Raw genomic sequence first — 192,027 nt, 5'->3', positions numbered from 1 at the left:
GGGACACAGCGCCACCCCCCACCCCCGTACCCGCGTACTCCGAGGAGATCCACCGATGAACCACCCCGCCAAGGACGCCTGGGCGCAGGCGGGCCGCCGTCTGCTCGTCAAGGCGATCGAGGAGTTCGCCTACGAGGAACTCCTCACCCCGCAGGCCCACGACACCCCGGACACCTACCGCCTCTCCTTCGGGGAAACCGGGGGCGACGGCGTCCACTGGACGTTCCACGCCACGCGCGGCACCTTCGGCACCTGGCGCGTCGACCCCGCGTCGATCCAGCGCCACCCCGCCGCCGAAGGCGACAACGGCCCCGAGCGGCTGCTCCTGGACGCCCGCCCGGTACTCGGCTGGGACGGTCCCACCACCGCCGAGGTCCTGCGCGAACTCACCGCGACCCGCCGCGCCGACGCCGAGGCCATCACGCACGCCAGGCCCGCCGACGAGCTCGCGGGCCTCGGCCACCTGGAGCTGGAGGCCTACCAGGACGGCCACCCCTGCATGCTCCTCAACAAGGGACGGCTCGGCTTCTCCGTGTCCGACGCCGCCGCCTACGCCCCCGAGTCGGCCCGCGCCGTACGCCTGCTGTGGGCGGGCGTCCACACCAGCCTCGCCGCGTACGCGGGCATCCCAGGACTGGACGCCGAGCAGCTGCTGTCCGAAGAACTCGACGCGGCCACCAGGGAGCGCTTCGCCGAGTCCCTTGCCGAGAGCTGCGCCGAAAGCGGCCTGAAGGCCGAGGACTTCACCTGGCTTCCGGTGCACCCCTACCACTGGGACGAGGCGGTCGCCCCGCTCTTCGCCCCCTACCTCGCCGAAGGCCGCATCGTGCTGCTCGGCCAGGGCCCGGACCGCTACCGCCCGTTGCAGTCCATCCGCACCCTCGCCAACCTCGACCACCCGCACCGCCGCAACGTCAAGGTGCCGCTGCTCATCCGCAACACCCTGGTGTGGCGCGGTCTTTCCACCGAGCCCACGCAGGCCGCCCCCGATGTCAGCGCCTGGCTGCACGAGGTGCGCGACGGGGACCCGTACCTCCGCGACGAGCTGCGCTTCCACCCGCTCGGCGAGGTCGCGGCGGTCGCCGTGCACCACCCCCTGTACGAGTCCGTCCAGGACGCCCCGTACCGCTTCCACGAACTGCTCGGCGCGGTCTGGCGGGAGCCGGTCGCGGCGCTCCTTGGCGAGCGGGAGCGGGCCCGCACCATGGCCGCGCTGCTCAAGACAGGATCCGACGGCCGGACCCTGGTCGCCGAGCTGGTGGACCGCTCCGGGCTCGCCCCACAGGCCTGGCTGGAACGTTTCTTCGCCGCTCTGCTGCCCGGCCTGCTGCACTACCTCTACCGCTACGGCGTCGCGTTCTGCCCGCACGGCGAGAACACCGTGCTCCTCTTCGACGGTACGGACACCCCGATCGGCATCGCCGTGAAGGACTTCGCCGAAGACGTCAACCTGCTGCCCGAACCGCGCCCCGAGTACGCGACCCTGACCCCGCGCGCCGACAAGGTGCTGCTGCGCTGGCCCGCCCAGGAACTGGCGCACTCCCTGCTCAGCGCCGTATTCGCCGGACACTTCCGGTTCTTCGCGCCGCTGGTCGCCGAGCATCTCGGCGTCCCGGAGAGCGACTTCTGGGCCATGGCCCGCGCGGAGATCGAGCGCTACCACGCCCGCTTCCCCGAACTGGCCGACCGCTTCGAGGCGTTCGGGCTGCTCGCCCCGTCCTTCGACCGGATCGCCCTGAACCGCGAACAGCTCCTGGGCGGCGGCTTCCACGACCGCGCCGAGAAGGACGAGGGCTTCGACGTCGTCCACGGCACCGTCGCCAACCCGCTCGCCACCGTCCCCACGCAGGAGCAGATATGACCACCTCCGAGCCGTACGAGCGCGAGCCGTACGAGCGCGAGCCGTACGCGGGGCTGCGCGCCGACGCCGAGAACGGCACCGTCGACGAGATCGTCGTCGCCGTCCCCGACCTCCAGGGCCGCCTCCAGGGCAGCCGCCTGTCCGCCCCGTACTTCCTGGGCGAGGCCGCGCGGGACGGCTTCGGCGCCTGCGTGTATCTCCTCGCATCCGACGTGGAGATGGGCACCGGACCCGGCTACGCCATCGACGCCTGGCAGGACGGCTTCGGCGACTTCGTCCTGCGCCCCGACCCGGCGACCCTGCGCACCCTGCCCTGGGACGAGGGCACGGCCCTGGTCATCGCGGACGCCACCTGGCCCGGCGGCGACCCGGTCGAGGTGGCCCCCCGGCAGCTGCTGCGCACCCAGCTGGACCGCCTCGCCGAGCGCGGCCTGACCGCACTGGCCGGCACCGAGCTGGAGTTCCTGGTCTTCCTGGACTCCTACCGCGAGGCCTGGGAGCGCCGCTACGAGGGCCTGGCCACGGCCACCGCGTACAACGTGGACTACTCGCTGCAGGGCCTGTCCGAGATCGAGCCCGTGGTGCGCCGCATCCGCCGCGAGATGGGGCGCGCGGGTCTGGCCATGGAGACCGCGCGCGGCGAGTGCCACGCCGGGCAGTACGAGATCGTCTTCCGCTACGCCGAGGCGATGACCACCTGCGACAACCACGTCTTCTTCAAGAACGGCGCCAAGCAGATCGCCGCCCAGGAAGGCGTGGCGCTCACGTTCATGCCCAAGTTCGACCAGGGCGAGGGCAACTCCTGCCACATCCACCTCTCGCTGCGCGGCACCGACGGCACGCCGGTGCTGGCGGACGCGTCGGCGGACGACGGAATGTCGGACCTGATGCGGCACTTCGTGGCCGGACAGCTCGCCTGTCTGCCCGACTTCGCGCTGCTGATGGCGCCCAACATCAACTCGTACAAGCGCCTGCAGCCCGGCGCGTTCGCCCCGACCGGCATCACCTGGGGCCGGGACAACCGCACCTGCCCGATCCGGGTGGTCGGTTCCGGCTCCTCGCTGCGGATCGAGCACCGGGTGCCCGGCGGCGACGCCAACCCGTACACGGCCGTGGCGGCCGCCGTCGCCGCGGGCCTGTACGGCATCGAGAACCGCCTGGAGCTTCCGGCCCCGCACACCGCCAACGCACTCGCCGACCCGTCGGTGCCGCGGCTGCCCTCGACGCTCACCGAGGCGCTGCACCGCTGGGAGACCAGCGAGATCACCGCGAAGGTGTTCGGCGAGTCGGTGGTGGCCCACTACGCACAGGCCGCCCGCACCGAACTGGCCGCTTTCGAGACGGCCGTCACCGACTGGGAGCGCGTCCGCGGCTTCGAACGCCTGTGATGCGAACGCCCGTGAAGGGTCAGGGGTGTGCCCGGCTCCGGGCTCGTTCGATCTCGTTGATGTGGGTTTCGGTCCACTGCCGGAGTGCGGTGATGGGCTCGGCCAGGCTGCGGCCCAGTGATGTGAGGTCGTAGTCGACCCGGGGCGGGATGGTGGGGTGGACGGTGCGGGTGACGAACCCGTCGGCCTCGAGGCTTCGCAGGGTCTGGGTGAGCATCTTCTGCGAGACGCCCTCGATGCGCCGACTGAGGTCGGTGTACCGCATCGTGCCCTCGAGGAGGGCGTCCACGACCAGGATCGTCCACTTGCCCGCGATGTGGTCGAGCACCTGGCGGGTCGGGCACTTCGCCGAGAAGGCGTCGGCGGGCAGCCCAGAGGACTCCACGAAGGTCTCCATGAGGGGAGAGTAACGCACTAAAAAGTGCCCTCTTCCCTGTGGAGAGTCACTCTCTGATAGTGAGTCACATGACGCATCCGATCATGTCTGTGGCCGAAGCCATCCGCACCCGCCGTACCGTCCGCCACTACCGGCCCGAGCCGATCCCCGCGGCCGCCCTCGATGAACTCCTCGCGCTCGCCATCGAGGCACCCACCAGCTGGAACCTTCAGGACCGGTCGATCGTGGCCGTCACCAGCAACGAGGGTCGTGCGGGTCTGGCCTGGGCCACCGGCGGTCAGCCCCAGCCGCAGGAAGCGCCGCTCATGCTGGTCTTCGTGGCCGAGCCGCTGTCCTGGCACGACGACCACAGCGATGTGCACGACCAGGCCCGCCGTAACGGAGCGTGGAGCAGGGAGTTCGTCACGATGTTCTCCGCGGCGGCACACGCCTTCCAGGAAGACCTCGAGGAACGGGGCCTGCTGCGCGAGTATGCGGTCAAGGACGCCCTGATCGCGGCCACTTACGTGATGCTCGCCGCCACGGAGATGGGGCTGGCCACCTCGCCGATGAACGGCTGGGACGAGGCCAAGGTGAAGAAGACGATAGGCATCGGCGACCGCGACGACCTCGCCATCGCGCTGCTGGTGTCCGTTGGCTATCCGGCGGAGGAACGCCGCCACCCCGGCCGCCGACCGCAGGAGCGCAACGTCTTCCACGAGTCGTACGGGGCGCCCGGCCACCCTTCTCGGTCACATCGCTAGCAAGGCCGAGGGCCCGTACGGAATTCCGTACGGGCCCTCGGCCTTGGGGCAGAGCCTGTCTCTGAGAGCTCAGCGGCGGCTCTGGTCGAGCGGGATCACTCGGCGGCGGCGCCGTAGTTCTTCTCCATCTCGTCCAGGACCTGGCCGGCGCCGGTGTAGCCGATGCCGAGCATCCACAGGTTGTCGTCGACCTTGAAGGTCTTCTTGTTCTTCACCGCGTCCAGCTTCTTCCACAGCGGACCGCCGGTGGTGTCGGTCTCCTTGGCCTTCTTCGCGTCGCCGTAGGTGGAGTAGAAGATGACGTCGGCGTTGGCCTTGTCGATCTGCTCGGGGCTGATGTCGAGCGAGAAGCCGGTGGTGTCCTGGTTCGCCGGGCGGCCGACCTGGAGGTCCTTGAAGATGGAGCCGACGAACGTGTCGTTGAGGTAGAGGCGGGTGTCCGCGCCCTCGACGAAGCGCACGAAGCCGACCTTGGTCTCCTTGGCCTTGGCGGGCCCGCCCAGCGCGTCGGTCAGCCGCTTGACGTGCGCCTCGTAGTCGGAGACGACCTTCTTGGCCTCGTTCTTCTTGCCGAGCGCGTCGGCGTGCAGGTCGAAGTTCTTGCGCCAGGTCGGGCCCGTGGTGTCGGAGAACACGGTCGGGGCGATGGCCGAGAGCGCCTTGTGGTGCTTCTCGTAGCGGACCTTGCTGCCCAGGATCAGGTCGGGCTTCAGCTGGTTGATCGCCTCAAGGTTCGGCTCACCGATCACTCCGATCGGCTTGATGTCCTTGAGCTTGTCCTCGGGAAGGTAGGTGGAGAACGGTGCCTTCTCCACGACGGTGGAGGCACCGACCGGCGTGACGCCGAGGGTGACAGCCGAGTCGAGCGCGTCGGTGTCGAGCACCACGACCCGCTTCGGGGCGTCGTTGACCTTCACATCCCCCATGACCGTCTTCACCGTGTGCGTGGCGGCGTCGTCTTTCTTGCTCTCGGAGGACGACGTGTCGCTGTCGCCCCCGCCGCAGGCGGTGAGCGTGACAGCGGCAGCGGCGGCGAGAGCGACGAACGTCGCGGACCGAGTGAGGGAACTGGACATCTAGGGAAAGCCTCTCCTGACGTTGGCCCGAATTCACCCCGGACCGTAAGTTAGGCGAGCCTAACCTTTGCATGGGCTGTGGGACAAGTAACGTGCTGATCACGGCGATGGTGAGAGGACGACGGGCCGGCGTCACGCGAGGGAGCAGACCGGGTCAACATGGCTCGTTCACGGCCCTGTTGCTTGCGTCGCGGGCGCGCGGCCCTGGACGATACGCGCACCGACGCCGCCCTCCCTTTCGGGACCCCGCCCCGGCGTCGTAGTGCAGTGAGGGGTACCGCATGCCCGACGCCGCCCACTGGTGGGCACGGCTCACCGCCACCCGTGCACCGGGCGCGGTGCTCCTCATCCGCCTGTACGTCGGGGCGGTGTTCCTGTCCGAGGGCATCCAGAAGTTCCTGGACCCGGACCGGCTCGGCACCGGTCGCTTCGACCAGGCCGGGATCCCGGCCCCCGGCTTCTTCGCCCCGCTCGACGCGGCCTTCGAGATCGGCTGCGGGCTGCTGCTCCTGGCCGGTCTGCTCACGCGCGTCGCCGCCGTCCCGATGGTCGTCAACATGGTCGGCGCGCTGGCCATCACCAAACTGCCCATCCTGTGGGGCGACGCCCCGCTGTTCACCGACGCCAGCGGTTTCTGGGACTTCGCCCACGCGTCCCGTACCGACCTCGCCCAGCTGTGCGGCAGCCTCTTCCTGCTGATCGTCGGCGGGGGCACGTACTCGCTGGACGCCCGCCTCTCGCGCCACGCCCGGCTTGAGGCCGCCACCCGCCCCTGACGTCGCGCGCGGGCGGCACGGTCAGGACAGCGTACGGATGACCTCCCGCACCTGAACGGCGACCTTCTCCGGCAGCGGCGCGTAGTGGATGCCGGGAAGGAGCTTCTGCCCCTCCTCGCCCGCCGTGTAGCTGAGGAACGACCTCAACGCGGGCAGCGCCTCGGCGTCGTTCCCCGTATCGCACACGATCTCGTACGCGACCAGGACGATCGGGTAGGCCCCGTCGGCACTCGTGCCGTAGTCCAGCTTCAGGGTCAGGTCCTTGCCCTTGCCCACCACTTCGGCCGCCGCGATGCCGACCGACGCGGTCTGGGGGCTGGCCTCGACCGGCTCGGCGGCGCCGGTGTCGATCCGCACCGTGGGAATCTTCGCGGCCTCGGCGAAGGACAACTCGAAGTAGCCGAGTGCGCCGGGTGTGGACCTCACCGCGGACACCACACCGTCGGAACCGTCCGCGGAATGTCCGCCCTTGCCCTTCCACGCCTTCTCGACCGGGTACGGCCACTGCTGCGGGGCCGCCTGGGAGAGATAGGCGTTGAGGTTCTCCGTCGTGCCCGATCCGTCGGAGCGGTGGACCGCCTGAATCTCGGTGCCGGGCAGCTCGACACCCGGGTTGAGCTTCCGGATCGCCGGGTCGTCCCACCGCGTGATCTCGGAGTCGTAGATCTTCGCCAGGGTCGGGGCGTCCAGGACCAGGTCGTCAACGTCGGCCAGGTTGTAGCCGATGGCGACCGGCCCGCCCACCATCGGCAGGTCGATGGCCCGCCCACCGGGGCAGACCCGCTTCGACCACTCCACGTCCTCCGGCTTGAGCGCCCCGTCGGTGCCACCGAACGCCGTGGCGCCGCGCAGGAACTGGGCCACTCCGGCGCCAGAGCCGAGGGGCCGATAGGCGATGCGGACCCCGGGACACGCCCGTTGGTACTCCTTGATCCAGCGTTTCACCGCGTTCTGCTGGGCCGTGGAACCCGACCCTGCCACCTTGCCGCTCTCCTCGCAGTCGATCCGCGCCGCGGCCGGTGCCGACCGCGGGGCGTCGTCGCGCCCCTCGGATCCGCCGCGGCCGTCCAGCGAGAACAGCAGGACACCCCCGACCGCCGCCGCCGCGACGGCCGTACCCGCGGCGGCGGGCAGCAGATACGACCGTCGCTTGTGTCGATGCCGCACTTGATCCCCCTCTGATGGCGTGCTCAGGGGATACAGATGGTCGTCGATGTGGGCCTCGCCCTGGCGAACCCCGGACGAACACCAGGCGTCAGATGCCCCCCTGAGCAGGGGAGACCCCATTCATGACCTGCGACGCCGCACGCCGAGACCACGCACCGGCTGTATCCGACAACCTCCCCCGCTCTCGGCTTCGCTCGAGCGGGAGGTGCCCCCTCGCGGCGGGCGCTGCGCCCGCCCTTCGGGCGAACGACGGGGGTTCAAAGCCCCCTCGCGGCGGGCGCTGCGCCCGCCCTTCGGGCGAACGACGGGGGTTCAAAGACAGGTCGCGGCGGGCGCTGCGCCCGCCCTTCGGGCGAACGACGGGGGTTCAAAGACAGGCTCTGGCGGGCGCTGCGCCCGCCCTTCGGGCGAACGACGGGGGTTCAAAGACAGGCTCTCAGCGGCGCTGCGCCCGCCCTTCGGGCGAACGACGGGGGTTCAAAGACAGGCTCTCAGCGGCGCTGCGCCCGCCCTTCGGGCGAACGACGGGGGTTCAAAGACAGGCTCTCAGCGGTTCGAAGTGAACTCCGTGGCCAGCAGCATGTGCTGGAGTTCGCGGGCCGCGCGCGGCGGCGCCACGTCGCTGCGGTGCGCCAGGGCGATGGTGCGGTGCAGCCCGGGTTCCGCCAGCGGCGTGACCCGTAGGCCGTGCCCGGCGCGGGTGGCGACCATGTGCGGGACCACGGCGACACCGAGTCCGGCGCGTACGAAGCCGAGTACCGCGTCCAGTTCGCCGCCCTCGACGGCGAAGTCCGGCTCGAACCCGGCCGCCCGGCAGGCCGCGACCGTCAGCTCCCGCAGGTCGTAGCCGTGCCGGAACATGACCAGCCGCTCGCCCTGCAACGCGGCGATCTCCAGCGGCCCGCCGTCGCCCGGCGCGGGCGCCTGCGGCGCCGAGACCACCACCAGGTCCTCGCGCAGCAGCGCGACGGTGCTCAGCGCGGGCGCGGGACTGGGCAGCGGCAACGCGAGGAGGGCCAGGTCCAGGGCGCCACGGGCGAGATGGCGTACGAGGTCGTGCGAGCCGCCCTCGTTGATCAGGAGCTGGATGCCGGGGTGGCGGTCGTGGAAGGCGCGCAGTACGTCCGGCAGCAGCCCGGTGCACAGGCTGGGCGTGGCGCCGAGCCGTACCCGGCCGCGGCGCAGCTGCGCCACCTCGGCGACCTCGTGCCGCGCGGTGTCCGCGTCGGCGAGGATACGGCGGGCCAGCGGCAGCAGGGTCTCACCGGCGTCGGTGAGGGCGATGTTGCCGCGGGCGCGGCTGAACAGCTCGGTGCCCAGCTCCCGTTCCAGTGCGCGGATCTGCTGCGACAGCGAGGGCTGGGCGACATGCATCTGCTCGGACGCACGGGTGAAGTGCCGGGTCTCGGCGACCGCCACGAAGTAGCGGAGCTGCTGGAACTGCATACCCGCACGATAGCGGAGTCATAGGCACTGGCTATGGAAATAAGCCGGACTATGTCTTGGACCTCTGACAGGGCGCGGCTTTAGCGTCGGCGGCATGGCTCTGGGAACACGGACGGACCGACGGCCGTCCACGGCGCGCACGGTGTGGGACTCCTCCGTCGGCAAGAAGACCGTGATGGCCGTCAGCGGCTTGATCATGCTGCTGTATCTGGTCGTCCACATGCTCGGCAACCTCAAGATCTTCTTCGGGTCCGAGGAGTTCAACGGCTACGCGCACTGGCTGCGCACCCTCGGCGAGCCCGTCCTGCACTACGAGTGGGCGCTGTGGGGCGTACGGGTGGTGCTGCTGGCCGCCGTCGTCCTGCACGCGGTGTCCGCGTACCAGCTCAGCCGACGCGACATCAGGGCGCGCCCCAGCAAGTACGTGCACAAGCGGCCGCGCGCCAGCTATGCGACCCGCACCATGCGCTGGGGCGGCGTCATCCTCGGCCTGTTCATCGTCTGGCACCTCCTTGACCTGACGACGCTGACCGTCAACGAGAACGCCCAGCCTGGCCATCCGTACGAGAACGTCCTGGCGACCTTCGGCACCTGGTACGGCAACACCATCTACCTCACCGCCGTGCTCGCCCTCGGTTTCCACATCCGGCATGGCTTCTGGAGTGCCGCCCAGACCCTCGGCGCGGGCAGCGCCACCCGCGACCGCGCGCTCAAGGCCGCCGCCAACACCCTGGCGCTGGCGTTGACCGTGGGTTTCGCCTCCGTACCCGTAGCCGTGATGACCGGATGGGTGAACTGACATGGCCTCGTACTCGTCGTACCTCTCCTACGCCACCGGCGAGCCGATCGCCGACACCAAGGCCCCCACCAGGCCGATCGCCGAACGCTGGGACACCCGCCGCTTCGAGGCGAAACTCGTCAACCCCGCCAACCGGCGCAAGCACACCGTGATCGTGGTGGGCACCGGCCTCGCGGGCGGCGCCGCCGGGGCGACGCTGGCCGAACAGGGCTACCACGTCGTCCAGTTCTGTTACCAGGACTCGCCGCGCCGCGCCCACTCGATCGCCGCCCAGGGCGGCATCAACGCCGCGAAGAACTACCGCAACGACGGCGACTCGGTGCACCGCCTCTTCTACGACACCGTCAAGGGCGGCGACTTCCGGGCCCGCGAGTCCAACGTGCACCGCCTGGCGCAGATCTCCGTCGAGATCATCGACCAGTGCGTGGCCCAGGGCGTGCCCTTCGCCCGCGAGTACGGCGGCCTCCTGGACACCCGTTCCTTCGGCGGCGTCCAGGTCTCGCGCACCTTCTACGCGCGCGGTCAGACCGGCCAGCAGTTGCTGCTCGGCGCCTACCAGGCCTTGTCACGGCAGATCGCCGCGGGCAACGTCGAGATGCACCCGCGTACGGAGATGCTCGACCTGATCGTCGTCGATGGCGTAGCCCGCGGCATCGTCGCCCGCGACCTGATCACGGGCCGGATCGATACCCACTTCGCGGACGCCGTCGTCCTGGCCACCGGCGGCTACGGCAATGTCTTCTACCTGTCGACGAACGCCATGAACTCCAACGCCACCGCCGTCTGGCGGGCCCACCGGCGCGGCGCCCACTTCGCCAACCCCTGCTTCACGCAGATCCACCCCACCTGTATTCCGCGCACCGGCGACCACCAGTCCAAGCTGACCCTGATGAGCGAGTCGCTGCGCAACGACGGCCGGATCTGGGTGCCCAAGGAGCAGGGCGACACCCGGCCGCCGCACGAGATCCCCGAGGACGAGCGCGACTACTACCTGGAGCGGATCTACCCCGCCTTCGGCAACCTCGTGCCGCGCGATATCGCATCGCGCGCCGCGAAGAACGTCTGCGACCAGGGCAGGGGAGTGGGCCCCGGCGGTCAGGGCGTCTACCTCGACTTCGCCGACGCCATCGCGCGCATGGGCCGGGCCAAGGTCGAGGAGAAATACGGCAACCTCTTCGACATGTACGAGCGGATCACCGCCGAGAACCCGTACGAGGTGCCGATGCGGATCTACCCCGCCGTGCACTACACGATGGGCGGCCTCTGGGTCGACTACGACCTGCAGACCACCGTTCCGGGTCTGTTCGCGATCGGCGAGGCCAACTTCTCCGACCACGGCGCCAACCGGCTCGGCGCCTCCGCGCTGATGCAGGGCCTCGCCGACGGCTACTTCGTGCTGCCCGCCACCATCAACGACTACCTGGCCCGCCACCCGCACACCGACACGGTCGACGCCGACCACCCGGCGGTACGCGAGGCACGCACCGGGACCGAGGACCGCCTCGCCCGCCTGCTGGCCGTCGACGGCGACCGCACCCCGGACTCCTTCCACCGCGAACTGGGCGAACTCATGTGGGAGTTCTGCGGCATGGCCCGCTCCGACACCGGACTGCGCAAGGCCCTGGAGCGCATCCCGCAGATCCGCGAGGAGTTCTGGCGCCGCATCAAGGTCCCCGGCACCGGCGAGGAGTTCAACCAGTCCCTGGAGAAGGCCAACCGCGTCGTCGACTACCTGGAGCTCGCCGAGCTGATGTGCCTGGACGCGCTGCACCGGGCCGAGTCCTGCGGCGGCCACTTCCGCGAGGAGTCCCAGACCCCCGACGGCGAGGCCGCCCGCCAGGACGACACCTTCTCCTACGCCGCGGCCTGGGAGTTCACCGCCACCGGCGAGGCCCCCGTCCTGCACCAGGAACACCTCGCCTTCGACTACGTCCACCCCACTCAGCGGAGCTACGCATGAAGCTCACCCTGCGCGTCTGGCGCCAGCACCACACCGACGCCGACGGCGCGATGTCCACGTACGAAGTGGACGGCATCTCCCCGGACATGTCGTTCCTGGAGATGCTCGACACCCTCAACGAGGACCTCATCCTGCGCGGCGAGGACCCCGTCGCCTTCGACCACGACTGCCGCGAGGGCATCTGCGGCGCCTGCTCCCTGGTCATCAACGGCGACGCCCACGGCCCCGAACGCACCACCACCTGCCAGCTCCACATGCGGTCCTTCACCGACGGCGACACCATCGACATCGAACCCTGGCGCGCTGCGGCCTTCCCCGTGGTCAAGGACCTGGTCGTGGACCGCTCGGCGTTCGACCGCATCATCCAGGCAGGCGGCTACATCAGCGTCCCCACCGGCTCGGCCCCCGAGGCCCACGCCACACCCGTACCCAAGCCGGACGCTGACTCCGCCTTCGAGCACGCCGAGTGCATCGGCTGCGGCGCCTGCGTGGCCGCCTGCCCCAACGGCTCCGCGATGCTCTTCACCTCGGCGAAGGTCAACCACCTGAGCGTGCTGCCGCAGGGTGCGCCCGAGCGCGAGAGCCGGGTCCTGGACATGGTCGGGCAGATGGACGCGGAGGGCTTCGGCGGCTGCACTCTCACCGGCGAGTGCGCCACGGCCTGTCCCAAGGGCATCCCGCTGCCGTCCATCGCGGCCATGAACCGCGAATGGCTGCGCGCCACCCGCAAGGGCAGCCGCCGGTGATCCGTCCACAGGCTCTCACCAGGCGCGGCCCGCCTGGAGCAGGTGGTCGTGGACCCGGGCGACATGGGGGTTGTCCGATGAGCCGGGGCGCTGGATGAGGTAACCGGTGTTGATGGGGGAGTCGTCCGGGGCGTGCAGGGCGACGAGGGCGCCGGAGCCGAGTTCATCCAGGCAGAGATAGCGGGGGAGCACGGTGAACCCGGCGCCCGCGGTCACCGCGGCCAGGACACCTCGCAGGTCGGGGACGGTCACGGCGGCCTGGCAGTCGAGGCGCCTGCCGAACACGTGCCGCCAGTAGCGGCGGGCGATGGGCAGGTCCTCGGCGTAGGTGACCAGCGGTACGTCGTGCAGCGCCGCGGGACCCTCGGCGGCCAGGCGCCCCGTGACACGTTCGGCCCAGGCGGGGGCGGCGACCAGGACGAACTCCTCGTCCATCAGGGGCGCCGCGGTCAGCGTGCGGCCGCGCGGGCGGCTGGTCGCGATGACCAGGTCGTGGCGGCCCGCGCGCAGCTCGTCGAGCAGTACGTCCGTCAGGCCCACGGCCACCCGCAGCCGCACCCCGTCGGCCACGAGCGGCGCCAGGGCGGGCAGGACGCGGGTGCACAGCAACTCGGCGGGGCCCGCCAGATGGACCGGGTCGGCACGCTCGCCGTCGGTGCCGTTCCCGGTGGCGGCCGCGAGCGCGTCCAGCGGCGCCGTGACGCGGGCGGCGAGCGCGTCCGCGACCGGGTTCGGCGCGACCCCGCGCGGCAGCCGCGCGAACAGCTCACGCCCGAGTTGCCCCTCCAACGCCCGCATCTGGGTCGTCACCGTGGGCTGCGTCAGACCCAGCAGCTGCGCGGCCGCGGTGAAGGACCCGGACCGGTAGACGGCGAGGAACGTACGCAGGAGATTCAGATCGAGCGGCGACGGCACGACAGGAACCATAACCTCCACTATGGCGTATCGCCAGAGCCATAGAAATGCACATGGCAGCCATGGCTCTCCCCATTGGTCGCCCCCCGCCGATCGGCCTACCGTCGAGGCATCGCCACGCCACCCTGGGAGAGAGCACACACCATGGCCAAGATCCTTTTCGTGATGACCGGCGCCGACTACTGGACGCTGGCCGACGGCACCCAGCACCCCACCGGCTTCTGGGCCGAGGAGGCCGTCACCCCGTACGAGGCGTTCAAGGCCGCGGGCCACGAGGTCGTCGTCGCCACCCCCGGTGGCGTCATCCCCACCGTCGACCAGGGCTCCCTGGCCCCGGCGGTGAACGGCGGCGAGGAGGGTGCCGCCAAGATCGCGGCCACCCTCGCCTCGCTCACCGAGCTTCAGCGCCCGATCAAGCTGGAGGAGGTGAACCTGGACGACTACGCCGCGGTGTTCTACCCCGGCGGCCACGGTCCCATGGAGGACCTGGCCGTCAGCACCGACTCCGGCAGCCTCCTCACGCGCGCCCTGGAGTCCGGCACGCCGCTCGGCGTCGTCTGCCACGGGCCCGCCGCCCTGCTCGCCGCCACCAAGGCCGACGGCACCAACTCCTTCGCCGGCTACCGGCTGACGGGCTTCACCAACGCCGAGGAGACCCAGGCCGGTCTCGCCGACAAGGCCAAGTGGCTGCTGCAGGACCGCCTCGTCGAAGCCGGCGCCGACTTCCAGGAGGGCGAGCCGTGGGCCCCGTACGTGGTCGTCGACCGTAACCTGGTCACCGGCCAGAACCCGGCCTCATCGGCCCCGCTGGCCGCCGAACTCCTGAAGAAGCTGGCCTGACGGCACAGCGAACCAGCCAAGACCGAAAGTCGCCCTGGCCCCCCTTCGAACCCAGTGATCGAATCGGCGTGTTCACCTCACCCGCCGGCACTGACGGAGGCCGCCATGAATTCCCTGTCGTACGTGGAGCTGCACGAGCAAGTCGCCCCGGACATCGAGGCGGAGATCGCGGCAGCACTCGAACGGCTCGGTCCGCCATCGAGCACGCTGCGGAACGCGGTCACCCGACTCCTGGAGCACCGCAAGCTGAAACACCCCCTGTCGGTGCTGCCGATGCTGGTGCACGCGGTCGAGACCGGCACCACGAAACCCGCGGTGCCGCTGGCCGCCGTGCACGTCCTGTGGTGGACGTCGGCCTGCTATCTCGACGACCTGGCCGACGGGCACGGCGCGATCGCCGCGGGCGGTCTCGACGAGAACGAAGCGCTTCTCGCGTCCGTCATCACGGGAAACACGCTTCCCCTGCACACCATCGCGTCCCCACGGGTTCCCGCGTCGGCACACGGCGCCCTGATAGCGGAGGTCATGACCGGCTGGAACGGCGCTGCCGAAGGTCAACTGGCCGACATGCGCGGGGACATCGGCAGCGCCACGCGCCGCTCTGTCATCACGGCGTACCGAATGAAGTCCGGCGGCCCCTTCGGCATGATCACGGCCATGGCGGCGGTGCTGTCGGGCGCGCCAAGCGAACGCATAGACCAGTGGCGCGAGTTCGGCTGTGTCTTCGGCATTCTGTGGCAACTGTTCAACGACCAGGAGGACATCCTCTCCGGCCGTGACGAGGACCAGTTGAACGGCACGGTGACCTACCTCCTCGCGTCCGCCGTGGAAGACGCGTCCCCCGCTTCCAGGGAGCGCATCCTGAGCCTGCACTCAGCCTCCAAGACCTCCCACGAAGCAAGAGCGGAACTCGCCAGCCTCCTCCTCGCACCGGCCGTACTCGCGCGCTACCGAGAGGACATCACCGCGTACCGCGACGACGCGCACTGCCTTCTCGACAAGTTGGGCGGTGACCAGGACCACGTGCCCGCGCTGCGACAGCTTGTGGACCAGGCGGCACAGATGCTGCTGGAGGCGCGTCAGGCGTGAAGTCTTACGTCCTGATGGCAGTGGCCGTCCCCCTGTGGACGGAGTGGTGCGACTTCCGCGTCCGTAGGGCCGCCCTGAAGTGCCGCGGTCTCGGGGCGTGCCGCATAATCGGCCGCCATGAGATCCATCAGAGCGGCAGTCGTGGGCGCCGCGCTCGTGCTCACCGTCTCCTCCTGCGGTACCGGCGGTGATTCCACGAGTGCCGACGCCGGATGCCCGTCGGGTGCCTCCGACCCCCAAAAGTCCTCGACGGGTTGGGACCGCCCGGCGGACTTCGACAACGACGGTTACCCCGATGCGGTGGCGGTGGTGCGCGGCGACCCGGCCACCGCCAAGGGCGCCCCGCCCGTCGTACTGAGCCGCTCGCTCGCGGTCTTCATGGGCGGCAAGGACGGACTGCGTCCCACCGGCCAGCCGCTGGCCGACGGCGTGGTCCCGCCGGGCTCCGGCAGTAGGTGGAAGGAGGGTTTCGCCTACACCTACACCGCCGATCTGGACGCCGACGGCTATACCGACGTGCTCGCCGAGCAGCGGATACCGAAAAACGAGCACGCCGACCACCCCGGATCGATGGTGCTCTTCCGTGGCGGCCGGAGCGGGCTGAGCGCCAAGCCGGTCGCCGTCCCCTTCCCGGAAGGCGACAAGCACACCGAGTCCCCGCCCACCGCGGTCGGCGACTTCAACGGCGACGACCGGGCCGATGTGCTCGCCCCGATCCCGGGGAAGGAACCGGGTGTGATCGGTCAGATCCTCTACGGCCCGTTCGGCTCCGACGGCCGCCCCGCCTCGACCCGCTCCGTCACCGTCCAGGGCCGCAAGCTCGGCCACTACTCCTCGCTGCGGGCCGCGGACATCGACGCCGATGGCCGGACCGACCTGCTGTTCACCGTCGAGACGGACGACTTCGCGGACGAGGGGACGGGCGGCAACCACCACCCCCTGCGCTGGCTTCGCGGCACCGCCAAGGACGGCATGGCGGAGGCCGAGTCACCGCCGGGGAAGTACGACGCCGGCCTCGACACCGGCACGGACTACGACGCGGACGGCTACCCGGACACCCTGACAGGACCGAGCCGGCAGGGCGCTGGCCGGCCGATGCTGCGCGGCGGCCCGGACGGATTCCGCCCCGGTATCCACAGCCTGCGTTCCGACAGTAAGGGCGGGGCCATGGTCACCGGCGACATCACCGGCGACGGGCGGGCCGAGGCCGTGTCCACCGTCGGGACCGGCAAGTACGCCACCACGAAGCAGATCTGGGTGTCGGAGCTCAAGGCGACGAAGGACGGCGCCCGGATGCACTCCGTGCAGCGCATCTCGCACAACGACAAGAACCTCCCGGGTGCGGCCGCCGGAAACAGGTTCGGCGAATCCCTGCAGCTCCTCGACGGCGATCGGGACGGCTGCGCCGACCTGCTGACCGGCGCCGAGTTCACCGGATCGTCCTACCAGCGCGGCGGCTTCTGGGTGTTCCGCGGCGGCGCCGACGGGCTGCGCACCGACGGCATTCGTCACTACGGGCTGCGGGAACTGGGGCTGCTGACGAAGTGAGAGCCTGTTTCCGAACCCCGGCGCGCGGTGTCCAGGCCGAGTACGGGCACCTCAGGACCTGCGCGAGCGGGCCGATTCGGGAGGCGGCGGTGCGGCCGTACTGTCGCGGAGCTCCAGCCTGGGCAGCTCGGCCTGGACATGCCGGATGGGGCCGCCGTCCACCAGGGCGAGCAGCTCCTCGGCCGCCAGTCGGCCGAAGCCACCGGTGTCGCGGACGAGGGACGTCAGCCGCGGGTGGGTGACCCGGCACAGCGGGGAGTCGTCCCAGGCGACGATCGACAGCTCCGCGGGGACGGCAACCCCGCGCCCGGCCGCCACCGACGCTCCGGCCACGGCCATCACGTCGTTGTCGTAGACGAGGGCGGTCGGCGGCAGCGGACCGGCCAGCAACTGCCGGGTGGCTTCGGCGCCCTCGGTGTCGGAGTAGTCGGTGGTGACCGAGCGGACCTCGTCGGCGCGCAGACCGAGCCGCTCCGCCTCGGCGCGCAGCGCCAGGATGCGGCGCTCGGTGTGGGCCAGGCCCGGCAGTCCGGCGATGTGGACGATACGGCGATGCCCGAGGCCGTACAGGTGGTCGATGATGGAGCGCATCGCGGCGGCGTCGTCGGCCCACACGTTGGAGATCGGAGAGGGCTCCTCGGACGCGTCCGGGCGCGGCGCCAGGCCGCCGACGGCGACGGCGGGCAGCCCGAGTGACTCCAGCAGCGCCGGGCGCGGGTCGTCGGTGCGCGGGTCGACCATCAGCACGCCGTCGACGCGGTGCTCGGCCCACCAACGCCGGTACAGGGCGCACTCCGCGTCCACGTCCGGCACCACCTGGAACAGCAGCGCCGTACGGCGAACGGACAGGGCCTCCTGCACGCCGGAGACGAGCTGCAGGAAGAACGACTCCACGCCGAGCGTCTGCGCCGGGCGGTTCAGTACGAGGCCCACACAGCCGGACTGTTCGCCGGACAGCGCGCGGGCGGCACTGTTGGGCTGCCAGCCGAGTTGCTCGGCGACCCGGCGCACCCGAGCCCGCGTCGCGGGCGAGACGCCGTCCCGGTTGTTGAGGGCGAAGGAGACGGCGGAGGCGGATACCCCGGCGCGCTCGGCGATGTCCTTCATCGTCGGGCGGCGTACGGGGACGGGGCGGCGCGCCGCGGTCTCGGGGGTGTCGGGCGTGGTGCCCGCGTCGTCAGCGGGATACATGGCGTCCATCCTGTGCTGTGCTCTCCACCCGTAGTGCGATGGAGGGACTGTAAGCCACATGCCCGTCGCATACGGCTTTGACGGCTGCCCAGTACGTCCCTGGCGGGAGATCCGCGGGCGGCCGTACGTCGTAGCCGAGTTCCACCTCACCGTCGCCGGGCACCTCGACACAGACGGCGGCGGGGCCGAACAGCCGCCAGGTGCCGTACGGCGAAGTGGCGAGGACCTGGCCCCGTACGAGGCTGCGCAGAGTGTTGCGCAACCGGAAGCGGGCTCTGGCGTGGCCGCCCGCGGGGACGTGGACGACGGGGTCGAGGGAGTCAAGGGCGAGTCGGCCGGGGGTGGTTCCCGGCACGGTGACCGTCAGCGAGTCCGTGACGGCGCCCGGACCCTGGTCCGGTGTCGCGGTGACGCGGACCAGGTACTCGCCGGGCGTGGCCGATGGCGGCACGTCGATCGTGAGCGGGAACGCGGCGTGTCCGTCACGGGACAGGACCACCTCGCGGCGCTCCCACGACAGCCCCCAGCCGGGCGGGGCTTGGGCGGCGAGGGCGATGGCGGCTGGTGGGCCTCCGGGCGGGAGGTTGCCGCTGACGGTGACCACGGTTTCACGCGGTCCACGCGGGGTGAGGTTGACGGAGTACGGCATGTTGCCGAGCGGGGCGGTGCCGGTGTTGTGCAGCCAGTAGCGGCTGAAGTCGGGCGGGTGGCTGTGCTGGTGCTGAGGTGGGGGAGCGTCGGGCAGGGGCAGCAGCACCGTGGCGTAGTCGTTGCCGCGCAGATCCGCGTCCTCGCGCGGGGTGTCCAGGAGGTCGGCCTCCTCGCGCGGGGTGTCCAGGAGGTCGGCGGCGAGCGGTTCCGACGCGGCGAGGGGGCCGCGCAGGGCGGGCGTGGCCGGGCTCCCGTGGGTCTCGCGCAGCCGCACCGCGAGTGCGTCACCCACACCCTCGGCGAGCTTGACCGTCTCGACCAGCACCCGGTCGGCGGGCTCGACGGCCAGCAGCGAACGCCCGTCCGGTAGCTCGCCCGCCGCCGGTTCGCCGACGACCGCGGTGAGCGGTTGGTTGAACTCCCGGCCCCGGCGCACCATGTCGGCGTCCCGCCAGTCGCCGTCCGCCGCCACCAGCGCGTGCTCGAAGCGGTGTGTCCAGCGCTGGAGTTGGAAGGAACTGCCGTCCGGCGCGGTGCGCCGGGGCGGGTCCATCCACGCCCCACTGGGCCGCCCGGTGCAGGACCGCATGAGCGAGCTGTACAGACACCCCGCGGCATCCACGGCGAACCCCGGTGTCCCCCGCACGAGCAGCCCCACGGTCCGCCCCGCGAACGTACCGTGCTCCTCGACCCCTTCCCCGGGCACCGGGTGCACAGCGTCGAGCCCACCGCGCCGGGCAACCCACTCGCCAAGCCGAGCCACCCCCCTGGCCGCGCCCCCGCCGCGAGTGACCAGCACGGCCACCGGCAGATCGCGGACCCCGGTCAGGTCGCAGCCGGGCCGCCAGGTCTCGCGCAGTGGGCTTCGGGCGGGCACCCAGACGAGTGTGGGGGAGTCGGCGGTGCGTACGGTCTGCTCGTACGCGGGGTCGGCGGCGGCGAGTACCGCGGCGGTGAAGGCGTTCTCGTCGGGGCCGCCGATGGCGATGCGCAGGTCGGGCAGGCTGCTGTCGACGGCGATGTCACCCCAGCGCGGCCCGGCAGCCGGGGTCGGCGTCGCGGTGACCCCGAGCCGGGCCAGGGCGACCACGAGCTCCCGCAGCGCCTCCGCTGAAGTTGAGGTGGTGGCCCGTTGCCCGTGCCCCGGCAGGCCCGCGTCCGGCAGGACGAGCTCGACCGCGCCGACCGCACGCCGCCCCACTGGCGCCCCCTGCGCGTCGCGGAGGGACACCTGGCTGGTCGCCGACAGGCCGAACCAGTTCTGGCAGGGAGAGTCCAGGGTGCGCGGCGCCCGCGTGTGGTCCGCGCCCGTGTCCGCGCTGGGGAAGGCGAAGCCGCGTCCGATCACCGCGGCAGCGGTGTCGGCGACCGGCAGGGCGCCGGGAACGTCCGCGGGGACGCGCAGCCGCAGCAGCTGGTCGCTGCCGGTGAACTCCTCTACATCCGTGGTCAGTTCGACCCGGTGCAGGCCGTCCCACAGGGTGGCCGTGCGCCGCCAGCGGACCGGCCCGGTGCGGCCGGTCGCCGTGATGCGGGTGCCCAGCGGGCCGCGCTCCACGGTGCAGGACTCGGCCGGAGCGGCGCCCGATCCGATGCCGGGCCCCTTGGGCAGCAGATGCCACGGGCCCTCCTCGAAGTACGGGTGGGCGGGGTACTCGTCCTGGACGACGAGTTCGTCCACCTCGCCCTCGGTGAGCAACTCGCGGCCCGTACGCAGGTCGGTGACGCGGCACAGGCCCCCGCCGCGCGCCGGATCGGCCTCGATCCGGTACGTGCCGTTCTCGGCGACGGCGGGGACGGGCGGGCCGGACGGGCTGGGCGGGCCAGGCGACCAGCCACCTGACCGCGGGCAGTCGGCCGCGACCAGCCACCACGTGCGATGCCCCAAGGCCGGTACGTCCCGGGCGAGGAAGGCCACTTCCGCCCCGCCCGCCGCGTCGACGGCCTCGACGTGGACCGGTGCGAGGGCGCCTTGCGCGTCACGGACGGCGAACCGCTCGGGTGCGACAGCCCCCAGCACCCCCGCCGCGACGTGCATCCGCACCACATCGGTCCTGGCCCACGACAGCGTGTTGAACACCGTGACCGCGACGCCGGGGCCCGAGCCACTGGGCGGCAGCGTGTCCACCCGTTCCACGATGGCCCGCAGCGCCGCCCCACGTACCCGGGACGCCGTCTCGTGCGCCTCCCGCCAGGTGGGCAGCAGATCCAGATACACCTGGTCGGAGAAGGTCCCGGTGACGCCGTCGTGGTGGGCGGCGTGCAGCAGGTGCCGCCAGGCCCGGCCGAGGGCGTCCCGCGGATACTCCGCGAGAGTCAGCCCGTGGGCCAGCGCCGCCGCGGTCTCCGCCTGCTGCAGAAGGTTCTCCGCGGCCCGATGCGCCTGCTTCACGTCCGCGTACGTGACGTCCTTGCCCGCGTAGATCGGCCCCATCTCCCGTGTCACCGGCAGCGGCCGCTCCCCGCGCGCGGCGAGTTCGGCACGTACCGCCGCGAAGTGCTCGCGCGGCCCGGCGTGTTCGACCCGCGGCCACACGTACCGGCGCCGGAACGCGTGCTGGACGTGCATGCCCCACGGGTGTGGCCAGGAGAAGTCGGTGCCCATCGGGACGAGGACGTTCCTCGTCGACGCACTGGGCCGCAGCAGCTCGTACAGCTCCAGGAGTTGCTCGAAGGCCTCGTCCACGCTGCCCGCGCGGTGCGAGGGCCAGCCCGCGGAGTAGTGCGCCGGCAGATAGTGCAGCAGCAGCCCCTCGCCACCGGGCCCGATCCACTCGTACTCGGCGGGCAGTTGCATCCCCTTGGGCGGGCGCAGTGGCTCGCCCCAGCGGTCCATCATGGGCCCCCACTGGTGGTGCGGCCCGCGCGCGAGGACGGCGGAGTCGAGCCCGGCGCCGGCCATCAGCGCGGGGAACGCGGGGTCGTGGCCGAACACGTCGAGCTGCCAGGCCGTACGCACCGCGGCACCCAGGACGCCCTGGTGGAAGGCGAGGCCGTGCACCGCGCTGCGTACGGTCGACTCGGCACACGTCAGGTTGGTGGAGGGCTCGTTGTATGTGCCGCCGACGATCTCCACTCGACCCTCGGCGATGAGCTGCCGCAGCTCCGCGCGGTACTCGGGGTGGGTGTCCCAGAAGGGCTTCAGATAGTCGATCTCGGACAGGACGAAGCGGTAGCCGGGGTCGTCGCGGGCGGCCTGGAGGTGCAGCGGGACGAGGGTGAAGGCGGGCACGCCGACGTACTCCCAGCCCTTCTCCGGCTCGCCGGGGCGCTGCGGGGCGTCCCACAGGGCGGTGTAGGCGGCCTGGGTGTTCCACCACATCGGGTCGTAGTGGAAGTGGGAGACCAGGCGCAGGGTCCAGCCGGGCTCGGCGACGGTGATCTCACCGTCGTAGGCGGCGAGTTCCGCCCCGCCGAGTGTCGTCACGCGGACGGCGACGGGCAGCCGTTCGCCCGGAGCCGCGCCCTGGGTGCACACCGCGACCTCGACGGTGGCGGCACCCTCCTCAGCCCGTAGCAGGCGCGGGTGCGGGGTGCGCACCCGCCGCCCCTCGACGGTGACCGCGAGCGGCCCCGTCGGCCGGGTGCGGGCCAGCTCGACCCGTACGACCTGCAGGGGCGCCTGCTCGGTGCCGGTGAAGAGGCCCGGCGCACCGACCCCGGTGATCACGACGCCGCCGTCACTGTGCATGAAGCCTCCTGCTAAAGCGCATTAGTCCCATCGAGCTAAACCGCATTATGTGCCCAGCCCGGCGGTTCGGTCAGGCGAATGTCAATCCGCCTGAACCAAGTCGACCGTTACCAAACCGATATCGTTCTCTCGGTGGTCAGTACTTATGCGCATCAGTCCAGCTCGATGCGCATGTCAATACCACGCAGACAAGATCTTTCATGTCCGTGTAGGTCGCACAGATCCAGCCTCGCTCCGCCCGCGGCATTGACGAACCGAACGGACGGAGAAAACGTTGTCGCCGCTGACCGGCAGCGTCAGCCGGGTTTCTTCAACGAGGAGCGACATGAAGCGCCTACGCCTGCCCAGACTCACCCTCGCCACGGCCCTGGCAGCCGCCGTGATGTCGACCGCAGCCTGCGGCGTCGGCGGCTCGGGCGGGTCAGGAGACCAGCCCAAGAAGACGGGCAAGACCGAAGGGAACATCACCTTCCGGACCCTGCAGCTCAAGCCGACCTTCACGGACTACGTCCAGGGCGTCATCGACGCCTTCGAGAAGAAGTACCCGGACGTCAAGGTCAAGTGGGAGGACGTGCCCGGCGAGGGCTACAACGAGAAGCTCGTCGCGGACGCCCAGGCCGGCTCCCTGCCGGACGTCGTCAACATCAACACCGACTCGTTCCAACTGCTCGCCGACCGCGGAATCCTCGCCGACATCTCCCAGCTCGACCCCAAGGCCAAGGCCGACTTCGTACCCGGCGCCTGGGACCAGTACAAACTCCCGGACAAGGGCGACGCGGTCTACGCCTACCCCTGGTACGTGACCCCGGAGATCCTCACGTACAACAAGGCGCTCTTCGAGAAGTCAGGCCTCGACGTCGACAAGCCCCCGACGACCGTCGAGGAACTCTTCGACCAGGCCGAGCAGATCACCGAGAAGTCCGGCGGCAAGTACAGCGCCTTCATGGCCGACCCGAAGAGCCGACTGCCCGGCGACTGGCAGAAGATGGCCGTCCCGATCCTCAACGACGCGGGCGACGAGTTCACCTTCCACACCGACAAGGCCGTCGAGTGGGTCAAGCGGATGAAGAAGCTGTACGCCAAGGGCGCCATGCCCAAGGAGTCGCTGACCGGCGCCGCCGACATCAACCAGCTCTACGGCGCGGGCAAGATCGTCTTCGGCCCCGGCTCGCCCGGCTTCGTGAAGGACATCAAGGAGAACGCGCCGAAGGTCTACGACAACACCGCGGTCGCGAAGGCCATCACGGGCACGCTCGGGCACATCGGCATCTACACCCAGTCCATCGGCGTACGCAAGGACACCAAGCACCCCGACGCCGCGACCGCCTTCGCCAAGTGGGTCACCAACGGCCCCAACCAGGTGGAGTTCTCCCAGCACGCCACCATCTACCCGTCCAACGCCAAGGGCCTGGACGACCCGCGCTTCGCCGACCGCGGTGACGGCACCGACGCCGAGACCGTGGCCCGCGCCACCGGCGCCGACCTGCTGCGCGAGGCCCAGCTGGACGCCAACACGCCGGTGCAGTGGACCAGTCAGGTCGGCGACGCCGTGGTGCGGCAGATGCAGAAGGGCATCAAGGGCGACATCTCCGCCGAGGACGCCGTCAAGAAGGCCCAGGACGACGCCAACAAGATCCTCGCCAAACAGCGGGACCAGTGACGGACGCCATGACCAAGACCGCCGACCCGGAGCTCCGCGCGGACACCGCCGCGCGGAGCCCCGCCCCCGCCCCGAGCAAGCGCGAACAGCGGCGCCGCAACAAGGAGATGGAGACGGCGACGGGCCTGGTGCACCGGCGCTGGTGGACCCCGTACCTCTTCCTCCTGCCCGGCCTGGGCATGGTGGTGCTGTTCAGCCTCTGGCCGTTCGTCAACACCGTCATCCTGTCCTTCACCGACGCCCAGATCCTGCGCGGCGGCGGCTTCGTCGGCTTCGACAACTACACCCGGGCCCTGGACGACCCGGACTTCTACAAGGCCCTGACCAACTCGGTGCTCTACACCGCGGTCGTGGTCCCGGCGCTGGTCTTCCTGCCGCTGGCGCTCGCCGTCCTGGTACAGAAGAACATCCCCGGCATCGGGTTCTTCCGCTCGGCCTTCTACACCCCGGTCATCGCCTCGGCGGTGGTCGTCGGCCTGATCTGGCAGTGGGTGCTGCGCAGCGACGGCCTGGTCAACACCGTCTTCCTCAAGCTGAAGTTCATCACCGAACCGATCCCCTTCCTCACCGACTCCACGGTGTTGCTGTTCTCCGCGATGGCCGTCACCATCTGGAAGGGCCTCGGCTACTACATGGTCTTCTACCTGGCGGCCCTCGGGAACGTGCCCGCCACGCTGTACGAGGCCGCCGCCCTTGACGGCGCCGGGGCACTTCGCCGCTTCTTCAGCATCACGGTGCCCTCCGTCAAACCGATGATGCTGCTGGTCGGCACCCTCTCGGCGATCTCCGCGCTGCGCGTGTTCACCGAGATCTACATCCTCGGCGGCGAGAGCGGCGGCCCCGGCGGTGACGCCCGCACCCTGCCGTTCATGATCCGCGAGGTCGGCCTCGGCTTCGCCGGGGAGAGCGGCTACGCCTCGGCCGTGTCGATCCTGCTGTTCCTGCTGACCCTGGTCTTCAGCCTGCTGGGGCACCGCCTGTCCAAGGGAGACGAGCGATGACCACCCTGTCCTCCCTCGGCCGGAGTGCCGACCAGCGCGGCGACTTGGCCACCGGCCGGGGCCGACGCCGGATGACCCTTGGGCTCGCCGGACGCTATCTGACCCTGTGTCTGATGCTGGTGGTCATGCTGGGCCCGATCGTCTGGCAGTTCCTCACCTCGATCCGGGGCCGCGGCGAGAACGTCTACGACGGCGTGCTGCCCAGCCAGCCCACCCTCGACAACTACGCACGCGTCACCGAGTCCTTCCCGCTCTTCCAGTACGTCGGCAACACGCTGACCGTCGCCGCCCTGGCCGTCGTCTCCAACTGCGTGTTCGCGGCCATGGGCGGCTACGCCCTGTCCCGGGCGGGCTGGCGCGGCCGCAAGATCGTGTTCACGGTCCTGGTGGCGACGCTGATGTTCCCCTTCGAAGCCGTGATGATCTCTATGTTCCTCACGGTCCGCTCGATGGGCCTGGTGGACACCCTGATCGGCGTCTGGCTGCCGGGCGCGGTCTCGGTACTCAACCTCCTGATCATGCGTGCGGCGTTCCTGGCCGTACCCAAGGAGCTGGAGGAGGCCGCCGTCCTGGACGGCGCCAACGAGTGGCAGCGCTTCAGGCGGGTGTTCGTGCCGTCGGCCAAGGGTGCGCTCGCGGTCGTCTGCATCACCAGCTTCATGGGCGCCTGGGACGACTTCCTGTGGCCGCTGATCGTGCTCTCCAGCAGCGACAACTACACGCTCCAACTGGGCCTGAAGACCCTCGCGGGCGCCACCACCGTCAACGACCAGCGACTCATCGCCGCGGGCGCGATCGCCGCGCTCGCCCCGATGATGCTGCTCTTCTTCGCCCTCCAGCGCTTCTTCTTCAAGGGCGTCGGCGAAGGGGCGCTCAAGACCTGACGGCCACCCAACCCAGCCCGGAGCGCCCACCCAGCCCGGAACGCCCCGCCATACCGGAACGCCCGCCAGACGTGAACGCTCCCGCGGCCGACCCGACGCCGCCCGATCCGCCACGCGCAGGAAGCAGCGACTGCCGATGAACCACCCCTCCCCGTCCGTGCCGCGCCTCGGCGTGAACTACACCCCCACCCGAGGCTGGTTCCACCACTGGCTGGACTTCGACGACGCCTCCGGCATGGACAGCCTCCGCCGCGACCTCGACTCGCTGGCGGCTCTCGGCCTCGACCACATCCGGGCCTTCGCGCTCTGGCCGGTCTTCCAGCCCAACCGCACCCTCATCCGCGGCCGCGCCGTCGAGCAGCTGGGCCAGCTGGTGGACGCGGCCGCCGAGCGCGGTCTGGACGTGGCCGTCGACGCCCTTCAGGGGCACCTGTCCAGCTTCGACTTCGTACCGTCCTGGCTGCACAGCTGGCACCGCCGCAACATGTTCACCGATCCCGACGTCGTCGACGCCGAGGCCCGCTACCTCGAAACGCTCGCCGCGTCCCTCGCCGACCGGCCCAACTTCCTCGGCATGACCCTCGGCAACGAGGTCAACCAGTTCTCCGACAAACCCCACCCCGACCCCGACGTGTGCACCTACGAGCAGGCCGGGCAGTGGCTGGAGCGGCTGCTCACCGCCTGCGAGCGGGCCGCGCCCGGCCGGGTCCACACGCACAGCGAGTACGACGCGGTCTGGTTCCAGGACGGCCACCCCTTCACCCCCGCGCACGCCTCCCGGCTCGGCCGGATGACGACCATTCACTCCTGGGTCTTCAACGGCGCCGCGCAGCGCCACGGCCGCACCGGCACCGGCACCGTGCACCTGGCCGAGTACCTCATCGAACTGTCCCGCGCCTGGGCCACCGACCCGCACCGGCCGGTGTGGCTGCAGGAGGTCGGCGCCCCGGCGCCGCTCATCCCGGCCGAGCACGCCGCCGAGTTCACCGAGGCCACCCTCGCGGCCGCACTGACCTGCCAGGACCTGTACGGCATCACCTGGTGGTGCTCGCACGATGTGTCCCGCTCGCTGGCCGACTTCCCCGAGCTCGAATACGGCCTCGGACTGCTCACCGCCGAGCGCGCACTCAAGCCGGGCGGACGGGTCGTCGCGGACCTCGCCGCCCGGCTGAAGAGCGACCCGCCGCCTCCCGCGGCGCCGCGCCGTACCGCCCTCGTCCTGGACGCCGGTGCGGAGGACACGGCGCCGCTGCGCTCGGTCTGCGCCCCCGGCGGCACGTACTTCGAAGCCTGGATGCGCCTGGCCGCGCAGGGCGTACGCGCCACGGCCGTACTGGCGGGCCGGGCCCAGGACCCCGGGCACCTGGCCGCACGGGGCATCACCGACCTCATCCATCCGCAGGACGTCGGCTGACCACGTCCATCCGCAGGACGTCGGCTGACCACGTCCATCCGCAGGACGTCGGCTGACCACGTCCGCCCGCGACACCCCCACGAACAGGAGACCGCAGTGACTGACCACCAGCTCCGTGACTCCGCACCGCACGGGATCACCAGACGCACCCTCATAGCCGCGGGGGCGACTGCCGCCACCCTTCCTTGGCTGGCCCCCGGAACCGCCCACTCCGCCGAAGGCACGAGCGCCGCCGCCGAATCCCTCCAGCCGTACGCCTCCTACTGGTTCCCCGAGACGTTCCCCGACACACAGCAGCCCGACCCCGGCGCGGTGTGGCGCAGCCTGAAGGACTGGCGCCCCCAGGACGACCCCGACCTGCCGTTCAACACCTCCACCGTGCCGCTCGCCGAGCGCTTCACGCCCACCCCGGCCAACACCACCGCCCGCACCGACCAGGCCCGCGTCACCGCCCTGGTCTCCTTCGCCGGAACCGCCTCCAACCCGTCCCAGGGCTCGCCGAAGGCCGACTTCTACGCGCTCACCAACTGGGCGTACATCGACGAACTGGTCTTCTGGGGCGGCTCATCCGGCGAAGGCATCATCCTCGCCCCCAACGCGCCGGTCATCGACGCGGCCCACCGGCACGGCGTTCGCGTCCTGGGCAACGTCTTCCTGCCGCCCGCCGCCTACGGCGGCCTGCTGAAGTGGACCCGCGAACTGGTCCAGCAAGACGCCTACGGTCGCTTCCCGATCGCCGACAAGCTGATCCAGGTGGCCCGCGCGTACGGCTTCGACGGCTGGTTCCTCAACGGTGAGACCTCAGGCGGCGACCCCGCACTCGGCCGCCAGTTCGCCGACTTCGTGGCCGCGCTGCGGCGCGGCGCACCCGACCTGGCCATCACCTGGTACGACGCCTTCACCATCGAGGGCACCGTCGCCTGGCAGGGCGCGCTCAACGACCGCAACGCCGCCTTCTTCCACCGAGCGGGCGAGCGCCAGGCCGACACCATGTTCCTGGACTTCCGCTGGAGCGCGGCGAAGCTCGCCGCGTCGGCCGACTACGCCAGACGGCTCGGCCGCTCCCCGTACGAACTGTTCACGGGCCTGAACGTCGAGCCGAGCGGCTGGAACGGCAGCTACGACTGGGACGCCTTCGCCCCCGACGACCGCGGCCGCGACCACGTGACCTCCTACGCCTACTACCGGCCCGAGTGGACGCTGCACTCGCTGCCGCACGAGACCCGTACCCCCGCCCAGTTCCACGCGCGTGACGACCGGTTCTGGTCCGGGCAGCACACCGATCCCGCCCGCCCGGAGGGCCCTGGCCGCTGGCGTCCGGCCGCCCGGCATGTCGCCGACAGCTCGACGGTCACCGCGCTGCCCTTCGCCACCACCTTCAACACCGGCCACGGCCTGGCCTGGTACGAGGACGGCGAACGCACCAGCGCAGCCGAGTGGAACCACCTCGGCCTGCAGGACGTCCTGCCCGCCCGCCGCTGGCTGCTGCGGACCACAGGACAGCGGCCCGAGGTGGGCTTCGACTTCGCCGCCGCCTGGCACGGCGGCAGCAGCGTCCTGGTCGAGGGCACCCTCTCCCGCCCGGTGACCCTTGAGCTGTTCCAGACCAGGCTCAGGCCCGCGGGCGAGGCCGTAGTGGAGATCACGCACCGCGCCGACCCCAGCTCGGCCCCCGTCACCGTCGAGGTCGCCGTCGCCTGCGCCGAGGCCAGACGCCCCGGCCGCCCCACCGCGTACCGGCTGCTGCCCGCCGACTCGGTCACCGCCGCCGATGGCTGGACCACCTCGACCGTACGCCTGGACGGCATCCGCACCCTCCATGCCCTGGGCGTACGCCTGACCTCCCAAGGCGGCGGCACCATCCGCTGGCGGCTGGGGTCCCTGGCCGTACGCGACGACGAGCCCGCGGCCCCGGCCGCGCCCGACGGGCTGCGCATCACCGACACGCGCGCCGCCGCGCCCGACACCGCCGAGGTCCGCCTCGCCTGGCGGGCCCCCGGCGGCGGGGGGGTGCGCCACTACGAGGTGCACCAGGAACTCCCCGGTGGCGCCCGCCGCTTCCTCGGCGGCACCAGCGGCACCGCCTGCTACGTACCGGCCGTTCACCGCACCGGAAGCGAGACCTCGACCCGCCTCACGGTGCGGGCCATCGGCGCGCACTACTCCCCATCGGGCCCGGCCTCGGTCAACCTGGCCTGGTAGACCGCAGTTTCCGGCCCTCCCACCCTCGCACTGCCAAGGAGCACCCCTCATGCACGACGACCGCGACATCGTCGAACACCGGCTGCGCCGCGTGCTCAGCGAACGCGTCAAACCCGCCGTCTACGGCGCCTCGACCCCGCTGACCGTTCAGCGGTGGGACGCGCCGGGCGAGCCGGTGCCCGTCGCCGAAGGGCTCGCCGCCCCCTACCGGCCCGCGGCGACCGGGGACGCGTGGGGCCCGGCCTGGGGCACCACCTGGTTCAAGGTCACCGGGCAGGTGCCCGACGCGTGGGCGGGCCGCACCGTCGAGGCCGTCCTCGACCTCGGCTTCGACCGGATGATGCCCGGATTCCAGTGCGAGGGCCTGGTGTACCGCGCGAGCGGCGAGGCGGTGAAGGCCCTCAACCCGTACAACGCCTGGGTACGGATCGCCGACAGCGCCACCAGCGGCCAGCAGATCGAGCTGTTCGTCGAGGCGGCCGCCAACCCGATCCTCGTCCACCACGGCCCCACGTACGAAGGAGACCGGACCACCGCCAGCGACCAGCCGCTGTACCGGCTGGCCCGTATGGACCTGGCCGTCTTCGAGGCCGAGGTCTGGGAGCTCGTCCAGGACCTGGAGGTGCTGCAGTCCCTGATGACCGAGCTCGCCCACGGCGACGCCCGGCGCCACCAGATCCTGCGCGCCATCGAACAGGCCTTGGACGCCCTCGACCTCTCGGACATCGCCGCTACCGCCGCCCGCGCCCGCGCGCGGCTGGCCGGGGTGCTCGCCGCCCCCGCCCACGCCTCCGCACACCGCATCAGCGCCGTCGGACACGCCCACATCGACTCCGCCTGGCTGTGGCCCCTGCGCGAGACGGTACGCAAGGTGGCGCGCACCTCCGCCAACATGGTCAACCTCATGGACGACCACCCCGAGCTGGTCTTCGCGATGTCCCAGGCCCAGCAGCTGGCCTGGATCAAGGAGCACCGGCCCGAGGTCTTCGAGAAGGTGAAGAAGAAGATCTCCGGCGGACAGTTCGTGCCGGTCGGCGGCATGTGGGTGGAGTCCGACACCAACATGGTCGGCGGCGAGGCGATGGCCCGGCAGTTCCTCTACGGCAAGAAGTTCTTCCTGGACGAGTTCGGCATCGAGACCAAGGAGGTGTGGCTGCCGGACTCCTTCGGCTACACCGCGGCCATGCCGCAGATCGTCAAACTGGCCGGCAACACCTGGTTCCTCACCCAGAAGATCTCCTGGAGCCAGGTCAACAAGTTCCCGCACCACACCTTCTGGTGGGAGGGCATCGACGGCACCCGCGTCTTCACCCACTTCCCGCCCATCGACACCTACAACGCCGACCTCGGCGGCGAGCAACTGGCCCACGCGGCCCGCAACTACCAGGAGAAGGGCCGCGGCACCCGCTCGCTGGCCCCCTTCGGCTGGGGTGACGGCGGCGGCGGACCCACCCGCGAGCACCTCGCCCGCGCCCAGCGCACCCGCGACCTCGAAGGCTCACCACGCGTCGAGATCGAACGCCCGGACGCCTTCTTCACCAAGGCCCACGCCGAGTACGAGGACGCCCCTGTCTGGCAGGGCGAGCTCTACCTCGAACTGCACCGTGGCACCTACACCTCGCAGGCCAAGACCAAGCAGGGCAACCGCCACAGCGAGTCCCTGCTGCGCGAGGCCGAGCTGTGGGCCGCAACCGCCGCCGTACGCGTGCCCGGCTACACCTACCCCCAGGCGGACCTGGAACGGATCTGGAAGACGGTCCTGCTGCACCAGTTCCACGACATCCTGCCCGGCTCCTCCATCGCCTGGGTGCACCGCGAGGCCCGCGAGACGTACGCCCGCGTCCGCGACGAGCTGACCGCGCTGATCACCACCGCGCAGCGGTCCCTGGCCGGTGAGGGGGACACCGAGGTGGTCTTCAACGCCGCCCCGCACACCCGCGGCGGCATCCCCGGCGGCGGCGCCGCCCCGGCCGCCGCCCGCGAGGCGGCCCAGCCCGTCACCGTGGCACAGCGCCCCGGCGGCGGCTTCGTACTCGACAACGGCCTGCTCAGGGTCGAGATCGACGAGCGCGGCCTGATCACCTCCGCCTACGACATCGCCGCCCAGCGCGAGGCCATCGCCCCCGGCCAGGCAGGCGGTCTGCTCCAGATCCACCCCGACTTCCCCAACATGTGGGACGCCTGGGACATCGACGCGTTCTACCGCCACAACGTCACCGACCTGGTGGACGTCGACGCGCTCACCCTCGCCGAACCGGGCGGCGAAGGACCGGCCACTGTCCGCGTCACCCGCGCCTTCGGCAACTCCGCCGTGGAGCAGACCTTCACCCTGCGCCCCGGCGCCAAGGTGCTGGACCTCGACACCGAAGTGGACTGGCACGAGACGGAGAAGTTCCTCAAGGCCGCCTTCCCGCTGGACGTGAAGGCCGACCGCTCCGCCGCCGAGACCCAGTTCGGACACGTCTACCGCGCCACCCACACCAACACCTCATGGGAGGCGGCGAAGTTCGAGATCTGCGCCCACCGTTGGATCCAGGTCGAGGAGCCCGGCTGGGGCACCGCCGTCGTCAACGACTCCACGTACGGCCATGACGTCACCCGCGACATGCGCACCGACGGGGGCCAGACCACGACCGTACGGCTCTCCCTGCTGCGCGCCCCGCGCTACCCCGACCCGGAGACCGACCAGGGCCGCCACCACCTGCGCTACGCGCTCGCCCCCGGCGCGGCCATCGTCGACGCGGTCCGCGAAGGCCACCGCATCAACCTGCCGGAACGCACCGTCACCGGCGCCGCCGCCCGGACCGTCGAACCCCTGCTGTCCTGCTCCACCGACGCGATCGTCATCGAAGCCGTCAAGCTCGCCGAAGACGGCAGCGGCGATGTGGTCGTCCGCCTCTACGAGTCCGCCGGGGCCCGCAGCACCGGCACCCTCACCGCGGGCTTCGCACTGGCCGCGGCGATCGAGACGGACCTGCTGGAACGCCCACTCGCGGACGCGGCCGACTACCCGGTGACCGACGGACGCCAGGTCGACCTGGCACTCCGCCCCTTCCAGATCCTCACCCTGCGCCTGCCAAGGACTGCCGTCTGACGGCTCCGCCCCGGACTCTCTGATCCCCCGAAGCCGCTTCCACGAATTCATTACTCGGGGGTAGGCCTACCCGACCCGCTTATTATACGGTCCGTCTAACAAGCGGGTCGGGGACCGCCACAGAGAGCCAAGGAGCCGCAGCATGGCAAGCAGCACTGTTCGGCCGAGCGCCGAGGACCGCACCCCACAGGCACCGGACGACGTGGCCCGACGGCTGCTCGACTCGGCCGCCGTGTCGGCGTACGACCCGGCCACCGAGGTCGACTGGGAGACGCCGCTGGACCGGGACTTCCACGGCGCGAGCCCGGAGTGGAGCACCCTGTACGGCACCGCCTACTGGCAGGAACTGACCGACGCTCAGCGCAAGGAGCTGACCCGGCAGGAAGCCGCGTCGGTGGCCAGTACCGGCATCTGGTTCGAGATGATCCTCCAGCAGATGGTGCTGCGCGACGTGTACGCCAAGGACCCGACCAGCGCCGAAGTCCAGTGGGCACTCACCGAGATCGCGGAGGAGTGCCGCCACTCGATCATGTTCGCCCGTGGCGCCGCGAAGCTCGGTGCCCCCGCCTATCAGCCGCCCCGGTTCGCGACCGAACTCGGCCGGGTGTTCAAGACGCTCGCCTTCGGTGAGGCGGCCTACGCCGCGATCCTAGTGGCCGAAGAGGTACTCGACGTCATGCAGCGCGACTGGATGCGCGACGAACGCGTCGCGCCGTTCGTCCGCACGATCAACAACATTCACGTCGTAGAAGAGTCCCGCCACATGAAGTTCGCCCGCGACCAGACCCGCAAGCGTCTGGCGGGCTCCGGTCGCCTGCGCCGCCGGCTCAACGCCTTCGTGATCGCGACCGCCTCGTACGTCATCGTCACCAGCATGGTGAACCGCAGGGTCTACGCGAACGCCGGACTCGACGAGAAGCGCGCCCTGGCCGAGGCCAAGGCCAACGAACACCACAAGTCGATGATGCGCTCAAGCTGTTCGGGCCTCATGGAGTTCCTGGCCTCGGCCGGTCTGCTCACCAAGCCGGCACTGGCTTTCTACAAGCGGGCCAACCTCATCTGAGCCGCACCGCACCGAGCCGCACCGAGCCGTACTGAACTGCACCGAGCCGTACCGAGTCGCCCGAGCCGAACTGAGCCGAACTGAGCCGACGCCATGAACAACCGTGCCACCACCTACGCCATCACCCAGACCTGCTGCAGTGACGCCACCTGTGTCGCCGTATGCCCGGTCAACTGCATCCATCCGACGCCGGAGGAACGGGCGTTCGGCAGTACGGAGATGCTGCACATCGACCCCGAGACCTGCATAGGCTGCGGCGCCTGCGCCGACGCCTGCCCCGTCGACGCGATCTACCCGGTGGACACCCTCCCGCCCGCGCAGCAGGAGTACGCCGAAATCAACGCGGCCTACTACGAAAACGAGCTCCCTGAGCCGACAGTGGCCCCCGACGGCCCGAACTTCCACACCTGGGGCGAGCCGTCCTTCCCACGCGTCCTTCCCTCGGACTTCGCGCCGCTCAGGATCGCCGTGGTCGGCACCGGCCCGGCGGGCATGTACGCCGCGCAGGACCTGCTGCTGCACACCAACGCCGAGGTAACCCTGATCGACCGACTGCCGGTGGCCGGCGGCCTGGTCCGCTACGGCGTGGCACCGGACCACCCCGCCACCAAGAAGGTCGGCGACACCTTCGCCCGCTTCCACACGCACCCCCGGGTGCGGATGCACCTGGGCCTCGAAGTAGGCGCCGACATCACCACCCAGGAACTCGCCGCCCACCACGACGCCGTCATCTACGCCGTGGGGGCATCCGCCGACCGACGTCTGTCCATCGAGGGCGAGGACCTACTCGGCTCCATCCCCGCCAGCGCGTTCGTCGCCTGGTACAACGCCCACCCGGACGCGAAGCCGGACCTGATCGACCTCTCCTGCGAGCGCGCCGTCATCGTCGGCAACGGAAACGTCGCCCTGGACGTGGCCCGCATCCTCCTCACCGACCCCGACACCCTGGCCCACACCGACATCGCCGCCCACGCCCTGCAGGCCCTGCGCGCCAGCAAGGTACGCGAGGTGGTCCTCCTGGCCCGACGCGGCCCCGAAGACGCCGCGTACACCAGGTCCGAACTCCTCGCCCTACGCCACCTGCCAGGCGTGGACCTTGCCATCGACGACCACGACCCCCGCATCGCCCCCGCCATCGACCAGGCCCGCCCACACGACAAAGCAGCCGTACTCCAAGGCGTCACCCGCGACAACCAGGACTGGCAGGCCCCACCGACACCAGGCCGCCGACGCATCGTGCTCCGCTTCCACTGCACCCCCACCGAGATACTCGGCGACGACCGCGTCAACGCCGTACGCGTCAACTCCGTACGCGTCACGGGAGGCGCGGGCGAGCACACGATCAAGGCGGGAGCTGTGCTACGCGCCATCGGCTACCGCGGCACCCCGATCCCCGGCCTCCCCTTCGACGAGACCACCGCCACCGTCGCCAACGAGCGCGGCCGAGTGACCGGACACCCCGGCACGTATGTAGTCGGCTGGATCAAACGAGGCCCCACCGGCGGCATCGGAGCCAACCGCACCTGCGCCGCCGAAACGGTCTCCGCGCTCCTCGGCGACGCGGTCACCGGCACCCTGCCCCCACCCGCACACACCCCACGAGCCTTCCGCCGCCTCGTCCGACGCCGTGGGAGATGACCTGACCCCTGCGGGCCGACCGGCGGGGCGCCCGAGGCGAAGCCCAGTCGCCTCATCGGCACAGCGAGCGAAGCCTGGGCCCCCGCCTCACCAACCAAGATCACCGGGTGCAGAATGATCCGTATGTCGATAACGAGCACCCCTAAGACGGCGACCATCGACCACGCTGCACTGATCAGTCGCACCCTGGCCCGCGCCTTCGACGACGACCCGATGATGCGCTGGTTCTTCCCCGACGACGCCTCGCGCGAGGCAGAGCTGGGCCGCTACTTCACCACTATCTTCACTCGGCAGTACGTCCACCACGGGGTGTGCGAGCACACCGAGGCGGCGGCCGCCTTCTGGGTACCGGCGGAGGCACAGGCCAAGGCCGTTCCCGACGCGGAGACCATCCAGGAGCTCCAGAACATCCTCGGCGACCGAGCTCCACTGTTCAGGGACGCCGTCGAGACAGTCGCCCAGCACACACCCCAGGAACCCCACTGGTCCCTGTCGGTGATCGGCGCTGACCCAGCCGCCCAGGGCCAGGGACACGGGGCCGCCCTGCTTCGCTCGGGGCTGGCCAAGGCCGACGCGGCGGGTCTGCCCGCCTATCTGGAGTCCTCCAAACCCTCCAACCTCCCCTTCTACGAGCACTTCGGCTTCACTGTGCGTGAGGAGCTGCGGCTGCCGGGGGATGGGCCGCTGCTGTGGGCGATGCGGCGAGAGCCGCGCCGCCCGGCCTGACGCAGGGCTCCGTCTCCGGGACGCCACCAAGCCCGCCGCGATCAATCGCTGACGCGGCGGGCAGCCTGAGCTGCGTGTGCGGCCTCCGATCAGGGGCGGCGGCTCGCGAGGACGCAGAACTCATTCCCCTCCGGGTCGGCAAGCGTCACCCAACTCTCCTCGCCTGATTGGCCGACGTCGGCATGTCGAGCACCCAGGTCGAGCAAGCGACGTACCTCGTCGTCTTGCTCTCTGTCGGTTGGGTTGACGTCGAGGTGGAGCCTGTTCTTGATGGTCTTGCCCTCGGGCACGCGCGCGAAGGTCAGCGTCGGTGGCACGGGGCCAAGGCGGTTCTTGCCTTCAGGCACCGCGGGGGAGCCGATGCTGACGATTCCGTCGTCTTCGTCCTGCACCTCGTAGCCAAGGACCGAGCACCAGAATCGGGCGAGACCGTGGGGATCGGCACAGTCGATCGCAAGCTCGGTGAACTTACTGGTCATGTCAAGACCTCCCAGTCAGGCGAGGGTTCGCCAAGGCCACACGCTAATCGCAGTTCTCGACGGCGAGGTCAGCCACGCGCGGGCGTGGCCGCAGGCCGCTGAACCTCCAGGACGACCGCCGTTCCGGCTACGGATCGGTCCTCGTGCATGGTGATCACTTGGCCGGACCGAAGGTGCTGCCACTGCTGAGGATCAAGGGGAGCGAGTCGCACCGAGGCCCGTCCGCCAGGTTCGAGGAACGGCGTGAACTCGACCCACAGCGTGGCGATGTTGAGGGCCGGTTCGCCGGTCGCGGTTCGGTTTCCGATGTTCCACATCGGTCGCAGGACGCCGGCGCCGGAGATGGGCGTCTGCCGTCGGGCTTCGGCGGCCGGGCGGAGGGTGAGGTCAGCTCGTATGACGCCGCGGCGAGTCTCGTACCAGCGCCAGTGGCACCAGGCCGCACTCTTCTCCATCCGCATCTGCTCGGCGGCGGTGGCCAGAGTTTCCCAGAAACCGAGCGGAAGCGGTGGGACGTCTCCGAGTTCCTCCAGCAGCCCGAGAGCCACCTCCCACTGGTCGTGGGTGAGGTACTCCCAAATGTCGGCCACCGTGATGTCGTTCTCGGTGGCACTCCCCTCGGGAACCAGCAGGGAGGCGGCTTCCAGCAGCTTGGGAACATCCATGCCCCCGATTCTGACCTGGGCCGCGTTCTCGGTGTTCATGGTGCTGCTCGATGTGCTGCTCGATCACGCCTCGCCGGTCCTCCTCGACAGCTCGTCTGCGGCGGGCGAGGAGGTTCTCCCGGCCGACAGGAGCAGGCCCGTCGCCACGCCTCGAACGTCTGCCCAGTGGAACTGTGCGGCCTTGGCGTAACGGCCCGCACCGCCGAGTGCAGCGTCCTGCCCCCCGTAGCGGCACCCGCGCTCGCGGGACCGTCGGCGTAGCGGACGGTCTGGACGGGGCCTACCTCTGGAATACCCCCCTGGGTATTACTGTTACGGTGATGGAAGATACCCCCCGGGGTACACTTTTCTCGGAAGGAGTCAGCGTCGTGTTCTTCGTCGACACCCTGGAGTTCGAGGGCTTGGGCAACCGCAGCTACCTGGCTGGCGGGCCGGGCAAGGCCGTGGCGGTGGACCCGCCGCGGGACATCGACCAGGTGATCACCGCGGCGGCACGGCGCGGGGTGCGGATCGCGTACGTGGTGGAGACCCACGTACACAACGACTACGTGAGCGGCGGACTGGAGCTGGCCCACCTCACCGGTGCCCGCTACCTGGTTCCGGCCGGGGCCTCGGTGTCCTTCGCCCGCACCCCGGTAGCCGACGGTGACGTCGTCGCGGTCGACGAGGGCCTGGCCCTGCGGGCGCTGGCCACCCCCGGCCACACCCCGCACCACACCTCCTACGTCCTGGAAGAGGATGGCCGTGGGGTGGCCGCGTTCACCGGCGGGTCCCTGCTGATCGGCACGGTCGGGCGGCCCGACCTGGTCGAACCGCGGCTCACCGAGCGGCTGGCCCGCGCCCAGCACGCCTCCGCCCACCGGCTGGCCGAAGAACTGGACGACGCGGTGGCGGTGCTGCCCACGCACGGGTTCGGCAGCTTCTGCTCCAGCTCCCAGGCCGAGGGAGCCGCCACCACGATCGGGCGGGAGCGCAAGACCAATGACGCGCTGACCCGGGACGTGGACACCTTCGTCGCCGAGATGCTCGCCGGTCTGGACGATGTGCCCGCCTACTACGCGCACATGGGCCCGGCCAACGCCGCGGGCCCCGCCCCCGTCGACCTCACCGCGCCGCGGACGGCCGACGCCGGGCAGATCGCCGCGCGCCTGGCGGCCGGGGAGTGGGTGGTCGACCTCCGCAACCGCGTCGCATTCGCCCACGGGCACGTCGCGGGATCGTTCAACTTCGAGGGCGAGGGGAAGCTGGCCACCTACCTGGCCTGGCTGATCCCGTGGGGCAAGCCCGTCACCCTGCTCGCCGACACACCCGAACAAGTCGCCGACGCACAGCGGGAACTGGCCCGGGTGGGCATCGACCGCCCGGCCGCGGCCGCCACCGGCGACCCGCGGGAGTGGGTGGTGAAGGGGGAGGGGCTACGGTCCTTCCCGCGCGCCACCTTCGCCGACCTGGCCGCCCGCAGCGATCACCGCCGCGACCACGGCCGCGACGAGGACGTGGTGGTGCTGGACGTGCGCCGTGACTCCGAGCGCGCGAGCGGCTTCATTGACGGTTCGGTGCACATCCCCATCCACGAACTGCGCGGCCGTATCGGCGAGTTGCCCGCAGGTGAGGTGTGGGTGCACTGCGCGGCCGGGATGCGCGCGGCGATCGCCGCCTCGCTCCTGGACGCCGCCGACCGCTCCGTGGTCGCCGTCGACGACGACTTCGACGCCGCCGCCGAGGCCGGGCTGCCCCTCACCCGGCCCGCAACGCACTGACATCCCACCACCGCGCCACCCCCCTTCGGAGTGATCACCGCATGTCCGTCCGCAAGCTTTTCCGGGGCCGCAGTCGTGGCCCAGGCCGTCTCACCCCCACCCAGGCCCACCAGCGCACCGCCGACGGCCAGGCCGTCCTGCTCGATGTCCGCGAAACCGCCGAGTGGAACGCCGGGCACGCGCCCAGCGCACTGCACCTGCCCCTGTCCCGGCTGCAGGCGGGAGCGGTCCTGCCGCCCGCCGTACAGGGCAAGCCGGTGGTGGCGATCTGCCGCTCCGGCAACCGCTCCCGGCAGGCCGCAGAGATCCTGGCGGGCCGCGGGGTGGAGGCCACCGATGTCACCGGCGGCATGACCGACTGGGCACGGGTCGGCCTGCCGGTGACCCGCGCAGGCGGCGGTGCTGGTGTCATCGAGTGAGCGCCCTGGTCCTGGCGCTGACCGCGGGCGCCGTGGTGGGCCTGGCGCTGGGCGCCCTGGGCGGCGGTGGCAGCGTCCTCGCGGTACCCGCGCTGATCTATCTGCTCGGCTTCACCCCGGCCACGGCCACCACCGCCAGCCTGCTCATCGTCGCCGCCACCTCGCTCACCGCCCTGTACGCCCACGCCCGCAGCGGTCATGTGCGCTGGAAGGCGGGGGCGTTGTTCGCGGCAGCCGGCATCCTCCCGGCCGCGGCGGCCGGAGTGGCAGCGTCCCGGCTGCCGCAACCGGCGCTGACCGGCGCGTTCGCCGCCGTAGCGGCTCTCGCGGCCGTCCGCATGTTGCGGCCCGCCCGAACGGCGGACGCCACGCAGGGTGCCGCCGCGGTGCGGCCGGGCCGGGCCGCCGGGACGGGAGCGGGGCTGGGCGCGCTGACCGGTCTGCTGGGGGTGGGCGGCGGCTTCCTCGCCGTACCGGCCCTGGTCACCGTCCTGGCCTTCGAGATACAGGCCGCCGTCGGCACCAGCCTGCTGGTCATCTCGGTCAACTCCCTGGCGTCCCTGGCGACGCGCGGNGCGGGGGACTTGTCGGGGTCGGGCAGCAGTTGGGGAGCTCGCTGGCGTAGCAGGTCCAGGACCTGCCGGGCCGAGGGGTTGGTCAGCGCTTGCCCGGCGACGGCGACCGTGGGGACAGTCTCGTCGCCGTGGTTGACCGAGCGCACGTAGGACGCGCCGGCCTCGTCCTGCCAGATGTCAATGGCCTCGTACGCGAGCCCGGCGCGCCGCAGCTGGCGGCGCAGCCTCACACAGAACGGGCAGCCGGGCCGCCAGTAGACCTGCACCTTGGCCGGGTCGGGGCGCACTGAAGCGGACATCGGGGCCTCCACCGAGGTCGGGTCAGGGGAACCCGGTGCGACCCGGCCGCTATTCCGTACCCCCGTACCCCTACCGCAGTCCGCTCGGTGCGGCGGAACGGCAAGCCGCCCGCAACTTCACCGTGCACCCGCACCCGGACCCGCACCTGCCGCGGTTCTACGGAGCGGTCGTGCCCTTCGGGACGCTGGCGGAGGTGCCCACGGCGACGGTGCCCACGGCGACGGTGTTGGCGGTGACGATCGCGGCGATGGCCAGCCACGACGCCGGGTCAAGGCGTTCGCCGAGAACGAGCATGCCGATCAGGGCGGCGAACACCGGGTTGACGCTCATGAAGATGCCGAAGAAGCCCGCGGGGACCCGGCGCAGCGCGAGCAGGTCGGACAGGAACGGCACCGCGGACGACAGCACACCCGCGGCCAGCGCGCACAGCAGGGCGCCGGCAGTGGGCATGTGCAGCCACAGCACAACGGCGCCGACGGGCAGGTAGAGCAGGCCGGACACGGCCGCGGCGGCGGCCGATCCCTGCAGACCGGGCAGGCGTTCGCCGACGGTGCGGTTGAGCAGGATGTAGCAGCCCCAGCAGACGGCGGCCAGCAGCGCCAGGCCGATCCCCAGGTAGTCCGTGCTGGGCTGGGGGCGGGTGAGGACCATCACGGCCGCCGCGGCGACGAGCGCGCACACCAGATCGATACGGCGACGGGAGCCGGCCAGCGCCACGGCGAGAGGGCCGAGGAACTCCAGGGTGACCGCGAGGCCGAGCCCGATCCGGTCGATCGCCGTGTACAACGTCAGGTTCATGATCGCGAAGACCAGGGCCAGCCCCAGCACCGGCCGCCACTGCGCGGCCGTGAACGCGCGCAGCTTCGGCCGACCGGCGCTCAGCAGCACCACCGCGGCCACCCACTGGCGCACCGCCACCACTCCCACCGGACCCAGCACCGGGAAGGCCAGCGCGGCAACCGACGCTCCGGCCTGGTTGGACAGGCCGCTGCCCACCATCAGCGCCATCCCGGACCACCGGGGCGACGCCGTCTGCGCTGCGGCGGCGGCCGACGTCTCTGTGTGAACTTCGAGTGCCATGGCACGACCATCCGCGACGCCGACACATACGCAAAATGCATCAGGCGCGCTATCTATACTCTGAACGCATGGAAGGTCATACGGGGCTGGAGCTGCGGCACCTGCGGTGCCTGGTCGCGATCGTCGACACCGGCAGCTTCACCGACGCCGCGATCGAACTGGGCGTATCCCAGGCCGCGGTCTCGCGCACCCTGCTCGCGCTGGAGCGGATCCTCGGCGTGCGACTGCTGCACCGCACCAGCCGTACCGTCACCCCCACCACCGCCGGCGTACAGGTCCTCGCCCGCGCCCGCCACCTACTCGCCGAGGCCGACGAACTGGTCCGCCAGGCCACCACCGGCCACACCCGACTGCACATCGGCCACGCCTGGTCCGCGATGGGCCGCCACACCGCCGAGTTCCAGCGCCGCTGGCACGACCGCTACCCCCACGTCGAACTCCACCTGATCCGCCACAACACCCCCACCGCCGGCCTCGCCGAGGGCCTGTGCGACCTGGCCGTCCTCCGCACCAGCATCGACACCCGCCGCTACGCGCACGCCCTCGTCGGCCACGAACGCCGCTACCTCGCCCTCGCCTCCGACGACCCCTGGACCAAGCGCCGCAGCATCCGCCTGGAAGAGATTTGTGAACGCACCTTGGTGGTGGACCGCCGCACCGGCACCACGACCTTGGACCTGTGGTCGGAAGACGCCCGCCCGGCCGTGGAGTACACCCACGACATCGACGACTGGCTCGCGGCCATCGCCACCGGCCGCTGCGTCGGCGTCACCCCGCAGGCCACTGCCACCCAGTACCGCCGCGACGGCATCGCCTACCGCCTCGTGCGCGACGCCGACCCGGTCCCCGTCCACCTCATCTGGCGGCGGCACGACCCCCACCCCGCCACCCACGCCGCCGTGGCGCTGCTCACCGACCTGTACCGCGAAGACGCCTGACCGCCGAGCGCGCACCGGGCACCGCTCACGGCGAACACTGCGTCACGCGACCGACACCCCTGATTTCACGGCCTGGCCAACGTGCGCGCAGCACCTTCGTGCCGCGATGGCCGACGCAGATCAGCGCGCCTATAGTGAAGTTGTATTCACCTCATGGTGATACGTATCCCGGCCTGCGGAGTCGGCCATGCCCAGCAAGGCACAGCTCCCCATCGTCTACGTGCGGGGATTCGCCGGCGACACCTCGGGAATCAACAAGGCTGTCACCGACCCCTTTTACGGATTCAACGAGGGATCCACGCATGTACGCGTGGGTGCGAACGAGAAACCGAGCTTTCATCAGTTCGAAAGTCCGCTGTTGCGACTACATTTGGACGAGGGCTACCACATCCTGGTCGAAGGCGGCCAGGAAGCGTACTTGGACGCACACGACAACGTCCCGCCGAACAGCATGTGGGTCCAGCGTTTCTACGACACGTCCGCCAGTACCTGGGGGGATAAACCCCGGGAATTCCGTCTGGAGGACGCCGCTCTCGACCTGCTGCGCCTCATCGACAAGTTGAAGCGGAAGACCGGTGCGCCCCGGGTCCATCTCGTCGCCCACTCCATGGGCGGGCTTGTCTGCCGCTGCCTGCTCCAGAAAATCCTGCCCGACCAGCACAAGAACCCGACGGACTACGTCGACAAGCTGTTCACGTACGGAACGCCGCACGGCGGCATCACCTTCGAGTTGGGCTTCGGCCTCTTCGAGCGGCTGCGCGACGCGACCGGCATCCACGGTGCCGACATCTTCGGTCCGCGGCGGATGTACGAGTACCTCACCCCCGACGCGGAGCAGGTCGAGGACGGCCCGCCGCGCGGCTGGGACGCTCGTGCCATGCCCGACCGCGAGAGCGGCTTTCCCCCGCACCGGGTCTTCTGCCTGGTGGGCACCAACCCGACGGACTACGACGTCGCGGGAGGGCTGTCAGCCATCGCGGTCGGCGCGCGAAGCGACGGACTCGTACAGATCGACAAGGCCCGGGTGCCGGGGTCCCACGGCGCGTACGTATACCGGAGTCACAGTGGGCGCTTTGGGCTGGTGAACTCCGAGGAGGGCTACCAGAATCTGCGGCGCTTCCTCTTCGGCGACCTCAGAATCGAAGCCGCACTCGTCGACTACCGGCTGCCCCCGGACGACGAGGTGACCTGGCAGGCCGAGGTGGTGCTGGCCATCCGGGGCCTGCCCGTCTTGATGCACCAGCGGGTCACCGCCCAGTGGTGCCCGGTCCCCCTGCCACAGCCACCCGGTGACGGCGCCGACAGTTCGCCCGTCCCGCTCACCACCACGTTCCTGCGCAGCGACCTACCCCGCCCCGAGGGCAGCCCCACCATGCGCTACGCGCTCCATGTGCGGATCCTCTCCCTGCGCCAGACCAACCGCATTCTGCGCTTCAGCGACCACCTCGAACAGACCGCCGACCTCGACGACATCCTCGTCATCGACACCGGCGCCGACGCGTCGGCATCCCGCGTCTGGGCGAGCTGGAACTCCGCCATCCCCGGCGCGATCAAGGACCACGAACCCCGTGGCCGGCCCCTGGACGACGAGGACCCGCGCGGCGGGCTGTGGACCGCGCACATCCCGTTCCCCGACACCGCGCGCCCGATCCTCGGCGACCACGCGAAGATTCGGCTCACTGTGACCCCGTGGGAGTGACCGCTCAGTGCACGAGTACGGATCGGGTGCGGGTGCGGGTGAAGGTCAGCAGCGGCTCGGCGCAGGGCGGGGGCACGTTCAGCGCCGGCCGGGGGTTTCGATCAGGCGGCCGGGGCCTGACTACGCGGAACCTTGACCCATGGCCAGCGCGCGCTTGATGCCGCGCCGCAGGAAGGCGCGGGCCCGGATCGCTCTGCGGACGCGCCGCAGCGGGCTGAGCGGCTCGGGGTCCGCGTAACGGCGCGCGTGGATATCGCGCACCACGTCCGCGGGCGCGCCGAGTTCCCGCAGCTCCATCAGGGCCTCGCCCTTCGTGATCAGCCGCCCGTCGCGCAGCGTGACCGTGGCGCGGGCCAGCACCAGCAGCCCCAGGTCCACCCAGACATCCTGGAGCCAGAGCCGAGGATTGCCCGTGGCCGGCAGCCAGAACTCCGCCAGGTCGCGCCGGACGAACTCCTCCAACTGCCCACCGGCGAGCGGCGGAAGCAGTTCCGTCGGCGGCGGGCCATGCAGGGTGAGCCCGCCGTCCAGGAGCTCCCGCCGGGTGACCGGTGTCACCGGGCGTTCCCGGGTCATGCGGTGCGCCCAGGTGAAATGGTCCGTCTCGACCGCGGAAAGCGCCGCCCTGGCCATGTACGAGCAGTGCAACTTGGCCGCGGCCGGTTCCTCGTCCAGCAGCCGCTGGTGCATGCCGACCAGCCGATCCCGCTGCGCACCGTCCACCGGGCTTTCGACCACCGCGATGAGGTCGAGATCGCTGCGCCCCGGCTGGAAGTCGCCCAGCGCCAGTGAACCGTGCGCCCAGACGGCCACCACCGTCGGCAAGGCCAGCTGTACCTCGGAGACGAACCGCTTGAGCACCTGATCCGTTTCAGTCGCTGCCATGGCCAGGATCCTCGCAGAGTGCGGACAGCGACCACGAGTGTGCCGCCGATATCCGCCCCAGCGACCCTCCAGGGCGCCCTCCCGCGCGGGGCCAGCGCTAGGGGGCGTCTCTCCGATCTTCGCGGGCCCGCGACGCCTGGCACGCGCCCCCAAGCTCTCGACTGCTTCCCCAAGCTCTCGGCTGCGCTCGAGCAGGGGAGACCCCATTGAGCAGGGAGGGACCCCCTTCGACGCACGGCCGATTCACCCAAGTACGTCCAGTACGAGGGCGATCCGGCCGTACGCCGATGCACCGCACCGCGAGACATCAGCTGCTTCGCAGCGGGCGCAGGCTGATCCGCGAAGATCGGAGAGACGCCCCCTAGGCGTAGAAACGCGACACGCTCTGCAGGACGCAGGCCGGCTTGGTGCCGCCCTCGGTCTCGATGGTGCCGTCCACGGTGATCTGCACTCCGCCGGGCACCTCCGCCACCTCGGCCAGCCGCGCCACGAGCCGGGCGCGGGATCCGGCCTGCACGGGGGAGGGGAAGCGGACCTTGTTGAGGCCGTAGTTGACCTTGGTGGTCACGCCGTCGACGTCCAGGAGCTCGGTGAACATCGGGATGAACAGGGACAGCGTCAGATAGCCATGGGCGATGGTGCCGCCGAAGGGGCCCTCCTTGGCCTGCTCCACGTCCACGTGGATCCACTGGTGGTCGCCGGTGGCGTCGGCGAAGGTGTTGATGCGTTCCTGGGTGATGTCGATCCAGTCGCTGGTGCCCAGGTCGGTGCCGGCGAGCTTCTTCAGTGCGTCGATGCCGTTGACGGTGATGGCCATGGTGAACTCCGTGACGAGTAAAGGGAAAGGGAGGTGAAGGGAAACAGGAGACGAAGAGGAAGGAAGGGGTGTCAGCCGGTGCCGTACCGACGGCGCACGTGCGTCTTGAGGAGCTTGCCGGAGGCGGTGCGGGGCAGTTCCCGTACCGCGACGAGGGACTTGGGGATCTTGTACTTGGCGAGGCGTCCGGACAGTGCGGCCAGTACCTCGGCGGGGTCGATCTGTGCGCCCTCACGCGCCACGACCACCGCACGGCCGACCTCGCCCCAGGTGGCGTCGGGTACGCCGATGACGGCACACTCCACGATGTCCGGGTGGGCCAGCAGCGCGTCCTCCACCTCGGCCGGGTAGATGTTCTCCCCACCCGAGATGATCATGTCTTTGAGCCGGTCGACGATGGTGACATAGCCGTCCGCGTCAACCCGGGCGGCGTCCCCGGTACGGAACCAGCCGTCGGTGAAGGCGGCATCGGTCTCCTGGGGCAGCCCCCAGTACCCCGGCATGACATGCGGCCCGCGCACCAGAATCTCGCCGGTCTCCTCCACCGCGGCCGGAGTGAGGTCGGGCAGCACGACCCGTACGTCGCTGAAGAAGTGCGGCACACCCGCCGATCCCGCCTTGCTGACCGCGTGCTCGGCGTCCAGGAAGAGCGTGCCGGGGGCCGCCTCGGTCATCCCGTACCCCTGCATGAATGTGAGTCCGCGACCCTGGTAGGTGGCGATGAGTGAGGTCGGCACGGGGGAGCCGCCGCAGGAGAGCATGCGCAGGGACGACAGGTCCGCCCCGCCCCAGCGCGGGTGGCGGGCGATCTGGTCGAACATCGCCGGCACCCCGAACATGAAGGTGATCCGGTGGCGCTCGATCAGGTCGAAGGTGGCGCCCGGGTCGAACGCCTCCACCAGGACGCACGAACCGCCCTTGAGCAGCACCGGGAGTGTCAGCATGTTCAGCCCGGCGGTGTGGAAGAGCGGGGCGGAGACCAGCGCGACCTCGTCGGCGATGAGGTCCTGGTCGATGAGCACGTTCACGGCGTTCCAGGTGAGGTTGCCGTGGGTGAGCATCGCGCCCTTGGGGCGGCCGGTCGTCCCAGAGGTGTACATGATGATGCAGACGTCGTCGAGCCCGACCGGCTCGTCGATCGGTTCGGTGGCGGCACCGGCGAGCAGCTGCTCGTAGGCGGGGCCGACGACGACGCAGGTCTGGACGTCGGCTTTCCCGTCCACCTCCTCCACCAGGGGCCCGTGCGACGCCGCGTGGATCAGCACCTTGGCCCCGGAGTCCGCCAGCTGGTAGGCGATTTCGGGTCCGGCCAGCCGGGTGTTGAGCGGGACGAAGACCGCACCGAGCAGTCCGGAGGCGAACAGGGTCTCCAGGTAGGACGGGTGGTTGGCGCCCAGGTAGGCGATCCGGTCGCCGCGGCGGACACCGGCCGCCCGCAGGGCGTGGGCGAGGCGGGTGGTGCGCTCGTGCAGTGCGGCGTAACTGACCACCGTGGACTGGTGGATCAGGGCTGTGCGGTGCGGGGTCTTACGGGCCCGGCGTGCGGGCCACGATCCCAGTCCCTCGTTGCGCATCGTCGCGCCCCTTCACGCATCGGTGAGCCCGAGCAGCCGGGCAGCGTTCTCCTTGAGGATCTTCGGGCGTACCTCGTCCTTGATGGCCAGTTTGCCGAAGTCGGCGAGCCATCGGTCGGGAGTCAGGACGGGGTAGTCGGAGCCGAAGAGGACCTTGTCCTTGAGCAGGGTGTTGGCGTACTGCACCAGTTGCGGCGGGAAGTACTTCGGCGACCAGCCGGACAGGTCGATGTGGACGCCCGGCTTGTGGGTGGCCACGGCGAGCGCCTCGTCCTGCCAGGGGAAGGACGGATGCGCCAGGATGATCTTCATATGGGGGAAGTCGGCGGCTACGTCGTCGATGTGCAGCGGGTTGGAGTACTTCAGCCGGATGCCGCCACCCCCCGGGACGCCGGCGCCGATGCCGGTCTGGCCGGTGTGGAACAGGGCGATGGCGCCGGTCTCCTCGATGACCTCGTACAACTCGTAGGCGACCGCGCGGTCGTGGGGGAAGAAGCCCTGGATGCTGGGGTGGAACTTGAAGCCCCGCACCCCGTACTCCTCCACCAGGCGGCGGGCCTGCTTCACTCCGGCCCGGCCCCGGAAGGGGTCGATGGAGGCGAAGGGGATCAGTACGTCCGCGTTGGCGGCGGCGGCTTCGGCGACCTCCTCGTTGGGGACGGGCTCGGTGCCGGTGGCCGACTCCGCGTCCACGGTGAAGATCACCGCTGCCATCTTCCGCTCGCGGTAATAAGCGGCGGTCTCCTCCAGGGTGGGCTTGCGCTTGCCTTCGACCTTGAAGTAGGCGCTGGAGGCGTCGTGCAGCCCTTCGTTCAGGGAGGAGTGGCCTTTGGAGGAGACCTCGGCGTGGGTGTGGACGTCGATGGCGACCAGGTCGTCGACGTTCATGGCGCTGCTCATGGGCGTCAGACTCCCGGGGTCTCGGGTGCGGCAATCTCGGGTGCAGCGATCTTGGGTGCGGGAATCCTCGGTGCCGGGATGCCGACGCTCTGCGGTTCGCTGCCGACGGAGGTGTGCCAGGCGGCGGCGATGGTCTCGGGGGTCCAGCCGCCGTCGGCGTACGCGACCTTGGCCTCCTGCGGGTGCGACCACAGGGCGAGCTTGTCGCCGCCGATGCCGATGCACTGGCCGGTGACGTCGCGGGCCGCCGTGGAGGCGAGGAAGGGGACGAGGGCGGCGCAGTCCTCCGCGGTGCCGAAGCCCTCGCCCTTGCGGAGGAAGTCCGGCAGCGGCTCGCCGTCGCGGTTCGCCTCGATGTGCGGCGCGAAGGCGGGGATCGTCTCGGTCATGGCGGTGGCGGCCACGGGGACGATCGCGTTGACCGTGATACCGGCCCGGCCCAGCTCCATGGACCAGGTGCGCACGAAGGCCGCGATACCGGCCTTGGCGGCGGCGTAGTTGGTCTGACCGAAGTTGCCGCGCTGCCCGGCCGGGGAGCCGACGAGGATCAGGCTGCCGCCCTCGCCCTGCTCGCGCATCTGGACGGCGGCGGCACGGGCGAGGGTGAAGGTGCCCTTGAGGTGGACACCGATGACCGTGTCGAAGTCGTCGTCGGTCATCTTCCACAGCACCTTGTCGCGCAGGACACCGGCGTTGGTGACCACGATGTCCAGTCGCCCGAACGCGGAGACGGCGCGGGCGACCAGGCGCTCGGCGGCCTCGGTGGTGCCGACGGCGACCGCCTCGGCGACGGCCTGGCCACCGGCTTCGGTCAGGGACTTGGCGGCCTGCTCGGCCATCGCCTCGTCGACGTCGTTGACGACCACACGGGCGCCCGCCCTGGCCAGCGCGGTGGCGTAGGCCAGGCCGAGGCCACGGCCGCTGCCGGTGACGATGGCGACCTTGCCGGTCAGGTCGAGGGAAGCGTTCGACACGGCGTGGTGTCCCTTCGCTAGGGGAGTCCGATAGGGGAGTTCGAGGAGGGAGTTCGAGAAGGGGAGCTCGGGAAGGAGAGCTCGGGAAGGAGAGCTCGAGAGGGGGGGCGACCTCGCTGAAATAGAAGCTATGACCAATCATTGTTGACGTCAATAGTTGTCTGTAACCTCGGTACGCGGCATGCTGGTACGGCACACCCTTCAGGCCCCGGCACGGGCCCTGACCCAGGAGCAAGACATCACTGACACAGAGACGGACGCGCCCTGGATGCGCGCCCTGCACGCCGACACCGGCTATCTCCTCTACCGCCTCGGCCTGCGGTCGGGGCAGCTGTTCAACACCGCGCTGGAGGAGTACGGGCTACGGCTGCGGCACTATGCGCTGCTGCGCTATCTGGCGACCGTCGAGGGCGCGCTGCAGCGGGAGCTGAGCGAGCGGCTGGGCTACGACCCGAGCGCCATCGTGAGCCTCGTGGACGACTTGCAGAAGCTCGGCTTCGCCGCGCGCCGCCCCCTGCCCGGCGACCGACGCAGCCGCATCGTCGTCCTGACGGACGAGGGCCGGGGCGCGCTGCGCGACACCGACCAGGCCAGCCGCCGGGTGACCGACGAACTGCTCGACCCGCTGGGCGCCGAGGAGCGTGAGGCCCTGCACGCGCTGCTGCGGCGGGTGTCCGACCAGGGCCGAGGCTGAGCGGTGCCACCAGGACCGGCCCCGAGGTCCGCCGCCGACCGGCTGCTGGATGTCCTGGCCGCCTTCGACCTGCGCCATCCGGCGCTCTCGCTGACCGAGATCAGCCAACGCGCCGACCTGCCGCTGGCCACCGCCCACCGGCTGGTGGGCACGCTCACCCGCTGGGGCGCCCTGGAACGTGACGAGTCCGGCGGCTACCACATCGGCCTCAGGCTGTGGGAGGTCGCGGCGCTCGCACCACGCGGGGTGGCACTGCGGCAGGCGGCGCTGCCGTTCCTGGAGGACCTGTACGAAGCCACCCACGAGAACGTCCACCTCGCGGTGCGCGACGGCCTCGAAGTGGTCTACATCGACCGCATCTCGGGGCGCTCGGCGGTGGGCGTACTCAGCCAGGTCGGCGCCCGCTGGCCGCTGCACGCCACCGGGGTCGGCCTGGTGCTGCTCGCGCATGGCGCCGCCGCCCTGCAGGAGCAGGTCTGCGGAGGGCCGCTGGCCTCGTTCACTCCGTACACCGTGACCGACCCGGCCGCGCTGCGCCGGACACTCGCGGAGGTGCGGCGCGCCGGCTGCGCGGTCAGCGACCGCCAGATCACCGAGGACGCCCTGTCGGTGGCCGCACCCGTGCGGGGACCGCGCGGCGATGTGATCGCGGCGGTGTCGGTCGTCGTCCACGTCGAGGACGCCCGTACGCCGGCACTGATCCCCGCGGTGCGGGTCGCGGCGCGCGGCGTCTCCCGGACCCTGGGCTGGCAGCCGGGTCCCGGACCCGTGGCGGCCCTTGGCCCCGGCTGACGACCCGCCACGCACCCGACTCAGAGCACCCGTCTCAGCGAACCCCTCCCGGAGAACCTGCCTCAGAACCGCAGGACCGGCTTGATGGTGTCGCCGGAGACCACGTCCGCGACCGCCCGCTGGATCTCTTCGAACTTGTAGTGCTTGATCAGCCGGTCGACCGGCATCCGGCCGGAGGCCACCAGGTCCACCAGGACTGGCACGAGGGCCTCGGTCTCGCTGTCACCGAGCGTCAGGCCCACCACGCTGCGGCCCGGCAGCATGAAGTTGACGTCCACCGGGACGGTTGCCCCGAACGCCGGCGCGCCCACCAGGACCGCGGTACCGCGGGCGGCCAGGGCGCCGACGGCGGCGCCCGCCACCTCGGTGTTGCCGGTCGTCTCGACCACTCCGTCCGCCCCGGTGCCGCCCGTGAGTTCGGCGACCGCCTCGGCGAGGTCGGCGGTCGAGGTGGTGGTGTCGATGGTGTGGGTGGCGCCGAGTTCGCGCGCGAGTTCCAGCCGGGCGGGCACCCGGTCCACCGCGATGATCCGGGTGGCCGGGGTGAGCCGGGCCGCCATCATCGCGGACAGGCCGACCGCTCCGGCGCCGGTGACGACGATGCTCGCGCCGGGGCGTGGCTTCAGCACGTTCCACACTGCTCCGGCGCCGGTCTGCACCCCGCAGCCGAGCGGCGCCAGCAGCTCCAGCGGCGCGTCGGCCGGGACCTTGACGACGCTGCGTTCGTCGACCAGGGCATGGCGGGCGAAGGAGGACTGGCCGAAGAAGTGGCCGCCGAGGACTTCGCCGTCCCGGGTCACAGTGGGGGAGCCGTCGGCGCGGGCGCCGCCGAGCAGGTTGAGCGGCAGCCAGCTGGCGCAGTAGGCCGGGTGTCCGTCCCGGCAGTTGGCGCAGCTGCCGCAGGAGGTGAAGGACAGCAGCACCTGGTCGCCGGGTCGGACCCGGGTCACCGAGGAGCCGACCGCCTCGACGACGCCTGCCCCCTCGTGGCCGAGCACCCCGGGCAGCGGGAAGGGCAGCGCGCCGACGGCGACGCCCAGGTCGGTGTGGCAGACCCCGGCGGCGACCATCCGGACGAGCACCTCGTCCGGGCGTGGCTCGGCGAGCTCGACCTCGGTCAGTGAGAATCCGGCGCCCGCGGACTCGACGACGGCGGCGGCAGTGGTGGTGGCCATACGGGGCTCCTAGCGCGGCGCGGTCAGCGGCGCGGTCAGCGGCGCGGTCAGGCGAGGGAGATGATGACGGACTTGACTTTGGTGTACGACTCCAGCGCCTCGGGGCCGTACTCGCGTCCGTAGCCGGACTGCTTGACGCCGCCGAAGGGCATCGCGGGGTCGAGCATCGCCCAGTCGTTGACCCAGACGATGCCCGCCTGGAGCCGCGCCGCGACCCGGTGGGCGCGGGTGACGTCGGTGGTGTGGAGTCCGGAGGCCAGGCCGTACGGGGTGCTGTTGGCGAGCGCGACGGCCTCGTCCTCGGTGTCGAAGGGCTGCACGGTCAGGACAGGGCCGAAGATCTCCTCCTGCACCGCGCGGGAGTCGTTGCCCAGGCCGGCGATGACGGTCGGCCGGTAGTAGAAGCCCCCACCGAGTTCGATGCGCTCGCCGCCCACGACGACCCGGCCGCCCTCGTCCCGGGCGATGCGTACGTACTCCTCCACCTTCGCCAGGTGCCGCTCGCCCGCCATCGGGCCGACGACGGTCGCCGGGTCGAACGGGTCGCCGACCGGTACTCCCGCGACTGCTCCCGCGAGGGCCTCCAGGACGGTGTCGTACAGCGAGCGGTGTACGAGCAGCCGGGGTCCGCCCATGCAGAACTGGCCGGTGTTGAAGACGAAGCCCTTGATGGCCGCGCCGATGGCCTGGTCCAGATCGGCGTCCTCGAAGACGATCTGCGCGGCGTTGCCGCCCAGTTCCATGGTGACGGGTTTGAGCGCCTGGCCCGCCGTACTCGCCGCGTGCCGACCGACGTGCGTCGAGCCGGTGAAGGCGATCTTGTCGACTCCGGGGTGCCGCAACAGTGCCTCACCGGTCACCGCGCCGCCACCGGTGACGACGTTGAGCACACCGTCCGGCACTCCGGCCTCGGCCAGGATCTCCGCCATCAGCAGGGCGCTGAGCGGGGTCTCCTCGGCCGGCTTGTGGACCACGGTGTTGCCGGCTGCCAGCGCGGGGGCGATCTTCGAACTGCTCAGGATCAGCGGGAAGTTGAAGGGGGTGATCGCGCCGACCACACCCAGCGGCTCGCGGCGGGTGTAGGCGTGCGAGGGGATCGGGAGCTGCCTGACCGTGCCGTCGACGCTCTGCGCCAGCGCCGAGCAGTACTCGTACTGCTCGGCGGCCGTGGCCACGTCGACCGCCCGGCACAGGGATACCGGCTTGCCGACGTTCACGCTCTCGACCGCGACGATCTCGTCCTCCCGGCGCCGGATGATGTCGGCGACGCGGTGCAGGACGCGGGCCCGTTCGCGGCCCGGGGTGTGCGCCCACGGCCCCGCGTCGAACGCCTCGCGCGCCGCGGCCACCGCGGCGTCGACATCGCCGGCACCGGCCTCGGCGACGGTGGTGATCACCTTCCCGCTGGAGGGATCCACGATGTCCCGACGGTCCTTGGTCTCCGCCTCGCGCCACGCACCGCCGATGAACAGCCTGCCCGGCTCGATCTGCGGCCGACTCACACTCATGGCCCGCTCGCCTTCCCGGTACGGCCGCTCGCCGCACCGCGCTGATGTCGGCCACACCACTGAGACCAACAGGTTTCCTGATGATTGCGCCCTCGTCGCACGAAACGCAAGAGGTCGGGGATAATCAGGAACCCTGAACGTCGAGAGCCCGGCAGCCGGCAACCGGACGTGAGGGATCGGCGACGAGAAGTGGAGGGGGTTCCACGTGACACACACAGCGGATACCGGCAGCGGCGGCAGCGCTACCCGAACCGACGACGGCCCGCACCCGTCCCTGCTCTACGCCGTCAAACAGGTCGAACTGGCGGCACGCTCGCACATCGACGAACTCGTCAAGCCGGCCGGTATCACCGCCCTGCAGTACACCGCGCTGACGGTGCTACGCCGCCGCGACGGACTCAGCTCCGCCCAACTGGCCCGCAACTCCTTCGTCACCGCGCAGTCCATGGCCGACATGGTCACCACCCTGGAGCGGCGCGGCCTGATCACCCGCCGCCGCGACCCGGACAACCGACGGGTACTGCTGATCAGCCTGACCGACACCGGCCATGAGCTGCTGGCCGCGTACGACGAGGCGGTGGACGCACTGGAGGAGCGGATGGTCTCCGCCCTGACAGCAGGCCAACGACGCGACCTGGAGGACTACCTCAACCGCTGCCGCGCCGCGCTGTCCGACCGGCCGCCGCACTAGGGGAGACACACCTAGGTCGCTGTAGCGCGGCCCAGGCAGCGGATGGGGCGCGTGGGTCGCCGGGGGCCCGTGTCAACGATCCGGCACGCCGCTCACGTTCCGCGTGCAGATGCTCTACGCGTCCCAGAACCACCTGCCCGAACCCGTCATGGGCGCCGAGGACTTCTCGTACGTCCTCGAACGCGTCCCCGGTGCCATGGCCTTCCTCGGCGCCCGTCCGCCGGGCCAGTGCCCTGAGGACACCCCGGATTGCCATTCCCACCTCGTCGTCTTCGACGAGGACGCCATGACCACGGGCGTGGCCCTGTATGCGGCCATCGCCTGCACACGTCTCGCGCCCCGCCCCTGACACCCGACCCGCGCCTTCCACCAGACGGAAGGAGCGTTGCCACCGTGCGTCGCCCCTCCCGATGGTGTCCCCACCAAGGCATCACGCCCACAGCACGGGAGGGGTACGCCATGACCGTATGGCCAAGGAACCAGTGGTACGTCGCCGCCTACGGCCGCGAGGTCGGCCGGGAACTGCTGGCACGGACGATCCTGAACGAGCCGATCGCCCTCTACCGCACCGAGGGCGATGACACCGGGGCGGGCGGCGAGGTCATCGCGCTCGCCGACCGCTGCGTACACCGCCGATTCCCGCTGTCGGCCAGTCGCCTGGACGGCCACAAGGTGGTCTGCGGCTACCACGGCTTCACCTATGACACCACCGGTACCTGCGTGTTCGTGCCCGGCCAGAAGCGCGTTCCCCGCACCGCGCGCGTCACCTCCTATCCCGTGGTGGAGCAGGACTCCTTCGTCTGGGTGTGGATCGGGGACCCCGCGCTCGCCGACCCGGCCGCCATCCCGCGCGCCCGCCACCTGGCCGACCCCCACTGGACGACCGTCGGCGGCATGGAACCCATCGACGCCCACTACGGACTGCTCGTGGACAACCTGCTGGACCTCTCCCACGAGACGTACCTGCACGGCGGCTACATCGGCACACCGGAGGTGGCCGACACCCCGATCACCACCGAGGTCGACGAAGGCGCCGGGATCGTACGGGTCAGCCGGCACATGGAGGACGCCGCCTGTCCGCCCTTCTACGCCCGCTCCACCGGCATCGACGGCCGCATCACCCGCTGGCAGGACATCGAGTACCACGCCCCCTGTCTGTACCTGCTGCACAGCCGGGTCGCCCCGGTCGGCGTGCTGCCACGCCCCGACGGCACCGACCCGGACGCCTTCCACGTCGAGATCACCTATGCCATCACCCCGTCCACCGACCACCACGTGTACGACTTCTGGGCGGTCTCCCGCGATTTCGGCCTGGGCGACGAGGAGATGTCCACCTTCCTGCACGACTTCAACCGCGAGGTCGTCCTGCAGGACGTCGACGCGCTCAACCTGCTCCAGAAGGCGCTGGATACCGAGCCCGATGGCTACCAGGAGCTGAGCATCAACATCGACACCGGCGGCCTCGCCGCCCGCCGCATCCTCGCCCGCCTCGCCGCCGAAGGCGAGCGGTCCAGGCCCACCCCCATCCCGACCGCCGCCCGATGAGCGTCACGACGAGCAGGGCGCCCAGCGCCGAGGTCTACCGCATCGACTGGGTCCCGGGCACCGACCTCCTGCACGGCGTCTGCCACTGCGGCGCCGAACACGACGCCCCGGACCCGATCGAGCTGTGGGACTGGATGCTCGCCCACCCCAGGGGTCACGAAAAGGAGCGACCATGAGCTCCCGGCCGGGGGAGTACGAGAGCGAACTCGTCGTCACCGCACGCGCCGAAGAGGCCGACGGAGTCATCTCCCTGACACTGCGTCACCCCGCGGGTGAGGAACTCCCCACCTGGAAACCGGGCGCGCACATCGACCTCGCCCTCGACCTCGCCGACGGGATGGTCCGGCAGTACTCCCTGTGCGGCCACCCCGGCGACCGCACGGCCTGGCGGATCGCCGTGCTTCGCGAGCCCGCAGGCCGCGGAGGTTCGGCGTACGTCCACGACAAGCTCACCGAGGGCACACCGGTACGGATCCGGGGCCCGCGCAACAACTTCGCCCTCGCCCCCGCGCCCCGGTACCTGTTCATCGCAGGCGGCATCGGCATCACCCCCATCCTGCCGATGCTGCGCGCGGCCGAGACAGCGGGCGCCAAGTGGACTTTGCTGTACGGCGGGCGCACCCGCACCTCGATGGCCTTCGCGCAGCGGCTGGGCGTCGCGTACGGCAGCAAGGTCCACATCGCGCCCGAGGACGAGACCGGACTACTGGACCTCGCCGCCCACCTCGCGGATCCCGAGCCCGGCACACTCGTCTACTGCTGCGGCCCACCCCCACTGCTGACCGCGGTCGAGGAACGCTGCCGCACCTGGCCCGCAGGCACCCTGCACGTCGAGCGATTCCAGGCCAAGGACATCGATCCCCAAACACCGTCCAGCTCCTTCGAGTTGGAGCTGCGAAAGTCCGGGCTGACACTCACCGTGCCGCCACATCGCAGCATCCTGCAGACCGTCGAAGCCGCCGGGGTCCAGGTGCTCTCCTCCTGTACGCAGGGCACCTGCGGCACCTGCGAGACCGACATCCTGGAGGGCGAGGCGGACCACCGTGACTCGCTTCTCACCGCCGAGGAACAGGCGGCCCACGAGACGATGATGATCTGCGTGTCCCGCTGCCGGGGGCCGCGACTGGTCCTCGACCTCTGAAGGCCCGGCAGCAGGACGGGCCGCTGCGGTTCAGCGGCGGCCCGGTTCACAAGCCCGGCGAGGTGACCTTCAGTTCGGCCTCGATACGGGCGGCAGTGGCAAGCAGCGGTGGCAGGAGTTCGCGGTGGATCGCATCCGGGGTGCGCCTGCCGGCGTGTGTGGAGAGGTTGACAGCGGCCACCACCTGCCGGGAGTCGCTGCGGATGGGTGCGGCGACCGCGGTCAGCCCCTGTTCCAGCTCCTGGTCCACCAGGCACCAGCCCTGCGCCCGTACCCGCTCCAGCTCGGCGGCGAGCGTCTTTGCGGACGTGAGCGTGCGGGAAGTCAGCGGGGCCGGGGAGACGGTGTCCAGGTAGTGCCGCAACCGGCCGTCGTCCAGATGGGCGAGCAGGACCCGGCCAAGGGAGGTGGCATAGGCGGGGAACCGGGTCCCGATGCTGATGGACACCGTCATGATCCGCTGTGTCGGCACGCGGCTCACATACACCACGTCCTCGCCGTCGAGCACCGCCACCGACGACGACTCGTGGACCTCGGCGACCAGGTGTTCCAGGTGTGGTGCGGCGATCTGCGCGAGGGTCAGACTCGACAGGTAGGCGTACCCCAGTTCCAGGATCCGGGGCGTGAGCCGGAAGTGCCGACCGTCGGCGGTCACGTATCCCAGGTCGGTGAGGGTCAGCAGGAAGCGCCGGACGGCGGCGCGGTCCATGCCGGTGGCCCTGGCGGCGTCCGAGAGGGTCATCTCCGGTGTGTCGGCGGTGAAGGCCCGGATCACGGCGAGGCCGCGTTCCAGGGACCGTACGAAATACCGGCTGTGCCCGGTGTCGTCGCCGTGCTCTTGATCGTCCCCGCGCTCGTGGTCGTCCCCACGCCCGTGGTCGTCCCCGCGCACGGCGGGTCCTGTGCCCGGCGGCACCTCAGGACTCGGTCTTCTGGAGGGCCGGCCCGTGTTCCTGGGCGGGGGAGGGGGCGCCCGTGTCGGCGCTGTGGTGTTTGGCGCGCTGGATCTGTTCGTAGACGTGGGCGCGCAGCTCGGCGAAGCGTGTGCCGGAGCGCGTGTGCAACTGGTCGCGCTCGTCAGGGAGATCGATGGTCAGGTCCTCCAGGACGACGGTCGGTGACTTCGACAGGATGATGGTGCGCTGGCCGAGGTAGACGGCTTCGTCGATGTCGTGGGTGACGAAAAGGACGGTGACGCCCAGCTCGTGCCACAGGCGCCGGATGAGGTCCTCCAGTTCGGCGCGGGTCTGCGCGTCGACCGCCGCGAAGGGCTCGTCCATGAGCAGGACCTTCGGTTCGAAGGCGACGGCGCGGGCGATGGCGACGCGCTGCTGCATCCCTCCGGAGAGCTGCCAGGGGTAGGCGTGGTAGGCGTCGGCGAGGCCGACCACCTCCAGGGCGTGGTCCACCAGTTGCTTCTCGCGGGCCTTGCCGAGCTTCTTGCGGCGCAAGGGCAGGGCGACGTTGTCGCGTACGTTCATCCAGGCGAACAGGGATCGGCCGTACTCCTGGAACACCACCGCCATGCCGGGCGGGGGCCCGCCGACCGGGCGGCCCTCCAGGCGGATGTCTCCCCGGGTGGGGGCGAGCAGCCCGGCCATGCACTTGAGCAGTGTGGTCTTGCCGCAGCCCGACGGGCCGACCAGGCATACGAGTTCGCCGGCGCCGATGTGGAAGGAGAGGCCGCGCAGCGCTTCGACGTTGCGGTGCCGACCGGTGTAGATCTTCTGCAGGTCTCGTACGTCGAGCATCGACGTCTCCTTGTCAGAGGTTGCGCGGCGTCAGAGGTGCGCGCGGCGTCAGAGGTCGCGCTGGGCGCGGCGCAGGCCGTGGTACCAGGCCAGCACCCGGTTCTCGGCGAGGCGGAAGAGGAGTGAGAGGGCGAATCCGAGCAGGCCGAGCAGCAGGACACCGCTCCACATCTCGGGGATGGCGAAAGAACGCTGGAACTGCACGATGGTGAAGCCCAACCCGTTGCTGGCGGCGAACATCTCGCTGATGACCATGAGGATGATCCCGATCGACAGGGCCTGCCGCATGCCCGTGACGATCTGCGGGCTCGCCGAGCGCAGCACCAGATGCCACAGCCGTGCGGGCCCGCCGATGCCGTAGGAGCGGCAGGTGTCACTGAGTACCTCGTCGACGGCGCGGACGCCTTCCACCGTGTTGAGGAGGATCGGCCAGACGCAGCCGCTGACGATGACGAGCACTTTCATCGTGTCGCCGATGCCCGCGAAGAGCATGATCACCGGTACGAGTACGGGTGGCGGGATGGCCCGGAAGAGTTCCAGGACGGGCTCCAGGACATCCCGTACGACGCGGTTCATCCCGACCGCGAGGCCCAGTCCGACCCCGATGGCCACGGCGAGGAGAAGGCCCGCGGTGAGCCGGAGCAGGCTGGGAACGACGTCCGACAGCAGCCGGTCGGCCGTCCAGGTGTCCGCGAAGGCGGTCAGGATGCTGGACAGGGGCGGGACGTAGAAGCTGGTGCTGTCGGCGGTGGCGAACCACCACACGGCGAACAGGACCGCGGGCAGTCCCAGAACCAGCAGGACCCGCCGAGCCACGGTGCGAACAGTCATCCGACTACGCCTCCCCACGCATCGACGGGTGCCAGTGCAGCGCCCGCCGCTCAACCGTCCGGGCCACCAGGTTGATCGCGACTCCGAGCAGCCCGGTGACCAGGACCAGGGCGTAGACCTGCGGCACGGCGCCGGAGGTCTGGGCGACGGCGAGTTCGCGGCCGAGCCCTGGCGAGCCGATCACGAGTTCGGCGGTGATCGTCAGGACCAGCGCCACGGTGGCGGCCAGCCGTACGCCGGTCATCACGTACGGCAGCGCGGTGGGCCACATGACATACCGCACCCGGCCCCAGCGGCCCAGCAGATAGCTGCGGGCGGTGTCGTCGGCGACCGGGTCGACGTCGTGCATGCCGGCCAGCACCTGGACGAGCACCTGCCAGAAGGAGGCGTACACGACGAGCAGCAGCTTCGAGCGCAGGTCGGTGCCGTAGAGCAGCACCGCCACCGGGATCAGGGCCACGGAGGGGATCGGCCGCAGGAACTCGATGGTGGAGGCGGTCAGCGCCCGCAGCACGGGCGTGGAGCCGATCACGACACCGGCCACCACGCCCGCCGCGACGGCGATGGCCAGCCCCAGTCCCCACCCCGTCAGAGTGTTGCCGAGCGCGGTCCAGAACGCGTCCTCGGCGAGCATCCGCCCCAGGGCACGGAAGCTCTCCGAGGCCGGGGGGAGGTAGTCGGCGGACACCAGACCGGTGTGCGGCAGTACTTCCCACAGCGCCAGCAGCCCTGCCAGTCCGGCCAGCCCGCGCAGCGGGGTCGCGGCGGCGCCCAGGCCGCGCCGGGCGCGGGAGCCGCCGTGACCCGGGCCGCTGTGCCCCGGGCTGCCGGGGCGTTGTCCGCCGTGGCCGGGCCCGCTGGCTTGGGTGCCGGTCCCTGCGGCCTGCCTCGACACAACAGTGATCTCGGAGCGTGTCATGAGAACAGCGCGTCCAGGTCCGGCTTCCTGCCACCGAAGATGCCGTCCTTCTCACCGAGAGAGGCCAGCTTCTCCACGGAGGCCATGTCGACAACCGTCGGCCACGTGGGCAGCGTCAGGTCCTTCAGCACATCACCGCTGATCTTGGTGTACGTGGTGAGCATCTCGCGTGCCTCGTCCGGGTGTTCGGCGGCGTACTCCAGCGACTCGGACATCGCCTCGGTGAACTTCTTCACCAGGTCCGGCTTCTCCTGGATCAGCTTGGTGGAGGCGAAGTAGGTGGCCAGAGTGAGCTTCGGGTCGGTCTCGGCGAACGGCGACGCCACGACGCGGGCGCCCTGGGACTTGGCGATCGTCAGCGCCGGTTCGCCCATCCACGCGGCGTCCACCTGACCGCCGTCCAGGGCGGCCGGCATCTGGTCGAAGGCCATCTCCACAAACTTGATCTTCGTAGGGTCGCCGCCGGCCTTGCGTACGGATTCACGGACCGTGGTGTCCCCGATGTTCTGCAGGGTGTTCACCGCCACTGTCTGCCCGCTGAGTTCCTTGGCCGACTTGATCGGGCTGTCCTTCTTGACGGCCACGCCGCTGACGTCGGTTTCGGTGTTTCCGGTGGTGGCCGCGCCGTTGGCCACGGACTTGATCGGCACGCCCTTGGTCTGGGCGAGCATCAACGAGGTGACATTGCTGAACCCGACCTGGAACTGCCCGTTCAGCACGCCCGGAATGATCGCCGCACCCCCCTGGGCGCTTTCCATCTTCAGGTCGATGCCGCGATTTTTGAAGAATCCCTTCTGCTGCCCCAGATAGAGCGGTGCCACATCGACGATGGGGATGATTCCGACGGTGACCTGCGTGGACCCACCCGCCCCCGAGGAGGGTGAGCCACCGCTCGCAGAGGACGAGGACGATCCGCATCCGGCCGCGCCGGCGACCGTCAACACCGCTATGGCAAGCCCGAGAACGCGCCTGTGCATGGGCCCCTCCTGACGGGGACGAAGATGTGCGCATAGCGCACAGAGGCGCGTTATTCGCACGAGTTGGCGGTGACGCTAGGGCGCTGCTGTGGGGCCGTCAACGGGCTGCGTCGAACTTTGTGCATTTTGTTGACGGCAGTCAAGGCTGCGCCTACCTTCGCGATGTCGCACCCGTACCCGACCGGCCGAGGCACCGCCACACAAGGAGTCCGCCGCGTGAAGTCCCGCACTCGCACTCGCACCCGCACTCACACCCGCAGCCGTTCGCTCGCCTGTGTGGCGGCCTTGCTGCTGGCCGCACCCCTCGCCCCGACCGCCCAGGCCGCCGGCACCGGCACCGACACCCATCTCGAGGGCAGCCTGCCGTCCGGTGCGACGTATCTGATGGACGTTCCGGCCCGATGGAACGGCACCGTCCTGCTCTACAGCCACGGCTACCGCCCGTCCAACGCCCCCACCAACCCCGCGATGAACGCCCCCGACGACGCCACGAAGACGCTGCTGCTGGACCGGGGATACGCGCTCATCGGCTCCTCGTACGCGACCACCGGCTGGGCGGTGACCGACGCCGTGCCCGATCAGCTCGCCACCCTCGACTCGTTCACCGGCCGGTTCGGGCCCGCCCGCCGCACCATCGCCTGGGGCACCTCCTACGGCGGCCTCGTCACGACCGCCATCGCCGAACGCCACGCGGACCGTATCGACGGCTCACTGTCCACCTGCGGTCTGCTCCAGGGAGGCGTCGCCAACTGGAACAACACCCTGGACCCGGTCTTCGCCCTCAAGACCCTGCTCGCCCCCGGCTCCGCCATCCCCCTGACCGGTCTGGAGAGCGAGGCCGCGGCCGCCGACGCGGCGAACGCCATGAGCGCAGTCGTCAGCGGGGCACAGGGGACGGCCGAGGGCCGGGCCCGTATCGCCCTGGCCGCCGCCCTGCACAACATCCCCGGCTGGAACGACCCCGCCCAGCCCCGTCCCGGAGCGACCGACTGGGACGCCCAGCAAGCCAACCAGTACCAGGCTGTCATGGGCCTCATCGCCTGGCCCGCCTTCAACTGGCGGCAGGAGGCCGAAGACCGGGTCGGCGGCAACATGTCCTGGAACACCAAGGTGGACTACGCCGCGATGCTCGGCCGCTCTCCCCTCCACAAGGAGGTCAGCGAGCTCTACGCCAAGGCCGGCCTGTCCCTCACAGCCGACCTCACCAGCCTGAACCGGGCCCCGCGGATCAGCGCCGACGCCGGCGCCGTCGCACGCATGGCCCGGACCAGCTCCTTCACCGGCCGACTGACCAAGCCGCAACTGGACATCCACACCACAGGCGACGCCCTGATCCCCGTACAGGCCGAGAACGCCCACCGCCGGGCGGTCACCGCGGCAGGCTCCTCACGCCTGCTGCGCCAGGCGTACGTCGAGAACGCCGGGCACTGCTCCTTCAGCCGCGCCGAGCTGGCCGCCGCCCTGCACACCCTGGAGGACCGCGTCACCACCGGTCGCTGGCGGGGCACCGACCCACGCGCCCTCAACGCCCGCGCAGCCAAGGCCGATTCCACCGCACCGGCACGCTATGTGTCCTACCGGCCGACGCCCTACCCGCGCCCCTACGACCTGGCCCACCCGGCTGACCGACACCGCAGGTGACCACCCCGCCGCCGCCCGCCGAGCCCTCAACGGACGACCGTACCCTTGCCAACGTGAACGACGCGAACGACGTGAACCACGTGGACGACGCGAACGAGTTGAACGACGTGAACGCGCAGGCCCTCACAGACTCCCTGGACGGACCGCAGCTGCGCCCCCAGTCGCTCCTGCTTGCCTTCTTCGGCGACTACGTCATGGACGAGGGCCCTCTGTACGTGTACTCGGGCAGCATCATCGCCGTCCTCGCCCGCGCCGGAGTCGGGGAGCAGGCCGTCCGCTCCACCCTCACCCGCATGGTCAACCGGGGTCTGCTGCAACGCCTGCGGCAGGGGCGCCGCATGTACTTCGGCCTGACCGCGGAGGCGACGCGCATCCTTCAGGACGGAGGGAAACGGCTCTGGGAGGACAGTGCCGTCAACGAGGACTGGGACGGCACCTGGACGCTCTTCGGTTTCTCCCTGCCCGAGTCCTGGCAGCGCCAACGGCACGACCTGCGCTCACGGCTCACCTGGTCCGGATTCGGCCCCCTGTACAGCGGACTGTGGATCGCCCCCGGCGACGTCGAGGTCTCCGGCATCGTCTCCGAACTCGGCCTGGCCGCCCACGTCAAGGTCTTCCACGCCAGCGCCGACGCCGCCACCGACATCGATGTGATGATCCGCGACACCTGGGACCTGGCGAGCATCGCGGCCCGCTACGCCTCCTTCGACAAGCGCTGGACCGCCCACCTCGGCACCTGCTCCGGGGACCCGATCGGGACCCGCCTGCGCCTGATCAGCGAATGGCTCGGCATCATCCGCACCGACCCGCGGCTTCCCGCCCCCCACCTGCCCGCCGACTGGCCCGCACGCACGGCGCAACGGACCTTCCACCACATCGCGGAACACACCGAAGCCCCCGCCCGCCAGATGGCAGCCGAACTCCTTCAGACCACGTCTCCCCAAACCCCCTGACAGCAAGGTGCTGCCACCGCCATGGTGAGTGCGAACCGGTGTCGGCTCCGGCCTGCGCCGATGCTCACAGCGGCGCTGCGTCCGGGGCCGCCGCGCCGGGTTTGGCCACCTGACCTCGGAAGGTGCGCCGGTAGGCCAGCGGGGAGACCCCGATGGCGGCGTGCAGATGCTGGCGCAGCGAGGTGCCCGTGGCGAAGCCGACGTGGCCGGCGATGTCGTCCACGGGCAGATCGGTGGACTCCAGCAGCTGCCGGGCGCGGGCCACCCGCTGCTGGATCAGCCAGCGACCCGGACTGATGCCGACCTCCTCGTTGAAACGGCGGGCGAAGGTCCGCAGACTCATCCGGGCGTGGTCGGCGAGTTCGCGCAGGGTGAGCGGCTCATGCAGGTTCTCCAGCGCCCACTGCCTGGTGTCCGAGGTCCCGTTCGCCGTGGCCTCGGGTACGGGCTGTTCGATGTACTGGGCCTGCCCGCCGTCCCGCCACGGCGGCACGACGCAAGCGCGCGCCACCCGGTTGGCAACGGCGGCGCCGTGGTCCTTGCGTACGAGGTGCAGGCAGACGTCCACCCCCGAGGCGGCCCCGGCCGATGTCAGTACGTCCCCGTCGTCGACGAAGAGCACGTCCGGGTCGAGCGCCACCCGCGGAAACCAGGAGCGGAAAATGTCCGCGAGGGACCAGTGGGTCGTGGCGGGGCGGCCATCGAGGAGCCCGGCCCCGGCGAGCAGGAAGGCCCCCGTACAGATGGACACGATGCGAGTCCCCGAGGGGATCGAGGCGAGCACCGCCCGGATCTCCCTCGGCACCTCGCGGGCAAGACGCGCCGGATCGTAGGGCGGGATGACGACGGTCTCGGCGGTACGCAGGGCCTCGGGGCCGTGCTCGACAGTGACCGAGAAATCGGCGTTGGTCCGTACAGGCAGGCCGTCGACGGAGCAGGTCAGGACCTCATACCGGCCCTCAGCGGAGCCGAGGACACGACTCGCGATGCCGAGCTCGAAGGGGTACACCCCGTCCAGGGCGAGAACGACGACACGGTGAGCGCGATGCGTCATGGCACGATCCTGTCGAAAGATGGCAATCATGCCATGGTACGCGGCGAGACCCTCCGCGACGCTGAGAGCATGACCAACAACGCCACCATGCGTGCCATCAGCCAGGACACCCACGGAACGCCCGACGTGCTCAAGGAGGTCGAGCTTCCCCAGCCGACGCCGGGCCCGAGCCAGATCCTGGTCGCCGTCAAGGCGGCCGGGCTCAATCCCACCGACTGGAAGCACCGTTCGCGCCGACTCTTCCTGGACCGCCTGCCGCTCGTCCTCGGCTGGGACGTGTCCGGCGTCGTCGAGGCGGTCGGCTACGGCGTCACCCTCTTCAAGCCCGGCGACGAGGTCTTCGGCATGCTGCCCTACCCGTACGGCGTCGGATCGCACGCCGAGTACGTGACCGCACCCGCCCGTGCCTTCGCCCACAAGCCCGCCGGGATCGACCACGTCCAGGCCGGCGCTCTGCCGCTCGCGGCGCTCACCGCGTACCAGGCGCTCGTCGACACAGCGGAGGTCACCCCAGGGCAGCGGGTTCTCGTCCACGCGGCCGCCGGCGGCGTCGGCCACCTCGCCGTCCAGATCGCCAAGTCCCGTGGCGCGTACGTCATCGGCACCGCGAGCGCCCCCAAGCACGACTTCGTCCGCTCCCTCGGCGCGGACGAGGTCATCGACTACCGGACCACCGACTTCCGGGATGTCGCCCGCGACATCGACATGGTCCTCGACCCGATCTCCGGTGACACTCGCGCCCGCTCCCTTCAGGTCCTGCGCCCCGGCGGCGTCCTCGTCTCCCTCCTTCCGGGTACGGACCCGGACGAGGCGGCGAAGGCCACCGAACGGGGCGTACGCGTGGAAACCCTCCTCGTGGAAGCCGACCACACGGGTATGAACGCGATCGCCGACCTCGCGGTGGCCGGATCCCTGCGCGCCCACGTCGAGGCGGTCTTCCCCCTAGCCGACGCCGCCAAGGCCCACGCCCTGGGCGAGACCGACCGCACCACCGGCAAGATCGTCCTGCTCGTGGACGGGGCATCCACCGAGGCGTGAGGCGTCGCTCGGCCCCATCGCCCGGCCCGGCGCCCGCGGCAGACGCCGGTGCCGGTGCCGGTGCCGGTGCCGAGTCTCTGACACCGCCGGGCGAATCACCCGGCGCGGCGGCGAGGCGTCAGAACGGCCGATCACCCGCGATGGCGACTCGCTCCGCCACCCGACGGTGCGGCGCGTAGTCGTTCACCGCGTAGTGCTGGGTGGCACGGTTGTCCCAGAACGCGACATCGCCCGATTGCCACCGGAACCGCACCTGGTACTCCGGCACATGGGCCTGCTGCGTGAGGTAACGCAGCAGCCGATCGCTCTCCTCGCGCTCCATCCCGGTGATCCGGGTGGTGAACGAGGTGTTGACGAAGAGCAGCCGCCGCCCCGTCTCCGGGTGGGTGCGCACCACCGGATGCTCCACGGGCGGGAAGGCGGACTGGAGCGGTAGGAGCCGCTCGGGCGGATAGAAGCGGGCGAAGCCGGGGATGAAGTCGTGCACGGCGGTGGCCCCGTCGATGCGGTCCTTCACCTCCTGCGGCAGATTGTCGTAGGCGGCGGCCATGTCCGCCCACATGGTGTCCCCACCGAAGGGCGGGACCTCGTGCAGCTGAAGTACGGCGCCCAGCGCGGGCCGCTCCCGGAAGGTCACGTCGGCGTGCCAGACGTTCTCGAAGGTGGGCACTGCGCCGTCACCCTTGTCGAAGCGCACGACGTCCTCGCTGGAACCCCGTGCGAGCAGCGGGTTGGTCTCCAACTCCCCCCACTGCCGGGCGAAGTCACGCTGCTGCGGGGAGGTCAGCCGCTGATCACGGAAGAAGAGCACCTTCCACTCCAGCAGCGCGCGGTTCAACTCCTCCCGCAGCGCGTGTCCCAACGGCCGCGCCAGACTGAGGCCCCGTATCTCGGCCCCGATCGTGCGCCCCTGCGGCACGACCTCGACATGCTCGTACGGGCGCTCCTCCCACCCCTCGGGCAGACGGCGCAGCACACGTACGCCCTCGTACATCCCGCCCTCTGGCACCCGGGCTTCCCGCAGTGTGGGCGGCAGCCCGGCGTTCACGACAGTCATCGAATCCCTCTCCTCGTACGTCGCATGCCCTCGCGTGCCGCGAACGGAGGAGTCCAGTGATGCGGTGTGGACGTGTACCGGAAGTCATCCGGACCTCAGGAAGGAAGAGACCCCCTGGAAGAGACCCTCAGGAAGGAAGAGGCCATCAAGAAGGAAGAAGACCGGCACGGCCTGGGCTGCGGCGCACGGCGAGCACACGGCTCGGCGGCAGCCCCGCTAGCGGCCGGAGCGCTCGCAACCGGTCCGATCCGGGACGCGTAGCGCCCTCGTCGTGTCGAACCAATACCCGGTCATGCCGACGATTGTGTGAGTCCCCAACCGGCCCTGTCAACGGGGCGCCGGTACGCGAGCGGCGCTCACGGCCAGGTGGCGCCGGAACGGCAGCAGGCGAGCGACCTGACCGAAGCTTCCCCCTAGCGCGGGGCGACGGCTTCGAGCCAGTCCTCGACGGCAACGACGTCCGCCCACTGCGGGAACAGCTTCTCGGTAAGGACCCGGTGCACCTCGGCGTCGGTGTCGAGGCAGGCGTCCGCCAGGACGGTGAGGTCGAAGTCCAGGTCGGTGGCCTGGCACAGCGTGTACAGCACCACGCCACTGGTGGCGATGCCGGTGAGAACAAGACGGTCGATACCGCGAGCCCGGAGGACCAGGTCGAGGTCGCTGCCCGAGAACGCGCTCCCGCGCCTCTTGGTGACCACGATGTCGTCCGGCTGGGGCGTGACGTCGTGGTGGATCTCGGTGCCGGAGTCGCCCTCGGTGAACAGGCCGGCCCGCACGGCCGTGGTGAGCGGCCTGTTGCGCGTGCTGACGTCTGGATGACCCGGCCGCCACCCGATGACCACGTAGATCACGGGGATGCCCGCCGCGCGGGCACCGTCGATCGCCCTGCGCAGGCGCGGCAGATATCCGGAACCGTCGTCGGCGACGTCCACCATGTGCCGTTGGACGTCCATCACGAGGAGTGCGCTGTTCGCCATGCCCGCCGCCCCTTCATCCTTCACCGGGAAACACGAGCAAGTCTGGGGGACCAAGCGAGCTGCGGTGGGCGGTTCGGAGATCCTCATCAGGGGGACGCGGCCTGACGTTGCCGAACGCCGACCGTGTGCCGACACCCCGTAGCACTAAGCGCTGCCGCGCTCGGTACTACGCCTTCGGCGCGTCGGTGAGTTTGTCCAGGTCGCGCATCACCTCGGCGTGGGCGCTCATCTGGCGGGCCACCGTGCCGCTCGTGAACAGCGCCACGCCAGCGGCCGACATCGGCACGGACAGCGCGAGCACGGCCAGGGCCTCCGGCCAGTCGCGCTCGTTCTCACACCAATCCCCCCTGTACAGACCCTCGTTGGCCGTACTCCGATCCGTGAACAACCGTGATTCACACTGCCGGGGATAGCGGTCGTCGGGCTTCCTGTCGGCCTCGTAGGGGGTGAGCAGCAACACGGCACACCAGGTCCACAGCAACGCCGCCACGGACAGCAAACCGATGCCCCAGGCGCGTATCCGAGTGGCCCGGTCGCGGAATCTGTAGTCGTACTCACGTGAGCGTCGCATGGCGGACGAATCTAGCAGCGCCCGCACAGGCCCCATTCGGCCTGGTCGAGCGGCGGTTCACCACAGCCCAGGGGCGGAAGCCGGGGCGCCACGATCGGGCTTCGGAGGCCTCAGCCGAACGCGCAGCCGCATGTCCGTGCGGTGTTCCCCGATGTGGACCCCCTCGACGTCACCGGCCCGGCCGAGGTCTTCGCGCTGACCTTGGACGGGGCCGAGCAGGCATGCTGACCCGTATGGGGGATCAGACGCATCACAACTCCGTACGCCGCAGCGTTGAGACGCACATGGAACGCACCCACCACCCCCACGAAGCCGAAACCCGCCGCGCCCACGTCCTGGCCCGCCGCGCCTAACACCCCCGCCGCAACCTCGCCCGCACCGGACATGGGGCGTGGTCGCTCGCCTGCTCGAGTCGATGTGCTGGTCGTGTGAGTGTCAGGTGGGGTGGGCGGTGTGTGTTTCTGAGCGAGGGATGTGAGGATAGGTCCATGAGTAACGTGTTCTTCGACATCACCATCAACGACGAGCCCGCGGGGCGGATCGTCTTCAAGCTGTACGACGACGTGGTCCCCAAGACCGCCAAGAACTTCCGTGAGCTGGCCACGGGCGAGCACGGCTTCGGCTACGAGGGCTCCGGTTTCCACCGGGTCATCCCTGACTTCATGCTGCAGGGCGGCGACTTCACCCGGGGCAACGGCACCGGCGGCAAGAGCATCTACGGCGAGAAGTTCGCGGATGAGAACTTCCAGCTGAAGCACACCAAGCCGGGCCTGCTGTCGATGGCCAACGCCGGTCCCAACACCAACGGTTCGCAGTTCTTCATCACCACCATCGTCACCGACTGGCTGGACGGCAAGCACGTCGTCTTCGGCGAGGTCGTCGAGGGCATGGACGTGGTGAAGACCATCGAGGGCCAGGGCTCCCGCAACGGCACCACCAAGGCAGCCATCAAGATCGCGAAGTCCGGCGTCGTCGACGGCCAGTAACGCAAACACCCCGGTTTCGAGGCGTGGGGGGCCGCGGGCCGGCGTGGAGGCACGCGGGCAGGAGCCGGCGGCCTCCACGGCGGTTCTGCGCGGTGATCGTGGCGGGCAGTGTGTGAGGCCTCCGGAAACGGTGGCCCACCGCTGTCCGCTTCGGCCTCAGCGGTTGTCCCGCGGTTGTCCCGCGGCTGTCCCGGGGGTGTCCCGGCTCAAACGATCTGACCCCAGCTCGATCCGACGTTACATGTCTCGGTCGGCTTCCTGAGCTGCTCGCTCAAGTCGGCTTCGATGGTTCTCCCACCACGCCGCGTCGCCCGGCGGCATGCTGTCGTTGGCCTCGTTCATCCCCACGGCACCGTCTATGAGTTCCCGGATGATGTCGGCGTGCCCGGCGTGCCGGTGCGTATCGGCGATCACGCGCACCGCGGCATGATGCAGCGTCACCTCGTCCTTGCCGCTTGGCCACCACGGCACCCGGCCGACCGTGTCCAGCGCCAGCGCGTCGATCGTCGCGTCCGCGTGCGCCCACGCCCGGCGGTAGAGCCCCACGATGTACTCACGTGACTCGTCGGCGGTGGCCCACATGTCCGCGTTGGGCTCAGCACCGTCTTCGATCCAGGGCAGCGGCTCGCCGGACGGCCGTGCGAAGGTGTCGCCGAGGTAGCCCAGTTCCACGCTGGCCGCGTGTTTCACCAGGCCCAACAGGTTGGTGCCGGTCGGTGTCAGCGGGCGGCGGATGTCGTACTCCGAGAGCCCCTCCAGTTTCCACAGCAGGGCGTCGCGGGCGGACTGCAGGTAGAAGTGCACGTCAGCCTTGGGATCCGGTGAGGCCATGGGGCCAGTCTGCCACTCGAGGTTGAGGTGGTTGGTCGTGGCGTACGGTCCAGGTCGGGGCTGGCGCCCGTGGCCTGGGCGAGCTGGGCCTGACGAGGGGGCTGCTGGGCGAGGGCGTCACCACCGGACGCCGCTACCGAAAGGAAGCCGTATGAAGGTCTGCATCGTCGGGGCGTCGGGCAAGCTGGGGCGGTACATGGTCCAGCACGCCCTCGACCGGGGCTACGAGGTCGTCGGGGTCTGCCGGGAGCGCAGCGTGCCCAAGCTCGACGCGTTCACCGGCCGCATCACGGTCGTACCGGGGGCCACTGACGACCGCGAAGTCATCCGGCGGGCGGTCCAGGGCTGCGACGGGGTGCTCACCGTCCTGGTCCCCTGGGGCGTCCACCAGTACGCGACGGGAACGGCCCAGGCCGTACTCGACTTCGCGCCGAAGGGGGCACGGCTGGTCTTCTCGTGCGGGTGGCACATCACGCGTGACGGGAAGGACGTCTACCACTGGCGGCTGAGGGCGTTCGCCGCGGTGGTCGGGCCCCTCGCCCGGCTCCTCCGCCTGATCGACGTCAACGACCAAGTGGAGGCGTGCAGAAGGGTGTTCAGCAGCGCCACCCGGTGGACCGTCGTACGGGGCAGCGACTTGGAGGAGGGCGAGAGCCAGGGCCTGCCCATCTGGCGCCTCCACGTCGGCGATCCCGCACTCAAGAGCAACATCACCCGCCGCGTCGACTTCGCGCTCTTCATGGTCGAGGCGCTGACGGACGAAAGCCTGGTCCACGAGGCCCCCGCCATCGTGGGCTGCCGGACACCCTCGGCACTCGCGGCCGAGGGCTGACCGACCGTCCGGTGACGAGAGTGCCCGGCCGGGATGGATGACCGGCCCCGCAAGCACCCAGACCGGTCTCCCTCGCCCGGGCGGGTGCGCCTGCGGGGGTTCGAGTCCACCCTGCTGGAGTACCAGGGGGCCTACGGGCGCTGCTTCAAGCGGTCGACGATCGCCCAGTCCGCCACGTACGACCGCTGGACACATTCCTTGCCGGCGTCGCAGGTATCCCGGAAGCCCAGGTATTCGTACGTCCGTGCGTCGAAGATGGCGTACTGCTCCTGTCCGGGCTTCTGCTTCGGTTCCCCGGGCGGGCTCTTCGTGTACGCGATCCCCACGCCGGTCCGCCCCCGCGCGTCCTTCATCCCCGGGACCGCCTTCATGTCCGGAATCAGCGCCAGCGCCTCGTACGCCGCCGGGCGTAGCCCCTCCGGCAGCACCGGGTGTTTGAGCAGTGCGGTGAGGGTGAACGCAAGGCTCCACCAGCGGTCGTCTCCGAGATCGCTGATCGACTCGGGCGGGGTCCGGTCCCCGGTCATGACCAGGAGCAGCTTCTCCGGGTCGGTGGGGAGCTTCTCCAGCAAGCTCCACTTCTGGGGTGGCCACACGCCATGACCCTTCTTCAAGGGTTCCTCCCAGAACACGTTGCCGCGCTCCATGGTCAAGGAGCGTTTGGAGCCGTCCACCGAGTTCCACATCTCGTCCACGAAGGTCTTGACCTTGCCGGTGTCGTCCGTCTCCGTGATGATCCGCTTCCAGTAGATGAACTGGTCATCGCGCGGCTCCACGGGCTTCTCGTGCTTGCTCTCCCACGCCGCCGCGGCGTTCAGCACCTTGGCGGCGCGGGCGTTGACCATCCGTGGGGCGTTCGCGCTCTCGTCCGCGGTGATCAGCACCGCCGTCCCCGTCACCGCCGTGGCGACCACCGCGGCGGTCGCGAGGCGCAGTGCGCGGCGGCGGCTGAGGGCGGCGCCGGGGTGCCGCTCCGCGTGCGCGATCGTGTTGAGCAGTCGGTGACGGGCCTGCGCCCGCGCCGGTTCGGTGAGCGGGGTCGCGTCCGCGTCCCAGTCCCGCAGGAGTTCGAGTTCGTCAGTCATGGCCGGATGCCTCTCGCAGTGTCGTCGGATCGGATCCGCCCAACGCTTCGCGTAGCTTGCTGCGAGCCCGGTGCAGCCGTGATCTGACCGTGCCGATGGGGACACCGAGGGCCTGGGCCACCTCCTCGTAGCCGAGACCGCCCCACGCCACCAGCAGCAGCACGTCCCGGTGCCGGGCCGGCAGCGCGGCCAGTGCCGCCGCCAGCTCGCGGCGTACGGCCTGTGCCCCCACCCGGGCCGCGGCCCGGTCGGCCAGCGGCTCCGCATGGTCGGCGGGCGCCGGGATGCGGGCCATGGCCTTGAACCGGCGGGCCTCGGCCCGCCGGTGCCGGCCGACCAGGTTGGTCGCTATGCCGAACAGCCAGGGCCGGGCGTCGTCGCCCGTGGCCCGCGCGGGGTCGTACCGGTGCCGCTGCTGGAAAGCAGTGGTGAAGGTCTCCGCCATGAGGTCGTCGGCCGGCTCGCCGCCGAGCCTACGGGCCAGATAACGGTGTACCGCATCCGCGTGCCGGTCGAAGAGCACGGCGAATGCCTCGGGCTCATCCCGGGACCGCGAAATGACCGAGGCATCGCTCTCCGCCCCCGTGCGGACGCCTGGTTCGACGGTCATCGGGGCTCCTCTCGTCCTGGGGAACGCTTCGAAGGCTTGGGCTTTCATCTCTCCTTCGCCCGTCGCCCCCGGCGAGTTCCCTCGCAGCCCTGGGTACGACGTCGACCCAGCACTGGACGAACGTGAACGCGAGGCCCCAGCGGCCCGGATCCACACCTGGCTGAGGCCACCGGCCCGACCTCACCACGCGTCCGGGCGCCGCACTCACGCTGCCCGTCTGGTCATCTCGTCGATCGCTTCGTCCAGCGTGGTCGCGGCCATGATGAGAGACAGATGTGTGAAGGCCTGTGGGAAATTGCCCAGTTGTTCGCCGCTCGGGCCGATCTCCTCGGCGAACAGCCCGACATGGTTGGCATAGGTGAGCATCTTCTCGAAGGAGAACCGGGCCCGGCGTACCCGCCCGGCCCGGGCCAGCGCATCGACGTACAGGAAGGTGCAGAGGCTGAACGTGCCCTCGGCGCCGCGAAGTCCGTCGGGTGAGGCGGCGGGGTCGTAGCGGTACACCAGATTGTCCTTGACCAGGTCGTGGTCGATGGCGTCGAGGGTGCTGAGCCAGGTCGGGTCGGTCGGGTTCAGCAGCCCCACCCGGGGGATGAGCAGCAGTGAGGCGTCGAGCACATCGCTGCCGTAGTGCTGGACCAGGGCCTTGCGCTGCTCGCTCCAACCGCGGTCCATGACCTGTTCGAAGATTTCGTCCCGGGCGGCCCGCCAGGTGTCCAGGGCGGCGGGCCGCCCGAACTCCTGCGCCAGCTGCAGCCCGCGGTCGAAGGCCACCCAGGACATCACCCGGCTGTAGGTGAAGTCCTGCCGCCCGCCGCGGGTCTCCCAGATCCCGTCGTCCGGACGGTCCCAGGACACGGCCAGCCAGTCGAGCAGCGAGGCCACCGCCTGCCAGCCGCGGTAAGTGGGGCGGGTGTTCAGGCCCCGGCCCTGGGCGAGCGCGTACAGCGCCTCGCCGTAGGTGTCGAGTTGCACCTGGTCCACCGCCGCGTTGCCGACCCGTACGGGGAAGGAGCCGCGGTAGCCCTCGAAGTGGTCCAGCACCTCCTCCGGCAGCCACGGGTTCCCGTCCACCCGGTACATGATCTGCAGCGGTGAGGTGCCCGCGGACGGCCCGGTGGCCCGCTCGGAGACTCGTTCGGTGAGCCAGCTGGTGAAGGCGGCGGCCTCCTCCATGAAGCCCAGGTCCAGCAGGGCCCGCACTGACAGGGACCCGTCGCGGATCCAGGTGTACCGGTAGTCCCAGTTGCGTTCCCCGCCGATCAGTTCGGGCAGCCCGAGCGTGGCGGCGGCGATCGGTGCGCCGGTCGGCAGGTAGGTCAGCAGCTTCAGGGTGATGGCCGACCGGTGCACCATGTCCGGCCAGCGGCCCCGGTAGCGCGCGGTGCGCACCCAGGTCTGCCAGAAGTCCACCGTGTCCCAGAGCCCACGCTCCACGGCAGCCACGTCCGGCAGCGGCGGCGCCGCCGCGTCCGGACCGGTCACGGTGAAGGAGGCGCCGGCCAGGCCACCTTCGGTCAGGGTCAGGCTGCCCCGCATGTCGTACGGCCCGTCCCGCTCCAGCGGGATACTGGTCTGCAGGAAGCCGCAGATGCCCGGCGCCCGGAACTGTGCGGTGCGGCCGTCGAGGCGCACCTCATGCCGCACCCGGCCGAAGTCGAAGCGCGGCCGGCACTCCAGGGTGAAACGGACCGACCCGCGCATACAGCGTATGACCCGCATCAGAGTGTGCTGGCCGGTGGGCCGGCCGGTCCGGTCGGGCGGCATCCAGTCCATCAGCTCGCCTACGCCGTCCGGCGACATGAACCGGGTGACCAGGATCGCGGTGTCCGGGTAGTACAGCTGCTTCACCGTCACGTCCGGCCCGTCCACGGAGAGCCGGAAGTAGCCGCCCTGGTCGTGGTCCAGCAGTGCGGAGAAGATGCCGGGCGAGTCGAAGCGTGGCGCGGCGAACCAGTCGACCACGCCCTCGTTGGAGACAAGGGCGGCCGTCTGCAGGTCGCCCACCAGCCCATGGTCGGCGATGAGGGGATAGCGCTCCATCACTCTCCCGGCGCGGGGTCCTCGGCTTCAGCTGAGGGCACATCCCTCCCACTATCAGGCAATCGGGGGGCCTCGGCTCGCGGGAGCCACGCACCCGCGTCGGCCCCCGGCCCCGCAGACCTCCGCGCCGCGCCCCCAGCGAGGACATCCGTACAGGTCAAAGACGGTACCGGCGGGAAACTTGATGCCCCAAGGTGCCGGATCCCGGCAGACGGCCTTCAATTCAACTCAGGGGAATTCGCACCCAGAGACGGCAACAGGACATGAACGCTGCAAGGCTGGACACGGGCAGGCGCGCACCGGACCAGGGCGCGCTGTACCGGCTGGGACACTGGTGCGCCCGCCACTTCGTGGCCGTCATCGTGCTGTGGCTGGCCGCCGTAGCCGGTCTGCAGATCACCGACCGGGCCGTCGGCGGCCAGTTCTCCGACAACTTCTCCCTGCCCGGCGTCCAGTCGGCCGAGGGCCTGGAGGTACTCAAGGCACACGAGCCCTCCGCAGGCGGCTACGGCGCCCAGATCGTCCTGAACAAGCCCTCCGGGCCGCTCACCGAGGACGCCTCCCAGGTGTCCTCGGCCGTGGCGAGCCTGCAGAAGCTGCCCGACGTCCTCAGTGTCCAGAACCCGCTGCCACCCGCCGGAACCACGCCGCCCGCGCCTCCGGCCGGGGTGCCCAACACCGGCCCGCTGTCCACCGACGGCAAGACCGCGTACATCACCATCCGGTTCAGCGTGCCACCCTCCACCCTCGGTGACGACTACCTGTCCGGGGTGGACGCCGCCGTGGAGCCCCTACGTGACGCGGGTGTCACCGTCGAGTACGGCGGCTCGCTCGGCGAGCTGGCCCGGCCGCACGCCGACGACCGCAGCAGCGAGGCCATCGGCTTCGCCGTGGCCATCGTGGTCCTGCTGGTCGGCTTCGGCAGCATCATCGGCGCCGTCACGCCACTCGTCACCGCCCTGATGGGGGCGATCGTCGGACTGGCTCTGCTGGGCCTGATCTCCGCCGCGTTCACCTTCGGCACGGTCTCGCCCACCCTCGCCACCATGATCGGCCTCGGTGTCGGCATCGACTACGCACTGTTCCTGATCACCCGTCACCGCCAGAACCTCATGAACGGCCACGACCCCGCCGACTCCGCGGGGCTGGCCACCACCACCAGCGGCCGGGCCGTGCTGGTCTCCGGCTGTACGGTCATCATCGCCCTGTCCGGCCTGTGGGTCTCAGGGGTCACCTTCATCGGCAAACTGGGACTGGCCGCCGCCTTCACCGCGATCACCGCTGTGCTCGCCGCCCTCACACTGGTCCCGGCGATGCTGGGCGCGGTCGGACACCGCATCGACAAGTACCACGTACGCAAGCCGGTCGCCGAGACCGACGCCGAGCCCGGCGCCCCGGCCCACGGCACCTGGCACCGGTACGCCCAGCGCGTGGAGCGGCGCCCCTGGCGGTTCCTGGCGGGCGGAGTCGTCACCCTGGTGATCCTGGCGCTCCCGGTGTTCTCCATCCAGCTCGGCCACATCGGCGACGGCGCCGACCCCAAGTCCTTCACCGACCGCCGCGCCTACGACCTCATCGCCACGGCCTTCGGGCCGGGGGCCAACGGCCCCCTGACACTGGTCGTCGACCAGAGCGCGGTACCCGCCGACGACCGGTCGGCCCTGGCCACCAAACTCCAGCAAGCCCTGACCGACGTCCCCGACGCGGCGTCCATCACCGCGCTGCGCCCCACATCGGACGGCGACGTGCTCATCGGCACGGCGTACTCGGCGGCCGCCCCGCAGGACGAGAAGACCACCGAACTCACCGGCCACCTGGTCGACGACGTGCTGCCCCAGGCGACCGCGGGCACCCAGGCGCACGGTTACGTCACCGGCACAACGGCCGCCCAGGTGGACTTCCTTGACATCGTCTCCAGCCGACTGCCGCTGATCATCGCCGTGGTGGTGGCCCTGGCCTTCCTCGTCATCCTGATCGTCTTCCGCGGCCTGCTGGTCGCGGTGAAGGCGGCCGTGCTCAACGTGCTCTCGATCGCCGCCTCCTACGGGGTGGTTGTCGCCGTGTTCCAGTGGGGCTGGGGCGGCCCCGCGCTCGGCGTCTCCGGCAAGGTGCCGATCGAGAGCTACGTACCGATGATGATGTTCGCCATCGTCTTCGGCCTGAGCATGGACTACGAGATCTTCCTGCTCTCCCGGGTCCGTGAGGCGTGGCTACGCACCGGGGATCCCAAGGCCAGCGTGGCCCATGCGCTGGAGATCACCGCCCGGGTGATCACCTGCGCGGCTCTGATCATGGTGAGTGTGTTCGCGGCGTTCATCGTCTCGGACAACATCGTGGTCAAGATGCTGGGCCTGGGCCTGGCCGCCAGCGTGCTCATCGACGCCACGGTCGTCCGGCTGCTGCTGGTGCCCGCCGTGATGACCCTGCTCGGCAAGTCCGCCTGGTGGACGCCAAGCTGGCTGGACCGGCTGCTGCCACATCTGGACACCGAGGGCGAGGGCGCGCTGGAGCAGGACTCCGACAAAGCCGCCGGGCACTGAAGGGGCGCTGTGACGGCCGGGCAGGATATGCGCGGGGGAGGGGGGCTGGGAGTGTGGCCGCCCCTGTGATCAGTCTGGCCAGGATGGAGCACAGGGCAGGGCCCGGGGCTGGTCGGCTGCTACAAGAGCGCTGGCGTCAGTGCACACATCCCTCGCCACCCGCACCGGGTGGTGCGCCACGACGGGCACAGGTCACCCCTCGGCCGCGCGACCATCGACGGCCGCGGTGCCCGTCTTCCGCCTACGACAGCGCGCGGGCGACCACGGACGCCGCCTCTGCGATCAGCTTGTTGTCGTAGTCGGCGTCTTCGCTGCGGCGGTTCGACATGATCGCGAGGGCAATCGGAGCGGCATCGGCAGGCCATACCACCGCGATGTCGTTGCGGACGGCGTAGACGCCTCCTCCTCCGGTCTTGTCGCCGACCACCCATCCCTTGGGCATCCCGGCCCTGATGAGTTCCGCTCCGGTGGTGTTGGTCCGTAGCCACTTCGCAAGCTGCGTCCGTTCGGCCTCGCCGAGCGCGTCGCCCAGCACAAGCGCTCGCAGGTCGCCGGCCAGCGCACGGGGCGTGCTCGTATCCCTGGTCGCGCCCGGGGCCCATTGGTTCAGTTCCGGCTCCCGGCGCTCTACCTGGGTGACGTCGTCGCCCAGGTCCCGAAGCGCGGAGTCCAGGCCCTTGGGTCCGCCCAGAGCGTCAAGCAGCAGATTGGCCGCCGTGTTGTCACTGAAGCGGACGGCCGCGTCGCACAGCTCGCGCAGGGTCATCCCGGTCTTCACGTGTTTCTTGGTCACGGGGGAGTGGGCGATCAGGTCGTTCCCGGAGTACTTGATCACCTGGTCCATGCTGTTCGGGGAGCGCTGGCGGAGTACGGCACCGGCGGCCAGCGCCTTGAACGTGGAGGCATAGGCGAACCGTTCGTTGTCCCGGTAGGCCACCTTGCGTCCGGTCCCGGTGTCGATGGCATAGACCCCCAGCCGTGCGTCGAACTCGCGCTCGAGTTCCTTCAAGGCGTCGGTGGCCCGTTCCGCCTCCGCACTGGCGCCCGCCGTGGCAGCGGACGGAGGTGACGCGACCGGGCCACTGCCCTGGCCGCAGCCCGTGAGCGGGGCGACGGCGAGCACGGCGAGCGCACCGAGAAGGGCACGCCGGGTGCGGGTGTACTGCATGGTCCGAACCTCCGGGACGCCCCGCACGTGGGGCGCGTTTGGGAAAGGGGATGGGATGACGCGGCCCTGTTCCGATCACGGTCACCGGCGCCGGGTTCACCCTCACCTGCGGGCGTCCGTACCGTCCAATGCGCTCATGCCCGGTTCCATGCTGGTCTGGCATAGAATCCGGGCTGTGGATCTGGTCGGAGCATGCCGCGCGTTCGTCAGCGTGAGTGAGCGCGGCAGTTTCACGGTCGGGGCTGCCGCTGCCCGCATGTCCCAGTCGGTGGCCAGCCGCCGCATCGCCGCCCTGGAGGAACGCTTCGGTGCGCAGCTGCTGGAGCGAACCTCGCGGCGCGTCGTCCTCACCCCGTTCGGCCAGGACCTCCTGCCCGCGGCCAGGCAGCTCACGCAGGCGGCGGATGTGCTGCTGCACGAGGCAGAAGCGGCCAAGCGCGGTCCATGGCGTCTCGCGGTGCCTGGCATCTGCTCCATGGCCGGTCGAGCCCGCCTCGTCGCCGAGGCGCGCGGACACGGTGTCACGCTCCAACTCCACGTCGCGGCACCGGCGCAGCGACGGGACCTCCTGTCCTCGCAACAGGTACGGGCCGCAGTACTCGCGGTACCCGTGGACCAGGCGACGTGGTCGGTTCCGCTCGGGCTCGCCGGGACCCAGGAGCCTGGCGTGAAGCGCGTCTACCTTGAATCGCTGCGGAACGGACGAGCCTCCCCGGGGCCACCCCGCCGTGTCTGGATCCAACCTGAGGATGATGTGCCACACATCCGTAACCCGCTGACCCGGCTGCGCGACGCGGTTGGCCTGCAGCCCGCACAGCTCGTCGTCGCGGCCGACCTGCCGACCGCCGCGGCGGAAGTCCTGTGCACACGCGATCTGCTGTTGTGCTCCGCTGCTCAGGCCGAGGAGCTCGCTCTCGACTGGCGGCCCATCGGCGAGGCTGAGCTCAGCCGGGGATTCGCCTTCGCCGCCGCACTGGACGCGGACCCGCAGGCCGTGCGGGCCTGTCTGGGCGATGCCATCGGCCCGTGCCTCGACCCCCGGCCCAGTACCCATGGTGGAGCGACGGCGTGAGCATCGAGGCGCTGCTGCGCGAACTGGGCCGACACCTGCATGACGGTGGTCTGCGCGGCTGTCTGCTCGTACGAGACCTTCATACCGGGGACGAGCTGGGAATCGAGCCGGACACCGAGCTTCCTGCCGCATCCCTGATCAAGATCCCGCTCGCGCTGGCGACGGCGGAGCGCATCCGGCGCGGCGAGATCGACGGAGCGCAGAAGCTCGACGTGCAACCGGGCCGCATCGCCACGCCCGGCCCCACCGGGCTGAGTCGCTTCCGCCACCCCGTGCGGATCGCGGTCGACGACCTGCTCTACCTGAGCACCAGTGTGAGCGACGGAACGGCCGCGGACGCGCTGTTCGCTCTCACCCCGCCCGCCCACGTCGCTGAACTCATCCAGGGGCTCGGCCTCCGCGGCATCGCCGTTCGGCACCCGATGCGTGAACTGACCGACACCCCGGCGGAACGCTTCGATGCCGCAGAGGCGCACTTGCCCCATGCGCTCGCCATCGACGCTGGCACCGTCGGCCGTGGACACCGGGTGCCGCAGCTCGACACCACCCGTGCCAACACCGGGAGTGCACGCGCCTGGGCCGACCTGCTCCAAGCCCTCTGGACACCGTCACCGGTCCACCCCGACGTGGCCGCGCGCGTGCGCGACCTTATGGCCCACAACGTGCTCCGGCACCGGCTCGCCCCGGACTTCAGCTCCGACGCCACGCGCTGGTCGTCCAAGACCGGTTCGCTTCTCAACCTCCGGCACGAGATCGGTGTCGTCGAGCACCGCGACGGTCAGGCCTTCGCTGTCGCCGTCCTCACCGAGTCACGCGTTCCCGCCGGTACACAACCAGGAGCCGACATCCTTATGGCGCAGGCCGCCCGCAGGCTGACTGATCACCTGAGGCAGTGCTCATGACTCGGGCGTCGACCTGCCGTGCGCGGTGTGTTCGCCGCCCAGCCCGGCACCGGCAGCAGCGGGCCGATACCGCAGTCCGCAACGCGATCTCGAAGGGGATCACCTTCGCCGTAGCGGCTGGAAACAGTCAGGGCAGGAACGCCTGCGACTACTCGCCCGCGCGCGTGCCCGCGGCCCTCACCGTCGGTGCCACCAACAGCGGCGACCGGCGGGCCAGCTTCTCCAACATCGGCTCCTGAGTAGACCTGTTCGCGCCGGGGGAGGGCATCACCTCGTCCTGGAACTCCAGCAACACGGCCTCCAAGACCGCGTCCTGAAGCAGGCCTCGACGATCGCCGCGTACTGGCACGACTACGCCCGCCAACAGCCAGCCCCTCCCTCACCCGTCGAACGCGCCGAAGCCGAATGCCAAGCCCGCCTCGCGCAGGAACAAGCCGAAGGTGAACGCCGGCTCGCGTACGAGCGATGGCACTGGGGCGGACGACTGCCGAGCCAGGCCCTACGCAGCGTCGGTGGCAGCGTGCGCGGCCTGCTCGACTTCGACCCAGCCCTCGTCCGCGCCATCGACGTCGCCGGCCCCGAGGCCCAGCGTGCAATAGCCCTGCTGGCCGCGCGCCGCGCCTGCGCGGCGGCCGGTCTCATGAAGCTCGACTGGATCGCCGCAGGACTCACCACCCTGGCCGAGGGCCGCCCGCTGCCGCCGCCCCTCGACGACCCGGCCCACATCTGGCGGGCCCTGGCATCCGACCCGCATGTCCCCAACAGGACCGTCGGCCGGGCCATCCCGCGCAAGCGGCCCCCCTTCCAGCCGCCCGCCCGTGACGACGCGCACGCGCCGATACCCCAGCCCGAGTCGGTCCCGCAGATCGTGGGTCCCGCGGCCGCCACGGTGAAGCCGCCGAGCCCGCCCACACCGCCAACGCCGCAGCCCGAGGAAGCGACGTCGTTCACGGTGGAGGTCAGGCTCGGCGAGCCGGATCCGTCCCTGCGGATGTCCCAGCCCCACATGGCCCTCCCCGCGCTGCTCGGCGCCGCCGAAGCCGACCCCCTCCAGGCGGCCCTGGACGCGGTGTACGCGGCCGTGGCGACCTACGGCGAGGACTACTGGACACTCCTGCAGGAAGTCTGGTCCGCGTGCCAGTCGCAGCAGGACGCGGGTGCGGCACGCTGTACTTCGATAGCGAAGGGTGCCGTGTTCTGGGAGGCCGAGCATGAAGGCTGCACGGTGAGCGCCGCGCCGGCGGTGGCGGTCGCCGTGATCACCTTGGTGACGGTGACTGTGGTGTCGCTGCTGCTGGTTGATCGTCAGCAGCGGCGCAAGGGGGAGCGCGTCCAGCGCCAGGACCTCAATGCGGGATACCTCAATCCGCTGCGGCTGCACCTGGTGGAGAACCACATCTGGTCGTCCGGCACCCCGGCGCGTACCGAGTCGGCAAGCGGAATGGCCGAAGCGATACACTTCACGGCGCCGAATCTCCAGCGGAATCTGGCCCCCGGTACTGGTGGGCCGTTGGCGCTGAGATAAATCGTGGTCCGGCTGTGGCTGCCGGGAGTTGACACGATTCTCGTACTCTCGACGGGCTTTGCGCTTCCGCAACTACTCACACCCGTGTGGGCTGAGCTTTTTTGGGGGGACAACCCCACCCGGTTTCGGGGTTTTCCCGGAGTGTGCTGAAGTGTCCGCCGCCCCTAGCGTGCGGGCATGTCAACTTCCCGACGCATCAAGGCATTGGGGGGGGGGGGGGGGGGCCCCCCCCCCCCCCCCCCCCCCCCCCCCCCCCCCCCCGACCCGGACCCGTTCGTCCGCTTCCGCAGCCAGCACGTCGACTGGCACGCCTGCGCCCTCGGCGCCGACGACGAGGTCGGCCAGGCGCTGGACGCCGCCGGCGCCGACTGCGCCGACATCACCGTGCCGCTCGACTACGCCGACCCCGGCGGTCGCACGATCACCGTCGCCATATCCCGCCTGAAGGCCACCGACACCGCCCACCGCGTCGGCCCGCTGCTGCTCAACGACGGGGGACCAGCCGGCCCCAGCCTCCACATGCCACTCACCAAGTCGGAGGTGATGGGAGCGGTCGCCGACCGCTACGACCTGATCGGCATGGACCCGCGCTTCGTCGGCCGGAGCACCCCGCTGGACTGCGGCTGGGACCTCGGCTCCGCCCTCCTCCGCTCCGCGGGCGCCGACCTGGCCGCGTACCGCGAGGAGGTCGCCCTCGCGCGCGAGCTGGCCGGCCGGTGCGAGCGCGCCCACGGCGACGTGCTGCCGTACGTCACCACCCGCAACACCGCCCGCGACATGGACGTCATCCGCGCCGCCCTCGGCGAGGACGCCCTCTCCTACCTCGGCTACTCCTACGGCAGCTACCTCGGTGAGGTCTACACCCAGCTCTTCCCCGGCCGCACCGACCGCATGGTGCTCGACGGCGTCAACTCCCCGGAGTACTACAACCAAACCCTGTTGCGCGGCGCCGAGGCGGCCAACGAGGCGGCCCTGCGCGCATGGGCGTCGTGGGCCGCCGCACGGCACGGCACCTACGGGCTGGGCGCCACGCGCGGCGAGGTCCTGGCGAGGGTGGAGCACATCCTCGACGCCGCCACCAGGGAGCCGCTGCGGATCGGGGAGGCGTACCTGCTGGACGAGCACGTGCTCCCCTCCGTCTTCATTGGCGGCCTCGGCAGCGACCTCGACGAGCGGCGCGCCGACCTGGCCAAGACCGTACGTCTCCTGGCGCGCGCCGCGGACCGGAAGCCGGTCGAGCCGTCCGAAGCACTCGCCGGGCAGCTGGAGTTCCTGCTGACCGGGGCAGGCTCGGCCTCCTCCAGCCAGATGACCGCGATCATCTGCGGCGACGTGGCTGAGCGGCGCGGCGTCCGCAGCTACTGGCGCGCGGTCGAGGAGTCCCGCGAGCGGTTCCCCCTCACCGGGCCGCTGGCCAACAACATCACCCCCTGCGAGTTCTGGGACCGGCCCGCCGAGGAGCCGATCGTCCTCGACAACGACGTCCCGGCCTTGCTCGTCGCCGCCACCGGCGACCCTCGCACCCTCTACGCCGGCGCCGAAGCCATGCGCGAGCAGTGGCAGAGCTCCCGGCTGCTCACCGTGGAGGGCGCCCGCCAGCACGGCCTGTACGGCGAGTACGGCAACGCCTGCGTCGACGAACGCGTCAACGCTTACCTGCGCACGGGACGACTCCCCGGACATGACCTGACCTGCGAGGCGTAGCCCCGGAAGTTCTTGACCGCCAGGGCTCGGATTCAGCCCTCCGTGACGATTCGTCGTTGGCCACTGTGTCGACCGATAGTTGGCCATCGGGGATCCGAACTGCATGGCCGAGTCCGGTGCGTGAGACCGACGTGCTTCGGCCCGCGTGCTGCTGTGCAGCGCGGGGGCCGAAGGGGTGCCGTCCTCGCTCCGACTCAGGTCACTGGATTCCGGTGGCTCTGGTCACCATGCGTTGATGACCGGCGCGGCGGGTTCGTGTTGCCGCCAGGTCTCGTTGAGGCGCACGAGCCGGTCCGCGGCGCCGATGCCGCGCAGGGACGCGACCTTGCCGTCGCTGACTTCGAACGCCACGGCGCCCACGACCCGGTCGTCGACCACGGCGACGACGGCCGGGGAGCCGTTGACCAGCGCGATATGCATCGCGGGTGAGCCGCCGGCCAGCCGTCGCTTCGCCGGAGTGGGCTTGAAGCCGGCCCGCACGTAGGAGGCGACCCGCTCGCGTGTCTTGTACCGCAGCAGCCGCCTGGCCAGTCCGGCGCCGTCCGAGACCGCCGTCACGTCGTCGGTGAGTAGCGCCACCAGCCGTTCGGTGCGCCCCGAGGTGGCGGCAGCGAGGAACTCCTCGACGATCCGGCGCGCGGACGCGGGGTCCACCTCGTCGCCGCCGCGGCGCTCGGCGGCGACCCGGCGGCGGGCACGGTGGACATGCTGCTGGCTCGCGGACTCGGTGATCTCGAGGATCCCGGCGATCTCGGCGTGGGGGTACGCAGCCGTGTCGATGTGGTTCACGCCCAGCTCCACCGCCCTGCGGAGCACCGCGATGCCCGTCTCGGGATCTCGCGGCGGACCGGCGAAGGTGCCCATCGCCAGGCGCATCGCACCGAAGCCGAGCCGGTTGATCGTCAGTTCTCCGCCGAGGGAGAAATCGTCATAACGCTCATGGTGTCCGCCGCCACGACGCCCAGCGAGCTCGTGACAGCTTGCTGTCAGACTGGCGGGATGCGGAACGAAGAGGTTTTTTCAGTGCGAGGAGATGCAGAGCTGACCGCGCGCAGGTCATCTCTTCGAGTCCGCGCGGACCGAGTTCCCGTGCGCCGCCCGGGATCTCAAAACCTGGTCGCAACCGGAGGCCAGGGCTGCGGTCCGGAATCGGATGCGCGCTGCGGATCCCGCTGACTTCACCCCTCGGAAGCTGCTCAGCCCGGTCGCACTTGCCGACGAGGAGGCCCGCGCACACCTGCGGCTGGTGCGGAGTAGGGGCGCTTTCGTTCGGATCAGCCGTTCGCCGCTGCCGCACGAAACCATCCTCATCGACCGGCGGGTGATGATCCTTGCCGGCCAGGAGACCCCCACCGGCCGCGAGTACACCGTGACGACGTCGCAGATCCTGGTCGACGGTGTTCACTCGCTGTTCCGGGCGATCTGGGACGCCGCCGTCGATCTCGAAATCTATCTGCGCAGCGACGTCCCGCAGCTCGATGCCGAGGGCCGGATGATCCTCAAAGCCCTGGGTCCGGGCCTGACCGACGAATCGGCGGCAAAACGGCTCGGCGTCTCACTGCGCACCTACCGGCGACGTGTGGTCGAGCTGATGGCCGAACTCGAGGCCGACTCCCGCTTCCAGGCGGGGCTGCGTGCGGGCGAGTTGGGGCTACCCCACTAAAACCATAGTGATCGCGGCCCTTTAGCAGTCCGCACGCCTGAGCACCCCAGACCACACGCGGGATGAAGCCAGTGGCCGTCCCTCCGACGACGAATGGGACCGCTCGGTGGAGCGGCTGCAGGAGCTGCTGGCCTCGGCGGAGTGGGCGGGCTTCGATCGGCCGGAGTTCTGGGACAGCGACCGGGACCCGCAGATGGGGGCGCTGCTGGTCTGGGAGACCTGGCGTGGTGACGGGTGTGTGGTGGTCGAGTACCGGCCAGGCGAGGGGGTGCTGGAGCTGCAGCCTTTCGATGATGTGACGGGGGACTGGCCTGAGTCCCACATCCCTGCTGGACACCAGCCTGGAGATAGCCGTCGCGGCATCCGGCCAGGACGCGTTGACTGGCGTCGCCCGGGTGGCGGGGGAGGCCGGACTGCTGGACGCCACCCACGTCAGCGTTGCCGACTCCGCTCCCCAGGACGCGAAGCAGGACTTCGCCATGCGGCGGATCCACCGGCCCTTCCAACCGGCCGCGGACTACCGGCAACTCCCATTGGGCGAGCTGCTGCGGGAGATCATCGAGAACGCTGCTGAGAAGGTCGAGTCATGGCGTGGGCCGCCCGTCAGGGACGTGGGGCTTTCTCGCCGTGCACGGCTGTGTATTCGGCTGCGAGCCAAGGGCCGAGGTCGTTGATGAGCATCCCGAGCACCGCCAGGTCGGGTGAGGGTGCACGGCCAATGGACGCGGCGACGCGCATCTGCTCGACGTGCTCGGGGTAGTAGCGGCCGAAGAGCTCGGCGGACTGGTCGAGGTCACTGGTCCAGCCGTCCCATCGGGGCATGATCAGCGTGAATCCTGTGCGGACGATGCGACGGCCGACGAGACGGCTGAGGGTCCGGCGATCCGCGTCCGTTGCGGCTTCGGCTGCTTTGGCACGCCAGTACGGAAGTACGCGGGCGAGGTCACCGTTGGTCTCCCGCGCGAGTAGGGCTGTGGGGCGGTAGCGGGGCAGTTGTTCTGCGAGGTCAGGGCCCAGCAAGGGGGTGCAGAGGCAGGCGATGAAGAATCCGGCATCGTGACGTTCGACGTCGCTGAGCAGAACCCGCCTGCTGGTCAGCAGGATCCCGACGCCATCGATCTGCGGGAATGCACGGTCGAGTACGGCCTCGATCGCTTTGGCGTCAGCGCGGTCGTATTCGGTGGGCTCGTCGTGGAGGGCGAGCTGGAGGTCGAGGTCGGACACGCCGGACATGGCGGTGCCACGGGGGATGCTGCCGTAGAGGTAGGCGCTGTGCAGGCGCGTTCCGCCGAACGTCTCGGTGATATGAGCGCGTGCGGCATCGACGACGGGGACGAACGCTGCCGGCACTCGATCCAGTGCGCCTTCGCGTGCGATCGTTCCGTCGCGGTCCAGCCCTCGTTCATTCATGGGGCCACTGTGCCTTGCGCCGCCGTGTGCTGCCGAGCGGATTTCCGAGGCGGTGTGGCGTCCGCGAATCGCACCGTCCGCGCATCCGCCAGCGGGCGGAGCAGCACCGGCCCGCCAGGATCGATGGACACGACCTCGCTGTCCTTGTTCGCTCCCCAACCCGCGGGGCGCTCTCGGACACTCCAGCGTAGGGCTTCAGGGCCACTCAGAACTGGGATCGGGAACAGCAGCTTCGCAGCCTGCGGCGGCTTCGTGTTCGGTGGCGCGGGCGCGGTCGGCCGGGTTCCCAGCCCGCGAGCACGGCCAGGAGACCCAGTGAGCCTGGCCGCCGCGCCGGTCCGGCGCACCGATGCAATGACCTCTCGCGCCGCTTTGGTGATGGCCTCGGTCGCCGAGGACTTCCTGACGAGCATCTGCTGGGATCCCGTCACCAGGATGGTCGTCTCTCCCCAGAACCACCCCCAGCTCGGCTGGCGGCCCTTGCCGGATTCAGGGATGCGGTGAGGCCACCACGGCCAGCACCAGGCCGTGCTCAGAAGCTGTGAACGAACCGCCTTTCTGAACTCTTATGAGGTTGGTGGGCGGTTTCGTTCGTTCGCGGGTCAGGAGGAGACGAAGACGAGCGCGTACGACCAAGGGTTCGGTACGAGAGCGGGGGCTTTCGGTCTCCTCCGGTGACCATGGGGGAGGACTGCGGACTCTCGGTTGCAGGCGGGCCGGATTCGCTCGTGGCACCTGCTGGTCACTGACGAGGGCCACCTGCGGGTGGAGGAATCGCTGCGGCTGTCCGCCGACCGGGTGGGACTGTCCTTCCATACCGTGCGTAAGCAGCGGTGGGTGGCCGCCCAGTGGCCCGAGGAGTACTGCCAGGAGGGCGTCTCTTACGAGGTACAACGGATTCTGGGCTCGTCGCCGGCCCGGTTTGCCCTGATCAAGGATCCGCCGTTGAACAAGCGCACGGGGCTGCGGCAGTGGACGGGCGACCTTGCGAAGAAGGCGGTGGGCTGGAAGACGGACACCCCGGCGACCGCACAGGAGAAGGTGGTGGCGATTCACGAGCTCGTCCGCCGGCACCTTCCGCCTGGACATGGACAAGCGCCTCGACCTGGGGCGGTCGCCAACGTGCCCCACCCCCGGAGCCCGGCGGATGCCGCCGACCGATCGCGTACGGAGATGTAAGGAAAGGTGTCCTGAGCAGACGCGTTATGGGTCGCCCGGGTCAGACTCGGGGGTGACTATGAGCCGGTCCAGCGGATCGGGTGACCGGATTGATCGGCGGTGAGCCAGGATCCGTCTCCGAGGGGCTGGATGTCGTAGGGGTTCTCCGCGTGCGCATCGAACGCAGCTTGGACCTGGCCGGAGCGCACATCGACGCGGTAATGGCGGAACCACTCCTGCTCGTCCTCGGTTTCGCCGGCGAGGGTGACGATGACGGTGTCCTGGTCCAGGTAGCCGCCGCTCCATTCCACGTAGACCTCGTCCGGGTCGTGTCCGAAGGCGTCGACGGAGAGGGTGAACGTCATGTCGCCGTCCGGGTAGGTGTGGATGGCCATGCCGGTTTGGTCGTGGTCGACGGTCATGAACTGGCGTCCGTCGGGCGACAGGTCGATGAGGCACCGGTCGCTCCAGGGATAGCGGATGAGATCCATCCGGTCCTCGGCCACCGAAGCGCGGTAGATGACCGAGCCGTCCTGCCCTTCTCCCACATCGAGGAACACCTGATCGCCCGCTTGGTGCAACAGCTGCTGACCACCATGCCCGACGGTCTCCAGATCCGCCTGCGCCATGACCGCTCCGGTCCCGGCGTCCAGGGCAACCCACTGGTCGGGGCGGTTACGGCCGGCCATGGCGTCAGGCCGGTAGACCCAGACCACAAGTCCGTCCAACGACAGTACGCAGCTGGGCCGGTGCCCGAATTGTTGGTCTGACTGCGGCTCGAACGCCGATCGCCAGACTTCGGTCCCGTCTGCTGTCACGCAGACAACTGCGTTCAGGGTCGTGTAGTAGGCGCGCTGGAGATCTGCGGGAACGGTGTGGTTGACGACGTCATCCTCGGCAGACGGCCGACAGATCATGGCGGGTGACAGCACACCCCCTACATCGGCAGCCAGGTCATAGGCGCAGATGCTTCCGTCAACGAGCCGCGTGATGACCTGGAGGGGGCGAGCGGATTGAGCCATGTCAGGAGGTTAGCCTCCAGAGGATCTTCAAGAAACCATGGCGAGCTCAAGCGGTCAGCGCATCACCGCTGTTCAGGAGGTCAGCGTAGACCTCTGCCGGAGTACGGTACCCACGGGTCTTGCGCGGACGATGGTTAAGCTCGTGGGCGATGGTGTCCAGGTCGGCCTGGCTGAACGTACGGAGGTCCGCGCCCTTGGGGAGGTACTGCCGAAGCAGCCGATTGGTGTTCTCGTTGGTGCCGCGCTGCCACGAGCTTCGCGGCTTGCAGAGGTAGATCGGCATCCCCGTCTCGGTGGTGATGGCCGCAGCCTCCAGGACCTCGTCAACATGGTTGCCGAGCTGCGTGAGCGCGGCATCGGCTTCCAGACCCTGCATGAATCACTCGACACCACCACTCCGGCGGGCGCCTGATCTTCCACGTCTTCGCCGCACTCGCCGAGTTCATCCGCGAACTCATCGTCGCCGGCACCAAGGAGGGCCTTGCCGCCGCCCGCGCCCGCGGCAAGGTCGGCGGACGCCCCACGGCCGTCAACGGGGACCTCATCCGTGCGGCCCGCGACATGCTGCCCAACCCGGAGAACAGCGTCACCACTATCGCCAAGATCCTGGGCGTCTCCGTCGGCACGCTGTACAACCACATGCCAGACCTCAAGGAGCTGCGGAACTCCCGCGTCCCACGGCAGTTGGACGCATGCGGAAGATCACGCGCTCTTCCCCGGCCGCCGGCCGGACAGCCCATGGCCCGGAAGCTCTGGCACCCCGGCTCCGCCACCTGGGCATCCCTACCCGGCCAGGACGCGCAGCGGCAATCCGCCAGCTCGTGCTCCAGGCCCCTGCCCCGGTGATCGCCCGGATGCTCGGCTACAGCAACGACCACACCACCCGTCTCGCCGAAGAGGCCGGAGGAACCTGGCGTCAGTATGCCCCCGGTGACCACTCACGGTGATCACGAGCCGTCAGAAGCTTCAGAAGCTGAGGAATACGCGACTCCCGATTACGCGAGGTCGCCAGGGCGATACCCCAACGTCACGTGAGACGGCGGCCGTCCGCGGTGGTCCGGCAGCTACTGGCGGGTTACTCGCCACCTGGTTCGCCGCTCGTTAACGGCCCCCTCTTCAGCGCCCGGCCCCGCCGGGTGAAGCCTTCCTCTTGATGCCAAGTCATCGGAGCAGCACCTTGATCACAGTCGAGAGCTGGTACTTGTCACCGTCCTCGATGGGCCCGCTGCCGCCGTTCCACGCCGGGTACGTGAATGGCTCGGTCGCTCCAGGTGGCAGAACGCGGCAGATCCTAGGCGTCGCCTGGGCGTACGCCTCGTCCTCGACGAGGATGAATGGCCCTTCCTCGCCGTCCCGCCCAAGTTGGGGTCGTTGCTGTAGCTGGTCTGGGTGGTCTTATGGGGCGGTCCGTCCACCGGGACACGGGGGCGGGCCGCAGGTGGTCGGCGTGAACCCTTGACGCGCCTCCGGGGCCCTCACATACTGGCGGCCAAATCGATTTGGCCGAATCGATGTGGTCCCCCGTCCAGGGCCGGATCTCGGCTGAAACCGGAGCGAGCCGAACGGAGCTCGAACGTGTCCAGTCCCCGTCCCGTCCCCCCGAACACCACCCACCCCGTCGACGAATCCCGCCCGCTCAGCAGGATTCTGCTCTTCGGCGTCCAGCACGTCCTCGTCATGGCAGCGACCCCCATCTCGGCGATCTTCCTGATGAGCGCCACACTCCGGCTCGACCCCGGCCTCACCGTCAATCTGCTCTCGGCGGCGTTTGTGCTCTCCGGGGCCGGATCGCTGATCCAGTCGCTGGGGCCATGGAAGTTCGGCCCCAAGCTGCCGTTCGTCATGCTGCCGGGCGGCGCCCCGCTCATCCTCTTTCTGGCGATCGCCGAGCAGCACGGCCTCCGGACCGCGACCGGCGCGGTGATCATCACGGCCGCCTTCTACTTCGTCGTGCTGCCCGTCTTCTCGCGGCTGCTGAAGTTCTTCCCCGCCCTCGTCATCGGCACGATGATCGTCATCGTCGGCGTGAACCTCGTGAAGGTGGGCGCCGTACTGGTCACCGGACGGCCTGGGGAGCCCGGGTTCGCCGACACCACCAATCTGATGCTGGGCATGGCGACGATCGGCTTCACCGTCGTCTTCTATCTGCTCTTCACCGGCGTACTGCGCCAACTCGCCGTCATGCTCGGCCTGATCGCCGGCACGGTTCTGGCCTTCGTACTCGGCGGCGTCGACTTCGGCCGGGCCGCCGAGGGCGGACTCGTCAATGTCCCGCTGCTGATGCCGTTCGGCTCACCCCAGTTCAACCTGATCGCCGCGCTGCCGCTGATGCTGTACAGCCTCGCCTCCATGGCGGAGGCCACCGGACAGACCGTCATCAACGCCGAAGCCGTCGGCAAGGACATCGACAAGCGCGCCGATGTGCCCAAGACCATTCGCGGGGATGCCGCCACCTCCCTCTTCGGCGGCTTCTTCGGGCTGCCGCTGATGGTGACCAGCGGCGAGAACATCGGGATCGTCCGCGTCACCGGCGTACGCAGCCGCTACGTCACCGCCGCCGCCGGAGTGGTGCTCATCGTCATCGGGTTCCTCGCGCCGGTCACGCGCGCCATCAGCGTGGTGCCGTCGGCCGTCGTCGGCGGAACCGCCATGGTCGTCTTCGCCGTGATCACCGTGCTCGGCGTACAGATGCTGGGACGCTCCGACCTCGACCGGCACACCAGCACCTTCATCTGTGCCGTCGCGCTGGCCCTGGGGCTGCTGCCCATTCTGATCCCCGGCGTGTACGGCGGCTTCCCGCCCAACGTCCGCATCCTCCTCGAAAGCGGCGTCGCCGTCGGGGCGTTCGTCGCCGCCGTCCTCAATGTGCTCTTCCACCATGTGCGGCCGCGACTGACCCGTACCCCCGCCTCGCCCACCGTCCCCGAGGGCGATCGAGAGCCGGGTCCTGAGGCTTCCGAGACCGTCCCGCATGCCTGATCCGTACGGAAAGAGACCGATGAACCATCTGATGGCCGACCAGCTCGGCGGGACCGGCACGCTGCTCCTGGTACCCGATGCGGTCCTCACACCAGACGGATTGATGGACCATCACGCGGTGGTCGTGGCCGACGGGTCCTTCCGCGCGGTCGGGCCCGCCGAGTACCTGGAGCGTACGCATCCGCATCTGACGCCGCTCCCGCTGCCCGGACACGTACTGCTGCCTGGATTCGTCGACGCCCATCACCATCTGACGCAGAGCTTCGGGTCGGCACTGGCCTTCGGCGAGCCCTCGGAGATCTTCCGGCGGGTATGGGTGCCGCTGGAGAGCGCGCTGGACGAGGAGTCGGCGTACGCGGCGGCGAAACTGGCCGCCCTTGAGTCGCTGCGCGGAGGGTTCACCACCGTCACCGACGCGGGCACGCGGGCGGCGGTGGACGTGGATGTCCTGGCCGCGGCGGCGCGGGATGCCGGAATCCGTTGCGTACTCGGCCTCGTCTGCACCGACACCGACACCGACACCGACGGCGACGGCGATCGGGCCCGCACGCTCGTCAACGCCGAGAAACACCTGGGTCGTTACGACTCCGAGGGACTGATCCACCCCTCCCTCGCCATCCCCGTCCCGGAGGCCGCGACAGCCACCACCCTGCACCGCACTGCCCGGCTGGCCGCGGAAGCGGGAGCGGTCGTACAGATCCATGTCAACGAACACCTCGCCGCCGTGGAGCGCTCCCTCCTCACACACGGGCTGCGGCCCCTGGAGTATCTGCACGAAGTGGGCGCCCTGGGACCGCAGTTGCTGGCCGCGCACGCCACCCTGCTCACGCCCAGGGAACTGACCCTGCTCGCCGACACCGGCACGGCCGTGAGCTACAACCCTGTGGCCAGCGCGTGGAAGGGCAACGCCGTGGCCCCGGCGACCACCATGGCCGAGCGCGGAATCCGGTTCGGTCTTGGCACGGACGGGACCCGGGGCGATGCGTTCCGGCTGGCCGAGGCCGCCGAGTTCGCCCAGCGTCTCGCGTACGGCGTGGCCACCGGCGACTCCTCCTGTGGCGCGGGCTGGACCTGGCTGGAGCACGCCGGGCGGGGCGGCGCGGACGCGGTCGGGCTCGGAGCCCGTACCGGCCGGATCGCCGAAGGAATGGCCGCCGACTTCCTGCTCGTCGATGTCTCCACCCCGGAGCTGCGGCTGTCCTGGGATCTGCCGTGGGAACTCGTACGGCGCGGCAACCGCGACCAGATCACCGCCGTGTTCGTGGCCGGGCGGCTGCGGCTGTGGCGGGGCTGGCCGACCGACTGGGACGGCCCGGCACTGGTGCGGCGCGCTGCCGAACTGGCCCGCGGCGTCGTGCACCGGGCCTCCATCACCCGGGTCCACCCCACGTCCATGGATACGCGGGCGGCCGGGTGAGCGTCGAGACGGTGGCGATCCTCGCCGTGACGGTCGGTGTCGCGGCGTTCGTCCAGGGGACCAGCGGCCTCGGCTTCGCGCTGATCGTCGCCCCGGTCGCCGGACTCCTCGATCCCGGACTGGTCCCGGTGTTCGTCCTGGCCTCGATGATCCCGCTGAACCTCTACGTCGCATGGCGCGAGCGGGCCGCACTGGACCTGCGCGGCGCGGGCTGGATCACCGCGGCGCGCCTGGCCGCGACACCGGGCGGGCTTGCGCTGCTCTGGGTGATCCCGGACCGCAGGCTGGGTCTGTTCGTCGGGGCGGCGACCGTTCTGGCGGCGGTGGTGAGCCTGGCCGCACCCGCCTTCACACCCGGCCGCAGGGCGTATGTGGGTGCCGGGGTGGTGACCGGGCTGACGGAGACGGCGACCGGTGTGGGCGGCCCGCCGCTCGCGCTGGTCTACCAGCACCGCCCACCGGCGGAGCTGCGCTCCACGGTCGCCGTCTGCTTCCTCGTCGGCGAAGTCGCCTCGCTCGCCCTGCTGTTCGCCACCGGCCAGGGCAACCCGGCCGAGCTGGGGTGGGCGGTGTTGCTGCTGCCGGCTCTCGCGGTGGGGGCGTGGCTGAGCCGACTGGTGCACCATCGGCTGGACGCCCCCAAGATGCGCCGGTTCGTGCTGGGCTTCGCGCTCGTCTCGGGGGCGGTGCTGATGCTGGGGACGTGAGGGAGATGCTGGGGATGTGAGGGAGGAGACGACGCCCCTGCGGGTCACACGCGGTGTTTACGCCGGCGGCATGACCCGCAGGGACGACGCCCGGGCGATCACCTCGGGTTCGGGTGCCGTGCTCACCGTCATCGTGACGTCTCCGCGCAGGCGGCTGAGCAGCAGCTCCACCGCGTCGGACGCCGCCCGGTCCAGATGCAGGTTCACGGCGGTGAGCGGAGGCTCGCAGGTGCTGGCCCGCAGGCCGTCGTAGCGGGTGGTGACCATGACGTCCTCCGGGATGCCGCGGCCGCTGTCCTGGATCGCCCGGACCGCGCCCACCGCGAACGCGTCCACCAGCGCGCAGACCGCGTCGGTCTCGGGGTGGTCGGCCAGAAGGGCGGCGCAGGCGTCGTACCCGGCCTGCTCGCCGCCCTCCTCCGGAGCCGTGGCCACCAGAGGAGCCCAGCCGTGCTCCGCGGCGACGCGTTCGAAGGCGGCGCGGGCGTCCACCGCGGAGTGGCGCGAGCCCGCGCCGATGATCAGCGCCGGGTGGCGTGCACCCTGCTCACGCAGGTGCGTCAGCAGCAGCTCGGCGACCGGGCCGCCGTGCAGGTCGACGTACGGCGCGTCGTCGTCGGGGGAGACCGGCCGCCCGAGCGCAACATACGGCAGGCCGCGTTCGCGCAGTTGCGCCGCGGCCGCGTCGTTCACATCCGGCTCGACGACGATCGCGCCGTCGATGTCCACGGAGTACAGCGCCGAGTCCGACTGCACCGGCGGTACGAGAACGAGCGCATAGCCATGGACCAGGGCCCGCTCGGCGGCCGCGGCGGCGACCTCCATGTAGAAGCCGAGCCGGGACGGACCGCCGGCCACCGCGAACGGCATAGACGAGGCGAGCGCGATGGCCTTCGCCTGGCCCCGGCGCAGTCGCTGTGCGCGCAGATTCGGCCGGTATCCCAGCTCGGCGGCGACCTTCTTGATGCGCTCGCGGGTCCGGGGATCGACCTTGCCGAGCCCGTTCAGGGCGTGGGAGACGGTCGTACGCGACACTCCGGCGGCCGTGGCGACGTCGGCGATCGTCGGCGGGCGGGATCCCGGACCGGAAGTGGGCATCTGCGCGACGGCTCCTCGCTTGCTGCGGACGGGTGACAGCAACATCTTCGCCGACCGGGCCCGTACGAGACAGACGGACAGGACGATCAACATCGGTATCAGTACCAATACCGGTACCAGTACCACTGTCCGGCCGTGGCCGAGCTCGTCCCTGAGCAGTTCCCGAAGGCCCACTGCGCCGACAAGCCTGTGCCGCCCGGCGACCCGCGGGGCGGAGACGGGCGGTGCCTGGGCCATAGGACCGGCGGGCGGCCCAACCGGGTCATCCGCCACACCGTGGACCAGCGCATCGGACGACGCGGCGGGCACACGGTGCGGACGCCCTCGGCGAAGCCCCCGGCCCAGGCGCCCGCAGGCCGCCCAGCGAGCGGGTGCGGGGCGAGCGTGGCCGCAGTCCACACCCCGAGGTAGGCGGGCACGAGGAGCGCGGGCAAATGGCGTTTGGCCAGCCAGACCCGGTTGCGGGCGGTCATCCGGGTCACCAGCCCTCCGCGCATCGGGAAGCCCACGATGCCCAGCCGCGGATCGCTGGCGAACAGCTGCCGCACTGTGCGGAAGTTATCGGGGTCCATCAGGAGCCCGTCGTCGTCGAGCTCGATGACCGTCACCTCCGGGCAAGCCCGCAAAGGGCGGCAGCGGCGAGCCGTTGCCCACGATCACTTGCGTTCCGGTGGCACGTCCTGCTTGGCCACCGTCTCCAGCAAGGCCTTGACCGCCTTGGGCCGGGTGCCCATGGTCACAACGGCAACACCCAGACGCGGCAATGACACGGCACGTACTCCAGTGCTCGGCGACGGTGGCCGCGATCGTAGCCGTTCACGGGCCCGCCGCCTTCCAGCCAGACCCCGTTGGAAGGGGCTACCGACGCCCCGCTGACGCCGGGCAACCTCATCATCGCCCCCGCCCTGGTGCAGACGCCCTACAGGACCCTGGGAACGGTCCTTGATCATCACCAGTAACAGGGCGCCCAGCGATTGGTATCCGCCTTCCCCACCCGGGTTGTGGCCGAGGCGCTCCTGGACCGTCTGATCAGGGCCGATAGCCCTGTTTGACAGCTTGCTTGCGGGCTCGATAGGCCGCGGCCTTTACGCGACTGCCGCAACCCTCCATGCCGCACCAAGTGCGACGTGCACCACGGGAGCGGTCGAGATAGAGGCGAGTGCAGCCCGAACGACCGCACTCCTTCAAGCACGCGTGGCGGTCGGCGAACACGGCGATCCCGCTGCGTGCGACGTGGGCCAGCGCGGAGCGGAGATCTCCTGACAGATACAAGCCCGCGTCGCTGAGTTCGACCGTGGGCACCGGTCCGACAGCGGCGTCGTTGACGATATCCAAGCTCCTCGGCGCGAAGCGACGCTCCCGCATGCGATCGAGCGCCAGCTGGTAGATCGCCTCGCGGAGCTGCAGCGCGGATGTGAAGGTCGCGACGTCGGCGGTCACCTGGTCGGGGAGCTCGTCGCATTCGCGGACCCACTGCTCAAGATCGGCGGGGACCGCCAGGAGGTCGACGGGCTTGTCTCGACGGGACCCCACGGTACCCGCCAGGTCCAGGGCCGGGTTGCCACTCACGAAGGCGAATCTCACGTCACCATCTTGACCGGTGACGCGAGGTTAAACAAGAATCGTCACCTGTTGAACCGGTGACGCGACGAGAGCGGGTACGCCGGGCGGCCCACGTACCGGGGCGTCTAACGCGCACGGAGGCGGGGCAACCCTCCTGACTGTCCAGTCCACGTGTTGATCCGGTCCACGTCGCGCCCGACTGCCACGAAGAGGAGACCGGATGCCCGAGGCATGCGACATCGAGGTCGTCGTCTTCGACGTCCTCGGAACGATGGTCGACGAGCCAGGCGGACTTCGAGCGGCCATTCGCGACGCGGTGGCCGCATCCAACGATGAGTCTGTCGACCAACTGCTCACTGTGTGGCAAAAGCATGTCGAGTACGAGCAGCAACGCATCGAGAAAGAAAGCCGGGCATACGCCAACACCGAGATCATCGACCGCGAGGCAGCTCAACGCGTAGCCGCCTGCGCCGGGCTCACCGACCCGCCGGCCATCGAGCGACTGGCTACCGCGGGTCAGCGCCTAAAGCCCTGGGATGACTCCCTCGCCGGACTCACGCGCCTCGCGCGGCGATTTCCTGTACTGGGGCTCTCGAACGCCAGTCGCGCGACTCTGCTCCGTCTCAACGCATACGCCGGGCTGCGCTGGCACCAAGCCCTGTCCGCCGAGGATGCTCAGGCCTACAAGCCCGCACCGGAGGTCTATCAACTCGCGGTCGACGCGGCAGGATGTCCATCAGGGCGCGTGTTGATGGTCGCCGCCCATGCCTGGGACCTTCGCGGAGCTCAAGCGGTGGGCATGCGAACTGCCTACGTCCAGCGCCCGGGCGGGGATCCTCCGAAGCGCTCCGACACCTTCAACTGGCGGTCAAACAGCCTGGATGAGTTGGTCGCCGCGCTGACGGCGACGTAGCAGGGCCGATCCGACGAATGTCCCCCACGTCCAGGGGTGGACGTTCGCTGAATGAGCGTCACGTCGGTGGACACTTCTGGCCTTTCAGATCGACACTCGCCGACGACAATCATGCGTTCGGTCGTCCGAGCCGAACGTGCTCGCCCGAGTCGAGGATCACCGGTGGCGTCAGAATCACCACGTAACGGTTATGCGGGCGAGAGTGCGGATTCCCTGGCCGTGCTGCCACTGCACTGCGTCGGTTTGCTGCTGGAGGCGAAGGGCTGGCAGGGTCGTGAACAGCCGCTGCAGGACGGTGGTGAGCTGGAGGTTGGCCAGGGGGGCGCCCAAACAGTGGTGAGGCCCGTGCCCGTAGGTGAGGTGTCGTCTCCGAACGCGCGTGGCATCGAAGGTGCCGGGTTCGGGGTAGATCCTGCTGTCGTGGTTGGCGTCCATGAGGGAGAGCACAACGGCCTCACCAGCTTTGATTGTCTGTCCGGACAGGACGACGGTTTCGCGGACGGTGCGGCTGAAGGTGATGGGTGTGACGGGGCTGATGCGAAGGCATTCCTGTGCCATCGCCTCCACCTGGGCCGGATCCGCGCACGCGGAACCGTTCCCGGTGGCGAGAGCGAGCAGTACAGCCAGACCGATCTGGCCGGACGTCGTCTCGGACCCGGCCATCAGCAGTGCCACCGCGTTGGTCAGTGTCTCCTCTTCCGACAGTCGGCCCCGTCGGCAAGCACATCAAGGAGGCCGCCGGGCCGGTGCCGGCCTGGCCGAAGTCTGTCCTGTGCGTAGGAGATGAGCCGCAGCGCCCGCTCATCCTTCTCCCGCACGTCCATCGAGTTGTCGAAGCCAATCCCCACCAGATCCCCGAAGACGGCCGCGTCGGCGCCGGGCACACCAAGCAACTCACACAGCACCCTCAAGGGCACTGGCCGCGCCACCAGCCGCACCAGATCCGCCGGCGGTCCATGGCTCACCAGGAGCCCGAGGTGCTCGTCGACCACTCCCTCGACCGGTGCCCGCAAAGCTTCGATCGCGTCAGGGCTGAAGGAACGGGCAAGCACTTTGCGCACGCGGGCGTGGGAAGGGCCTTCCATGCTCATGATGGAGGCCGCTGACGGCTGCCTCTCTGGGTGCCTCGCCACCCGGGCCAACAGTGCGTCGGCCCTGCTGAACCGGCTATCCACCAGCACCCGCCGCGCCAGCTTCCAACACGCACCAGCCACACCGCCTGCCCGGACACCGTACGGCTGCGCACGACCGCACCGGCGGAACCCGTCAGCAGGTTATGGACGGGTCCGTACACATCCATGTCTACCATCCCCTCGGCGAAGTGCCGTCCGCCGGCAGAGAGCACCGCGTCTCTGTCGACAAGGACGAGATCTGGACTCGCTGGCTGACCACAGGGTGCACCTGACGATCGCGCTGGATGCCTGCACCCGCTCGCGCAAGGCCAACTGGCCGGAGGGCGGTTTCACCGGGCGCCGGGGCGGGTGAGGACGATGGCGGCGTTGTGTCCACCGAATCCGAAGGATGTGCTGACAGCGGTGGTGGCCTGGACGTCACGGGGAGTTTTGGTGACGAGGTCGATGGTCAGAGCGGGGTCGGGCTGATCGGTGTTTGCGGTGGGAGGGATCAAGCCCTGCTCCAGGGTGAGTACGGTCAGGGCGGCTTCGATGGCGCCTGCGGCGGCGAGGGTGTGGCCCAGTGTCCCCTTGGCGGCAGTGACGGGCGGGCGATGCGGGAAGAGCCGTTCGATCAGTAGGGCTTCCGCGGCGTCGCCGAGCCGGGTGGAGGTGCCATGGGCGTTGACGTGGTCGACGCTGTTCGGGGTGATGCCGGCTCGGTGGAGTGCGGTCTCGACGGCCTGCTGGGCACCTGCGGCGTCGGGGCGTGGCGCGGTGGAGTGGTGGCCGTCGCTGCTTTGTCCGCATCCCGCCAGGACCGCGCGCACGGGGGCATTGCGGGCACGGGCGCTCTCGGCGCGTTCCAGCACCAGGACGGCCGCGCCCTCGGCCATGACGAAGCCGCCGCGGTCAGGAGCGAAGGGCCGGGAGGCTGTGGCCGGGGCGTTGTTGAGGGTGGAGAGCGCTCCGCACCGGTAGAAGCCGGCGACCGTGAGCGGGGAGATGGCAGCTTCCGTGCCGCCTGCCAGGGCGATGTCGCACTGTCCGGTGGTGAGCAGATCGTGGGCCACTGCGAGGGCAGTGGTGCCGGTGGCGCATGCGGTCAGGGGTGCGTGGCTGGGGCCCCGGGCGTTGAGGGCGAGGGCGACCTCTGCGCAGGGTGTGTTGGCCAGGAGCATCGGGATACAGGCGGCGGAGACGAAGTCGGGGCCGTGGGCGGTGAGCTTGGCCAGCTGGTCGTGCTCGGCGACGAGGTCTGGTTGGACGGGGTGGTAGACGAGGGCCTCACGGGTGCCTCATCCGGCGCTGAAGCGGACGCCGTGCCAAGGGTGGCCTGGACTCGCGGGTGCCAGGCGCCCGCCCAGCTCTCGCCACGCGCTGCGTTCCAGCGGGGTGGTGGGGCCACCAGCCGCGGGTAGCCCGGAGTGTCCCAACGGCCCAGCGACAGACCACTGGGCGGTAGGGGCGCTGGACCAGGCTCACACCATCGGCCTCCAGAACGTCGAAGAGGATCATGTGGGCGGGATGGTCGGCGGCAGCCTGGCTGGCGCCTTGGCCTCGTCGCAGGGCGCGCTGCTGGAGGAGGCCGAAGTCGAGACAGCCCTTGTGGGGGACGACGAGTTCCCCGTTCACGACGAGCTCTGGCTCCAGGTCCCGCTCTGCCGCGGCGATGTCGGGAAGGCCGGCGCGAGGTCGGCCCCGCGGCGGGACTGGAGCACCACGTTCCCGGTTTGGGTGAAGACGATCACACGGAAGCCGTCGGGGCGTGCTGGCCTGACAGTTCGGCTGGTGTGCGATCAGCAGGGGGACTGCCGGGCGAGCGCCAAAGCCCATAGGCCGCCTCCGAGCCCGAACCAACATGCAGCACTATGGGGGCATGATCACCATTCACCTGACGTACGAGATTGACGCCGACAAGCTTGAGGACTTCGAGGAATACGGCCGCCGCTGGGTCGGGCTCGTCGACCGTTTCGGCGGGACGCACCACGGTTACTTCCTGCCGAGTGAGGGCGACAGCGACATCGCCTACGCCCTCTTCTCCTTTCCCAGTCTCGCCGCGTACGAGCAGTACCGCACGGACAGCATGACCGACCCGGAGTGCCAGGAAGCCTTCGAACTGGCTCGTAACACCCGCTGCATCAAGCGGTATGAGCGCCGCTTCCTGCGGCCGCTCGACGGCGTGTCCTAGACGTCGTGTCCTAGGCGACAGTCGCGGAGCATCTTCCAGCTCTTCATGCGGGCGAAGGGGTGCTCGACGCGGACGCGGACCTTGCGGTGGGCAGTGTTGTGCTCCTCTTCCCAGGCTGGGAGTTCGGTCTGGCCGCGTTCGCGGCGGTGCGGGATGATCAGGCCGGTTCCCCGTAGCCGCCGCCAGCGACCAACAGGCCCGGTCCTCCAGCGGGAAGCTCCACGGCCCGGCCCTTGCGAGCCGGGTCCGCACCCTCCCGCCCGCAGCGCGGTGTTGAGCTTGTACTTCAGATGGGCCTCATTGGTCAACTGCACCGCTCACCGCACAGTCGAGACTCCGGCGGGCGGGGTTGGGGGGTGGGGACACGGATACCGATCCAGTCCCGGGCCGCGACGCCGGGGGCCTTCCCACCCACCCCCCATGGCCGCGAGTCCCTCACGATCTCCGCCCGGCCCATCACTCCGCACCGTATCCCAACCCTCTGACAACGTCGGCGGTCGGTGAACAAAGGCCACGAGGCCACCCGCGGAGCCAGTTCGCACGCCCAGCCGGACCAACTCAAGGGACCAAGTACGTCACCCGCGACCAGCAGTTACGGGGCAAGTCTTGCTAGTCCTCGGCGACCTGGATCAGGATCGCAAAGCGCTCGCCGTCGGTTCCGGCGATCAGGCCGTCGAACGAGCACTCGGTGACGGCGGTGCTGGAGTGGTCGTCGAAGTTGCTCCACCAGGTCGCGCGAGGGCCGAGCAGGTTCACGACCTGCTCGGCCGCGCTGCGGGCCTCCTCGGGGTCCATGTGCGTGAAGTTGGGCCACACGAGGTCGTGGGCGGCCAGCGTTGTCATCAGGTCGATGGCGGCCGAGGCGTCGAGGGGCTCCAGGGAAGCTTCGATCTCCGGAATGGTCGCCCGCCCGAACCCGCCGCTTGCGTACCGCTCCCAGTACGTGTGCAACTCGGCCACCACTGCGTGGATTTCGTGAGCGAGCGTCGAGCCGCCCCGGAACCGGCCGTGCCGTACGTAGACGCGAAGGTCGGTCGATAGCGCCTCCAACGGGCAGCCGCCGAGTTCAGGGCCCGGGCACGCCTGGGTCATGGCGCCGCCGAGGGGAACACGAAGAAGCCGTCGTGGGTGCTGAGGTAGCCGTAACCAGACGGCTGGGAGAACAGCGGGACGTTCTCCGAGGGCAGGTCCTTGGCGAGCACCTTCTTCGTGCGGGCGTCAACCGCGAGCACGGTCTCGTCACCCCCTTCTCTTGTGGTGCCGTACAGCACACCCTTCGGGAGAAGCGCAGCGGCGTCATCTCATTCTCACGGTCCTGCTGCGCCCAGAACTCCTTGCCGTCGGCGAGCCCTGGCGTGGGGACCGCCGCAGGGCTCGGTCCATTCCCGGGCCGCGAAGGTCTTCGAGGCGTTCGGCGAGTATACGGCCGCCGCCGAGCAGTACGGCTGGGCCGCGGCCTCGCGCCCGGCTGGCACCTACGCCCGCATCGTCGCCCTCGACCTGGTCGCCGAAGCCGAGATGCAGCTCAATCAGGGCCGCATCGAGCAAGCCTGCCCTACCTGGAACCGGTCCATGGACCACATGACCAGCGTCCACTCCGTCCGCACCATGTCCCGGGACGGAAAGCTGCGACGGCACCGCCCGGCAGGACGCCTACCGGCCAGAGCTCCGCATACTGGGCACGGGGTTTGGGCACGGAGTTAAGGATCAGGCCGGAACCGTGGCTGAGCATGAAGCCGTCAGGATGTCGACGCCCTCGGGCAGCCAGCGGTTCTCCTCGACGATCTCGGCCTTGAACTCCGGCGTGAACGAACGGCGAAGCCAAGGCTTCTTCTTCCCCATGCTCTCCATGATGGACATCCTTCCGGGGCAGAACCCCTGATCTCAGATGTCCCTCAAAGCGCATCAAGCCCAGGGCAACGGCTGACCATCTGCGGACCGAACTGGTCGCTGACGCCCTGCGATCCGCTTGCCGGCAGCGTCGCCCTGCCCGGCCGGTGATCTTTCATTCGGATCGCGGCTGCCAATACACGAGTCAGCAATTCGCTTCCCTGGCAACCGAGTTCGATGTCCGACTGTCCGTCGGCCGCACCGGGCAGTGCTGGGACAACGCGCTCGCCGAGTCGTTCTTCGCCACCATCAAACGCGAGTTGCTCGACACCACCGCCTGGCCCAGCCGGGCCTCAGCCCGCACCGCGATTTTCGACTTCATCGAGAGCTGGTACAACTTGCATCGGCTGCACAGCAGCCTCGGCTACCGCAGTCCTGCCGACTACGAGCCAGCCCTCGCGGCCTGACCACCACACCAACGGTGTCCGTCAAAGCGAAACAAGCTCAGTCCTCGCCCACGGCACCCCCGAGGACATCCGCTCCGACGAGGCCGTCATCGCCTCCTACCCGGGAGGTTCCTGATCGTGCTCACCGTGGAGAACCTCACGGTCTCGTTCGGCCCCACCACCGCCGTACGGGACGTCAGCCTGGCCGCCGCCCCGGGGGCCGTCACCGGCATCCTCGGTGCCAACGGCGCCGGCAAGACGACCACCCTGCTCGGCATCCACGGCCGCGTGCCGCGGACCACGGGCACGATCCGCCTCGACGGCGAGGACGTCACCGCGTACGGCACGCGCCGACTGGTCGCAGCCGGCATCGCCTTGTGCCCGGAGAACCGACGGCTGTTCCCGAGCATGAGCATCGAGGACAACCTCCTCCTCGGCGCCCACGGCACCGGACGCAGGATCCAGCAGACTCGTCTGGAGCGGACGTACGACCGGTTCGACTGGATCCACCGCCGTAGGGCCGAGCCCGCCGGCCGCCTCAGCGGCGGACAGCAGCAGAGCGTCGCCATCGCACGGGCACTGATGTCCGACCCGAAGCTCGTGCTCTTGGACGAGCCCTCCAGCGGGCTCTCCCCGGTGGCCGTCGACGAAGTCGGCGCACTCCTGAAGGACATCGCCGATCAGGGAACGGCGATCCTGCTCGTCGAACAGAACGTGCGCCTCGTACGGGCCCTGTGCTCGACCGCATGGGTCCTCGCCCATGGCGACGTCACCGCCTCCGGCCCAGTCGCCCATCTACTGGAGACCGACGAGATCTCCAACGCCTACCTGGGCGCCGTGGTCGGTGTGCATGACCGCCCCGGCTGGTGAATGACCACTCTGAGCGGGCTCGATTCCTCGCGCATCGGGCGCGTGGCGGGCCTATGTGTGCGGATCGGTGGTGGTGCGGACCGGTTGTCTGAGGATGGTGCGTAGCTTCTCAGGGGCGACTTTGCGGGGGTCGCTGAGGTAGATCTCGTGGTGCTTGCCGGCCATGTGGAGACCGTTGTCGGGAATGAACTCGTGGTGCATCCGTGCCAGCGTGTCGGCCTCGTCGTCGAAAGAGCCGACGTGCAGCGTCTGCACGCAGACTCCCTCGGACAGCGACTCCAGGCGGATATCGCCCAGGCGCGCCGGGTGACCTTTGGTTCCGGCCTGCTCGACGGCGGTGTCGAACATCTGCTGGTCGATCCAGCCCGGAGTCATCATCATCAACGTCCAGTCCCACCGGGACTTGTCACGTGACACCGTGAAGGAGTCCATGTCCTCGGCCCACCACAGGCCTTCCAAGGGCATGACGATGTAGTCGCGTCCGAGGTCTCGCTTGCTGGCGAACTTCAGTTTGTAGGCCACCGGGTAGAGCGCTTTGACTGCTTCGGTGTAGGCGGGTGAGGTGTTTGGGTCGCCGTGGCCGTCGATCATGAGGTACTGCATGTCGGGCACGTCCACGATCCGGATCTGGTCTCGTTTCGCCTGGTAGGCGTCGAGGTTCTTCTTGAAGTCGATCTTGTTGGTCATCGGGCACCTGGACTCGGGGGGCGAGCCGCGACCTTTCTGCCTCAAGGAGGCTCAGCGAGTAGGAGCACACAACACTTCGCTTGCTGGCAGCGCGAGCAGGCTGCCAGTTCAACACCCCCGGACCGCACAACCAACCATCACGCCCCGCCAGCCCGCCACATCCGGCTGTAGTACCTACCGATCCACAGGAATGGACAACCGCGCTCGGGGCGTTCGTCGTGCCAGGTTGCGCCGGGTGGCGCACGCACGCGGGATCTGCGCGTGCGAGGTGTTGGTGACTGCTGCTTGTTGCCTTCGCGCGCCCTTGTGATGACGGTGGTTGCGTGAGGATCATCGTGCTGGGGATGTGATGGCGGCGGCCGCAGTCGGTGAACAGCATCTGCGGTGACAACCCACCGTCATCATGAGCAGGGGGGCGAGTTCAGCGTATGCCTGATTGGTTCTCGCATTTGACGTTCTGGGCACAGGCTGCAGTCCTGGTTGGAGGTTTCCTCGTTTTCGGCCTCAGCGGCCTTCTCGCACGATCCAAGGTCCGCGGATGGTTCGGCGAAGATCCCGAGCACAACGAACGTGTCAAGTTCCTGGTCGAAGTCGTGGGGGCCTTCTACGCCTTGCTGGTCGGGCTGGTTGCCGTGGGGGCGTATGAGCACTATGTGGAGGTGAAGAAGCTCGTCAACAAGGAAGCCTCACAGCTCACCACCGTCTATCGGGCTGGTCAGGCGTTTCCCAACAGTCGTAGATGTCGGCTTCAGTCTCAAGTACGGAACTACGCTGAGAATGTGATCAATGAGGTCTGGTCGAAGCAGCAGCGGGGGGAAATCGCTGAAGACCAGGGGCGACTGGATGCGGTGTTCGAATCCTTGATGTTCTATGAGCCGCAGAACGAGCAGGAGTCGAATGCCCAGTCCGTCACCCTCGACGCCTTTAACGAGTACAACAACCTTCGCCGCGAACGGCAGGGGGAGGTGAGCATCGGACTGCTGCCTGTGCTGCATCTCGTCCTCTTTGGCGGCGCGTTAGTGACCATCGGCGCAACCTGGGCACTTGTCGGCGTCCGACTGGTCGACCATGTGGCACTGACCGGCCTCCTGTCGCTCTTCATCGGACTGTTCATCACGCTGATCATCACGCTGGACTACCCCCTCCAGGGCAGCAACGCGATCGGGCTCACGCCCTGGAAGGTCGCGCTGGCGCAAGGAATGGGAGTTCCCTCAGGGGGAGAGGAGCAGATCACGACGTATTTTGGAGTGTCGAGCGCGGAGCGGGTGCCGGGCTGCCTCCTGGACGTGCCTGACTACGTGTCGTTCGCGAGCTCAGAAAAGCTCCCGCAGTGAAGGGCACGACCCATCTCTGGTGTGTGTGCCTGATGCCGACAGGGAGGAACCGAACCGATGCCGTACAGGCGGCGGACCGGGCAGCTCGCGCGTATCCCTGTGGTGGGAGGCCTGCTCGCCTCACTCGCGCTTGGCCCTGCCGCCTGCGCCGGGAACGAACAAGACACGACGACGATCACTGTCGCGTCCGTCGACTTCACCCGAGATATGCAGAAGCTCATCAAAGACTTCCAGCGCACCCATCCCCACATCCGCGTGAAGTTCGACTTCCTCCCCGAGAGTGTGCTGCGAAACCGGCTTCCCAAGGACGTAGCCAACGAGAGCGGCCGCTACGATGTCGTGTCCATCGGCCCCTGGGAGACGCCAATATGGGCCTCGCGAGGATGGCTCACCCGACTCGACGCCTTAGCGAGTCAGGGTGACTACGACGTACAGGACTTCATTCCTGTGGTGCGCAAAGCGCTGTCGTACCGCAACGGCCTGTACGCGGTGCCCTACTACGGAGAGTCGTCTTTCCTCGTCTACCGCAAGGACCTGTTCGCCAAAGCCGGGTTGACCATGCCGAAACGCCCAACCTGGCAGCAGGTCGCCAAAATGGCGGCCAAACTCAACGATCCCCCAAACGGCACAGCCGGAATCTGCCTGCGTGGAGGCCCCGTCTGGCTGGACCTGCTGCCTCTCAACACAGTGATCCTGACATTCGGGGGCCGTTGGTTCGACGAGAAGTGGAACCCTCAACTCACCTCCCTCGAAACCAAGCGGGCGGTGCGGTTCTACGTGGACCTGGTCCGCAGTTCCGGCGAGTCCCGGGCCTTCGAAGCCGGGCCCGCTCAGTGCCAGGCGACGATGCGGCAGGGCAAGGCGGCCATGCTGTATGACGCCACCTTCTTTGCTGGCCGTCTCGAGGACCCCAAGACCAGCAAGGTCGCCGGGAAGCTCGGTTACGCCCCGGCGCCGGTGATGCGCACGGACAGCTCGGGATGGCTGTGGACCTGGGCGCTGGCGATCCCGATCACGTCCAAGCACCCGAAGGCCGCATGGGATTTCGCCTCCTGGGCCACGTCGAAACGGTACCTGAAGCTGTACGGCGAAAAGCTCGGCTGGGTCGGAGTGCCACCTGGCAGCCGGCTGTCCACGTACCAGCTTCCCGCGTACAAGAAGGCGGCTAAGGGGTTTCTCCAACCGACGCTCAACGCACTCAACGCCGTGGACCTGACGCGGCCTGGCCTGCATAAGCAGCCGTGGACGGGAACGTCGTACGTCGGCATCCCAGAGTACGCGGGCCTGGGCGGACGGGTGGCCAAGGAGATCTCCGCGGCAATCGCCGGCCGGCAGTCAGTCGACGAGGCGCTGCAAAAGGCCCAACTCTTCGCGAACGACGTGGTGGAGGGCGGTGGCTACAAGGACTGAGCCAGCGTGGACCGGTATGGGGCCGGTTCTCGATCGGCTGTGGACGACAGGCCTGCGGGGGCGACGCGACAATAGCTTCCGAATTGATCTGGCCCGCGAGCGTCCGGTCCTCGACGTGCTGCTGCCTGGCGCCGCGGGCGGCCCTGGGTGGGAGTGAGAGCGTCGCCGTCGCGTTCAGGGAATCTGCGGAACAAGCAGTGCGGCCGTGTACCTGCCGGTCAGGGCGCGTTGTGCCGCGTCTGGGGGCGCGCTATCTGGCCAGTTCAACGAACAGCGGGCTCGCGACCACGACCCTGGATGCCTCTCTGCCTGAATCGGCATAGAACGGCGTGTGGTCGACTCTGACGTTTGCCGTCACGCGTGCGTATCCGGTCACCCTGGCAGCGATCTCAGCGGGATAGCGACCGTCCAGGTCACGGAGCGTGAACCACAAGGTTTGCGAGAAGCTCCGTTGCGTCAGTCCGGTGAGGAAGTCGACCAGGCCAATCGGCGAGGACATTGCCGCCGTGTGACAAGAGGCGACAGTCGGCGTCTCGTCAGCGCGAGTGCCGACGAGGTGCTCCGGTGATCCGTGCAGCAGCAACCTGGTTGGCCACACATCATCTCCGTCGGGTGGCTGGGGGTCCCAGAACAGCAGTGCGGGGGGTCCTGGGTGGTCTGCGCTGGACCTGCGAGCAATTCCCTCGGGGTCACGGAATATCTGGTAGATCATGTCGGCACTGAACCGCACCCATTGCCCCGGCCGTAGGTCCTCGTCGGTGAACGACTGCGGTGCCGCGGTCTTCTCAAGATGACGGATGACCTCGGCCAGCCGCGGGTGTTCGACGGGCGTCGACTCGGACAGCCCGACCTGAAATCCGCCCAGTCCCATGGGCGCGGTCGCCCCTAGCTGATTGACACGCCGCTTGCGTCCATTCCCTCCAGTATCAACGAACTGGCTCAGCTTCCGATCGGACAGATAGATCAGCTCGCGCACACCCCAACTATGCTTGCTGGCCTCGCTGTTAGGCAACGATGATGGCGATGTTCCGCTGACTCGAAGGTTCCGCTCAGGCTGTGGAATACGCCCTCACCGCTTGATCACGGAGCTGCCTTGCGAACAGACTGCACCAGTGAGCGCCGACCTGCCCGCCTTCCGCTACCATCCCGACCCGCTCGCCAGCGGGTCCATCCGCGCGAGCACCCGGGCGCCATAACCATGCTCTTCCGCTGCACTGTCTGCGGCACCCACCTCGCGTACGCCGACGCGTCATAACCCACCACCCAGCCCGGCAGCCCGCGAGATCAAACCGATCATCCCTCAAAGGAACCGTGCCCACCGGAGTTTGGACAGCATCGGTGGTTGGGGGACCGAGTCCAGGACGCCTGCGGGGTCACCGCTTCGGCCTTGAGGAGAAGGCGGCCAGGGGCGTTGCTTCACCGAACCTGTCGAGTGTTTAAGGTCGCCTCCATGACGAGGACCACGCCGCCGCGCCCGCTCGATGTCGAGGCGATCTTCCCCGAGCTGGCCGCCTACCGGGGCACGACGACCCGGCTGCACCCGCGGCCAGGAAGGCCCGATGTGTCGGCCAGTTCCGTGGGCGGGCCGATGCTGTGGCCGGGCGACGAGCCGTGGCCGCTGTGCAGTGAGGCCCATGCCCGCGGGCGTGGCCGGCGTCCCGCGGACATCCACCGGGAACGAGAGGTCCTGGCCGCCGCGTGGGCCCGTGAACCCTTCCAGGGACTCACAGCCGAGGAACGGCAGCTCGTGGATGAGCTGCACCGCAGGCACCGGATTCCGGGGGCCTGCGAGACCGACCCGCTGCCGCTCATCGGCCTCGCGCAGTTGTACCGGCGGGACATCCCTGACCTGCTAGCCGGGCCGGACGACTGCGACCTGCTCCAGGTGTTCTGGTGCCCCTTCGACGCGCACGGCATGGGCCAGCACAACATGCTGCTTCACCTGGTCTGGCGCAAGGCCTCTGAGGTCGGCGAGGTGCTCGCCTCGCCACCGCAACCACAGGTCGTCGGCCACGACGGGTACCTGCCCGAGCCCTGTGTCCTGCACCCCGAGCAGGTGGTCACCTACCCCTTCGCCGGTCTCCTTCCCGAAGTACTTCGCGACAGGCTCGACGCCTGGGAGGAGGAGGGATGGGAGGAAGAGGCCGAGCAGTGGGACGACGAAGAAGGGACCGAACCGGTCGGCTACCAGTACGACCTGTCCATCCCTCCCGGCTGGCGCGTCGGCGGATTCGCGTCCTGGCACACGACTGACCCGCACCCGATGGACTGCGGGACCTGCGCGACCCCGATGCAACTCCTGCTGGCCATCGACAGCTCCGAGTGGGACGGCGGCAGCGGCAGCTGGAAACCGGTCGAAGACCAGGACCTCCATCCACACCCGTACGCCACCCCGACCCAGGTCGTCGTGGGCCGCTCCGGCGAGCTCAACATCTTCGCCTGCCCCGCCGATCCCGAACACCCATACCGCTGGAGCATCCAGTAGGTCACTGAAGTCCTTTATTCGGGTGCTGCCACTGCTCGGTGAACATCGAACGCGGCGTCGGCCGGGTACCTCCCGAAGAGGGGTTCTGGCTCACGTTCTGGATGCTGTCCTGGCACGCCGCGCAGGGCGGAACCGCACGATGGGAAGCCGTGGGCAGTCGGACAACGACCCGGTGGGCGAAGTCCGCAGCGTCGAAACCTCCGATGGTGGCAGGCCCGTAGGAACGTCCCTTGACGCGATCGGATCGGACGGCCCGGCCGCCGAGGCTTCGCCTGAACCGGCGAGACCACCGGTCCAGTTGTTCCTGCCAGCGCTACGAAACCGGCGCCGAGCTGCACGAATCCAGCGGGGCGGACATCTTCAGCCGCGATGCACCCGATGGACACTGACGGCATAGCCGCCGCCCTCGTAGGGGTGGGCATCCCAGGTCGCGAAGCGGTCGACGAAGGTGAGGCCGGCCGCAGCGCAGTAAGCGTCGTACTCCGGCAGGGTGATGGCTGGCGGTACCGGCAGGTGGGCTTCGTCCAGGCCGAATCCGGCGACCATGAGGCCGCCCGGGCGCAGAGTCGCGGCCAAGCGGCTGATCACCGCGGCCTCAGTACCCGCAGCAAGGAGCGGGAAGATGTTGCCTGCCGCGACCACGAGGTCGACGTTCGCGTCAACCTGAAGCTCAGCCGGGTCGTACGTGGCCAGGTCGGCCTGGATCCAGGGCAGCTCCGGCGCCTGCCTGCGTGCCACGGCCAGCATGGAAGCGTCGAGGTCGATCCCGACACAGTCGTACCCGAGCTCCGCCAATCGGATCATGACCCGGCCGGTTCCGCACCCGGCATCCAGCACACGTGCCCCGGCGGGCACCAGCGTGGCGCACAACCGTGCCTCACCGTGCATGTCCTTGCCGCTGCCGGCCAGGGCCGTGAACCGGGCGGCGTAGTCCTCTCCGGACGTCCCACCGGTCAGCTCTTCCCAACGACTCATGACGGACAGGGTAAGTGACCAGCACGAGTGCCTCGTCAGCCCGTCCCATCTCCGCCTCCGCTTCCGCCGCGTCTCGACGCCTCTTCCCAGCGTGTGCCGCGCGTTCTTCGCCGACAGTGGCGGGAGTGTCCAGGGTCCGTTCGAAGGGGTCGCCGGGGCACCCGGGCAGGTGGCGGCCTCAAGTCCGGCCTCCGCCCCTCGTCCCGCGGCTTCAGGCTTCCCAGAGGGCTTCGGGGTGCGGAGAGTCGGTGCCTGCCGGTGGGTTGCCGGGTGCGCACCGCCGCCCACCCGCACCCGCATTCGCATTCGCACCGGCGTCGGCACAACTAGGGCCTGTCCGGCGATCTCGCCAGGTAAGCCTGTGCCGGAGACCCAGACCCTGTGGGCTTGGTGACGGAGGCGTAGGGCATTGCGAGCCCTGTCTGTGCCGCCGGGCGGTCATAGACTCGGCACATGGTGACGATTCGATCTGCACCGGACTGCGGCAACGCTCCCCGTAAGGAGGTGCTCCGCGACCTCGTCGTCGCCCTCGCCGAAGGGAACGACGAGACCGTGGCCGCGCTCGTCGGCGAGGACGTGGAATGGAACCTGGTGGGCGACACCGTCCTCCGTGGACGTGAAGCCGTGCGCGCCTGGGCGGCCGACCTGCCCGAGGCCAAGGAGGTCGCCTTCGGTTCCCTGATCACTCACGGCCGGGAGGCGGGCGTTGATGGCACGATCGAGGCGGCTGACGGCACGCGGTATGCCTTCTGCCATGTGCTCCGCTTCCCGGGGACGGCCAGGACGGCGAAGATCGCTGAGATTCGCAGCTACGTTCTGCCAACCGCGTGAAGTCGATGGGCTAAGGGGCAAGCTGGGTGGGCGCATGTTGCCGGTACACGCTTCACGTGTCCGCACCGCAGTCTGCCCAACAGATCATGAGCGAAGCCAGAGTCGGATTGAGGCGACGGTGGGGGATGGGGTGCTTGATCTGGCGCCGTCGCAGGTAGCGACGGTTGCGGCGGGACGAGTACGCCTTGTCGACGCCGAGGTGATCGGGTCGGGTACGCGGGTGTCCGCCACCGGCGCGGCCGACGCGGATGTGTTCCATGGCCGGGATGAGCTGCGGGGCATCGCCCCACTGGCCCGGAGTGATCAGGAGGGCCAGGGGGCGGCGTCCACTCTCACCGGCCAGATGAATCGTTCAGGTCAGACCGCCCCGGGAGCGTCCGAGTCCCGGGTCGGGGCGGTGCTGTCCGTTGGCCCAGCGGGAGCTCAGGCAAGGGTCCCCAGCGTGGCGACTCCGGGCCCGGCAAGGTCGCCCAGCGCCACCCGCCGCCCGGAGACGGCCAGGAGCAGTGAAAGCGCGGTTCCGCTCACCTGTGGACCGTCTCCGACCGAGAGGTCGGCGTCTGTGGCGGTGAGCCGGACCCGGGCCGTGAGGTCTTTGGCCCCGCCGAAGGACGCCGGGGTACGGGTCTGCAGACGGAGTGATCTGACCACGGCCTCGTGCAGGTAGGAGTGGTTGAGCCCCAGGGGCCGGCGGATGTCCTCACCATGGACGACCTCTTCGACGAGTCGGCTGTCGAGGGGCGCCGGTGGGGTCGACCTCCGCGAGGCCACCCGACGAAGCCGCTCCAAGGTCTCCTGCGGCGTGGCACCACGCTCGCGTCGCACACCGCGTGCGTTGAGACGGTCGAAGTTGAACTGCGCCCGGACGAGACCGGACACGAAACCGAGGCGCGTCGTGCGAGTGCTGTCGACCAGATGGGCGACCACGTCGTGCACGGTCCACCCTTCGCACAGAGACGGTTTCGCCCACTGCTCGTCGTCGAGTTGCGAGAGGTCAACGATCAGGGCCGCGCGCTCGGCATGCACCATCGACCAGACATCGTCCTTCATGGCTTCCTCTTTCCGTCCGACCACCACAGTGTCCGACGGATAAGACCTGCCGCGCGGCGGGAACTCATCGCCCGATGAGCAGATCACCGCGACGAGCCGACCGTTAGCCGACCACCGCCCCCACCCCACGGGACGCCGCGGACGGCCCCGCTGAGCCGCATTTACACGCCCCTGCCGCAGGGGGCCTCATCCCCCTCGCAGGCCGCCCCCGCCCCGTGCGCAGGTACCGGTCCGTCTCAGCTGGTCCCGGTATGGGGGAGTGCCGTGAACGTGGCCTCGGTGACCTGGACGAAGCCGAGCCTGCGGTAGGGCCCGACGGCACTGGCGTTGTCGCCGGGACGTTCAGCCCGATGTGGTCCATGGTCTTGCCGAGCCGCCGGCACAATGCGGCGACACAGGCCCCGCCCGCGCCCTGCCCGCGTACCTCGGGGACGGGCGGTGACATTCCCGACCCCGGCGACCCGGTAGGTGGCCGGGCAGACGTGGCACGCGTCGACCCGCGCGTAAAAGGTTTGGCGTGCTGGTGGGACTGCTGTCGAGCACCACCGGGGGAAGCAACGCCCTGTTCATCGCGCTCGTCGTCCAACGCAGTGCCCGCCGGGGCTCGGGTGCTGGATGCCGGGTTCGGTTGTGCACGCCCGCGACGGCGACGAGCCGCCCGTCCTGCCGGGCTCCCACCGTCCCGTCTCAGCAGACACCGGCTCGACGAGAGCTGCACAAGCGCGAACCCCGATTGTGAAGAGGAACGCTCCCTTCCCGCAGGCGGGATGCGCGGGCATCGGGGACGTAGGTTCTGACCGTAGCGGCCGGAACCTCTGACCTCGTGGTCGCTGCCGCCAACATCTTCCCGCTCCTTGCGAAACGACGGCACCATCTACCCTTACGCCGCCAGCAGATCTTCGTCGGCGCGGACGGCCACGACGGGTTCCTCCTCGACCACCTCCACCAGGCCTGGCCTACGTTCCCGCCGCCTCCGGACCGGCTCAACTCCTCGGCTCCCGTACCGAAATGATCCGCGCAAGCTCTCACCCGTCCTGGGGACGGCAGCTGACCCGCCGGATCATCGCCGCGGAGACCGGCGGCGACTGCCCGCGCCCCAAGCAGGGCCGTTTGACTGAGCACGAGCAGCACGCCGCCCAGCGGCTGGCCCATGCGCCGCTGATGACCGACGACGACGGCGGCGCCCTGACCGCCGAGCCATCGCGAACACCGCCCCGCATGCGGCGGACGAGGGAGCTTTGGCGGGCGAGGTGGCTGTGGGTGACGTTCATGTCTGGGTCGTCGGTGGGCAGGCCGAGTCGTCGTGCCGTGCGCGATCTGCTGGTAGGCGGTGCCTTGGTCGTGAGGATCGGACCGGGATCGGATATTCGGTGTTCTGCCCGCCTCATGAGGACACAAGATGGTGCGCATGACTTTGGCCACCCCCATACTGCACACCGCTCGCCTGCGACTGCGCCCCTTCACCGACGCCGATGCGGACCCCCTCTTCGCGCTGCACAGCAGCACCTACGTGATGCGCTACTGGGACTCCCCGCCGTGGAACGAACGGGCCCGCGCCGAGCGCTTCATCAAGATGTGCCGGAAGATGGCGGACGAAGACACCGGAGCGCGGGTGGCCATCGACCGCGCTTCTGACGGGGCCTTCGTCGGCTGGTGCGGTCTGACCGGATGGAACCCGGACTACCGCAGCGCGTCGTTGGGCTACGTCCTCGACGAAGCGATGTGGGGCCACGGCTACGCGACGGAGGCCGCGCACGCCTTGCTGCAGTGGGCATTCGACACACTGGGCCTGAATCGAGTTCAGGCCGAGACCGATACGCGCAACGTGGCATCTGCCCGGGTCCTGGAGAAGATCGGATTCGTGCGTGAAGGGACGTTGCGGGAAGACTGCGTCGTGAACGGCGAGGTATCCGACTCGTGGGTGTTTGGATTGATCAGGCGAGAGTGGCAGCTGTCGGCCGTGCCGGTTCCAGCCCGCTCAGAGCGACGTTAAGTCCGTTTCTGGTAGAGGCCTCGTCCGGGTTGGGTCGCGCCCTCGCGGCACAGCGTGAAGTAGGAGAACACCGCCGACCAGGCCGGCAGATCATGAGGCATATAGCGCCACTGACAGCCCGTCCGGTTCTGGTAGAAGATCGTGTTCGCGACGTTCCGGAGATCGCAGTCCCCGGGATCGCCGGTCGCCGACCGTGCGACCCGCTCCCGCTTCCACGCCGTGCTCATCGGCCCGATCAACGCCCATTGAGAGGTCCACGTCCTGACCGGCACGTTCTCCTGCTGGAAGCACTTTGAGAAGGGCGAGCGCTACATCCGACTGGCCCTGGCCTGGCCCGTGATCCTGAGGTCTTCGCAGACTCGGGTTGAATACACGGGAAACCGCGCGCCGCCCCGTCGGCAGATCGGTCGACTTGCCCGCGAACGGAATCGTAGAAGAATAGTTTTCAGAAGCAAGAGCCATCAGAGGTCCTTATGTCCTCACGGTCCGATCGGCATACTTCTGCCGAGGTCTCTTCACTGCGCGTGCCTCACGTGAAGCGCTCAGCGGCGGTGGCGGTCTCTTTCTTTGTTCTCTTGTTCCTCGCGCTCCGTGCCGTGGGCGGCAACGAGCCAGCGTGGCAGGCGTCATGGGGCTGGCCCTTCGTTCGGGCAGTCCTTGAGTGGTCTATGCAGTTCTTCGAGGGCGCCGCACGGATAGTGCAGAGCGGCGACAAGGGGGTTTCGCCCGGCGTCCGGGTCGGTTGCCTGCTGTTGCTCGTACTCTTCTTCGTGGCGCTGCGTCGCTGGATGCTGATGCATTACGCCCACAAACCGGGGGCGGTGGATGTGAAGAAGCTCGTCGCTTCTGCACCGGACACGGAGCCGCAGTTGGAGGGGTTGACGGCGCAATTGCGCAAGCAGCTGTCGGAGACGAACCTCTACCCTCCAGCCGCGCTGCCAGCGGAGGCACCGGCCGACAACTTTCTGGACTTGGTGGGCGATGTCGACCTTGAGCCCAAGAAGCTGGGGACGAGTCTGCTGCGCCTCTTCAGCCGCCTTCGACCGAAGATCGCCTACACGGTCAGTGGGGTTCTTCGGGTGCGAGCGCAAGAGCCCTGCTGTGGTGTGACCGTTACGGTCACGTCCTACGCCATCCGTGGAAGTCGCACCGAGGCGATCTGGCGGGAGACGTGGGAGCAAGCGGTGCAGGCGGCCGGCTATTGGGTCATGGCGACGCTTGTGCCAGTCACCCGGGCTGGCAGACGACCGCCCTGGCAGGGGTGGCGCGGACGAGACCTGCCGCCGGAGCTGTTCGCCGCCTACCAGGAGGCGAGGGAGCTCAGTCAAGAGCGGAAGTTCGACGATGCCCTGGACCGCTATTACGAGGCGATGCGGCTCGATCCGACGAACCTCTATCTGCGCACGCAGATCGCAGGGACGCAGGAGCACTTGTGGCTGCATCTCGATGCTCTTGAGACCTACTACGGGGCCATACTCCTGGACGGGCTGACCAGCGAGCAGCGCGAACGCCGCATGCGGCCCGGCCCCTTGAACGATCTGCGCCGTATCTTCTGGCGGCGTTACAGATGGTGGCGAAGTGGCCTGCTCGAGGCGCGCTACCGCTACGCCGTCGTCCTCGGCGTAGCGGAACGGACAGCTGATCAGTGGTGCAGGAGGGACGAGGCCGTGTGCCCACGGCGTGCGCACGCTCGGCGGGAGATCCGCAAGGCCCTCACACCGGCTCTGGCCAGTCGCTACTGGCGGACTCTTGCCGCCCTCGATCCTCCCGGTGTGGAGAAGCCCGTCAAGAAGCATGAAGAGGCAGCTGAGGCAGCTACAGAGTGGCTCAAGTGTGAACTCGGAGAAGGGCGACGCGAGATCGAGATCGTCCGGGTGGTCTTGCAGCTTGCTTGCCAGGAAGAGATGCGACAACTGGCCAAGGACTACCCCCGCTTCACGCATCGCCTTGGCCTTCCTGCCAGCCGCGGTCATGGAACGCTCACCCGGGCCTCCTTGCGTATCAACCGCGACGTGTGGGGACCGCTGCGACTTGCGTGGGCTCACAGTGGCGCCGGGAAGCACCAGTTCACGAATCCGACCGGCCTGCCGTGGCCTACGCCGGTGAACAGACTTGAGAGCATGGTGGAACAGGCCAAGACGGGCTGGCCGCGCAGTATGCGCCGTCCGAAGAGGTCCCGGGGGTGGCGCCGTTGGCAGGACAGCTACAACGCGGCGTGCGTGTACGCGGTGGCGATGAACGGTGTTGACGAGGGGAAGCAGAAGGAGGAGCTCGCCGACGCGGCGGTGGACGAACTGGAGGATGCGGCGCACACCGATCAGAGCGGATTCCACCCCCTTGCACGATCGTGGCTGCTCACCGAGGATCCCGACTTGGAGGAACTGCGCCAGACAGACCGCTTTATCCGCTTCGAGCGCGAGACCTACCCGCATGCCGCGCCGGATCGCCATCGGCCCAAGCGGCCCCTGTGGGCCGAGATGTTGGCCTACGACCAGGAGCTTCTGCGCGGTTGTGCCGACGTCATGGAGCACACCTGGCGGCTCAGGAGGAAAGCCACCCCTGCCGAGAGCCACCTGCTGGCCCAATGGTTCTCGAGCGAAACCGAGGTCTGGCGGTGTGTCCATCGGGTCGCTGCGAATCAGGGCCGCAACTGGCGTGACCGCGCGAAGCTCCTCCACAGCGTCAGCGACCTCGCTGATGCCACGCTGCTGGCCGAATGCGGTCTTCCTTCCAGCCTGCCGGAGTTGGATGACCTCCTCGATGACGCCGCGTGGTCCGAATTCGCTGATGCCAAGAGCCGAGTGGAAGCGTTCGCGGAGATGATGCCGCAGCGCCTGCAGAAGTTGAGCGACGCAGTGGATGAGGGGCCAAGCAATTCACCGTGCCTTCACTCCCCGATTCGTCGCAGCGCCCAGTGGCTGACCGCGGTGAGACAGAACGACGCGGCCCCAGGTGCCGTCCAACAGGCATGCTCGGACCACGAGGTGTGGTGGCGGGCACTTCGCAATCAGCTCGACCTGGACGAGAACAACGAGCAAGCTCTGTCCCAAGCCCTGCGACGCTTCCACGCACCTTAGTGGTCGGCTCCGGAAGTCCTTCGGGGGTTGACTTCGAGGCCCGATTCTGTGTCGGTTCGTTAGAGGTCTGGGGTGGCGAGGTCGGGCTGGCAGGCACCGTCGAGGGCGTCCTCGGGTGCCGGTGAACGTTCCTCGGCACCAGCCATCCCTGGGTTACCGCCATGTCAGCGTGGATGTGGTCGGCAACCGTTGGCCTCCTGTCGGGATTCCGGGGCCTGGCTTGATCGCGTCGAGGTGGCGGAATACCAGCGGTACCTGCGTGGTTGTCCGCCGTTGTCGATCAACAAGGAGGCCCTATGCCTACGATCCGTCGTCCCCGTGCGCTGCGTTCCGGCGATCTCGTGGTCGTCACCGCGCCCTCGGGCCAGCTCGAGCCCGGTGAGGAGCCGCTGCTCGCTCGCGGTGTGGCGATATTGGAGCGGATGGGTTTCCGCGTGCGGGTCAGCCCGATGGTCGACCCCGCGCGGAGCCGCTGGTGGGCGGCGGGCGCTCCGGCGGAGCAGGCCGCCGAGCTCAATGCGCTGCTCCGGGATCCGGAGGTGCGGGCCATCGTCGCGCACACCGGCGGCCAGGCGACCATTGGTTATCTCGATTTGATCGATCTGGATGCGGTCCGGGCCGACCCGAAGCCGATCCTCGGCTACAGCGACATCTCGCTGCTGCACATGGCGTTGTACGCCAAGACCGGCCTCGGCGGCTTCCACGCCGACATCGTCACCCACGGTTTCGGCAGCGATTGGTACACGTTGGGCGACGAGGCCCGTCGGTCCGAACTCGTCGACCTCTACGCCCGTGTGCTTACCAAGGCCGAGGCGCCGGGCGTGCTGCCGGCAAGGGGGACTTGGGAAACCTGGCAGCCGGGCCGCGCGCAGGGACCACTGGTTGGCGGCTTGCTGAACCGCCTGGTCCAGTTGCAGGCGACACCATTCGCACTGGCCGCCGAACGCTTCGACGGCGCCGTCTTGTTCTGGGAAGAGGTACAGCGGCCGGTCACGCGGATCTGGTGCGACCTGCATACCTTGCGGCTGTCCGGTGTGCTGGACCGGATCGCGGGCATGGTGGTCGGCATCCCGAGTGAGGTCACGCCCTACGAGGGCGGCGGAGACCAGGTCGGTCTGCGCGACGTTGTGCTCGACGTCCTGGCGCAGCGTGACATCCCCGTCCTCGCCCAGGTCGACTTCGGCCACACCTCGCCGAACCTGCTGCTGCCCCTCGGCGTCCGCGCAGACGTGGACGCGGACAACCGGACCCTGTCCCTGCTCGAGTCGGCGGTCGCGGAACGCTGAGTTCTGTTGGCTCCTGGCACGGGTTTCGGCGGGCTGCGGCCCGTCGTGATCCGCTTCTCCCGATCGGCCCGTCTGCCATGCCCGTTGCCCCGGCCTGCCCGATAGTCCCGACCGCCACCGAACGTGAGCGGTTGAAGAGGATGGCTTACGGCCACAAGATTGAGCACCGGCTGCGGATACGCGCGCAGGTCGTCCTGCATGCGGCACAGGGACGCCCCAACGCGCGCATCGCCCACGAGACGGGCCTGCACTTGGACACGGTCCGCGTCTGGCGCGGCCGCTTCGCCCGCGGCGGGCTGCGGGCCCTGGCCGACCGCAAACGCTCCGGACGTCCCGCCCTGTTCACTCTCGTGCAGGTCACCGAGGCCAAGGCGCTGGCCTGCCATCTTCCCGCCGAGACCGGCGTACCGCTGTCGCGCTGGTCGTGTCCGGAACTAGCCGCCGAGCTGACCGCGCGCGGGATCACCGACAGCGTCTCCGCTTCCACGGTGCGCCGCTGGCTGCGCGAGGACGCGATCAAGCCCTGGCAGTTCCGGTCCTGGATCTTCATCCGAGACCCGGACTTCCGCGCCAAGGCACAACGCGTCCCAGACCTCTACGCCCGCACCTTCGAGGGCGTCGCGCTGGGTGAGGACGAGTACGTCGTCTCCAGCGATGAGAAGACCTCTGTCCAGGCCCGCTGCCGTTGCCATCCCACCCTGCCCCCGGGCCGGGCCCGGGCGATGCGCGTCAACCACGAGTACGGCCGCGGCGGAGCTCTGGCCTACCTGGCCGCCTGCGACGTCCACCAAGCGAAGGTCATCGGCCGCTGCGAGCCCAAGACCGGCATCGTGCCCTTCATGACCCTGGTCGAGCAGGTCATGACCCAAGAGCCCTACGCCAGCGCGAGACGCGTCTTCTGGGTCGTCGACAACGGTTCCTCGCACCGCGGCAAGAAGGCTACCGACCGGCTCGCCGCCCGATTTCCCAACGCCGTCATGGTCCACACCCCCGTCCACGCCTCCTGGACGAACCAGATAGAGATCTTCTTCTCCGTCGTGCAACGCAAGGTCGTCACACCGAACGACTTCACTGACCTTGATCAGGTCAGAAATCGGCTCCGAGCGTTCGAAGACCGCTACAACGCCACGGCACAGCCGTTCCAGTGGAAGTTCACCACCACCGACCTGGACGATCTGCTGGCCAGACTCGATCGGCACACACTCGCCGACCAACAAGAATCCTCTGTCGCCCTGGCCGCATGATCAACCTCCGAAGAATTTCCGGAGCCGACCACTTAGTGGGTGTTTGAGCGCGTACGTCGCTCCGGTGGCCGACCCAAAGCCGTACAAGAACAGGTAGAACTCGGCCGTGGCGACTACAAGGAGCTGGGTGGGGCAGGTTGGGCCAGCCGTTAAATGCCTCGACATCGGGTGCGGTGATCGGGGACGCTTCGCGCGATGACAAGAATCGACGACACGCCGCCCGCGTGGGACGAGCGCACCCAGCTCACCACGTTTCTCGATTACGCACGTGACACCGCCCGCGCCAAGTGCGATGGCGTCTCGGCGGAGAACGCCCGCAAGGCGCTCCTGCCGGGCTCACCGCTGATGACGATGAGCGGAGTGATCAACCATCTCCGCTGGGTCGAGTACTACTGGTTCCAGGTGGTCTTCCTCGGCGAGGAAGACCAGGGCCCCTGGACCGAGGAGGACCCCGACCGCGAGATGCGTATCGCCGTCGACTTCCCGCTCACGCAATTGCTCGACGCATACGCCGAACAGAGCGCCCGCTACCGCGAACTGGTCGCCGGGAATGGCCTGGGCAAGCAGGCCCAGCGAGCCATCCGCGACGGCCTCCATGTCGACCTGCGCTGGATCCTCCTCCACCTCACCGAGGAGACAGCCCGCCACAACGGCCACCTGGACATCCTGCGCGAGATGCTCGACGGCACGACCGGCGACTAGATCCGGCAGAGATCACGGGCGGAGCCAGAGTCGGATCGAGGCGACGGTGACGGTGACGGTGCCTCGTCGGGGCGGTGCTGCCGGGGCGTGCGTCCTTTCCCGGCACTCGTGGCCGTTTTCTACGAGCCCCGGCGGCGTGCTGATGGGCCCGGCAGGAGGTCGAATCGACGCTTACCATCGACCAGTCGATCCGGCCTTCCGCGTCGGCGTCGGCCAGGACGGCCGCGAAGATCCTGTCCCAGGTGCCGTCCGCCGACCAGCGTCTGCGCCGCTCGTACACCCTCTTCCAAGGACCGAAACGCGCAGCTAGATCCCGCCACGGCACCCCCGTGCGCAGTCGATACAGGATCCCATTGATGACCCTGCGGTGACCGGCCCAGCGGCCGCCGCGCTGCCCGGACTTCGGCAGATGCGGCTTCAGCCGGGCCCACTCCGCATGCGTTAAATCTCCCCGCCCCATGCTCATGCCAACGAACGAAGCCACGACGGTCACAAGATCCGCCGGACAAGCCCCAGCGTCACCCGCACCGCGCGGCCAGCGTCACCCGCACCGCCCCGTGGCGACGTAGCCCACGGGAATCCGGCGCCCCGGCCGGCGGTCAGAACTCCACGGTGACAAAGCCGTCCTCGTCGGCGGGTGCGGGTGCCAGCACGCGGTAGCCGAACTCCCGCTTCAGGCTGCCGAGGTCCCAGTTCGCCGCCCGCTCTCGGTAGTTGAAGACGAGGTCCTTGGTCGCCCCGCCGTTCTTCAGGATCCGGGCGATGGTGATGTCATCCGGATGGCCGTGGATCTTTCCGTTGGTGGAGATCAGGTAGCGCCCGCAGTCGAGGAGGCCGAGGAGCTCGTTCGAGAGGTTCCTGGCGCTGCCGTGGTGGGCGACCTTCAGCGCGTCGATGCGCAGGCGCCCGCCCTCGCCCTCGGCGCGTGGCCGGACCGAGGCCACCAGACGCGGGTCGTCGGCGTCGCCGGTGAAGACGATCCGGGTGCCCTTGAACTCGAACAGCAGGCTGATGCTGGTCGGGTTCGACGGGGAGCCGTCCCGCTTGAACGGCGCGGCGGCCAGCTTGTCGACGTCGATCACGCCGAAGCGTTCGATGCCGGGCACCTCCTCCCTCTCCATGGGGTCCACGCCCGGGATCAGCCCGGCCTCCTGGCGCTTCGCCTTCCACGTGGGAATCAGCGACTCCAGCAGACGGCGGTCCGGCGCGAGCACCTCCATCGTGGATCCGTCGTCGAACCAGGTCAGCGGATGGCCCACTTCGATGCTGCGGCCGTCGAAGGCCTTGTTCCAGGGGAGGCGTTGGGTGATGAGCGCGGTGGTGAGCTCCTCCCCGTCCACCGCGCCGAAAATCTCGCGGTCGTGAAGATGGTCGAAGCCGTTGAACCACACGTCCCCGAACTCGACCGGTCGGTCGCGGTCTTCAAGCAGCGCCAGTACGCCGAGGATGTGGTCCTGGTCGACATGGGTCACCACGAGCACGTCGATCCGGCCGTCCAGTTCGGCGAGCAGCGGCTTGATCCGCTCGTAGGTGCCGCGCCGTCCGCCGTCGAAGAGGATTCTCCGGATGAAGTCGTCGTCACCGTATTCGAGGAGCAGGCAGTCGCCGTCCTCCGCGGGCAGCATCCTGAGCCGTATCATCACGCACTCCCTTGCCGCAGGTCGAGAATCAGGAACGGCTCACGCATGTCGGCCAGCCAGGACAGCCGGCGCGCCTGGTCGAGGCGCTCTACGCACTCGGAGTCGTCGGGGAAGGCGGAGAGTCCCTCGACGAGCCAGACCAGCCCGAGCGTATAGAACGGGATGCCGCGGTCGAAGGCCTCGATCAGCCCCTTCCGGGCCCCCTCCCTGTCCGGCGAGGCGCGACGCAGCAGCCGCACCGCCCGCAGGATCGCCCCGTCGCTGAGCCAGCGGAAGGAGTCGGCGAGCCGCTCCAGCCACGGGTCCCAGTACGTCTCGTCCCTTGAGTGGTCGGTACCGATGAGGACGTAGGCGCCGGCCGCCGCCGCGAGCGGGTTCTGGAACTTGGAGTAGAGCATCGCCTCGACATCGGTGAAGAGCTGGGCCGCCATGTCCAGGGCTCCCTGGGCCATATACGCGAGCCCCGCGCCGACCGCCGGGTCGCGGACGGCCACGGAGGCCGCGCTGCCGGTCGGGCTCTGCCGCAGGTTGACCAGGACCTCGACCTCGCTCGTGCCCCAGGGCAGAGGGAGGGTGACCAGCCGTACGGATCCGGCGGCCTCCACGACCAGGAACTGCCGCGTGCCGGGGGGCTCGCCATGGGCTCCGACAGGACCGTCCGGACCGAAGTGGTAGAGCGGTGTGACCGTATCCCCGCGCACGTCGGGCGCCAGCAGGGCGCGGGGCTCGCCCCGGGCGATCAGCTGGGCAACCGGGCGATCCGGCGGGTTCTCCGCCAGCGCCAGCATCGACGCGAAGGTACAGCTCGTGGGCGCGGCGTCACCGACCCAGGTGGCGAGCCCGCTCAGGGCTACGGCTGCCTCGGGAGTGGCATCGTCCGGCACGGCGGGGGTGGGGGTGGGGGCGACCATGGACCGTGAACCGTGAGGCGACCGACTCGGCGAGCGGGGCCTGGGAGGAACTGTGGTAGACCGGGCCCGGCTCGATGTTGCCCATGAGGTACTGCCAGGAGTGCGTCTCGTACGGCGAGTCCGTCATGTGGAACTCCACCGAAGTCTCCTCGCCCTCCACTGCCACGGCGTTCTCCGTCAGCACCAGCCCGGACGGCAGGGTCGCCGACACGAGGTAGCGGCCGGGTGCCACCGAGTACAGCTTGGGCTGGGGCGGACTCCCACAGGGGATCAGGATGTTGCGCTGGTCCTTGACTTCGAAGTCGGACGAATAGATGTCACCGACGATCATCGCGTCGTTGGACTCTCCCGCGGAGGAGAGGAAGATCCTGACCGCGAGTGTGGCGCTCATGGCTTGGCCAATCCGATGCGGAACAATGGTGGGCGGGCGTCGAGTTGGTCCTTGCGTACGTCTTCGTGTCCGAGGACGGCCTCGACCTCGTACCGGCCGAACGGCAGGGACAGGGCCCACTCGCGGACGTCGGGCTCTTCGCCGGGGGCGGGCGGCGGGCGTCGCCGTTCCTCCTGCCCGTCGCGTCGGCATATGAATTCGGCGAGCGCGTTGTCCTCCTTGGGCCGGCACCCGATGTACACGGGGACGACCGGGTCGCTTCTCAGCTCGTGGAAGTCGAAGTCGAACGACTCGGGGCTGACCGGTGTCGCGGCGCTCGTGAGGGTGCCCGCGAAGGAAGGCTCTTTCATGAAGCGGGTGATCGCGTGCTTCAGAGTGCCGGTGGTCACCCGCCACACGCGGTCTTCGGTGTTCTCGCTCCCGGCGCCGTCGAAGCTCCGCAGCAGCGCGCTGGTGAACAGACTGACGTCGTCGGAGCGTGCGAAGGACTCCTCACCGTGCAGGGTCGCGTAGATGACGGCGTGCTCTCGTGGCAGGAACCCGTCGGGCCGTCTGTTCCCGGAGATCGGGACCTGTCCGAGGTTGTCCGTGCCTACCACTTTGACGAGTCTGTCGGAACCGGCCCGGCAGGCGTCGACGAAGAAGACCTGCTGGGCGGCCTTGCAGCTGCCGAGTCCCCGGCGCAGCGCCTCGAAGTGCAACGCGCCGTTCAGCGGGCTGTGCAGGTCTGCGAACATGTCCGCCGCCAGAAGAGACGTGTCGACACCCAGCGAGACACCGTGGCCACAGAAGTAGAAGACCAGCCGGGCCTGGTCGTGGTCGCCCCGGACCTTCCACTCCTTGACGGCGGCCACGATGTTGTTGATGGTTGCCGTTTCCACAACGTGCGGCTTCCCTGTCCGCGGGTCGAAGAACGGGCCGGGAGCCGCCTCGCTCAGCAGGAGTGCCAGGCTTCCCAGCGGCCTTCCCGTGTCGTGGTACTCGTCGATCATCCAAGTGGCGAACTCGCGCGCCGAGATGGGGGGTGAGGACAGCTGCCGCATCCCCACAGCACCCGGGTGGTCCGTCGGCGACGGGCCGCCGTCCAGATGCGTGTACGCCCCGACCCCGATGACGAGCGCGTGAGTGGACGCGGGCCCCGCGTTCTCGTCCAGATGCACCGTGAAAGCGGCCATGGGACCTCCTGTGACGCATCGGCAGGCCGGTGGGAGGTATTGCTCCTATTATAGAAATGAATGCGGGCAACTGTCCCTCGGAGACCGTGATGGGTAAGAACATCGTGGTGTGCCTGGACGGTACGGGCAATCAACTCAAGGCTCGCGGCAATACCAACGTCGTCAAGCTCTACGAGATGCTCGACCTCCGCGACCCCACCGCGCAGATCGCCTACTACGACCCGGGCGTCGGCACCTTCTCCGCCGCCGGCGCCTGGTCGCCCCCGGCCCGCAAGCTCTCCAAGCTTTTCGGGCTCGCCTTCGGCTCCGGACTCAAGGCCAATCTCGCCGAGGCCTATACGTATCTGATGCACCATTACGAACCCGGCGACCGGATCCACCTCTTCGGCTTCAGCCGGGGTGCCTACACCGCCCGCGCCCTCGCAGGGCTACTCAAGTCCGTCGGCCTGCTCCGCCCCGGCTCGGAGAACCTCGTCCCGTACGCCATCGCCGTCTACACCAAGAACCGGACCTTCAGCAAAGACGACTGGAAGCAACTGCACAAATTCGCTGGCGCGTTCAGCAGGAAAGTGGACGAACGGACGGGCATCCCGGTCCATTTCATGGGGCTGTGGGACTCGGTGAAGGCCGCCGGACTGCTGCGCTGGAACCTGCGCTGGCTCTACACCCGGCGGATCCCCAACGTCGGCCGGGTCCGCCACGCCGTCTCCATCGACGAGAAGCGCCGACCGTACGAGGAGTACCTCGTCCTCCCCCCGAAGAAACCGGGGGCACCGGGCCCGCTGATCGAGGAGGTCTGGTTCGCCGGAGTCCACTCCGACGTGGGCGGCACCTTCGAGGACGACGACCCGAAGCAGCCAGAAGACGACCCGAAGCTGTCCACGGTCGCCCTCAAGTGGATCGTGGACGGTGCCCTCGACTCCGGCCTGCTGCTCAAGGACAGGGCGTACGCGAAGCACGTCACGCTCGGCCCCGCTCACGCGCTCGGCACGGTGCACCGCATGGGCGCCGTCTGGGCCCTGCTCACCTACCGGCACCGCCGCGTCCCCGACGGCGCCCGGGTACACGAGAGCGTACGGCTGCGCATCGAATCCGACGACGCATACGGGAAGCGGATCCCGGCCGGTGTCGGCTGGGCGGACAAGGACTGGCTGTCCCCGCATCCGGGCGCCGGCTGACGGGATCAAACCGCGTAGAGGGCTGGGCAGTTCGAATTGCAGCCATCCCCGCGCGGAGGGACGATGGAAGTCAGTCGCGGCCCACGGCCGGGCCCCGGCCTTGCTCGGTTCCGTAGGGCGGCCCGCACGCGGCAGGGCTCCGAACCCGTGATTCCGCATTCCGCATTCCGCATTCCTGCGATGTTCCACCTGGGGGCCGGATGGCGAGAGTCCCGCGCGGCGTGGTCGATGCGCGCGGTCGACAAGCCGTCGTACACGATCACGAAGGCGCTCTGATGGCCGTGGACCTGGAAAGCGGTGTGCTGCTGTGGCGCCACGGGCCAAGTCTGCGGCCGTGCGCCCTGCTTGTCGGGTCGCTCGTGGCCCTGCGGATCCGTCCGTCGCCGACACTGGTGGTCGTGGTGCTCGATGCCGCGACCGGTGAGGACCGCTGGACGTCGGAGCCGGTCGACCTGCCGCCATGGGCTCGTTGCACCCTCAACGACACCCGCGATTTCACCCTGCGCACCCAGACGGACGACGATGCCGTGGTGATCCACTGGGTGGCCCGCACCTGGTACGGCGGTGGTGCCGCACCGAGCCAACGGGTCCTGAAGGAATCGACGCGCGAGGCACACGGCGCCCTGCGGGTCGATCCGGCGGTCCCTTCGGTGGAGGTGCTGCCGGCGGCGGACCTGCCGGAGTCCGCCGACGCCGATGTGGCCCCCCTCGTACCGCAGGCGGCTCGCCCCCCACAGCCGGCCGCCGATGTGCTGGACCAGAGTCAAGTCGGCGACATACGCGTGGAACTCGCCCTTCACCCCGACTCCGGCGCCATCGTCCTGAGAGCGGTGGATCCCCCCACCGCCGCGGTCAGGTGGGAGGTGGAACTGGACCACGCGACCACGAGGCGGGCGCCCAAGCTTCCGCCCTAGCCACACCTCCACACGTTCTCATCTCAGACAGGGGCGCATCATGGCCATCTCGGACGAACAGCTGGCCCGGTCGAAGCACATCAGCGTCGAGCAGGTGCATTTGCTGTGTGCAGCCCGCGGTACGACGAACGAGACCCTTGAGGCCCTGCCCGAAGCCGCAGTTCGGCGGGCGCTTCTGCGTCTCGACTATCCCGACCTGCCCACGGCCCGTGGGCTCTTCCGCCTCAAGCAGGAGCAGAGCGACGACGGCCGTGTCCAACCGAACGCCCTCGGCACGGCCTACGAGCAGGGCCAGGCTCTGCTGAGTGGCGAGGCCCCACCGGTGACCGCGGGCATACCGACCGGCCCGAACGGTCAAAGACCCGGGGGAGGGCCGGCCCCGACGGCCGGGATGCGGCTGGCCCACTGGGTGTGGCTCGGCCCCGGAAACATTGGCGGGCGTACGCGCGGCATCGTGATCCACCCGGTGCAGCCGGACAGGATGTGGGCCGTGAGCGCCGGGGGCGGCGTGTGGCACACCGAGAACGGCGGTGCCCAGTGGGCTCCCGTCGACGACTTCCTGGAGAATCTCGCTTGCGCCTGCATCGCCATGGACCCCTCCGACATGTCCACGATGTACGTGGGGACCGGTGAGGCGTTCCACAACCTCGACGCCATCCGGGGCAACGGCATCTTCCGCACGACCGACGCGGTCAGCTGGAATCCGATCGTGGCCACCCAGACCCCGGACTTCCAGTTCGTGAGCCGGATCGCGGTGTCGCAGTCCGGGAAGGTCGTCCTGGCCGCCACCTCCACCGGCCTCTTCCGCAGTGCCGATCCCGCGCGTGCGACCTGGACCAAGGTCCTGAACAGCCCCCTCGGCGACGTCAGATTCGATCCGCAGGACAGCAGCAAGGCGGTCGCCGGGGCGCTGCGGGACGGTGCGGCCTGGTTCAGCCGGGACGGCGGTCTCACCTGGGCCCTCGCGGTCAACGGCCAGTGGAGCGGGCGGGTCGAGCTCGCCTACGCGGAGATGGACCCGGACATCGTCTACGCGTCGGTTCAGATGACCACCGGCCAGATCTGGAGGTCGCAGGACGGCGGCGCGACCTACCACAGCAGGACGATACTGACCCCGGGCGGCCTCCCAGCAGACTTCCTGGGCAGCCAGGGCTGGTACGACAACACGATCTGGGCCGGGGACCCGACCGACGCGGACCTGGTGCTGGTCGGCGGCGTCAATCTGTGGCGCAGCACGGACGGCGGTGACCACCTCTCCGAGATCAGCACCTGGTGGGATCCTGGCTCGGCCCACGCCGACCAGCACGCCATCGTCTCGCACCCCTCCTACGACGGGGTCACCAACCGAACGGTGTTCTTCGGCAACGATGGCGGGGTGTTCAAGGCGGAGGATCTGGCGGACGTCGGAAGCGAGCCGCAGCCTCCGTTCGTGAACGGCTGGACCGAGCTGGTGAACAACTACGGTGTCACCCAGTTCTACGGCGGCGCGGGCCACGTCGGCAGCGGAAGGATCATCGGCGGAGCGCAGGACAACGGCTCGCTCATCTTCGACCCGGCGCTCGGCACCGAGGACTGGCGGACGTTCTTCGGCGGTGACGGCGGCTGGTGTGCCTCCGACCCCACCGACCCCGACGTCTTCTACGGCGAATACGTCTTCCTCAACATTCACCGCAACACCGATGGCGCCACCACCGACGACACACAGGGTGATCGCTACATCAGCGGCCAGTTCTTCAACTTCGCGACAGGCGACTGGGACTGGAAGCAGGTGCCGTTCCGCATCACGGACGCGAAGAACGAGAACGCGCTCTTCATCGCACCGTTCGTCCTCGATCCGAACAACGAGAACCGAATCCTCGCGGGCGGGGTATCACTGTGGCAGACGAACAACGCCAAGCAGCCCAACACCTTCACCACCGGCCCGACCTGGAAGGCGATCAAGCCCAACGCGGGCACGATGATCAGCGCGATCGCGGTGGCGCGCGGTGACTCGAGTGTGGTGTGGGTGGGCCACGAGGACGGCATGGTCTTCCGTACCACCAACGGCACCGCGACAACGCCCACGTGGACGCGGGTCGGCGTGACGGGCCCGAACCCGCTGACGCCACGGCGCTTCTGTACCGGCATCACCGCCCACCCGACAGACCCCGACACCGTCTACGTCGCGTTCGGCGGATACGAGAGCGGCAACCTGTGGGTGACCACGGACGGCGGCGCGCGGTGGACCAACCTCGCAACCGCGCTGCCCGCCGCCCCGATACGGGCCGTTGCGGTGCATCCGCGGCGGACGAAGCTGCTCTACTGCGGAACCGAGGTCGGGCTGTTCGCCAGCGAGAACGCCGGCGCGAGCTGGTCGTCCACGAACGAAGGCCCGACCAACTGCTCGGTCGACGACCTGTTCTGGATGGACGAGACGCTGGTCTGCGTGACGCACGGCCGCGGGATGTTCCGGATCGACCTGTCGGCGGTCCCGTAGAGCGCCCCGGTCGTCGTGGAGGAGCCACTTGGCTGGGATCTTCGTTCCACGCCGGGTGGGGTGATCGGCACGACCTGACAGCCTCTATTTTCCTTACGTACCGATGAATAGCGCTATGTGCGTCCTGATACAGATTGCGAGGTTCTGTAGATGGCGGGACGCTGGTCGTATCCCCTGGATTGTCCGATGGGAGGGCGTCATGGACGGTACGACTGTGGAGGCCATGCGAACCGCACTGCGTGGTCCGGTCATCGGCCCGCAGGACCCGGAATACGATGAGGCCCGCAAGATATACAACGCAATGATCGACCGGCGTCCCGCCGCAATCGTGCCGTGCAGGGACGCCGGGGACGTGATGAACGCGGTCGACTTCATCCGCGATCACGGGCTCGAGCTGGCGGTTCGGGGTGGCGGCCACAGTGGCCCCGGCCTGTGCCTGGTGGAGGACGGCGTCACGATCGACCTGTCGCCGATGCGGTGGGTGCGCGTGGACCCGGTCGCGAAGACCGCGCAGGTCGGGGGCGGTGCCCAACTGGGCGACCTGGATCATGCCGCGCATGCCTTCGGCCTCGCGACGCCTGGCGGCATTATCTCGACGACCGGCGTCGGCGGGCTCACGCTCGGTGGCGGGCACGGCTATCTCACCCGCAAGTACGGCCTGACCGTGGACAATCTGCTGTCCGCTGACGTGGTGCTCGCTGACGGCAGCTTTGTGACCGCGAGCGAGGACGACCACCAGGACCTGTTCTGGGCGCTGCGCGGCGGCGGCGGGAACTTCGGCGTGGTGACGTCGTTCACGTACCGGCTACACCCCGTGCACACCGTGGTCTTCGGGGTCACCTTGTGGTCGCTGGACAGCATTGGCGACGTGCTGCAGTGGTACCGCGACTTCCTGCCTTCGGCGCCCGAGGACCTGTACGGCTTCTTCGCCGGCCTCGTCGTGCCGCCGGGGCCGCCGTTCCCGGAGGAGATCCACGGGCGCAAGATGTGCGGCGTGGTGTGGTGCTGGACGGGGGACCTCGACGTCGTCGACAAGGCCTTCGCGGCGGTGACGGACCCCGCGCCGCCCGCGTTCCACTTCACGGCACCCCTTCCGTACCCCGCGGTGCAGAGCACGTTCGACGAGCTGATCCCCACAGGGCTGCAGTGGTACTGGCGCGGCGACTTCTTCGACCGGATCACGGACGGGGCCATCGACGTGCACGCGAAGTACGTGGAGGGCATCCCGACCGACCTGTGCACCATGCACCTCTACCCGGTCGACGCCGCTGGCCAGCGGGCCGGCCAGGGCGACATGGCCTGGGCCTACCGCGACGCGGTCTGGTCCGGAGTCATCGGCGGCATCGACCCGGACCCGGCCAACGCCGAGACGGTGCGGCGGTGGGCCGTCGACTACTGGGAGGAGCTGCACCCGCACTCGATGGGCGGTGCGTACGTGAACTTCCTGGGAGCGGGCGAGAGCCAGGACCGCGTGAAGACGACGTACCGCGGCAACTACGACCGCCTCGCGCAGATCAAGCGGACGTACGACGCGGACAACCTGTTCCACGCGAACCAGAACATCAGGCCCGCTCAGTAGTGCACTTGGGGCGGTGGATGACGAACGGTTCGGTGTGGCCGTAGATGCTCCACAGGCCGCCCGAGACGCCGAGGACGGTGTGCTCGGTGCCGACGAGGGGCAGGCCGTGGGTCGTCGGGCAGGGGAACGACCATGGCCAAGATCGCCGACTGCTTTCCTCGCCGGGAACCACGGCTGCTGGCGCGGGAGGTGGCCCGGGGGTTGGAATCGGCCTGTGCCAGGTCGCCGTCCACTTCACCTACGCCCCCGCGAGGATGGGCATCAAGGCCTGATGGTTCGTCGGCGACGAGGTCTACGGCGGCCAGGAACTGCGCCATGCCGCCCGCGGTTTCGGCTTCGACTACGCGCTCGCCGTGCGCGCCGACCACCGCGTGAACACCCCGGCCGGCCGCTTCAGCGCCACCGCCCTGCCCCTGCCCCGCCGCGGCCCAGGTGTCCACAGCCAACTACCGCGACTCCGGGGCCGGATCGGTCCGCGACACGGGCTCCGGACCCCCTCCACCGTGACTTCGTCGCCACCCCCGCCGAACCGCTGCTACGTCGCGGCCCTTTGGTGGGCTGCCGTACGACCAAGGACGGCCCTCGACGGCCCGCCCTACGGATCAGGCGTCACGCCCCGCTCCCCCCGCGCTCGTTCACAGGAGCCGGGTGGCGGATCCCAGCGCACTACCTCATGGTGGAAGAGGCGGGCATCGCTGCTGACTTCGCGGTCTGACAGACTGAGGAGCACTGATGGAGCCGTTTCTGCTTCCAGTTGTGTTCCTGGCTGTGGCCGCCGCATTCACATTGTCCGCTTCGGCCGGGTTCGGTGGCAGCCTGGTTCTTGTTCCCACGCTGGCGCTCGTACTTGGTACCAAGTCCGGGGTGGCGTTGGCGGCGCTTCTTCTTGGCGCCAACAACCTGGTCAAGGTATTCGCCTACCGAAAGACGCTCCCATTCCGCAAGGCGGCCGTTGTCATCGCCCTGGTCGCCGCAGGATCATTCCTGGGAGCCAAGTTGCTGGATTCCGCGCCCGAACGGGTGGTGACCCTCGCGGTCATCGCTGGCTTCGCTGCCGCGTTTCTGGTCGAAACGATCGATCTCACCCGCTGGCGGCGATCTGGTTCCCCAGTGATGGCGTTCGCCGCGGGTGCGACGTCCGGATTCAGCGGCACGTCCGGACCCCTCAAGGGACTTGCGGTCCGCGGGCTGGCCCTGGATCGCCTCCACCTCGTAGGCGCGCTTTCTATGGCCTCACTCGTCGGGGATGCCACGAAGACCGCCGTCTGGACGGATGCCGCGCTACTTAGGGGCGGGGACTACCTCGTCGCCGTGGCGTGTCTGCCGCTGATGTTCTTCGCGACGTTTCTCGGCAAGCGCTTCAACACGAGAATCGGCGAGCGTGGATATACAGGCCTGTTCTGGACTGTTATGGCGGGCTACACCGGGCGCCTGGTGGCCGGTCTGTAAGGACGAGTTGACGCCGAGTTGATATCCGAGATCCGCGGTAAGGACCTGGACCGGGGGTGTTTGCGGACAGTCCCGGATCCCGCCCTTCGCAGGGCGGGACCGGAGCGGGGGCAGTGAATCTGGCGGCGGCCGCTTGCAGGTGGTCATCGCCGGCGCGCGTTGACCAGCCAGGCGCGGGAGTCGAACCATACGCCGTTGCCGGTGTCGTGCGCGTCGAGAGTCGCGTAGAGCCGCTCGAGTGCGCGCTTGGCGGACGCGGGATCCAGATCGGTGACCAGTTCCTTGGTCATCCACAGCTGGAGTACGGCGGCACGCGCGCGGTCGGCGTCCGGGCCGTAGTAGACGGGCTCGCGTACGTCGACGACGTCCACTGCGGTGAAGCCGGCCGCGGTCAAGTGGCCGACCACGACGTCCGGATCGGCCAGTGTGAAGGGATCGACGGCCGCTCCGGCCGACGTCGACGACGCGTGCCCGCGGGGGAGCGCCGCCCGGATCGCGGTATGCCACTCCTGACGGTCGGCGGCCTGCCAGACCAACTGTACGAAGCGCGCACCTGGACGCAGGGCTCGCCCGATGTTGGCGAACGCGGCGATGGGGTCGGAGAAGAACATCGTGCCGAACCGGCTGACGCCCAGACTGAAATGCTCCGGCGGGAAAGCGTGGGCGAGGGCGTCGGCCTGTACGAAGCTGACATTGCGGAGCCCTCCCGTCTCGGCCTGTTGGCGGGCCCGCGCCAGCATCGGGCCCGAGACGTCGATGCCGAGCGCGGTCCCCGGCGATGCGGCTCGGGCCGCGTCCCGGGTGGTCTGGCCGGTGCCGCAGCCGATGTCGAGGACATGGTCGCCGGGTCGGATGTCGAGGGCCTTCCACAGCCGTTTGTGATAGCGAGCGAGCTCCGAGTCGTAGTCGAACAATGCGGTCGCCTCCTTATGCCGCTGGGCCGTCGAGGAGTACGCCCCGCACGGTGTCGAGTCGTACACCCGGGTTGAACTCCGGCAGCCACCACGTCGCGCCGGCCTTCGCGTACGGCTCGGGATCGACACCGAGCGGCAGAGCGACGGCGATGTCGTACGAGGCCATCTCGCCGTGGCGCAGTGCGGTGAGGGTGCCGACGACCTCGGCGAGCTGGTCCGGGTGCGCGAGATTGGCCGGGAAGAAGCCGTCGAGCCGGGCGGCCCGGCGGATCGGCTTGGCGTTGCCCGGGAATCCGGCGGCCCACACCGGCACGCCGGGCTGCTGAACCGGCCGTGGCAGAAACGCGATGTCGTCGACGGTGTAGTGGTCGCCGCGGTGGCGCACCGGTTCGCCGGACCAGGCGGCGGCCAGGATCGCCAAGGACTCGTCGAGCATCTGCCCGCGCCGCCGGTCGTCGAGCTGCTCGCCGGTCTTGGACAGCTCGTCGGCGAACCGGTCGCTGCCGAGGCCGACGCCGAGGGTGAGGCGGCCGTCGCTGAGCCGGTCCAGCGTCGCGGTCTCGCGCGCGACCTTGGCCGGCCGTCGACGGGCAAGTGTCGACACCATCGGGCCGAGCCGCAGCCGCTCGGTCGCGGTCGCGATCGCCGCCAGCGCGATCCACGGGTCGGCGACTTGTCGGACCGGCGCCCGCCAGCACAGCTGATCCCATACGAAGCAGCCGTCCCATCCGGCTTCCTCCGCGTCGGCGGCGAGGCGCGCGACCGCCCGCGGGTCGGCGAGGTCGTCGAAGAGCGGCAGCCACAGTGCCGATCGCAGCCGGTTCATGGGCGGCCGACTTCCGTGTGCCGCACCAGGGCCGATACGAAGTCATCCCACACCGGCCGCGGCAGGTCATGTCCGGCCCCCTTAAGGACCAGCAGCTCCGCCCCGGGGATCGCGTCGCGCAACGCCTCACCGTGCGGCAGCGGCAGGAAGGGGTCATGGTCTCCGTGGACCACGAGCGTCGGCGCCGCGATATCGCCGAAGCCGCCTCGGACCGGCCCATCGAACTCGATGGCGTAGTGGTTGACCAGAGTCGACGCGTAGCTCTTGGCGCGCGCCACGTCATGTTCGGCCAACGCCCGGATCGCGGCCTCGTCGAAGTATGGCGAGCCACCGGCGTACGCCCGCGCGCCGGCGACCACGTACTCGACGGCCTCGGCCGCGTCGGAGGAATCCGGCTCGGCCGGCATGGCCAGGTCGCTCGATGGCGGCGGCAGGTCGTCGGCCCCGGTCGAGCTCGAGACGAACGTCAGCGACGCGACCCGATCGGGATGGTCCACCCCGAGGATGAGTCCGCTCCCGCCGAACATCGACTGACAGACCACATGGGCGCGTTCGATGCCCAAGGCGTCCTGGATGCCGAGCACGTCCAGAGTCAGGTCGGTGAACGAGTACGCCGGTCGCCCCGGTGGGCAGCAAGCCGAGCGGCCAGTGTCCCGATGGTCGTAGCGGACCACGAACCGACCACGGACGGCGATCCGTTCGCACAGTTCGGCGTCCCACCACAGCATCGAGGCAGCCGACCCGGCGACCAGAATGATCGCCGGGTCCGTGCGGTCTCCGAAAGTCTCGACACACAGCTCGACGCCATTGATCTTGAGGAGTTGCTCGCCGTGGGATTGATGAGGAGTCATGTCTGGCACGCTAAAGCCCGTGACTCCATCGTGGGAAACGATGATTTCCGATCGATTCAATCGCTCACAGCAATGGATATCGCTACGCTGGAACGCGTGACCGACGTCGAGCTGCGCCACCTGGCGGCGATGGCCGCCATCGTCGAGGAGGGCTCGTTCGGTCGGGCGGCCGCCCGTCTCGCGTACACCCAGTCGACGGTGAGCCAGCAGATCGCCGCCCTGGAGAGGGCCGTCGGCGGTCCGGTGTTCGACCGGCCGGGCGGTCCCAAGCCGGTACGGCTCACGCCGCTGGGCTCCGTGGTCCTCACCCACGGTCGCGAACTGCTGGCGAGGGCAGAGGCATTGGCCGATGCCGTGGACCGGTTCAAGGCGGGAGACGGCCGGATCGACATCGGCACGTTCCAGAGCGTGTCCAACGTGATCCTGCCGTCGGTCGTACGCCGGCTGCGAGACGAGCACCCCGGCTGTGACATCAGGTTGTCCGAGGAAGAGCCGGAGCAGCCGCAGATCGGTGACCTCGACCTGCTGTTCTACGACGGCCGCATCGACGGCGACGTCGAGCGCCTCAAGCTGCTCGACGACCCGTACCTGCTGGTCGCCGGCCCCGGTACCTTCCCCGAAGGCCCGGTCCCGCTGGAGCGGCTCGACGGCGCACCGATGGTGGCCTGGCCGCTGACCTGCGACCAGCCCGGGATGGAACAGGCCATCGCCCGCAACGGCGCCCGTCCACAGATCGTGTTCCGCACCGCGGTCAACGACACCCTGTTGTCGATGGTGCGCGCCGGCCTGGGATCGGCGGTGCTGCCCTGGCTCGCCATCCGCGGTGCCGATGTCCCCTCCGACGACAGGCTGCGCGTCCACGAGCTCCAGCCATCCCTGCCGGCGCGGGAGATCTACCTGCACTGGCGGGCCGGACGTACCCACTCACCACTTGCCAGCCGGGCCATCGAGATCGCCGTCGAAGTCGCAGCCGAGCTCGGGCCGCCGCCAGCCAGTGTGTGATGCATGCCAGTTGTCCTCGCCCAGGCGCTGCTCACCCTCCACCTCCCGCGCCTGAGCATCCGAGCCAACGGCCTGCCGGAGTGATCTCCGCACCAACGTCCGTGCACAGGCTGGCAGCGGCCGGGCCCGTGGGCGGGGTCACCATTCAGCCGATGATCTCGTGGAAGAAGTACACCGCGGCGGTGAACGCCGCGCCCCCGGCGAGAGCGGCGCCAGCGAGGGTCCCGCCGAGACCTCAGCCGCAGGTAGGCACGCATTCCGCACCCCACCGTCCGTCGGGAAGGCCGACTGCCGCGTCGGGCAGGATGAGTTCCCATGACGGGTGGGAGAGACAAGCTCATGGAGCTGCTGCAGCGCGCGGGGCTGGAAGTCGTGGGGGACTGGAGGATCGAGGAGGTATTGCCGCCCCAGGCCGCTTGGCGACCGGTCATCTCGGGTGACGCCAAGGCGACCGTCGCCGTGCGGGAAGACCTGTCCGACCTGGTCGCCGAGCTCAACGCACAGTGGCACCGGCTCGCGGCCGGCAACGGGATTATTGGCGAGGACGGCGTGTTCCTCATCGATGTCGCCGGCCACTGGACGGGCTGTGCGCCCAGGCGCTGGACGCGGGTGCGGCTCACTCGTCAGTGGGATCTCGCCGGAGCCCTCGGTGAGCGGCCCGGGCGGCCGCAGTTCGTCACCCTCTCGACGGACGGCAGCACCCTGGTGGGGGTGACCACCGAGGAGGACGAGGTCTGGTTCACTGTGCTGGACCGCATCGGAGAGCGGCAGGAGGCAGCTGCGCGGGCCGCAGCCCGGGAAACCCCTCGGGAGCGGGAGGCTGCTTGGGCGGCACCGCTCCAGGGACCGGGGCCTTCGGCGAAGCTGCGTGAGATGTGGGCGCATGGGCTGGCCCTCAACCCGGCCGCACCCGATGACCTCCGCGCCCGCCTCCTGGGCCTGTCGCACTTCCTTCTGTGGCGCCCCCTGCCGACGGCGGTCGTCGAGGCGGCCGTGGTCCACCCTGAGTGGAAGCTGCGGCAGTTGCTGGCTGAGGCTCAGCCGAACATCACCGCTGAACAGTGGGCCCACCTGATCCTGGGCGAGCAGGAATCCCGGCACCGCTGGATCCTCACCACGCTCGCGGCCGACCGGCGTGCCGAACTCACCGACGCCGCGTACGAGCAGCTCGCCGTGGATCCGTCCGCCCGGGTCCGCGAAGAGGCCGCTCGCCTTCCGGGACTGCCCATACGGATACTCACCGCCCTGGCCGCCGACGTTGCCCCGTCCGTACGGGCCTCGGCCTGCCGGAGAGCTTGGCCTCGTTTGGCCACCCCTGCTCGGCGTGAGCTTCTGCGCGATCCCGCTGGCAAGGTCCGCGTTGAGGCACTGCTCCAGCACCACCGGGAGCACCCGATGCCCCGATCGGTCCTTGCCACTGCGGAACTCCAAGACCGCGTGGTGGAGATCTGTCGTCTGGAGCGCGGCCTCGCCGAACACCTGGCCCACCACGACGATCCGGCCCGACGACGCTCCCTCGCGGACAACCCGTACCTGGACCCGGACCTGGTCGACCTCCTCGCCCAGGACCCGGACAAGAGCGTCCGCTTCACCGTCTCCATGCGCCCGGACATCACCGAGGAACAGCGGGCGGGCATCGACATCGACTTCGATCCGGCCATCCGCTCCTACCCGCTCGACTGGGTCACGGCGCTGCACGACGACCCCGACGCCATGCGCCGGTTGGCCTCCTCTTCCCACCCCCTCGTGCGCAGGAGCGTCGCCCGGGCCCAGCGCCTTCCGCCGGACGTCGTCGAACGCCTCGCCCGCGACGAAGACCGTGTCGTCCAGCTCTTCCTCGCGGAATCCTGCGACGATGCGCCCGCGGACATGCTGCTCAGGGTGTGGCAGTGGTGGACCGGCAGCCTCAGCACCCCCGATCGCCCCCACGGCCATCCGAACTTCCCCCGCCGTGACCTGCTCCGCTACGCCGACGACCCGAACCCGCGAATGCGTCAACTGGCCTTGGACGACCCGGAGTCGACAGCCGAGCTGGTCGAGCGGTTCAGCCGGGACAGCGATGAGGAAGTACGGCACCGGGCCGCGACCGACCCCCGGCTGGCACCGGAATCGGCGGTGCGGCTGCTTGAAGACCCGCACGAGCGCGTGCGCCACGCGGCCGCCCGGCACCCGCACGGGTGCTCATCCGGCTTCTGCGGGACACCGACAGCGCACAGGCGGCAGCCCGGCACCCAGCATTGCCCACCCCCGTCATGGAACAGATGCTCCAGCGGATCCAGCGTCCGGCCAGTGTCACGCCGGGGCCATGAGCCGGTGGACCGATGGCTGTGCGCCGACCCCGCGATCGGTGGGCACGGTCGATGGTCGTCTTCGAATCCTTCGCACCCTCGCCAAGTACGGCTCGGGCCTGGGCCTGGAGGACTTCACGGAGTGGCGTGACGACGACTCCAAGAGCTGCCTGACCCATCGGGAGGACAAGTCGAAGCAGTCGAAGACGGGCGGACGCACGAGCGTCAGCACTGAGCGCGTCACGGTAATCAGGACTCTTCCCAGATGCCGTGACGTTCTCGCTGACGGCGGACCGGCCAAGGATCCGTGGCCAGGACTCTCAGCGCGCAAAGTCCTCGACGTGCCACCGGTGGATGGGGTGAAGACTGCCGCCATCGCTCCCGACACGTGGTTCGCGCTCGTGTGGGCAGCCTGGACCTACATCGACAACTTCAGCGCGGACATCCTTGAGGAGGTCACCCGCTGGCGGAGTCTGCGAACCGCGGGGCGGAAAGTCGACCATGAAGCCGGAGAGCAGATTCTCCGGGCCTGGCTGGCCGATCCCTCTCACAAGATCCCCGTCCGGATCGCCCTTTCGGGCAGCGAGGTCCGATCCCCAGATCGGCAGCCCCCTGCCTGATCGGTGACTGGGGGCGCGACTCGTACAGCGCGACCGCGTCCGCCTTGGACCCCGGCGGATAGTTCTTCCTGACCACGAGATGTCCGTTCTCAGATCCAGTGTCTCGTGTGTCCAAGGGGGCAAGGCCCGCCCACGACACCTCCCCGCCGCCCTCGGCCCTGCACTGCGAGGGTGGAGCACCCCGCAGAGCCCCATGACCCGAACGCGGGATGCGTCACCCCAACGAACGACCGTCATGGCGAATCGGTACCGGCGCAGGACGTCGTCTGGTCCATGCCGTGGGCTCGTGGCCCGTCCGCGCCCTTGCCGCTGAAGTGTCCGAACGGCAGGGTGAAGTGGTGATCATCCCCTTCTTACGCGACGACACGCGGGGTGCGGTGACGGTGACGCTGGACTGCGTCGACGATCCCGCTGCGATCGGCAAGCACCCCTCAGCCCATGGTTTCCCATGCTGCACCGCTGCGGTGGACTATCCGGGCAAGGGTTACCGGTCCCTGTTCGGCTGGGTCCAGCTGGTGCGTTCGACGGACAACTCATCCGCCGGGGCCGCCTTTGACATGGACCCGTTTTACCTGTTCGAGGATGCCCCGGCGCCGTACGCGTTCTTCGGTATCAACCCCACGCTGTTTGACGCGCCGTCACGAGCCGAGCGAGTCCCCCTCACCTGGACGGCTCACAGCTACCTGGCGTGGACCCCGATGGATGAGGTCGGACGGCGTGTCCTGCCGCTGGCAGGCTTCTCCTGGGGGTTCGACATCGACTCGGGCCGTCGCATCACGTTGCACGAGGTTCAAGCGCTGACGACTGTGGACTGGGACGCACACCTGCCGTACCTCGGCGCCTCCTACCCAGGCTGGGCATTCGACACATGGCAGCCGCGGCAGTGAGCCCCTGAAGTCTCCCGCCCCTTCCACGGACGCTCCAGGTTGATCCCGGGGCACGTTGTTCTAGACAACGGTCTGGCCCCAGCCAAGACCTGTGACCGGGGGTGACCGGGACTCCATCCGGCCGAACCGGCCCGCGAACCGATCGGCGAAGTCGTCAAGCGCGTCTGGCCAACCGTCAGTTATCTCATTTCGCAGGCCATGGCCGACGCGACGATGCACGGCGCGGAGTGTCGTTGCCGTACGAGCGTCGCGAACCGCCCGGGTCCGGTATGGCGTGCCGGACCCGGGCGGGTGGCCGGGTCAGAGCGAGAGGGTCCAGGTGTCGAGGGTGCCCGTGTCGTAGCGGGCGGTGTCCTGGATGCGGAGCGACCACGTGCCGTTGGGCGCCTCGCCGGACAGGTCGGCCGTGTAGGTCTCGTGGATGTCGTCGGCGCTGTCCCGGCCGCTGGCGCTCTTCAGCGGATAGACGGTGCCGTCGGGGGCGATCAGGTCGACGACGAGGTCACCGCGCCAGGTGTGCTCGACGTGGACCTCGACGGTACTGGCGTCGGACGCGTTGCCGGTGCAGCCCGAGATCTCGATGCCGCTGGTGACGGCCGAGCCGTTGTCGGGGATGGCGACGTTCGTGCCGTTGGTGGCGCTGCACTCCGAGGGCGGGGGCGTGGTGCCGCCCCCGTAGGGGTTCTCGGCGTGCTCCGCCGCGTAGACCAGCATGGGCTTGACCTGGTTCCAGAACGTGTCCTGGCAGGAGTAGCTGGGGTGGAAGCCGCCACAGGAGCCGCCGGAGGGGCCGATCTCCCAGGTGAAGCTGGGTACGCCGAGATCGTCGTAGGCCCAGTCGTCGTGGGTGCCGCTGGCGTTGTAGAGGATCTCGCCGGGCTGTCCGTACTCCCAGCCGCCCGCCAGGTCCGCCATGTCCTTGCCCATGGTGCGGAGCGCGGCGTCGTTGCCGGCGTCGATGGAGGAGTTGAATCCCCAGGGGAACAGCACCATGTTGGAGTAGCTGTGCATGGTGACGAACATGCCCTGGGTGTCGGGGTCGGCGGCGGCGTTGTCACCGGTGGAGCGGGTGTCGGGGAACAGGTCGCGGTAGAGGGCGTGGAGGGCCTCGGTCTCGGTCTCGGAGTCCGCGGAGGGGCCCTTGTAGACCTTGGAGCACGGGTTGGAGCTGGTGCCGGCGCCGCCCCAGTGGCTGCTGTTGTTGCGGTTGAGGTCGATGCCCTCACCGCCGTAGGAGCCCTCGGAGCATCCGCTGCTGTGGCTGTGGTTGGCGTTCTTGCGGTGCCACTGCTGCTGGCTGGGCCCGCCCATGAAGCCCTGTTGGACCATGTCGACGCCGTCGGGGTTGCCGATCGGCACGACCCAGATCTCCCGGGTGTCCAGGATCTCGGTGGCTGTCGGGTCGGTGCCGTAGCCGTCGGTGAGGTAGTCGATCCAGCGGTAGGCCATCTCGCCGGTGCTCAGCTCCCGGGCGTGGACCTGGGCCTGGACGAGGAGCCGCGGCTTGGAGGAGTCCGGGTTCAACTGGCAGTCGCCGGACTGCTTCTTGGTGATGCAGATGGCTTTGAGGTCGTAGCCGTTCGACTGGCCGGTGGCCTTGCGCCAGGAGTCGCCGACATCGAAGACGGTGGCCAGGCCGGAGTGGTCGGAGGCGACCTGGTCCAGGTGGGCGTACTGGGCGTTCACGGTGCGGTAGCCGCCGTAGTAGGTCTCCTCGGCGACCTTGGCGGTCAGCCGCGGGGCCTGGCCACTGCGCTTGGGCGGTTCCCAGGGGGCCGGTCTCAGCCGCTGCTCGACGGTGGCTTTGAGTCCGGCGGCTCTGAGGTCCTCGGCGGTGTCGGCGTCGCCGAGGACGAACAGGTCGTCGCCTTCGCGGTCTTCGATCAGGTCGAAGCCGGCGAGCCTGCTGTCCGCCGCGTGTGCTCCGTCGTGGACGCGGTAGACGTAGGCGCGGTCGTCCTGCGCCGATGCGGGTCTGTCGGGTGGCGGGACGGCGACGCCGTAGCCGGTGCCGGCCGCCAGCGCGGCCGTCGTGGCGGCCGCGACCAGCCAGAAGGTCATTTTCCTGTGCACGTGAACCTCATTCAGTGGGGGAGCGGTCGGTTACCGCTGCATGACGAGGAGGTGCCTGGTGACTTGGGTCATGTACATGATTAGCCAGCGGTGCCGGATCTGGGAATGAGCTGCGCTTCCGATTCCGGACGTTGTCCGATTCCGAGGCCGCCCAATTGGGTGTGGAAGGCGTGAAACGCACTCCTGACGGTGGCTTGAGGGCCGACCTCAAGTCCGGTCACGCCCGACGGTCCCGTCGGTGCCGGGAGGTACGCGTGTTCCTGGTGGGGCCGATCGGCTTCGGTGGGCCGACAACGACGCGTACCTCGCCCTGCTCGCTCTGGACCGGGGGACGGCAAAGGAGCCGGGCGAGCTCCTCGGCGACCCGGCCGCTGAGCGGTGGCCCTGCCCGGGCGGCTCCTGGAGGCCGGACTCGTACAACAGGGGGCAGTCGGGGCCTCACGCGGTGTCGTCGTCTCCGGGCCGCCGTCGTCTCCGGGCCGCCGTCGGCCCGCTCGGGCGCCATCCGCCGGGCCCGCTGTCCCTCGGCCCGCCTGGAATTCTGGACGGGGCCCGATGGCGGTCCAGGGTCAGGGGACGCCGAGCGGACAGCTCGTCGAGGAGGAGGAACCGCGGATTGCCCAGCAGGGCGCGGGCGATTGCGAGCATCTGCTGTTCCCCGCCGGAGGGTTCATCTCCCCGGTGCCCGAGCCGCTCTCCCGCTTCCCAGACCCGGCCGGGTCCAGTGCGTGTGACGGCGGTCGTTCCCGCTCACCGCTGCGGGGCAGTCCCGGATTCCCACCGGGTTCCCTCGTGTGACGCACCTGCCCGGCGGACAGGGCGAACCGGCTGCATCCGCAACCCTAGGCGCGGGCTCGGCCCCGGGGCAGCACTGTTCACATGGCGGATGGTGAGATGAGCCACGCGCCCAGTTCCTGGCCCTGCCAGGAAGGGAATCGCGTCGGGCGCGGAGCGGCCCCTCAGCCGCCTCGCGCCCGCTCCACAGCAGCCCGGGCCCCTCAAGCCCCGGCGGCAACCCGGGCCCCTCGGCCCTGGTCGTACTGGTGGAATCCCCGGCCGGTCTTCCGTCCGAGCAGCCCCGCCTCGACCATCCGCTGGAGCAGCGGCGGCGGGGCGTACAGCGGCTCCTTGAACTCCTCGTAGAGCGACTCCGAGATGGAGGCGACGGTGTCGAGGCCGATCAGGTCGGCGAGCTTGAGCGGGCCCATCGGGTGGGCGCAGCCGAGTTCCATGCCCGCGTCCACGTCGACGGCGGTGGCGAAGCCGGATTCGGCCATGCGGATCGCCGAGAGGAGGTACGGGATCAGCAGGGCGTTGACGACGAAGCCGGCCCGGTCCTGGGAGCGGATCGTGGCCTTGCCGAGGGTGTCGCGGGCGAACTCCTCGATGGCCGTGACGGTCTTGGGCGCGGTGTGGAGGGACGTGACCACCTCCACCAGGGGCAGGACGGGCACCGGGTTGAAGAAGTGCAGTCCCAGGACGTGGTCGGCGCGCTGCGTGGCCATGCCCAGGCGCATGACCGGGATGGAGGAGGTGTTGGAGGCGAGGATCGCCTCCGGGTCCTCGACAATCTTGTCGAGGACGGCGAAGATCTCGGTCTTCGCGTCCGTGTTCTCGATGACGGCCTCGATGACGACTTGCCGGTCGGCCAGGTCGTCGAGGCTGCCGGTGAAGACGAGGCGGGCCAGGGCGTTTTCGGCGGAGATGCGGTCGAGCTTGCCGCGCTGGACAGCGCGTTCGAGGGATACCGCCACACGGTCCCGGGCTCCGCGGGCCGCGGTGGCATCCACTTCGCAGACGACCGTGTCGAGACCGGCGCGGGCGCAGATCTCGGCGATCCCGGCCCCCATTTGGCCGCCGCCGACGACGCCCACGCGCTGGATACCTGTGGTGGTCATGCCTGCTCCATTCCGCGCCGCACGAGGTGGCGGGCGTAGGCGTCGGTGGTGAAGAACTCGGGCAGATCGGGGCAAAGGGCAGCGCGTATGAAGATCTCGCGGGCCTCGGTAGTGAGCGCCGCCGGGTCCTCCTTGGCCAGGGCGGCCGTCTCGCCGTCGAGGATCCTGATCACTGTGTCGCGGTCTACGGTGCTGTGGCGCAGCCACTGCCAGATCTGGCAGCGGGCGATCTCGGCGGTGGCGGCGTCCTCCATCAGCCCGTACAGGGCGACCGCGCCGTGGCCGCGCAGCCAGGCGTCGAAGTAGCGCAGCGCGACGGCGATGTTGGCGCGGACGCCCTCGTCGGTGGGCGGCCCGCTGATGCGGCGTACCGACAGCAGGTCGCAGGCTCGGACTTCGACGTCGTCGCGGGTGCGGTCGATCTGGTGCGGCCGGTCGCCGAGGACACCGTCGAAGACCTCTGCGCAGACGGGGACGAGGCCGGGGTGGGCTACCCAGGAGCCGTCGAAGCCGTCTTCGGCCTCGCGTTCCTTGTCGAGCCGGACCTTGGCGAGCGCGGTCTCGTTCGCGGCTGCGTCCTTGTTGGGGACGTGGGCGGCCATGCCGCCGATGGCGTGGGCTCTGCGCTGGTGGCAGGTGCGCACGAGCAGTTCGGTGTACGCGCGCATGAAGGGGGCGGTCATGGTGACCTTGGCCCGGTCGGGCAGCAGAAAGTCGGTGCGGTGGCCGAAGGTCTTGATCAGGCTGAAGAGGTAGTCCCAGCGGCCCGCGTTGAGTCCGGCGCTGTGCTCGCGCAGCTCGTAGAGGATTTCCTCCATCTCGAAGGCGGCGGTGATCGTCTCGATGAGGACGGTGGCGCGGATCGTGCCGCGGGGAATGCCGAGCAGTTCCTGGGCGAGGACGAAGATGTCGTTCCACAGGCGGGCTTCGTAACGGTTCTCCAGCTTGGGGAGGTAGAAGTACGGGCCGTGGCCGGCGGCGATCTGGCGCTGGGCACAGTGGAAGAAGTACAGGCCGAAGTCGACGAGGGAGGCGGGGACGGGGCGGCCGTCGAACTCCAGGTGCTCCTCGACCAGGTGCCAGCCGCGCGGGCGGACCACGATCGTGGCGGGCTTGTCCCCCAGCCGGTATTCCCTGCCTTCAGGGGAGGTGAAGTCGATGCGGCGTTCGATCGCATCGAGCAGGTTCAGCTGGCCGCCGATGACGTTGTCCCAGGTGGGTGCGGTGGCGTCCTCGAAGTCGGCCATCCACACCTTCGCGCCGGAGTTGAGGGCGTTGATGGTCATCCGGCGCTCGGGTGGTCCGGTGATCTCCACTCTGCGGTCGGTCAGTCCGGGGGCGGGCGGGGCGACGTGCCAGTCGGGGTCGGTGCGGACTGCGGAGGTGACGAGCAAGAAGTCCAGCGGCCTGCCTGAGACCAGGTGGGCCGATCGGCGTCGCCGCTCCTTGAAGAGCTCCAGGCGCCTGTCCGCGAAGGCCGCGGCCAGACGTCCGATGAAGTCCAGGGCCTCGGGAGTGAGGATCTCCTCGTAGCGGTCGCCCGGCGCCCCGAGGACCTGGACACGGTGGGTCAGTGCGTTGGTGGACATGCGGGTCTCCTGAGAGGGGAGGGGGTGAGGGCCGGACGAGGCGGTTGCCCGGCCCGCACCTGAACTCGGGCCGACGAGCGGGCTGCGCAGGGAGTGCTTAGTGGAACTGCTCTTCCTCGGTGGAGCCGGTCAGCGCCGTGGTCGACGAGGCCGGGTTGACGGCGGTGGAGACCAGGTCGAAGTAGCCGGTTCCGACCTCGCGCTGGTGCTTGACGGCGGTGAAGCCCTGCGCCTGGGCGGCGAACTCCCGCTCCTGCAGGTCGACGTAGGCGGTCATGCCGTGCTCGGCGTAGCCGCGGGCGAGATCGAACATGCCGTGGTTGAGGGAGTGGAAGCCGGCCAGGGTGATGAACTGGAAGCGGTATCCCATGGCGCCGAGCTCCCGCTGGAACTTGGCGATCTGGTCGTCGTCCAGCGCGGCCTTCCAGTTGAAGGACGGCGAGCAGTTGTAGGCGAGCATCTGGTCCGGGTACTGGGCGTGGATGGCCTCGGCGAACTCCCGGGCCTGTGCCAGGTCCGGGGTGCCGGTCTCGACCCAGATCAGGTCGGCGTACGGGGCGTAGGCCAGGCCGCGGGCGATGACGGGGGCCATGCCGTTCTGGACGCGGTAGAAGCCCTCGGCAGTGCGCTCGCCGGTGCAGAACTGGGCGTCGCGCTCGTCGACGTCGCTGGTCAGCAGGTTCGCGGCCAGGGCGTCCGTGCGGGCCACGATCAGCGTGGGCACATCGGCGATGTCGGCGGCGAGCCGGGCCGCGTTCAGAGTGCGGATGTGCTGCGAGGTCGGCACCAGCACCTTGCCGCCGAGGTGGCCGCACTTCTTCTCGGAGGCCAGCTGGTCCTCGTAGTGGATGCCTGACGCACCGGCCGCGATCATCGCCTTGGTCAGTTCGAAGGCGTTGAGCGGGCCGCCGAAGCCGGCCTCGGCGTCGGCGACGATCGGTGCCAGCCAGTCCATGGTGTCCGATCCGCCCTCGGCGGTGGCGATCTGGTCGGCACGCAGCAGCGCGTTGTTGATCCGCCGAACCACCTGCGGCACCGAGTTGACCGGGTACAGGCTCTGGTCCGGGTAGGTGTGGCCCGCCTGGTTGGCGTCGGCGGCCACCTGCCAGCCGGACAGGTAGATGGCCTGCAGCCCGGCCTTAACCTGCTGCACGGCCTGACCGCCGGTCAGCGCGCCCAGCGCGTGGATGTAGTCCTGCTCGTGCAACTGGCGCCACAGGCGTTCGGCGCCGCGCCGGGCCAGGGTGTGCTCCTCGCGGACGCTGCCGGAAAGCCGCACGACGTCCTTGGCCGTATACGTGCGCTCGACGCCCTTCCAACGGGGGGCCGTGGCCCACCGCTGCGCCAGCTCCTGTGCCGCCTGTGTCCCTGCCTGCGCCATGACCGTCTCCTGAGGGGATCGAAGCCGAAGATCTTCTGTGAAGAATGCGAAGGCGCTATCCCTTCGCTGGGTGCGCGGCCCGCCATGCCCCCACTCGTGAGCGAAATTGAGCAATGTCGACGAGTCGCCGGAGGGAATCGCCGGGATCGCCGACGTCAGGGCAGGAATCGTGCCCGGAGTTCCGCTCCGGTCGCCGGGATTCGGCGGGCCGCACGACGACTCTGGCAGTGACACTGAGTGCCATCAAGCTTGGCGCTCTGCCAACTTCTGTGAATCTTCCACCGCTTCTTTGCCAAGATTGCGAAGGTCTCTACGGGGTGCCGTTCGCATAGAGTGTGGGCGGCGAAAGGGGCAAGGGATGAGTAAGACCTACGCGGGGACGCGGCTGCGGCGGCTGCGCGAGGACCGGCGCATGAGCCAGGCCGAGCTGGCCCGTGTCCTGGCGATCTCACCGAGCTATCTGAACCAGATGGAGCACGACTCCCGGCCGCTGACCGTACCGGTCCTGCTGCGGCTGACGGAGGCGTTCGGCGTGGACGCCGCCTTCTTCGCCGAACGCGACACCAGCCGCCTCATGGCCGACCTGCGCGAGGCCCTGGCCGACGAGGTGGCCGCCGGCCGCGTCTGTGCCTCCGACCTGTCGGAACTCGCCTCCCGACTGCCCACCGTCGGGGATGTGCTGCTGCGGCTGAGCCGAAGCAACCAGGAGCTGGGCGAGCGGCTCGCCGAGGCGGCCGACGGCCGCGCCGCGACCGCCGGCACGGCTGCGCCCCGCACGCCGCACGAGGAGATCCGCGAGTTCTTCTACCGCCGACAGAACTACCTGCACGACGCCGACACCGCCGCCGAGGAACTGGCGTCCGCCGTCGGGATCCGGCCCGGCGAGGTCCTGCGGGCCCTGACCGCCCGACTCGCCGACCGGCATGGCGTACGCGTCACGGCCGACGGGGACAGTCCGCACCACTACGACCCGCATGCCCGCACCCTGCACCTTTCACCGCGCCTGCGCCCAGGCCAGCAAGCCTTCCGCATGGCCACTCAGCTGGCCCTGGTGGAGTACGGCGACGAACTCTCCCGGCACGCCTCCGAGGACTACCAAGAGGGCTCCACCACCTGGAAGCTGGCCAGGATCGGTGTCGCCAACTACTTCGCCGCCGCGTTGATCCTCCCCTACCGCGACTTCCACACCGCCGCTGAGGAGGTGCGCTACGACATCGAGCGCCTCACCGACCGCTTCGGCCTCGGCTACGAGACCGTCTGCCACCGCCTGAGCACCCTCCAGCGGCCCCGCCTGCGCGGGGTGCCCTTCTCCTTCGTCCGCGTCGACCGTGCGGGCAACATGTCCAAGCGCCAGTCGGCGACCGGGTTCCACTTCTCCCGGGCCGGCGGGACCTGCCCGCTGTGGAACGTCTACGAAGCCTTTGCCGCCCCCGGCCGCATCCATGTTCAGATCGCTGCCATGCCCGACGGACGGCGGTACCTGTGGACCGCCCGCGCCGTCACCCGCAGCCGCGGCGGCTGGGGCGAGCCCGGCAAGAACTTCGCCATCGGGCTCGGCTGCGAGATCCGGCACGCCTCACGGCTCGTCTACTCCGACGGACTCGATCTGGACAACGCCTCTGCCGCCACCCCGATCGGCATGGGCTGCCGCGTCTGCGAACGCCTTGACTGCCCGCAGCGCGCCGTGCCGCCGCTCGGTCAGCGGCTCGCCATCGACGAGAACAGCAGCACGTTCGTGCCTTATCCCGTCGCACCCGCGCCCTGAACCGGCAGCGGGTGTGCGGCGGGCGCGCTTGTTGCTGGAGTGCCCCCGCCTCGTCTCACGCCCGCCCTGTTGGGCCGCGGCGTGTGCTTTCGGCTTCCCTCGTGCCGAGGGCCGGGACCGGGCGTGGTCGGCTCTCGGCGTCGATGGCGACGAATGTCAGCTGAGCGGTGGCGACGTTGGTGGCGGGTCCGGAGGCGTTCCACCGCTCGGCGGTGACGCGGACGCCGACGTCCATCGAGGTACGTCCGGCCCGCTCCAGCTCCGCGTGCACGGTGAGCAGATCACCGGCCCTCACCGGGGCGAGGAAGGTCATGCGGTTGACCGAGACGGTCACCGACGGGCCGTCCGCGTGGCGTCCGGCGGCGGCTGCCGCGGCGTCGTCGATCAGTTTCATGATGATGCCGCCGTGGATGGTGCCGTAGAGGTTGGTGTCGTGCTCGCTCATGATGTGGGCGAGGGTCACGCACGAGTCAGCCGGGGCCTTGTGGGCGGGGCCTACGGGCAGTCGAGTGTCCATGGTCACGGAACTCTCCTTCGCGAGTTCTCGACGACCTCGATGGCCGGATGCACGCGAAGGACGGGGCGGTCCACATCGCCCCTGCCGCCGCCGACCCGCCCTCGATGTCCGGTGTGGCCGCACCCATGGTGGGGCGCGGGCAGTGGCAGGTCTTCGGACTCACGGGCGCACCTGACCTTCGTCAGGCGCCTACTGGCCGTCGCTTCCCAAAAGCCTGAGCTTCCAGTGCGAATGACGGCGGTCGTTCCCGCTCACCGCTGCGGGGCAGTCCCGGACTCCCACCGGGTTCCCTCTTACGACGCTCCGCCTGGCGGGCGGGGCGAACCAGCCGCACCGGCAGCGTACGACAGTACGCGTGCGGGCTTAGAGGCTGTTGCCATTCCGAGTCTGATGACTGCGTTTTCGCTGGTCAGGGGTAGGGGTGGCGTCTGGGTGGGAGTGATGTCTCGTCGTTTCGTCGCTCCTATGGAGGTTACGGATGCTGTCGGTGGCCGGACTGCTGGAACAGCACGAGCTCGTACGGCCGCACTTACCCGATCAGTCTGGAGACCATGGTCCTCGTGTCGATTATTCGTACAGTTGAGACACGTCCATCGCTATGACGGGACTGCTGCGTGATCAGGTGACAGCGGGTTTTATGCAGCGTGTGCTGCGGGTGGGGTCATGATGGTCTCGTACTCGATGGGGGTCAATCGGGCCAGGCGTCTCTGGCGTCGGCGGCGGTGGTAGGTGCGTTCGATCCAGGTCACGATCGCGATCCGCAATTCCTGTCGGGTGGCCCAGACTTGGCGGTCCAGGACGTTCCTCTGCAGCAGCGCGAAGAAGCTCTCCATGGCCGCGTTGTCGCCTGCCGCACCGACCCGGCCCATCGAGCCGACCAGGCCGTTCCGGGCGAGAACGGACACGAATTTTCGGGACCGAAATTGCGATCCGCGGTCCGAATGCACAATGCAACCTTCCACATGGCCGCGGCGGGCGACGGCGGACTGCAGCGCCATCACCGCGAGGTGGGACTTCATCCTCGAGTCGATGGAATAGCCCACGATCCGACCCGAGAACACGTCCTTGACCGCGCACAGGTAGAGCTTGCCCTCGCCTGTGGAGTGCTCGGTGATGTCGGTCAGCCACAACCGGTTCGGCGCATCGGCGGTGAAGTTCCGCCGCACCTTGTCGTCGTGGACCGGCGGACCGGCCTTGGCGTTCTTGCCACTGCCCTTTCGCTTGCCGAAGGCGCTCCACCAGCCGTTGTCCCGACAGATCCGCCAGGCGGTCCGCTCGGCCATCGTCTCGCCAGGCAGCGCGGGCCTCATCGAGGAGGAAACGGTGGCCGAATTCCGGGTCGTCGCGGTGCGCGTCGAACAACGCGTTGGCCCGGTATGCCTCGGCCAGTTCGGCGTCGGCGACCGGGTGGTTCAGCCACCGGTAGTAAGGCTGGCGGGCCAGATTGAGTACCCGGCACGTCACCGCCACCGGCACCCGCACAGGGGCACCGGGGGCGGCCAGCTCGCGGACGAGCGGGTACATCATTTTGTCGGCAGGTTCGCCTGCGACAGATAGGCCGCGGCCCGCCGCAGCACCTCGTTCTCCTGCTCCAGCATCCGGATCCGCTTACGGGCTTCGGCCAGCTCAGCCGACCCGCCAGCGGCGGAGCCGGCGCTGCTGCCCGAGGTCGACCCTCCGGATTCCTCGGCCTCCGCGCGGCGGATCCACTTCGTCAACGAGACCGGGTGGACACCGAAATCGGCGGCTACTTGCTCCAGGGTGACGCCGGGCTCGCGGTTGCGCGCGACCCGCACGACGTCCTCGCGGAACTCCTTGGGATACGGCTTGGGCATTGCGACATCCTTCCAGCCCGCCTCTCAGCGAGCCAGATCAGGTGTCACCCAACTGTGCAGCAGTCCCAACTGCTGCCACCATTGCTGGGGCGCTGGTTTGACCATGTCCTGGATATGGCTCGCGATCGGCTGCGACCAGCCAGGAAAGTCACGCCAGTGAAACGGCAGCTGGGATCCGTGATCTTGGAGGTAGAGCTCGGCAAACTCTGCAGGGAACGGGTTTTTCAGCGGCGGAACCGCGGGGATCTGCAAGTCCGATGCTCCGCCCTCCTCCCACAGCACATCTGCATGCCCAGCCAGTTGCAGGCCAAGGCCCACGATCTGAGCTGCCTGCGACCAGGCGGCGATCTCCTCGTCCTGTTCGAAGGCTTCTGCCCCAGGCAGGGGACTCTCGATCACTGGATCCGACACGGCCAATCCCCAATCCAGATGGGTGAAGCGGGCTCGTGAAGATCACATCAGGCGCTGCTCGGGCCCGTAGGCCGACTCGCGCAGTAACGGCTGATCTCACTCCATCAGCACACTCCGGGGCTCAGGTCTGGCTCGGAGTAGATGCCCTCCGCGTCTATCCGACACGGGAACGAGCAATAACCGACGTTACGGCACCACACGAACCCAAGAACTGAACACCGCGCAACCACCGGTACTAGCCCGCGTTCCAGCCGAAGGGTCCTCGGAAATCCTGAACCCACGAACTTCTCGGCACGAAGCTGCGCTGGAGCGTGCCGAAACTGATCGAGGCGGCCAACCAGCGGGTGTCTGGTGCGAACGTTCGCGCCGTGCACGTCCGGGCGCCCGGATCTCTGAAGGCCGACTCCGCCACGGCGGCCGCCGACCCGGTTCCGCAGCCGGTTGTTCCCGCCTCTCCGGTGCAGCGACCGGCCCCGCCGGACGGATACCGCCGTGCGATCGAAGCGCACCGCCAGGCCACGCGGCCGTCCCGGATCGATTCGGGTATCGCGGAAGCGGTGGAACGGCAGACGGCTGCGATGCGCGAGCTTGGCCGTCGCGCCTTCCTCGAGCCGCCCTCTGTCCCGGATGGTGCGACGGCCCCGATTGAGCAGGACCGCGTGCAGCGGCGCCGCCAGGCTGCGGCGACCGAGGCGGCCGCCCTGCGCCGGGCCCGTGCGGAGCATGCCGCCCGGACACAGGGGGCGGTGGGCTGAGCAGCACAGGACAGACTGAACTGGCGGATCAGATCAAGGAGGACACGACGGTGGAAGAACAGACTCCCCACGGGCAGGACCTGGCGCGGATCGCCCTGCGCAACACCGTCCAGGGTGCCCGGCGCAACCGGGGCCGGGCCGGCACCCGTCGATCCCGCCTGCGGCCCCGGCCTGGTGCAGCGCAGCCGGTGCCGCTGAAGGTGACGGTCGCCGAAGTCGCTGATCACTTCGACTGGCCCGTTCCCGTGGAGACCACCCTGGTCAACCAGTGGGATGCGCTCGCCGGGGATCTCGCCGTGGGCCTGATCGCGGTCCGGTTCGATCCCGCCTCTGGCGTTCTGAGCCTGCGCGGCGTGTCTCCTGCGTGGGCGGCGACGGGGCGCTTCCGGTCCAAGCAGATCGTGCGTGCCGTGAACGACGCTCTGGGCCAGCAGGTGGTGTGCGAGCTCGCCTTCCTGCCGCCTGTGCCCGCGCGGCCGCCGGTCCCGCTGCTGCCGCGGGCGTTCCGGCACCCTGAGCCGCCTGTGCAGGACGATGAACAGCTGGTCTTCGCTGCCCGGCGGCGGCAGGCCGCGCAAGCACCCCGCGAACCCGAGGGCCTGCTCACCTCCGGCGACGACCGGCCGTCGGCTACCAGGGGCGAGCTGGTGCGCGCACGCGCCATGGCCCGAGCTCGTGCCGGGCGAGGCGCCCCGTCCTGATCCGTCCCGCCGCTGCACCATCGGTCGCTACGCTGACCTGCGGTGCAGGACACGGAGGCACACCGGCCCCGTGCTGACGTGTGGAGGAGCTCCGTGGCCGAGGACGACGTTCAGGCGGGGCAGCCCCCTCACGACCTGGCAGCGGAGAAGACCGTGCTGCGTGCGATGCTGCGCTCGGTCGACGCCATCTCCGACATCGTCGAAGTCCTCGTGGGCGACGACTTCTACCGCCCGGCGCACGAGCTGATCTACAACACCGTCCTGGCGCTCTACGCTCGCGACGAGACGGCCGACGCCATCACGGTCGGCGCTGAACTCGCCAAGCACGACCAGCTGACGAAGGCCGGCGGCAACGTCTACCTGCACACCCTGGCCAACGCTCCCGCCGGGCCCGGTACGTGGGAGAGGGCCGCAGACACCGTCCAAGCCATGGCCGTGCTGCGCCGCCTGCAGGTGGCCACCGCCCACATCGACAACCTCACCGCTGGCGCCACGGCCGACAGCGTCGACCACATCATCGACACCGCCCAGGCCGAGATCCTCGCCGCCACCAGCCGCAACCGGTCCTTCATCCCACCAGCACACCCGCTGGCCGACATCCTGGAAGGCGCCCTGGACGAAATCGAGACTATCGGCAGCCGCCCTGGCCAAACGGCCGGCATCCCCACCGGCTTCGAGGACCTCGACGCGCTCACCGGCGGCCTCTACCCCGGCCAGCTGGTCGTCCTCGCCGGCCGCACCGCCATGGGCACCTCCACCCTCGTCCTGGACCTGCTGCGCTGCGCGGCCATCAAGCACAACCTGCCCGCGGCGATGTTCGCCCTAGAGTCCCGCCGCATCGACATCACCGTGCGCCTGCTGTCCGCAGAAGCCCGCGTCCCGATGCACCACATGCGCTCCGGCACCATGAGCGATGAAGACTGGATCCGCCTGTCCAAACGCCTGCCCGAAGTCGCCGAAGCGCCGCTCTACCTACAAGACGACCCCTGCTCCAGCTTCACGGAGCTCCGCGCGCGCTGTCGGCGACTGTACCGTCTGCACGGACTGCAGCTCATCGCCGTCGACGACGTCCAGCAGCTCCACTACGGCACCCGCCCCCTGGGCTCCCGCTACGAAGAGGTCTCCGAGATCGCCCGCGGCCTCAAGCACCTGGCCAAGGAACTCGAGATCCCCGTCATCGCGGTTTCCACCCTCAACCGCAGCCCCGAACAGCGCGTCGACAAGCTGCCCCAGATCAGCGACCTCCGCGACTCCGGCGCCCTGGAGGACAACGCCGACCTCGTCATCCTCCTGCACCGCGAGGACGCCTACGGGAAGGACACACCCCGCGTCGGTGAAGCCGACCTCCTCGTGGCCAAACACCGCTACGGCCCCACCGCGACGCTCACCGTCGCCCATCAGGGGATGTACGGGCGCTTCGTGGACATGGCACGCGACTGATGTGGGGTCGTGTGGGATCTCAGATTCCGTGGCCGAATCTCATGACCGATGGCCAAGTGGTGGCCACCCGCGAGACTCTCGGCCCCGGAGTCGTTGTCCTGTCGCACTGAGCCTGTCGGATTCTCACCGCTTCTCGTTCGTGCTGTCGGATTCTCATTGCGTCGCACGCTGAGCGGCGGCGTTTGCCCCTTACGTGGGGTTTGATCTCATTTTTGGGATCCGGTTCTCGCGGTACCTGTCACGGTCGTACGCGATGCCCACGTGGCGTCCCGGCTCCCCCTGGACACATACGCGCCGAGTACAGAGGTATCGAGATCCTTGAGGGACTCCAGTACCTGAGTGGCAATCGCAAAGCGCGGATCGCAGCGATCAGCGGTCTCGGGAACGGCGACGACCGTCATCTGGGCTGACACGCCAGCGAGGACGCCGTTGAGCGAGTCCTCGATCACAATGCATTCGTTGGGTGACGCGCCGAGGGCGGCGGCTGCGCGGAGATAGGTGCCCGGGTGGGGCTTGCCGTGTTCGTCGTCTTCGGCCGAAAACACGGCATCGAAAGATCGGTCAAGGCCGGTGCTCGCGAGCGCATGCCGAATCACCGACTCCGGGGAAGATGACACGACGGCCATCGCCCTCGATGCACGCGCGCACGCTGTGACGGCGTGTTCGGCACCGGGTTTCAGCGCCACTCCATCCAACCTACGGCACACGGCGGCCACGATCTGCTGCTCGACGTCGTCGGGGTCGGCTTGAATGGTGGCCCGATCGAACCAATGGGCCACCATGTCCCTTTGCCGCAGCCCGCGCGTCGCCGCCTGCATCTCCGTTGTGAGGTGCAGGCCAAGCGGACCGAACACTTCACGCTTTGCCGCGTCCCAGATCGGCTCGGAGTCGATCAAAAGGCCGTCCAGGTCAAATAGGACAATCGGTTGCATCGGTTGCTCTTTCGTTGGCGATCACGCGAAGACGAGACGATTCGCTGCCCCACCGTGCATGAGCAGATGGTGCTGTGGTCGATGACGATACTCATGAGCCGCTGGCTGGCCCGGCGACGAGGGTGAACCATCCCGGGGTGGGCTCGTCGGCCCAGCCCCGGTCGGCCAGCCGCACAACCCAACGGCCCGAGCATGCCTTGCCATGCCGGCATCATGCCTGAACTGCGGAAACCCGCCCATCAAGTTCGGTACGACAACGGCTTCTTACCAGCGCGTGCGTGGCAGCTCCTCTACTGTGTCGCACCATGACCATCCTGATCATCGGCGGCAGTGGCTTCCTGGGCACTGAGCTGGTCCGCCAGGCGATTGCGGCGGGCCATTCGACGGCTGCGACGTTCGCCACCCGGCCTGGCGGCACTCCGAAGGTCTCGTGGCACGCCCTCGATCTGCGCGACTCCGGTCGCATCGAGGCAGTCATGTCCAAGGTGGAGCCTCGCGTGATCGTCAACGCGACGAGCGGGGGGCCCGATTGGACGGTCACGGCCGAGGGACCGGTCCGCCTGGCGATGACCGCGGCGAAGCGCGGCAGCCGCCTGGTCCATGTATCCAGCGACGCCGTGTTCTCCGGCCTCCGGGTCTACTACGACGAATTCTGCCTCCCCGACCCGCTCACCCCCTACGGTGCCGCGAAGGCCGCGGCGGAGACCGGCATCCGCTTCGTGAACCCGGAAGCCGTCGTCGCCCGCACCTCTCTGATCATCGGCGACCAGCGATCGGAACACGTACGCGCGGTGCACGACCTCGCGGCCGGCACCCGCACCGGCGCCTTGTTCACCGATGACATCCGCTGCCCCGTACACGTCGCTGACCTGGCCGCCGCCCTGCTGGAACTCGCGTCCAGCGACCGGGCCGGCGTCCACCACCTGGCAGGAACCGATGCCGTGAGCCGCCATGAACTCGGCACCCTCATCGCCCGGCGTGACGGGCTCGACGCCTCCCGGCTCCCCACCGGCCTGCGGGCCGACAGCGATCTTCCCGGAGCACTCGACGTCCGCCTCGACGGCCGCGCCACCCAGGACCGGCTCCGGACAAAGCTCCGCGGGGCCCGCCAGTTCCTTGCCCTGGGGACGTGAGCTCCTCTCCCCAGCCATGTGATCGTCCACGCTCAGATTCCGGTGGTACTGCGCAGCCCTCGATGAGACGGGCCGATTCCGGCGCTCCGGGCCCTTCCACCGCGTGAGCCCCGGTTCCGCGAGAGTCAACTGGACTGAGAACACCGACCGAGCCAGTTCCCACACCACCTGGCAGCCCTGCAGGTCACAGCGCCACCCGCTGCCAACTCAAATGAGATGGGACACAACTCTTGACGGCCTCTGCGATCTGCTGGGCGGCCTGGGCGGGTGTGAGGTGGGTGGTGTCGACGACCTCGGCTTCGGCGTGCAGCCACGTGCGGGCGGCTTCGGCGTAGGGCTCGAGGTATTGGAGACGGAACGGGGAGTTGGGGCCAAGAACAGTGTCGCCCGCGATGCGCCTGCGGAGGGTGTCCTGGTCGGCGTGGAGAACGAAGTGCCGGACCGGGATGGCGTGTTGGGCCAGGCCCGTGCTGATCTCGCGCCAGTACTGCTCGACCAGGACGGTCATGGGCATCACCAGGGTGCCGCCGGTGTAGTCGAGGATGCGTCGGGCCGTCTCGACTACGAGCGGCCGCCACGGTGGCCAGTGCTGGAAGTTGTCCGTCTCGGGCAGCCCCGGTGTGATGTCCATGAGGGTCTCGCCGACCTTCTCGGCGTCGAACACCCGTGAAGCCGGGATCAGCTGCTGCACGAGCGCACTGGTCGTCGTCTTGCCTGCGCCGTGGGTGCCATTGAGCCATACGATCATGAGACTCGATGCTAGCGTTGTGTCGGCCGCGCGATGCCGTTTCCGTCGACCCCGTCACGACTCAGGCAGCGTGGACGGTTTCAGCAGGTCGTGGCACGGATGCGTTGGGCTGGACGGCGGGCTTGGTGAGACGACGCGACATGAGCGTGATGGCTGCGAGGGTGAGCATCTGCTCGGAGTGCTCGGGCAGGGTCTCGTAATCGCGCACATTCCGGCGCGCGTGCAACAACCATGCCAGCGACCTTTCAACCACCAACCGACGCGGCAGGGCCGCGGCGGTGCGCCTTTGCGGTGCGGGTCGACAGGCGGATAAAGATGGGTTCTGAGCGCTGCATGGTGATACCGGAGATGACCGGGTCGATGGTGGCGTCGTCCATGTGGCCGTGCGGGATGACGAGGATGTGCCCGGCGGTGCAGGCGCCGCGGGCGAGGATCGCGATCGTGTCGCGCCATTCGCGGATGGTGGTGGCCTCGGCACCGTTGTGGATGATCTCGCAGAACGGGCGGCCGGGCCGGGGGCTTGCCGGGGACCGCCGTTATCCGTCGTTGGAGCCAGCCGGGTGGAAGGTGTCCAGGGCGGTTTCGAAGTAGCCGTGCCCCTCTTGCGTCTTCCCGACGGGGGAGGAGACCCAGAGGTCGTACTGTCTCCCGTCCTGTGTCCAGCACAGGTCGAAGGTGTGGCGCGCGCCGCCGCCAAACCCGTCCCAGGTGAACTCCCACAGCGCGGCCGGATACCCGTCGTGTGTGGTCTCGGTGACCACACCGTCTCGGTACCCGTCGTAAGCGGACGCGCCCTGGCCGTGCTGGGCGTGCATGACGGCCAGGCAGCCCTGGGTGTCAGGAGTCTCGTTGCGGATGCCTAAGCGGAACTCCTTGCCGGGGGAGTAGTAGAAGATGCGTGGCGGTTCGTAGGAGCGAGTGAAGCTCTTGGGCACGGCGAGGGAGAAGTTGGCCGGATCGGTGGCGAGACGGAAGCCGTCCGGGACGGAGGCGGCCGGTGAGGTGACCGTGGCAGGGGGATCGCTGGCAGTGGCAGTGCTGCCGCCGGGGGCGGATGAAGCTGTGGGGGAAGAGGGGCTGGTTGTCGTACTCGCCGAAGGCACCGACGGCGCCGTCCCGCGGTCGGCGAGCGAGAAGGTCGTGATGACCGCACCGCCTGCCAGCACCGTTAAGGCCACGAGGGACACCAGTAGCGTCTTGCGTTTGCTCTGCTGGGCCTGCAGATCGTTTACGGCAGTGGGCAAGGACGCAGATGGTGGCAGTGCGTCCGGACTGGGCGGCGGTGTGCTCGCGTTCACGGTCGGTGCGTGGTGTAGGTCGCTGCCCGTACCTGGTTTCATGTGTACGCGTGGTGGTGGTCTCACTTCCGTGACGGCTGGTTCGGCTGGTTCCGGTGCGGACCCGGATGAAGCTGGCGCGGCGGGTGGTGCCGACGGTGATGGAGGACGGAAGCCGCTGGGCAGCGGTGCGGATGCGTGTTTCCAAACCTCGTGGGCGACGGCAGGGGGAAGCCAGTCGGCCTCGGCGAGGGTGTCAACGGGCGCCCCGGCTGCGGCGGCGCGGGCGAACCGATCAAGTAGAAGGGATATGCCCGGTCGCTGAGCGGCGTCCTTGGCCAGGCATTGCTCGACGACTTCCCGCAGACCGAGCGGAAGGCTCTCCAGGTCGGGTTCCTGGTAGACGACGCGGAACAGCAGTTCATGGGTGCTGCCGGTACCGAAGGGGCTGGTGCCGGTGGAGGTACAGGCCAGGAGCGCGCCCAGAGAGAAGATGTCGCTTGCGGGGCCCACTGGCTGGCCGGTGAGTTGCTCGGGGGACATGAAGCCCGGCGTGCCGATCGTGAAGCCTGTCCGGGTCAGGGCACTGGAGTCGCCCCCTACCGAGATCCCGAAATCGATCACGCGGGGTCCGTCCGTGGCCAGCAACACATTCGAGGGCTTCAGGTCCCGGTGGACGACCCCGGCCGTGTGGATGGCTCCGAGCGCCTCGGCCAGTCCGGCTCCCAACGCTAATACCGACGCCAGGGGCCAGGGTCCGTGCTCGGTCAGTGCGTCTCCCAGAGCCATCCCGGGTACGTAGGCAGTGGCCAGCCAGGCCAGTGAGCCCTCGGTATCGGCGTCGACCACGCCTGCGGTGAAGAAGCCGTTCACCCGCCGGGCAGCCGCCACCTCACGGGCGAACCGCTTCCGGAACTCGGCGCCTTCGGCCAGCTCCGGGCGCACCACCTTCACTGCCACCGGTCGGCCTCCAGGGGAACGGCCCAGATAGACCCGTCCCATTCCGCCTGCCCCCAACCGGGCAATGATCTGGAACTGGCCCACCTCCTCGGGATCCCCCGGCTCCAGAGGACTGAATCCCCCCGTCATCGCTGCCCCTTTGCGGCTCACTGCGCGTCTCCGGGCCGCCGTCCGAAGTGTGCCCATTCTCTCCTTGTTCCTCCCCCTCGCGTGTAGGTTCCCGCAACATCGAGCGGATCCTCAACGGCACGTGCTGGTACGGAAGCTGCTGCTATTGGGCGTACAGCCAGCCTGAGTTGGGATGCTGCGGGGCCCGGCGGCTGCGGCACCAGGACAGCCTCTCCTGTCCTTGGCGAGGTGTAGGCGGCTCTGCTGCCTGGGCGCAGCAGGCGCAGCGCGGATCGAGGTGGGCGCGGTCGCCGTGCCCGTGGTGCGGGTGGCAGCCTTCACGGTGCGCAACTCCTCCTGTTCCTTGTCCAGTTCAGCCTTAGCCCTGACGACGCGGGGTGGGTCCAGGGGAGGGCGCGGCCGTCGCCGGCGGTGCGGGGAACGAGGTGGCCGTGCAGGTGTTCTTCGCGACTTGCATGTCTCACGAGACAGCCACCCGTCGGGGCGGATGACAGGAGCCATCCACCCCAATAGGTGAACATCAGTCGGGCCCGGAACCGGTGGAACGGGTGATGAACAAGTTGAAGCAGTTCATGGCCGTCGCCGCGCCTACGTCTACCTCGGAACCGTCACAGTTGCCATGCTCCTCATCTAGCTTCGCCCGTGACGGGCAAGCTCACGGGACGGAAGCATCACGAGTTACAACTCGGAGTTCGCGTCCGGGATTCCCGGTCACGCTGTGACATTCCCCCAACGCTTCGTGCCTTCCCGCCGCGCCTGTCACCTGCGCATACTCCAGGACCTCCGCGCCTTGAACCTTCGCAGGGCGATGGCCGATCAGATGGAGCTGATGGAATAGATGACGTCCCAAACGGTCTCCGCGGCAGCAGCCGGCACATGGATGCTCGGTGACCTCAAGGTCAACCGGATCGGCTTCGGCGCCATGCGCCTGACCGGCAGCGCCGCGTTCCACCAGGGCACCCCTAGAGGCCGCAGCCAGGCGATCGACGCACTGCACCGCGCGGTCGAGCTCGGCGTCAACCACATCGACACCGCGGCGTTCTACTTCTCCCGGCTGCGCTCCGCCAATGAACTGATCAACTCGGCGCTGGCGCCCTATCCGGACGATCTCGTAATCGCCACCAAGGTCGGCCCGGCCAGGGATGCCAGCGGCGAGTGGGCCACCTCAGCGCGGCCCGACCAACTGCGCGGCCAGGTCGAGGAGAATCTGCGCCACCTGGGCCGCGACCACCTCGACCTGGTCAATCTGCGCCTCATGGGTCAGGACTCCATCAGTGAGCACTTCGGGGCGCTCGCCGAACTGCGCGACGCCGGGCTTGTCCGCCACCTCGGCCTCTCCGGCGCCCGCATAGAACACATGGTGCAGGCCCAGGAGATCGCACCGGTGGTCTGCGTCCAGAACCGCTACGGAATCGACGCCTCCGGAGGGGAGGAGATGCTTCGGGCATGCGCAGAGCGCGGCATCGCTTTCGTGCCCTTCTTCTCCATCGCGGGGGAGGGACGCGAGGCCGGAGCCATCCGGGCCGAGCACGACCAGGTCCAAGCCGTGGCTCGCGCGCACGATGTCTCACCTGCGCAGGTCCGCCTGGCATGGGTCCTGCAGCAGGGTGCCCATGTGCTGGCCATCCCCGGGACGGGCAACCCGGAACACCTCGTCGACAACGTGGCAGCGGGCGCACTCCGACTCACGGCGGACGAACTCCAGCTCCTCGATTCAATCGGCCGCCTCGCATCCTGATGTCGGCCACGTCACCCGGACTTGAGCAATTCGCAGAAACCACGCGTGATTGAGGAGATGGGCCCTCGTGGGAACCCTCCAAGCCCGGCTGGACATCGTTGTGCCAGTCAAGATCACCGTGTTCATCCGCGCGGCCGCAGACTTGCGGGACGTGGTGGCCGATGAGGTCGCCGCGTCCTTCGTTGCCGCCCAGAGCGAGCCTCACCGCCCGCAGCACCTCCAACAGTTGCGGAGTACGACGTCCATAGCGGACGGTCAGCCCCTTGACCTGCTCGGCAAACGTCCGGCGGCCGCAGTCCAGCCGGTCGCAGAACAACCGCCGCACCGACAGCTCGATCTCCACCGGGCGGCCACCGACCGCAAGATCGGCCACCACCCGCCCGTACCGGCTGTGCACCCGAACAGAGACCACCCCGCAGTCCGGATAGGCCACCCCAATTCCGTCACGGGTACGGGCTGCGATACGAACCGCCCCACCCTCCACCCACACCCGCTCCACCAACACCCTATCCAGGTGCGGAAATACGACCCCAAGCAGATCAGCACACACGAATGACGGTGGCACCGACGTGACGCGCTGTCACCTCGTCACGGAAAACTTTCAAGATCCGCCGAATGTGCACAAGTCCAAGACGACGCTCAGGGATGGTCTCGGTTGTCCCGCTTTTCGAGCGCCCACGACCGGCGGGACCGACGGCGCCCCGGGGCATGAAAGCGTGTTCGCCCGTGAGATGGTTGCTGTCATGACAGTTGGCGCGCCGGGCAGCGAGGCTGTACTTGAGACGAGTCGCCTGCTGCTCAGACCTTGGCGGGTAGCCGAGGCTGTCGTCCAGCGTGAGCTGTGGACCGAACGTGATCCACGAGTGCCGCCGCACCGCCGAATCGACGCGGACGGACACCCCACGGTCGCGGAGCTTGAGGATTCGATCCGCACCAACCGGCTGTGGTCGATCGGGTTGCTGGCGATCGAACGGAAGGCTTCTCGTGACGTCATCGGCTACTGCGGGCTGGTGGACAGCGGGCGAGGGGCGGTAGGGGAACCGGAACTGGCGTTCGAGCTGCTGCGCCGAGCTTGGCGTCAGGGATATGCGACCGAGGCTTCGTTGGCGGTTCTGGAATGGGCGAGATCGTCTGGGTACGAACGTCTGTGGGCCACGGTCTGGGATTGGAACACTGCTTCTCGCCGTGTGCTGGCTAAGGTCGGGTTTGCCGAGACGGATCGGAAGGAAGCGGACGCGGTGTACGGGACCACCCTGTTCACTACGAGACGGCTCTGACACACCCGACGTTTGGCCTTGCGGACGGCTCTGTGTAGTGCTGGTAGGCGGCAGGTGGCCCCAATCCGTCGGAAGCCAGAAGCGGATGGAGCACACGCTCCACGCCGGGGAGCTGGGGACGGAACACCACGCTGGCTGGTGGCGGGGGCCGTTCTTATGGGTCTCGCTGAGTCCGGTGGTCGGATCGCGGTCGGTTGAAGCGTTGCATCTGCCTCCGCTCGTCTCATCGTTGATCCGCACGACGCTGTGCACGTCAGCTGTGCTTGGGCGTGCACGTTGACTCGCACGCCGACACCGGGGAAGGCGCCGGGCTTGCGGCCAGGACTTCCAGGTAGTGGTCCAGATCCAGACGGACGGCACCCTTCGCGATCAGCCGCTCGTGCAGGGCCACTTCCACGTTTTGGTCGTAAACCACCAGATGCGAAGCATGCAGCACGACGCGCATGCGTTTGCCGATCAGCCGGATCGGGACTGAGTAGCGGTTGGTGCGAACCGGGATTTGGCCGTAGCGGTCGACCCGCGAGGTGAACAGCCGACCTGTCTCGAATGTTCCTCCGGCAGCGGCATCAGCGGCGGTTGTTCGAGTGCGAAGTACTCCGCGACCGTCTTGGGTCTGGCTCCGATGCGGCGGGCGTCGTCTTGCCGGCGGTGGCTTGCTGGACAGTCGGGGGAAATGACACCGATCTGAGACAGCTGTCGGCCGACACGTCGTGAGACTGAAGAAGAACGCCCAGGTCACAGCGTCGGCACGTGACACCGGAAGCGAGAACCTACATTAGATCCCAACATCGCGGTGCAGCTAAAGAGGGATCAACCGCAGTGTCCTCTGCGGTCGCAGCCAGCATGCCGTCACCCGTTGTCAGACCCCGGACTTAGCATCCGCTCGTGAACCTCGAATCCCGTCTGCCCCATGGCATAGCCCTGCCGCCCGGCCGCATGATCACCTCGGACGAGGGCGACGGCGACGTGCAGCCGCTGTGGTTGAGCGAAGCCCCGGCCGCGATCGAACTGTGGCCACGGCTGCGCGCCGAACACGCCACCTCAGGACTCTGGCCCCTCCTGCTCGACGCTCTGGACCGGCATGACGCGGACTTCCGCCCCTGGGGCTGCGGCGAACTCTGGCCCGAACGCATGTCCTCCCCTGCGGACCACAACCCCGATACCCTCTTCGCCCGCTGGTGGCAGGACTACACCGCCACCGACGACGACCAGCTCACCGCTGACGAACGCCTGGCCGTTACCGCCCCCTTCGGCCAGACCTGGCCCGGCCCCGCACCTACGCCGGCGCCTTCGACGGACCCTGATGAGATCGCCGAGCAGTACGCGGGAGCCTTCCTTACTCAGAACCCGCACGCACGCCTGGGACTCGTCGCAGCGTCGCGCGGCGCCGACGCCCTCGCCACGGTCGGCTGGATGGGCCCCGCCAACTACGACAACGACACAGCCACGTTTGCCGCCGTCGTCCGCGACTGGGAAGACCGCTTCGGAGCACGCGTCGTGGGCATCGGATTCAGCACCCTCCACCTCAGCGTTGCCGCACCACCAGCCCGGATCGAGGACGCCCTGGCCGTCGCCGCCGAGCACTTCGCCTTCTGCCCTGACAACATCTGGCAGGGCACACACGCGGACTTGGCCTCCTACGCCGAGGACCTCATGGGCCTGAACTGCTGGGAGTTCTGGTGGGACTGAATCCGGAGGACAACACGGGCAACCATCATTTACTCGGCGGGCAGCGATCTTCCCGATCCCTGCAGCGCAGCACGTCAGCCATACTCGTGAACACCCCGTTACATCACCGCATGGGTACAGGTGAAGCGCACCTGGAATCTGAGCGTCGACGTGGCCGAGAAGCAGACCCTGACCGACTATGCCGCGAAATGCCCCAACGTGCCCGTCTCCTGACCGACCCGACGGCTGCGACCCTGTCGTTGGCCTGGTCGCGCAGCTCTATGACGCTGTCCTGGATGACTGTCCGCAGTGCCGTCAGGAGCTGCTGGCGCACCTTGCCCAGGATTCGTCCAGCGCGGGCGTGCTCGTTGGCTGGGCTTGACTGATCGCCTCCGAGACATACGGCGGGCTGCCGTTCACCGAGCTGTGCGCGCGGTGCGCCCTGACCGCCGACGAACGCGACCAGGCCGGGCAACAGACGCACGAGTACCTCGCCCCGTACGTGCACGGATCCGCGCGGCCCACAGGGGCACAGCCGAGACCGGGTGAGCGTGCGGGTGCGACCCTGGCCGAACGGCTGGAGAGGTTCCGTACCGCCCGCAGCCGCGGGCTGCGCGGACAGGATCATCGCCTGCCACAACCACCACTGACCACAGGCGTCCTTGGGCTCACCCGCCGGGGCGGCCCGCCGGGGCGGGTGAGCCCAAGGACGACAGGGGCCTGGCCCAGCGGCCCGTCCTCGATCCAGAACCCGTTCGCCGACAGGATCGTGCGCAGCGCCTGGCTCATCGCCGTCTGCTGGGCGCTCCACACCTCGGCTGGGGTGCGGGACTCGGCTGGAGGGTCCTGCTGCCAGACCACCCGCAGCGCATGGGCCCGGTGCTTCGCGGGCGCCAGGCCGACGCCGGTCGCCTCGCCTTCCGCGTCCGCTTCGATGCTGTACGGCTGGAGCCCCGCCTTCAGCACCACCTCGAACACCACCTGCGCCAGTTCCTGCTGCCGCTCGGTCAGTCCCGCACCGTCGAGGACGGCCAGGCCCGCGTAGTAGCGCGCCTGCGTCGCCCAGTCCCCGCCCTTCCAGTCCATCCCGGCCTCCCGCCCCTGACGTCGACGCCCACACTGACGGCTGTGTCCGATAACTCGCTACCGGCCGTCGTCGGTTGACTCGTCTTCGACCGTCCGCGGGTCCGGGTCGTCAGCCATGGCCCTCCTTAGGCCCCGCCATGCCTGCACCAAAGGCATACATGCCCGGACCAGGCGGGTGAGCGCCCTCGGCAGATGCTCCAGCGCGGCGATGACGGCCAGCAATGTAGCGACGGTGGTGACGAGTGTGTGGGTCATGGCGTTGTCATAGGGGACGGGTGAGATGTCGTCTCACGCGGGTGCTGCCGACACGCCCGTACGGGTGGTTCGTTCGCATCGGCGTTAGCTATACGGGACCTCTCCCCCTAGGACCCCGCCGACATCACCCCGTCCGGCACGCAAGGAGAGGTATGCAGGACGATTCCCTCGGCGGACCCCCGTCGCGAACGCCTGGGGGGCTGCCGGTGGCCCACGCTGCGGCTGATCACTCCGGTCGGCTACCGCTCTTCCAGGTGCAGGTAGACGAGGACACGGCCGGCCTTGGTGAGGCGGCGCGGCAGACGGCCGCGGACGACGTAGCGCGGTCCGCTGAGGACTCGGCCCTCTACGAGAGCCTGGCTGCTGCCGGGTTCACCGGTGTGGCCTGGGATCTCTTCGCGAGGGCCCTCGCGGAGTATGCCCATCCGATCGTGATGAGCTGGCTCTACACAGGACAGATCTTCGCTGCGTGTGCACAACGTGGCCGCCCCGTACGGAGGCGCACCGAGCAGGATGTGGAGACGCTGCGCACGGACCACGATGAGCGGGAGGAACTGGTCTGTGAGGTGATCGCCCGGGGACTGCGGGTGTTCCAGAAGCACGCGCTGGTCGAGGGAGGTTGGCGTCCGGACGGCGGCGCGTCGCTGAAGGTCTATTTCATCGGCGCTGTCATCGGAGAGTTCGGCGGTGTCTTTGACCGCTGGGCGTCGGAGCGTGCCCGTCGACCCCCGTGCGCCCCGGATGGTCAGGAGGAGTTGGGGTCCCTTCCCGCTCCGTCCAGTGACACCCCGGAGTCCCAGGTCATCGGGCATGACGCTGTCCAGCGGCTCCTCGCCCAGGTCAAAGACGATGCCACCAGGACGGCACTCTTCTTGTCGATGAGGGGCTACACCATGCAGGAGATCGGCGAGCACCTCCAGATGTCGGCGGCGGCCGTGTCCATGCGGCTATCCCGACTGCGCAAGAACCCACCACGGCAGCAAGGCGGGCCGCAGGAGTCCGATGCCGCGGCAACACGAAACCGGAGGGAGGACGCATGAAGCGAGAGGACCTCACCTGTGAGGACGTCGTACGGGCCATCGTGAGAATCCGGCAGGCCGCGCAGGGTCCTGCGTCCGGCCGGTTCCGCGCCTGCCTGCAGGAACTGGCCGATCTGCAAGAGCGCCTCGCCCAGGGCGAGACTCCCGATCTGGACAGCTACCCAGAGGGCCTTGCCGCCCTGGACTTCGTCGGTCAGCTTGAGCGGTCCTCACTTGGCACACCCGCCGCAGAGGGCATGCGTGCGCGGACCAGCCCGGCGGCACTGCGCCGCATCGCCCGGCACCAGCAGCAACTGAATGCCGACGAGACAGAGGACCAGCCACGCGACGAGGACGTCACGCACACGGAGCCCCACGACGCGACGCCGCTGAGGTACCGCATGCTCGCGCGCCTGACAGGACCACTCAAGCCTCTGCACTGGGGGAAGCCCGCCAGGGGAGCTGAAGCGGGGAGGGGTTCGAACTGGTCGGTCCGAACCGACCGCGAATCGGAGATCCCGGAGGTGATCTGCGAGGTACAGCTCCGCCTGCAGGTCTCCGAGGGTTCCCCCCTTCCGGTACCTGCCGAGTTCCGGTACCGGCCGACGGATCCGTACGCGATCAAAGTGATCTTCCACACGGGGAGCGACGAGCATGTGTCCTGGGTCTTCGCCCGGGAAACCATCACCGCTGGGCTTCGCACCCACTCCGGCGCCGGAGACGTGAAGATCTGGCCACGCAGCGGCCTCGACACAAAAGCCATCCTCATCTCTCTCGAGTCGCACGAGGGGACGGCTGTGATGGAGGCGCCCAGGGCCGCTCTGCAGACCTTCCTGCGACGGACCAACGGCCTCGTCCCTCTCGGCTCTGAGTCACAGCACGTCGACATCGACAAGGCGTTCGATCCGGCCACGTTCCAGGCCAAGGAGGGTCATCCGCAGACAAGGGCCGATCAATAAACGCAAGGCAGCTCCGGGCTGCGCACCCGCGACACAGCAGCTGTGTTGGAATACCGGGCAGGAACCGGGTATTTGTTGCCGCCGCTCATGCGAGCGGTTCCGGGATGCAGCCACTGGACCACCCTGGTGGCCGGGGGGATGGAGCAGTTGGTGAACGTGAGTGAGGTGCTGTTCGTGGGGCGGCCCGGCCGACAGCGAATGGATGACCGTGCCAGGTCCCAGGCCGCCAACCGTGATGGTCCTGCCCGACGGCGGTCCCGGCTTTCACGGCGAGACCTACGAGCCGCTGCCCGGCCCGGACGGCACGGGGCGGGCTGCGCGTGGCTCCACGTCGACTTCGAGGACGACCTGCGGCCGTTCTACCTCGACGCCTGCGGATTCACGCCGACCACGGCCGGCCTCCTCGCCCTCTGACTCCTCGGCCGACCTGTCCCCGGCCGTACCATACGGCCCTACCTACAGGGAGGTGTCGTGAAGCGACGATGGATATGGATGCTGGTCCTCAGCGTTCCCGCGCTCGGGTTCTCGGGGCTCGCCGTCGCGGCGCTCGTGGCGTTCGTCGCCGACGGCCCGACGGCCGAGTTCTGGTTCCCCACCAAGGGCTCGGACAGCATGATGAGCGCCCGGGGCGCGTCCCTCTCCTATGCCCTCGTGGCGGCCCTCGGCTTCGCGATCGCGTGGTCCCTGTCGAAGGGCGCCGACCGGACCGGACCGGCGGATGGCGAGGACCCGCCCACCGACGCCCGCTGACACCGCCGACGAACGCACACAGGGCCCCCGCCCGCGGAGAAACTGCGGGCGGGGGCCCTGCTCAGGCGTGTGGGCTACTTCTTGCCCTGGGTCTGAAGCGCCCGTTTTCCGCTGAGTGCCTTGCCGTCGACAGCGATCACGCGCCGCCACCCGGACGCTGAAGGTGACGGCACCTGAGCGGGCTCGGTGGCGACGCGGTACCGGTCGGCCAGGTAGGCTCCCACCGCCCGGTCCAGGGCGTCACCGTCAACAGCCCCCAGCACACGGCCAATCGTGGCCGCCGCCGGAGAGCGCCGCCATCTGAGCAGGTGGCGCCGGATCCCGATCACTGCCAGGAGTGCGTTCGGGGCACGCTGGCCCCACTCGGCGAGTTCGTCGATGCTCCTCGCTCCCGAGACGACCGCGCAGGCACACACCAGCAGGACCGCTGTCAGCGAGTACCACCGGCCCCGGCGGGCGCGCGGGTCGGGCACCGAGTCGAAGTAGGGGCGCAGGTCGGCGATCCGGCCGGTGTCCAGCGGCCCCAGTTTCACCAGCACGGCAGGGATGGGAGAGGATGCAGCAGCAGGCACGGGCCACCTCATGATCATCTGGCTTAGACACCACAATGATCACGAAGCCCGTGCCTGCCCTGTTATGCGCCCCAACTGGTCACAGCCCAACCAGCCGCACGACCCCGGAACTCGCAACCGCCCTGGCCGCCGCCCGTACCAGCCTCCGCCGCATGATCCGCAACGAGAACCGCGCCTGACGTCCCGACCTCACCACGTGCTGGACGAGGCCGATTTCGTCAATGCAGCACTGAGCGCTCAATGAATTGGGCTCATGGAATCAGCGCTCCTTTTGTCAGCTGCAGCGTGTGGCTCGCGCTGCTCGACAGCCGAGGAGGAACTCATCCGTGAGCACCGTCGGGCCCGCCTTGAACCACCCCGCGGGCCCGACGGGCGGTGTCCGGTGATGGATCAGCCGGCGGTCCAGACGACCGGCTTGTCGCTGTACGCGTCGCCTTCGTCGAATTCGGCGCCCGTGACATCGCTGCTCCGCGACGCGGCGAGCGAGCAGGTCTCGAACGACACTCCCTTACCGAACTCGGCGGGCGCGGATTCCTTGTCACACTTGCCCGGGATGTCGCCGATCAGCGAGACGCCTGTGCTCTGGCCGCCGTCGAGAAGGCCCCTCAACTGTACGTACGCGCGCGAGAGGTCGGTGTCGCCTACGTTCTCCACCTTCATCTTGATGAAATACGGCGTCAGGCCCTCTGCTCGCGCGCCGAACTGGGACATGTCGGCTTCAGTGCCCTTGTCGATCGCCGTGACGGTGATCGCGAGAGTGCCCTTCTTCTTGGCGTACTCGAAGGGCAGGACCGCCTTGTCGCCGACCTTGAGCCCGGCGCCCGGCGCGGTGACATCGCCCGCGGGCTGGGCGTCGCCGCCCTCGTTCTCGCCGCTGTCGGCGCTAGGGCTCGCCCCGTCCGGCGCGGGCACCGTCGCCGTCGGCGACTCCTTCTCCGTCGCCCCGTCCTTGCTGTCGCCGCCGCATGCCGTGAGCCCGAGGCCGAGCGTGGTGACCAGAACGGCCGTCAGTGCGATACGCGCCTTGCGCATGTGCTAAACCCTCGCTAATGGGTGAGTTGTCCGCCGATGCGGAGATGTCCGCGTAGTTTGTCAGACCTATGTGCATGCTTGGTGAGCGTCAGGTGGCGGAGACGTCTGGGAGCGCCGAGTCCTGCGGGTCCACAGACGGATGAACAGGGCCTTCGCGCCCTCGCTGCCCCTTCTACGTACCCCGTAACGGGGGTGACCGGCCTTGGGGGTTGGTATGACTGCCTCCCCATCTCAAGTGCGTGACGCGGGGAGGGCGTCACCAACTCCGCAGGCGTGGACAGACCGCCGACATCGACGTCTCTCTCAGCCTGGACGCCGGCCCAGTCCGCGCGCCCTGCCCCGAACGACGGCTTCGATACGAACGCGATGTCGGTGGGGCCGCTGCAAATGTCCCTGGCGAGACGTACGGTACGCAGGCACGGGCACTGGAGGGGAGAACATGGGCGACTGGTTCCAGACGATCGTCGACACCGAGGCCACGTCAGGGGAGGCGCAGGGGCTCGCGGCGAATGTACTCGATTGGCTGATTGCAAACGGCTTCATCTCAGCGGAACGTACCGGCTGCGTCCTCGGAGCTGACGCCGGGCACGCGCCAGGGACGCATTACGGCGAAGCCGTCGAGGACCCGGATCCCGAGCTGGTCAACGTGTGGAGCAACGGCCTGCACGTCACCGTAGGGCGTACGGTCTTCGATGCTGGGCAGGGCGAACCCTCGGCCGTCACCTGCCCGCACTGCGCAACGGAGATGCCCCTCGTCGACGAGCACTGGTCGCCCATCGAGGAGAGGTGGGCCCGGTTCGAGGACGCAGTGGGTTCCTGGGCCGAGGGCCACGATGAGCCCGTCGCGTGCCCGTCCTGCGACCGGACAGCTCCCGTGAACACGTGGCTCTGGGCCGACGACTACTTCGCGTTCGGTCATCTCGGCTTCACGTTCTGGAACTGGCCCACACTGCGCCCCGAGTTCGTCGTGGACTTCTCACGCCGTCTCGGTGGCCACCGCACCGTACTGCTCGAAGGCAAGCTCTGACAGGACATGAAGAGTGGGGGCCTCGTTTGTCAGAGTGTGGAACGTGAGCTCTTGTCCGTTTCGTGGGTGAGGTTGGGGAAGGGCCGCTGGTCGCAGGTGGGGGGGATCCTCAGGCGTCGGGGCGGGTGAACAAGCCGGGTTCGGGTTCGGTGAGGATCTGCTGGTAGGCGGGGTGGTGCGGGATATCGGGGCGGTCCGGCCCGATGGCGGGTGAGGGCAGCGGGAGAGTGAGGAGGGTCTTGCTGGTGATGCGCAGGTTCTCGCTCTCCGCGTCGAGTCCGCCGAGCTGCCGGGTGAGCTCTTCGATGCGGGCCAGGAACTGCCCGGCCCGGTCGGCCAGTTCACGCTCGCGGGTCTCGATGTTGTTCCAGGATGGCTTTGACCTGTGGGTTCTCGCTCATGCGGTCCTCCAGGAGGCGATGGTGGCTCCGGTGAGGCGGCGGCTCATGACGGAGGTCATCGCCCGGGGCGGCTACCACTTGACCAGATGGAATTCCATAGTGCCGAAGGTCGTGATGTCCATCGCGTAGCTCCACAGCGCGTACCGCCGCTGATCGGTACTGCGATAGGTCTTGCCGAAACCGTTGTCGAGAATCTCGGTCCAGCCGTCGCCCTGTCCGTAGTGCGCGAACAGCCGGTCATTGCGCCGCGATGCGTCCTGTCCGGACTCCGCCGGGGTCTGGTAGATCACCTCGTGCAGCTGGCCGCGCCAGAGAGTGAGAAGCAGTCGGCCGCCGTCGACCACGTATGTGTCCACGACCGCGTCGGGAGCGTTCTCGTGAGGGCCTGACGACTCGAGCTCGCCGGGGACCCGCACTTCGTCAGCGGCGCACAGCAACTCCAGCAACGGCAGGTCATCGGTGAGGCAGTCCATGAGGGACCACCCTAGGGCCGGTCCGGCACTCCCCAACCTGGGCATCATCAACGATCCGGACACCTACGGAACTTGATCAAGCCCTGGGTGCCGGGCCGCTGGCCGGTGTCCAACTGCGCTTTGCGGACCAGGTCCGCGCCGTCTCCGCTGCGCCGATGTCCTCGATCCTCTCAAGGAATCGAGCCTCCATCGGCCCCGGAGCGGTTTACCCCCGCCCCCGACAACACCGAACTGATCCGCGCCGCTCGAGCCGTCATCGCGGACGTTGTCTGATCGGGTAGCAACCCGAACCACCGACTGTGTCTGTGGGAGTGCTGTGCCGTCGGGCGGCGCGGTGAAACGCGACTCAGTAGAGGCAGTCGGGTCAGTGCGGGTTGTCCCAGCGGGCGGCCCCGGTGAGCTCCATCAGCCGTACCTGGTGGAGCAGTTCCTCGGGCACGTCCAAGGCGCGCAGCCTCGCTGGAGCGTGGCTCACCAGCCAGGCCGCGAGTTCAGCGGACCGGGCTTCGTCGTCGTCCCAGTACCACGCGGCCCAGGGAAGTTCGTCTCGCAGCAGGTCGCCAGCCCACTCGGAAATCGCCCGTGCCAGGTGCCGGTCGGAGATGGGGTGGTCCTGTGTCTCCCAGGCAGTGAGCCAGGGGCCGAGTACGCCGGACGCCTCCGCGCACATGGCGAACACCTCGTACGCCGATACCGCTGGGTCCGCTTCAGCGAGGCTGTGGGCCCACCAGGCATGCAGGAACGCCCGAACTGCCGCGTTCTGCCGCGCGGGCCACTGCTGCCAATGCCCCCGGGCGAACGACAGACCGACCATGCCCATGTCGAAGAGCGGCTCGACCAGACCACCGACCAGGGCCCGGGTGAACTGGGGCAGGATGCGCCGCAGCACCGCGCCGTGGTCGCCCCAGTCACCGGCGTCCCAGGTGCGGCGCAGCAGATCCGGTTCCAGCTCCACGTCGGGGACCTTCAACAGCGCGAGCTCTTCGGCGCTGCCCCAGTGGCAGTCGCACTGGACCTCTTGGGCGCGGGCGGTCATACCGCGGAAGGTGACGGCCACATGGTCCAGTGCAGCGTCGAGTCGGCGTCGTGTCAGGGTGGGGTCGAGGTTCATGGTCGCAGGCACAGCCTCACGGGACTCCGGACGGCTTCCGCCGACCGAAGAGGACGACCCTACCCACCCCGCCCGTCCCCGTCACCGCAGTATGCCCGCTTCCCCCAGCGGCCTCTCCGGGCGTAGGGAAACGACGTTCCCCCGTGCGATTGTCCGCGGGCCTCACGCTCCGGGCTGAGCCCATTTCCGTTGCAGAGCGCTGTAGTCGATCACGGTGATCCCTTCTTGGCGCAGGGCTTCACGGGCCTGCGGCGAGATCAGGAACTCGTAGTCGGTGCGGCGTACGCGCCAGCCGTCGGGATCGACGGCCCGCGACCTTGCGTCGCCGAGGGCCGGGTGCACCGCCCACTCGGTCAGTCCCCTCGGCAGTGTGCGCAGCAGTTCCGCGTAGCGGGCTGCCTTGCCGTCGATCTCGAGGGAGAAGCTGTCGAGGAAGGGGTGGTCGGTGGCCGGCAGGCCGCGTCGCCACATCTTCTGGCGCGACGGCTCGAGCCAGATCCGCACCGCCAGGCCGTACTCCTTGCCAAGAGCCGCAGTCAGGTCGAGGATATCGTCGCGTCCGCCGTCGGCCAGGCAATGCCAGTCCAGGTGAGTCGGCGCCAGCCCGGCAGCCAGCACCGTGCCGATCTGCGCGCGAAACTCGAGCTCGATCTCCTCCAGGAGGGCCTGTGCGAGGAACCGGGAGCGCCCGGTGGGCGTGGGAACGAACAGCTCTCCCGTCTCGTCGAGCAGGGACGGCACCCGGTCCTTCGCCGTCAGCGGTCCCCAGCGCAGGGCGGGCAGTTCGCAGACCAGGGTCAGATGAATGCCGAACGGGATCTGTGGACGTCGGCTGAGCATCTGCATCGCCTGCGGTGCACCGGGGCACGGCACCATCAAGCTGCACGAACTCGCGATCCCCTCCTCAACCGCTTGCACCACAGCCGGGTTGACCGCCTCGTACAGCCCGAAGTCGTCACAGTTGACGATGAGGACCCGGGCATCGGCCGGAAACCCCAGCGACTCACTCGACGAGGCCGGGTCAACGCGGGCCGGGGACGAGCCGTCTTCATCCATCCCAGCAGTGTGGACGCTCGCAGGGTAGCCGTGCTCACCGTTTTCACGCTTGCGATCACACCGAGTGGCGTCACCCCGGGCTGCGGGGAACGATCAACAACCGACTGGGAAGCGATCTTCATCACGGCGCGTCAGGACGGGTCAGCCTTACTCGTGAACGCCCGATCGTTGCTGATCGCGGTGGTGTGCCGGGTCAGTCCTGCATCACGGCTGATCGCCCTGGCCACATCTCGTTGTTCAGTGGCTTGGGAAGACGCTGGGAGACGGCATTCCTGCCGTCGTGCACGCGGACTGTGGCTCGTTCTCTACGGCCAGTTCCCTCACGGTGACCGCGGGCCTCCGATGGCCGTCTCCGTCCGGTGTGACGGTGAAGGCGAAGCACCCCGTCACGAATGTCTCGCTGGTGAGGAAGACCCCCGGCCCGACGCCCAGTAGTTCTGCCGTCACGATGGCATCGGGGCCGTGCCGCTCGATCTTGACCAGACCCCGAGCTGGCTTGCCTTGAGGGAAAACCCGTGCGATCTCGCTGTCGTCCAGCACGCCGTCGGCCGCCGATCCGACGAGCTCTTTCTGTCGAGCCTCAGCATCACTCCGCATATCAGCGTGGGCCTTTCCCTCGGCGCGGTCATCCGCCGTGGCCGCCCAGATCCCCAGCCCGATGAAGCACACAAGAAGCAGCACGAGCACAGCCAAAAAACCGTTGAACAGGCAACCTCCGGCCGTTCCACTGCGTACCCCGTCGCGTCTGCCCATGGCCCGAGCATGCCGGTGTTCAGACGGGCTAGAGGGCACGAGCCCAAGCCGTTACTCACTCCGCCCCTGCCCGAAACCATTCACCCCGAGCTCGGTGGGTCGGGGCTTGCCCTGGGGTGAGCCCTTCCGCGGTGACTTCTCCGTTCAGGCGGTGAGTTCGTAGTTCGCGGGTCGGTGGTGGGATGGAGGCGCCGGTGTTCGGCCTGGACGTGGAAGTTCCAGTACGCCGGGAAGATCCATGCCGAAGCGTGATCTACGGCGGCTGCTGTGACCCTGATACGGGCGGGGGCGTCGTGGATCCGCCGGGGAACAGGGGCCAGCCAGGCAGGGACAGGTGCCGTTCGCATGGGCTTGTTCGCAAAGCTGCCGGACAGGCAGGGGGGAGCTGGAACCCCAGTCCGATGAACGCGCCGGTCCAACTCGTCCGGGGCAACTGTGAAGTTGACGGTGCCGACGGTGGGCATTCTCGGCTCTGTTGGCGGTCTTGTAGCGTTGGCCGCCTTAACTGGGTATCAGCTGGGTGTAGGGCGCCGTGTGCTCGGTCCTGGTTTCTGTGCTGCTGCACATGGTTGTTGTGCGGTGTGGTGCCCTGGCATTCCCCGCTGGGAAGCGTCTCCGGCCCAGGCGGGCCGATCGCAGTGGCTGGCGCTGAACTCCTGGGTGTTGCTCGTGTGTGTTCGGGGCGGCTGAGGTTGAGCAGGCATCCGGGCGCGGCGGCCTGTGGGGTGTCAGTCCATCTCGTCAAAGAGTGTTTCCTGCATGCCGGGGGTGTTCCCGGGGCGGGGGAGTGGGTGTTGCGGGGCCGCGGGTGGTGGCGGTTGACCCGCCTCGCCGTCGGTGAGCGCGTGCTGGCAGGCGGCCCGCAGTGCGGTCAGGTCGAGTGGTGTGCCCAGCAGAGCGAGGAAGTCTGTCACGCTCCAGTCGATGAGTGCGCCCTGGCGGGAGAGATACAGGCCCACCTTCTTGATGGCGTGCTGATCGCTGTAGTCGAGCAGCAGGTACCCGGCGAGCTGGTAGACCTCGGCGCGGCCCTCGGTGGGGGCGGATGGTGGCTTTGCAGTCGATCAGGGAGCCGTCGAGGATGAAGTCGGCGTCCGCGCCGCCGACGTCCGGGCTGCCGTCGAAGACGGGTCCGCAGATCCGTCGGCTGGCAGGCAGGTGTTGCAGGTTGGCGAAGGGGCCGGGGCTGGCGGCGAGGGCCATCTGCTGGTGGATGTCGTCGACGACGGAGCCCGGCACGGCAGCGGCGAGATCGTCCAGGCTCACTCCGCGTTCGCATAGGCCCAGACGGTTGCCGCGTACCCATCCTCCGCAACGGAAGATGGTTTCGAAGTGGGAAGCGATATGGCACAGCCGGATGAGCCGCTCCTCGGCTTCGGGCTCAAGCGCCAGCGGCTGCCCGTCGTGGCTTTCGTACCGGCGCAGTTCCTCCAGCAGGATCAGGCCCGCTGCCTGCACGGTGTTGATGACTTCGAGGCTTGGCCAGCCGTCGTCGTCGAGGGTGGTCTGCCAGACGCCTTCCGCGATCGGCTGGCCGGTGGGGGCCCCAGGCTGATGCGCAGCCGGTGGTCGATCGTGTGGCCGAGCATCGCGTAGTCCGGGCGCTGGCCTGCCCCGGCAGCGGGAGCAACCGGTGCGCGATGGCCGCGCACGTGTTGTCGGTAGTCGGCTAACACGCGCTGGGGGTGGGGGAGATGCTCCGCGAGGAACCGGGACATGGCAGAGGTGGGGTCCTTGAGGGACGAGGTGAGACTCATACGCGCATGGTGGCGGACCGGTCTGACAAGGGGGCTGTGCGGGAACGTTTCCTGTGCCTGTCAGGGCGGAGATCTGGCCGCAGAGTGCTTCTAGTTCCGCTGACGGGAGGATCCCGTCCCGGTGAGCGGCCCACGGCGGGAAGGGGCGTGTGTGGGAGCGGCCGGGTGGGCGAAATCAAGTCAGCTGTCCCGGTTGGGCGGGGCCTTGGCGCATCTGCCTGGGTGTCCGTCGCGGGCGGGTGTGTGAGTCCGCTGTGCACGGGTGAATCCCGGCAGGCTCCGCAGCGTGGGACACCAATTCGCCGGGCGCTGTCGGGGACGCCCGTGGAGCTTGTGCCGCGGCAAGGCGGAAGCGAGCGCGCGTCTGCGTGTGTTGTGGTTGCTTGCGTTTTCTCTTGGGTGTTGCGTCTGCGAATGGGATGGTGGGTTGGTCGGTGGTGTGGGAGGGNGCGCAGTTACGACGAGGTCATCAAGCTGGAGCAGGAACGTCTGGTCTACCAGGCCCGGCTGCGCTCCCGCTACGGCCGCGCCTGGCGCCGTAAGGCCCCTATCGACGCGCTGATGCCGCTGCGGCTGGCCCGCTTCGGGGTGCCGCTGTCGCAGACCGCCCCTGGCGGGCTGGCCGCGCCGGGTATCGACGGGCCGGTCCTGCCGACACCGGGGTCGGACGAGGGCGTGGGGGAGGGGCGGGTGGCACCGCCGGAGGCGACAGATCGGCAAGCCCCCGGGGCCTTGAGCGGTGCATCGTCTCTGTGTGCGGGTGCGCCGGCACAAGAGGGCGCGTTGGCGGCACCGGTGCATCCCTGTCGTCCGGTGCACGCGAGGGTGGACGACGAGGCCAAGCTCGGTAGCCAGCAGGCCGCCGCGTCAGCGGGTGAGGCGGGGCAGGCGAGGTCCGGGCACCCTGTCGACGCGAGGGACGGTCACGATCCCGCGCCCCCGTTCGTCACGCCGAGGCATGTCCCCACGGGCGCGGAAGAGCCGGCCAGGACCGGCGTGCACAGGCACACGGGCAGCCCTGACGAGCATGGGCCTTGCGATGTCTTCAGGCCTGAGGGAAGGCACGTTGAGGCGTTGCGCCGCTATGTCAAGGAGCACGGCGACTATCCCACTGCCCGCCAGTTCGGTCACTACCTGATGGACGTCCATGGTGTCGTGGGGCGGGGAGGCGGCCCGCTGACTGAATCCGTACTGCGGCCGTACCTGCGGGATGTCAGGGCCCGTTCACGGCAGGCATCTGAACTTACCGCCGTGCCGGGCGAGTACGCGGTCACCACGAAGGAGCGGGAACCCCGTGACGGGGCTGTTGCGGGGGAAGGCGAGGGGGCCGAGCCAGCCGACCGGATCGCTGAAACAGAGGCGCACCCGCTGATCGAGCCGCTGTCGCAGGAACCTGAACCACTGGGGTCAGCTGGGGCGTTGGCGGGGCTGCGAGTGTCCGACCGCTACTACCTGGCGTGGGCGTCATACGTTGCGAGCCGGGGGAGCGAGCCGAACGGTGAGGAGTTGTCGCAGTATCTGGCCGGGCAGGGGATCGTCGGCCGCAACGGCCATCCTGTCGATCCAAGTACGCTGCGCCGGTACTTGCTGAGCATCCGCCTCTACGCGGTGTGGGACTGCCTGCGGGAGAAGGCAGGCGGTGAGCCGAGTGTGTCCGCCGTGGTGGACGAGGCCGCACGGCGCGGCATCACCGGTCGCCGTGGCCGCCAGTACAACGCCCCCATCACCGCTGAGATCCTCGAAGCGAAATACCTGGACGACTTCCGCCGCCGCCACGCGGCGCTCGCCTTCGACCGGGACGACACCCGCAGCTGATTCAGATCCAGCCCGGTCCCTGGAGGAGGACGGGATCGATGTGCTGTCCGACGCGGTGCGCCGGCCGCCACGCGAGGGCGCGGAGGACCTCGCCGTGCTCGGCGAGCTGCTGGCTGCCCCCTCCCTGAGCGGGTGGCTGCGCGAGCAGCGCGGGGCGGCCGTCTCCGCGGGCTGGCTGGCCGAGCTGCTGCACCGTGAGGGTTTCCGCTCGGAAACGCATCCACGACACGGTGCGGCACAAGGCCGACACCCGTCCTCCAGCTGTCCTGTCTCACTCACTCGAGTTGTCGTCGCAGCGAACCGAGTCGTTCGGTCTTCTGCCCCAGCGAACCTCGGCGTGCATCTGGGTGCGCTGGGGGTGCTGGATGGCCCTACCGGCAGGAGTGGGCAGTCACCGACGGCATGGGCAAGAACCCCACCGAGGACCTGACCTTCGCTCTCGTCTTCCACCCTCAGGTCGTGGCACTACCTGGGCTACTCGCAGGCCGAGAATGGGAATACCGTACTCGGTCAACTGGCCACATACTCTGGCTCGTCGAGCAGCTCACGCTCCGCGGCATCCTCATCGGCCACGTGCCCAAGGAGCAGGACGATCCGCTGGTCCACTGGGTTGAACGGCACTTCACACTGCACAAGTTCGTTGCGTTCCATCGCCGCCAGAGCATCTACGACGCGTTCTACCCCGCGAAACCATCACGCCCGAGGAAGAGGAGGACAGGCCCCGGACACGGCGGAGCCCGTTTGTCCCGTCTCAGGCGATCTGGCCTTGGGGGAAGACGGCGACCTGCGTCGACCAGATCAATTGAGCCGCCGGCGGTCGAGGATCTCGGTTGATCTCGTCCTCAGCGCCTGGGTACCGCATGCTGTCTCGGTTGATCTGGTCCGGCCCTGCGCCTTGGGAGTCGAGGCATCCGCTGCCCATGGCGTGCCGGCAGTGTCACGGCGGCCGAGGCGTCGGGAGGCCGTCGTGTGCCGCCGCGGCTGAATCGGTGAACTCGCTGCTCATCAGGTCTCTCCAGGCGAGCTGTGCCCTGGGCATCGACTTGAACCGGGAGCCTACGCTGGCCCGCATGAGTGAGCCTGATGCAGAGCGTGCGCAGTTCCTGGAGGTTCTGCGGGCCGACCCGGCGTCCTGGGCGGGGCTGTGCTTCGCTCCGGCCGAGGATGACGACGATGTCAACGCTTCGCGTCGTGAGGCCGTGTTGACGGCGATTTTGTTCGATCCGCAGCCCACCGATCGTGCCTTGCTGCGGTTCCTGCTGGAGCAGGAGATCCGGTGGGCTGAAGAAGGGTGGGGACTGTCGGACCGGCTCAGGCTCAGCATGCTCCTGCTGGCCGAGCACGCCTGTGTGCAGGATGCATGGCTCCAGTGGAGGGCGAAGATCGCTAACTTCGACACGGAGATGGGCCTGGACATCTGGGCTGTTCTTGCCGGCGGCGTGGATGCCGTGCGGTCGATGGTGGCGGCAAGTGATCACTCTGAGCGCGATGAACTCCTGTCCTATCTGGCAGAGGAGCCGTACGCCGGTGCCGCGGACGAAGATGTCGAGCGCTGGCTGCTGCAGCAGCGCACCGGGTACTTCCGGGCGCCTGAACGTGGGTCTTTGAGCTGACGGAGACCAGGCTGTGGTCTGGTTCGCCCGCAGGGCCGGTCGAGATGAACTCGCGTGTCGCCAAGGAGTAGACAGTCCCTCGAAAGGAGCCACACCCAAAGGGGAATCCGACGGGGGCGGCGCCGGTGGCTGCGCGCTGCGCAACCACCGCTGCGCGTGATCTTGCTGGTCAGTGGCCGTGGGGTGTCACCGTCCGTGGGCAGGCCGGGGGCTCGTGCTGGCGAGGAGGGTGTGGATGAGGTGTTCGGTGTCGGGTTCGAGGTCGCAGTCGAGGGTGTGGTTGATGTGTTGGATGCGGGTGATGGCTGTCGCGGCTCTCTTGGAGGTGAGCAGTCCTTACGTGCTGACCAGAGAGTTGCTCAGTCTTGGAGAGCGGAGTTCGGTAGAAGTTACCGGTAGGTAAGGTTGAGGGCGGGCCTCTGTAGGTTGGTTTGACCTGCGGTTTGTGCGATGGTTCCGGGGGTCTGCTCAGCAGGAGCGTTGGTTGCTCGGGGGCAACGGGCCGCCGGTAGTGGCGGTCGAGGGGCGCTGCTATGAAGGCGCGGAGTCGGCCCAGGGCCGTGGCGTGATTTCTCTTCGTCGGGCCTGCGCCGAACCAGGCGGGCCCGCCCCGTAGGGTGACTCTTCGTACCAGCCGGGGGTAGTCCTGGGCATTAGATGCGCGCGACAGGGGGAGCACGCGCTGCACGGCACCCAGGACACCGGGGCGATGGATGCTCAGATCAGGTTCGACTCGGCTACTGAACTCGACGATCACCTGGCGCTGATCGGGGGCTCCGCGGTGAACGCGGCCCCCAGGGGCGCGTTCACGTCGTGCCCGCCACACCCGCGGAGAACGAGCTTGGTGCCGGTCTCGAACTGCTCACGGTGTCCCTTGCCGAGGGTATCGCCACCGTCTTGGCCGGTTCCCTCGCCATGGTTGCAGAACAGCCGTACCCGACCAAGATCCGCATCTCCATTACCCGGGCCGACTGCACCCTGGAAGTCGAGACCGGTGACGCCTCTGAGGCCGAGGCGCTGATCCGGCTGGGTACGCCTGGGTGCTCGGCAGACGGGCAATGGCGAACGAGGCGCTCAGCCACCGGGTGCTATCCAGGGCGGCCAGCGCGCTTATCGAGGTCGCTTCGCTGCCGCCGGTGAGTCCATGACCTCGGCAGCGCGGCGATGGTTCCCTCTCCCGCAGTCCGGGCCGCCGCCACGTGCAAAACCTTGCTCTCGCCGGGCGGCCAGAACAGTCCCGAAGGACGCGGCCCTGACCTGCTCGGACGGTACCTTCTGCAACACGCCTCAGGGCCCTTCCTTCTCCGGCGGGCACTGACCCGGCCAGTCCCGAGCAGGACGCTCAGGAAGCGCCCCAGACCTGTGAGTGCGTGACACCCGTCCTGGGCCGGATCGGCGGCGTCCACCCAGGGTGCTGCTCGGACGAGGGCAATGAAGAAAAGCTCGCCACCTCAATTGATTGGCCGGAGCGACGGGGGCCTTTAGTGCAGTCTGAAACCAGAGGCTTCACGAGTACCAGGTGGAGAAGCCCGCACTGAAGCCATCCGCGCCATACTTCCGCCGTCGCGGTTGCAGCCGGGTCTTCACGACACCCCGTAGATGGTGCCTGACACAGCCAGTTGCAGCCGCTTCTGTTTCAACAGCCGCACCAGATCGTCGGTGTCTGAGAGCTGTTCGATCTCGCTGCGGGTCACCACCAGAATCTCCCGCTTCTGCCCCAGGGCGCGAGCGAGGATCTGGTGCGCGGCACTGCGATCAACCGCCTCCCCGGTAATGCCGGCCGCGGCGACCAGGATTCCCAAGGGCCGGCCCCGTCCCTCCAGCTTCGAGCTGAAGAGTGTCACCTCCGCCGCCCCCACAGGCTTCGACCAGTTCTTGCACTCCACAAGAATGATCTTGTCGAACTGGCGCAGCCCCTTGGGATCACCCTCGTTCCAGAAGGCGATGTCGATCTCCTCAGATGAGAAGTAATCCAGCTGGTTGCGAACGGTCACACTGATTCCGGGGACGAGCTCGAAGAGATACGTGAGGAGATCCTCAAAGGCCTTGCCCCGTGCAGCGTTGCTGGCAGCCGTGTCGCCGGCGGTCAGGAACGCGGCGACACGGCCCCGGTCAATGGACGTCATGAGGACGCCCTGCCATGGACAGCACGGTTCCTCAGATCGCGCACGACCTCAGCGAAACTCGACGCTCGCATGCGTTCCAGCAGCGTCTCGAGCGAGATCGTCAGAACGGGAAAGGAAGGTACCCTCAGGGCCTCATGGAACTCGGCGTTCGTTGGCGGATCGAGGTAGACCAACAGGGCTGCGTTCATGCGGCTGCGCTGCAGCAGATGGAGAGTCTGTTCGACCGCGGAGCGTGACAGCGTGCGCTTCACCTCGATGAGCAAAGGGTTGAGGGCGATGGCACCCAAGTCGTCCGACCACACCCCGAGATCGAGACGATCTCCGACCTTCGGGTCTGGATTTTTCACCGCCACCGCTCCACTGCCCTCCAGAGCGGCCTTCAGAACATCCACGGCCGTTCGCTCGAGACGCATGGGCTGCTTACGCAGCAGCTCCAGAAGCTCATTCACCTGCGTGCTGCCCAGCGCATGCTCCGCTGCGGACGTCGCAGGCGTCACCCTGACAAGACGCCCCTCAGCCTGGGCAAGGGCGTAGGCGACTGCCTCGACGTCGTCCGGTCGAGCACGAATGGTGAGCAAACCATCGAGGTCGGGAGAAGTGTCCTGATCGGGATCGGCAATGACGATGACCCGCTTGCCCATCCCAACTGCGACTCCGGCCTCGAACAAGGTGCTCTGAGACTGATCAGGGTTACCCAGAACCACCAGCACCGTCTCCGCCTGCGCGATGGCCTGCCGCAGACTCTGGGCGATGCTTGCTCCCAGAGGCGCTACGTCGGAAAGAACATAAGGGTCCACACCGCGTCGCTTGAGCTCCCTCAGCAACGTGCGCAGATCTGTGGCAGCCGGCGCGGAGATGAACCAACGCGAGGTTGGCAACGGCGAATCCTCACGTGTCGCACCGTCATTCACCCGGGAACCCCATTCTCTACTCTGTGACGCGACACAGCCACGTTCCTGTACGCACCACGCGTCATTTCATCATGAAGACTCCCGTACCGGCCTTCTGGTGTTCGCCGTACCGGTCGGGTGTTGCCGCCTCGTCCACGTCCGTGGCGGCAACGGCTGTACGCAGTGCCTCTGGCGCCGGTTTGGGTGATCCGGCGAGTAGGCCGGGCGACAGCCCCCGGCCTACTCGCCCCGCTGATTCAGCGGGATGGGGGCGTCGAAGACGTCGACGACGAATTCCGAGGTTCCGCTGCCCTCGAAGTCGATGTCGTAGCGGCTGTGCAGCAGCGTGTGGATCCTCACCCACCGGCCCGTGGCCGTTGCATCCGCGGCCACCTGGAGCGCGCCGCGAACAGGACCGGCATCGCTGGCATGCTCCTTACTCGTCCAGGTCCGCGCGAGCTTCCCCCCTGTGGGGACAGCCCAGGTGCGCGGCTCGGCGCTGGCCGGCACGGAAACCTCGTCGTTGAGCAGTCGGATGACCCACCCGACGCCGCCATCGTGCTGACGTTCGTTCGACATGCGGATGCCGAGCCCGATCGTGTAGGCACACTCGAGGTACTCCTCGAGTTCCTCGTCGATCCGCCCGAAGAAAACAGCCTCGCGAACGACCTCGACCGGCCCGCACTCGGTGAAGGCCCCCATCACCGGTTCGCACTTGTCCTTGAGGTACTGCTGCGCGGCCATGCGCACCGGTTGGGGGGCCCGGTCCAGCACCTTTTCAAGGGCCCTGTCGTCGCGGTCGTACAGGAAGGAGTTGAGTGCACTGACCAGTTCCATGGTCAGGTGGAGATCGCCAGCTCCCAGTGTGGTCACCGCCTCCAGCTCGTCCCCAGGCCTCCTCACAAGGGCGAACACCCTGCTTCGTCCAGGGCTCGTGTGCGCGACGAACGAATGAATCATTTTCTGTCTCACATCACATCTCAGGAGCGGTCCCCGGCACGAACACGCGCCTGAGCCGCAGAAGAACGAGGGAACCCTGCCAACCGACGTGTCGCACGAGCTACCGGCTCGTCCGCATGGGTCGGAGGTGAGTTGCTGTCAGACCCGGCGCTTCAGCCCGGGATCCGCATGGCTGTCGGCAGCCTACCCGGGCGGCATCAGCGGTGGCAACGACGCATCCGCCACTTTCAAGGCGCGGGCTGTCGGTGAGTCTGTGATGGTGACGTGCTTCGAATGGGGCCCTGTCGGTGCCTCGCCTGAGGCGTTCAACGGCACGCTCAAGGTCGAGTTTGCCGCCGGCAGCACTTCGCCTCCACGCCGAGGCACGCATCAAGATCTCGACCTGGATCGCGGACATCTACAACAATCGCGGACATCTACAACACTCGGAGAAGACACAGCGCCAACGACGGGCTCGCCCCGATCCCGTTCGAACGACATGTGGTAGAAGCACGGAAAACATCAACGGCCCAGCTCAGGGCCGAAGCGGCAGAACGACGTCTCTACGCTTCGAGGGGATTGACACGCTGGCGATCGGCCGGGGCAGCGTCAGCAGGAGGCGGTGATGGCAACGTAGAGAGCCGCGGACCGCCGGCGAGCGTTTAGGTGTCAGTGGCGCGAGCCCGGTGACCTGGCGGTTGGCGCTGACGCGTGGTGCTCATCTGCTACTGACATGACTGACGGTGCAGACTGCTATAGCGGTTGCTGGGTTTGCGCTGGTCAGAGGCGTTACCTGCCCGGAGTGTCGGAGTCCGGCCAGAGCGTCGCGACGCGTTCCTCCATGGAGGAGACGAGGATCCGTTCCGGACGGCCTGCGAAGAGGTAGAAGAGTGATTCCGGAACGTAGCCCGGGCGGCGGAACCAGTTGCGGACCTGTTCGCCGCGTCCCTGATCATCTGCGATCTCGCCGAGGACTTGTTCGGTGTCCTGGTAGATGTGGGCACCGCGCAGCCGCCCGGCCGATCTGCTGATCATGAATTCCTGTAGTGGGGCCAGCCCGCCGCCCGGGCCGGGGGTCCGTCCCCAACTGCTGAGCGACGGTGTGGACATGAGGATGTCGTTGACAGTGTTAGTGGTCTGGGTGTGATGCCACACCTCCAACAGTGTGGCGTGACGTCCTTGGTTGATGAGGTGGTCGGCGAGATTGGTCAGCAGGCGGCCGGTCAGCATCATGTTGCGGCGCACGTCCACGGGCACTTGCGTGCCCAGTACGGCCAGTGCGCCCTCGCGCAGCAGGAGATCGGTGATGGAGACGGCGCTGGATCCCCGGGGAGCGACGTGACATGCGCTGAGCACGATGACGGGTGGAGTGTGCTGCAGGCCGAGTTCGACGTGCGGTTCGTCGCCGATGACGATGGCCGCCGTGTTGGCAACGAGGGTGCCGTGCGCGCTGATGATCAGCAGGTCAGGTGTGTGCTCGCTGACGGCCTCGCGCAGGGCATCCAGGGAGAGCGTCTGCACCGCGTGGATACTCAGCCCTTCGACGTCTTTCAGGGTGTCCTGAGTGATCCGCCAACCGTCTCGTGAGGTTCGGCCCACCGGGTCGCTGGCGGGGATGCACTCCGCCACCAGGACACGGATGCGGTTCTTCCACTCGACACCGACGGCGACGGCACCGGCCTTCTGCACGGTGCGGGTCAGCGGCAGCAGCGGCTCGTACGTCAGGGGCAGGCGCGCCGCCAGCGGGGCGGTGTCGCCGGGGAGGGTGGCAAGGCCCAGAGGGAAGTTGGAGAGCACCGTGAGCATCGACGCCCGGCTGATGGCCTCCATCACCGGTTCGGTGAACAAGGGCCTGGCGACGGCGTTGAGGCGGCTGAGCAGTTTCTCCACCGAGCGGGGGCGGTCCGCGGCAGAGTCCCGGAAGTGCTTTTCCAGGTCGGCCAGCAGCGTGAACGCGCTGGGGGGAACGGAGGGCATCATCAGTCCCAGGCTGTCGTTGGCGACGGCCCGGTGGGTCAGCGTGTACTCGATGGCCGCCCGTTCGACGTGAGCATCATCGCGTTCACCGATCTCGGTCGACCAGGTGTCGCCGGCGTCCAGGGCCGCGAGCGGGCGGACGCGGGCTTTGCGCAGCTGAGGGGGGTAGGCGCCGCGTATGTATGCAGGGGCGACCCCGGGCAGCGCCAGAGCAAGCGGCAGCCGTAGTCGTGCCTTCTCCTCAACGACCGTCTGTTCAAAGACCGGTTCGGCTTCTTCGACAGTCAGTCCCTGACGCTCCAGTCGGGCGGTGGCCGCGATGAGCGTGTGCCCCTGCAGGGTGCGATGAAGCAGCGTACGTGGTTCCTCATCGGCGGGCGCATCAATGTCCCAGCCCATCCGGCGAGCCATGAGACGCCAGGGCAGGTCCAATGCGGCCAGGTCCAGCCGGCGGCTGAGAGTGACCTTCCCCGCCAGCGGAGGGACGTCGGGGTACACGCGCTTCTGGATGGCCTGCCAGTGTTCTTCAAGACTCGCGTCGCCCAGAGATGAGAAGGAGGCGACGGGGAGTTCGACCCCCAGCGCGACCGCTCCCCGTGCGGTCCGCTCGACGAGCTCGTCCGGGCACAACGCCAGCATCGGCCGCCACCACGGGGCCAGAGCCAGGCTGTCGAGCGCGGTGATGGGAACGGGCATCACGTGATGTCCCATCGCCGGCTGCTGCAGGCCCTTCAGCTTCCACGCTTCAAGGTCGACCAGGTCTCCTCGTGACTGCGGCAGATGCAGGCAGTACCACAGCCCGGGCAACGCCCGGGCCACGTCGCGTGCCAGTGCGTGAGGGATGGCGAATTGATCGGGGTCCTCAAGCGGTGCGTCGATGACCGGCGAGATCTCTGAGGTAGCCGTGCCGTCCTCCGGGTCGAACACCACGAGGTAGAGCAGATGTCTGACGGCATCCGGGAGTTGAGGGGCTGGTGTCGTCACTCCTAGAGCCTAGTGCTGTGCAAGGGCTCCCGGGGTTCAGCTATCCGCCTGCGGCATCCTGCAAGGAGGGCGCCTCCGGCCGGAGGCCCTCCGTCGATGGCGAGGTAGGTGCCTCGGTCGTCCGCGAGCACGGTGACACCGCGGCCCTCAGTTCGTCCAGCGCCCACGCGGACCCGGCGGCGCGAACATAAGGGTGCCGAGCCCGGGTGTACGACGCCTCCTGTCTCATGGAGGCGTCGTACACATCCCGCAGCCGGGCGTCAGCGCGGTCCCGAGTGGGGCTCGGCTGTCGCATCTGCGGCCGGCGCGCCCGGAGCGAGACCAGTTCGCTGCCTGAAGCGCCGCCTGACGCTGCGCGCTGCGACCAGCGTGAGTGCTGCCGCAAGGCTCGCTAGATATTCGGCTGCGGCTGCGCCGAGAATGTTCACTGGCCCGCCGCCGACACCGGGGCGGACGGGCTTGCCGCAGCACGGTGGCGCAGTCCCAATCGTCTCAGCTTGCGGCGCACCCGGTTGCCGAACGCATCCGGATCGTCGGCGCCGCCCAGAGCCGCGGCCTGGGCCCACGTCACGCGCTGCGCACCGTAGGTCGTGGCTACGGCTCTCTCCGTGGGTGCCAGATCCGCGAGCACGGCAAGGATGCGGCAATCGTCCACCTCGCCGTGCAACAGGCCGTTCTCCGGGCGCCGGTCATCGCTGACCACATCTCTTAAGGACACTCCCGACGCGACCGGAGCCTCCAGCAGCCGCACCGTGCGGCCGCCGGATTTTCGCTCCCAGAGCGGCTGCAGACAGCGATGTTCCCGTTCGGTATGACGGTGGAGCAGCTCCATGATCTCGGCATCGCCGCTCAGATGCCGGCCAAGAGTCTCAACCCAGTCACCCAGCAGGGCCATCTCCACGGCCGCGCGCCACGCGTGCGGTCGGCCAAGATGGAGCCACGTCCGAGAGAACTCGTCCACGGCTGCCGTGTCACCCTCGATGCAGGCGTTGCGTGCCACCAGCGCGGCCATGACAGCTTCGCGGGTGGTGAATGCTTCTGGTCCGCTGAGCTGTTGGGCGAGCGTGTGCAGGACGGCAGCGATGAAGTTCACGGGGGAGTGCCTCGCGTCGGTGTCCCTTCTCCGCCGCCCCCTCTCCATCAAGGCGATCCAGACGTCCTGGGCGAAGGCCCCGTCCTGTTCCTGGTCGACGTTCACGGCGTCATCGGGCAGACCCCGTGCCCTCCACATGCGCGCCATCTCATACAGGTGGTGCACGACAGCCCTGCGGGCTTCCTCACCGGCGCCGGGCACGGGTGTGGTCACTTGCCTGGCCATCCGGCGCAGCCGCTCGAGCACCCGGGAGGCCGCAGGCCGAGCCTGCGCCAGCCAGGTCCCGTGCTGCACGGGCACCGGTTCGATTCGCACCGCATACACGGCCTCGTGCACAGTCTTTCCCCTCGGGCTCGGCCGGTTGAGAGCCGGACAGCGAGCCTGCCCATCGCGGGGGCAGTCCGGACATAGGTAGCGAAGACGGGCGTTCCGGTCCATCAGCTGTTCCTGCGCGTAGCGCAGGAACCGGATGGTCCGCAATGCCAGTGCCTCATCCTCGGGCGTGCAGTCCTCGATCGGTGAGGCGAAGCGGGCAGGCAGGCGCGTGGCCCGGTCCTGGGTGTCGACCAGCAGGCGAAGCACCCAGCTCTCCAACGCGGCATGAAGCGCCGGGACGCCGACGCGGTCATCGTCCTCGAGATCCGAGTAACACAGCAGGACCATGTGAAGCTCCTTACCTGTAGCGCATGATGAGGCTGCTATCCCTAGGGACCGGCCTGAAGGCGAACCGGCAATCACCCCGCACTCTTTCCGAGTGATCTACATCACGCTGCGATTCTGGGAGGGTCCAGCCCCCGGAGCCCGGGACGCGCCACGCCGCTGCATCGGGCGGCCGGGCAGGCCCGCCCGATGGGACGCGACACACCGGGACGAGGCTGCGTTCGACAGTTGACCACACCCTCCATCCACCACAGGGCGCACCCCGCCCGCCGACAGCAGACCGCTGCCCCACGCCCGGTGCAGCGGGTCGCAGAGCACAGCCTGCAACTCTCCCGTCCCCGTGGCGTCTTGCCCGGTACCCGGGTTAGCGGCAGAGCGGCCACAGCAGCGTGGCGGAGTTTTGGGCGCGTCGCGCACCCGGGGGGTGGACGTTGGTGTATGTAGACCCGAAGCCCCGCGGCTGCAGGCGCCGAGCGGGGAGCAGGGGATCGGGGGTGGTTCGTGGCAAGCGGGGCTTTCGAGGAGCTGCAGACCGGCGAGTTCGGGTCGGCCACGTTTGATCTGTTGCGGCGGCTGGTCCACCAGGTGCGCCGGGCCTTCGGCTTTCCACCCCCCGAGGGATACACCGTCTGGAGCGATGACGCGGCGTACGACGTGATCCATGCGATGTTGTCCCAGGAAGGAGCGGGACAGCGGTTCGTGACCGTCTGCTTCGCTCAGGCCGCCGACGAGGCCTCCCTGGAGCGGCTGTTCCTCACGTCGATCAAGAACTTCCTCATCGATGAGGCGAAGAAGACGCCGCGGGGCAAGCTCCGGCGCCGCATCGCCCGCTTGATGGACGAGGACACGGCCTACCGCAAGAGCAGCGGCTCGTCGCCGCACTGGGCGCTGGCCGGACAGCCCGAGGGAGCTGTGTGGCAGGGAGATCTCGACGATCTCATCGCCCAGGCGGCACGGGTGAGGGGTGTTGGTATCACCCGATGGAACCATTCCGGCCCCACCCCCAGGCAGACGGTCCATGCCCTCAAGACCATCCTCCGGTGCGTGCTCCAGTACGCCCAGGGAGCGGTGCGGGAGGAAGACCTCGCCAAGGTTCTCGAGGCCCGGTTCGAGCTCCTGGCGTCGGCCCGTTTCACCGCGCTGTACGCCGATGAAGGGACTGTCGCCGAACTCGTCGAGCAGTACGCGGCCACCACCGCACCGGACCCCACGGGTGTTGACGGAGTAGCCGAGGACATCTGGCAGCATCTCTCGCCCAACGAACGCCTGCTGCTTCCCTACCTCGACGAGGACGCCCAGCACGCGGCGCAGCTGCTGGAGATCCGGCAAGCCCATGCGGCTGCCGTCCTGTCGAACCTCAAGACAACGCTCCGTGCCGCCCTGTCCGCGGACAGCGGCCCCCAGGCAGTCGTGGCCGCCCTACTGCGGCGCTGCGGCGACGCTCCTTCGTGAACAGCCCCAGTTACGTCGTCTGGATCCAGTGAGAAGAGAATGCGCTGATGGACCACAGCCGAGGAGACGGGGGAGACGGTATGAGCTCTGTCCACACCACTGCCTACCAACGGCTGGTGGCCGCCGCGGCGGGACTGAAGGTGCCCGACGCCGTCCGCCAGGTGGCCACCGCACCACCCCAGGACCCGCAGCCCGGCCAGATCTGGCGCGCCGTATGGGACGACACCATCCAGCTGCTGCTGATCACAGCGGCCGGCGACGATGACACCCTGCGCGCCGTGCCGGCTTCCTTCGAACGGTACGCCGACCCCGACACCCTGCTCCTGCCCGCCCAGGCGACCACCCTGGAACAGCCACTGGCACTGTGGTGGGGCCTGGAGACCACCCTTCCGTGGTGTGTGCTGGACCGGCAGGTCAGCGAGCTGACCAACCGTCCTCGCGCCCTCACCGCCCGCACGCTCGCCGACGCCGTGCCCGGTACGCAGTGGGGGAGTGGCACAGTCTCGTCCGCGCCAGCCAACGAGTACCGCGCGGTCCTGGCCGATCAGCTCGCGCTCTTTGCCTCGGCACGGTGGGCACCTCAGGGATCGGGAGGCCTCAACCAGCTGTTTCGTGACCATGGCATCACTGCCCCGCAGCTCGGCGCCGAACTGAAACTGCCGCCACCCCAGGCGCTCGCCGTCTGGCGGGGGCAACTGGCCCTGACCGCCGACCAGGCCGCCACACTCGCCGAACGCCTCGGCCAGTCGGCCAGCCACCTGCTCGCGGCCAACCCCGCCCTGCCGCCCGCCGTCGTGTACGAACTGAACCGTCCCCTGCGCCGCAAACAAGTCAAGGCACTCGCCGCTCAGCACGACGAGACCGAACGCGAGGCCCGGCTGCGCGCCGCCTACGGTATCTATACGCTCGCCGCACGCGACGACGACCGCACGCAGCCGAACTGGACGGCACGCACGGACCGCTACTTCGAACTGCGTCTGGGCGAGTAGAGGGGGGGCACACCGCATGGTCAACTACGTGCTCGCCGACGCCGCCCGGACCCAGGCCGCCGCGATGATCCAGGAGCTCGAAACGACCCGTCCCGGCGCGCTCGAGCGCCTGGCACAAGGCGCCCTCGCGGAGCTGAAAACCTGGCCCGAGCTGACCGTCCTGGAGGTCGAGGAGAATCTGACGGAACAAGGATGCAGCGTCGCCGGCGCTTACGACGTCGGCCCGCCACCGAGCCTGTCCGTCGCCACGTCCGCCAGCCGTGCACGGCGGGACTTCACCGCCCTGCACGAACTGGGCCACCACCTGCAGAAGAACAGCTACGACCTCATGGGGCCCTTCGGCAGGGAACTCGACGGTGGCCTCCTCCTGGAGGATGCAGCCTGCGACGCGTTCGCCGCCGAGATCCTGCTCCCCGCGCCCCTCGTCCACCAGCACCTGGACACCAAGGGACCCACCGCCTCGTCGATCACGAAGCTGTGGCAGGCGAGCAACGCCTCCCGCATGGCGGTCTGCGTACGAGCCGCCCAGCATCTCCCCGCCCCCGGCCACATCCTCCTCCTCGACACCACAGGACGCCTCGCCTTCGCCGCCTCCCACGGCCTTTCGCCCCTGCGACGCGGCAGCTTCCAAGGCGACATCGCCGTCATCGACCGCGCGCTCACCGGCTCCGGCCACGCACGAGGGCTGGCCCAGGTCCGTTACCGCGACGGCATCCTCGGACGGGAACTGCACACCGACACCGCGCCCATGGACGGCTACCTCGTCGCCGTCCTAGTCACCGACTCCGCCCCCTGGCGCACCTTCACCCCACC

At 69.1% G+C, this 192,027-nt stretch carries 172 protein-coding genes, 14 pseudogenes and 2 riboswitches; of the genes and pseudogenes, 94 read left to right on the top strand and 92 right to left on the bottom strand.

Annotated features, from left to right (window positions below; genetic code table 11):
• Positions 1–55 precede the first annotated feature (55 nt).
• Positions 56–1,861 (top strand): IucA/IucC family protein, encoded by a 1,806-nt coding sequence (locus U9R90_RS01230; RefSeq protein WP_411054474.1) that lies wholly within the window; start codon positions 56–58, stop codon positions 1,859–1,861.
• Positions 1,858–3,249 (top strand): glutamine synthetase family protein, encoded by a 1,392-nt coding sequence (locus tag U9R90_RS01225; RefSeq protein ID WP_411054473.1) that lies wholly within the window; start codon positions 1,858–1,860, stop codon positions 3,247–3,249. The genes U9R90_RS01230 and U9R90_RS01225 overlap by 4 nt, the downstream gene beginning before the upstream one ends.
• A 19-nt stretch (positions 3,250–3,268) precedes the next feature.
• Here U9R90_RS01225 and U9R90_RS01220 read toward each other — a convergent pair whose 3' ends face one another.
• On the bottom strand, positions 3,269–3,646 hold the full coding sequence (locus tag U9R90_RS01220) for a winged helix-turn-helix transcriptional regulator (RefSeq protein WP_411054472.1): 378 nt from the start codon (positions 3,644–3,646) through the stop codon (positions 3,269–3,271).
• An 83-nt stretch (positions 3,647–3,729) separates the two neighbouring features.
• On the opposite strand from U9R90_RS01220, the gene U9R90_RS01215 reads away from it, so the two are divergent.
• A complete protein-coding gene (locus U9R90_RS01215; protein ID WP_411054471.1) occupies positions 3,730–4,389 on the top strand; it encodes a nitroreductase family protein in 660 nt (219 codons plus the stop codon).
• Between the two features lie 95 nt (positions 4,390–4,484).
• On the opposite strand, the gene U9R90_RS01210 is transcribed toward U9R90_RS01215, so the two are convergent.
• On the bottom strand, positions 4,485–5,465 hold the full coding sequence (locus U9R90_RS01210; RefSeq protein WP_411054470.1) for an ABC transporter substrate-binding protein: 981 nt from the start codon (positions 5,463–5,465) through the stop codon (positions 4,485–4,487).
• Positions 5,466–5,746: 281 nt separating this feature from the next.
• On the opposite strand from U9R90_RS01210, the gene U9R90_RS01205 reads away from it, so the two are divergent.
• Entirely contained in the window at positions 5,747–6,241 is a 495-nt protein-coding gene (locus tag U9R90_RS01205) for a DoxX family protein (protein ID WP_411054469.1), read from the top strand.
• Between the two features lie 21 nt (positions 6,242–6,262).
• On the opposite strand, the gene pstS is transcribed toward U9R90_RS01205, so the two are convergent.
• Positions 6,263–7,408, bottom strand: coding sequence for a phosphate ABC transporter substrate-binding protein PstS (gene pstS / locus U9R90_RS01200; protein WP_411054468.1), 1,146 nt, complete (start codon positions 7,406–7,408; stop codon positions 6,263–6,265).
• A 546-nt stretch (positions 7,409–7,954) separates the two neighbouring features.
• Positions 7,955–8,854 (bottom strand): LysR family transcriptional regulator, encoded by a 900-nt coding sequence (locus U9R90_RS01195; protein ID WP_411054467.1) that lies wholly within the window; start codon positions 8,852–8,854, stop codon positions 7,955–7,957.
• Between the two features lie 94 nt (positions 8,855–8,948).
• Here U9R90_RS01195 and U9R90_RS01190 point away from each other — a divergent pair, with 94 nt between their 5' ends.
• The 3 genes from U9R90_RS01190 to U9R90_RS01180 are packed head-to-tail and all read left to right on the top strand — an operon-like array spanning position 8,949 to position 12,359.
• Positions 8,949–9,653: a succinate dehydrogenase gene (locus U9R90_RS01190; RefSeq protein WP_411054466.1), complete on the top strand. Its 705-nt coding sequence runs from the start codon at positions 8,949–8,951 to the stop codon at positions 9,651–9,653.
• Position 9,654: 1 nt separating this feature from the next.
• Positions 9,655–11,613: a fumarate reductase/succinate dehydrogenase flavoprotein subunit gene (locus tag U9R90_RS01185; RefSeq protein ID WP_411054465.1), complete on the top strand. Its 1,959-nt coding sequence runs from the start codon at positions 9,655–9,657 to the stop codon at positions 11,611–11,613.
• The gene (locus U9R90_RS01180) at positions 11,610–12,359 is read left to right on the top strand and encodes a succinate dehydrogenase/fumarate reductase iron-sulfur subunit (RefSeq protein WP_411054464.1); all 750 of its coding nucleotides are present in this window, start codon (positions 11,610–11,612) and stop codon (positions 12,357–12,359) included. Before U9R90_RS01185 ends, U9R90_RS01180 begins: the two co-directional genes overlap by 4 nt.
• Before the next feature lie 15 nt (positions 12,360–12,374).
• Here the strand turns inward: U9R90_RS01180 and U9R90_RS01175 are convergent, their stop codons facing one another.
• Positions 12,375–13,286: a LysR family transcriptional regulator gene (locus U9R90_RS01175; RefSeq protein ID WP_411054463.1), complete on the bottom strand. Its 912-nt coding sequence runs from the start codon at positions 13,284–13,286 to the stop codon at positions 12,375–12,377.
• A gap of 132 nt (positions 13,287–13,418) precedes the next feature.
• Between U9R90_RS01175 and U9R90_RS01170 the strand changes: the two genes are divergently transcribed.
• The 3 genes from U9R90_RS01170 (at position 13,419) to U9R90_RS01160 (ending at position 16,751) form a co-directional block, all read left to right on the top strand.
• Positions 13,419–14,114: a type 1 glutamine amidotransferase domain-containing protein gene (locus tag U9R90_RS01170; protein ID WP_411054462.1), complete on the top strand. Its 696-nt coding sequence runs from the start codon at positions 13,419–13,421 to the stop codon at positions 14,112–14,114.
• A 105-nt stretch (positions 14,115–14,219) separates the two neighbouring features.
• The gene (locus tag U9R90_RS01165) at positions 14,220–15,203 is read left to right on the top strand and encodes a polyprenyl synthetase family protein (protein WP_411054461.1); all 984 of its coding nucleotides are present in this window, start codon (positions 14,220–14,222) and stop codon (positions 15,201–15,203) included.
• Between the two features lie 117 nt (positions 15,204–15,320).
• The gene (locus U9R90_RS01160; protein ID WP_411054460.1) at positions 15,321–16,751 is read left to right on the top strand and encodes a hypothetical protein; all 1,431 of its coding nucleotides are present in this window, start codon (positions 15,321–15,323) and stop codon (positions 16,749–16,751) included.
• A 51-nt stretch (positions 16,752–16,802) separates the two neighbouring features.
• Here the strand turns inward: U9R90_RS01160 and U9R90_RS01155 are convergent, their stop codons facing one another.
• Positions 16,803–17,858, bottom strand: a complete 1,056-nt coding sequence (locus U9R90_RS01155) for a LacI family DNA-binding transcriptional regulator (RefSeq protein WP_411057598.1) — start codon at positions 17,856–17,858, stop codon at positions 16,803–16,805.
• Positions 17,859–17,928: 70 nt separating this feature from the next.
• On the bottom strand, positions 17,929–22,284 hold the full coding sequence (locus tag U9R90_RS01150; protein WP_411054459.1) for a glycoside hydrolase: 4,356 nt from the start codon (positions 22,282–22,284) through the stop codon (positions 17,929–17,931).
• Positions 22,285–22,609: 325 nt separating this feature from the next.
• On the opposite strand from U9R90_RS01150, the gene U9R90_RS01145 reads away from it, so the two are divergent.
• The 9 genes from U9R90_RS01145 to U9R90_RS01105 all read left to right on the top strand — a co-directional run bounded on the left by U9R90_RS01145 (position 22,610) and on the right by U9R90_RS01105 (position 35,966).
• Complete coding sequence (locus U9R90_RS01145) at positions 22,610–23,944, top strand: ABC transporter substrate-binding protein (protein ID WP_411054458.1); 1,335 nt, start codon at positions 22,610–22,612, stop codon at positions 23,942–23,944.
• A gap of 8 nt (positions 23,945–23,952) precedes the next feature.
• Complete coding sequence (locus U9R90_RS01140) at positions 23,953–24,945, top strand: carbohydrate ABC transporter permease (protein ID WP_411054457.1); 993 nt, start codon at positions 23,953–23,955, stop codon at positions 24,943–24,945.
• On the top strand, positions 24,942–25,829 hold the full coding sequence (locus tag U9R90_RS01135) for a carbohydrate ABC transporter permease (protein WP_411054456.1): 888 nt from the start codon (positions 24,942–24,944) through the stop codon (positions 25,827–25,829). The genes U9R90_RS01140 and U9R90_RS01135 overlap by 4 nt, the downstream gene beginning before the upstream one ends.
• A gap of 136 nt (positions 25,830–25,965) precedes the next feature.
• Complete coding sequence (locus U9R90_RS01130; protein WP_411054455.1) at positions 25,966–27,243, top strand: glycoside hydrolase 5 family protein; 1,278 nt, start codon at positions 25,966–25,968, stop codon at positions 27,241–27,243.
• 96 nt (positions 27,244–27,339) lie between these two features.
• Positions 27,340–29,445 (top strand): endo-beta-N-acetylglucosaminidase, encoded by a 2,106-nt coding sequence (locus tag U9R90_RS01125; RefSeq protein WP_411054454.1) that lies wholly within the window; start codon positions 27,340–27,342, stop codon positions 29,443–29,445.
• A gap of 49 nt (positions 29,446–29,494) precedes the next feature.
• A complete protein-coding gene (locus U9R90_RS01120) occupies positions 29,495–32,539 on the top strand; it encodes an alpha-mannosidase (RefSeq protein WP_411054453.1) in 3,045 nt (1,014 codons plus the stop codon).
• 142 nt (positions 32,540–32,681) lie between these two features.
• Positions 32,682–33,602, top strand: coding sequence for an AurF N-oxygenase family protein (locus tag U9R90_RS01115; protein WP_411054452.1), 921 nt, complete (start codon positions 32,682–32,684; stop codon positions 33,600–33,602).
• A 93-nt stretch (positions 33,603–33,695) separates the two neighbouring features.
• On the top strand, positions 33,696–35,240 hold the full coding sequence (locus U9R90_RS01110; protein ID WP_411054451.1) for an FAD-dependent oxidoreductase: 1,545 nt from the start codon (positions 33,696–33,698) through the stop codon (positions 35,238–35,240).
• Positions 35,241–35,363: 123 nt separating this feature from the next.
• Entirely contained in the window at positions 35,364–35,966 is a 603-nt protein-coding gene (locus tag U9R90_RS01105) for a GNAT family N-acetyltransferase (protein ID WP_411054450.1), read from the top strand.
• A gap of 89 nt (positions 35,967–36,055) precedes the next feature.
• Here the strand turns inward: U9R90_RS01105 and U9R90_RS01100 are convergent, their stop codons facing one another.
• Together U9R90_RS01100 and U9R90_RS01095 are read right to left on the bottom strand one after the other, a co-directional pair.
• Positions 36,056–36,445: a VOC family protein gene (locus U9R90_RS01100; protein WP_411054449.1), complete on the bottom strand. Its 390-nt coding sequence runs from the start codon at positions 36,443–36,445 to the stop codon at positions 36,056–36,058.
• Between the two features lie 68 nt (positions 36,446–36,513).
• Entirely contained in the window at positions 36,514–37,110 is a 597-nt protein-coding gene (locus U9R90_RS01095; RefSeq protein ID WP_411054448.1) for a hypothetical protein, read from the bottom strand.
• Here U9R90_RS01095 and U9R90_RS01090 point away from each other — a divergent pair.
• The 4 genes from U9R90_RS01090 (at position 37,109) to U9R90_RS01075 (ending at position 40,014) form a co-directional block, all read left to right on the top strand.
• Positions 37,109–37,300, top strand: a complete 192-nt coding sequence (locus tag U9R90_RS01090; RefSeq protein ID WP_411054447.1) for a hypothetical protein — start codon at positions 37,109–37,111, stop codon at positions 37,298–37,300. The two genes, U9R90_RS01095 and U9R90_RS01090, sit on opposite strands and share 2 nt — an antisense overlap.
• Before the next feature lie 178 nt (positions 37,301–37,478).
• Positions 37,479–38,870, top strand: coding sequence for a rhodanese-like domain-containing protein (locus tag U9R90_RS01085; RefSeq protein ID WP_411054446.1), 1,392 nt, complete (start codon positions 37,479–37,481; stop codon positions 38,868–38,870).
• 41 nt (positions 38,871–38,911) lie between these two features.
• Entirely contained in the window at positions 38,912–39,289 is a 378-nt protein-coding gene (locus U9R90_RS01080) for a rhodanese-like domain-containing protein (protein ID WP_411054445.1), read from the top strand.
• Positions 39,286–40,014 (top strand): TSUP family transporter, encoded by a 729-nt coding sequence (locus U9R90_RS01075; protein ID WP_411054444.1) that lies wholly within the window; start codon positions 39,286–39,288, stop codon positions 40,012–40,014. The genes U9R90_RS01080 and U9R90_RS01075 overlap by 4 nt, the downstream gene beginning before the upstream one ends.
• Here U9R90_RS01075 and U9R90_RS01070 read toward each other — a convergent pair.
• Both U9R90_RS01070 and U9R90_RS01065 read right to left on the bottom strand, forming a co-directional pair.
• Positions 39,972–40,163: pseudogene (locus U9R90_RS01070) on the bottom strand (glutaredoxin domain-containing protein); the annotation flags it as partial. The gene U9R90_RS01075 and the pseudogene U9R90_RS01070 overlap by 43 nt on opposite strands.
• 157 nt (positions 40,164–40,320) lie before the next feature.
• Positions 40,321–41,172 (bottom strand): EamA family transporter, encoded by an 852-nt coding sequence (locus tag U9R90_RS01065; protein ID WP_411057597.1) that lies wholly within the window; start codon positions 41,170–41,172, stop codon positions 40,321–40,323.
• Between the two features lie 140 nt (positions 41,173–41,312).
• On the opposite strand from U9R90_RS01065, the gene U9R90_RS01060 reads away from it, so the two are divergent.
• Both U9R90_RS01060 and U9R90_RS01055 read left to right on the top strand, forming a co-directional pair.
• Positions 41,313–42,182: a LysR family transcriptional regulator gene (locus U9R90_RS01060; RefSeq protein ID WP_411054443.1), complete on the top strand. Its 870-nt coding sequence runs from the start codon at positions 41,313–41,315 to the stop codon at positions 42,180–42,182.
• Positions 42,183–42,369: 187 nt separating this feature from the next.
• Complete coding sequence (locus U9R90_RS01055) at positions 42,370–43,881, top strand: esterase/lipase family protein (RefSeq protein WP_411054442.1); 1,512 nt, start codon at positions 42,370–42,372, stop codon at positions 43,879–43,881.
• Between the two features lie 120 nt (positions 43,882–44,001).
• On the opposite strand, the gene U9R90_RS01050 is transcribed toward U9R90_RS01055, so the two are convergent.
• From U9R90_RS01050 to U9R90_RS01030, 5 genes are all read right to left on the bottom strand, one after another.
• Positions 44,002–44,766, bottom strand: a complete 765-nt coding sequence (locus tag U9R90_RS01050; protein WP_411054441.1) for a nucleotidyltransferase domain-containing protein — start codon at positions 44,764–44,766, stop codon at positions 44,002–44,004.
• A 361-nt stretch (positions 44,767–45,127) separates the two neighbouring features.
• Positions 45,128–45,583, bottom strand: a complete 456-nt coding sequence (locus U9R90_RS01045; protein ID WP_411054440.1) for a MaoC family dehydratase — start codon at positions 45,581–45,583, stop codon at positions 45,128–45,130.
• Positions 45,584–45,654: 71 nt separating this feature from the next.
• Positions 45,655–47,157, bottom strand: a complete 1,503-nt coding sequence (locus U9R90_RS01040; protein ID WP_411054439.1) for an acyl-CoA synthetase — start codon at positions 47,155–47,157, stop codon at positions 45,655–45,657.
• 12 nt (positions 47,158–47,169) lie between these two features.
• On the bottom strand, positions 47,170–48,045 hold the full coding sequence (locus U9R90_RS01035; protein ID WP_411057596.1) for an amidohydrolase family protein: 876 nt from the start codon (positions 48,043–48,045) through the stop codon (positions 47,170–47,172).
• A 17-nt stretch (positions 48,046–48,062) separates the two neighbouring features.
• Positions 48,063–49,031, bottom strand: coding sequence for an SDR family NAD(P)-dependent oxidoreductase (locus U9R90_RS01030; RefSeq protein ID WP_411054438.1), 969 nt, complete (start codon positions 49,029–49,031; stop codon positions 48,063–48,065).
• A gap of 268 nt (positions 49,032–49,299) precedes the next feature.
• Between U9R90_RS01030 and U9R90_RS01025 the strand changes: the two genes are divergently transcribed.
• Together U9R90_RS01025 and U9R90_RS01020 are read left to right on the top strand one after the other, a co-directional pair.
• On the top strand, positions 49,300–49,725 hold the full coding sequence (locus U9R90_RS01025; protein WP_411057595.1) for a MarR family winged helix-turn-helix transcriptional regulator: 426 nt from the start codon (positions 49,300–49,302) through the stop codon (positions 49,723–49,725).
• 3 nt (positions 49,726–49,728) lie between these two features.
• Positions 49,729–50,517, top strand: a complete 789-nt coding sequence (locus U9R90_RS01020) for an IclR family transcriptional regulator (RefSeq protein ID WP_411054437.1) — start codon at positions 49,729–49,731, stop codon at positions 50,515–50,517.
• A 62-nt stretch (positions 50,518–50,579) separates the two neighbouring features.
• On the opposite strand, the gene U9R90_RS01015 is transcribed toward U9R90_RS01020, so the two are convergent.
• Positions 50,580–51,692: an NAD(P)-dependent alcohol dehydrogenase gene (locus U9R90_RS01015; protein WP_411054436.1), complete on the bottom strand. Its 1,113-nt coding sequence runs from the start codon at positions 51,690–51,692 to the stop codon at positions 50,580–50,582.
• Between the two features lie 47 nt (positions 51,693–51,739).
• Entirely contained in the window at positions 51,740–53,200 is a 1,461-nt protein-coding gene (locus U9R90_RS01010; protein ID WP_411054435.1) for an aldehyde dehydrogenase family protein, read from the bottom strand.
• A gap of 274 nt (positions 53,201–53,474) precedes the next feature.
• On the opposite strand from U9R90_RS01010, the gene U9R90_RS01005 reads away from it, so the two are divergent.
• The 5 genes from U9R90_RS01005 to U9R90_RS00985 all read left to right on the top strand — a co-directional run bounded on the left by U9R90_RS01005 (position 53,475) and on the right by U9R90_RS00985 (position 56,577).
• On the top strand, positions 53,475–53,891 hold the full coding sequence (locus tag U9R90_RS01005; protein WP_411057594.1) for a MarR family winged helix-turn-helix transcriptional regulator: 417 nt from the start codon (positions 53,475–53,477) through the stop codon (positions 53,889–53,891).
• A gap of 109 nt (positions 53,892–54,000) precedes the next feature.
• Complete coding sequence (locus U9R90_RS01000) at positions 54,001–54,240, top strand: M20/M25/M40 family metallo-hydrolase (protein ID WP_411054434.1); 240 nt, start codon at positions 54,001–54,003, stop codon at positions 54,238–54,240.
• Between the two features lie 110 nt (positions 54,241–54,350).
• Entirely contained in the window at positions 54,351–55,436 is a 1,086-nt protein-coding gene (locus U9R90_RS00995; RefSeq protein WP_411054433.1) for a Rieske 2Fe-2S domain-containing protein, read from the top strand.
• Positions 55,433–55,612: a hypothetical protein gene (locus U9R90_RS00990; RefSeq protein WP_411054432.1), complete on the top strand. Its 180-nt coding sequence runs from the start codon at positions 55,433–55,435 to the stop codon at positions 55,610–55,612. The genes U9R90_RS00995 and U9R90_RS00990 overlap by 4 nt, the downstream gene beginning before the upstream one ends.
• Positions 55,609–56,577 carry a PDR/VanB family oxidoreductase gene (locus U9R90_RS00985; protein ID WP_411054431.1) on the top strand — a complete coding sequence of 323 codons (969 nt, stop codon included), beginning with the start codon at positions 55,609–55,611 and terminating at the stop codon, positions 56,575–56,577. Before U9R90_RS00990 ends, U9R90_RS00985 begins: the two co-directional genes overlap by 4 nt.
• A gap of 46 nt (positions 56,578–56,623) precedes the next feature.
• Here the strand turns inward: U9R90_RS00985 and U9R90_RS00980 are convergent, their stop codons facing one another.
• From U9R90_RS00980 to U9R90_RS00960, 5 genes are all read right to left on the bottom strand, one after another.
• On the bottom strand, positions 56,624–57,370 hold the full coding sequence (locus U9R90_RS00980) for an IclR family transcriptional regulator C-terminal domain-containing protein (RefSeq protein ID WP_411057593.1): 747 nt from the start codon (positions 57,368–57,370) through the stop codon (positions 56,624–56,626).
• A 124-nt stretch (positions 57,371–57,494) separates the two neighbouring features.
• Positions 57,495–58,328, bottom strand: coding sequence for an ABC transporter ATP-binding protein (locus tag U9R90_RS00975; protein WP_411054430.1), 834 nt, complete (start codon positions 58,326–58,328; stop codon positions 57,495–57,497).
• A 48-nt stretch (positions 58,329–58,376) separates the two neighbouring features.
• Complete coding sequence (locus U9R90_RS00970) at positions 58,377–59,159, bottom strand: ABC transporter permease (protein WP_411054429.1); 783 nt, start codon at positions 59,157–59,159, stop codon at positions 58,377–58,379.
• Positions 59,160–59,163: 4 nt separating this feature from the next.
• Entirely contained in the window at positions 59,164–60,078 is a 915-nt protein-coding gene (locus U9R90_RS00965; RefSeq protein ID WP_411054428.1) for an ABC transporter permease, read from the bottom strand.
• Positions 60,075–61,055, bottom strand: coding sequence for an ABC transporter substrate-binding protein (locus tag U9R90_RS00960; protein WP_411054427.1), 981 nt, complete (start codon positions 61,053–61,055; stop codon positions 60,075–60,077). The genes U9R90_RS00965 and U9R90_RS00960 overlap by 4 nt, the downstream gene beginning before the upstream one ends.
• 216 nt (positions 61,056–61,271) lie before the next feature.
• Here U9R90_RS00960 and U9R90_RS00955 point away from each other — a divergent pair, with 216 nt between their 5' ends.
• Complete coding sequence (locus U9R90_RS00955) at positions 61,272–62,696, top strand: alpha/beta hydrolase family protein (protein WP_411054426.1); 1,425 nt, start codon at positions 61,272–61,274, stop codon at positions 62,694–62,696.
• Between the two features lie 107 nt (positions 62,697–62,803).
• A complete protein-coding gene (locus U9R90_RS00950) occupies positions 62,804–63,649 on the top strand; it encodes a PaaX family transcriptional regulator C-terminal domain-containing protein (RefSeq protein ID WP_411057592.1) in 846 nt (281 codons plus the stop codon).
• A gap of 64 nt (positions 63,650–63,713) precedes the next feature.
• Here the strand turns inward: U9R90_RS00950 and U9R90_RS00945 are convergent, their stop codons facing one another.
• Positions 63,714–64,703 (bottom strand): GlxA family transcriptional regulator, encoded by a 990-nt coding sequence (locus U9R90_RS00945; protein WP_411054425.1) that lies wholly within the window; start codon positions 64,701–64,703, stop codon positions 63,714–63,716.
• Positions 64,704–64,772: 69 nt separating this feature from the next.
• Here U9R90_RS00945 and U9R90_RS00940 point away from each other — a divergent pair, with 69 nt between their 5' ends.
• Positions 64,773–65,741 carry an NADP-dependent oxidoreductase gene (locus U9R90_RS00940; RefSeq protein WP_411054423.1) on the top strand — a complete coding sequence of 323 codons (969 nt, stop codon included), beginning with the start codon at positions 64,773–64,775 and terminating at the stop codon, positions 65,739–65,741.
• A 118-nt stretch (positions 65,742–65,859) separates the two neighbouring features.
• On the opposite strand, the gene U9R90_RS00935 is transcribed toward U9R90_RS00940, so the two are convergent.
• The 3 genes from U9R90_RS00935 to U9R90_RS00925 all read right to left on the bottom strand — a co-directional run bounded on the left by U9R90_RS00935 (position 65,860) and on the right by U9R90_RS00925 (position 68,346).
• Positions 65,860–66,798, bottom strand: coding sequence for a TauD/TfdA dioxygenase family protein (locus U9R90_RS00935; RefSeq protein ID WP_411054421.1), 939 nt, complete (start codon positions 66,796–66,798; stop codon positions 65,860–65,862).
• 413 nt (positions 66,799–67,211) lie between these two features.
• On the bottom strand, positions 67,212–67,775 hold the full coding sequence (locus tag U9R90_RS00930) for a cysteine hydrolase family protein (protein ID WP_411054420.1): 564 nt from the start codon (positions 67,773–67,775) through the stop codon (positions 67,212–67,214).
• Between the two features lie 166 nt (positions 67,776–67,941).
• A complete protein-coding gene (locus U9R90_RS00925; RefSeq protein ID WP_411054419.1) occupies positions 67,942–68,346 on the bottom strand; it encodes a hypothetical protein in 405 nt (134 codons plus the stop codon).
• A 488-nt stretch (positions 68,347–68,834) separates the two neighbouring features.
• Between U9R90_RS00925 and U9R90_RS00920 the strand changes: the two genes are divergently transcribed.
• The gene (locus tag U9R90_RS00920) at positions 68,835–69,332 is read left to right on the top strand and encodes a peptidylprolyl isomerase (protein WP_411054418.1); all 498 of its coding nucleotides are present in this window, start codon (positions 68,835–68,837) and stop codon (positions 69,330–69,332) included.
• 237 nt (positions 69,333–69,569) lie between these two features.
• Here the strand turns inward: U9R90_RS00920 and U9R90_RS00915 are convergent, their stop codons facing one another.
• The gene (locus U9R90_RS00915) at positions 69,570–70,163 is read right to left on the bottom strand and encodes a DinB family protein (protein WP_411054417.1); all 594 of its coding nucleotides are present in this window, start codon (positions 70,161–70,163) and stop codon (positions 69,570–69,572) included.
• A 151-nt stretch (positions 70,164–70,314) separates the two neighbouring features.
• Here U9R90_RS00915 and U9R90_RS00910 point away from each other — a divergent pair, with 151 nt between their 5' ends.
• Positions 70,315–70,995, top strand: coding sequence for an NAD(P)-dependent oxidoreductase (locus U9R90_RS00910; RefSeq protein ID WP_411054416.1), 681 nt, complete (start codon positions 70,315–70,317; stop codon positions 70,993–70,995).
• Between the two features lie 131 nt (positions 70,996–71,126).
• Here U9R90_RS00910 and U9R90_RS00905 read toward each other — a convergent pair whose 3' ends face one another.
• The 3 genes from U9R90_RS00905 to U9R90_RS00895 all read right to left on the bottom strand — a co-directional run bounded on the left by U9R90_RS00905 (position 71,127) and on the right by U9R90_RS00895 (position 74,733).
• Positions 71,127–72,080 carry a CU044_5270 family protein gene (locus U9R90_RS00905; RefSeq protein WP_411054415.1) on the bottom strand — a complete coding sequence of 318 codons (954 nt, stop codon included), beginning with the start codon at positions 72,078–72,080 and terminating at the stop codon, positions 71,127–71,129.
• On the bottom strand, positions 72,073–72,690 hold the full coding sequence (locus tag U9R90_RS00900; protein ID WP_411054414.1) for an RNA polymerase sigma factor: 618 nt from the start codon (positions 72,688–72,690) through the stop codon (positions 72,073–72,075). Before U9R90_RS00900 ends, U9R90_RS00905 begins: the two co-directional genes overlap by 8 nt.
• 204 nt (positions 72,691–72,894) lie before the next feature.
• Positions 72,895–74,733 carry a glycoside hydrolase family 15 protein gene (locus U9R90_RS00895; RefSeq protein ID WP_411054413.1) on the bottom strand — a complete coding sequence of 613 codons (1,839 nt, stop codon included), beginning with the start codon at positions 74,731–74,733 and terminating at the stop codon, positions 72,895–72,897.
• Between the two features lie 263 nt (positions 74,734–74,996).
• Between U9R90_RS00895 and U9R90_RS00890 the strand changes: the two genes are divergently transcribed.
• Positions 74,997–77,273: an MMPL family transporter gene (locus tag U9R90_RS00890; RefSeq protein WP_411054412.1), complete on the top strand. Its 2,277-nt coding sequence runs from the start codon at positions 74,997–74,999 to the stop codon at positions 77,271–77,273.
• A 241-nt stretch (positions 77,274–77,514) separates the two neighbouring features.
• Here U9R90_RS00890 and bla read toward each other — a convergent pair whose 3' ends face one another.
• Positions 77,515–78,441, bottom strand: coding sequence for a class A beta-lactamase (gene bla, locus U9R90_RS00885; protein WP_411054411.1), 927 nt, complete (start codon positions 78,439–78,441; stop codon positions 77,515–77,517).
• A 175-nt stretch (positions 78,442–78,616) separates the two neighbouring features.
• On the opposite strand from bla, the gene U9R90_RS00880 reads away from it, so the two are divergent.
• From U9R90_RS00880 to U9R90_RS00860, 5 genes and pseudogenes are all read left to right on the top strand, one after another.
• On the top strand, positions 78,617–79,513 hold the full coding sequence (locus U9R90_RS00880) for a LysR family transcriptional regulator (RefSeq protein ID WP_411054410.1): 897 nt from the start codon (positions 78,617–78,619) through the stop codon (positions 79,511–79,513).
• Positions 79,510–80,415 (top strand): serine hydrolase, encoded by a 906-nt coding sequence (locus U9R90_RS00875; RefSeq protein WP_411054409.1) that lies wholly within the window; start codon positions 79,510–79,512, stop codon positions 80,413–80,415. Before U9R90_RS00880 ends, U9R90_RS00875 begins: the two co-directional genes overlap by 4 nt.
• Before the next feature lie 65 nt (positions 80,416–80,480).
• Positions 80,481–80,729 (top strand): annotated as a pseudogene (locus U9R90_RS00870) (S8 family serine peptidase); the annotation flags it as partial.
• Positions 80,730–80,935: 206 nt separating this feature from the next.
• Positions 80,936–81,940 (top strand): hypothetical protein, encoded by a 1,005-nt coding sequence (locus U9R90_RS00865; RefSeq protein ID WP_411054408.1) that lies wholly within the window; start codon positions 80,936–80,938, stop codon positions 81,938–81,940.
• 384 nt (positions 81,941–82,324) lie between these two features.
• Positions 82,325–83,644, top strand: coding sequence for an alpha/beta hydrolase (locus tag U9R90_RS00860; RefSeq protein WP_411054407.1), 1,320 nt, complete (start codon positions 82,325–82,327; stop codon positions 83,642–83,644).
• A 222-nt stretch (positions 83,645–83,866) separates the two neighbouring features.
• On the opposite strand, the pseudogene U9R90_RS00855 reads toward U9R90_RS00860, so the two are convergent.
• A pseudogene (locus U9R90_RS00855) lies at positions 83,867–84,412 on the bottom strand (sigma factor-like helix-turn-helix DNA-binding protein); the annotation flags it as partial.
• A 385-nt stretch (positions 84,413–84,797) separates the two neighbouring features.
• Between U9R90_RS00855 and U9R90_RS00850 the strand changes: the two are divergent.
• Positions 84,798–85,307, top strand: coding sequence for a DNA-binding response regulator (locus U9R90_RS00850; protein WP_411054406.1), 510 nt, complete (start codon positions 84,798–84,800; stop codon positions 85,305–85,307).
• Positions 85,308–85,910: 603 nt separating this feature from the next.
• Here the strand turns inward: U9R90_RS00850 and U9R90_RS00845 are convergent.
• Positions 85,911–86,717 (bottom strand): nucleotidyltransferase, encoded by an 807-nt coding sequence (locus U9R90_RS00845; RefSeq protein WP_411054405.1) that lies wholly within the window; start codon positions 86,715–86,717, stop codon positions 85,911–85,913.
• A 315-nt stretch (positions 86,718–87,032) separates the two neighbouring features.
• Between U9R90_RS00845 and U9R90_RS00840 the strand changes: the two genes are divergently transcribed.
• Both U9R90_RS00840 and U9R90_RS00835 read left to right on the top strand, forming a co-directional pair.
• Positions 87,033–87,221 (top strand): hypothetical protein, encoded by a 189-nt coding sequence (locus U9R90_RS00840; protein ID WP_411054404.1) that lies wholly within the window; start codon positions 87,033–87,035, stop codon positions 87,219–87,221.
• Between the two features lie 201 nt (positions 87,222–87,422).
• Entirely contained in the window at positions 87,423–87,896 is a 474-nt protein-coding gene (locus tag U9R90_RS00835) for a DUF6192 family protein (protein WP_411054403.1), read from the top strand.
• Positions 87,897–87,952: 56 nt separating this feature from the next.
• On the opposite strand, the gene U9R90_RS00830 is transcribed toward U9R90_RS00835, so the two are convergent.
• Entirely contained in the window at positions 87,953–88,897 is a 945-nt protein-coding gene (locus U9R90_RS00830) for a hypothetical protein (RefSeq protein ID WP_411054402.1), read from the bottom strand.
• Between the two features lie 46 nt (positions 88,898–88,943).
• Positions 88,944–89,189: pseudogene (locus tag U9R90_RS00825) on the bottom strand (IS30 family transposase); the annotation flags it as partial.
• Here U9R90_RS00825 and U9R90_RS00820 point away from each other — a divergent pair.
• The 5 genes and pseudogenes from U9R90_RS00820 to U9R90_RS00800 form a co-directional block, all read left to right on the top strand.
• Positions 89,181–89,590 (top strand): annotated as a pseudogene (locus U9R90_RS00820) (recombinase family protein); the annotation flags it as partial. The pseudogenes U9R90_RS00825 and U9R90_RS00820 sit on opposite strands and share 9 nt — an antisense overlap.
• Positions 89,591–89,718: 128 nt before the next feature.
• Entirely contained in the window at positions 89,719–89,844 is a 126-nt protein-coding gene (locus U9R90_RS00815; protein WP_411057787.1) for a hypothetical protein, read from the top strand.
• A 628-nt stretch (positions 89,845–90,472) separates the two neighbouring features.
• Entirely contained in the window at positions 90,473–91,876 is a 1,404-nt protein-coding gene (locus U9R90_RS00810; protein WP_411054401.1) for a uracil-xanthine permease family protein, read from the top strand.
• A 19-nt stretch (positions 91,877–91,895) separates the two neighbouring features.
• The gene (locus U9R90_RS00805) at positions 91,896–93,293 is read left to right on the top strand and encodes an amidohydrolase family protein (protein WP_411054400.1); all 1,398 of its coding nucleotides are present in this window, start codon (positions 91,896–91,898) and stop codon (positions 93,291–93,293) included.
• Complete coding sequence (locus U9R90_RS00800; protein WP_411054399.1) at positions 93,290–94,000, top strand: sulfite exporter TauE/SafE family protein; 711 nt, start codon at positions 93,290–93,292, stop codon at positions 93,998–94,000. Before U9R90_RS00805 ends, U9R90_RS00800 begins: the two co-directional genes overlap by 4 nt.
• Before the next feature lie 57 nt (positions 94,001–94,057).
• On the opposite strand, the gene U9R90_RS00795 is transcribed toward U9R90_RS00800, so the two are convergent.
• From U9R90_RS00795 to U9R90_RS00785, 3 genes and pseudogenes are all read right to left on the bottom strand, one after another.
• The gene (locus U9R90_RS00795; RefSeq protein WP_411054398.1) at positions 94,058–95,098 is read right to left on the bottom strand and encodes a LacI family DNA-binding transcriptional regulator; all 1,041 of its coding nucleotides are present in this window, start codon (positions 95,096–95,098) and stop codon (positions 94,058–94,060) included.
• Positions 95,099–95,334: 236 nt separating this feature from the next.
• Positions 95,335–95,868, bottom strand: a pseudogene (locus U9R90_RS00790) (glycosyltransferase family 2 protein); the annotation flags it as partial.
• A gap of 259 nt (positions 95,869–96,127) precedes the next feature.
• Positions 96,128–96,682, bottom strand: coding sequence for a CGNR zinc finger domain-containing protein (locus tag U9R90_RS00785; protein ID WP_411054397.1), 555 nt, complete (start codon positions 96,680–96,682; stop codon positions 96,128–96,130).
• A gap of 199 nt (positions 96,683–96,881) precedes the next feature.
• On the opposite strand from U9R90_RS00785, the gene U9R90_RS00780 reads away from it, so the two are divergent.
• Entirely contained in the window at positions 96,882–97,574 is a 693-nt protein-coding gene (locus tag U9R90_RS00780) for a haloacid dehalogenase type II (RefSeq protein ID WP_411054396.1), read from the top strand.
• Between the two features lie 174 nt (positions 97,575–97,748).
• Here the strand turns inward: U9R90_RS00780 and U9R90_RS00775 are convergent, their stop codons facing one another.
• The 4 genes from U9R90_RS00775 to U9R90_RS00760 all read right to left on the bottom strand — a co-directional run bounded on the left by U9R90_RS00775 (position 97,749) and on the right by U9R90_RS00760 (position 100,522).
• Positions 97,749–98,249, bottom strand: a complete 501-nt coding sequence (locus U9R90_RS00775) for a cytochrome P450 (protein ID WP_411054395.1) — start codon at positions 98,247–98,249, stop codon at positions 97,749–97,751.
• Positions 98,250–98,257: 8 nt separating this feature from the next.
• Entirely contained in the window at positions 98,258–98,659 is a 402-nt protein-coding gene (locus tag U9R90_RS00770) for a hypothetical protein (RefSeq protein ID WP_411054394.1), read from the bottom strand.
• Between the two features lie 377 nt (positions 98,660–99,036).
• Entirely contained in the window at positions 99,037–99,921 is an 885-nt protein-coding gene (locus U9R90_RS00765; protein ID WP_411057591.1) for a beta-ketoacyl-[acyl-carrier-protein] synthase family protein, read from the bottom strand.
• Between the two features lie 52 nt (positions 99,922–99,973).
• Positions 99,974–100,522 carry a hypothetical protein gene (locus U9R90_RS00760; RefSeq protein WP_411054393.1) on the bottom strand — a complete coding sequence of 183 codons (549 nt, stop codon included), beginning with the start codon at positions 100,520–100,522 and terminating at the stop codon, positions 99,974–99,976.
• A gap of 43 nt (positions 100,523–100,565) precedes the next feature.
• Between U9R90_RS00760 and U9R90_RS00755 the strand changes: the two genes are divergently transcribed.
• Positions 100,566–100,877, top strand: coding sequence for an NIPSNAP family protein (locus U9R90_RS00755; protein ID WP_411054392.1), 312 nt, complete (start codon positions 100,566–100,568; stop codon positions 100,875–100,877).
• Here the strand turns inward: U9R90_RS00755 and U9R90_RS00750 are convergent.
• The 4 genes and pseudogenes from U9R90_RS00750 to U9R90_RS00735 all read right to left on the bottom strand — a co-directional run.
• Positions 100,874–101,067 (bottom strand): annotated as a pseudogene (locus U9R90_RS00750) (transposase family protein); the annotation flags it as partial. The gene U9R90_RS00755 and the pseudogene U9R90_RS00750 overlap by 4 nt on opposite strands.
• Before the next feature lie 419 nt (positions 101,068–101,486).
• A complete protein-coding gene (locus U9R90_RS00745) occupies positions 101,487–101,969 on the bottom strand; it encodes a hypothetical protein (protein ID WP_411054391.1) in 483 nt (160 codons plus the stop codon).
• Positions 101,966–102,109 (bottom strand): hypothetical protein, encoded by a 144-nt coding sequence (locus U9R90_RS00740; protein ID WP_411054390.1) that lies wholly within the window; start codon positions 102,107–102,109, stop codon positions 101,966–101,968. Before U9R90_RS00740 ends, U9R90_RS00745 begins: the two co-directional genes overlap by 4 nt.
• A gap of 475 nt (positions 102,110–102,584) precedes the next feature.
• Positions 102,585–102,728, bottom strand: a complete 144-nt coding sequence (locus U9R90_RS00735) for a hypothetical protein (protein ID WP_411054389.1) — start codon at positions 102,726–102,728, stop codon at positions 102,585–102,587.
• Between the two features lie 53 nt (positions 102,729–102,781).
• Between U9R90_RS00735 and U9R90_RS00730 the strand changes: the two genes are divergently transcribed.
• From U9R90_RS00730 to U9R90_RS00720, 3 genes are read left to right on the top strand one after another with little or no spacing between them, the layout of a single operon-like run.
• Positions 102,782–103,174 carry a transposase gene (locus tag U9R90_RS00730; RefSeq protein WP_411057590.1) on the top strand — a complete coding sequence of 131 codons (393 nt, stop codon included), beginning with the start codon at positions 102,782–102,784 and terminating at the stop codon, positions 103,172–103,174.
• A complete protein-coding gene (locus tag U9R90_RS00725; RefSeq protein ID WP_411057589.1) occupies positions 103,110–103,289 on the top strand; it encodes a hypothetical protein in 180 nt (59 codons plus the stop codon). Before U9R90_RS00730 ends, U9R90_RS00725 begins: the two co-directional genes overlap by 65 nt.
• Positions 103,290–103,291: 2 nt before the next feature.
• Positions 103,292–104,023, top strand: a complete 732-nt coding sequence (locus U9R90_RS00720) for an ABC transporter ATP-binding protein (protein WP_411054388.1) — start codon at positions 103,292–103,294, stop codon at positions 104,021–104,023.
• Between the two features lie 51 nt (positions 104,024–104,074).
• On the opposite strand, the gene U9R90_RS00715 is transcribed toward U9R90_RS00720, so the two are convergent.
• Complete coding sequence (locus tag U9R90_RS00715) at positions 104,075–104,710, bottom strand: GyrI-like domain-containing protein (protein WP_411054387.1); 636 nt, start codon at positions 104,708–104,710, stop codon at positions 104,075–104,077.
• 428 nt (positions 104,711–105,138) lie between these two features.
• On the opposite strand from U9R90_RS00715, the gene U9R90_RS00710 reads away from it, so the two are divergent.
• Both U9R90_RS00710 and U9R90_RS00705 read left to right on the top strand, forming a co-directional pair.
• Positions 105,139–106,044 carry a DUF4239 domain-containing protein gene (locus U9R90_RS00710; protein ID WP_411054386.1) on the top strand — a complete coding sequence of 302 codons (906 nt, stop codon included), beginning with the start codon at positions 105,139–105,141 and terminating at the stop codon, positions 106,042–106,044.
• A 57-nt stretch (positions 106,045–106,101) separates the two neighbouring features.
• Complete coding sequence (locus tag U9R90_RS00705; RefSeq protein ID WP_411054385.1) at positions 106,102–107,454, top strand: ABC transporter substrate-binding protein; 1,353 nt, start codon at positions 106,102–106,104, stop codon at positions 107,452–107,454.
• Between the two features lie 250 nt (positions 107,455–107,704).
• Here U9R90_RS00705 and U9R90_RS00700 read toward each other — a convergent pair whose 3' ends face one another.
• Positions 107,705–108,430 carry an SAVMC3_10250 family protein gene (locus U9R90_RS00700; protein ID WP_411054384.1) on the bottom strand — a complete coding sequence of 242 codons (726 nt, stop codon included), beginning with the start codon at positions 108,428–108,430 and terminating at the stop codon, positions 107,705–107,707.
• A 474-nt stretch (positions 108,431–108,904) separates the two neighbouring features.
• Here U9R90_RS00700 and U9R90_RS00695 point away from each other — a divergent pair, with 474 nt between their 5' ends.
• Entirely contained in the window at positions 108,905–109,939 is a 1,035-nt protein-coding gene (locus tag U9R90_RS00695) for a hypothetical protein (RefSeq protein ID WP_411054383.1), read from the top strand.
• Between the two features lie 360 nt (positions 109,940–110,299).
• Here U9R90_RS00695 and U9R90_RS00690 read toward each other — a convergent pair whose 3' ends face one another.
• Positions 110,300–110,914, bottom strand: coding sequence for a class I SAM-dependent methyltransferase (locus tag U9R90_RS00690; RefSeq protein ID WP_411054382.1), 615 nt, complete (start codon positions 110,912–110,914; stop codon positions 110,300–110,302).
• 453 nt (positions 110,915–111,367) lie between these two features.
• On the opposite strand from U9R90_RS00690, the gene U9R90_RS00685 reads away from it, so the two are divergent.
• Positions 111,368–111,745: a nuclear transport factor 2 family protein gene (locus U9R90_RS00685; protein WP_411054381.1), complete on the top strand. Its 378-nt coding sequence runs from the start codon at positions 111,368–111,370 to the stop codon at positions 111,743–111,745.
• Positions 111,746–111,866: 121 nt separating this feature from the next.
• On the opposite strand, the pseudogene U9R90_RS00680 reads toward U9R90_RS00685, so the two are convergent.
• A pseudogene (locus tag U9R90_RS00680) lies at positions 111,867–112,208 on the bottom strand (IS5/IS1182 family transposase); the annotation flags it as partial.
• Positions 112,169–112,795, bottom strand: a complete 627-nt coding sequence (locus U9R90_RS00675; protein ID WP_411054380.1) for a maleylpyruvate isomerase family mycothiol-dependent enzyme — start codon at positions 112,793–112,795, stop codon at positions 112,169–112,171. The pseudogene U9R90_RS00680 and the gene U9R90_RS00675, both read right to left, overlap by 40 nt.
• Positions 112,796–114,203: 1,408 nt before the next feature.
• Between U9R90_RS00675 and U9R90_RS00670 the strand changes: the two genes are divergently transcribed.
• Positions 114,204–114,788 (top strand): GNAT family N-acetyltransferase, encoded by a 585-nt coding sequence (locus tag U9R90_RS00670; RefSeq protein WP_411054379.1) that lies wholly within the window; start codon positions 114,204–114,206, stop codon positions 114,786–114,788.
• On the opposite strand, the gene U9R90_RS00665 is transcribed toward U9R90_RS00670, so the two are convergent.
• Positions 114,785–115,060: a transposase gene (locus U9R90_RS00665; RefSeq protein ID WP_411054378.1), complete on the bottom strand. Its 276-nt coding sequence runs from the start codon at positions 115,058–115,060 to the stop codon at positions 114,785–114,787. The genes U9R90_RS00670 and U9R90_RS00665 overlap by 4 nt on opposite strands.
• Positions 115,061–115,456: 396 nt before the next feature.
• Between U9R90_RS00665 and U9R90_RS00660 the strand changes: the two genes are divergently transcribed.
• The 4 genes from U9R90_RS00660 (at position 115,457) to U9R90_RS00645 (ending at position 121,097) form a co-directional block, all read left to right on the top strand.
• A complete protein-coding gene (locus U9R90_RS00660) occupies positions 115,457–117,865 on the top strand; it encodes a hypothetical protein (RefSeq protein ID WP_411054377.1) in 2,409 nt (802 codons plus the stop codon).
• A 296-nt stretch (positions 117,866–118,161) separates the two neighbouring features.
• Positions 118,162–119,151: an LD-carboxypeptidase gene (locus U9R90_RS00655; protein WP_411054376.1), complete on the top strand. Its 990-nt coding sequence runs from the start codon at positions 118,162–118,164 to the stop codon at positions 119,149–119,151.
• A gap of 140 nt (positions 119,152–119,291) precedes the next feature.
• Entirely contained in the window at positions 119,292–120,395 is a 1,104-nt protein-coding gene (locus U9R90_RS00650) for an IS630 family transposase (RefSeq protein ID WP_411057588.1), read from the top strand.
• A gap of 195 nt (positions 120,396–120,590) precedes the next feature.
• Positions 120,591–121,097, top strand: coding sequence for a DinB family protein (locus U9R90_RS00645; RefSeq protein WP_411054375.1), 507 nt, complete (start codon positions 120,591–120,593; stop codon positions 121,095–121,097).
• A gap of 59 nt (positions 121,098–121,156) precedes the next feature.
• On the opposite strand, the pseudogene U9R90_RS00640 reads toward U9R90_RS00645, so the two are convergent.
• The 5 genes and pseudogenes from U9R90_RS00640 to U9R90_RS00620 all read right to left on the bottom strand — a co-directional run.
• A pseudogene (locus U9R90_RS00640) lies at positions 121,157–121,557 on the bottom strand (IS5 family transposase); the annotation flags it as partial.
• A gap of 139 nt (positions 121,558–121,696) precedes the next feature.
• A complete protein-coding gene (locus U9R90_RS00635; protein ID WP_411054374.1) occupies positions 121,697–122,737 on the bottom strand; it encodes a ComEC/Rec2 family competence protein in 1,041 nt (346 codons plus the stop codon).
• Complete coding sequence (locus tag U9R90_RS00630; protein WP_411054373.1) at positions 122,737–123,525, bottom strand: hypothetical protein; 789 nt, start codon at positions 123,523–123,525, stop codon at positions 122,737–122,739. Before U9R90_RS00630 ends, U9R90_RS00635 begins: the two co-directional genes overlap by 1 nt.
• Positions 123,526–123,556: 31 nt before the next feature.
• Entirely contained in the window at positions 123,557–124,039 is a 483-nt protein-coding gene (locus U9R90_RS00625; protein WP_411054372.1) for a hypothetical protein, read from the bottom strand.
• Positions 124,036–125,214 (bottom strand): caspase family protein, encoded by a 1,179-nt coding sequence (locus tag U9R90_RS00620; RefSeq protein ID WP_411054371.1) that lies wholly within the window; start codon positions 125,212–125,214, stop codon positions 124,036–124,038. The genes U9R90_RS00625 and U9R90_RS00620 overlap by 4 nt, the downstream gene beginning before the upstream one ends.
• Positions 125,215–125,303: 89 nt before the next feature.
• On the opposite strand from U9R90_RS00620, the gene U9R90_RS00615 reads away from it, so the two are divergent.
• From U9R90_RS00615 to U9R90_RS00595, 5 genes are all read left to right on the top strand, one after another.
• Entirely contained in the window at positions 125,304–126,392 is a 1,089-nt protein-coding gene (locus U9R90_RS00615; protein WP_411054370.1) for a T6SS phospholipase effector Tle1-like catalytic domain-containing protein, read from the top strand.
• Positions 126,393–126,667: 275 nt separating this feature from the next.
• Entirely contained in the window at positions 126,668–127,306 is a 639-nt protein-coding gene (locus U9R90_RS00610) for a hypothetical protein (protein ID WP_411054369.1), read from the top strand.
• Between the two features lie 40 nt (positions 127,307–127,346).
• A complete protein-coding gene (locus U9R90_RS00605) occupies positions 127,347–129,782 on the top strand; it encodes a WD40/YVTN/BNR-like repeat-containing protein (RefSeq protein ID WP_411054368.1) in 2,436 nt (811 codons plus the stop codon).
• Positions 129,783–129,981: 199 nt separating this feature from the next.
• The gene (locus U9R90_RS00600; RefSeq protein ID WP_411054367.1) at positions 129,982–131,361 is read left to right on the top strand and encodes an FAD-binding oxidoreductase; all 1,380 of its coding nucleotides are present in this window, start codon (positions 129,982–129,984) and stop codon (positions 131,359–131,361) included.
• A gap of 732 nt (positions 131,362–132,093) precedes the next feature.
• Positions 132,094–132,810, top strand: coding sequence for a TSUP family transporter (locus U9R90_RS00595; protein WP_411054366.1), 717 nt, complete (start codon positions 132,094–132,096; stop codon positions 132,808–132,810).
• Between the two features lie 143 nt (positions 132,811–132,953).
• Here U9R90_RS00595 and U9R90_RS00590 read toward each other — a convergent pair whose 3' ends face one another.
• From U9R90_RS00590 to U9R90_RS00580, 3 genes are read right to left on the bottom strand one after another with little or no spacing between them, the layout of a single operon-like run.
• Positions 132,954–133,724, bottom strand: coding sequence for a class I SAM-dependent methyltransferase (locus U9R90_RS00590; RefSeq protein WP_411054365.1), 771 nt, complete (start codon positions 133,722–133,724; stop codon positions 132,954–132,956).
• Between the two features lie 13 nt (positions 133,725–133,737).
• On the bottom strand, positions 133,738–134,550 hold the full coding sequence (locus tag U9R90_RS00585) for an LLM class flavin-dependent oxidoreductase (protein WP_411054364.1): 813 nt from the start codon (positions 134,548–134,550) through the stop codon (positions 133,738–133,740).
• The gene (locus U9R90_RS00580; RefSeq protein ID WP_411054363.1) at positions 134,547–135,521 is read right to left on the bottom strand and encodes an alpha/beta fold hydrolase; all 975 of its coding nucleotides are present in this window, start codon (positions 135,519–135,521) and stop codon (positions 134,547–134,549) included. Before U9R90_RS00580 ends, U9R90_RS00585 begins: the two co-directional genes overlap by 4 nt.
• Between U9R90_RS00580 and U9R90_RS00575 the strand changes: the two genes are divergently transcribed.
• From U9R90_RS00575 to U9R90_RS00560, 4 genes are all read left to right on the top strand, one after another.
• Positions 135,474–136,403: a LysR family transcriptional regulator gene (locus U9R90_RS00575; RefSeq protein WP_411054362.1), complete on the top strand. Its 930-nt coding sequence runs from the start codon at positions 135,474–135,476 to the stop codon at positions 136,401–136,403. The genes U9R90_RS00580 and U9R90_RS00575 overlap by 48 nt on opposite strands.
• Before the next feature lie 315 nt (positions 136,404–136,718).
• Positions 136,719–138,842: a PE-PGRS family protein gene (locus U9R90_RS00570; RefSeq protein ID WP_411054361.1), complete on the top strand. Its 2,124-nt coding sequence runs from the start codon at positions 136,719–136,721 to the stop codon at positions 138,840–138,842.
• Positions 138,843–139,050: 208 nt separating this feature from the next.
• Positions 139,051–139,311, top strand: coding sequence for a hypothetical protein (locus tag U9R90_RS00565; RefSeq protein ID WP_411054360.1), 261 nt, complete (start codon positions 139,051–139,053; stop codon positions 139,309–139,311).
• 314 nt (positions 139,312–139,625) lie between these two features.
• Positions 139,626–140,198, top strand: coding sequence for a hypothetical protein (locus tag U9R90_RS00560; RefSeq protein WP_411054359.1), 573 nt, complete (start codon positions 139,626–139,628; stop codon positions 140,196–140,198).
• A gap of 300 nt (positions 140,199–140,498) precedes the next feature.
• Here U9R90_RS00560 and U9R90_RS00555 read toward each other — a convergent pair whose 3' ends face one another.
• The 5 genes and pseudogenes from U9R90_RS00555 to aceA all read right to left on the bottom strand — a co-directional run bounded on the left by U9R90_RS00555 (position 140,499) and on the right by aceA (position 147,139).
• Complete coding sequence (locus tag U9R90_RS00555; RefSeq protein ID WP_411054358.1) at positions 140,499–142,271, bottom strand: M14 family zinc carboxypeptidase; 1,773 nt, start codon at positions 142,269–142,271, stop codon at positions 140,499–140,501.
• Between the two features lie 438 nt (positions 142,272–142,709).
• Positions 142,710–142,955: pseudogene (locus U9R90_RS00550) on the bottom strand (ATP-binding cassette domain-containing protein); the annotation flags it as partial.
• Positions 142,947–143,059: riboswitch (cobalamin riboswitch) on the bottom strand. It overlaps the preceding pseudogene by 9 nt.
• A gap of 210 nt (positions 143,060–143,269) precedes the next feature.
• Entirely contained in the window at positions 143,270–144,169 is a 900-nt protein-coding gene (locus tag U9R90_RS00545) for a 3-hydroxybutyryl-CoA dehydrogenase (protein ID WP_411054357.1), read from the bottom strand.
• Complete coding sequence (aceB, locus tag U9R90_RS00540) at positions 144,166–145,758, bottom strand: malate synthase A (RefSeq protein WP_411054356.1); 1,593 nt, start codon at positions 145,756–145,758, stop codon at positions 144,166–144,168. The genes U9R90_RS00545 and aceB overlap by 4 nt, the downstream gene beginning before the upstream one ends.
• Before the next feature lie 97 nt (positions 145,759–145,855).
• Positions 145,856–147,139 (bottom strand): isocitrate lyase, encoded by a 1,284-nt coding sequence (gene aceA / locus U9R90_RS00535; protein WP_411054355.1) that lies wholly within the window; start codon positions 147,137–147,139, stop codon positions 145,856–145,858.
• A 358-nt stretch (positions 147,140–147,497) separates the two neighbouring features.
• Here aceA and U9R90_RS00530 point away from each other — a divergent pair, with 358 nt between their 5' ends.
• Positions 147,498–148,904, top strand: a complete 1,407-nt coding sequence (locus tag U9R90_RS00530) for a short-chain fatty acyl-CoA regulator family protein (RefSeq protein ID WP_411054354.1) — start codon at positions 147,498–147,500, stop codon at positions 148,902–148,904.
• A 55-nt stretch (positions 148,905–148,959) separates the two neighbouring features.
• Here the strand turns inward: U9R90_RS00530 and U9R90_RS00525 are convergent, their stop codons facing one another.
• The 3 genes and pseudogenes from U9R90_RS00525 to U9R90_RS00515 all read right to left on the bottom strand — a co-directional run bounded on the left by U9R90_RS00525 (position 148,960) and on the right by U9R90_RS00515 (position 151,667).
• Positions 148,960–149,421 carry an acyl-CoA thioesterase gene (locus U9R90_RS00525; protein ID WP_411057587.1) on the bottom strand — a complete coding sequence of 154 codons (462 nt, stop codon included), beginning with the start codon at positions 149,419–149,421 and terminating at the stop codon, positions 148,960–148,962.
• A 143-nt stretch (positions 149,422–149,564) separates the two neighbouring features.
• Positions 149,565–149,748: riboswitch (cobalamin riboswitch) on the bottom strand.
• A gap of 308 nt (positions 149,749–150,056) precedes the next feature.
• Positions 150,057–151,256: pseudogene (locus tag U9R90_RS00520) on the bottom strand (IS3 family transposase).
• Positions 151,257–151,280: 24 nt separating this feature from the next.
• Positions 151,281–151,667, bottom strand: coding sequence for a hypothetical protein (locus U9R90_RS00515; protein ID WP_411054353.1), 387 nt, complete (start codon positions 151,665–151,667; stop codon positions 151,281–151,283).
• Between the two features lie 311 nt (positions 151,668–151,978).
• Here U9R90_RS00515 and U9R90_RS00510 point away from each other — a divergent pair, with 311 nt between their 5' ends.
• From U9R90_RS00510 to dnaB, 3 genes are all read left to right on the top strand, one after another.
• Entirely contained in the window at positions 151,979–152,422 is a 444-nt protein-coding gene (locus tag U9R90_RS00510) for a hypothetical protein (protein ID WP_411054352.1), read from the top strand.
• Positions 152,423–152,472: 50 nt separating this feature from the next.
• The gene (locus U9R90_RS00505; RefSeq protein WP_411054351.1) at positions 152,473–153,123 is read left to right on the top strand and encodes a DciA family protein; all 651 of its coding nucleotides are present in this window, start codon (positions 152,473–152,475) and stop codon (positions 153,121–153,123) included.
• Positions 153,124–153,216: 93 nt separating this feature from the next.
• Positions 153,217–154,563, top strand: coding sequence for a replicative DNA helicase (gene dnaB / locus U9R90_RS00500; RefSeq protein ID WP_411054350.1), 1,347 nt, complete (start codon positions 153,217–153,219; stop codon positions 154,561–154,563).
• A 206-nt stretch (positions 154,564–154,769) separates the two neighbouring features.
• Here dnaB and U9R90_RS00495 read toward each other — a convergent pair whose 3' ends face one another.
• On the bottom strand, positions 154,770–155,495 hold the full coding sequence (locus U9R90_RS00495) for an HAD family hydrolase (protein ID WP_411054349.1): 726 nt from the start codon (positions 155,493–155,495) through the stop codon (positions 154,770–154,772).
• Between the two features lie 305 nt (positions 155,496–155,800).
• On the opposite strand from U9R90_RS00495, the gene U9R90_RS00490 reads away from it, so the two are divergent.
• Positions 155,801–156,628 carry an SDR family oxidoreductase gene (locus U9R90_RS00490; protein ID WP_411054348.1) on the top strand — a complete coding sequence of 276 codons (828 nt, stop codon included), beginning with the start codon at positions 155,801–155,803 and terminating at the stop codon, positions 156,626–156,628.
• A gap of 184 nt (positions 156,629–156,812) precedes the next feature.
• Here the strand turns inward: U9R90_RS00490 and U9R90_RS00485 are convergent, their stop codons facing one another.
• The 4 genes and pseudogenes from U9R90_RS00485 to U9R90_RS00470 form a co-directional block, all read right to left on the bottom strand.
• Positions 156,813–157,376 (bottom strand): AAA family ATPase, encoded by a 564-nt coding sequence (locus U9R90_RS00485; RefSeq protein WP_411054347.1) that lies wholly within the window; start codon positions 157,374–157,376, stop codon positions 156,813–156,815.
• A gap of 121 nt (positions 157,377–157,497) precedes the next feature.
• A pseudogene (locus U9R90_RS00480) lies at positions 157,498–157,644 on the bottom strand (IS5/IS1182 family transposase); the annotation flags it as partial.
• Complete coding sequence (locus tag U9R90_RS00475; RefSeq protein ID WP_411057786.1) at positions 157,622–157,753, bottom strand: hypothetical protein; 132 nt, start codon at positions 157,751–157,753, stop codon at positions 157,622–157,624. The gene U9R90_RS00475 and the pseudogene U9R90_RS00480, both read right to left, overlap by 23 nt.
• Before the next feature lie 159 nt (positions 157,754–157,912).
• The gene (locus tag U9R90_RS00470; RefSeq protein WP_411054346.1) at positions 157,913–159,742 is read right to left on the bottom strand and encodes a protein kinase domain-containing protein; all 1,830 of its coding nucleotides are present in this window, start codon (positions 159,740–159,742) and stop codon (positions 157,913–157,915) included.
• A gap of 838 nt (positions 159,743–160,580) precedes the next feature.
• Here U9R90_RS00470 and U9R90_RS00465 point away from each other — a divergent pair.
• On the top strand, positions 160,581–161,480 hold the full coding sequence (locus U9R90_RS00465) for an aldo/keto reductase (RefSeq protein ID WP_411054345.1): 900 nt from the start codon (positions 160,581–160,583) through the stop codon (positions 161,478–161,480).
• On the opposite strand, the gene U9R90_RS00460 is transcribed toward U9R90_RS00465, so the two are convergent.
• Complete coding sequence (locus tag U9R90_RS00460) at positions 161,428–161,913, bottom strand: transposase family protein (RefSeq protein WP_411054344.1); 486 nt, start codon at positions 161,911–161,913, stop codon at positions 161,428–161,430. The two genes, U9R90_RS00465 and U9R90_RS00460, sit on opposite strands and share 53 nt — an antisense overlap.
• A gap of 136 nt (positions 161,914–162,049) precedes the next feature.
• Here U9R90_RS00460 and U9R90_RS00455 point away from each other — a divergent pair, with 136 nt between their 5' ends.
• Complete coding sequence (locus tag U9R90_RS00455) at positions 162,050–162,757, top strand: GNAT family N-acetyltransferase (RefSeq protein ID WP_411054343.1); 708 nt, start codon at positions 162,050–162,052, stop codon at positions 162,755–162,757.
• A gap of 253 nt (positions 162,758–163,010) precedes the next feature.
• On the opposite strand, the gene U9R90_RS00450 is transcribed toward U9R90_RS00455, so the two are convergent.
• On the bottom strand, positions 163,011–163,496 hold the full coding sequence (locus U9R90_RS00450) for a Mu transposase domain-containing protein (protein ID WP_411057586.1): 486 nt from the start codon (positions 163,494–163,496) through the stop codon (positions 163,011–163,013).
• Between the two features lie 146 nt (positions 163,497–163,642).
• Between U9R90_RS00450 and U9R90_RS00445 the strand changes: the two genes are divergently transcribed.
• Positions 163,643–164,446, top strand: coding sequence for a DUF4253 domain-containing protein (locus U9R90_RS00445; RefSeq protein ID WP_411054342.1), 804 nt, complete (start codon positions 163,643–163,645; stop codon positions 164,444–164,446).
• A gap of 603 nt (positions 164,447–165,049) precedes the next feature.
• Here U9R90_RS00445 and U9R90_RS00440 read toward each other — a convergent pair.
• Positions 165,050–165,511, bottom strand: coding sequence for a hypothetical protein (locus U9R90_RS00440; protein WP_411054341.1), 462 nt, complete (start codon positions 165,509–165,511; stop codon positions 165,050–165,052).
• A gap of 57 nt (positions 165,512–165,568) precedes the next feature.
• Positions 165,569–165,766 (bottom strand): hypothetical protein, encoded by a 198-nt coding sequence (locus tag U9R90_RS00435; protein ID WP_411054340.1) that lies wholly within the window; start codon positions 165,764–165,766, stop codon positions 165,569–165,571.
• A gap of 152 nt (positions 165,767–165,918) precedes the next feature.
• Here U9R90_RS00435 and U9R90_RS00430 point away from each other — a divergent pair, with 152 nt between their 5' ends.
• The 3 genes from U9R90_RS00430 (at position 165,919) to U9R90_RS00420 (ending at position 168,494) form a co-directional block, all read left to right on the top strand.
• The gene (locus U9R90_RS00430; protein ID WP_411054339.1) at positions 165,919–166,806 is read left to right on the top strand and encodes an RNA polymerase sigma factor; all 888 of its coding nucleotides are present in this window, start codon (positions 165,919–165,921) and stop codon (positions 166,804–166,806) included.
• On the top strand, positions 166,803–167,744 hold the full coding sequence (locus tag U9R90_RS00425) for an SsgA family sporulation/cell division regulator (RefSeq protein ID WP_411054338.1): 942 nt from the start codon (positions 166,803–166,805) through the stop codon (positions 167,742–167,744). The genes U9R90_RS00430 and U9R90_RS00425 overlap by 4 nt, the downstream gene beginning before the upstream one ends.
• 471 nt (positions 167,745–168,215) lie before the next feature.
• Positions 168,216–168,494, top strand: a complete 279-nt coding sequence (locus U9R90_RS00420; protein WP_411054337.1) for a hypothetical protein — start codon at positions 168,216–168,218, stop codon at positions 168,492–168,494.
• 74 nt (positions 168,495–168,568) lie between these two features.
• Here U9R90_RS00420 and U9R90_RS00415 read toward each other — a convergent pair whose 3' ends face one another.
• Both U9R90_RS00415 and U9R90_RS00410 read right to left on the bottom strand, forming a co-directional pair.
• Positions 168,569–169,033 (bottom strand): transposase family protein, encoded by a 465-nt coding sequence (locus U9R90_RS00415; protein ID WP_411054336.1) that lies wholly within the window; start codon positions 169,031–169,033, stop codon positions 168,569–168,571.
• A gap of 423 nt (positions 169,034–169,456) precedes the next feature.
• On the bottom strand, positions 169,457–170,098 hold the full coding sequence (locus U9R90_RS00410) for a hypothetical protein (RefSeq protein ID WP_411054335.1): 642 nt from the start codon (positions 170,096–170,098) through the stop codon (positions 169,457–169,459).
• A 439-nt stretch (positions 170,099–170,537) separates the two neighbouring features.
• Between U9R90_RS00410 and U9R90_RS00405 the strand changes: the two genes are divergently transcribed.
• The gene (locus U9R90_RS00405; RefSeq protein WP_411054334.1) at positions 170,538–171,125 is read left to right on the top strand and encodes a hypothetical protein; all 588 of its coding nucleotides are present in this window, start codon (positions 170,538–170,540) and stop codon (positions 171,123–171,125) included.
• Between the two features lie 472 nt (positions 171,126–171,597).
• Here the strand turns inward: U9R90_RS00405 and U9R90_RS00400 are convergent, their stop codons facing one another.
• The 5 genes from U9R90_RS00400 to U9R90_RS00380 all read right to left on the bottom strand — a co-directional run bounded on the left by U9R90_RS00400 (position 171,598) and on the right by U9R90_RS00380 (position 175,878).
• The gene (locus U9R90_RS00400; protein ID WP_411054333.1) at positions 171,598–171,999 is read right to left on the bottom strand and encodes a hypothetical protein; all 402 of its coding nucleotides are present in this window, start codon (positions 171,997–171,999) and stop codon (positions 171,598–171,600) included.
• Positions 172,000–172,363: 364 nt separating this feature from the next.
• Positions 172,364–173,110, bottom strand: a complete 747-nt coding sequence (locus U9R90_RS00395) for a hypothetical protein (RefSeq protein WP_411057585.1) — start codon at positions 173,108–173,110, stop codon at positions 172,364–172,366.
• A 162-nt stretch (positions 173,111–173,272) separates the two neighbouring features.
• Positions 173,273–174,166, bottom strand: coding sequence for a polysaccharide deacetylase family protein (locus U9R90_RS00390; RefSeq protein WP_411054332.1), 894 nt, complete (start codon positions 174,164–174,166; stop codon positions 173,273–173,275).
• 237 nt (positions 174,167–174,403) lie between these two features.
• Entirely contained in the window at positions 174,404–174,919 is a 516-nt protein-coding gene (locus U9R90_RS00385; RefSeq protein WP_411054331.1) for a hypothetical protein, read from the bottom strand.
• A gap of 728 nt (positions 174,920–175,647) precedes the next feature.
• Positions 175,648–175,878 carry a hypothetical protein gene (locus U9R90_RS00380; protein WP_411054330.1) on the bottom strand — a complete coding sequence of 77 codons (231 nt, stop codon included), beginning with the start codon at positions 175,876–175,878 and terminating at the stop codon, positions 175,648–175,650.
• A 385-nt stretch (positions 175,879–176,263) separates the two neighbouring features.
• On the opposite strand from U9R90_RS00380, the gene U9R90_RS00375 reads away from it, so the two are divergent.
• The 3 genes and pseudogenes from U9R90_RS00375 (at position 176,264) to U9R90_RS00365 (ending at position 178,491) form a co-directional block, all read left to right on the top strand.
• Positions 176,264–176,515 (top strand): hypothetical protein, encoded by a 252-nt coding sequence (locus U9R90_RS00375; protein ID WP_411054329.1) that lies wholly within the window; start codon positions 176,264–176,266, stop codon positions 176,513–176,515.
• A 608-nt stretch (positions 176,516–177,123) separates the two neighbouring features.
• Positions 177,124–177,321: pseudogene (locus U9R90_RS00370) on the top strand (hypothetical protein); the annotation flags it as partial.
• Between the two features lie 429 nt (positions 177,322–177,750).
• A complete protein-coding gene (locus U9R90_RS00365; RefSeq protein WP_411057785.1) occupies positions 177,751–178,491 on the top strand; it encodes a hypothetical protein in 741 nt (246 codons plus the stop codon).
• 1 nt (position 178,492) lies between these two features.
• On the opposite strand, the gene U9R90_RS00360 is transcribed toward U9R90_RS00365, so the two are convergent.
• Entirely contained in the window at positions 178,493–178,711 is a 219-nt protein-coding gene (locus U9R90_RS00360; RefSeq protein WP_411054328.1) for a hypothetical protein, read from the bottom strand.
• Positions 178,712–179,001: 290 nt separating this feature from the next.
• Positions 179,002–179,142, bottom strand: coding sequence for a hypothetical protein (locus tag U9R90_RS00355; RefSeq protein ID WP_411054327.1), 141 nt, complete (start codon positions 179,140–179,142; stop codon positions 179,002–179,004).
• 419 nt (positions 179,143–179,561) lie between these two features.
• Here U9R90_RS00355 and U9R90_RS00350 point away from each other — a divergent pair, with 419 nt between their 5' ends.
• Positions 179,562–180,104 (top strand): hypothetical protein, encoded by a 543-nt coding sequence (locus tag U9R90_RS00350; protein ID WP_411054326.1) that lies wholly within the window; start codon positions 179,562–179,564, stop codon positions 180,102–180,104.
• A gap of 780 nt (positions 180,105–180,884) precedes the next feature.
• Positions 180,885–181,244 (top strand): annotated as a pseudogene (locus U9R90_RS00345) (effector-associated constant component EACC1); the annotation flags it as partial.
• A gap of 443 nt (positions 181,245–181,687) precedes the next feature.
• On the opposite strand, the gene U9R90_RS00340 reads toward U9R90_RS00345, so the two are convergent.
• From U9R90_RS00340 to U9R90_RS00320, 5 genes are all read right to left on the bottom strand, one after another.
• Positions 181,688–182,230, bottom strand: a complete 543-nt coding sequence (locus U9R90_RS00340; RefSeq protein ID WP_156724770.1) for a restriction endonuclease — start codon at positions 182,228–182,230, stop codon at positions 181,688–181,690.
• Positions 182,227–183,141: a hypothetical protein gene (locus U9R90_RS00335; RefSeq protein ID WP_411054325.1), complete on the bottom strand. Its 915-nt coding sequence runs from the start codon at positions 183,139–183,141 to the stop codon at positions 182,227–182,229. Before U9R90_RS00335 ends, U9R90_RS00340 begins: the two co-directional genes overlap by 4 nt.
• Positions 183,142–183,360: 219 nt before the next feature.
• Positions 183,361–183,993: a hypothetical protein gene (locus U9R90_RS00330; RefSeq protein WP_411054324.1), complete on the bottom strand. Its 633-nt coding sequence runs from the start codon at positions 183,991–183,993 to the stop codon at positions 183,361–183,363.
• An 855-nt stretch (positions 183,994–184,848) separates the two neighbouring features.
• Positions 184,849–186,966 (bottom strand): CHAT domain-containing protein, encoded by a 2,118-nt coding sequence (locus U9R90_RS00325; protein WP_411054323.1) that lies wholly within the window; start codon positions 186,964–186,966, stop codon positions 184,849–184,851.
• Between the two features lie 478 nt (positions 186,967–187,444).
• Positions 187,445–188,776: a hypothetical protein gene (locus U9R90_RS00320; protein ID WP_411054322.1), complete on the bottom strand. Its 1,332-nt coding sequence runs from the start codon at positions 188,774–188,776 to the stop codon at positions 187,445–187,447.
• 498 nt (positions 188,777–189,274) lie between these two features.
• Here U9R90_RS00320 and U9R90_RS00315 point away from each other — a divergent pair, with 498 nt between their 5' ends.
• The 3 genes from U9R90_RS00315 to U9R90_RS00305 form a co-directional block, all read left to right on the top strand.
• Entirely contained in the window at positions 189,275–190,225 is a 951-nt protein-coding gene (locus U9R90_RS00315) for a hypothetical protein (RefSeq protein ID WP_411054321.1), read from the top strand.
• Between the two features lie 80 nt (positions 190,226–190,305).
• A complete protein-coding gene (locus U9R90_RS00310) occupies positions 190,306–191,214 on the top strand; it encodes a hypothetical protein (RefSeq protein ID WP_411054320.1) in 909 nt (302 codons plus the stop codon).
• A 16-nt stretch (positions 191,215–191,230) separates the two neighbouring features.
• Positions 191,231–192,027, top strand: a 797-nt coding sequence (locus tag U9R90_RS00305; RefSeq protein ID WP_411054319.1) for an ImmA/IrrE family metallo-endopeptidase, incomplete at its 3' end; no start/stop codon positions are given.

The organism is Streptomyces sp. E11-3 (assembly GCF_046540415.1).
In the GTDB taxonomy this organism is placed as follows: Bacteria; Actinomycetota; Actinomycetes; order Streptomycetales; family Streptomycetaceae; genus Streptomyces.
The sequence above is the reverse complement of the archived record's forward strand: the minus strand, read 5'-3'. Positions and strand labels throughout refer to the sequence as shown.

Bases quoted from the DNA above. Each gene is read 5' to 3' on its own strand.
- U9R90_RS01010 (WP_411054435.1), bottom strand. From the start codon at position 53,200: ATGAGTGTGAGTCGGCCGCAGATCGAGCCGGGCAGGCTGTTCATCGGC.
- U9R90_RS00925 (WP_411054419.1), bottom strand. From the start codon at position 68,346: ATGCGACGCTCACGTGAGTACGACTACAGATTCCGCGACCGGGCCACT.
- U9R90_RS00495 (WP_411054349.1), bottom strand. From the start codon at position 155,495: ATGCAACCGATTGTCCTATTTGACCTGGACGGCCTTTTGATCGACTCC.
- U9R90_RS01190 (WP_411054466.1), top strand. From the start codon at position 8,949: ATGGCTCTGGGAACACGGACGGACCGACGGCCGTCCACGGCGCGCACG.
- U9R90_RS00945 (WP_411054425.1), bottom strand. From the start codon at position 64,703: ATGACGCATCGCGCTCACCGTGTCGTCGTTCTCGCCCTGGACGGGGTG.
- U9R90_RS00670 (WP_411054379.1), top strand. From the start codon at position 114,204: ATGACTTTGGCCACCCCCATACTGCACACCGCTCGCCTGCGACTGCGC.
- U9R90_RS00755 (WP_411054392.1), top strand. From the start codon at position 100,566: ATGATCACCATTCACCTGACGTACGAGATTGACGCCGACAAGCTTGAG.
- U9R90_RS00780 (WP_411054396.1), top strand. From the start codon at position 96,882: ATGCCCGAGGCATGCGACATCGAGGTCGTCGTCTTCGACGTCCTCGGA.
- U9R90_RS00585 (WP_411054364.1), bottom strand. From the start codon at position 134,550: ATGAACCGGCTGCGATCGGCACTGTGGCTGCCGCTCTTCGACGACCTC.
- U9R90_RS00685 (WP_411054381.1), top strand. From the start codon at position 111,368: ATGGTGACGATTCGATCTGCACCGGACTGCGGCAACGCTCCCCGTAAG.
- U9R90_RS01165 (WP_411054461.1), top strand. From the start codon at position 14,220: ATGAATTCCCTGTCGTACGTGGAGCTGCACGAGCAAGTCGCCCCGGAC.
- U9R90_RS00995 (WP_411054433.1), top strand. From the start codon at position 54,351: ATGACCGTATGGCCAAGGAACCAGTGGTACGTCGCCGCCTACGGCCGC.
- U9R90_RS00970 (WP_411054429.1), bottom strand. From the start codon at position 59,159: ATGACTGTTCGCACCGTGGCTCGGCGGGTCCTGCTGGTTCTGGGACTG.
- U9R90_RS00400 (WP_411054333.1), bottom strand. From the start codon at position 171,999: ATGGACTGCCTCACCGATGACCTGCCGTTGCTGGAGTTGCTGTGCGCC.
- U9R90_RS00610 (WP_411054369.1), top strand. From the start codon at position 126,668: ATGGCCGTGGACCTGGAAAGCGGTGTGCTGCTGTGGCGCCACGGGCCA.
- U9R90_RS01160 (WP_411054460.1), top strand. From the start codon at position 15,321: ATGAGATCCATCAGAGCGGCAGTCGTGGGCGCCGCGCTCGTGCTCACC.
- U9R90_RS00645 (WP_411054375.1), top strand. From the start codon at position 120,591: ATGACAAGAATCGACGACACGCCGCCCGCGTGGGACGAGCGCACCCAG.
- U9R90_RS01110 (WP_411054451.1), top strand. From the start codon at position 33,696: ATGAACAACCGTGCCACCACCTACGCCATCACCCAGACCTGCTGCAGT.
- U9R90_RS00915 (WP_411054417.1), bottom strand. From the start codon at position 70,163: ATGGCCTCACCGGATCCCAAGGCTGACGTGCACTTCTACCTGCAGTCC.
- U9R90_RS01025 (WP_411057595.1), top strand. From the start codon at position 49,300: ATGCGCGCCCTGCACGCCGACACCGGCTATCTCCTCTACCGCCTCGGC.
- U9R90_RS01135 (WP_411054456.1), top strand. From the start codon at position 24,942: ATGACCACCCTGTCCTCCCTCGGCCGGAGTGCCGACCAGCGCGGCGAC.
- U9R90_RS00615 (WP_411054370.1), top strand. From the start codon at position 125,304: ATGGGTAAGAACATCGTGGTGTGCCTGGACGGTACGGGCAATCAACTC.
- U9R90_RS00410 (WP_411054335.1), bottom strand. From the start codon at position 170,098: ATGCGCAAGGCGCGTATCGCACTGACGGCCGTTCTGGTCACCACGCTC.
- U9R90_RS00905 (WP_411054415.1), bottom strand. From the start codon at position 72,080: ATGACTGACGAACTCGAACTCCTGCGGGACTGGGACGCGGACGCGACC.
- U9R90_RS01155 (WP_411057598.1), bottom strand. From the start codon at position 17,858: ATGAAGGACATCGCCGAGCGCGCCGGGGTATCCGCCTCCGCCGTCTCC.
- U9R90_RS01100 (WP_411054449.1), bottom strand. From the start codon at position 36,445: ATGACCAGTAAGTTCACCGAGCTTGCGATCGACTGTGCCGATCCCCAC.
- U9R90_RS01090 (WP_411054447.1), top strand. From the start codon at position 37,109: ATGCCCCCGATTCTGACCTGGGCCGCGTTCTCGGTGTTCATGGTGCTG.
- U9R90_RS00830 (WP_411054402.1), bottom strand. From the start codon at position 88,897: ATGGCTCAATCCGCTCGCCCCCTCCAGGTCATCACGCGGCTCGTTGAC.
- U9R90_RS01095 (WP_411054448.1), bottom strand. From the start codon at position 37,110: ATGGATGTTCCCAAGCTGCTGGAAGCCGCCTCCCTGCTGGTTCCCGAG.
- U9R90_RS00910 (WP_411054416.1), top strand. From the start codon at position 70,315: ATGAAGGTCTGCATCGTCGGGGCGTCGGGCAAGCTGGGGCGGTACATG.
- U9R90_RS00600 (WP_411054367.1), top strand. From the start codon at position 129,982: ATGGACGGTACGACTGTGGAGGCCATGCGAACCGCACTGCGTGGTCCG.
- bla (WP_411054411.1), bottom strand. From the start codon at position 78,441: ATGCAGTACACCCGCACCCGGCGTGCCCTTCTCGGTGCGCTCGCCGTG.
- U9R90_RS01140 (WP_411054457.1), top strand. From the start codon at position 23,953: ATGACCAAGACCGCCGACCCGGAGCTCCGCGCGGACACCGCCGCGCGG.
- U9R90_RS01050 (WP_411054441.1), bottom strand. From the start codon at position 44,766: ATGGCAGCGACTGAAACGGATCAGGTGCTCAAGCGGTTCGTCTCCGAG.
- U9R90_RS00965 (WP_411054428.1), bottom strand. From the start codon at position 60,078: ATGACACGCTCCGAGATCACTGTTGTGTCGAGGCAGGCCGCAGGGACC.
- U9R90_RS01040 (WP_411054439.1), bottom strand. From the start codon at position 47,157: ATGCGCAACGAGGGACTGGGATCGTGGCCCGCACGCCGGGCCCGTAAG.
- U9R90_RS01045 (WP_411054440.1), bottom strand. From the start codon at position 45,583: ATGGCCATCACCGTCAACGGCATCGACGCACTGAAGAAGCTCGCCGGC.
- U9R90_RS01225 (WP_411054473.1), top strand. From the start codon at position 1,858: ATGACCACCTCCGAGCCGTACGAGCGCGAGCCGTACGAGCGCGAGCCG.
- U9R90_RS00625 (WP_411054372.1), bottom strand. From the start codon at position 124,039: ATGAGCGCCACACTCGCGGTCAGGATCTTCCTCTCCTCCGCGGGAGAG.
- U9R90_RS01115 (WP_411054452.1), top strand. From the start codon at position 32,682: ATGGCAAGCAGCACTGTTCGGCCGAGCGCCGAGGACCGCACCCCACAG.
- U9R90_RS00990 (WP_411054432.1), top strand. From the start codon at position 55,433: ATGAGCGTCACGACGAGCAGGGCGCCCAGCGCCGAGGTCTACCGCATC.
- aceB (WP_411054356.1), bottom strand. From the start codon at position 145,758: ATGTCCACCAACGCACTGACCCACCGTGTCCAGGTCCTCGGGGCGCCG.
- U9R90_RS01055 (WP_411054442.1), top strand. From the start codon at position 42,370: ATGCCCAGCAAGGCACAGCTCCCCATCGTCTACGTGCGGGGATTCGCC.
- U9R90_RS00890 (WP_411054412.1), top strand. From the start codon at position 74,997: ATGAACGCTGCAAGGCTGGACACGGGCAGGCGCGCACCGGACCAGGGC.
- U9R90_RS01215 (WP_411054471.1), top strand. From the start codon at position 3,730: ATGTCTGTGGCCGAAGCCATCCGCACCCGCCGTACCGTCCGCCACTAC.
- U9R90_RS01000 (WP_411054434.1), top strand. From the start codon at position 54,001: ATGCTCTACGCGTCCCAGAACCACCTGCCCGAACCCGTCATGGGCGCC.
- U9R90_RS01130 (WP_411054455.1), top strand. From the start codon at position 25,966: ATGAACCACCCCTCCCCGTCCGTGCCGCGCCTCGGCGTGAACTACACC.
- U9R90_RS00440 (WP_411054341.1), bottom strand. From the start codon at position 165,511: ATGGACTGGAAGGGCGGGGACTGGGCGACGCAGGCGCGCTACTACGCG.
- U9R90_RS01120 (WP_411054453.1), top strand. From the start codon at position 29,495: ATGCACGACGACCGCGACATCGTCGAACACCGGCTGCGCCGCGTGCTC.
- U9R90_RS00525 (WP_411057587.1), bottom strand. From the start codon at position 149,421: ATGGACACTCGACTGCCCGTAGGCCCCGCCCACAAGGCCCCGGCTGAC.
- U9R90_RS00675 (WP_411054380.1), bottom strand. From the start codon at position 112,795: ATGAAGGACGATGTCTGGTCGATGGTGCATGCCGAGCGCGCGGCCCTG.
- U9R90_RS01210 (WP_411054470.1), bottom strand. From the start codon at position 5,465: ATGTCCAGTTCCCTCACTCGGTCCGCGACGTTCGTCGCTCTCGCCGCC.
- U9R90_RS01105 (WP_411054450.1), top strand. From the start codon at position 35,364: ATGTCGATAACGAGCACCCCTAAGACGGCGACCATCGACCACGCTGCA.
- U9R90_RS01170 (WP_411054462.1), top strand. From the start codon at position 13,419: ATGGCCAAGATCCTTTTCGTGATGACCGGCGCCGACTACTGGACGCTG.
- U9R90_RS00310 (WP_411054320.1), top strand. From the start codon at position 190,306: ATGAGCTCTGTCCACACCACTGCCTACCAACGGCTGGTGGCCGCCGCG.
- U9R90_RS00935 (WP_411054421.1), bottom strand. From the start codon at position 66,798: ATGACTGTCGTGAACGCCGGGCTGCCGCCCACACTGCGGGAAGCCCGG.
- U9R90_RS00395 (WP_411057585.1), bottom strand. From the start codon at position 173,110: ATGAACCTCGACCCCACCCTGACACGACGCCGACTCGACGCTGCACTG.
- U9R90_RS01150 (WP_411054459.1), bottom strand. From the start codon at position 22,284: ATGCACAGTGACGGCGGCGTCGTGATCACCGGGGTCGGTGCGCCGGGC.
- U9R90_RS00975 (WP_411054430.1), bottom strand. From the start codon at position 58,328: ATGCTCGACGTACGAGACCTGCAGAAGATCTACACCGGTCGGCACCGC.
- U9R90_RS01060 (WP_411054443.1), top strand. From the start codon at position 41,313: ATGGAAGGTCATACGGGGCTGGAGCTGCGGCACCTGCGGTGCCTGGTC.
- U9R90_RS00930 (WP_411054420.1), bottom strand. From the start codon at position 67,775: ATGGCGAACAGCGCACTCCTCGTGATGGACGTCCAACGGCACATGGTG.
- U9R90_RS00485 (WP_411054347.1), bottom strand. From the start codon at position 157,376: ATGATCGTATGGCTCAATGGCACCCACGGCGCAGGCAAGACGACGACC.
- U9R90_RS00715 (WP_411054387.1), bottom strand. From the start codon at position 104,710: ATGACCAACAAGATCGACTTCAAGAAGAACCTCGACGCCTACCAGGCG.
- U9R90_RS00355 (WP_411054327.1), bottom strand. From the start codon at position 179,142: ATGGAACGCAACGAACTTGTGCAGTGTGAAGTGCCGTTCAACCCAGTG.
- U9R90_RS00695 (WP_411054383.1), top strand. From the start codon at position 108,905: ATGACGAGGACCACGCCGCCGCGCCCGCTCGATGTCGAGGCGATCTTC.
- U9R90_RS00655 (WP_411054376.1), top strand. From the start codon at position 118,162: ATGCCTACGATCCGTCGTCCCCGTGCGCTGCGTTCCGGCGATCTCGTG.
- U9R90_RS00405 (WP_411054334.1), top strand. From the start codon at position 170,538: ATGGGCGACTGGTTCCAGACGATCGTCGACACCGAGGCCACGTCAGGG.
- U9R90_RS00920 (WP_411054418.1), top strand. From the start codon at position 68,835: ATGAGTAACGTGTTCTTCGACATCACCATCAACGACGAGCCCGCGGGG.
- U9R90_RS00340 (WP_156724770.1), bottom strand. From the start codon at position 182,230: ATGACGTCCATTGACCGGGGCCGTGTCGCCGCGTTCCTGACCGCCGGC.
- U9R90_RS00940 (WP_411054423.1), top strand. From the start codon at position 64,773: ATGACCAACAACGCCACCATGCGTGCCATCAGCCAGGACACCCACGGA.
- U9R90_RS00745 (WP_411054391.1), bottom strand. From the start codon at position 101,969: ATGACCCAGGCGTGCCCGGGCCCTGAACTCGGCGGCTGCCCGTTGGAG.
- U9R90_RS00490 (WP_411054348.1), top strand. From the start codon at position 155,801: ATGACCATCCTGATCATCGGCGGCAGTGGCTTCCTGGGCACTGAGCTG.
- U9R90_RS00530 (WP_411054354.1), top strand. From the start codon at position 147,498: ATGAGTAAGACCTACGCGGGGACGCGGCTGCGGCGGCTGCGCGAGGAC.
- U9R90_RS00660 (WP_411054377.1), top strand. From the start codon at position 115,457: ATGCAGTTCTTCGAGGGCGCCGCACGGATAGTGCAGAGCGGCGACAAG.
- U9R90_RS00705 (WP_411054385.1), top strand. From the start codon at position 106,102: ATGCCGTACAGGCGGCGGACCGGGCAGCTCGCGCGTATCCCTGTGGTG.
- U9R90_RS00735 (WP_411054389.1), bottom strand. From the start codon at position 102,728: ATGGAGAGCATGGGGAAGAAGAAGCCTTGGCTTCGCCGTTCGTTCACG.
- U9R90_RS00475 (WP_411057786.1), bottom strand. From the start codon at position 157,753: ATGGACGACGCCACCATCGACCCGGTCATCTCCGGTATCACCATGCAG.
- U9R90_RS00620 (WP_411054371.1), bottom strand. From the start codon at position 125,214: ATGGCCGCTTTCACGGTGCATCTGGACGAGAACGCGGGGCCCGCGTCC.
- U9R90_RS01145 (WP_411054458.1), top strand. From the start codon at position 22,610: ATGAAGCGCCTACGCCTGCCCAGACTCACCCTCGCCACGGCCCTGGCA.
- U9R90_RS01205 (WP_411054469.1), top strand. From the start codon at position 5,747: ATGCCCGACGCCGCCCACTGGTGGGCACGGCTCACCGCCACCCGTGCA.
- aceA (WP_411054355.1), bottom strand. From the start codon at position 147,139: ATGGCGCAGGCAGGGACACAGGCGGCACAGGAGCTGGCGCAGCGGTGG.
- U9R90_RS01185 (WP_411054465.1), top strand. From the start codon at position 9,655: ATGGCCTCGTACTCGTCGTACCTCTCCTACGCCACCGGCGAGCCGATC.
- U9R90_RS00900 (WP_411054414.1), bottom strand. From the start codon at position 72,690: ATGACCGTCGAACCAGGCGTCCGCACGGGGGCGGAGAGCGATGCCTCG.
- U9R90_RS01175 (WP_411054463.1), bottom strand. From the start codon at position 13,286: ATGGTTCCTGTCGTGCCGTCGCCGCTCGATCTGAATCTCCTGCGTACG.
- U9R90_RS00605 (WP_411054368.1), top strand. From the start codon at position 127,347: ATGGCCATCTCGGACGAACAGCTGGCCCGGTCGAAGCACATCAGCGTC.
- U9R90_RS00960 (WP_411054427.1), bottom strand. From the start codon at position 61,055: ATGCACAGGCGCGTTCTCGGGCTTGCCATAGCGGTGTTGACGGTCGCC.
- U9R90_RS00690 (WP_411054382.1), bottom strand. From the start codon at position 110,914: ATGAGTCGTTGGGAAGAGCTGACCGGTGGGACGTCCGGAGAGGACTAC.
- U9R90_RS00795 (WP_411054398.1), bottom strand. From the start codon at position 95,098: ATGCCCACTTCCGGTCCGGGATCCCGCCCGCCGACGATCGCCGACGTC.
- U9R90_RS00595 (WP_411054366.1), top strand. From the start codon at position 132,094: ATGGAGCCGTTTCTGCTTCCAGTTGTGTTCCTGGCTGTGGCCGCCGCA.
- U9R90_RS00985 (WP_411054431.1), top strand. From the start codon at position 55,609: ATGAGCTCCCGGCCGGGGGAGTACGAGAGCGAACTCGTCGTCACCGCA.
- U9R90_RS00350 (WP_411054326.1), top strand. From the start codon at position 179,562: ATGAGTGAGCCTGATGCAGAGCGTGCGCAGTTCCTGGAGGTTCTGCGG.
- U9R90_RS00650 (WP_411057588.1), top strand. From the start codon at position 119,292: ATGGCTTACGGCCACAAGATTGAGCACCGGCTGCGGATACGCGCGCAG.
- U9R90_RS00895 (WP_411054413.1), bottom strand. From the start codon at position 74,733: ATGGAGCGCTATCCCCTCATCGCCGACCATGGGCTGGTGGGCGACCTG.
- U9R90_RS00635 (WP_411054374.1), bottom strand. From the start codon at position 122,737: ATGATACGGCTCAGGATGCTGCCCGCGGAGGACGGCGACTGCCTGCTC.
- U9R90_RS00545 (WP_411054357.1), bottom strand. From the start codon at position 144,169: ATGACCACCACAGGTATCCAGCGCGTGGGCGTCGTCGGCGGCGGCCAA.
- U9R90_RS00770 (WP_411054394.1), bottom strand. From the start codon at position 98,659: ATGGAAGGCCCTTCCCACGCCCGCGTGCGCAAAGTGCTTGCCCGTTCC.
- U9R90_RS01080 (WP_411054445.1), top strand. From the start codon at position 38,912: ATGTCCGTCCGCAAGCTTTTCCGGGGCCGCAGTCGTGGCCCAGGCCGT.
- U9R90_RS01220 (WP_411054472.1), bottom strand. From the start codon at position 3,646: ATGGAGACCTTCGTGGAGTCCTCTGGGCTGCCCGCCGACGCCTTCTCG.
- U9R90_RS00845 (WP_411054405.1), bottom strand. From the start codon at position 86,717: ATGAATGAACGAGGGCTGGACCGCGACGGAACGATCGCACGCGAAGGC.
- U9R90_RS00375 (WP_411054329.1), top strand. From the start codon at position 176,264: ATGGCACAGCCGGATGAGCCGCTCCTCGGCTTCGGGCTCAAGCGCCAG.
- U9R90_RS00630 (WP_411054373.1), bottom strand. From the start codon at position 123,525: ATGCTGGCGCTGGCGGAGAACCCGCCGGATCGCCCGGTTGCCCAGCTG.
- U9R90_RS00435 (WP_411054340.1), bottom strand. From the start codon at position 165,766: ATGACCCACACACTCGTCACCACCGTCGCTACATTGCTGGCCGTCATC.
- U9R90_RS00470 (WP_411054346.1), bottom strand. From the start codon at position 159,742: ATGACGGGGGGATTCAGTCCTCTGGAGCCGGGGGATCCCGAGGAGGTG.
- U9R90_RS00465 (WP_411054345.1), top strand. From the start codon at position 160,581: ATGACGTCCCAAACGGTCTCCGCGGCAGCAGCCGGCACATGGATGCTC.
- U9R90_RS01065 (WP_411057597.1), bottom strand. From the start codon at position 41,172: ATGGCGCTGATGGTGGGCAGCGGCCTGTCCAACCAGGCCGGAGCGTCG.
- U9R90_RS01230 (WP_411054474.1), top strand. From the start codon at position 56: ATGAACCACCCCGCCAAGGACGCCTGGGCGCAGGCGGGCCGCCGTCTG.
- U9R90_RS00850 (WP_411054406.1), top strand. From the start codon at position 84,798: ATGCGCGCTGCGGATCCCGCTGACTTCACCCCTCGGAAGCTGCTCAGC.
- U9R90_RS00570 (WP_411054361.1), top strand. From the start codon at position 136,719: ATGACGGGTGGGAGAGACAAGCTCATGGAGCTGCTGCAGCGCGCGGGG.
- U9R90_RS01035 (WP_411057596.1), bottom strand. From the start codon at position 48,045: ATGAACGTCGACGACCTGGTCGCCATCGACGTCCACACCCACGCCGAG.
- U9R90_RS00320 (WP_411054322.1), bottom strand. From the start codon at position 188,776: ATGGTCCTGCTGTGTTACTCGGATCTCGAGGACGATGACCGCGTCGGC.
- U9R90_RS00710 (WP_411054386.1), top strand. From the start codon at position 105,139: ATGCCTGATTGGTTCTCGCATTTGACGTTCTGGGCACAGGCTGCAGTC.
- U9R90_RS00385 (WP_411054331.1), bottom strand. From the start codon at position 174,919: ATGGGCAGACGCGACGGGGTACGCAGTGGAACGGCCGGAGGTTGCCTG.
- U9R90_RS00805 (WP_411054400.1), top strand. From the start codon at position 91,896: ATGAACCATCTGATGGCCGACCAGCTCGGCGGGACCGGCACGCTGCTC.
- U9R90_RS00390 (WP_411054332.1), bottom strand. From the start codon at position 174,166: ATGGATGAAGACGGCTCGTCCCCGGCCCGCGTTGACCCGGCCTCGTCG.
- U9R90_RS01180 (WP_411054464.1), top strand. From the start codon at position 11,610: ATGAAGCTCACCCTGCGCGTCTGGCGCCAGCACCACACCGACGCCGAC.
- U9R90_RS01015 (WP_411054436.1), bottom strand. From the start codon at position 51,692: ATGGCCACCACCACTGCCGCCGCCGTCGTCGAGTCCGCGGGCGCCGGA.
- U9R90_RS00430 (WP_411054339.1), top strand. From the start codon at position 165,919: ATGCAGGACGATTCCCTCGGCGGACCCCCGTCGCGAACGCCTGGGGGG.
- U9R90_RS00425 (WP_411054338.1), top strand. From the start codon at position 166,803: ATGAAGCGAGAGGACCTCACCTGTGAGGACGTCGTACGGGCCATCGTG.
- U9R90_RS01195 (WP_411054467.1), bottom strand. From the start codon at position 8,854: ATGCAGTTCCAGCAGCTCCGCTACTTCGTGGCGGTCGCCGAGACCCGG.
- U9R90_RS00575 (WP_411054362.1), top strand. From the start codon at position 135,474: ATGGATATCGCTACGCTGGAACGCGTGACCGACGTCGAGCTGCGCCAC.
- U9R90_RS00360 (WP_411054328.1), bottom strand. From the start codon at position 178,711: ATGCGTTTCCGAGCGGAAACCCTCACGGTGCAGCAGCTCGGCCAGCCA.
- U9R90_RS00760 (WP_411054393.1), bottom strand. From the start codon at position 100,522: ATGGGCTTTGGCGCTCGCCCGGCAGTCCCCCTGCTGATCGCACACCAG.